176 protein-coding genes, 2 pseudogenes and 2 riboswitches (2 of these 180 only partly in view) are annotated in these 230,686 nt (G+C 70.2%); of the genes and pseudogenes, 89 read left to right on the forward strand and 89 right to left on the reverse strand.

What is annotated here, in order from left to right:
- Positions 1 to 258: the end of a hypothetical protein gene (locus ACI2K4_RS00235; protein WP_404507589.1), read on the forward strand. It extends 282 nt beyond the left edge of the window; 258 of the gene's 540 nt are visible here — the last part of the coding sequence; its start codon lies off the left edge, out of view; the stop codon is at positions 256 to 258.
- A gap of 246 nt (positions 259 to 504) precedes the next feature.
- On the opposite strand, the pseudogene ACI2K4_RS00240 reads toward ACI2K4_RS00235, so the two are convergent.
- The 3 genes and pseudogenes from ACI2K4_RS00240 to ACI2K4_RS00250 form a co-directional block, all read right to left on the reverse strand.
- A pseudogene (locus ACI2K4_RS00240) lies at positions 505 to 789 on the reverse strand (transposase); the annotation flags it as partial.
- Between the two features lie 756 nt (positions 790 to 1,545).
- On the reverse strand, positions 1,546 to 2,199 hold the full coding sequence (locus ACI2K4_RS00245; RefSeq protein ID WP_404507590.1) for a response regulator: 654 nt from the start codon (positions 2,197 to 2,199) through the stop codon (positions 1,546 to 1,548).
- The gene (locus ACI2K4_RS00250; protein WP_404507591.1) at positions 2,196 to 3,314 is read right to left on the reverse strand and encodes a sensor histidine kinase; all 1,119 of its coding nucleotides are present in this window, start codon (positions 3,312 to 3,314) and stop codon (positions 2,196 to 2,198) included. Before ACI2K4_RS00250 ends, ACI2K4_RS00245 begins: the two co-directional genes overlap by 4 nt.
- Positions 3,315 to 3,513: 199 nt before the next feature.
- On the opposite strand from ACI2K4_RS00250, the gene ACI2K4_RS00255 reads away from it, so the two are divergent.
- The 8 genes from ACI2K4_RS00255 to ACI2K4_RS00290 all read left to right on the forward strand — a co-directional run bounded on the left by ACI2K4_RS00255 (position 3,514) and on the right by ACI2K4_RS00290 (position 16,456).
- The gene (locus ACI2K4_RS00255; protein WP_404507592.1) at positions 3,514 to 5,757 is read left to right on the forward strand and encodes an MMPL family transporter; all 2,244 of its coding nucleotides are present in this window, start codon (positions 3,514 to 3,516) and stop codon (positions 5,755 to 5,757) included.
- A 56-nt stretch (positions 5,758 to 5,813) separates the two neighbouring features.
- Positions 5,814 to 6,275 carry an SRPBCC family protein gene (locus tag ACI2K4_RS00260; RefSeq protein ID WP_404507593.1) on the forward strand — a complete coding sequence of 154 codons (462 nt, stop codon included), beginning with the start codon at positions 5,814 to 5,816 and terminating at the stop codon, positions 6,273 to 6,275.
- 111 nt (positions 6,276 to 6,386) lie between these two features.
- Positions 6,387 to 6,842 carry an SgcJ/EcaC family oxidoreductase gene (locus tag ACI2K4_RS00265; protein ID WP_404507594.1) on the forward strand — a complete coding sequence of 152 codons (456 nt, stop codon included), beginning with the start codon at positions 6,387 to 6,389 and terminating at the stop codon, positions 6,840 to 6,842.
- A gap of 987 nt (positions 6,843 to 7,829) precedes the next feature.
- Positions 7,830 to 10,694 carry an AfsR/SARP family transcriptional regulator gene (locus ACI2K4_RS00270; protein WP_404507595.1) on the forward strand — a complete coding sequence of 955 codons (2,865 nt, stop codon included), beginning with the start codon at positions 7,830 to 7,832 and terminating at the stop codon, positions 10,692 to 10,694.
- A gap of 176 nt (positions 10,695 to 10,870) precedes the next feature.
- Complete coding sequence (gene nhaA, locus ACI2K4_RS00275; RefSeq protein WP_404507596.1) at positions 10,871 to 12,187, forward strand: Na+/H+ antiporter NhaA; 1,317 nt, start codon at positions 10,871 to 10,873, stop codon at positions 12,185 to 12,187.
- A gap of 111 nt (positions 12,188 to 12,298) precedes the next feature.
- Positions 12,299 to 13,192, forward strand: a complete 894-nt coding sequence (locus ACI2K4_RS00280; protein ID WP_404507597.1) for an ATP-binding cassette domain-containing protein — start codon at positions 12,299 to 12,301, stop codon at positions 13,190 to 13,192.
- Positions 13,189 to 14,826 (forward strand): ABC transporter permease, encoded by a 1,638-nt coding sequence (locus tag ACI2K4_RS00285; RefSeq protein ID WP_404507598.1) that lies wholly within the window; start codon positions 13,189 to 13,191, stop codon positions 14,824 to 14,826. Before ACI2K4_RS00280 ends, ACI2K4_RS00285 begins: the two co-directional genes overlap by 4 nt.
- 580 nt (positions 14,827 to 15,406) lie before the next feature.
- A complete protein-coding gene (locus tag ACI2K4_RS00290) occupies positions 15,407 to 16,456 on the forward strand; it encodes a class I SAM-dependent methyltransferase (RefSeq protein ID WP_404507599.1) in 1,050 nt (349 codons plus the stop codon).
- A 268-nt stretch (positions 16,457 to 16,724) separates the two neighbouring features.
- Here ACI2K4_RS00290 and ACI2K4_RS00295 read toward each other — a convergent pair whose 3' ends face one another.
- Complete coding sequence (locus tag ACI2K4_RS00295) at positions 16,725 to 17,678, reverse strand: alpha/beta hydrolase (protein ID WP_404507600.1); 954 nt, start codon at positions 17,676 to 17,678, stop codon at positions 16,725 to 16,727.
- Between the two features lie 216 nt (positions 17,679 to 17,894).
- Positions 17,895 to 18,845: a helix-turn-helix domain-containing protein gene (locus ACI2K4_RS00300; protein WP_404507601.1), complete on the reverse strand. Its 951-nt coding sequence runs from the start codon at positions 18,843 to 18,845 to the stop codon at positions 17,895 to 17,897.
- 749 nt (positions 18,846 to 19,594) lie between these two features.
- Here ACI2K4_RS00300 and ACI2K4_RS00305 point away from each other — a divergent pair.
- The 7 genes from ACI2K4_RS00305 to ACI2K4_RS00335 all read left to right on the forward strand — a co-directional run bounded on the left by ACI2K4_RS00305 (position 19,595) and on the right by ACI2K4_RS00335 (position 28,291).
- Positions 19,595 to 20,572 carry a hypothetical protein gene (locus ACI2K4_RS00305; RefSeq protein WP_404507602.1) on the forward strand — a complete coding sequence of 326 codons (978 nt, stop codon included), beginning with the start codon at positions 19,595 to 19,597 and terminating at the stop codon, positions 20,570 to 20,572.
- Between the two features lie 184 nt (positions 20,573 to 20,756).
- Positions 20,757 to 21,113 (forward strand): PadR family transcriptional regulator, encoded by a 357-nt coding sequence (locus ACI2K4_RS00310; protein WP_404507603.1) that lies wholly within the window; start codon positions 20,757 to 20,759, stop codon positions 21,111 to 21,113.
- 2 nt (positions 21,114 to 21,115) lie between these two features.
- On the forward strand, positions 21,116 to 21,592 hold the full coding sequence (locus ACI2K4_RS00315; protein ID WP_404507604.1) for a hypothetical protein: 477 nt from the start codon (positions 21,116 to 21,118) through the stop codon (positions 21,590 to 21,592).
- Positions 21,593 to 22,065: 473 nt separating this feature from the next.
- The gene (locus ACI2K4_RS00320) at positions 22,066 to 22,938 is read left to right on the forward strand and encodes a 3-oxoacyl-ACP synthase III family protein (protein WP_404507605.1); all 873 of its coding nucleotides are present in this window, start codon (positions 22,066 to 22,068) and stop codon (positions 22,936 to 22,938) included.
- 4 nt (positions 22,939 to 22,942) lie between these two features.
- Entirely contained in the window at positions 22,943 to 24,034 is a 1,092-nt protein-coding gene (locus tag ACI2K4_RS00325) for a cytochrome P450 (RefSeq protein ID WP_404507606.1), read from the forward strand.
- Between the two features lie 37 nt (positions 24,035 to 24,071).
- Positions 24,072 to 25,106 (forward strand): NAD-dependent epimerase/dehydratase family protein, encoded by a 1,035-nt coding sequence (locus ACI2K4_RS00330; RefSeq protein WP_404507607.1) that lies wholly within the window; start codon positions 24,072 to 24,074, stop codon positions 25,104 to 25,106.
- Positions 25,103 to 28,291, forward strand: coding sequence for a non-ribosomal peptide synthetase (locus ACI2K4_RS00335; RefSeq protein WP_404507608.1), 3,189 nt, complete (start codon positions 25,103 to 25,105; stop codon positions 28,289 to 28,291). The genes ACI2K4_RS00330 and ACI2K4_RS00335 overlap by 4 nt, the downstream gene beginning before the upstream one ends.
- A gap of 22 nt (positions 28,292 to 28,313) precedes the next feature.
- On the opposite strand, the gene ACI2K4_RS00340 is transcribed toward ACI2K4_RS00335, so the two are convergent.
- Together ACI2K4_RS00340 and ACI2K4_RS00345 are read right to left on the reverse strand one after the other, a co-directional pair.
- Entirely contained in the window at positions 28,314 to 29,444 is a 1,131-nt protein-coding gene (locus ACI2K4_RS00340) for a sulfotransferase family protein (protein ID WP_404507609.1), read from the reverse strand.
- A gap of 163 nt (positions 29,445 to 29,607) precedes the next feature.
- Positions 29,608 to 30,045, reverse strand: coding sequence for a winged helix-turn-helix transcriptional regulator (locus ACI2K4_RS00345; RefSeq protein WP_404507610.1), 438 nt, complete (start codon positions 30,043 to 30,045; stop codon positions 29,608 to 29,610).
- Positions 30,046 to 30,188: 143 nt separating this feature from the next.
- Between ACI2K4_RS00345 and ACI2K4_RS00350 the strand changes: the two genes are divergently transcribed.
- The 3 genes from ACI2K4_RS00350 (at position 30,189) to ACI2K4_RS00360 (ending at position 31,704) form a co-directional block, all read left to right on the forward strand.
- Entirely contained in the window at positions 30,189 to 30,677 is a 489-nt protein-coding gene (locus tag ACI2K4_RS00350; protein ID WP_404507611.1) for an SRPBCC domain-containing protein, read from the forward strand.
- Positions 30,678 to 30,763: 86 nt separating this feature from the next.
- Positions 30,764 to 30,982: a hypothetical protein gene (locus ACI2K4_RS00355; protein WP_404507612.1), complete on the forward strand. Its 219-nt coding sequence runs from the start codon at positions 30,764 to 30,766 to the stop codon at positions 30,980 to 30,982.
- Between the two features lie 26 nt (positions 30,983 to 31,008).
- Positions 31,009 to 31,704 carry a class I SAM-dependent methyltransferase gene (locus ACI2K4_RS00360; RefSeq protein WP_404507613.1) on the forward strand — a complete coding sequence of 232 codons (696 nt, stop codon included), beginning with the start codon at positions 31,009 to 31,011 and terminating at the stop codon, positions 31,702 to 31,704.
- Between the two features lie 158 nt (positions 31,705 to 31,862).
- Here ACI2K4_RS00360 and ACI2K4_RS00365 read toward each other — a convergent pair whose 3' ends face one another.
- Complete coding sequence (locus ACI2K4_RS00365) at positions 31,863 to 32,564, reverse strand: TetR/AcrR family transcriptional regulator (RefSeq protein ID WP_404507614.1); 702 nt, start codon at positions 32,562 to 32,564, stop codon at positions 31,863 to 31,865.
- Between the two features lie 279 nt (positions 32,565 to 32,843).
- Between ACI2K4_RS00365 and ACI2K4_RS00370 the strand changes: the two genes are divergently transcribed.
- The gene (locus ACI2K4_RS00370; protein WP_404507615.1) at positions 32,844 to 34,040 is read left to right on the forward strand and encodes an MFS transporter; all 1,197 of its coding nucleotides are present in this window, start codon (positions 32,844 to 32,846) and stop codon (positions 34,038 to 34,040) included.
- Positions 34,041 to 35,236: 1,196 nt separating this feature from the next.
- Here ACI2K4_RS00370 and ACI2K4_RS00375 read toward each other — a convergent pair.
- Positions 35,237 to 35,524, reverse strand: a complete 288-nt coding sequence (locus tag ACI2K4_RS00375; RefSeq protein ID WP_404507616.1) for a transposase — start codon at positions 35,522 to 35,524, stop codon at positions 35,237 to 35,239.
- 215 nt (positions 35,525 to 35,739) lie between these two features.
- Between ACI2K4_RS00375 and ACI2K4_RS00380 the strand changes: the two genes are divergently transcribed.
- Positions 35,740 to 36,381 carry a HEAT repeat domain-containing protein gene (locus ACI2K4_RS00380; protein WP_404507617.1) on the forward strand — a complete coding sequence of 214 codons (642 nt, stop codon included), beginning with the start codon at positions 35,740 to 35,742 and terminating at the stop codon, positions 36,379 to 36,381.
- 245 nt (positions 36,382 to 36,626) lie between these two features.
- Here ACI2K4_RS00380 and ACI2K4_RS00385 read toward each other — a convergent pair whose 3' ends face one another.
- The 6 genes from ACI2K4_RS00385 to ACI2K4_RS00410 all read right to left on the reverse strand — a co-directional run bounded on the left by ACI2K4_RS00385 (position 36,627) and on the right by ACI2K4_RS00410 (position 50,331).
- Positions 36,627 to 38,465 (reverse strand): hypothetical protein, encoded by a 1,839-nt coding sequence (locus tag ACI2K4_RS00385; protein ID WP_404507618.1) that lies wholly within the window; start codon positions 38,463 to 38,465, stop codon positions 36,627 to 36,629.
- Positions 38,458 to 42,942 carry a DUF6603 domain-containing protein gene (locus ACI2K4_RS00390; protein WP_404507619.1) on the reverse strand — a complete coding sequence of 1,495 codons (4,485 nt, stop codon included), beginning with the start codon at positions 42,940 to 42,942 and terminating at the stop codon, positions 38,458 to 38,460. Before ACI2K4_RS00390 ends, ACI2K4_RS00385 begins: the two co-directional genes overlap by 8 nt.
- Complete coding sequence (locus tag ACI2K4_RS00395; protein WP_404507620.1) at positions 42,942 to 44,210, reverse strand: ComEC/Rec2 family competence protein; 1,269 nt, start codon at positions 44,208 to 44,210, stop codon at positions 42,942 to 42,944. Before ACI2K4_RS00395 ends, ACI2K4_RS00390 begins: the two co-directional genes overlap by 1 nt.
- Positions 44,211 to 44,310: 100 nt before the next feature.
- Positions 44,311 to 46,476, reverse strand: coding sequence for a LamG domain-containing protein (locus ACI2K4_RS00400; protein WP_404507621.1), 2,166 nt, complete (start codon positions 46,474 to 46,476; stop codon positions 44,311 to 44,313).
- Positions 46,473 to 46,664 carry a hypothetical protein gene (locus ACI2K4_RS00405; RefSeq protein WP_404507622.1) on the reverse strand — a complete coding sequence of 64 codons (192 nt, stop codon included), beginning with the start codon at positions 46,662 to 46,664 and terminating at the stop codon, positions 46,473 to 46,475. The genes ACI2K4_RS00400 and ACI2K4_RS00405 overlap by 4 nt, the downstream gene beginning before the upstream one ends.
- 55 nt (positions 46,665 to 46,719) lie before the next feature.
- Positions 46,720 to 50,331, reverse strand: coding sequence for a hypothetical protein (locus tag ACI2K4_RS00410; RefSeq protein WP_404507623.1), 3,612 nt, complete (start codon positions 50,329 to 50,331; stop codon positions 46,720 to 46,722).
- A 306-nt stretch (positions 50,332 to 50,637) separates the two neighbouring features.
- On the opposite strand from ACI2K4_RS00410, the gene ACI2K4_RS00415 reads away from it, so the two are divergent.
- Positions 50,638 to 51,000, forward strand: coding sequence for a metalloregulator ArsR/SmtB family transcription factor (locus tag ACI2K4_RS00415; RefSeq protein WP_404507624.1), 363 nt, complete (start codon positions 50,638 to 50,640; stop codon positions 50,998 to 51,000).
- Complete coding sequence (locus ACI2K4_RS00420) at positions 50,997 to 51,476, forward strand: SRPBCC family protein (RefSeq protein ID WP_404507625.1); 480 nt, start codon at positions 50,997 to 50,999, stop codon at positions 51,474 to 51,476. The genes ACI2K4_RS00415 and ACI2K4_RS00420 overlap by 4 nt, the downstream gene beginning before the upstream one ends.
- Before the next feature lie 118 nt (positions 51,477 to 51,594).
- On the opposite strand, the pseudogene ACI2K4_RS00425 reads toward ACI2K4_RS00420, so the two are convergent.
- From ACI2K4_RS00425 to ACI2K4_RS00435, 3 genes and pseudogenes are all read right to left on the reverse strand, one after another.
- A pseudogene (locus ACI2K4_RS00425) lies at positions 51,595 to 52,059 on the reverse strand (iron chaperone).
- 275 nt (positions 52,060 to 52,334) lie between these two features.
- Positions 52,335 to 52,877, reverse strand: coding sequence for a hypothetical protein (locus ACI2K4_RS00430; protein WP_404507626.1), 543 nt, complete (start codon positions 52,875 to 52,877; stop codon positions 52,335 to 52,337).
- Between the two features lie 104 nt (positions 52,878 to 52,981).
- On the reverse strand, positions 52,982 to 53,986 hold the full coding sequence (locus ACI2K4_RS00435; RefSeq protein WP_404507627.1) for a DUF5954 family protein: 1,005 nt from the start codon (positions 53,984 to 53,986) through the stop codon (positions 52,982 to 52,984).
- A gap of 202 nt (positions 53,987 to 54,188) precedes the next feature.
- Between ACI2K4_RS00435 and ACI2K4_RS00440 the strand changes: the two genes are divergently transcribed.
- Positions 54,189 to 54,932, forward strand: a complete 744-nt coding sequence (locus ACI2K4_RS00440) for an SDR family NAD(P)-dependent oxidoreductase (RefSeq protein WP_404507628.1) — start codon at positions 54,189 to 54,191, stop codon at positions 54,930 to 54,932.
- 85 nt (positions 54,933 to 55,017) lie between these two features.
- Here the strand turns inward: ACI2K4_RS00440 and ACI2K4_RS00445 are convergent, their stop codons facing one another.
- From ACI2K4_RS00445 to ACI2K4_RS00455, 3 genes are all read right to left on the reverse strand, one after another.
- Entirely contained in the window at positions 55,018 to 55,893 is an 876-nt protein-coding gene (locus ACI2K4_RS00445) for an endonuclease/exonuclease/phosphatase family protein (protein ID WP_404507629.1), read from the reverse strand.
- Positions 55,894 to 56,030: 137 nt separating this feature from the next.
- Positions 56,031 to 57,296, reverse strand: coding sequence for an erythromycin esterase family protein (locus tag ACI2K4_RS00450; RefSeq protein WP_404507630.1), 1,266 nt, complete (start codon positions 57,294 to 57,296; stop codon positions 56,031 to 56,033).
- 110 nt (positions 57,297 to 57,406) lie between these two features.
- Positions 57,407 to 58,312, reverse strand: a complete 906-nt coding sequence (locus ACI2K4_RS00455; RefSeq protein ID WP_404507631.1) for a LysR family transcriptional regulator — start codon at positions 58,310 to 58,312, stop codon at positions 57,407 to 57,409.
- A gap of 175 nt (positions 58,313 to 58,487) precedes the next feature.
- Here ACI2K4_RS00455 and ACI2K4_RS00460 point away from each other — a divergent pair, with 175 nt between their 5' ends.
- Entirely contained in the window at positions 58,488 to 59,393 is a 906-nt protein-coding gene (locus ACI2K4_RS00460; protein WP_404507633.1) for an SDR family NAD(P)-dependent oxidoreductase, read from the forward strand.
- Positions 59,394 to 59,542: 149 nt separating this feature from the next.
- Here ACI2K4_RS00460 and ACI2K4_RS00465 read toward each other — a convergent pair whose 3' ends face one another.
- The 3 genes from ACI2K4_RS00465 to ACI2K4_RS00475 form a co-directional block, all read right to left on the reverse strand.
- On the reverse strand, positions 59,543 to 60,430 hold the full coding sequence (locus ACI2K4_RS00465) for a DUF1963 domain-containing protein (protein WP_404507635.1): 888 nt from the start codon (positions 60,428 to 60,430) through the stop codon (positions 59,543 to 59,545).
- Between the two features lie 1,264 nt (positions 60,431 to 61,694).
- Positions 61,695 to 62,153, reverse strand: coding sequence for a peptidase inhibitor family I36 protein (locus ACI2K4_RS00470; protein WP_404507636.1), 459 nt, complete (start codon positions 62,151 to 62,153; stop codon positions 61,695 to 61,697).
- Between the two features lie 1,326 nt (positions 62,154 to 63,479).
- The gene (locus tag ACI2K4_RS00475) at positions 63,480 to 64,046 is read right to left on the reverse strand and encodes a TetR/AcrR family transcriptional regulator (RefSeq protein WP_404507637.1); all 567 of its coding nucleotides are present in this window, start codon (positions 64,044 to 64,046) and stop codon (positions 63,480 to 63,482) included.
- A 133-nt stretch (positions 64,047 to 64,179) separates the two neighbouring features.
- Here ACI2K4_RS00475 and ACI2K4_RS00480 point away from each other — a divergent pair, with 133 nt between their 5' ends.
- Positions 64,180 to 64,965: an alpha/beta hydrolase gene (locus ACI2K4_RS00480; protein WP_404507638.1), complete on the forward strand. Its 786-nt coding sequence runs from the start codon at positions 64,180 to 64,182 to the stop codon at positions 64,963 to 64,965.
- A gap of 268 nt (positions 64,966 to 65,233) precedes the next feature.
- Positions 65,234 to 68,203, forward strand: coding sequence for a BTAD domain-containing putative transcriptional regulator (locus ACI2K4_RS00485; protein WP_404507639.1), 2,970 nt, complete (start codon positions 65,234 to 65,236; stop codon positions 68,201 to 68,203).
- Positions 68,204 to 68,328: 125 nt separating this feature from the next.
- Here ACI2K4_RS00485 and ACI2K4_RS00490 read toward each other — a convergent pair whose 3' ends face one another.
- The gene (locus ACI2K4_RS00490) at positions 68,329 to 69,261 is read right to left on the reverse strand and encodes an alpha/beta fold hydrolase (RefSeq protein WP_404507641.1); all 933 of its coding nucleotides are present in this window, start codon (positions 69,259 to 69,261) and stop codon (positions 68,329 to 68,331) included.
- Positions 69,262 to 69,597: 336 nt separating this feature from the next.
- On the opposite strand from ACI2K4_RS00490, the gene ACI2K4_RS00495 reads away from it, so the two are divergent.
- The gene (locus ACI2K4_RS00495; RefSeq protein ID WP_404507642.1) at positions 69,598 to 69,987 is read left to right on the forward strand and encodes a hypothetical protein; all 390 of its coding nucleotides are present in this window, start codon (positions 69,598 to 69,600) and stop codon (positions 69,985 to 69,987) included.
- 231 nt (positions 69,988 to 70,218) lie between these two features.
- Here ACI2K4_RS00495 and ACI2K4_RS00500 read toward each other — a convergent pair whose 3' ends face one another.
- Positions 70,219 to 71,061 carry an alpha/beta fold hydrolase gene (locus ACI2K4_RS00500; protein WP_404507643.1) on the reverse strand — a complete coding sequence of 281 codons (843 nt, stop codon included), beginning with the start codon at positions 71,059 to 71,061 and terminating at the stop codon, positions 70,219 to 70,221.
- Positions 71,062 to 71,688: 627 nt separating this feature from the next.
- Between ACI2K4_RS00500 and ilvC the strand changes: the two genes are divergently transcribed.
- Both ilvC and ACI2K4_RS00510 read left to right on the forward strand, forming a co-directional pair.
- Positions 71,689 to 72,702 carry a ketol-acid reductoisomerase gene (gene ilvC, locus ACI2K4_RS00505; protein WP_404507644.1) on the forward strand — a complete coding sequence of 338 codons (1,014 nt, stop codon included), beginning with the start codon at positions 71,689 to 71,691 and terminating at the stop codon, positions 72,700 to 72,702.
- A 1,496-nt stretch (positions 72,703 to 74,198) separates the two neighbouring features.
- Positions 74,199 to 74,567, forward strand: a complete 369-nt coding sequence (locus ACI2K4_RS00510) for a hypothetical protein (RefSeq protein ID WP_404507645.1) — start codon at positions 74,199 to 74,201, stop codon at positions 74,565 to 74,567.
- A 154-nt stretch (positions 74,568 to 74,721) separates the two neighbouring features.
- On the opposite strand, the gene ACI2K4_RS00515 is transcribed toward ACI2K4_RS00510, so the two are convergent.
- Together ACI2K4_RS00515 and ACI2K4_RS00520 are read right to left on the reverse strand one after the other, a co-directional pair.
- A complete protein-coding gene (locus ACI2K4_RS00515; RefSeq protein WP_404507647.1) occupies positions 74,722 to 75,255 on the reverse strand; it encodes a DUF4913 domain-containing protein in 534 nt (177 codons plus the stop codon).
- Between the two features lie 42 nt (positions 75,256 to 75,297).
- Positions 75,298 to 76,812 carry a glycoside hydrolase family 19 protein gene (locus tag ACI2K4_RS00520; RefSeq protein ID WP_404507648.1) on the reverse strand — a complete coding sequence of 505 codons (1,515 nt, stop codon included), beginning with the start codon at positions 76,810 to 76,812 and terminating at the stop codon, positions 75,298 to 75,300.
- A gap of 126 nt (positions 76,813 to 76,938) precedes the next feature.
- On the opposite strand from ACI2K4_RS00520, the gene ACI2K4_RS00525 reads away from it, so the two are divergent.
- From ACI2K4_RS00525 to ACI2K4_RS00565, 9 genes are all read left to right on the forward strand, one after another.
- Complete coding sequence (locus ACI2K4_RS00525; RefSeq protein ID WP_404507649.1) at positions 76,939 to 77,511, forward strand: DUF6668 family protein; 573 nt, start codon at positions 76,939 to 76,941, stop codon at positions 77,509 to 77,511.
- Positions 77,512 to 77,597: 86 nt separating this feature from the next.
- Positions 77,598 to 78,434 (forward strand): hypothetical protein, encoded by an 837-nt coding sequence (locus ACI2K4_RS00530; protein ID WP_404507650.1) that lies wholly within the window; start codon positions 77,598 to 77,600, stop codon positions 78,432 to 78,434.
- 75 nt (positions 78,435 to 78,509) lie between these two features.
- Complete coding sequence (locus tag ACI2K4_RS00535) at positions 78,510 to 78,812, forward strand: hypothetical protein (RefSeq protein WP_404507651.1); 303 nt, start codon at positions 78,510 to 78,512, stop codon at positions 78,810 to 78,812.
- A 72-nt stretch (positions 78,813 to 78,884) separates the two neighbouring features.
- Positions 78,885 to 79,628, forward strand: coding sequence for a hypothetical protein (locus ACI2K4_RS00540; protein ID WP_404507652.1), 744 nt, complete (start codon positions 78,885 to 78,887; stop codon positions 79,626 to 79,628).
- Between the two features lies 1 nt (position 79,629).
- Entirely contained in the window at positions 79,630 to 80,847 is a 1,218-nt protein-coding gene (locus ACI2K4_RS00545; protein ID WP_404507653.1) for a hypothetical protein, read from the forward strand.
- 28 nt (positions 80,848 to 80,875) lie between these two features.
- Positions 80,876 to 82,369: an SCO6880 family protein gene (locus ACI2K4_RS00550; protein ID WP_404507654.1), complete on the forward strand. Its 1,494-nt coding sequence runs from the start codon at positions 80,876 to 80,878 to the stop codon at positions 82,367 to 82,369.
- Complete coding sequence (locus ACI2K4_RS00555; RefSeq protein WP_404507655.1) at positions 82,366 to 84,150, forward strand: ATP/GTP-binding protein; 1,785 nt, start codon at positions 82,366 to 82,368, stop codon at positions 84,148 to 84,150. The genes ACI2K4_RS00550 and ACI2K4_RS00555 overlap by 4 nt, the downstream gene beginning before the upstream one ends.
- Positions 84,147 to 85,958 carry a type IV secretory system conjugative DNA transfer family protein gene (locus ACI2K4_RS00560; RefSeq protein ID WP_404507656.1) on the forward strand — a complete coding sequence of 604 codons (1,812 nt, stop codon included), beginning with the start codon at positions 84,147 to 84,149 and terminating at the stop codon, positions 85,956 to 85,958. Before ACI2K4_RS00555 ends, ACI2K4_RS00560 begins: the two co-directional genes overlap by 4 nt.
- Positions 85,959 to 86,070: 112 nt before the next feature.
- Entirely contained in the window at positions 86,071 to 87,813 is a 1,743-nt protein-coding gene (locus ACI2K4_RS00565; RefSeq protein WP_404507657.1) for an RICIN domain-containing protein, read from the forward strand.
- Positions 87,814 to 88,072: 259 nt separating this feature from the next.
- Here ACI2K4_RS00565 and ACI2K4_RS00570 read toward each other — a convergent pair whose 3' ends face one another.
- On the reverse strand, positions 88,073 to 89,245 hold the full coding sequence (locus ACI2K4_RS00570) for a S8 family serine peptidase (RefSeq protein WP_404507658.1): 1,173 nt from the start codon (positions 89,243 to 89,245) through the stop codon (positions 88,073 to 88,075).
- On the opposite strand from ACI2K4_RS00570, the gene ACI2K4_RS00575 reads away from it, so the two are divergent.
- Positions 89,244 to 89,468: a hypothetical protein gene (locus tag ACI2K4_RS00575; protein WP_404507659.1), complete on the forward strand. Its 225-nt coding sequence runs from the start codon at positions 89,244 to 89,246 to the stop codon at positions 89,466 to 89,468. The genes ACI2K4_RS00570 and ACI2K4_RS00575 overlap by 2 nt on opposite strands.
- A gap of 373 nt (positions 89,469 to 89,841) precedes the next feature.
- Here ACI2K4_RS00575 and ACI2K4_RS00580 read toward each other — a convergent pair whose 3' ends face one another.
- The 7 genes from ACI2K4_RS00580 to ACI2K4_RS00610 form a co-directional block, all read right to left on the reverse strand.
- A complete protein-coding gene (locus ACI2K4_RS00580) occupies positions 89,842 to 90,375 on the reverse strand; it encodes a sigma-70 family RNA polymerase sigma factor (RefSeq protein ID WP_404507660.1) in 534 nt (177 codons plus the stop codon).
- Positions 90,376 to 90,670: 295 nt separating this feature from the next.
- Positions 90,671 to 92,017 (reverse strand): hypothetical protein, encoded by a 1,347-nt coding sequence (locus ACI2K4_RS00585; RefSeq protein ID WP_404507661.1) that lies wholly within the window; start codon positions 92,015 to 92,017, stop codon positions 90,671 to 90,673.
- Positions 92,014 to 93,549, reverse strand: a complete 1,536-nt coding sequence (locus ACI2K4_RS00590) for an SCO6880 family protein (protein WP_404507663.1) — start codon at positions 93,547 to 93,549, stop codon at positions 92,014 to 92,016. Before ACI2K4_RS00590 ends, ACI2K4_RS00585 begins: the two co-directional genes overlap by 4 nt.
- The gene (locus ACI2K4_RS00595) at positions 93,546 to 94,733 is read right to left on the reverse strand and encodes a hypothetical protein (protein WP_404507664.1); all 1,188 of its coding nucleotides are present in this window, start codon (positions 94,731 to 94,733) and stop codon (positions 93,546 to 93,548) included. Before ACI2K4_RS00595 ends, ACI2K4_RS00590 begins: the two co-directional genes overlap by 4 nt.
- Before the next feature lie 8 nt (positions 94,734 to 94,741).
- Complete coding sequence (locus tag ACI2K4_RS00600) at positions 94,742 to 95,383, reverse strand: hypothetical protein (protein WP_404507665.1); 642 nt, start codon at positions 95,381 to 95,383, stop codon at positions 94,742 to 94,744.
- 120 nt (positions 95,384 to 95,503) lie between these two features.
- Entirely contained in the window at positions 95,504 to 95,812 is a 309-nt protein-coding gene (locus ACI2K4_RS00605; RefSeq protein ID WP_404507666.1) for a hypothetical protein, read from the reverse strand.
- A gap of 23 nt (positions 95,813 to 95,835) precedes the next feature.
- On the reverse strand, positions 95,836 to 96,480 hold the full coding sequence (locus ACI2K4_RS00610; RefSeq protein ID WP_404507668.1) for a MinD/ParA family protein: 645 nt from the start codon (positions 96,478 to 96,480) through the stop codon (positions 95,836 to 95,838).
- Between the two features lie 454 nt (positions 96,481 to 96,934).
- Between ACI2K4_RS00610 and ACI2K4_RS00615 the strand changes: the two genes are divergently transcribed.
- From ACI2K4_RS00615 to ACI2K4_RS00625, 3 genes are all read left to right on the forward strand, one after another.
- On the forward strand, positions 96,935 to 97,918 hold the full coding sequence (locus tag ACI2K4_RS00615) for a hypothetical protein (protein WP_404507669.1): 984 nt from the start codon (positions 96,935 to 96,937) through the stop codon (positions 97,916 to 97,918).
- Positions 97,919 to 98,055: 137 nt separating this feature from the next.
- Entirely contained in the window at positions 98,056 to 99,414 is a 1,359-nt protein-coding gene (locus tag ACI2K4_RS00620) for an MFS transporter (protein ID WP_404507670.1), read from the forward strand.
- 309 nt (positions 99,415 to 99,723) lie between these two features.
- Entirely contained in the window at positions 99,724 to 99,888 is a 165-nt protein-coding gene (locus tag ACI2K4_RS00625) for a hypothetical protein (protein ID WP_404507671.1), read from the forward strand.
- A gap of 53 nt (positions 99,889 to 99,941) precedes the next feature.
- On the opposite strand, the gene ACI2K4_RS00630 is transcribed toward ACI2K4_RS00625, so the two are convergent.
- From ACI2K4_RS00630 to ACI2K4_RS00640, 3 genes are all read right to left on the reverse strand, one after another.
- Positions 99,942 to 102,062, reverse strand: coding sequence for a glycogen debranching N-terminal domain-containing protein (locus tag ACI2K4_RS00630; RefSeq protein WP_404507672.1), 2,121 nt, complete (start codon positions 102,060 to 102,062; stop codon positions 99,942 to 99,944).
- Positions 102,063 to 102,306: 244 nt separating this feature from the next.
- Positions 102,307 to 103,815: an MFS transporter gene (locus ACI2K4_RS00635; RefSeq protein ID WP_404507673.1), complete on the reverse strand. Its 1,509-nt coding sequence runs from the start codon at positions 103,813 to 103,815 to the stop codon at positions 102,307 to 102,309.
- Positions 103,816 to 103,888: 73 nt separating this feature from the next.
- The gene (locus ACI2K4_RS00640) at positions 103,889 to 104,482 is read right to left on the reverse strand and encodes a TetR/AcrR family transcriptional regulator (RefSeq protein ID WP_404507674.1); all 594 of its coding nucleotides are present in this window, start codon (positions 104,480 to 104,482) and stop codon (positions 103,889 to 103,891) included.
- A gap of 428 nt (positions 104,483 to 104,910) precedes the next feature.
- On the opposite strand from ACI2K4_RS00640, the gene ACI2K4_RS00645 reads away from it, so the two are divergent.
- Positions 104,911 to 105,903 (forward strand): NBR1-Ig-like domain-containing protein, encoded by a 993-nt coding sequence (locus ACI2K4_RS00645; protein ID WP_404507675.1) that lies wholly within the window; start codon positions 104,911 to 104,913, stop codon positions 105,901 to 105,903.
- Between the two features lie 162 nt (positions 105,904 to 106,065).
- Here ACI2K4_RS00645 and ACI2K4_RS00650 read toward each other — a convergent pair whose 3' ends face one another.
- From ACI2K4_RS00650 to ACI2K4_RS00660, 3 genes are all read right to left on the reverse strand, one after another.
- Positions 106,066 to 107,256: a peptidase inhibitor family I36 protein gene (locus ACI2K4_RS00650; RefSeq protein WP_404507676.1), complete on the reverse strand. Its 1,191-nt coding sequence runs from the start codon at positions 107,254 to 107,256 to the stop codon at positions 106,066 to 106,068.
- 281 nt (positions 107,257 to 107,537) lie between these two features.
- Complete coding sequence (locus tag ACI2K4_RS00655; RefSeq protein ID WP_404507677.1) at positions 107,538 to 108,095, reverse strand: DUF3592 domain-containing protein; 558 nt, start codon at positions 108,093 to 108,095, stop codon at positions 107,538 to 107,540.
- Positions 108,096 to 108,161: 66 nt separating this feature from the next.
- Positions 108,162 to 109,163 carry a hypothetical protein gene (locus ACI2K4_RS00660; protein WP_404507679.1) on the reverse strand — a complete coding sequence of 334 codons (1,002 nt, stop codon included), beginning with the start codon at positions 109,161 to 109,163 and terminating at the stop codon, positions 108,162 to 108,164.
- 208 nt (positions 109,164 to 109,371) lie between these two features.
- On the opposite strand from ACI2K4_RS00660, the gene ACI2K4_RS00665 reads away from it, so the two are divergent.
- Positions 109,372 to 110,016, forward strand: coding sequence for a hypothetical protein (locus ACI2K4_RS00665; protein ID WP_404507680.1), 645 nt, complete (start codon positions 109,372 to 109,374; stop codon positions 110,014 to 110,016).
- Between the two features lie 189 nt (positions 110,017 to 110,205).
- On the opposite strand, the gene ACI2K4_RS00670 is transcribed toward ACI2K4_RS00665, so the two are convergent.
- Positions 110,206 to 110,490: an antibiotic biosynthesis monooxygenase gene (locus ACI2K4_RS00670; RefSeq protein WP_404507681.1), complete on the reverse strand. Its 285-nt coding sequence runs from the start codon at positions 110,488 to 110,490 to the stop codon at positions 110,206 to 110,208.
- A gap of 117 nt (positions 110,491 to 110,607) precedes the next feature.
- Complete coding sequence (locus tag ACI2K4_RS00675; protein ID WP_404507683.1) at positions 110,608 to 111,489, reverse strand: LLM class flavin-dependent oxidoreductase; 882 nt, start codon at positions 111,487 to 111,489, stop codon at positions 110,608 to 110,610.
- A gap of 555 nt (positions 111,490 to 112,044) precedes the next feature.
- Between ACI2K4_RS00675 and ACI2K4_RS00680 the strand changes: the two genes are divergently transcribed.
- The 4 genes from ACI2K4_RS00680 (at position 112,045) to ACI2K4_RS00695 (ending at position 115,418) form a co-directional block, all read left to right on the forward strand.
- Positions 112,045 to 112,779 (forward strand): alpha/beta fold hydrolase, encoded by a 735-nt coding sequence (locus ACI2K4_RS00680; RefSeq protein ID WP_404507684.1) that lies wholly within the window; start codon positions 112,045 to 112,047, stop codon positions 112,777 to 112,779.
- 166 nt (positions 112,780 to 112,945) lie between these two features.
- Positions 112,946 to 113,176: an SDR family NAD(P)-dependent oxidoreductase gene (locus ACI2K4_RS00685; protein ID WP_404507685.1), complete on the forward strand. Its 231-nt coding sequence runs from the start codon at positions 112,946 to 112,948 to the stop codon at positions 113,174 to 113,176.
- 257 nt (positions 113,177 to 113,433) lie between these two features.
- Positions 113,434 to 114,813: an FAD-binding protein gene (locus tag ACI2K4_RS00690; RefSeq protein ID WP_404507686.1), complete on the forward strand. Its 1,380-nt coding sequence runs from the start codon at positions 113,434 to 113,436 to the stop codon at positions 114,811 to 114,813.
- A 62-nt stretch (positions 114,814 to 114,875) separates the two neighbouring features.
- On the forward strand, positions 114,876 to 115,418 hold the full coding sequence (locus tag ACI2K4_RS00695) for a TetR/AcrR family transcriptional regulator (RefSeq protein ID WP_404507687.1): 543 nt from the start codon (positions 114,876 to 114,878) through the stop codon (positions 115,416 to 115,418).
- A gap of 103 nt (positions 115,419 to 115,521) precedes the next feature.
- Here the strand turns inward: ACI2K4_RS00695 and ACI2K4_RS00700 are convergent, their stop codons facing one another.
- The 4 genes from ACI2K4_RS00700 to ACI2K4_RS00715 all read right to left on the reverse strand — a co-directional run bounded on the left by ACI2K4_RS00700 (position 115,522) and on the right by ACI2K4_RS00715 (position 118,376).
- Positions 115,522 to 116,100: a dihydrofolate reductase family protein gene (locus ACI2K4_RS00700; protein ID WP_404507688.1), complete on the reverse strand. Its 579-nt coding sequence runs from the start codon at positions 116,098 to 116,100 to the stop codon at positions 115,522 to 115,524.
- On the reverse strand, positions 116,097 to 117,296 hold the full coding sequence (locus ACI2K4_RS00705) for an RNA polymerase sigma factor (RefSeq protein ID WP_404507689.1): 1,200 nt from the start codon (positions 117,294 to 117,296) through the stop codon (positions 116,097 to 116,099). The genes ACI2K4_RS00700 and ACI2K4_RS00705 overlap by 4 nt, the downstream gene beginning before the upstream one ends.
- A 20-nt stretch (positions 117,297 to 117,316) precedes the next feature.
- The gene (locus ACI2K4_RS00710) at positions 117,317 to 117,670 is read right to left on the reverse strand and encodes a YciI family protein (RefSeq protein WP_404507690.1); all 354 of its coding nucleotides are present in this window, start codon (positions 117,668 to 117,670) and stop codon (positions 117,317 to 117,319) included.
- A gap of 208 nt (positions 117,671 to 117,878) precedes the next feature.
- Positions 117,879 to 118,376, reverse strand: coding sequence for a YcxB family protein (locus ACI2K4_RS00715; RefSeq protein WP_404507691.1), 498 nt, complete (start codon positions 118,374 to 118,376; stop codon positions 117,879 to 117,881).
- Between the two features lie 637 nt (positions 118,377 to 119,013).
- Here ACI2K4_RS00715 and ACI2K4_RS00720 point away from each other — a divergent pair.
- The 5 genes from ACI2K4_RS00720 (at position 119,014) to ACI2K4_RS00740 (ending at position 132,120) form a co-directional block, all read left to right on the forward strand.
- Positions 119,014 to 119,817, forward strand: a complete 804-nt coding sequence (locus ACI2K4_RS00720) for a DUF4132 domain-containing protein (protein ID WP_404507692.1) — start codon at positions 119,014 to 119,016, stop codon at positions 119,815 to 119,817.
- The gene (locus ACI2K4_RS00725) at positions 119,814 to 124,865 is read left to right on the forward strand and encodes a hypothetical protein (RefSeq protein WP_404507693.1); all 5,052 of its coding nucleotides are present in this window, start codon (positions 119,814 to 119,816) and stop codon (positions 124,863 to 124,865) included. The genes ACI2K4_RS00720 and ACI2K4_RS00725 overlap by 4 nt, the downstream gene beginning before the upstream one ends.
- Positions 124,866 to 124,982: 117 nt before the next feature.
- Complete coding sequence (locus ACI2K4_RS00730) at positions 124,983 to 126,173, forward strand: AAA family ATPase (protein ID WP_404507695.1); 1,191 nt, start codon at positions 124,983 to 124,985, stop codon at positions 126,171 to 126,173.
- Entirely contained in the window at positions 126,170 to 130,180 is a 4,011-nt protein-coding gene (locus ACI2K4_RS00735; protein WP_404507697.1) for a DUF5682 family protein, read from the forward strand. Before ACI2K4_RS00730 ends, ACI2K4_RS00735 begins: the two co-directional genes overlap by 4 nt.
- A complete protein-coding gene (locus tag ACI2K4_RS00740) occupies positions 130,177 to 132,120 on the forward strand; it encodes a hypothetical protein (protein ID WP_404507699.1) in 1,944 nt (647 codons plus the stop codon). The genes ACI2K4_RS00735 and ACI2K4_RS00740 overlap by 4 nt, the downstream gene beginning before the upstream one ends.
- Positions 132,121 to 132,642: 522 nt before the next feature.
- Here ACI2K4_RS00740 and ACI2K4_RS00745 read toward each other — a convergent pair.
- A complete protein-coding gene (locus tag ACI2K4_RS00745; protein ID WP_404507700.1) occupies positions 132,643 to 133,728 on the reverse strand; it encodes an FG-GAP repeat domain-containing protein in 1,086 nt (361 codons plus the stop codon).
- 490 nt (positions 133,729 to 134,218) lie between these two features.
- On the opposite strand from ACI2K4_RS00745, the gene ACI2K4_RS00750 reads away from it, so the two are divergent.
- Positions 134,219 to 134,659, forward strand: coding sequence for a VOC family protein (locus tag ACI2K4_RS00750; protein WP_404507702.1), 441 nt, complete (start codon positions 134,219 to 134,221; stop codon positions 134,657 to 134,659).
- Positions 134,660 to 134,855: 196 nt separating this feature from the next.
- Here the strand turns inward: ACI2K4_RS00750 and ACI2K4_RS00755 are convergent, their stop codons facing one another.
- Positions 134,856 to 135,704, reverse strand: coding sequence for an alpha/beta fold hydrolase (locus ACI2K4_RS00755; protein ID WP_404507703.1), 849 nt, complete (start codon positions 135,702 to 135,704; stop codon positions 134,856 to 134,858).
- 462 nt (positions 135,705 to 136,166) lie between these two features.
- Between ACI2K4_RS00755 and ACI2K4_RS00760 the strand changes: the two genes are divergently transcribed.
- The gene (locus ACI2K4_RS00760; protein ID WP_404507704.1) at positions 136,167 to 137,687 is read left to right on the forward strand and encodes a non-reducing end alpha-L-arabinofuranosidase family hydrolase; all 1,521 of its coding nucleotides are present in this window, start codon (positions 136,167 to 136,169) and stop codon (positions 137,685 to 137,687) included.
- Positions 137,688 to 137,775: 88 nt separating this feature from the next.
- On the opposite strand, the gene ACI2K4_RS00765 is transcribed toward ACI2K4_RS00760, so the two are convergent.
- On the reverse strand, positions 137,776 to 138,522 hold the full coding sequence (locus ACI2K4_RS00765; RefSeq protein ID WP_404507706.1) for an MBL fold metallo-hydrolase: 747 nt from the start codon (positions 138,520 to 138,522) through the stop codon (positions 137,776 to 137,778).
- A gap of 154 nt (positions 138,523 to 138,676) precedes the next feature.
- On the opposite strand from ACI2K4_RS00765, the gene ACI2K4_RS00770 reads away from it, so the two are divergent.
- The 4 genes from ACI2K4_RS00770 to ACI2K4_RS00785 all read left to right on the forward strand — a co-directional run bounded on the left by ACI2K4_RS00770 (position 138,677) and on the right by ACI2K4_RS00785 (position 141,970).
- Entirely contained in the window at positions 138,677 to 139,726 is a 1,050-nt protein-coding gene (locus ACI2K4_RS00770) for a helix-turn-helix domain-containing protein (RefSeq protein WP_404507707.1), read from the forward strand.
- A gap of 92 nt (positions 139,727 to 139,818) precedes the next feature.
- Positions 139,819 to 139,971, forward strand: coding sequence for a hypothetical protein (locus ACI2K4_RS00775; RefSeq protein ID WP_404507708.1), 153 nt, complete (start codon positions 139,819 to 139,821; stop codon positions 139,969 to 139,971).
- 83 nt (positions 139,972 to 140,054) lie between these two features.
- Complete coding sequence (locus ACI2K4_RS00780; protein ID WP_404509140.1) at positions 140,055 to 140,954, forward strand: aminoglycoside phosphotransferase family protein; 900 nt, start codon at positions 140,055 to 140,057, stop codon at positions 140,952 to 140,954.
- A 278-nt stretch (positions 140,955 to 141,232) separates the two neighbouring features.
- Complete coding sequence (locus ACI2K4_RS00785) at positions 141,233 to 141,970, forward strand: DinB family protein (protein WP_404507709.1); 738 nt, start codon at positions 141,233 to 141,235, stop codon at positions 141,968 to 141,970.
- Between the two features lie 20 nt (positions 141,971 to 141,990).
- On the opposite strand, the gene ACI2K4_RS00790 is transcribed toward ACI2K4_RS00785, so the two are convergent.
- The 5 genes from ACI2K4_RS00790 to ACI2K4_RS00810 all read right to left on the reverse strand — a co-directional run bounded on the left by ACI2K4_RS00790 (position 141,991) and on the right by ACI2K4_RS00810 (position 147,440).
- Entirely contained in the window at positions 141,991 to 143,925 is a 1,935-nt protein-coding gene (locus tag ACI2K4_RS00790) for a prolyl oligopeptidase family serine peptidase (protein WP_404507710.1), read from the reverse strand.
- Between the two features lie 232 nt (positions 143,926 to 144,157).
- A complete protein-coding gene (locus tag ACI2K4_RS00795; protein WP_404507712.1) occupies positions 144,158 to 144,991 on the reverse strand; it encodes an ABC transporter permease in 834 nt (277 codons plus the stop codon).
- On the reverse strand, positions 144,988 to 145,953 hold the full coding sequence (locus ACI2K4_RS00800; RefSeq protein ID WP_404507714.1) for an ATP-binding cassette domain-containing protein: 966 nt from the start codon (positions 145,951 to 145,953) through the stop codon (positions 144,988 to 144,990). Before ACI2K4_RS00800 ends, ACI2K4_RS00795 begins: the two co-directional genes overlap by 4 nt.
- A 25-nt stretch (positions 145,954 to 145,978) precedes the next feature.
- Positions 145,979 to 146,824 (reverse strand): DUF4097 family beta strand repeat-containing protein, encoded by an 846-nt coding sequence (locus tag ACI2K4_RS00805; protein WP_404507716.1) that lies wholly within the window; start codon positions 146,822 to 146,824, stop codon positions 145,979 to 145,981.
- A gap of 85 nt (positions 146,825 to 146,909) precedes the next feature.
- On the reverse strand, positions 146,910 to 147,440 hold the full coding sequence (locus tag ACI2K4_RS00810; RefSeq protein WP_404507717.1) for a YlcI/YnfO family protein: 531 nt from the start codon (positions 147,438 to 147,440) through the stop codon (positions 146,910 to 146,912).
- Between the two features lie 241 nt (positions 147,441 to 147,681).
- On the opposite strand from ACI2K4_RS00810, the gene ACI2K4_RS00815 reads away from it, so the two are divergent.
- A complete protein-coding gene (locus ACI2K4_RS00815) occupies positions 147,682 to 148,776 on the forward strand; it encodes a hypothetical protein (protein WP_404507718.1) in 1,095 nt (364 codons plus the stop codon).
- A 76-nt stretch (positions 148,777 to 148,852) separates the two neighbouring features.
- Here ACI2K4_RS00815 and ACI2K4_RS00820 read toward each other — a convergent pair whose 3' ends face one another.
- Positions 148,853 to 150,541 carry an ABC-F family ATP-binding cassette domain-containing protein gene (locus ACI2K4_RS00820; protein ID WP_404507720.1) on the reverse strand — a complete coding sequence of 563 codons (1,689 nt, stop codon included), beginning with the start codon at positions 150,539 to 150,541 and terminating at the stop codon, positions 148,853 to 148,855.
- A 514-nt stretch (positions 150,542 to 151,055) separates the two neighbouring features.
- On the opposite strand from ACI2K4_RS00820, the gene ACI2K4_RS00825 reads away from it, so the two are divergent.
- The gene (locus ACI2K4_RS00825; protein WP_404507722.1) at positions 151,056 to 152,642 is read left to right on the forward strand and encodes a hypothetical protein; all 1,587 of its coding nucleotides are present in this window, start codon (positions 151,056 to 151,058) and stop codon (positions 152,640 to 152,642) included.
- A 212-nt stretch (positions 152,643 to 152,854) separates the two neighbouring features.
- Here ACI2K4_RS00825 and ACI2K4_RS00830 read toward each other — a convergent pair whose 3' ends face one another.
- Positions 152,855 to 154,471 (reverse strand): ADP-ribosyltransferase domain-containing protein, encoded by a 1,617-nt coding sequence (locus ACI2K4_RS00830; RefSeq protein ID WP_404507723.1) that lies wholly within the window; start codon positions 154,469 to 154,471, stop codon positions 152,855 to 152,857.
- Positions 154,472 to 154,676: 205 nt separating this feature from the next.
- Here ACI2K4_RS00830 and ACI2K4_RS00835 point away from each other — a divergent pair, with 205 nt between their 5' ends.
- On the forward strand, positions 154,677 to 155,354 hold the full coding sequence (locus ACI2K4_RS00835; protein WP_404507724.1) for a macro domain-containing protein: 678 nt from the start codon (positions 154,677 to 154,679) through the stop codon (positions 155,352 to 155,354).
- Between the two features lie 266 nt (positions 155,355 to 155,620).
- Here ACI2K4_RS00835 and ACI2K4_RS00840 read toward each other — a convergent pair whose 3' ends face one another.
- A complete protein-coding gene (locus tag ACI2K4_RS00840; RefSeq protein ID WP_404507726.1) occupies positions 155,621 to 157,132 on the reverse strand; it encodes a flotillin family protein in 1,512 nt (503 codons plus the stop codon).
- Between the two features lie 62 nt (positions 157,133 to 157,194).
- Positions 157,195 to 157,692: a hypothetical protein gene (locus tag ACI2K4_RS00845; protein ID WP_404509141.1), complete on the reverse strand. Its 498-nt coding sequence runs from the start codon at positions 157,690 to 157,692 to the stop codon at positions 157,195 to 157,197.
- Positions 157,693 to 157,821: 129 nt separating this feature from the next.
- Here ACI2K4_RS00845 and ACI2K4_RS00850 point away from each other — a divergent pair, with 129 nt between their 5' ends.
- Positions 157,822 to 158,397: a hypothetical protein gene (locus ACI2K4_RS00850; protein WP_404507727.1), complete on the forward strand. Its 576-nt coding sequence runs from the start codon at positions 157,822 to 157,824 to the stop codon at positions 158,395 to 158,397.
- 47 nt (positions 158,398 to 158,444) lie between these two features.
- On the opposite strand, the gene ACI2K4_RS00855 is transcribed toward ACI2K4_RS00850, so the two are convergent.
- From ACI2K4_RS00855 to ACI2K4_RS00865, 3 genes are all read right to left on the reverse strand, one after another.
- The gene (locus ACI2K4_RS00855; protein ID WP_404507729.1) at positions 158,445 to 158,999 is read right to left on the reverse strand and encodes a hypothetical protein; all 555 of its coding nucleotides are present in this window, start codon (positions 158,997 to 158,999) and stop codon (positions 158,445 to 158,447) included.
- 166 nt (positions 159,000 to 159,165) lie between these two features.
- Entirely contained in the window at positions 159,166 to 159,804 is a 639-nt protein-coding gene (locus ACI2K4_RS00860; protein ID WP_404507730.1) for a nucleotidyl transferase AbiEii/AbiGii toxin family protein, read from the reverse strand.
- On the reverse strand, positions 159,773 to 160,495 hold the full coding sequence (locus tag ACI2K4_RS00865) for a hypothetical protein (RefSeq protein ID WP_404507732.1): 723 nt from the start codon (positions 160,493 to 160,495) through the stop codon (positions 159,773 to 159,775). Before ACI2K4_RS00865 ends, ACI2K4_RS00860 begins: the two co-directional genes overlap by 32 nt.
- Before the next feature lie 189 nt (positions 160,496 to 160,684).
- Here ACI2K4_RS00865 and ACI2K4_RS00870 point away from each other — a divergent pair, with 189 nt between their 5' ends.
- Complete coding sequence (locus ACI2K4_RS00870) at positions 160,685 to 161,641, forward strand: hypothetical protein (RefSeq protein ID WP_404507734.1); 957 nt, start codon at positions 160,685 to 160,687, stop codon at positions 161,639 to 161,641.
- 47 nt (positions 161,642 to 161,688) lie between these two features.
- On the opposite strand, the gene ACI2K4_RS00875 is transcribed toward ACI2K4_RS00870, so the two are convergent.
- Positions 161,689 to 162,213 carry a CGNR zinc finger domain-containing protein gene (locus ACI2K4_RS00875; RefSeq protein WP_404507735.1) on the reverse strand — a complete coding sequence of 175 codons (525 nt, stop codon included), beginning with the start codon at positions 162,211 to 162,213 and terminating at the stop codon, positions 161,689 to 161,691.
- A gap of 109 nt (positions 162,214 to 162,322) precedes the next feature.
- Here ACI2K4_RS00875 and ACI2K4_RS00880 point away from each other — a divergent pair, with 109 nt between their 5' ends.
- A complete protein-coding gene (locus ACI2K4_RS00880; protein ID WP_404507736.1) occupies positions 162,323 to 162,985 on the forward strand; it encodes a pyridoxamine 5'-phosphate oxidase family protein in 663 nt (220 codons plus the stop codon).
- Between the two features lie 50 nt (positions 162,986 to 163,035).
- On the opposite strand, the gene ACI2K4_RS00885 is transcribed toward ACI2K4_RS00880, so the two are convergent.
- Entirely contained in the window at positions 163,036 to 163,632 is a 597-nt protein-coding gene (locus ACI2K4_RS00885) for a TetR/AcrR family transcriptional regulator (RefSeq protein WP_404507737.1), read from the reverse strand.
- A gap of 18 nt (positions 163,633 to 163,650) precedes the next feature.
- On the opposite strand from ACI2K4_RS00885, the gene ACI2K4_RS00890 reads away from it, so the two are divergent.
- Positions 163,651 to 164,442, forward strand: coding sequence for an SDR family oxidoreductase (locus ACI2K4_RS00890; RefSeq protein WP_404507738.1), 792 nt, complete (start codon positions 163,651 to 163,653; stop codon positions 164,440 to 164,442).
- A 98-nt stretch (positions 164,443 to 164,540) separates the two neighbouring features.
- Positions 164,541 to 165,152 carry a hypothetical protein gene (locus ACI2K4_RS00895; RefSeq protein WP_404507739.1) on the forward strand — a complete coding sequence of 204 codons (612 nt, stop codon included), beginning with the start codon at positions 164,541 to 164,543 and terminating at the stop codon, positions 165,150 to 165,152.
- A gap of 123 nt (positions 165,153 to 165,275) precedes the next feature.
- On the opposite strand, the gene ACI2K4_RS00900 is transcribed toward ACI2K4_RS00895, so the two are convergent.
- Positions 165,276 to 166,292 carry an aldo/keto reductase gene (locus tag ACI2K4_RS00900; RefSeq protein ID WP_404507741.1) on the reverse strand — a complete coding sequence of 339 codons (1,017 nt, stop codon included), beginning with the start codon at positions 166,290 to 166,292 and terminating at the stop codon, positions 165,276 to 165,278.
- 105 nt (positions 166,293 to 166,397) lie between these two features.
- Here ACI2K4_RS00900 and ACI2K4_RS00905 point away from each other — a divergent pair, with 105 nt between their 5' ends.
- Together ACI2K4_RS00905 and ACI2K4_RS00910 are read left to right on the forward strand one after the other, a co-directional pair.
- Complete coding sequence (locus ACI2K4_RS00905; protein ID WP_404507742.1) at positions 166,398 to 167,015, forward strand: TetR/AcrR family transcriptional regulator; 618 nt, start codon at positions 166,398 to 166,400, stop codon at positions 167,013 to 167,015.
- Positions 167,016 to 167,116: 101 nt separating this feature from the next.
- Complete coding sequence (locus tag ACI2K4_RS00910) at positions 167,117 to 168,535, forward strand: condensation domain-containing protein (RefSeq protein ID WP_404507743.1); 1,419 nt, start codon at positions 167,117 to 167,119, stop codon at positions 168,533 to 168,535.
- 72 nt (positions 168,536 to 168,607) lie between these two features.
- Here ACI2K4_RS00910 and ACI2K4_RS00915 read toward each other — a convergent pair whose 3' ends face one another.
- Together ACI2K4_RS00915 and ACI2K4_RS00920 are read right to left on the reverse strand one after the other, a co-directional pair.
- Positions 168,608 to 170,896 carry an L-tyrosine/L-tryptophan isonitrile synthase family protein gene (locus ACI2K4_RS00915; protein WP_404507744.1) on the reverse strand — a complete coding sequence of 763 codons (2,289 nt, stop codon included), beginning with the start codon at positions 170,894 to 170,896 and terminating at the stop codon, positions 168,608 to 168,610.
- 50 nt (positions 170,897 to 170,946) lie between these two features.
- Complete coding sequence (locus ACI2K4_RS00920) at positions 170,947 to 171,774, reverse strand: class I SAM-dependent methyltransferase (protein WP_404507745.1); 828 nt, start codon at positions 171,772 to 171,774, stop codon at positions 170,947 to 170,949.
- Positions 171,775 to 171,902: 128 nt separating this feature from the next.
- On the opposite strand from ACI2K4_RS00920, the gene ACI2K4_RS00925 reads away from it, so the two are divergent.
- Positions 171,903 to 173,414 carry an AMP-binding protein gene (locus tag ACI2K4_RS00925; protein ID WP_404507747.1) on the forward strand — a complete coding sequence of 504 codons (1,512 nt, stop codon included), beginning with the start codon at positions 171,903 to 171,905 and terminating at the stop codon, positions 173,412 to 173,414.
- Here ACI2K4_RS00925 and ACI2K4_RS00930 read toward each other — a convergent pair.
- On the reverse strand, positions 173,374 to 173,676 hold the full coding sequence (locus tag ACI2K4_RS00930; protein ID WP_404507748.1) for an acyl carrier protein: 303 nt from the start codon (positions 173,674 to 173,676) through the stop codon (positions 173,374 to 173,376). The genes ACI2K4_RS00925 and ACI2K4_RS00930 overlap by 41 nt on opposite strands.
- Positions 173,677 to 174,374: 698 nt before the next feature.
- Here ACI2K4_RS00930 and ACI2K4_RS00935 point away from each other — a divergent pair.
- The 3 genes from ACI2K4_RS00935 to ACI2K4_RS00945 are packed head-to-tail and all read left to right on the forward strand — an operon-like array spanning position 174,375 to position 186,435.
- Positions 174,375 to 175,628, forward strand: a complete 1,254-nt coding sequence (locus tag ACI2K4_RS00935; RefSeq protein WP_404507749.1) for an MFS transporter — start codon at positions 174,375 to 174,377, stop codon at positions 175,626 to 175,628.
- A gap of 8 nt (positions 175,629 to 175,636) precedes the next feature.
- A complete protein-coding gene (locus ACI2K4_RS00940) occupies positions 175,637 to 184,918 on the forward strand; it encodes a MupA/Atu3671 family FMN-dependent luciferase-like monooxygenase (protein ID WP_404507750.1) in 9,282 nt (3,093 codons plus the stop codon).
- On the forward strand, positions 184,915 to 186,435 hold the full coding sequence (locus ACI2K4_RS00945; RefSeq protein ID WP_404507752.1) for a condensation domain-containing protein: 1,521 nt from the start codon (positions 184,915 to 184,917) through the stop codon (positions 186,433 to 186,435). The genes ACI2K4_RS00940 and ACI2K4_RS00945 overlap by 4 nt, the downstream gene beginning before the upstream one ends.
- Positions 186,436 to 186,443: 8 nt before the next feature.
- On the opposite strand, the gene ACI2K4_RS00950 is transcribed toward ACI2K4_RS00945, so the two are convergent.
- Positions 186,444 to 187,721 carry a tetratricopeptide repeat protein gene (locus ACI2K4_RS00950; RefSeq protein ID WP_404507754.1) on the reverse strand — a complete coding sequence of 426 codons (1,278 nt, stop codon included), beginning with the start codon at positions 187,719 to 187,721 and terminating at the stop codon, positions 186,444 to 186,446.
- A 251-nt stretch (positions 187,722 to 187,972) separates the two neighbouring features.
- Here ACI2K4_RS00950 and ACI2K4_RS00955 point away from each other — a divergent pair, with 251 nt between their 5' ends.
- A complete protein-coding gene (locus ACI2K4_RS00955; RefSeq protein ID WP_404507755.1) occupies positions 187,973 to 189,451 on the forward strand; it encodes a PepSY-associated TM helix domain-containing protein in 1,479 nt (492 codons plus the stop codon).
- A gap of 110 nt (positions 189,452 to 189,561) precedes the next feature.
- On the opposite strand, the gene ACI2K4_RS00960 is transcribed toward ACI2K4_RS00955, so the two are convergent.
- The 3 genes from ACI2K4_RS00960 to ACI2K4_RS00970 all read right to left on the reverse strand — a co-directional run bounded on the left by ACI2K4_RS00960 (position 189,562) and on the right by ACI2K4_RS00970 (position 192,257).
- Positions 189,562 to 190,878, reverse strand: coding sequence for a hypothetical protein (locus tag ACI2K4_RS00960; protein WP_404507757.1), 1,317 nt, complete (start codon positions 190,876 to 190,878; stop codon positions 189,562 to 189,564).
- A gap of 165 nt (positions 190,879 to 191,043) precedes the next feature.
- A complete protein-coding gene (locus ACI2K4_RS00965) occupies positions 191,044 to 191,760 on the reverse strand; it encodes an isocitrate lyase/phosphoenolpyruvate mutase family protein (RefSeq protein WP_404507758.1) in 717 nt (238 codons plus the stop codon).
- A complete protein-coding gene (locus ACI2K4_RS00970) occupies positions 191,757 to 192,257 on the reverse strand; it encodes a carboxymuconolactone decarboxylase family protein (RefSeq protein ID WP_404507759.1) in 501 nt (166 codons plus the stop codon). The genes ACI2K4_RS00965 and ACI2K4_RS00970 overlap by 4 nt, the downstream gene beginning before the upstream one ends.
- 83 nt (positions 192,258 to 192,340) lie before the next feature.
- On the opposite strand from ACI2K4_RS00970, the gene ACI2K4_RS00975 reads away from it, so the two are divergent.
- Positions 192,341 to 193,792 carry a PLP-dependent aminotransferase family protein gene (locus tag ACI2K4_RS00975; RefSeq protein ID WP_404507760.1) on the forward strand — a complete coding sequence of 484 codons (1,452 nt, stop codon included), beginning with the start codon at positions 192,341 to 192,343 and terminating at the stop codon, positions 193,790 to 193,792.
- Positions 193,793 to 193,824: 32 nt separating this feature from the next.
- Here ACI2K4_RS00975 and ACI2K4_RS00980 read toward each other — a convergent pair whose 3' ends face one another.
- The 5 genes from ACI2K4_RS00980 to ACI2K4_RS01000 are packed head-to-tail and all read right to left on the reverse strand — an operon-like array spanning position 193,825 to position 198,266.
- The gene (locus ACI2K4_RS00980) at positions 193,825 to 194,496 is read right to left on the reverse strand and encodes a heme oxygenase (biliverdin-producing) (protein WP_404507762.1); all 672 of its coding nucleotides are present in this window, start codon (positions 194,494 to 194,496) and stop codon (positions 193,825 to 193,827) included.
- On the reverse strand, positions 194,493 to 195,284 hold the full coding sequence (locus tag ACI2K4_RS00985; RefSeq protein WP_404507764.1) for a heme ABC transporter ATP-binding protein: 792 nt from the start codon (positions 195,282 to 195,284) through the stop codon (positions 194,493 to 194,495). The genes ACI2K4_RS00980 and ACI2K4_RS00985 overlap by 4 nt, the downstream gene beginning before the upstream one ends.
- Positions 195,281 to 196,390, reverse strand: a complete 1,110-nt coding sequence (locus ACI2K4_RS00990) for a FecCD family ABC transporter permease (RefSeq protein ID WP_404507765.1) — start codon at positions 196,388 to 196,390, stop codon at positions 195,281 to 195,283. The genes ACI2K4_RS00985 and ACI2K4_RS00990 overlap by 4 nt, the downstream gene beginning before the upstream one ends.
- Positions 196,387 to 197,415, reverse strand: a complete 1,029-nt coding sequence (locus ACI2K4_RS00995; protein WP_404507766.1) for a hemin ABC transporter substrate-binding protein — start codon at positions 197,413 to 197,415, stop codon at positions 196,387 to 196,389. Before ACI2K4_RS00995 ends, ACI2K4_RS00990 begins: the two co-directional genes overlap by 4 nt.
- Positions 197,412 to 198,266, reverse strand: a complete 855-nt coding sequence (locus tag ACI2K4_RS01000) for a hypothetical protein (RefSeq protein ID WP_404507767.1) — start codon at positions 198,264 to 198,266, stop codon at positions 197,412 to 197,414. Before ACI2K4_RS01000 ends, ACI2K4_RS00995 begins: the two co-directional genes overlap by 4 nt.
- A 214-nt stretch (positions 198,267 to 198,480) precedes the next feature.
- Between ACI2K4_RS01000 and ACI2K4_RS01005 the strand changes: the two genes are divergently transcribed.
- The 3 genes from ACI2K4_RS01005 (at position 198,481) to ACI2K4_RS01015 (ending at position 202,036) form a co-directional block, all read left to right on the forward strand.
- A complete protein-coding gene (locus ACI2K4_RS01005) occupies positions 198,481 to 199,998 on the forward strand; it encodes an HtaA domain-containing protein (protein ID WP_404507768.1) in 1,518 nt (505 codons plus the stop codon).
- 71 nt (positions 199,999 to 200,069) lie between these two features.
- On the forward strand, positions 200,070 to 201,095 hold the full coding sequence (locus ACI2K4_RS01010; RefSeq protein WP_404507770.1) for a DUF916 domain-containing protein: 1,026 nt from the start codon (positions 200,070 to 200,072) through the stop codon (positions 201,093 to 201,095).
- Entirely contained in the window at positions 201,092 to 202,036 is a 945-nt protein-coding gene (locus ACI2K4_RS01015) for a hypothetical protein (RefSeq protein ID WP_404507772.1), read from the forward strand. The genes ACI2K4_RS01010 and ACI2K4_RS01015 overlap by 4 nt, the downstream gene beginning before the upstream one ends.
- Here the strand turns inward: ACI2K4_RS01015 and ACI2K4_RS01020 are convergent.
- Entirely contained in the window at positions 202,007 to 202,594 is a 588-nt protein-coding gene (locus ACI2K4_RS01020) for a dihydrofolate reductase family protein (protein ID WP_404507774.1), read from the reverse strand. The two genes, ACI2K4_RS01015 and ACI2K4_RS01020, sit on opposite strands and share 30 nt — an antisense overlap.
- 75 nt (positions 202,595 to 202,669) lie before the next feature.
- Complete coding sequence (locus tag ACI2K4_RS01025) at positions 202,670 to 203,191, reverse strand: pyridoxamine 5'-phosphate oxidase family protein (protein ID WP_404507775.1); 522 nt, start codon at positions 203,189 to 203,191, stop codon at positions 202,670 to 202,672.
- A 76-nt stretch (positions 203,192 to 203,267) separates the two neighbouring features.
- Between ACI2K4_RS01025 and ACI2K4_RS01030 the strand changes: the two genes are divergently transcribed.
- The gene (locus ACI2K4_RS01030) at positions 203,268 to 203,948 is read left to right on the forward strand and encodes a winged helix-turn-helix transcriptional regulator (protein WP_404507777.1); all 681 of its coding nucleotides are present in this window, start codon (positions 203,268 to 203,270) and stop codon (positions 203,946 to 203,948) included.
- Positions 203,949 to 203,966: 18 nt separating this feature from the next.
- On the opposite strand, the gene ACI2K4_RS01035 is transcribed toward ACI2K4_RS01030, so the two are convergent.
- The gene (locus ACI2K4_RS01035) at positions 203,967 to 204,374 is read right to left on the reverse strand and encodes a hypothetical protein (protein ID WP_404507778.1); all 408 of its coding nucleotides are present in this window, start codon (positions 204,372 to 204,374) and stop codon (positions 203,967 to 203,969) included.
- 68 nt (positions 204,375 to 204,442) lie between these two features.
- Here ACI2K4_RS01035 and ACI2K4_RS01040 point away from each other — a divergent pair, with 68 nt between their 5' ends.
- The 3 genes from ACI2K4_RS01040 (at position 204,443) to ACI2K4_RS01050 (ending at position 211,960) form a co-directional block, all read left to right on the forward strand.
- On the forward strand, positions 204,443 to 205,015 hold the full coding sequence (locus ACI2K4_RS01040) for an HAD domain-containing protein (RefSeq protein ID WP_404507779.1): 573 nt from the start codon (positions 204,443 to 204,445) through the stop codon (positions 205,013 to 205,015).
- 27 nt (positions 205,016 to 205,042) lie between these two features.
- Positions 205,043 to 206,179 (forward strand): hypothetical protein, encoded by a 1,137-nt coding sequence (locus ACI2K4_RS01045; protein WP_404507780.1) that lies wholly within the window; start codon positions 205,043 to 205,045, stop codon positions 206,177 to 206,179.
- A gap of 297 nt (positions 206,180 to 206,476) precedes the next feature.
- Positions 206,477 to 211,960 carry a biotin carboxylase N-terminal domain-containing protein gene (locus ACI2K4_RS01050; RefSeq protein WP_404507782.1) on the forward strand — a complete coding sequence of 1,828 codons (5,484 nt, stop codon included), beginning with the start codon at positions 206,477 to 206,479 and terminating at the stop codon, positions 211,958 to 211,960.
- A gap of 73 nt (positions 211,961 to 212,033) precedes the next feature.
- Here the strand turns inward: ACI2K4_RS01050 and metE are convergent, their stop codons facing one another.
- The 3 genes from metE to ACI2K4_RS01065 all read right to left on the reverse strand — a co-directional run bounded on the left by metE (position 212,034) and on the right by ACI2K4_RS01065 (position 218,111).
- A complete protein-coding gene (metE, locus tag ACI2K4_RS01055; RefSeq protein WP_404507784.1) occupies positions 212,034 to 214,298 on the reverse strand; it encodes a 5-methyltetrahydropteroyltriglutamate--homocysteine S-methyltransferase in 2,265 nt (754 codons plus the stop codon).
- Positions 214,299 to 214,414: 116 nt separating this feature from the next.
- Positions 214,415 to 214,631: riboswitch (cobalamin riboswitch) on the reverse strand.
- 41 nt (positions 214,632 to 214,672) lie between these two features.
- Entirely contained in the window at positions 214,673 to 215,692 is a 1,020-nt protein-coding gene (locus ACI2K4_RS01060; protein WP_404507785.1) for a ribonucleotide-diphosphate reductase subunit beta, read from the reverse strand.
- Positions 215,693 to 215,729: 37 nt separating this feature from the next.
- Complete coding sequence (locus tag ACI2K4_RS01065) at positions 215,730 to 218,111, reverse strand: ribonucleoside-diphosphate reductase subunit alpha (protein ID WP_404509142.1); 2,382 nt, start codon at positions 218,109 to 218,111, stop codon at positions 215,730 to 215,732.
- 138 nt (positions 218,112 to 218,249) lie between these two features.
- Positions 218,250 to 218,484, reverse strand: a riboswitch (cobalamin riboswitch).
- 131 nt (positions 218,485 to 218,615) lie between these two features.
- On the opposite strand from ACI2K4_RS01065, the gene ACI2K4_RS01070 reads away from it, so the two are divergent.
- Entirely contained in the window at positions 218,616 to 219,230 is a 615-nt protein-coding gene (locus ACI2K4_RS01070; protein ID WP_404507786.1) for a superoxide dismutase, read from the forward strand.
- A 2-nt stretch (positions 219,231 to 219,232) separates the two neighbouring features.
- The gene (locus ACI2K4_RS01075; RefSeq protein WP_404507787.1) at positions 219,233 to 219,505 is read left to right on the forward strand and encodes a superoxide dismutase; all 273 of its coding nucleotides are present in this window, start codon (positions 219,233 to 219,235) and stop codon (positions 219,503 to 219,505) included.
- A gap of 61 nt (positions 219,506 to 219,566) precedes the next feature.
- Here the strand turns inward: ACI2K4_RS01075 and ACI2K4_RS01080 are convergent, their stop codons facing one another.
- The 5 genes from ACI2K4_RS01080 to ACI2K4_RS01100 are packed head-to-tail and all read right to left on the reverse strand — an operon-like array spanning position 219,567 to position 226,841.
- On the reverse strand, positions 219,567 to 222,437 hold the full coding sequence (locus tag ACI2K4_RS01080) for a DUF5682 family protein (protein WP_404507788.1): 2,871 nt from the start codon (positions 222,435 to 222,437) through the stop codon (positions 219,567 to 219,569).
- Positions 222,434 to 223,552 (reverse strand): AAA family ATPase, encoded by a 1,119-nt coding sequence (locus tag ACI2K4_RS01085; protein WP_404507789.1) that lies wholly within the window; start codon positions 223,550 to 223,552, stop codon positions 222,434 to 222,436. Before ACI2K4_RS01085 ends, ACI2K4_RS01080 begins: the two co-directional genes overlap by 4 nt.
- Before the next feature lie 12 nt (positions 223,553 to 223,564).
- The gene (locus tag ACI2K4_RS01090) at positions 223,565 to 224,890 is read right to left on the reverse strand and encodes a VWA domain-containing protein (protein ID WP_404507790.1); all 1,326 of its coding nucleotides are present in this window, start codon (positions 224,888 to 224,890) and stop codon (positions 223,565 to 223,567) included.
- Positions 224,887 to 226,323 (reverse strand): hypothetical protein, encoded by a 1,437-nt coding sequence (locus ACI2K4_RS01095; RefSeq protein WP_404507791.1) that lies wholly within the window; start codon positions 226,321 to 226,323, stop codon positions 224,887 to 224,889. The genes ACI2K4_RS01090 and ACI2K4_RS01095 overlap by 4 nt, the downstream gene beginning before the upstream one ends.
- The gene (locus ACI2K4_RS01100; RefSeq protein WP_404507792.1) at positions 226,323 to 226,841 is read right to left on the reverse strand and encodes a hypothetical protein; all 519 of its coding nucleotides are present in this window, start codon (positions 226,839 to 226,841) and stop codon (positions 226,323 to 226,325) included. Before ACI2K4_RS01100 ends, ACI2K4_RS01095 begins: the two co-directional genes overlap by 1 nt.
- Positions 226,842 to 227,181: 340 nt before the next feature.
- Between ACI2K4_RS01100 and ACI2K4_RS01105 the strand changes: the two genes are divergently transcribed.
- The 4 genes from ACI2K4_RS01105 to ACI2K4_RS01120 form a co-directional block, all read left to right on the forward strand.
- Positions 227,182 to 228,372 (forward strand): RNA ligase RtcB family protein, encoded by a 1,191-nt coding sequence (locus tag ACI2K4_RS01105; protein ID WP_404507794.1) that lies wholly within the window; start codon positions 227,182 to 227,184, stop codon positions 228,370 to 228,372.
- The gene (prfH, locus tag ACI2K4_RS01110; protein WP_404507795.1) at positions 228,369 to 228,995 is read left to right on the forward strand and encodes a peptide chain release factor H; all 627 of its coding nucleotides are present in this window, start codon (positions 228,369 to 228,371) and stop codon (positions 228,993 to 228,995) included. Before ACI2K4_RS01105 ends, prfH begins: the two co-directional genes overlap by 4 nt.
- A 96-nt stretch (positions 228,996 to 229,091) precedes the next feature.
- Positions 229,092 to 229,466 (forward strand): PadR family transcriptional regulator, encoded by a 375-nt coding sequence (locus ACI2K4_RS01115; RefSeq protein ID WP_404507796.1) that lies wholly within the window; start codon positions 229,092 to 229,094, stop codon positions 229,464 to 229,466.
- On the forward strand, positions 229,463 to 230,686 hold the 5' portion of the coding sequence (locus ACI2K4_RS01120) for a permease prefix domain 1-containing protein (protein ID WP_404507798.1). The gene runs 147 nt beyond the window's last position; 1,224 of the gene's 1,371 nt are visible here — the first part of the coding sequence; the start codon lies at positions 229,463 to 229,465; its stop codon lies beyond the right edge, outside the window. The genes ACI2K4_RS01115 and ACI2K4_RS01120 overlap by 4 nt, the downstream gene beginning before the upstream one ends.

Consider the following 230,686-nt stretch of genomic DNA (forward strand, 5'->3'; position numbering starts at 1 on the left):
ATGGGCTTCCGCCGGCAGGCCGACCATCTGACCAGCGCGTCGATGGAGGTCGCCGGGTTCGTGCCGATGCGATGCGACGACGATCCCACGGCTGCGTTCCCGATGCGAGCGAATGGAATTGAGCGAGCCGCGTACAAGTCGTCGGTACGTGAATGGACACGTTACGCGATTGAGTCGGCAGTGTCGATGATTCTCGATTTCTTGGTGACGGGGTGTCGCTCGCTTACTTCCCGCACTCTCGTAAGCCACGAGCAGTAGTGGCTGGTGCCCGATCTGCTCAGCGACAGGGCGGGAACGATCAAATGATTCCGGCCGTCGAGAATCGGTTGCCCGGCGAGGTGATCGGGTAATTGACGGGGGAAGGTTGGTGGAGCCGGGCGACCTGCGGAGGTTCATCCGGGATGACCGCTGCGGACGCCGGCAGCCTTCCGCAGATGACGCGGCGAAATTCTGGAGCAGGAACGCGCATTTGGCGCCGGCTGCCGAGGGCGGGCCTCAGGCTGAGTCGGCGTCCTGGTCGGTCTTGCTCGGGATGGTCGCCGCGATGCCACGTCGAGGTAGGTAGGAGCGGTTCGCCTTCGAGGTGTACGCCTGGTCCGCCAAGATCCGGTCCGGACGGGTGCGCGGACGGCCGGTGGCCAGGCGGGGAACGCGGATAGCGGTTAGGACTGGTACGAACTGCGGGCTGTCGCCCCACTGTCCGGCGTTCAATACGATGGCAAGGGGTTTTTGTCCCTGCTCACATGCTAGGTGCAGCTTCGTGGTCAACCCGCCACGGGAACGACCCACGGCGTGGTCGTCCGGCTCGATGCTGACACCGCCGGGTGGTTCGGCCTGCAGCGCCTCAGTGGCGAGTTGGCTGAAGATCCATTGTTCGAGAGTCTGCTCGCGGGGTTCCATGCGGGCAGGCGTACAGCACCGGCACCCGGGCTTCTGGGGTGTGTGCCTTGCGGAGTCGCAGGGCCTCGCCTAGCAGCAGTGAGGTCTTGCCCGCGCCGGGCTAGCCCGAGGACGACGACCCGGCCACGCAGCCGTTTGTCCGTCAGGATCTGGTGCATGGCGTCGGGGTGACGCAAATCGAGGCAATCGTTTAGGTTCATCGGTGTCGGGTCGCCGTCACTGCGGATGTTGCTCCAGTGATCAGCGATCGGCGGGCCCGGGTTCTTTGAGGTGTTGCAACACCGGCCCGGCCAGGTGCGGCTGATTCCATCGGGTGCCGGTACGCGAAGTCGTCGAACCCGCTTCTTTCGCTGGTCGGGCGAGGAATGGGCCGCGATCACGCGACGGTACCCCGAGGGCGGCGTTGCCATGGGAACCGCCGCCAACGTCTTCCCGGGCAATCGCCAGTACACAGTCGCGTTCGACGATTGCTGGTCGGTGGTCGAGTATGAGGACAGACCGCCCTCGGTCCGGCAGGACCGGTCCGTTCCACGTGACCCGCCTGCTGGAGTAGGCCCACCGAATCCTGCTAGCGCCGGCGACTTAGCTGCCGAGGTCACCGATGGTGACCCAAGGTCAGGCCGTACGGTGCTCGGCGATGGTCGGTCATCGTCGTGGCTTAACGAGTCCTGCGTCGTACGCGAAGACGATCGCCGCAGCTCGGTCGCGCGCGCCGAGTTTGTTGAAGAGGGTGCCGACGTGGGTCTTCACCGTGGTTTCCGCCAGGAAGAGCTGTTCGGCGATTTCCCGGTTGGAGGCCCCGCGTGCCATCAGGCGGAGGACGTCGAGTTCGCGGTGGGTGAGTGCGTCGAGGCGCTGCTGGTGAAGGGGCGTCGACCGGGCCGACTGTCGGTAGGAGTCGAGGATCGGGCCGAGGAGGGTGCCGTCGATCCAGGTGCCACCCGAGGCGACCGTGCGGACCGCCTCGATGAGGTTCTCGGGGGTGGCGGACTTCAGTTCGAACCCTGCCGCGCCGGCGTCGACCGCGGCCCAGAGCACCTTTTCGTCGCCGAAGGTGGTGAGGATGCAGACCGGTGGTCCGCCGGCGGCCCGTAGCCGGCGGGTCGCCTCGACCCCGTCCACCACGGGCATCTGCACGTCCATGCAGACGAGGTCGGGAGTGCACTCGGAGACGGTCCGGACGACGTCGCCGCCGTCGCCGCATTCTCCGACGACCTGGATGTCGGGCTGGCTCCGCAGAATCAGACCGAGGCCGGTACGGACCATCGGCTGGTCGTCGACCAGGAGTACGCGGATCACGCGGACGCCCCGGCGAGGCGACGGGGCAGTTGCGCCCGGACCACCCAGTGTTCCCGGTCTGTCCGGGTCTGGAAGGTTCCGTCGATGGCGGCCACCCGGTGCTCGAGCCCGGCCAGTCCCATGCCGCTCCCCGTACGCGAGGGAGTCGGACCGAGCGGGCTCTCGACCCGTACGTCGACCCGGTCGTGGTCCACGCCGATCCGAATCGTCGCCTCGGGGGAGCGGGCGTGTTTGGCGACGTTGGTGAGGGCCTCCCGGAGCACGTCGTGCAGGACGATGCGGGGCGCCGCCGACACGCCCTCGATGTCTCCGGCGATGTCGATGTCGATGCGCATCCCGGCGTCGCGGTACCTGTCCAGCAGGTGTTCGAGTTCGCCGGATTGCAGCGGTGCGAGCGAGTGGGAACCCCGGTGCATGAGCATCAATGCCTGGCGAAGTTCGTCCATGCCCTTGCGGCCCACCAGCTCCGCCTGCCGCAGGGCCTCCGCCGCCTCCGTGACCTCGGTGGGGGAGGAGGTGAGGATCATCCGCGCTCCGGAGAGGTGAAGCAGGACCACGCTGAAGCTGTGCCCGACCAGGTCGTGCAGGTCGCGGGCGATGCGTTGCCGGTCCTCGGCCACGGCGGTCTCGGCCAATCTGTCGCGGGTACGTTCCAACTCGTCGATCAGCGCGAACTGCCGGCCGACGACGTGGCCGAAGCCCCACCCGATCAGCAGGCCGCCGAACCAGAGCCACGCGCCGAGACCCCGGTGCCAGTCGTTGGTTTCGAGTAGCCAGATCAGGAACGGCGACAGCAGACAGAGGAACATCACCACGGTGTCGACCCGTTGCCGGCGGCCGGCCGCGACCACCGCCAGTGCGGTGACGACCACGAGGTAGGCGCTCCGGGTGACGACCGCCGCGTCGCCGACGACCGTCGGGACCGTGACCCACGACAGCAGCAGCCAGCCCGGCATCGATCGCCAGAGCGCCCGCACGATCAGCGCCGGAAGCATCAGCAGCGCGAGAATCCAGCCCCAGTCCGACGTGTAGTGAAGGTTGAGTACTCCCAGGCCGGTGCCGAGGACGGCCGCCCCGATCACGAACTCGTCGCGGTCACGCAGCAGTGCGGGCATGCCAGGAATATAGGTCAGTACCGGTGCGGTCGGTTCCCACCACGGGCCCCGGCCTCTCCTACCGGGGTAGGAGCCGAGCGCCGTTTTCCTGGCCCGGAGGGGGTGGGTAACGGCACCGGACTCCGAGGACACCGGGGGCTGCCGGCTCCAGACTTCATCGGCAGGCGTCCGGACCGACCGGGCCTTGGAGGAGGTCGTCATGTTCACTGCGCTCGGGAGGCTGGTCATCCGACGTGCCCGGCTGACCCTGTTCGGTTCGCTGGTCGTGTTCGCGCTGACCGTGATCCTCGGCGGAGGGGTCTTCGGCAGCCTCTCCACGGCCGGCTTCGACGATCCACGTTCGGATTCGGCACGGGCGACCGAACTCCTCGCCGACGAGTTCGCCGCCGGCACGCCCAACATCCTGCTCGTCGTCACGGCGAACAGTGGTGACGTCGACGCCCCGGACGCGGCAGCCGCCGGCCGGGCCCTGTCCACCGAACTCGCCGCCGTGCAGGGCGTCGACGAGGTGACGTCGTACTGGCAAATGGGCTCACCACCGTCCCTACGCACCGACGACGGGGCGTCCGCGCTGGTCCTCGCCCGCGCCGGCGGCGGCGACGACGCCGCCGAGGTGACAGTCCAACGGGTACGGGAACGGCTCGGCGGAGACCGGGGTGCGCTCACCGTCGAGATCGGCGGCGCCGCGGCCATCGGCGAGGCTCTCGGCCACGGTCTGGAGCAGGACCTGCTGCTCGCCGAGATGATCGCGATCCCGCTGACGCTGCTCCTGCTCCTGGTGGTCTTCCGTGGCGTCGTCGCGGCGCTGTTGCCGATCCTCGTCGGTGGTGCGGCGACCTTCGGTTCGTTCTTTGTGTTGTGGGGAATCGTCCAATTCACCGACGTGTCGGTCTTCTCGACCAACCTTGTCATGGCACTGGGGCTCGGCCTGGCGATCGATTACTCGCTGCTCATGGTCTCCCGGTTCCGAGAGGAACTGGACGCCGGACACAGCGTCGGCCTCGCCACGATCCGCACCGTGGAGTCCGCCGGCCGGACGGTGGTGTTCTCCGGAGTGACGGTGGCCGTGGCACTGCTGGCGCTCGCCGCCTTCCCGCTCTACTTCCTACGCTCGTTCGCCTACGCCGGGGTCGGTGTCGTCCTGGTCGCCGTACTCGCCTCGGTGGTCACCCTTCCCGCGATGCTGATGCTGCTGGGCCACCGGATCAACGCGTGGCGGCTGCCGGGCATGCGGCGGGGCGAGGCGAGCGAGTCCCGCCGGTGGGCGGCCCTCGCCGAACGGGTGCTGCGCCGGCCGGGCCTGGTCACCGGTGCGGTGATCGCGCTGCTGGCGCTGCTCAGCCTCCCCATCCTCAACACTCAGTTCGGCAATCCCGACGCCCGTGTACTCCAGGCCGACGTTGCCGCACGGCAGGCGACCGAAAAGGCGCAACGCGACTTCGGCTTCGCCGCCGAGGCGCTCCCGGTCGTGATCAGGGGCTCGGCCACCCCGGCCGACGTCGAGGCGTACGTCATGGCCGTGTCCCGGGTCGAGCACGTCGCCGAGGTCGTCACCGCTCAGGGCACCTGGGCCGACGGGCAGCGGGTCGGCGATCCCACCCCAGACTCGGGACGGTACGTCGCCGACGCGGGTCAGTGGTTCGAGGTCGTGCCCTCCGTGCTGCCGAGCTCGGCGCAGGCCGAGGAACTCGTGCACCGCCTGCGTGCCCTCGACCCACCCTTCGAGGCTCTCGTCGCCGGCAGCGCCGCCCGACTCGTCGACACCAAGGCGGCGATCTCCTCCGTCGCCCCGTGGGCCGCGCTCTGGATCGCCGTGGCGACGTTCGCCCTGCTGTTCCTGATGTTCGGCAGTTTCCTCGTACCGTTGAAGGCGATCGTCCTCAACATCCTCAACCTGACGGCCATGCTCGGCCTCATGGTCTGGATCTTCCAGGACGGCAATTTTTCCGGCCCCCTGGCATTCACCCCGACGGGTCTCACCGACACCTCGATGCCGCTGCTGATGTTTGTGGTCGCCTTCGGCCTGTCGATGGACTACGAAGTCTTCCTACTCGCCCGGATGAAGGAGGAGTACGACCGCACCGGCGACAACCACACCTCGATCGTCACCGGACTCGCCAGGACCGGACGGATCGTCACCGCTGCGGCGCTGGTCCTCTCCATCACCTTCTTCGCCGTCGCCACCAGCGGGATCACCTTCATGAAGATGTTCGGCCTCGGCCTGGGTATCGCCGTGCTGATCGACGCCTTCATCGTCCGGGCGACCCTGGTGCCGGCGCTGATGAAGCTCGCCGGGGCGGCGAACTGGTGGGCACCGCCGTGGGCCCGACGCCTGCACGCCCGAGTCGGAATGAGCGAGACCGGCAGAACCCTCTCCACCGAACCGCCCGACGCACCGGCGGCCCGCGAGGAACCCCGCCGCCTCCCGGAACACATCTCCTGACCCGCCCGTCGCCCCGCCCGCCCGCCTGCCCGCCAAGAAGCATGGGGAGCCCCGGAATGCAGTCGTACGACGTCACTGCCGAATCGACGGCGCCGCCAGACGTAGTGTGGACATTACTGTTGAACCCGAAAAGCTGGCCCGATTGGTCGCGCATCGACGCGCTGGAATCCGAACTGTCGCGAGACCTCTCACCCGATGGGCGGGACAACGTCGGCGCAACCCGTGCCTTCCGCACCGGGAACGTCGTCACCACCGAACGGATAACCGCCCTAGAGTCCGGACACCGGTTCACGTACGAGGGTGTGGAGAACCCGCAAATGGCCGACTACCAGGCCGTTGTCGAACTGCACGAACTGCCCGGCGGCGGGACGCGAATCCGCTGGCACGGCACGTACGCGGCGCGCGGGGATTCACCTTGGGTCTTCCAGTGGTATCTCCGCCGCTTCATGCAGGCCATGGTGACCGGACTCGCGGAGCACGCCGCCGGCCTGGACACCCCACCCGCCCGTCGTGGTTGAAGAAACTGTGTGACTTTGCAGCACCCGTCTCCGGCATCCGTGCGCGGCTGGTCGAGGAGTCGGTCGTCCACTTGAATACCTTGAGAGCTGACAACGCAGAAAGGTAATTGCATGCAACTGTCCGTCGAGGCGATCAGCGCCATTCCGGCCCGGATGAACGAGGCCTGGAACCGCAGTGACGCCACCGCATTCTTCGCCGACTTCGCGGACGACGCCGAGTTCGCGGACTTCGAGGGAACCATCTACCGGGGACGCGAGCAGATGATCGCCACCCATCAACCCATCTTCGACACGGTGATGAAGGGTTCTCGACTACTGCGCGGCGAAGTGCCATTCGCCCGCATCATCGGGCCGGGCTGCGGCGTCGTACACCACCGCGTCGGGATCGCGATGCCAGGAGAGAAGGAGCCGCCACCGAGCCGCTACTCCATGCAACTGTTCGTCATGAACTGGCAGAACGACCACTGGGAGGTCGTCGCCCTACAGAACTCGCGTCTGATCTCGCTGGAGGCCGTGGCGGCCCTGGAGTCAGCCGATCTGGGTCCGGCAGTGGGAGGGACGCCGTGACTCGATGACGGTGACCGCAAAGCCTGCGGTGTGGCCCGGTCGGTCTCGCCTGCGAGGTTCATGGGTGCTGGCGACACCGACCGGGCCACCTCCGGGTCAGGTCTCGGGCGGTGTGGCGGCAGCGGCGGCCGGGAGCGGTGACAGGTCCCGGGGACCAGGCGGTTCTGTGGAATGGCCAGTCGTCGCCGTTGGCCGGGGAACCGGACTGGTACGGGCACCGTCATCCCGGGCCGTCCACAAGTGATTCCCCGGTCACGGGGCCGTCGTGCCTGAACCCCTCCAAACAGCGGGGGTTGGATTCGGGAGCGGGCGCGGCATTGCGGCCAGCCACGCCCGATCGACCGGCATGAACCGGATCGCTAGGCGAAGCCGGAACACGACCATGACGTGTTGGACGAAGCGGCTGACCGGCTCCGCGTCGCGCTGCGCGAGTTGGGTCACGCCGCCACCGTCCCGCAGCCCGGGGGACGCTAATGTGCAACCCGTGAACACCTGTTTCCGGCAGGTGTGCTGGGTGCGCGTGGCCGAGTCCTCCCCCGGAGGCAGTTTTTCGCCGCGATGCGCCGTTTGGGTGCGACTGCGTTGGTGCTGGCTGTCGCTCCGTGAGCGGTGGCACGAGCGTCGGCTCGGAGTAGCCAGCCACCCGGTGTGGTGCAGGACGATGGCGGCACACGGATCGACCGAACGGCCCGCACGCCAACCCGAACGCCGGCACTTCATCGGCGACTGCGGCGTCGCGGCGGCCCATCCTCACGCTCCGCCCGGTCGGTGGGAATAGAGTCGTCGCCAAGATGGCCTCGAACGTACCGGTATCACCGACGCTCGCCGAGGCGATCTTCCCGCTGACGGGGCGCCCCGATCTCAGTCATGCTTTGATCGTGTCGGCCGGCGGCGCCACGGACAGCTCACCTGAATCCGTTGGTAGGGCTCTGTCGGAACTTGAAGGCAGCGAGCGTCAGCAGCCGCGACGCGGGGTTGGAGGCAGATGTGGATCACCATTCCCACTTCGCCGTCCTCGGACCGGTACGGGCGTTTCGTGGCCGCTCCGAGCTTGACCTGAGCTCTCGTCAGCTGCGGCTGATTCTGGGCTTGCTGCTGGTGCGGCCCGGGCGAGTGGTGACGCCGTCGGAGATCTCGGTACTGCTCTGGGGCGACGCCGCGCCGGAGCATGCGGCCAGCATCATCCACCGGCACATAGGTACGTTGCGGCGCCGGCTGGAACCCGCGCTGCCGTTTCGCGCCGAGGGCCGGTGGCTGCGGCGAACCGGTGGCGGCTACCGGCTCGAAGTCGGACCCGAGTCGCTTGATCTTCTGAAGTTCCGTGAGCTCGCCGAAGAGGGGCGGGCCGCAGCCGAGGCTGGCGACCGGTCGATCGCGCTGGCTCGTCGGACTGCGGCGCTTCGTCTGTGGCAGGGCCGCTGCGGTGCCGACCTCGACCCGAATCCGGAGGTTGCGAGGGAGTTTTCGTCCGTCGACGAGGAACGCCTCGCGGTGGTCTGCGCCGCGGCGGAGGACGCGCTTGTCACGGGAGAGATAGAAGATCTGCTGCCGATCGTGCAGGAGCTCGCCGAGCAAGCCAGGCTCGACGAGGCCCTGCACGCCCGGCTGATGCTGTTGCTGGCGGCGAACGGCAAACAGGCGGCAGCGATCGCCGCCTTCCACCGGTTGCGAACGCGGCTGGTCGACGAGCTAGGGGTAGATCCGGGTCACCAGCTTCGTGCCGCCTACGAACGAGTACTGCGCCAGGGATCCGGCGAGCCGGCACAGCCGGCCGTCGCGCCGCGGTCCCACCTGCCACTCGGCACGCGGTTCTTCAGTGGCCGCGCGGCCGAGCTGGAGGGGCTGTCGAAGCTTCACGCCGAGGTCGGCCAGGACCGTTCGGCAACGGTAATCGGCGTCATCGACGGGCTTCCCGGGGTCGGCAAGACCAGCCTGGTCCTGCACTGGGCCGCTCGGGCAGCCGACAAGTTTCCGGATGGGCGGCTCTACGTCGATCTGCAGGGATTCGATCTCCACGACGCCGTGCTGGACAGCAGCCAGGCGTACGCCCGGATGTTGACCGGCCTGGGTGTGCCGTACTCGCAGATCCCGGCCGGCACCGAGGACATGGCGACGCTGTTTCGGGCGACGGTGGCCGACCGGCGCATGTTGATCGTGCTCGACAACGCTCGTGACGAGGAGCAGGTCCGCCCCCTGCTGCCCGCCTCGTCCGACGCCCTGGTTCTGGTGACGAGCCGCAACCGGCTCACCGGACTGATCCTGAAGGAGGGCGCCGTCCCGCTGAGCCTGAGCACGCCCTCGGAAGCCGAATGCCGGCTCGCCATGTGTGAACGCCTCGGCGCCGCTCGCGTGGCCGGCCAGCAGGACGCGATCTCCGAGATCATCAGGCGGTGCGGCAAGCTGCCCCTGGCCATCGCGGTCGTGTGCGCCCGCGCGCTGAACTACCCGGACTGGTCACTGGGGGAGATCGCCGCGCAGATGCGGCAGTCCGATCCGTTGGACTTCTTCGACGGTGAGGATCCGCGCACCGACGTACGCAACGTCTTCTCCTGGTCCGCCAGGATGCTCAGCGAGCCGGCCGCCCGGCTGTTCAGGCTCCTGCCGGTTCATCCCGGACCGGATATCGGCTCTGCCGGGGCGGCCAGCCTGGCCGGGCTTCCGGTCGGTGAAACCCGGGACCTGCTGCGCGAGTTGATGCGCACCCGGCTGATCACCGAAAGCCGTCCTGGCCGGTTCGCCTTCCATGATCTGATCAAGGGGTACGCCGCCGAGCTGAGTGTGGAGCGCGACTCGCCGGAGGAGCGCCGACGAGCGCGGGACCGCATGCTCGACCACCTGCTGCACACCACCTACGCCGCCAACAAGATGTTGAAGAGTTCGGTCCACGTCGCCGCGCTCGACCCGCCCCGACCCGGGGTCTCGCCCGAGCTGATCAAGGACCTTCCGGCGGCCATGGCGTGGATCACCACCGAGCTTCCGGTGCTGGAGGCGGCCATCGAACCGCTCGGCGCAAGGTCGTGGCGACTGGCCAGCGCGCTCACGCCGTACTTCCTGCGCAGCGCCATGTTCCAGCGGTGGGAGGCGATGGCCGGTCAGGCCCTCGAACAGGCGACGATCGGCGGCGACCTGGCCGGCCAAGCCGCCATGCACCGGATGAGGGCCGGCGCGAATGTGAACGCCGGGCGGAACCTGCTTCGGGCCGGGGTGCCGGCGGGCGAACTGCAGATCCGGTCGGCCTTCGACGACCTGGAGCGGTGCAAGGAGCTGCTGTCCGAGCTGGAGCTGCCGCTTCAGGAGGCGCACGTGTACCGCAATCTGGCTCAGGCGTATTCGGATGTGGGTGAGCACGGAGAGGCGTTGCGGCAAGCCGAGCGCGCACTCGCGCTGTTCGAGTCGGCCGAGCATCTTCCGGGCATTCTCCTGGCGTTGTTCCAGCTCGGATATGACCGCTGCGCGACCGGCGATGTCGAGGCTGGTTTGGCGTTGCTGCGCCGGGCCGAGGCGCTGGCGCGAGAGGTCGGTGACATCAACACGGCCGCGGAGGTGGCGAGCGAGACCGCCGGCGTGTTGGCCAGGATCGGCCGCACCGACGAGGCGATCGCCTGTCACCTGCGGTCCCGCGAGGGCATGCTGGCGGTCGGTAACACCCTGGAGGTTGCCTCCTGCGAGCGTGACCTCGGTGAGGTCTTCTTTCAGGCTGGTCAACGGCATGAGGCGCTGCGCTTCTGGCGCGCGGCGCGGAAGGGCTTCGCCGACATCGACCAGACCGACATGGTGGCCTTCCTCGACGAACGAATCGGCCAAGCGGCTGAGCCGGTGCGCCCGGGTTCTGACTTCACCGGCCAACGCTGAGACGACGACCGACGACAAGCCGGCTGCTTGAGCAACAGGTAGCCGAGAATCGATAAGCCAGGGTGTCGTGTGAGGTGAATCGCTGCCGGCCCTGACCCGGCACGGTAGGTTCACGGGCAGGTGTGCCGGGAAGCCTGGTCGGCGATGTTCTTGCCGTGCCTTGCTGAAGGAGCCCCGTGACCGGAACACCGTCTCGTCCGCGCCGTTTCCTGTTCGGCCGCGGCAGCTGGCCGGAGACCCGCCGGATCGGCGACGTGCTGCGCACCGAGACCGTCGGCGGCATGCTGCTGCTGGGTGCCGCGGTGCTGGCCGTGTTGTGGGCCAACTCGCCGTGGGCGTCGGCCTACCAGGATCTGGGCGCGTTCAGGGTCGGCCCGCACACGTGGCATCTGGACCTGACCCTCGCGCAGTGGGCGGCCGACGGTCTGCTGGCGATCTTCTTCTTCGTCGCCGGGCTGGAACTCAAACGCGAGTTCGTCGCCGGTGATCTGCGGGACCCACGGCGGGCGATCATGCCGATCGCTGCGGCGCTCGGCGGCATGACCGCACCCGCCTTGATCTATACGGCGATCAACGCCGGCACAGCCGGCGGCGCGTTATCCGGGTGGGCGGTGCCGACCGCCACGGACATCGCGTTCGCCCTCGCGGTGCTCGGGGTCATTTCCACTCACCTGCCTGCGGCGCTGCGCACGTTTTTGTTGACGCTCGCCGTCGTCGACGATCTGCTCGCCATCGTCATCATCGCGGTCTTCTACACCAGCTCGCTGCACCTGCTGCCGCTGCTCGCCGCGCTGGTTCCGCTGGGCCTGTTCGCGGTGCTGGTGCAACGCCGGGTGCGGTCCTGGTGGCTGCTGTTGCCCTTGGCCGCGGCCACCTGGGCGCTGGTGCACGCCTCCGGCATCCACGCCACCGTCGCCGGCGTGCTGCTCGGGTTCATGGTGCCGGTGCTGCGCCGCTCCCAAGGTCCCGGGCCCGGACTGGCGGAGCACTTCGAGCACCGGTGGCGGCCGCTGTCGGCCGGGGTCGCGGTCCCGGTGTTCGCGTTCTTCGCCGCCGGGGTGTCGCTGTCCGGGGCCGGCGGTCTCGGCGCGACGCTGCGCGACCCGGTGACCATCGGCATCGTCGCCGGCTTGGTGGTCGGCAAGTGCGCCGGTGTGCTCGCGGCGACGTGGCTGGTGCAGCGAGCGACCCGCGCGTCCCTCGGTGAGGGGGTGAGCTGGTGGGACGTGCTGGGCCTGTCGCTACTGGCAGGGATCGGGTTCACCGTGTCGCTGCTGATCGGCGAGCTCGCGTTCGGTAGCGGCAGCGAGAAGGACGAGCACGCCCGTATCGGCATACTTGTCGGCTCGCTGATCGCCGCGCTGCTGGCCACCGTGGTCCTGCGCATCCGCAACCGCCATTACCAACGGCTGTGCGCCGCCGAGGAGCTGGACACGGACGCCGACGGCGTACCTGATGTCTACCAGCGGCAGGATGCTGGCCCGCCGCGCTGACCGCAGCTGGGGCTTCCCGCCGCGTGCGGGCGGGAGTACGGTGAGTGACAGGTGTGCCGGGAAGTCTGGTCGGCGGTCATTGATCCATGCCCGACCGAAAGGCCTCCCGCGATGACCGATCCCGCGCTGCGCGCTGTCGACCTCACGAAACGGTACGGCCGCCTGACCGCCCTCGACACCCTGAACCTGGACGTCGTCGCGGGTGAGGTGTTCGGGTTCCTCGGCCCCAACGGCGCCGGCAAATCCACCACCATCCGCGTGCTGCTCGGCCTCGCCCGCCCGACCGCCGGCCGGGCCGAGGTGTTCGGCGTCGACGCCGCCGACGTGGCCCGCGCCCACCGGCACCTGGCTTACGTGCCGGCCGATGTGGCGTTGTGGCCGCAACTGACCGGCGCTGAGATCCTGCACCTGCAAGCCCGCAGCGGCCCGGGCACCGACCTGGCCTACCGCGACGAGCTCGTCGAACGCTTCGCCCTCGACCCGTCGAAACCGGCCCGCACCTACTCCACGGGCAACCGGCAGAAGGTCGCCTTGATCGCCGCGTTCGCCACCCGGGCCCCGCTGCTGGTGCTCGACGAGCCAACCAGCGGCCTGGACCCGCTGATGGAACACGAGTTCCGCACCGCGGTCCGGCACGCCCGCGACCGCGGGCAGACCGTCTTCCTGAGTTCGCACCAGCTCGCCGAGGTAGAAGCCGTCTGCGACCGGGTCGCCATCCTGCGCGCCGGCCGACTCGCCGATGTCTCCACGATCAGCGACCTGCGTGGTCTGCACCGGGCCGAAGTGACGATCAGCTACACCGGCAACGCACCCGATTTGGACGTGATCCCCGGCGTCGGGGCGATCGAGCCAGCCGGAGAACGACGTCTGCGGTTCACCCTGACCGGCGAGCCCGCTCCGGTGCTGCGGGCCCTCGCCGCCGCACAGGTCACCGCCCTGACCATGCGGGAGCCCAGCCTGGAGGAGATCTTCCTCGACTACTACGGGACGGAGACGGCCCGATGAGCCTCGACACCCGCCCCGCCCCGGCCAGCTCCCGAATGACATCGGAACTCGCGCCGGGCCGGGCTGTCACGTGGCTAGCCGTCCGCCAGATCCGGCGCGGTGCACTCATCGTCGTCGGGCTGGCCGCCGGGATAACCGCGCTGGTCGCCGCCACCTACGCGCAGGTGATGGCCGACCCGGCTGCGGCCGGCAGTCTGCAGGCTCTGGCCGGCAACCCGGCGATCCGGACGCTGTTCGGCGCACCGATCGGCCTCGAGACCGCCGGTGGGTTCACCGTGTGGCGGGTCGGCACCGTCCTCACGGTCCTGCTCGCTACCTGGGCGATCCTGGCGACCACCCGGATCACTCGCGGCGAGGAGGACGCCGGCCGATGGGACCTGCTGCTGTCCAGCCGCCTACCCGCCCCGGCCGTCCTGCTGCGCCACCTCGCCCCCGTGATGGCGGTCGCGGCCCTCACCGCAGCCGCCATCACGGCCGTTCTGCTGCTGTCCGGCACCGAACCGGCAGGCGCGGTGCTGCACGGCGCCGGCACCGGCCTGCTCGGGGCGTTCTTCGTCGCGGTGGCCGCGCTGGCCGCCCAAGTCTTTCCCACCCGCCCGCCCGCGACCGGCGCAGCCGTGGCGGTGCTGGGCGTCGGCCTGCTAGGCCGCATGATCGGTGACGGGGTCACCGCACTCGACTGGCTGCACTGGCTGTCGCCGTTCGGGCTGCTGTCCCTCAGCGGACCCTACGTCCACAACCGTGTCCTACCGCTACTCTTGCTGGCCGCTGCCACCGCACTCATCACGGTGCTGACCCTGACGGCAGCTTGCCGTCGCGACGTTCGCGACGGTCTGATCCCCGCAGCGGCGGGACGGCGCCCCCGGACCCTGCTGCTGGCGAGCGTCGCAACGTTCGCGATACGCCGGGTACTGCGGCCACTGACCGGTTGGACGATCGGCATCGGCGCCTACTACCTGCTGATCGGGCTGACCGCGGTGTCGGTCACCGACTTCCTGCGCGACAACCCGGCCCTGGCCGGCGAGGCATCCCAGGCTGGCTTCGAAGGACTGGGCAGCATCGCCGGCTTCGCCGCGACGCTGTTCGCGATCCTCGCCATGCCAGTCGGTGGCTTCGTCACCGCTCGGATGACCGCATTCGTGGCGGCAGAGTCCGACCGGCGGCTGACCTTGCTCGCGAGTCAGCCGACCACCCGGATCGGGCTGATCGGTGCCGAGATCGCGGTCACCGCCGCGGCCGCGGCGGTCCTGGTTACCGGTGCCGGCCTGTCGACATGGCTGGGTGTCACCGCCATCGGTGGTGAGCTGGCCGTGGACGACGCTCTGCGCGGCACCTGGAACGTGCTGCCGATCGTGCTGCTCAGCCTTGGCGCGGCGGTGTTCGCGGTCGGTTGGGCTCCCCGCTGGACCGGGGCCCTCGGCGGAGTTCCCGCCGTCGGTGGATTCCTGCTGCTGGTCGTAGCCGAGAGCGTCGCAGCACCGGAATGGGTAGGCGACATCTCACCATTCGCTCACCTCGCGCCGGTACCACTTGCTGAGATCAGCATGTCGTCCTCAACCGTCATGCTCGCCATAGCCACCCTCCTGACCGTGTTAGGCGTCGCCGCTTACCGCCGCCGCGATCTGCTCTCCTAGAGACGGACCCGTGGCACGGCAGCCCCAAGGAAGCGGGTCTGTGTCGGCAGGTGATCGAGGTCCTGGTCGCTGAGCTGGCGCCCGCCGGCAGGCCCGTCACCACGACCGCCTCGCCGCGCGGGCCGTCGTCGTGCTACCGGTGGCGGTGCGAAACACCGTTCCGGGTTCGCCGACCGGCTGCTGGCGAGGCTGGTGCACCTGGGCTGGATGGGTGGACATCCCTCACCACCGTGGTGTGGGGGGCCGCCAATGGGACGTGAAACTTATGCGCGCCGATTCCTCGGGGAGATGGGTCGGCTGGACCACCCTAACCGGCGCTGGTACGTTTATTCCCAAACCCTCCGAAAACGGCGGGGTGGCCGAGGAATTATTCGATAGTTCATCGGCCCCTTGCTCGCCGTGTTCCATCGGAGCGGGCGCCTCGGGCCACGGGTGGAGTGGGAGTTGGCGCGTCCGATCGACAACCATGGTCCCGCAGTTCTGTCGATCCGGATGACAGTTATTACCGGGAGTTGTGTTCCTGGGCACAGCGATAGCGAGGCAATGGATCCTGGTGGACGCGGCATGCGTTAATCAGGAGATGAATTCTGACGCTCTCGCCGAACGACTCTTTCAAGATACCATCGGCGCGCTGGAAATGTACGCCGTCTATCTGGGCGACCAGCTCGGCTATTACCGGGTGATGGCCAGTAGTGACTGGTTCACCGCGGACGATCTCGCCGAACGGAGCGGCACCGCGTCCCGATACTGCGAAGAATGGCTGAGTCATCAAGCGGTCCGGGAGATCGTCGAGGTCCAGGACGTACGGGCGCAGCCGCGCCGGTACCGGCTACCGGCCGAGCACGTGCCCGTCCTGGCGGATCCCGACTCGCTTCTCAACAGCACCGGAAATGCCCTGAACCTGGCGCGGTTCGGACGGCGGCTGCCGGAACTGGTGGAGGCGTACCGTGCCGGGAACGCGCCCCCGGCGATGCCCTGGGGACCCGAAGGCCGGGCCGAGGCGAACCGGGCAGTCTTTCTGAACCTGCTCGGTAAGCAGTGGCTGCCCTCGATCCCGGAACTCGACCAGCGGTTACGGGTGCCGGGAGCGCGGATCGCGGACATCGCCTGCGGCACCGGCTGGTCCAGCGTCGCCATGGCGCAGGCGTACCGGGAGGCGTCGGTGGACGGCATCGACCTGGACGGCGATGCGATCGAGGAGGCGAAGCGGCACGCGCGCGACAGCGGCGTCGCGGACCGGGTGCGTTTCGTGGCGGGCGACGCGGCCGGTTTCGGCGCCGGGCAGCGCTACGACCTGGTGACGATCATCGAGGCGTTGCACGACATGGCGCAGCCGGTGGCGGCACTGCGGGCGGTCCGCGAGGCGTTGGCCGACAGTGGCTCCGTACTGGTCATCGACACCCGGACCGAGGACGAGTTCACGGTTCCGGGGACGGCGTACGAGCAACTGGAGTTCGGCTGGAGCCTCCTCGCGTGTCTGCCCGACGCGATGGAGCCGGGGTCCGCCGCCACCGGCATGGTCATGCGTCCGTCGACGCTGCGTCGGTACGCCGCCGAGGCGGGCTTCACCGAGGTACGGGTGCTGCCGATCGACACCCCGTACTGGCGGTTCTACGAACTCGTCGCGTGAGAGGGCATCCAGTTCGGCACGTGGTCGGGTGGTGGCGACGCCACACGCGACGCCACACGTGACGCCACGCGTGACGACGAACCAAAGCGGCAGCGGCTCGGTGTCCGCCGCCAGGTGCCGAGCACGCCAGCCTCCGGTAACCGTTGGGCGATGGCCGCGCCCGCGCCACGGGCGCCGCCGGTGGCCAGCGCGCTTCCTTCGCCGACCGCCTTGGCATCACACCGTATCCGCTGTTCGCATAGTCGTCGCCGTTCTTGCGCCGGTAACGCTACCGACCCAATATCCGGCCGATCGCCGACAGCTTGTCGGCGTGGATGCGTTCCCCAATCGACGTTCCGGGGATCGTATGTGCCAAGTGAAAGGCCCCGGCGTAGTGATGCATTTCCGTTGGTACGTCGGCCTGGATGAGCCGGTTCGCGAACGCCAAGACCTCGTCGCGGGTCGGGTCAAGCTGGTAGGTGGCGACCCACGCCGGAGGGAGTCCGACCAGGTCTTTGACGGTGGCCCGGGCCGGGGCTGCGTAGACTGGCGTCTGGTCGGCGCCGCGCTCGATCCGGCCGAGGTAGTACTGCCAGATGATCGGAGTATCCGGGGCGCGCCACATGGGTGTGTCCGTGAACTGCTTCATCGAAGGGGTGTTGCAGCGGTCGTCAATGGTCGGCGCGTCGAGGAATTGGGCGATAAGGGTGGGACCCTGCCGGTCGCGGGTGAGCATAGACAGGGCAGTTGCAAGACCGCCTCCGGCGCTGTCGCCGAGAACGGCGACCCGGCTTGGGTCGATCGCGAGGTCAGCAGCCGGTGAACTCGTGGCCCACTCAAGTACGGCGTAGCTGTCGTCGAGTGCCGCAGGGTAGGGGTGCTCCGGTGCCAAGCGGTAGTCGACGGCGATCACCGCGACGTCCAAGTGGTCGGCGATCCGGCTCGCCGGGGTATCCGCGCTACCAAGGCTTCCCAGCGAGAATCCGCTGGACCGCAAATAAATCAGACCGGGGAGCAGCCCACTTCGCTTCGCGGGGGCGAAGATCCGGATGGGGACGTCGGGTCCGCCATTGCTGCCAGGAACCAACCTATCGCTGATGCTCAGCTCACGGTTGGGCTCGTAGGGCGGACGTTGTTCCAGAAACTGTCGGGACAGCGCACGTGCGCCGGGCAGGTCGGACAGATCCGCCTTGGGGAGCATGTGCTGGATGGCGGCCAGTTCGGGGTCGACGGTGTACGCCACGGTTACCTCCTCATGTGCGCGGCACGGCAGCCAAAGGGTGAGGTGATCACCCCCTGGCAGGCGCCTTGCAACTGCTGTTGATCGATCTGACCACACCGGTGCTTCGGGAGGTACGGCGTTTCCTGCTCGTCGTGCGGCCATTTCCGTCCGCTGCCGCTACGGCTCCGGGCCGTTACGGCCGTTACGGCCGTCAGGGCCCGGCAGTGCCGTGACAGGTCAGGTCAGTCCGGGTCCAGATTCGGTGGCACGGTGTTGCCGGCGCCAGCCACCCGGGGCCATCCCGTACTGACGTCGGAACGCTCGCTCGAACGTTCGCGGATCGAGGAACCCGGCCGCTTGGGCAATCTTGGGCACGGTGAGCCTGTCGTATCTCGGGTCGGTCAACATGCTCGCCCCTACCCGCAGTCGTTGCTCTCGGATGAACGCACCCGGCGTCGTCTCGGCCAATTCGAACAGGGTGTAGACATGCCGCACCGACATGTGGTGCCGTCGCGCCAGTTCCTCGACGGTGAGCAGTGCGTCGGCGAAATGGTCTCGTACGTGCGCCTGCAGCATCTCCAGCAGCACCTTCGTCGAGCCATCACCGATGGATACGGTGGGAGCCACGTCACGCAGGGCCATGACGAGCAGATCGATCGCGGCTTGGCCAGCATCGATCCGCTGGTCGCCACTGAGATCATCGGCAAGACCGTCCAACCGGTCCAGGTACTCCGCGAGTATCCCCACGGCGGGCGACGCCGGACTCAATTCACGCGCACAGCTTTCGGTGATCTTGCTGCTGCGAAGCGGGAGCAGGTCGCGGGAGAATTGCAGAGCCAGGCTCTGGCTGTCGGCCGGAGACGCCAGTTCCCAAGGGCTGCGCGCCTCGTACAACACTGCTGAGCCGTGGGTCAGCTCGGCGAACCGCCCGTGCTGGTGGACGTAACCTCGACCGCTCACGTGTACGCAAAAGGTCATCAGGTCGCTCCCTGATGCCCTGGCGGCCATCCGATCTGTCCTGATGGTCCGCATCGGCCCCGAGCGTGCGCGGGTGAGCGTTACCGCTGCTCCGAGCCTCTGTTGGGTCATGCGTCCCCGAAAGCCTGCACCCGTTCGGGCGATCACCGGCATGAAACTGTCGCTGGCGACCTGCTCCAGCTCCTCGCCCGAAAAGTTACGAACGTACATAGTATTCATTTTAGCCAGTCTGGTCCCAACCTCGATCGTGACCGCGCCTGAAACCGGGCGACGAGCGCGAGTGGGAGTGGGAGTGGGAGTGCTTCGGGTGCCGGCGGTGTCGATCGCCGCGGTGTGCCGTGTCATACAGCATGCTCTCGGTCGGCCCGGTGACCTCGCCTGCTGAGTTACGAGTCAACCGGACGAAGTCGCACTCTTCGAGCGACCCGAGAACGTGGTCCCAGGCGTACGCCGGACGGACCACCGCGCGCGGTCAGCGGATGAGACGCCTGCCGAGCCAACGCAGGGCAGTGGCGATGTCCGCTGGCCGGTCGAGTCCCCGAGCGGCCGGCGGAGGATCCGGCTGGCCGCATGCGTCCCGTGCGAGCGCGGCGGTCACGGTTGCCAGTGCACCGGTTGTGCTCTCCCGCGACTTCGGCGGCGCCCGGCCACTCCATGTCGATGTACCGCCGGACGAAGCCGAGCCACCTCACCGACTCCTCGGGCAGCGCGGAATCCATGTCGAGCGCCTCGCCCCGTTTACCGCCCGGTGCTGTCCCGCGTGGGGTTACGGTATCGATCTCCCCTCGGGTCCAGCCCATCCGTCGCCGGGGCGATTCGCGTGGACGACCCGGACCGGCCGGTGATCGTCTGGCCGGTTGTCCACTGTGCTCCGTCCAACCGAACGGCTAGCTTGCTTGCACGGGACCCGGAGGTCGAGCGGTTCCCGGACCCCTTTCCAACGACCGTCGGGAGCAAGCATGAAGCGATCCCTGCCGCACCGGCTCGGGCTGGTGCTCGCTCCGGTGCTCGTCGGCGTGTTGGCCGCCGGCATCCCGGCACAGGCGGTGGAGGCCACCGGTGCGACCATCACCACCAGGCTTGTCGCACGCGCCACCGATCTTCCGGTGGCGGGCGTCTGTGTCTTCGCCACCCCGGTGCTGACCTTCGGTTGGCCGGACCTCTGTCCGGCCCGCAGTGACGCTGACGGCCGTGTTCGGCTGGAGGTGCCGGCCGCCGGGACGTACAACCTGTTTGTGTTGCCGGATTCCGGCAGCCGCTACGGCGCCCAGTGGGTCGGCCCGGACGGTGGCACCGGGTCGCAGAAGACCGCCCGGCGAGTCACGCTGGACCTCGCCGAGACGAAGCCGGTGCCGAAGATCAAGTTGGATGACCGAGCCACCGTTGTCGGACAACGGCGCCCTGGTCCGGGGCGGCAGATCGTGAACGGCACCGTCGGCATCGTCAGCCCGACCCCGGACAACAACCGCGACCTGCGTTACTCGCCGATCGCCGACGACGGCTCGTTCCGCATCGACTGGCTGGGCCCGTACGAGTGGCCGTTGCTGTTCAAGTCCGACCAGCATCCCTACCAGTGGAGCGGGCAGGTGGGCAACCGGCTGTTGGCCGACCTGGTGCCGGCGACGATCGACGCTGCCGAGCCCTACCTCTTCGGCCTCTCCAACGGTACGTACGTCGGCGTACACGTCCCGGACGAGCCACCGGGGCCGCTCCGGCTGGTGATGCGCAACGTGGCGACCGGGGAGGTGGTGGCCTTCGGTGAGGACGATGACGCCAACCACCACGTTCGGCCCATGATCCTCGGCGGTCAACAGGTCAAGTGGGAGTGTCTCTGCCCGAGTGGCGTCCGGTGGCACGGCGGCACCGACTTCGCCAGTGCGACCCCGGTGGTGATCAACACCATGACGCTGCCGTATCTGACCTTCGAAGGGCCGTAGCGCGGCTCGCCCCTGAACGAGCCGGAACCGCCAGCCGCGCTTTGACGCGCGTCGGACAGCCGGCAGGCGACATCAGTCGCCTGCCGGCTGATCCGAGTGGGTGGCTGGAACCCTCACGTGTCCGTACTCGCGAAGACCGGAGGTTTGGCTTGAACTATGTCCGTCACGGATATAGTGTGGATTCATGGCGAGTAGCAGAACCGGCGGACCCCTCACCCCGGCGGTGCTCCACATCCTGCTTGCGCTCTCGACCCAGGAGCGTCACGGCTACGGGATCATGAAACAGGTGGAGTCCGACTCCCGGGGAAAGGTCAGGATGGGCCCAGGAACGCTGTACGGCTCGATCCGCCGGATGAGTGAGGCGGGCCTGATCCGCGAGAGTGACAAGAAGGTCGACCCGAACCTGGACGACGAACGTCGCGTCTACTACGGCATCACCGCGCTCGGTCAGCAGACCCTCGCGGCGGAACTTCAGCGGTACCGCCAGGTCGTCGCGGTCGCCCATGAGCGGTTTCTGCTGCCCGACCCGACGGGAATCTAGCCATGACTGGACAGGCACGGTACCGGCGTTGGTACCGGAGGTTGCTCGGCCTCTATCCGCGCCCGTACCGCGAACGCTTCTCCGAAAGCATGGAGCAGACCTTCACCGACCTGTGCGGTGAACGGACCCGAACCGAGGGCCGTGGATCCGCCGCCTTCATTCTCTGGATCTTCATCGACACGTTCGCGGGTGTCGTCCGGGAGCGTGCAACGGACATGGTGAGGTCAACGATGGACGGGAACGCAACCAACGTCTTCAGGATCGTCAAGTACGCCGCGCTGGCCATCGGCGGCCTGACGGTGGCAGGAATCGCGACGGTCATGGTGCTGGCCCACGGAACCGGGGAGGACATCACCGGTGTCGTGGCGCCGGCCCTGCTGCTCACACTTCTTTCGGTGGTGGCCGCCGCCGTCGCAGCCCGGTTGCAGGCGGCGGGTGATCGCCGCAGGCGCACAGCGGGCGATGATCTGGCCGGGTGACGGTGCGTCGGGCTCCGTGACGGGCGAGCCCCGACCCATGCTGGGTGAGCCACGGTGAGACCGATGCACGTCTATCGGCAGCTCCATTGTGGCGATGTATCCGGCCCGGTCCTGTCGCTTGATGGCGAGTGCGCAGTCGCCGCCGATCTCGCCAACGGTTATCTATTCAGTGCACAAAAGAGAGATCGACTCCCGCTCGCCGCTGATCCTTGACACGTTTCGATCCGCCCGAAATTCAGGTGTTGTCCGTCACGTACCCGTTGGGTTCCGGTCGCTGTACCTCGCCTGGTGAATGCGCGAAGATCGCTCACATGATCGACCCTGGGACTGACCTCTCCATGAGGAAGACGACGCGGGTTGGCATCACCGCTTCCGCCGCAGTCCTGCCGCAACAGGTGATGACAAGCGCAGAGCTACAGGAACATATCCAACTGACAAGTAACCTGACGCTCCCGCCGAGAACGTTCAACCGCTTGACCGGAATCGACACCCGCCACGTCGCCGGCCCAGACGAACACCCCTCCACTCTGGCCGTACGCGCCGGGCGTGCGGTGCTCGACAAAGCCGGGATCGCACCGTCGGACATAGACCTGCTGATTTTTGCCTCCGCCTCGCGGGACGTGGCCGAGCCCGCGACCGCACACCTGGTCCAAGCCGATTTGGGCACCCGGGCCCACACCTTCGACCTGGCCAACGCGTGCAACAGTTTCCTCAACGGCATCGACACGGCGCGCGCGTTCATCCTGGCCGGACGGGCCCGGCGGGCCCTGGTGGTAACCGGCGAGACACCAACCCGGGCAATGCGGATGCGGGTGTCCGGTGTGGAGCAGATCCGGTCCTCGTTCGCCGGCTACACCTTCGGCGACGCCGGGGCGGCGGTGCTCGTCGAGGAGGTGCCGGCCGGCGGCATCCTCGATGTCCACACGGCCACCTTCTCGGAGCACTGGACGGCGGGCGGAATCGCCGGTGGCGGTGCCCGCCATCCACGGGACGAGGAACACACCTACTTCCACGGCGACGGTCGGGAGTTGCGGGCGGTCTTCGAGCGGATCGGTCTGGACGTGCTCCGCGAGGTGCGCGACCGTACCGGCTTTTCCTGGGCGGACTACGAGAGAGTGCTCGTACACCAGGTCACGCTCCCCTATCTGACCCGCTTCGTCGAGCTGACCGGCGTGCCGAAGGAGAAGCTGGTGGTGACCGTGCCCCGGCTCGGGAACATCGCCAGCGCCACGATGGGAGTGCAGCTCGCCCAGATCGACCAGGAGCTCACCCGAGGCTCCCGAGTTCTCTTCGTCGGGCTCGGTGGTGGCGTCAGCATGATGACGATGGTGTGGGAGAAGTCCTGAGGTCATGGCAACCACGTCACCGGGGCGGCGCCGGGACCGGCAGGTCTACCTGCGCAGCCACCCACTGCTCTTCGCGATCATGGCCGCCGTCCGGCGCTGGCCGGTGCTGCGGCTGGGCCGTACCGTGCTGGTCAACGAGACCGACGCCTATGTCCAGGCGATGACCGGCCTGGTGCTGGACCGCACAGCGGCCGGCACGACCGGCGGCAGCGCCCGCCGCCTCACCGGCGGTGAGCTTCTGTTCGACCAGGAGGGCGCGGCACACCGCCAGGCCCGGCGCGATGCCTCCTCGATGCTCAACTCCGCCGGGGTCGCCCGGATACGTCCGGTGTGGCAGGAACTCCTGCGGCAGCGGTTGGCGCCACTGGCGGCCGGTGGGACCGTCGACCTGGTCCAGATCGTGGCCGAGATGGCCGGCACGACAACGGTGTCGCTGCTGGACCTGGACGTCGATCCACTCCTGGTGGCGAGCGCGGCTCGGGCCGCCGCCGCCGAGGCGGCCCGGGAGCAGCTACCGGGCTGGCGCAGGGCGGGGCAGGACCGGAACACCCAGGTCGCGGTCGACCGGCTCGCCGACCTGCTGCGCGGCGCCAACACCGGCGACGGCCTGGCCAGCATGATCGCGGTAGCGGCGGTCAACACCACCGTCGCCACGATTCCCCGGGCCGTCGCCTGGTGCGCGGACGACCGGCTGTGGTCCCACGCGGCCGACCCGGAGCTGCTGCCGAAGCTGGTCACCGAACTGCTGCGGGTCACCGTCGCCAGCCCGGTACTGCCGCGTGCGGTGGCGGCACCCGGAGAGATCGGCGGCTGTCCGGTACACGCCGGGGACCGGTTGATCCTGGTCGCTCGGCACGCGGCCCGCGCACACCTGTCGGGGCCGGACCCGGTGAACCCGACCGCGCCGAGGATCGCCCAACTGGTGTTCGGGGCCGGCACCCACAGTTGCCCCGGGGCCGGACTCGCCCGCGCCCAGCTCGCCGACACCCTCGCCGCCCTGGCGCCATACCGGCCGACGGTGGTGCGGGCCCGGGCGGACCGGCGGGCCGCCCTACCGGCCTGGGCGACGTTGCGGGTACGGGCGGTCGCGCGGTGAGCGACGGTGCCGAGGGCTGGACGCGGGGGAGGACCCGATGAGAGCCCTGCTCACCGGAGGTTCGGGCTTCCTCGGCGGGCACCTGGTCGACGAATGCGTCCGGCGAGGCGACCGGGTACGCGTACTGGTCCGGCCGAACAGCGACCTCGGTCACCTGCGCGACGTACCCGGGGTGGAGTTCGCGCTCGGTGACCTGGGCGACTCCGCCGCGCTGAGGGCGGCCTGTCAGGGGGTGGACGTGGTCTACCATCTCGCCGCCCGGGTGCAGGACTTCGGCACCCGGCGCCAGTTCTGGACCACCAACGTCACCGGCACGGAGAACCTGCTGGCCGCCGCGCAAGGTCGCGCCGTCCCGCGTTTTGTCTACGTGAGCAGCCCCAGCGCGGTCATGAACGGCGAGCACCAGTTCGACACCGACGAGCGCGTCGGCTATCCGGAAACGTTCCTCAACCTGTACTCCGAGACCAAGGCGGCGGCGGAGCAGATCGTGCTCGGCGCGAACAGCTCCCAGCTCACCACCTGCGCGATCCGGCCGCGCGGCGTCTGGGGTCCCCGGGACCGGACCGGCTTCCTACCCCGGCTGGTCGCCAGGTTGGCGCAGGGCAGCCTGCCCGACCTCTCCGGCCCGGAACCCGTGTACGCCTCCCTCTGCTACTGCCGCAACGCCGCGCTGGCCTGTCGGCTGGCGGCCGAGTCCGACCGGGTCGGTGGTCGGGCGTACTTCGTCGCCGACGCCACGGGCGTCGACGTCTGGGCCCTGATCGACCGGATCGCCGAACTGTTCGCACTGGCTCCGCCGTCGCGCCGGGTTTCTCCGGTACTGCTCGCCGGCATGGTCGGCCTGGCCGAGCTGCTCTGGCGGGTGCCGCTGCTGGCGGCCCGTCGGCCGCCACCGATATCCCGCTACGGCCTGACCCTGCTGACCCGGACGTCGACGTACGACACCAGCGCGGCGAGCCGGGACTTCGGTTACCGACCCGTGGTCGACTTCGAGAGCGGGTTGGCGCAACTCGTGGCCTGGGTTCACGAGATCGGCGGGGTCGGGGAACTGGTCCGGGGCGTACGGCGATGAGGTTCACCCGCTCCGTCTCCCCGATCGAGCGGGGCTACCTGGCCACCGCGCCGCTGGTGTCGCCGTTCGCGATTCAACTCGTGGTCGAGGGGGAGGGCCGGATCGACCCGGCCCGGCTACGTCAGGCGGTGGCGGTCGCGTCGGAAGCCTGCCCCGGTGCGCGGCTCGTGAAGCGCGCGGGGCTCTGGGTCGACAGCGGCCGTACGCCACCGGTCACCGTCCTGCCCTCGCTCGATCTCGACAGCGACGCCCTGCGCCGTCCGTTCGACCCGAGCGTTGGTCCGCTGAGCGAGGTGCTGCTGGTCGACGGCGTGCCGCCGGCCGGCGGATCGGCCGGCGGTACGGGGACGACGACGGTGCTGTTGCGAGCGGCGCACGTGGCCATGGACGCCTCGGGCACGCTCGGCTGGGCCGCCGACATCTTCCGGGCCCTGCGGGGCGAGCCGCCGGTCGGCGCCCGGTCGACGTTGACCGACAACGGGTTGCGGCACCGGCTCACCCCGTCGCCCGCCCGGCTGTCCACTCCACTGCGTTCGCGCAGCCCCCTCGTCGGGGTCACCGCGCGACGCCGTCACCGCTGGCGGCGTACCACGGTCGAGGGTGACCGGCACGCGCTGGTCGCCCGGATGGCCACCGCGACCGTCACGGCGATCGGCGAACCGTCCCGGGTCATGGTGCCGGTGGACCTCCGCCGGCACCTCTCCGGCCCGGCCGCGCCCACCGGGCCGACCTCGGAGAACGGACCAGCCCTCAGCACCGAACCGCGCTCGACCGGCAACCTGAGCCTGCCCGTCTTCCTCGACGTGGCTCCGGGGCAGCCCTGGGAGGAAGTTCACGAACTGCTCCTGTACGCGCTCGCGCAACGTCGGGAGCTTGCGGTCTCCGCCGCCGAGGCGTGGGCCACGTGGTTGCCCCGGCCGCTCCTGCGCGCCGGCCTCTCCGCCGCCGAACGGGTCAGCCGGCGCTGGAACCGCGCGCTCTGCTCGGTTGCCGTGTCGGACCTCGGCCGGGTCGACCCGACCGAGTTCAGCGCCGACACGTTCACCGCTGGCACGGTCTACAGCCTCCCGGCGTACGGACCCTTCGTCCCCGTCTCGTTCAGCACCACCCGGTTGCCCGGCCGGATCGAGTTGACCATGTCGTATCCGGCCGGTGTCGGTGTCGGTGCCGGTGCCGGTGCCGGTGCCGATCGTGCCGCCGGGGCGCTGCTGGAAGCGGTAGCCGTCGGGTTGACCACGCGGCCGCCGCGGCCGTCGGCCGTTGCCCGTACCGCACCCGTCGACCGTGGCCGGATACCGGACGGCCCCACCCGTACGCCGCCACCAACCGTGGGGCGTCCTGCACCGACGGTGGTCGAACTCTTCCTACGCCGTGTCCGGCACAGCCCGGACGCGGTCGCGTTGACCGGTCCGGCGGGGGCGGTCAGCTACGCCGAGCTGAACCAGCGCGCCGACGTGGTGGCGCAACGGCTGCACCTGCTCGGGGTGGGCCCGGAAACGGTGGTGGGCCTGTTGACGGACCGCACCCCGGAGGGGATCGCCGGACTCTGGGGCATCCTCAAGGCGGGAGCCGCCTACCTGCCGCTCGACCCGTCGTACCCACCGAAGCGGCTCGCGTTCATGCTCGAGGACGCCAACGCCGCGCTCTGTCTGACCCAGCTTCCGTACGCCGACCGGCTCGACGGTTGGTCCGGCAGCCCGGGTGGGGGCTCCGTCCTGGCGCTGGAGGATCTGCCACCGGCCGGTGCCGCCGTGCCGCCGACCCTGCCCGGACCGACGGATCTGGCCTACGTGATCTACACGTCGGGGTCGACCGGACAGCCGAAGGGTGTCCAGGTCGAACACCGGAACCTGACCGCGTACGCGGCCTGGGCGACACCTCGTTACCGGGTGAACTCCCGCACCCGCTTCGCCCTGTTCACCTCGCTCGCCTTCGACCTCGCCGGCACGGCACTCTTCCTGCCCCTGCTCGCCGGTGGCAGCGTGGAACTGGTGCCCGGGACGCCGACCCCGCCGGCCCTGCGTCGGATGCTCACTCGCGGCGACGTGAACGCGCTCAAGCTCACGCCGACCCACCTGGACCTGATCGACCGTCTCGGCGTGCGGGCGACCGGCGTACGGACCGTGGTGGTCGGCGGCGAACAGCTCAGGACCACCGTGGCGGCCCAGGCTCAGCGGATCTTCGGTCCGGAGTGTGTCATCGTCAACGAGTACGGCCCCACCGAGGCGACGATCGGGTGCGTCACCGGCACCTTCGAAGCCGGTCGGGACGACCCGACCGGGGCGGTGCCGATCGGTGAGCCGGTCCCCGGCACCGGCGTACTGCTGCTCGACGCGGACGGGACGCCGGTGGCGCCGGGAGCGGTCGGCGAGATTCACCTGACCGGGGAGCAGCTCGCCCGTGGCTACCTCAACCGGCCGGAGTTGGACCGGGACCGCTTCGTCCGGTTGCCCGACGGCGAGCGGGCGTACCGGACCGGCGACCTCGCCCGGCTGCGCACCGACGCGCTACTGGAGTACGTGGGTCGCGTCGACGACCAGGTGAAGGTTCGCGGCTACCGGATCGAGCCCGGGGAGATCGCGTCCGGACTGGAGGAACACCCGGCGGTGACGCGTGCGGTGGTGCTCGCCGACGCGAACCAACTGCACGCCTATCTGACGTCCCGGGCGCCGGTCACCGAGGCCGAGCTGCGTACGCACCTGGTCGACCTGCTTCCGCCCTACCTCGTGCCGGCAACGATCCTGGTTGTTGACGGCTTCCCACTGACTCCCAACGGCAAGATCGACACCGTTCGGCTCGCCCAGGCGGCCGGGCCCGGTTCGACCGGCGAGGCGTACGGCGTTCCCGGCGAGGCGTACGGCGTTCCGGTCGAGCTGTCGTCGGAGGCTCCGGATCCGACCCTCGCCGCCGTCGCGGAAGTCTGGTCCCGGGTGCTGCGCACAACCGTCCACCCGGACAGCCCGGACGCCGACTTCCATCACCTGGGCGGCGACTCGTTGACGCTGCTGAACATGCTGGACCAGATCTTCCGGAGCGTCGGTAACGTCTCCGACGAGGAGTTCGTCTCGGCCATGCGAGCCGTGATCGCCGCCCCCACACTCGGCACGGTGAGCCGGTTGCTGCGCGAGGCACGCCACGCCCATGACCCGGCGCCACTACCCGCGCGATCGACCCCGACGCCCTGAGGACCGGCAGACAGCCCGCTGCTCAGCCCCGGCGGCTGTCCGAGGTCCGGAAGGCGGCCTCCACCTCGGCCCGGCTCAGACCGTAACGTTCGAGTGGATAACGGTGCCGGCCCGGTACGCGGCGGCCGTCCACGCCCGCCTCGGTGATCAGCCGGTCGACCGAGGCCGCGTCCGCGTCGATCCCGAGACGACGCCACAACTCCCTCGTGACGCCCACCGGGTCGGCGCTCAGGGACGCATGGGCCACATCATGGAAGCGGTCCGGAAACCGCTGCCGTACCCGGGTCGCTCGTGCGGTCGCGTCCGCCCAGATCGGCAACCAGGTGGCACCGATCTCCGCGCGGTCCACCCGCTCGTTGTACATCAGCATGTTCGCCTCGATCAGGCTGCACCACGACGCCAGCGCCACCGCCGGATCGCGATGGGTCCACACGACGGTGGCGTCCGGGAACGTGTCGAACACCGGGTCGAGATTCGCCAGGTGAAACGGTGACTTGAGGACCCACCGCCGATCCGGACGCCCGTGTTGCAGGACCTGGAGCTGCTGCTTGAGGTATCGATAGTCCGGGCTCGGGTCGCGTTCGGTGTACCACTGACGATAGGCCGGTATCGGTCCCATCATCTCGTACATCAGGGTCTGCGGCAGCAGGAACGTGCACTCCTCGACCGACGTCGCCGACGACGGGTGGATGTCCCGGGTGGCGGGCACGCTGGCGTGATACATCCGGCTCATCCACCGCGCGGCTCGTAGACTCTGGCGCTTCCCCCGCGCGCCCGCCTCCGGACGAAGCAGTTCCCAGAGCATCGGCGCGCGCACCGCCGTCGCCTGTGCGAGCAGCCGGTGCGTGAGCGTCGTCGCGGTACGGGGCAGACCCGTGACGAAGACCGGCGCCCGCACCGGCGCGGCCTCGATACTCGGGTCCCCGTCGAGCAGGTGCAGCACGCTCAGCCGGGTCTGCATCCGACGAGTGATCTCCGACTGCGCCGCGAGACCGCCCAGCGGTGAGAGCGCCGGCTTGGCCAGCAATTGTCGGTGCAAGACCCGCAGGTCGGCCCGGTACGCCTCGTCGCCAGCCGGAGCCAACCCCGTCCGACGACCGGCGGCCCGCTCCGCGGCGGCGAACGGATCTCCCGAGACCAGCCTGCGATACACCGGTCGGAGGAGGCTGTTGAACGGTCCCAGCCACCACGCCGGCATCGGCCCCCTCGGCTGAGAGTCCACTTTCACCCCGTCCAGATCAGGTCGGCGACGCTCAAGCAGTTGATCATAGTCAAGGGCGGATTCTCGATGCGCGTCGTCACCGGCCGGCTTGCCATCACCGGCGGCGAACGCCTCCGCCGACGGGCTGTCCTGCGGCAGACGGCGCCCGGTCGAACTCGTCGCGGTTTCCGGCGATGTCGCCCTGATGGTCGCGGATCCAGCGCACGAGTCCGTCCACGGCCTCGCTCAGCGAGCGGCCGAGTGGCGTCAGGGCATACTCCACCCGCGGGGGTACTTCCGGATATGCGGACCTGGTCACCAACCCGTCGCGGGTGAGTGCGCGCAGCGTCTGGCTGAGCATCCGCTGGGAGATGCCGGCGACCTGCTCGTGCAGCGCGGTGAAGCGCAGCGGGCCGGACGCCAGGACCGTGATGGTCAGCAGCGTCCACTTGTCGCCGACCCGCGCCAGTACGTCACGGACGAGTTCGATCGTCCGTACGCAGTCCGGTGCGACCCCGCGCTGCGCGAGTTCGGCCCCCGGGAAGTTCGCCATGGCTGTCTGTTCCTTATCCGTCAGTAGCTGACTTCAAAGTGCGTATTGGAAAGCCGGACTAAATCCGGTGGACGCACGTTTCTTACTGATCGTAACTGGCGTGCGGCCACCCCCTCGGTGGCCGTGACAGCGGAAGGAACAGCATGGTCCGGCACGACATGTTCACGATCTCGCGGCACCTCGACGTGCCGCCGGGTGAGGTTTTCACCGCGTTCGCCGACTCCGCGATCCGGCGGCGGTGGTTCCGGCTGCCCGGCAGCGGAGCCTCGTACGAGCACGACTTCCGGGTGGGCGGTGGTGAGACGGCGCACAGCACCTTCACCGGCCCGGACACCGCGCCCGAGCGGCTGGAGTACCGGTCGAGGTACATCGACATCGCGCACGACCACCGGCTCGTCTACGGCTACGAGGCCGTCGTCGACGGCGAACTGCGATGGACCTCGCTGGTCACCGTCCGGTTCGACGCCGAGACGGACGGTACCCGCCTGGACTGGACCGAGCAGGTGACCTTTGTCCGATACACGGGCGACGGCGGTGCGGACCTGGCGCACCTGCGCGGCGGGAGCGCGCTGCGGCTGAACGGCCTTGACGCGGCCCTGCGATCCGGACGTACGGGTCAGCAACGGCGGTGAGAGTGCGCATCGGATTCCGGTACCAACCCGCGCGGCACCACGTTTCCGACCATCAGCAATCATCGGAAAGGCAGAACGGACCACGCATGACGAACATCGGAATCATCCTCGGCCGCCTCATCACGGCGGGGCTGCAACCGCCCGGCGTACGCACCCAGGTCAGCCGGTCACTTGCCACCGACTTCGCGGCGTTCACCACGTTCACCCCCGGTGACCGCCACAACGTGCTGCTCCGCCAGCTCCTCACCGAGCTGACCGCCTGGGCCGACGCGCACGCACCGCTGCGCCGCCAGCCCGGGCGTTGAGGTTGGTCCAGACTGGCGGGATGCGGATGAATGAACGCAGAGCGCGGGTTCGGGAGGTTCGCCGCCGACTCGCACAGGACGGTCCGCCGTGGACCCGCCCGCACGAGCGGGACTTCGAGACGGTCACGCTGCCGGAGCGGGACTGCGACCTGCTCCGAGATCTGTTGATCTCAGAGGGGGTCGAGACGGTTGTCGAGGTCGGGCTTGCGTACGCCAGCTCTGCCCTCGCGGTCGGGGAGGCGTTGATCACGGCCGATCGAACGCACCCCCGGCACATCATCATCGACCCCTTCCAGGACCACGCGTACTCCGACGTTGGCTGGGATCTGCTGCGCGCTGCGGGACTGGGCTCCAACGCCAGGCTCCTGCGGACGTGGTCCTCCAGTGCGCTGCCAGAGCTGGTCGCCGAAGGTCTTGTCGCCGACGCGGCGTTCGTGGACGGTAGTCACCGCTACCACGAGGTGTTCGTGGATCTGTACTTCCTGCGCAAGATCGTCCGGCCGGGCGGGTTGATCGTGATGGATGACGACTGGACACCCTCGGTGCGAAACGCGGTCCGCTACTACGAGCAGAACCTGGGCTGGAAGGCGATTCCCGACGCCTTCGCTGGCGGAACCCAGCGGCACGTCGGCGACGACCCGACGGCCGAGACAGTGCCCCGCTGCCGCGCCCTCCGGCTTCCCGACTCCCTGGTCGAGCCGCCGTTCGAGCAGTTTCACTGACAGATCCGGGATGGATCGGTGGGGGTGAGGCGAACGCGCGGGCCGACGATTGGGCCATTCTTTGGCTGTGCCGGCCCCGCGCGTCGGTGGGAACGTGTTGCTCCTGCGAATCCGCTGATCGACCGAGCGTCGTGCGGGTGGGCCTCCGGTGGCCGTACTCAGCGTTGGCCTTCGGCGCCGATGATGTCGAGCCAGTGCACCAGCAGAGCCTGCTCGGGTTCGCTCAGGGAGCTGGGACGCTCGCGTAGCAGCGCCGCGAGTTGCAGGGCGATCAGCGAGGCGGCCGGGCCGTCGGGCACCTCGGCCGGTCGGTGGGCGGGAGAGACCAGGATCCGGGCGTGGATCGCGTCCCGGACCCGGGTCGACAAGCCGGGGTCGTGGTACGTCTCCGCCTGGGTGACCAGGCTCAACGCGACCCCGATGTTGGCCGACAGGATGGCCTGTGCCGCCGCGTCCGGGCTCACCGCCAGTTTGCCCTGGGTGGCGCAGCGCGTGAGAACCTCGCGGAGCAGATCGAAGGCTTCCTGCGCGGCGCTGGGCACCGTGTCGAAGCCGGGGGAGTACATCAGCCGGTACACCGCCGGGTGCGCCAGTGCGAACGCGATGTGGTTGTCCCACCCGACGCGAAGGTCCCGGACCGGATCGTCGGAATAGCTGACGGCGCGCTTGCCTGCCAGATAACGGTCGAAGCCGTAGTCGACGAGGGCGCTGAGCAGACCTTTCTTGTCGCCGAAGAGTCGGTAGAGCACCGGGGCAGCCACGCCGGCGGCTTCGCACACGGCGCGAGTCGAGATGTCACGGTCCGGCGACGCATCGAGGAGCTTCTCGGCGGCTTCGAGGATCTGCGTTTGCGTATCCATCGCCCCATGTTACGGACGGCGCGTGTCGGTGGTGCCGCGGCGGACCGGAGGGCGGTTGCGTCGCACCCCAGGTGCAGGAGTCGGTGGCGGAACGTGGGGCTGGTCGACGAACTGTGTGCGAACACACACCGTGACCGGCGGCAGTGGTGCGGCGCTCTTCGGCACGGGGCTGTAACGTCGTTCTCTGTTGACCGTAGCGTTGTTACACCTCCGGGGGTTGTCATCATGTCTTCGATCTCGGGTTCCGCGACTGCCTCATCGGCGGCGGTGCGGCGAGACGTGCCGCGGCCGGGCGTCCTCAGCCACGGTGGCGGGTTCTGGGCCGTGGCGTTCGCCTTCCTGGTGGCGATCGGGTTCGGCACGGTAACAACACCGTTGTGGGAGCTGTACCAGGCAAAGGACGGCTTCTCCACGTTCATGATCACCGTGGTGTTCGCCGTCTACGCGGTAGGCGTGGTGGCGGCACTGTTCTTCGTCGGCCATCTCTCCGACTACCTAGGGAGGCGGCGCGTCGTCCTGGCCGGCCTGCTGATCGAGATCGTCTCCGCCGTGATCTTCATCGCCTCGCCGGCCCTGCCGGTCATCCTCGTGGCGCGGATCGTCTCCGGCGTGGGCGTCGGAATGATCAGCGCGACGCTGACCGCGTACGTGGCGGAACTCAACGGCGTGGCCCGTCCCGGGGCCGGCCGTACCCGCTCTGACGTCGTCGGCGCGGCAGCGAACATGGGCGGGTTCGCCATCGGCGCAATGGTGTCGGGTGTGCTGGCGCAGTGGGTCGCGGCTCCGCTCCGTACGCCGTTCGTGGTCTTCCTGGTGCTGATGATCCTCGGCGCGATCGGTGTCGCGCTGTCACCGGAGACGGTCCGCTGGGAGGGTCCGCGGCCCGCCTACCGTCCGCAGCGCGTGTCGCTGCCGCCCGCCGCCAAGCCGGCGTTCTGGGCCGCCGCCGGTGCCGCCTTCGTGGTGTTCGCCGTCAACGGGCTGTTCAACTCGGTCGCTCCGGGATTTGTCGCCGGCACCATGGGGCACCCGTCGCGGGCGCTCGCCGGTCTGGTCGCGTTCATCGTGTTCGGCGCGGCTGCCTTGCTGCAGATCGTGATGCTGCGGGTCAGCCTTCGCCGCCTGCTGATCACAGGGCTCACGCTGCTGATCGTCGGACTGGTGCTGGTGACCGTCGCGGTGTGGGTGCCCAACCTCACCCTGTTCCTGATCGGTGGATTCGCGGCCGGTGGTGGCGGTGGTCTGCTGTTCAAGGGCGCGGTGACGACCGTGGTCAGCATCGCGGTGCCGGCGAAGCGGGGCGAGGCGCTCGCCGGTCTGTTCCTCGCGGCCTACTGCGGGCTGATCGTGCCGGTCCTCGGGATGGGTATCGCCAGCCAGTACGTGGACCCACGCGGCGCGCTGGTTGTCTTTACGGCCGTACTCTGCCTGGTCTGCCTGGTGGCGAGCCCCAAGCTGGTCCGCAACCAGAGGTGAGGACGTCGGAGGAGGCCGGCTCGCTGCGAGGGGGCGAGCCGGCCTCCTCCCATTCCCGCAGTACGTGTTCGAGTGGGGTGTCAGTCGGGTGGGTTGAACGTGCGTCGTTGGTTCCGGCGGGCTAGCCCGCCTCGGACGAGTCGGCGGACCACCCGGTAAATAGTTACCAACCGTTGCGAGGTACTGGGCGCTAGGTTACGGTGATGAACATGAATGGGTGGGCGTGGCGCTCATCCAAAGTGACGGGGAGGTCTGTACGTTGCGTACAAAGCAGGCGATCGCGATGATTGCAACGCTGGTTGCGGGACTTTCCGCGCTGGCAGCCACACCGGCGGTAGCCGCCTCGGCGGATGATTCAGTACGGCCGGGCATTCACCGAATCGTCGGTGATGCCGCCCCCTCGCCTTCCCAAACCGTGGCAAGCTGGCTCGGCGAGTGTTACCCCGACGTTGGTTACAGTGGTGGCTGGGGTGGCGGCTGGTGCGATGGTAATGGTCCAAACTGGCGATACCGGGGCTGGGTCCGCTGCGCCGGCGAGTCCTACGATCGCTACGGACCGTGGAAGTGGGCAGGCGACCGTACGGAGTCGATTGCGTACTGCGCTTCTGGTACACCTGCCACCAGTGGAGGCTTGGAGACCGCGCGCTTCTCCTAACAACTCCTAACTCAATGAGGTTGGGCGTTACCGCAGGGACCTGAGGATTGTTCTGTCGGAACGTGAGGAGGGGTGAGCAGCCGCCGTGGATCGTCTCGGGCGAGTTGTGGGCCGGGTTCCAACTGCTGCTGCCACCCCGTCCCCGTCGCGGTTCCGCTATCCCGGACGCAAGCCTCTGGATGATCCTTCGACATCGACGTGGCCGTCCAACTCCGCGAGCGCACGCTGGATTTTCTGACGATCGCTTGGACGTTGCTGACCGGTGACGGCCGGGAGCGGGATCCTGTTCGTGCTCTACACCGCGATTCTGTGGGAGTACCTGCGTTCGGACGTGCGGCTTCTTCGCCCCGGCCACATTCGCGCCTGACCGGCTGCTTCCGGCTGGCCAACCGCGCCCGGACTGCGGTGCCGGGCAGAGCCGGCAGCAGCGGCGACGGCCGGCTGTCTCGCCGCCGCCCCGACCGGGCCGGTGCCGATGTGCCCGGCGAGGGTGATCAATGCCTTCCATGGCCCCAGCCCCATTCGCAAGGCTTCGTGGATGTCATGGGCGAGCCGCCGGTACGAGGTGAGCCACGCCGGGTCCGCTCAACCGCCCACCGCCTTGGACGGACCACGAAGCCTTCCTGGTCAGCCGGCTTCCGAACAATCTCAAGATGAGTACGGAGAACGTCTCGACACCAGCCGACCAGGCGTCCGGCGAAGCCAGCGGATCCCGGCCCTCGACCAGGCGGACCTCCTCCCGCAACAGGTCAAGGATCCGCTCGGTGACCTGGCGTTTCTCCCACTGCTTGAACTGCCAGTACACCGTCTGCCACGGCGGGAAGTCCACCAGCAAACTGCCGACACGAACAGCCAGTCCGCAGCACGTACAAGATGGCGTCGACTAGGTCCCGACGTGGGTGCTTCGGCACCCGATCAGGGCTCCTTGACCAACGGCAACAACGGCTCGACGATCTCCCACTGGGCATCTGTCAGGTCCGAGTCATACGTCCGCGTCCGCTCCACGCGGGAACTGCCTCAAGTACAATGATTTTGGGAAGTGACGTGGAATTCATCGATCTTTCGCCTTATGAGTACAGGGCCTTTCCGATTCCGATGCGTTCGGTTGGTTGGCTGGGACGCAAGTATGGGCTGCAAGGGTCTCGTGGGCCGCACGTGAAGAGCGCTGATTTGAAGCGCCTCAAAGCTGCGTCCCGCCGGTTGGGTGCCATTACCCTGGGTACGCACGAATGCGAATTTTGTTCGGATGGACCTGCGTTCGAAGGTAATGGTGAGTACCGTTACTATATGCCGAACGGAGATGCCTACTCTGCGCCGATGATGATCCTGCATTACGTTGAGGAGCATGGATATCGGCCGCCGGACGTATTTTTGGATTGCTTGGAAGATGTCGGAGGATTGGTGTGGGATTGGCGCGCTGCCCGCCTCCGTCGGGTGCTGTTGGATGCATCTGAGGACCTGGATTTCCGATGTGAGGCCATTATCGACCTCGCGAACTGGAAGGATCCTCGGTCGCTAGAGGCATTGATCAGCGCGATCGAAGATGAAGACCTGATCGACGTCGCCGGGGATGAAATAGGCCGATCCCTCGGGTCGTTTCTGGGCTGCGAGTTCGCAGGAGATCTTCGCGTTGAAGACTTTTCCGGTGAAATCAGGCGTGGTATCGATGAGGCTCGCTGGCATTGATTCGTCGGACCAGGCTAGCCCGGGCAGTGGTTTGCGGTCTCCCTCCATCGTCTGCACGACGTCGCCGACATCGGCACCACCGCCCTATCTGTAGCCGCGGAGGAGCCTGTTCTCCGTGTGCCCGCCCAGTCCGACGTGGGCATCTGCCGCAAGCCGCACCCGGCGCGGTTCGGGTGTCGGCACGTGAATCCGGACGGTGTGGCTGGCACGAGAACGGCCCCCGGTCATCATTTCGAGACCCCCGGTCAGGCACGCAGGAAGGTCACCCGCTCGGCCGTCTCGGTCAGTTGCAGGGCAAGGTCGTCGGAGCCGAGCCGGGCCGGCTCGACCCCGAGCGCGGCGGCGATCACCGACGCCAGCTTCGCCACCGGTACGACCCGGAGGTCGCCCAGCGGCAGCGGGTCGATCGGCGCGGGGACCGTCTTGGCGCCTCCCGGGGTCCGCAGGGTCTTGCCGATCGTGCCGTCGTCGGGCTGCTCGACGGCCAGGTGCTGGCCCTCCGGCGGCTGATGCAGGTCCAGCCGGGCGAGTTCGCCCTCGAAGAGGCAGAGCAGGATGTCCGGGGCGAGCCGGGCGGTACGCCACGGCGCCAGTCGTTTGGTCCCGCCGGTGTCGGCGTACGCGTCGACCAGCAGGCCGGGGTAGCCGGGGACAACCGCCGAGCGGATCAGTGCTCCGGTGACGGTCGGGAAGTCCACCGGCAGCCGGTCGTTCGCGTCCCGGTCGGTGTCGGCCGGGCCGAGGCGGCCGATGCTGGTCGCGCCGTCCAGGAGGTGGCGTACCCAGCCCTGGTCCAGGCCGACGAAACGGACGCTCTCCACCGGCAGCAGTCGTTCGTCCGGCAACAGGTAGCTGAACGGGACGCCGTCGAGCCGGGCGAGGTTGCGCAGCCAGCCGAGCAGGCTCTCCGGCATGCTGGTGTCGACCGGCGGCACGGCGAGTGGGTAGTCGGCCGGCACGGTCTGCTTGATCGCCTGGTCGCGACGCCGCCGCCAGGTGTAGAGGTTCGTGCTGATGTCGGTGCTTCGCAGCGCGAGGAGCCGGCCGAGTTGCCACGCCGCCGCCTGGCTGACGTCGAACATGCCGACGTCGGGGTGCAGGCGCAGCAGGGCGTCGGCGGTACGTTGCGGAGCCACCGGGCCGTTGTCGGTGGCGCCGGTGGTGAGTGGCCCGCGATACCAGCCGATGCTCCGGCCGCCCTGGCGCAGCCGGTGTCGCAACGGCACCAGCCCCCGGTCGAGGTAGCGGTCGGCGGTCGGGTCGCCGACGTTTGGCAGCCGCAGGCTTCCCCGGTCCGAGGCCAGGTCCCGGACCAGGGCGGCGAACGAGTGCTCCCGGCTGACGCAGGCGAACCGCCAGCTCGCCAGGCTGACCAGGGGCACGATCGGAACCCCGGTCGCGTCCTTCCCGAATCGCGGCGAGTCGATTCGGAGGTTGCCGTCCGCGTCGGCACGGAACCGGTGTTCGAGCGACACCAGGTGCACGGTGCTGGTCGCGCCGGGCGCCGGCAGTCGGTTGCCGACGACCACCGCCACGTCGCCGTCCGCGCCGCTTCCGGTGTCGCCGCGTACGTGTGCCAGCAGGTGGAGTTCGGCGTACCCGGGCAGCACGTCGGTGATGAGCGTGGCGGGTACGTCGATCACGGTGACCGGGTCACCCGTCGAGTCGTGCTGCTCGCGGGCGGTCGCGGCGGCCGGCAGCAGTCCGCTGTCGGCGAGGTCGCCGAGGGTGGTGGTACGCGGCTCCGGCTTCTCGGTCTCGTCGAACAGGAGCAGGGCGAGCCACGGCGGGCGGTCGGCGCCGCCGCCGCCGGGGTCCCGCTCCCAGGGCAGGGTCGGGCGGGCCAGCACGACGTGCGGCAGCACGTTGCCGTGGTCGCCGAGACTGCCGTCGGGTGGGAAGACCGCGCGGATCGCGGTCGGCGGCAGGACGAACCGGTCACCGCCGACGCTGAACCGCCGCAGGGCGGTGAACGACTCCGTGTTCCCCTTCGCCGCGACGGTCTGGGTGACGGTGACCTGGTAGTCGCCGTTGTCCAGCACCGGCCGGCGGTACGCGGTGAACGTGACGGTGTTGTCAGGCATTCGCGGCCACCCTGGGGATGCTGTGGAACTGGCTGGTGTCGAAGCCGGTCAGGTCGACCGACGCGTGGGGCAGCAGGGCGGCCAGCACTCCGGCGCGGGCCGCGGCCACGGCCGGCGACCGGAACGTGTCGGTGACCTGCTTCGTACGTTCGGGGTCGGTGCCGGGCGCGTCGGGTACGGCGGCCGGCGCGGCGAGCCGGATCGCGTTCTTGACCTCGAACAGCGCGGTGTCGGCCTGCAACGCGGCCCGGTCCAGCCAGGCCGGCTCGGGGTCGGACACGGTGCGCGGCGTGACGGCGTAGCCGGTGACCAGTTCCGGGGTGAGGGTGTTGTCGGTCGCCGCCGGGGTGAGCCGGCCGCCCCAGAGCGCCGTCGGCAGGCTCTTGAACACCGGTGCGTAGTCGAACTGGTTCTCGACATTCTTGCCACCGAGGGTGATGACGATCCGGTGGGTGGCGCTGCCGTCGCCGACGGCGATCTCCATCGGCCCGATCCCGAACCGGGTGGCGCTCGCCGGTCCGGTTCCCAGAGCCGTCTCCTCGGTGCCGCGTACGGCCCGGCTGATCGGGATCCTGCTGTCGGTGCTCAGCACGAGGCTGGCCGGGTCGACGATGCCGAGGTCGTCGGCGGGGGCGTCCGGTGCGGCCCGACGGCTGTCGGCGCGCAGCGTCACGCTGGTGATCTCGGACGGGGCCGGCAGCAGGGTGTTCCGGAAGGTGGTCCAGTCGAGCGCCTGTGGGCCGCCGCCCCGGCCGGCGCCGAACGCGATGTGGATCGACGTGACGTGCAGGTCGACCTTTGCGGTGCCGCCGAAGTCCGGGCCCCAGAGGTTGACCTCGGTACCCACCCGGACGTTGATCGTGTGCGTGCCGAAGAAGTGGTAGGTGTACGAGGCGCCGACGCTGACGTGCAGCGACGCCTCGTAGTGGTACGGCTGCCAGGCGATCAGGAAGTCCATCGAGGCGTCGAACCAGGCGCGCATCGAGCCGTCCTGCCAGACCGCGCTGAGTCCGCCGCCGGCCATCAACGCGCCCGGGGTGAGCGCGAAGTAGGCCGAGCCGGCGACCCGGAGTTGTGGTGAGACCTGCCAGTTGAAGCCGAGCCGGGGCACCGTCGGGTAGTGCGCCGGGACCGGGAAGTGCGGGTGGTAGCCGCCCGCGGTGAGGACGAAGTCGCCGCTGTGTGGACCGGCGAACCAGGTCGAGAAGGCGATCCCGCCGGTCAGGTGACAGGCCCGGGAGAGCAGGAACGAGTCCCGGGTGAGCTGCGCGAGCACCGTCAGATAACCGTCCTCGGGGACCAGGCTGGCCCGCAGCGCCAACTGCACCTCGGCGATCGGGGTGACCACCGCGCCGACCTCGGGCGACGGCAGGACCAGCGTCGACAGCCCGAGTACGTCGAGTTCGAAGCGGTGCCCGAACGTCGCGGCGACCAGTACGAACGAGTCGACCATCTCGAACGAGGTGAAGTGCACCCCGGCGGTGAGCAGGATGTCGCCGACCGACGGGGGGATCCACTGGGTGAGCGCCCGCAGCTCGGCACCGAGGTCGCTGTCCCGGGTACGTGAACCGGTGACCTCGGCGATCAGCGGGAACGAGGCCACGTTGTCGATCGGCGGCAGGACCAGCCGCCGGTTGTAGCCGAAACCGGCGGCGATCCCTCGGACCAGGAAGAACGGTGGCCCGCCGATCGGGTAGTCCAGCCAGGCGTAAACAAAGACGGACGGCCCGGCCGGCAGTTGCGTGTACGACCCGATCGCGGTCAGCGACAGTTCCCCGCTGCGTAGCTGGGCGGTGCCGCCGTACGCCGGGTACGTGACGCCGTCGTACACGATCTCGCTCTTGAGGAAGGCGCCGGTGATGCTGACCGGGCCCTGGCTGTAGGCGAGCCCCATCCCGGAGAGCCCGAACGACGGTGTCGAGAGCGGGTCGGTGAGCGAGATCCCGACCGACAGTCCCTGCAACGAGAGGGTGAGCCCGCCGAGGCCGACCGAGGCGTCCAGCAGCAGCGCCAGCCGTGGATCGCCGGAGCCCTGCCGGAAGGCGACGCCGACCCGGGACAGCCGCACCGGGCCGAAGGCGCGCTGCACCGGCAGCCAGGCCGCGTTGTCGCCGGTGGTGGTCTGGTTCGGTGGGGTGGGCACCGGCCCGGCCGGCGGGGTTGTCGTCCCGGTCGCGCCGCTGACCGGCAGTGTCACCGGCTGCTCGAGCGGGCCGAGCCGGAGCGTGCCGTCGATGGTGAAACCGGCGGGCAGGCCGGCGGCGGGCAGCGCCGGGATGGGCGAGGGGAGCAGCTTGTTCAGCGCGACCACGTCGGCGGCGGTGAGCGCGGTGGTGGCCGCGAGGATCCGCAGCAGGTCCATCCCGATGGTGGTGGCACCGCTGAGGTGTTCGCCGACCACCGGCAGCCCGGCCAGGTCGACGGTGAGCTTGAGGTCGACCCCGAGGACGTACGACGTGCCGGTGCCGCCCACCGGGCGGTTCTGCGCGAAGATCAAATGCCGGACGTCGACCACGACCCCGGGTGGAATGTAACCCGCCGCGGTCGGGGAGAAGGCGCCGACCAGTGCCCGGACGTCCGGCACCGGGTCGCTGTCGGCGTGCGCGTACGAGGCGGCGAGCCGGCGCGCGGTCGGGTCGTCGTCCAGGTGCACGTCTAGCCGGGGGTGGAAGGTGCTGCCGTCGCGCAGCGGTACGGCGAGTTCGACCAGCCCCTCGAAGGAGCGCTGGGCGGTGTCGATGGTGACGGTGATCGCCACGTCGGTGCCGTCGACCGGGAAGCGGGCCTGGCCGGTGACAAAGAGCCGCTTGGTCCCGGTGGAGACGTCGACGCCGAGGTTGTCGACGGTCAGGTCGGCCAGCGGTGCCGGCAGGGTGAGGCCGCCGAAGCGTTCGGCGAGCGAGTCGACCGCCGGGCCGATCGGGATCGCCTCACCGGGACCGGTCTCGCCGGAGAAGGTCCAGCGCAGGTCGGGGGACGGGTCGTAGGCGGCCCGCAGCACCACCGTGACCTGGTCGACGCGGAAGCCGGCCATCGCCCGCACGTCGGTGCCGGTGGGTCCGTGGTGCAGGTCGAAGGAGAGGTCGAGCAGTTCGACCTCGTCGCTCAGCATCCACTCGCCGCTGACCACGATCTCGCCGCCGAAGGTGGTACCGGCGCCGCCGGACGGCAGCGTCACGTCGGCCTGGAACCGGTTCACGTCGAGGTCGGGCAGGTGGCTCGGGTCCTCGCCGGTGAAGTGCTGGTAGACCTCGCGGATGCGCAGCGGCGCCTCGCCGTAGAGGCTGCCGCCGACCCGGCGCGTCGCCGAGTCGGCGACGAGTTGCAGGGTGCCCTCGTCGCCGATCGCCAGCAGCCCGTTGACCAGGATGGACGTTCTCGGGCTGGCGGTCGGCCGGTCCACCCGTACGGTCAGTTCGAGGGCCTGGAGTTCGAGCAGGTTGTCGATGATGACCCAGTTCGTATCGGCGCGTACGGTCAGCGCCATGTGACCGATCGCCCACGACCCGGTCGAGCGGGTGAGCGAGACGACCACCTCGCCGAGGCTGATCCCGGCGCTCGCGTCGATGCCGAACGGCAGGTCGAGGCTGTCCAGGCCGGCGAGGCGGGCGACGTCGTCGAGGGTGAGCGCGCCGAGCCCGCTGAAGTCGGCGGCGAGGACGACGTCGTTGTCCCAGCCGACGATCTGGGCGGAGAGCAGCACCTGGTGCGTCTCGGTGCCGCCCTCGGCGGTGCTGACCCGCACGTCGATCGCGCCGGTGAGGACCAGGATCGCCGAGACCTCGCTGTCGACGGTGCGGTAGTTCAGCCCCGGAACGCCGAAGATCTCGTACCGCAGGTCGGTCACCTGGAAGAGCCCGAGGCGCAGGCTCTCGCCGTCGGCGCCGTAGAGCACGATGCTCGGTACGGTCGGGTGGGCCAGCGGGAAACCGTCCGGGGCCAGGGTGACCATGGTGATCTCGCCGCTGACCGGGTGGCTGTCGCCGGGGAAGAGCAGCGCGACGGCGGTCATCCCGGCGGTGATCCGCAGGTCACCGACGAAGGTCATCGGCGCGTCGGCCGGGTCCGGCGTCGGGTTGTCGACGGTCGGGGCCAGGACCACGGTGTCCAGGGTCATCGTCGGGTTGTCGAACCGCAGCGTGCCGAGCAGGGTGCCGGCCAGCGCCGGGAACGCGTCCGCCAGCGACCAGGTCGGGGTGGCGGACGCGGTGACCCGTACGCGGGTGACGGTGTTGTCGGTGAGGGTGAACCGGACCGTGACGGCCAGGCCGGTGAGGGGCGCGGCGGTGCCGGTGCCGGTCACCACCGCGTCGCCGGCCTCGTCGGCGCGGCGGCAGCCGCTCAGGGTCAGCCGTCCGGTGGGCAGGAACCGACCGAGGTACGTGGCGTGCGCCGGATCCAGGGCGGACACGGCCAGGTCGAGGCGCCCGGCGGGTACGTCGGCGAGCAGCCGCTCCAGGGTCTGCCGGTCCGTCATCAGCGCGTCCAGACGATGTCGAGGCTGCCGTGCGACCCGGTGATGTACACCGGTGCCTTGATCTTCATCTGCTGCACCACGTACATGCTGACGGTGAGGTCCCAGCACCAGCCGTCGTGCGCGGCGGTGATTTTCCGGGCGGTGAAGTTGTCGACGTAGTTCGACACGGTCGGCCAGGACGGCAGGTGGTGCGACTTGCTGCCCTTACGGGCCGCGCTGATGATCGCCTCCGTCTTCGGCTTCACCACCTCCAGCCACTCCCGCGCCCCCGACGTCGTCATGCTGCCGTGGTGCGCGATGTGCATGACGTCCACCGCCGTGACCCGGGCCTTGGTCTGGGCGGCGTACTTTCCGGCACTGATCATGTAGTGCTCGGTGCTCCGGGTGGCGTCGCCGCAGAGCAGCAGTTTCTTGCCGTAGACCTCGACGAGCAGCACCAGGCTGGCCCGGTTCTTGCCCTTGTCGGTGTCGTTGTCCTTGGCGTAGTCCTCGGTGACGCCGCCGGCCAGGATGGTGACCGTGCAGGCAGGGGCGGCCTCGGCGACGATCGTCAACCCGCCCCCGGCGTCGAGGCAGTCGACCTGACCAGCGACGGTGCCGGGCACCATCGCCGTCCCGTTGAGGGATATCTCGCCCCGGACCACGGACCCGTCCGGCTTCGTCTCCAGGTTGTGCGTCACCTTGAAGATCTTGGTGTTGTCGTCCATGTGTGTCGTGAGCCAGTCGATGGCGCCGACGTACTCGTTGGAGTCGCCGCTGTGGTAGACCCGCCCGACCTTCATCTTCCGCCCGGTGCGGGCGTCGTCGAGCACCGACGCCAGCCGGTTGTAGTGGTCACCGTCCGGGTGGGTGAAGACCATGATGTCGATCCGGTCGCTGCCGCCGAGATACCAGGCGACGTCCAGACTGTTCCAGATGAACTGGTCGTGCGCCTTGCCGCTCGCCGCGTCGAACGTGGTCGAGCCGCAGTCGATCAGCACGACCTTGCCGCCCGGTGTCTTGAACACGATGCAGTCGCCCTGACCGGAACGGAGGAACGTGGCGTAGAAACCCGTGTCCGCCCGGGTGCCGACGATGGGCACCACCGGTCGCGCGGTGGGCTCGACCGCCGTCACGAGCCGCAGCACCTCCGCGTCGAGCTTCGCCTGTTCCGCCGCTGCCTTGTCCACCTTCGCCTTCTTCTTCGGCACCTCCTCGCGGCTGCTCGACGTGGGGGTCTTCTTCGAGGAGTCGTCCCCCTCGCGGCTGCGCTTCTTGCTGTCGACCATGTGCGCCGGACTCCTCGCTGCCGGGGGTGGGACGGTGGACGGGGCCCGGGATCACGAGGGCCGGCTGGCCGTACGGCGACCTCGCGCTCCCGGGACGGCGCTAGATCGGGAAAGCGCGGGTCAACCTGATCAGGTGGGCCAGTTCGTGCTCGGTGAGGGTGGTGCCGCCCAGGCGCAGGGTCGTGAGGTTCGCGGCCCGGGCGAAGATGTCCCGCAACTCGTCGGAGTTCAGATTCCCCTCCTTGATCAGAAGCCCCTCGGCCCGAGCCTCGATCCGGTGCCAGAACTTGCCCGCGTGGTGGAACCGGAGGCTCGGGTACGTCACCACGTTGGCCGCGGTCTCCGACTGGTACAGCTCCAGGAAGAGCTGCTTGCCGCCGCTCTGGGTCTGCCGGCGCAATTGGAGGTGCTCGGTGACGGCGTCCACCGTCAGGCGGAACAGTGGATCCGTGGTGCCGATGCCGACGTTGTTGCCGATCGGATTGATCGCCAACGGCGTACTGCCGTGCGACTGCACCCAGGAGTACCGCAGGGCGTGGCCGAGCCGCAGGTTCGGGGCGTTGGTCGCGCCGAGGATCAGGGTCCCGTCGTCGGCGCCGTTGGCCGGGGCGACGATGTGCAGCCGCGCCTGCGGGGCCGAGGTGCCGATCCCGAGCCGGCTGCCGGAGAAGAGCAGCGGGGTACGTTCCACCGCGACGCTGACGAAGCCGTCCTGGAACCCGGGCACGTTGCGGTACGACAGCACCAGCGGCGAGTGCCCCGGGGTGGGCAGTGGGTGGATCGGACCGATCGCGAGTTCCAACCAGCCGTCGGCCGGGATGCTGGTGTCGGCTTTCGGGGTGAGCGTCCAGGTCCCCCGCTCGTCCTCGTCGAGGCGCTCCACGTCCCAGTCGACACCGGTGGTGCCGCTCAGCGTCACGTCCACCGAGTCGACCTGACCGGACGTGGTCAGTGCCCAGTCCCGGGTCTCGTTGGCGAGCTGCAGGTCGAAGGAGACGACCAGGGCCGAGGCGCCGCCCCGGTTGGTCGTCCCGGAACCGGTCAGCGGGATCGCGACCTGGCGGGAGACGTTCGACACCCGCAGCCGCAGGGTGCTCGTCTCCGTACCGGTGCTGAGCACCTGGTTGCCGCCGACGAATCCGATGTCGAGCGGGATGTCCGGCCGTCCCCGGTGGTTGACCACCTCCAGCGACTGCTGGCGAGTGCCGACGAGCTCGCTGTTCCCGCCGGGGTGGGCGAGGCGCCGGTACCCGAGTTCGACCCGGGTGGCCCGGGTGCCGTCGGAGCCGTCCGGGCGCAGGCCGGTCAGCGGCAGGTCGATCGAGGCGCCGGCCGGGATGACGGTGTCCGCCGGCCCGAGCAGGTGGAACGTCGTACGGTCGGGGCTGACCGCCATCGTCCACCCCGGTGCGGCGATCCCGACCGTGCCTGCGGTGGCGAGGGTGCCGGGGCGCCAGGTGAGGGTGAGGTGCCGGTTCGTCGCGGAAACCGGGCCGGGAACCGACCATGTTGTGACGTCGTGGCGGGAGGTGTTGGTGACCCGCAGGGTGAGGATCTGGTCGGTGGCGGCGTCGTTGATGTAGAGCACCGGCTGGTCGTCGGCGTTGGCCAACGCGAAGTCGAGCGGATGGGTACGGGCGAAGGCCGCGACCGTCGACCCGTCGGCGGAGACCAGCTCGGCGACCTGTCCGGGGTCGAGCGCGGTGTCGAAGAGCCGCAGCGCCGACACCGCCATCTTCCGGTGACCGCTGCCGATGCCCGGCTCCCGCCCGACCACCACGGGCCCCTCGACCGGCAGCGGGCTGGGCACGTTCACGTTCGAGACCTCGACCCCGTCGAGGTACGTCCGCAGCGTGCCGGTGTCGCGTACCACCGCGACGTGGTGCCACTCGTCGAAGGTGAAGATGCCCGGCCCGGTCTGGGCGCGCAGGGCGCCCTGGACGGTCCGGGTGTCGGTGGCGAGCGTGCCGTCGGCGCTCAGGCGCAACGCGGCGGAGATCCGCCCCAGCACCGGGGTGACCGGCCCGGTCGGCCGGGTGACCCGGACCCAGGCCGCCATCGTGTACGTCGGCGTGGGCGGCAGCGCCGGGGAGACCAGTGCGTCGCCGTCCCCGTCCAGGACCACCACGGCGCCGAACCGGTCGTCGGCCGCGACGGTCGGGTTGCCCTCGGTACGGCCGTCGCGCTGGGCGGGCGCGTAGTCGACGATGACGTTGCCCGGTGCGATGTCGTCGAGCTGCCAGTGCAGCAGCGGCGCCGGGATCATGCCGACCGGGCCACGGAGAGACCGGAACCCTCGTCCCCGGCCGGGGCGGACGCGGTCTGCACCTGCGCGCTGGCCTGCCGACCGATCGTCTCGACCAGCTCGTACACCCGGGCGTACGGCATCTGCCCGAGCGCCTCCAGGATCGTGTTTGTCTGTTCCAGGGTCAGGCTGAGGGTGATCTGGGGCATCGGACGGCTCTCTCGACGAGGGGAGGGGCGTGGGGGAACGGCGACGGGTGGGTTGTCAGTCGGCCGGCTGTCGGCGCAACGTGAGCCAGCCCTCCCGGGCGGTCAGGTCGACCGGGAACGCGTCGGCCAGGTCGGGCGGCTCGGCGACCTCGACCCAGCCGTCGGTCTCCCGTTCCCGCCACGACCAGCTCCGGTGCGGGTCGGCGGCGGGACTGACCAGGGCGAGCGTCGCGGCGTCGGTCAGCACCGGCGCCACGAGGAATCCGGTCTCCAGCCGGGCCAGCGCCGCCTGGTGGTGGTCGGCGTCGAGCCGGGTGGAGACGGTCGGCAGGACGCCGGAGGTCGCGTGGATCGCCCCGGCCGGCTCCAGCAACACGGTGAGGGTCAGCGCGGACAGGTCGACGCCGACCGCGAGCGGCGGGTCGACCTCGTCGGCGGCGAGCGTGACCACGTCGTGGTAGTGCTCGTCGAGCTCGCCGTCCGGGCCCTCGCGCCAGTAGCCGAGCGTCCCGTCGCCCAGCCGACCCCGTTCACCGAGCCGGACCGGGAACCGGACCAGGGGATAGCCGTCGCTGTCCCGGTCGGTGCGCCCCAGGTCCTGCCGGAACACGTTCCAGTCCTGGTGGACCAGTGGTACGCCGGGGGCCTCCAGATCGAGCCGTAGCCGTACGACCGCCACCGGCCGTCCGACCAGGGTGGCCCGCCCCGAGTGCTGGCCCGGGTCCTCCGGCTCCACCGCCTCCAGCGTGTCGTCCAGCCGGGACATGAACTCGGCCAACCGCTGAACGCCCAGGTCACGTAGCCAGGTGACGACCCGACGCAGCTTGCCGTTGGCGATCATTTCGGGCTCGGTGACCAGGCCGTCCGGGGCGGCCTCCCACCGCACCGGGGCCGCGCTCAGGTAGAGCGTGCCCAGCCACTGCCCGTCGGTGGCGTAGACCCGCAGCCCGTCGTCGAGCGGATCCGGCAGCAGCCACCCGCAGACCGGCGAAGAGTCCGGCAGCCCGCTGAGCGGACGGTCCGGGTGGTCGCCGTCGAGCAGGTCGAGCCGAATCCGCGCCGGTACGGCGAGTCGAGGCGGCATCGCCACCCAGGTCGGCCGGTTCGGCGTACTCAGCCAGGTGGTGGTCCCGGGCCGTTCGACGTCCACGTCGTACCCGATGCCGAAGCTGTCCACGATCCGCAGCCGTCGTACCCGCAACGCGCCGGACCGGATCGGGTTGAAGTCGCTCATCGGCACCGGCGCGTACCGGCCCTCTCCCGCCACCGCCGCGTCGACGACGGTGGCCAGCGCCTGACCGGCGGGAAACCCCAACGGGTCGGTGATCGGCAACTGGCGGACCATCCGGAGCATGACCAGGGCGTCGTTGAACCCGCCGAGGCTCTGCGCCAGGTTGCTCCCTTCCTGCACCGCGAGATGCCGGTACGCGGCGGCGAGGACGGGCAGCCGCTTGTCGTCGGCCCGCGCGGCGCACCAGTCGAGCAACGGCCCGGGATCGGCGTCGAGCTGTGCCGAGGTGAACGGCGGCAGGCCGGAGGCGGTGCGTTCGTCGTTCGCCCGGGCCAGTGGCGTACTCCGCAGGTAGCGCAGGATCCGGGTGGAGAGCACCGGCCGGGTGGCCGAGGAGAGCACGGTGCTGCCGGTGTAGACGTTCGCGCCGCTGTCCACCAGGTCGCGGCCGGGGCGTGGACGCAGTTCACGGTCGCCGTCGGCCAGCGTGTAGTTCGCGGTGACGAAGTCCGGAGCGAAGTCGTGACCCGAGGTGCCGAGGTTGTTGCCGGCGCGGGTGGGGAAGAACTCGACCTCCCAGTGCAGCAGTACCGGGTGCCACGGCTGTCCGGTCCAGGCACGTAGGCCGGGATGGTCGGGCTCGTCCTCGGCCAGCTTCGTGGCGAGCGCCCCGGCGAGGTCGGCGAGCCGACTGACGCCGGCCGGTCCGGCCAGGTCGGTCTCGCCCAGGTCGGCGAGGTCCAGCGGCGTGCAGGGCAGTAGCCCGTCGGGCTGGTCGGCGCCGTCCCGGCCGTACCGGTCCGACGGGGTGGCCGCCGCGCCGGTGAGCAGCACCACCGGCTCGTTGGGCAGATGGTACGGAGCGTCGGGCACCTGTTGCAGCACAAAACGACTGCGGGCGGTGGTGCTCACGACGACGTTGACCTCGTCGAGCGCCCGCTGCGTCTCCTGCCGGGCCGCGAGCAGCCGGTCGGCCAGACTGGTGCTGGTGCTGGTGCTGGTGCTGGTGCTGGTGCTGGTGCTGGCCGGGGGCCGACCGCCGAGCGCCGCGAGCCGGGCGGTCACCGTGTCAACCTGACGTCGCAGGTACAGCGCGACCAGGTCCGGGTCGGGGAAGTCGGAGCGAAGGCCCTCCGGGGGGTACGCGCAGACCACGTACCGGTGCCAGTCGGCGAAGAGCCGGCGGCGCAACCCGGTCACGACGGCTGCTTCCGCGTCGTACCCGGACTGCGCCTGGTTCAGCGCGACCAGCAGGTCGCCGACGTGCTCGGGCAGGGAGAGCCGCTCCCGGGCCTGGCGCTGCTCCGCGGTGACCGGGTCGCCGCCGGCCCCGTCGGGGGTGAGCGGGTCGTCCTGCCGGCGTACGGTCCAGACGGTGCCGGCCGCGACCGGTCCGAACGAGGCCGTGTGCCGGGCCTGGGCGAGGCGGGTGGGCAGGTCGAGGCTGGTGTTCTCCAACTCGTCGGCGACGGTGAGCGCCTCCAGCAGCTCCTCCGTGGTCGTCTCGGAAACGTCGGGCAGCACCGCGCCCAAGTGCGCCGCGAGGGCTTCGGTGGCGGTGTTCGCCACCCAGACCCCGCTCTCGGTCCCCACTGCCGGGCCGGGCGTCGGCGGTGTCTCGGCGCCGCCGGCAAACGTCAGCCGGCCGTAGCAGAGCATCCGGGTGGGGGCGTCGCCGCCTTCGATCGAGACCGACCAGTCGAGCGCGTCGGCGACGGTGTCGGGCCACGGCCGGTCGCCGGCCGAGGTCAGGACGGCGTGCAGCTCGTCGTCGGCATGATCGGCATACCACCCGACCACGTCGTAGCGCAGCCCGGCGGCAGGTACGTCCGCCCCGTGGTCGGCGTCGTGAAATCCGAACACGCTGGACGAGTTCGGATAGAACGCTGCGAACGTCGGCTCACCGTAACCCAGCGCGGTGAGCGCGGCGACCCGATCGGCGGGCGGGCCCGGCCACGCCGACAGCGGCAGCCGACGGCCCAGGCGGCGCCAGGGCCGGCCGGTCGGGCCCGGAGGGTCGCCGTCGAGCAGCGGATAGCCGACGGCACCCCGGTCGACGTCGGTGAGCACGTCGCTCTCCACCACCCAGCGGTCCGCGACGCCGTCCGCGCCGGTCCGGGTGACCAGCCACCGGTTCGGGACCCGGGGCAGGTCGATGGTCGGCCCGGAGTCGCCGGCAGCAGCGGTATGGGTCAACCTGGTCAACGCGTCCGGTAGCGACCAGTGCAGGTGGACCCCGGCCGGGAGGAGCAGGTCCTGCTGGAACGGGGTGGGCAGGATCGTGTCGCTGAGACTCGGCTCCCCGTGGTCGACGTCCCGGCCGGTGATCGCGTCGACGTACGGCAGTCGGCTGAAGTCGGCGGTCGATCCGGTGACGGCCCGGTCGGTGGCGAGCCAGAGAGCATCCACCCTTACGGGCACGGCGAGTAGGCGCATGAGGCGTCGGTTCCCCAACTGCTGGTGACGGTGTCGGGCCTGCGGGGGCGATGTTCGTCCACCATAGACGGTCTGTCGGCGAAGCGCTTCGAGGATCCCACCGCGCCGTAGCCGTCGTGAGTACGCGACCCCGCCGCGACACCAACCGCAGCTTCCGACCGGAGCATCACGTCCCTCGTGATGGGTCGCGGGCTCGGTCGACCCTCAGCCTGTCGCGCCCTCGGGCGTCAAGAATCTGCTGGTCAACTTGCTGATCACCGGGCGTCGGCATTGCCTGAAGCGTAACCTCTTGGTTACGCTTCAGGTGTGGACAAGGTAGCCGGCGCGGTCGCCGACCCGGTTAGACGGGAGATCCTGCTGATGTTGCGCGACGAACCACTCTCGGCCGGCGAGATCGCCGACCGGTTCGTGATCAGCCGGCCGGCGGTCAGCCGTCACCTGCGCGTGTTACGCGAAGCCGGACTGGTCCTGGACGCGGCCGACGGACGCCGACGTGTCTACACGCTGGTCACCGCGCCACTCAACGAACTGGCCGGCTGGCTGGCACGGCTGGCCCGCCCGTCCGGCTGGCAGCACCACCTCGACGCACTGGAGACCGAGGTTTACCGCACCCGCCGGGAGCGGCAGACAACCGCCGCACCGCACCCATCACAGAGGGAGACCGCATGAGCCCGACACCCACCGGCCGAGTCTTCGGCAACGACCTTGTGCTGACCCGTACGTTCCGCGCGCCCATCGCCGACGTCTGGGCAAGCCTCACCGATCCGGGTCGCACGGCACGCTGGTTCGGCCCCTGGGAGGGCGACGCCGGGCCGGGCCGCACCATCAAGGTCCAGTTGGTGCAGGAGGAGGGCGAGCCGTGGACGGACATGACCATCGACGCGTGCGAACCGCCGAGGCGACTGGCGGTCTCCGCCGTGGACGAGCACGGCAGTTGGCTTCTGGACCTGGTGCTGGTCGAAGACGCCGGGGTGACCGAGCTTCGGTTCACCCAGCACCTGACCGAAACGGAGCGCGTCGGCGATACCGGCCCCGGCTGGGAGTACTACCTGGACCTGCTGGTCGCCTCCCGCGACGGTCAGCCCGCACCGAAATTCGACGACTACTACCCGGCGATGAAGGAGTACTACGAGGCGCAGCGGTAGGCGTACCTCAGCGGGCCCCGTGACGCGCGATCGGAGGTACGAGCGCGCACGGGGCCGCCGCTCCGTACGAGGAAGGCATCGACCCCAGCGGTCCACCCGCCGGTGTCGAGGCAGTGGATCAGCTCATGGCCTTCTTGACGAGGGCGGTGATCCTCTGCGCGGCTTCGTCGCTCAGCTCGGTGACGGCGAAGGACGTGGGCCACAGGCCGCTGTCGTCGGCGAGGTTCGCCTGGGCGGTGAAGCCGAAGGTTGAATAAGGCTAGTTGTCCAGGTGCCCGCTACGGAAGAAGCACACGACCTTCCCTTTCCGAGCGTAGGCCGGCTGTCCGTACCACAGCTTGGGTGACAGCTCCGGGGCGTTCGTGGTGACGATGGCGTGGAGGCGCTCGGCCACCGCCCGGTCCGACGTCTCCATTTCCGCGATCTTCGACAGCACGTCGAGTTCCTCGGCGGCAGCCTTGTTGCCGCGACCGCGACTCGTCCCCTCTTTCAGCTCCGCGGCGCGCTGCTTGATGGCAGCACGTTCCTCCTCCGAGAACCCGTCGGCGCTCCTTGTGGTCTTCGCGTTTCCGGTCGCGCTCATCGCCACCTCTTCCCTGGTCATCGCCGCTGGATACTGGCCGTAACGCTAGCGGTGCCGCAGAGGCTGGCGCTTCTCGAATCATGACTGATGCTCGCCGAGTTCATCTTGACCGCACCTCGCCCGCACAACCCACCACTGTTCGAGCGGGCACCGGCCGGTGCGGATCGGGCAGAGCTCGATCCTCGCGCTTCCTGCTGTTCTCCGCGCCACCCGGACAACAGCTCACGTCGCGACGACCAGGTCGGTGTGTGTGGCAGCGCGGTTGAAGGGGGGCGTTATCCCAGCATGGAGTCGTATTTGTTGCCGTCGTTGTTCACGGGGCGGAAGTGGTCGTTGGCCGCCGAAGCCTGTAGCGACGCCAGCAGACCGTCAGCGGCGGGCAGGTCGAGTGCGTCGCGTAGCCGGGTCCGATCGGCGTCGAGATCGGGCCAGTCCTCGCGTATCTCGTCGTCCGCCTGCGCCAGCCAGGCCCGCAGCGGCGCGCCCCCGTCCTCGGCCGCCGGAATGGCGGTGGCGTCGTGCAGGCTGGGGAGGCCGACCACGAGCGCCAACGCGTCGCGCAGCCCGGTGGCGATGAGGCCGCCTTCTCCCTCGGAGCCGACGTACACCACCGGGCGCGTCTCGCCCACGGTCCCCGCGAGCATGAACGCCCCGCCGGACGCGTCGCCGGCAATCATCTCGAGGGACTCGCCGTTGGCCAGGTGCACCGGCTCAACCGGGCCGTTGACCACCCGGGCGACGTCGAAATCGAATTCGGCCAGCAGGTCGGCGATCCACGGGCTCTCCTGGATCAGCTCGAGCAGGTCCACGTCACGCATCCCGGCACCCTACCGACCCAGCGCCCCGGACGGGCACTCCAGGCCGGGTCGGCGGGCAGCCAGCCTGGTCAGACTGGCCGGATTCCTCCCTGTCGGCGGTGGGATCAGTCGGGCTCGGCCGCCAGGCCCTGCTCGCGGAGTTGTTGCATCAGCAGTGCCGGTGGTAGATCCGAGTCGGGGTCGGAGGTGCGCGGGCCTTCCGGCCCGTCCGGGCCGACGCGGATGAACGTCTCGATCCGGGTGACCCGGCACGGCACGCCCCGTACCTCGAAGTTGTCGGTGCGCGGAGGCTGGTGCGCCGCGCGGGCCCGCTGGTACGCGGCCATGAAATCCTCCACCGAGCCGTCCTGGTCCGGCAGCTCCGGCATGGAGAAGGATCCCGCGTCCCGGGCGGCCTGCGGCGTGGCGTACGTCTCCGACGACTGGGGTCGCCAGTTGCCGTCCACGTGCTGCCCGATGGTGTAGCCGACGGGGAGTAGCACCACGTTCGGGTGGGTGGTCATCGCCCGGCGGGAGTCGGCGTACATGTCCTCGGCGAGGGTCTTCGGGTAGGACGCCGAGATCATTTCGAGCCGGACCAGTCCGTCGGTGAGCCCGGTGCCGGCGGTCGGATCAATGACAAAACCGTCCATATGTGATGTGTCCCGGGTCGCCTGGCCCGGGGGATACGGGTCCGGATCGGTGGGCCGGGGCGGCTCCGGACCATCCGGGCCCATCCTGATGAACGGTTGGGCGCGGATGATGCGGTAGCGGCGGCCGTTGACCGTGGCCTCGTCGATCGCCTCCCAGTCGAGCTGCTCGTACACCGTCTCGTACTCTGCCCGCTCGGCGGTGTGCTTGGCGGTCTGCGGTGTCTCGCTGTGCAGCCGGCGGAAGTGGGACGCGAGGCCGTCGCGGGCCGCCTGTGGCGCGTCGGCGTTGAGCTGCAAGATTCGCCATCGGCCGTCCACCTCCTCGGCCGAGCCGAAGACCGGGGCACCCCACATGATCGTCGGGTAGGCGAACGAGCGGTGTTGAGCGTCGTGCTCGGAGACCGCCGACACGGGGTCGTCCCGCTGCTCGATCCTGATCAGCAGGTGTTCGGGAACCCGCTTACCGTCATGGGTCATGTGCGCATTGTGTTCCATCGGCCGCAAAAACGCAGCCCCGCCACCTCCACATTCTGTCCGTCGGCATCAGCAACCCGGCCTCAGGATTTGTCGGAACGCCCAAGCGGCCGGGCGGGTAGGGCCAGCCGTTGCCACCGGTGAGACGAACGCGCCGTCCGATCACCGCCAGACGACCGAGCCCCTGTCGACCAGGCTTCCCGTCATGAACAACGCACTTGACGGCAAGGTGGCCCTGGTCACCGGTGGCAGTCGTGGCATCGGCGCCGCCGTGGCACTGCGCCTGGCCGAGGAAGGCGCCGACGTGGCGCTGACGTTCCAGCGGAATCAGCAACGCGCCGACGACGTGGTGGACCAGATCAAGGCCGTGGGACGGCGGGCGATCGCCGTACGGGCGGACAGTGCCGACCCGGCGGCGGTGGTCGCCGCGGTGGACCGGACCGCCGGTGAGCTGGGTCGTCTCGACATCCTGGTCAACAACGCCCACGCGTTCCTGGTCGGACCACTGGAGCAACTGAGCCTGGAAGATTTCGAACAGAGCGTCGCGGTCAACGTCCGGGCGCCGTTCGCCGCCTCGCAGGCGGCGGTGCCGCACATGTCGGCGGGCGGGCGGATCATCAACATCGGCAGCAACATGGCCGAGCGGGCGCCCTTTCCCGGCTTCTCCCTGTACTCGACGAGCAAGACCGCGCTGATCGGCCTGACCAAGGCGCTCGGACGCGAACTCGGCGGCAGGGCGATCACCGTGAATCTGGTGAACCCAGGACCTACGGACACCGAGTCGAATCCGGCCGACGGCCCCAATGCCGGCACGATCACCGGGTTCACCGCCCTCGGTCACTACGCGGCGCCAGCCGACGTGGCCGCGGCGGTGGCGTTCCTCGCCAGCCCCAACGGCCGTTACATCACCGGCGCGACGGTCAACGTCGACGGCGGCTTCACCATCTGAAGACCCTCCGCCGGCAACGAGTCCTGCCTGGCCCGCCGCAGGCGAGCGGGAGAGCGGGACTCGTGGCCGGCGGAGGGCGGACGGGTCAGTTCTGGATGGAGAACGTCGCGACGACGCCGTTGTGGTCGGAGTTGGTGCCGGTGACGATGTCGTAGCCGGTCATCCACATGAGCTGGTACTCCGGCAGCCGCTTCCAGAAGTAGACGTAGTCGATGTGTCGGTTGCCGTGCGTGCCGGTCCCCTGCTCGCCGTACAGGTTGTAGTTCGAGCGCAGGTTCGGCAGCGGGTTGGCCTCGAAGACCTGCCACGGGAACTTCGCGTACCCGTAGCTCCGGTCGGCGCTGAAGTCGACGTTGAGGTCACCGCTGACGATGACCTGGCCCTCGTCCTGCTTGTCGACCGCAAGATCCTTGAGCCCCTGGAACTGCGCCTCGGCGCACCTGGTACGCGGCAGGTCCTCCGGCCGCCCGGCGCTCTCGATGCTCGCCACCGCGTGGGCGTTGATGTGGGTCACGTTACGGCCACTGGCCTTGTGCCGATACTTGACCCAGTTGTTGTACCGCGCGGGCGGCACCTCGCCCGGACCGTTGGTGTCGCAGACGAAGATCGAACCCCTGTCGACCACGTCGAACATGCTCTTCTTGGCGATCAGCGCCTCGCCAGCCTGGTTGGTCCCGCCCGGCGCGTACAGCCACCAGCCGTTGTCGGCGGCCCAGCCCTCCAGGAAAGCCTTGCGGTTGCCGACCTCGTTCAGACCGACGAGGTCCGCCCTGGACGCGATGAGGTTCAGGTCGTGCACGAAGTCGGCCTGGCTCAGGCCGTTGTAGATGTTGAGCGTCGCCGCCTTGAAGGCCACGTTCGCGGCGACCGCCGGGGTGGCCGGCAGCAGGGCCGCCACCAGCGCGACCGCGCCGGCGAGAGCGCCCAGGGCGCGGGCCGACCAGTGTGTTGTCTTGCGCATCGACTTCCCTTCGCACACGGAACCGCCGTCGATGGCGGCCAGCGCACGCTAGCGATCCGAGTCGACGCGACACCGAACAACGGGGAACGAAAGATCGACAGGTCGCCCGCCAGCCGAGGCGGGTGGGAGGTTCACGATCAGCCGGCAACCTGCTCGGTCGTGGAGGTCTCGGGCAGGTTCACCACCAGGTCGTAGGCGTCGAGCAGTTCCACCTCCTGGTAGGTGTCCATCACCCGGATGCGGTCGGGACCGGCCAGCCGCCCCCGCGCCCCGCGCAGGTCGAGCGCGCGCAGCCCCGGCACGGCGCCGAACGCCGCCTCCACACTGCCCTCCCGCGCCGGATCGAGGTCGACCCCGACGATCTCCACACCGCCCGGCCGGTCCGGGTTCGCCCGGCGCGTCACCGTACGGCCGGCGCTGCTGGTCACCGCCACCGACACGTAGTCGCCGCCCAGCCGGTCCGCCAGGTGGTGCCCCATCGCGGAGAGCGAGAACGCCGGCGTGACGACCGGTGTCCGCTGGATGTGACTGTTGTGTGCCGCGACGACGATCTTCGCGTCCGGGCCGAACCGGTCGAGCAGCCAGAACACCGTCTCGGCCATGCCACGGTCGCGGGCGGCCACCTTCGGGTGCGACGTGTCACCGGCCATCCGCGCGGCGACGCTCCGGGTCGACTGGTCCAGCAGGCACACCAGCCGCAGCTCGTGCCGGGCGATGCGGTACGACTCGACGCCACCGGCCGACACGTACTCCGGCTCCAGCGCGTCGAACCGGGTCGCCAGCTCCGCCAGCATCGCCGTGATCCCGTCCCGCTCCGCCGGGGCGAGCTGACCGTAGGCGGCGTACGCCGGCAGCGAATGCTCCCCCGCGTACTTCTCCATCAGCGTGACGAGCCGATCGACGACGGTCGTCGCGTCGCCGTCGACCGTGCCCAGGTAGCGCCCGATGTTCTGCATCGCGGGTAGGGGAGAGGCCGTGGAGCCCGGCACGTCGATCCCGAAGAACCGGACGGGGGTTGTGCCGGCCGCGTTGGCCTCCCGCATCCACTCCAGGTGCGCGCGCATCTCCGCAGACCGACCGAACGTGTACGTGATCCCGTTGTCGGCGATCGTCCGCAGGTCGCCGGGACCGCCGCGCACCCACGCGTCCACGGCCAGCCCCTCGCTGAACCCCGACTCCAACCCGTACACGGTGAACCCCAACCGCTCGACCAGGAACCGTGTCAGCCGGTGCCGGAGCAGACCGAATTCGCGTACGAGGTGGGAGTTCTCACCGATGGCCACCACCTTGGCCCCGGCCAGCCGTACGGCCAGCGGCTCCAGATCGTCGAGCGGGGCTTCCGGGTCCAGCGTCGCCAGGGTCATCGCCTCGTCGGCAACGAAGTCAAGGAAAGCGTCGGGCATTCGGCCACGCTACCCGGCACTTCCCCGGAAGCCCGTCGAGGACACGTCGCGGCTGCTGTCCGGCGATCCGGCGCCCGGAGCTCCTCGTTCGGCCCACGGCCGATGGGCAGCTAGGCGACCGTCGGTGTGTGGTCGGCGAGTTGCGGCGTCGGCAAGCACTGGAGGAGCGTGGTGAGAACCTGCCGGCGGTCGTCAGCGCGCCACGCCACGGCCAGCTCGGCCGGTGCCAGACCGCTCACCGCCCGGCATGCGACGCCCGGCCGCCGGTAGAGGTCGACGTTCCCCTCCGCCAACAGCGCCACGCCCAACCCCGAGGCGACCGCCTCGAACACCTCGTCCGGCGAGGCGGCCTCGCCGCTGAGGACCGCTTCCCGCCCGAGGCGGGCGTCCGTGGCGAGCCAGAAGTCGCGCAGCGGCCCGGCGGCAGCCGGCAGGGCGATGAACGGCTCCCCGAGCAGATCGGTGAAGGCGACTTCCGTACGGTCGCTCAGCCGGTGTCCCGAGGGCAGCGCCACCCACCGCCGCTCGCGGGCCAGGACACGGATACGCAGCCCGTCGCCCGGGACCGGCAGCCACACGAAGGCGACGTCGCTGGTGCCGTCGGCCAGCCCGGCGGTCGGTTCCTCCCAGCCCACCAGCCGCATCGAGACCGTCCAGTTCGCGGCCACCTCACGGAACCTCCGCAAAGCTGGCCGTTGCAGGTCGCGTCCGACGGCGGTCTGCATGCCCACGGTGAGGACTCGTCGGTCGGCGAGGGCTCGGGCGGCTTCGACTCCACGGGTGAACACCGAGATGGCCTCGCGGGCGGCCGGCAGCAACGCCTCGCCCGCGGGGGTCAGCCGTACCCCACCGGTCTCGCGGCGGAACAGGGGGAACCCGAGCCGTGTCTCAAGGACCCGGATCTGCTTGGACAACGCCGGTTGAGACACGAACAACCGTTCGGCGGCCCGGGTGAAGTGCAACTCCTCGGCGACCGCTACGAAATAGCGCAGCTCCCGTAGGTGCGCGTCCATCATCCATCGCTATCACAGTTGGCTTCTCCCGCCCAACCCTGGCGCGCACAGTTGGCCTGTGTCCCGCCCAACCCTGGCGCGGCCGGCCATAACCACCGGTTATCGCGACGGGTCTTGGCGCTTACCAGGCCGACGTGGCGAGACTGGCAGCCAACGCGGATCACAACGGAGGAAGACAATGTCCGAAAGAATCGGGCGGACGTCGAGGCGTGGCCTGTTGGCGGCGGGTGCCGCCGGCATTTCGATGGCCGGTCTCGCTGCCGGATCAGCCAGGGCGAACACCCAACATCCACCGGAGCCCGGGCGCGGCGCGGCAAACCCGAACGGCCGCTTCGCCGACAAGGTCGTGTTGATCACCGGCGCCACCTCCGGCATCGGCAAGGCCACGGCGTACGCGATGGCGCGCGAGGGAGCACGGGTGTTCTTCTGCGGTCGCCGAACCGCGCTCGGCCAACGCAACCAGCGTGAGATCCGGGACTTCGGCGGCGAAGCCACGTTCGTGCGGGCAGATGTCCGTCGGGAGCAGGACGTCGCCGCGTTTGTCGACACCTGCGTACGCCGGTACGGGCGCATCGACATCGCCTTCAACAACGCGGGAGTGGAGACACCCCGCCCGGCGCCGCTGCACGAGCAGTCGATCGAGGTGTTCGAGGACGTGTGGCGGACCAATGCCGCTGGCGTCTTCCTGGCCATGAAACACCAACTACCGCACATGCTGCGGCAGGGCGGTGGCGTCATCATCAACACCGCCTCGATCTCGGCGGAGGTCGGCTTCGCCACGATCGCGCCGTACAACGCGAGCAAGCACGCCGTCGCGTCGTTGACCAAGGTCGCCGCGCTGGAGTACGCCGACCGGAACATCCGGGTCAACGCGCTGGCACCCGGCGCGGTCGACACCCCGATGCTCGAGCGTGCCGCCGCCGGGTTCGGTGTGACGTACGAGCAGATTGCTCAGGACTACCCGATAAAGCGAATCGTCAACCCGGACGAGATCGCCCGGGTCGTGATGTGGTTGGCCTCCGACGATGCCACCGCCGTGATCGGCACAGACATCGACGCCTCGGGTGGATACCTCACCGGCTGATCGGACCGACCACCTCGGTCGGTATCCCGAGTAGAAGACCGAGCCCTCGTCGGGGCTCTGGAGCGTGCCTTCGACAGTGGTCTGATCCACCCGCGCTACCGGACCCGCTGAACCGCCACCGCCCACCGCCGCGTACGGCGTCCCGGTCTCTACTCGCTGAACTCGACCACGGGGAGCGCTTTGTCCAGCCGACCGGCGACCAGGTCGTCGTGGCGGATCACAAAACTGCCGTAACAGAATTCGTCGGCTACGGGAAAGCGGGCGAGTGACATCCACTCACCCGTCAGACGGTGCTTCTCCAGCTCCACATGGGAATACCATTTGGCCACCGGAACGACAATCTCACCGGACCTCTCGCGTCCCGCGAGGGTCTGCTCGGCAATGCTCGTCATCACCTCATCGTCGACGTAGCCGCCGAGGTAGGCGCTGGCGAGCCCCTCGTCGGGCGGCCAGAGGTCATCGGCCAGAGCGCGGAGCCCGTCCAGGTGCGGCATGTCCCGCTCCAGGTCACGACCCAGTTGCTGCTGGAAGGGCGACAACTCGTCCTCGTCATCGTCCCGGTCCTCGTCGTGGCGGGTCGCGAACCATTCGGGCAGCTCGGCCAGGAGGGTGGCGCTGACGTCGTACCGCTGGCCGATGATGTCGGGGTCGAGGGGTTCCGCGACCGCAGTAGCGGCGTGGGCCGGTACATGGACGACTCGCGCGTACCTCTGCTCGCCGTCGGCACTGGCCAGGTGGTCGTTCTCGTGGTTCAGGAAGAACAGCAGCGAGCCGGCTGCCGGCAGGCCGAGACCATCGACCCTCGGCAGCGCGGCGCAGTCGACGGAAAAGATGAAGGGCAACTGCTTGGCCCGATCGGACGGCCAGTCCTCGCCCACCGGCAGCCGGGGCAGCCCACCGAACTGTCCGACCGGAACGCCGCCGGAGCCTCCGCTCAACCGGATCGACAACCGGAGCTGCTTGACGAACCTGCTGATCTCGTCGTCCGGGACGCCTAGAGCGAGCGCCGCAGCACGAAACCGCCCCTGATGATCCATGGCTCAGCATGATGCCACGAAGGGATCGCGCTCGGACCGCGGAGGCGCCGATCCTCCTTCACGTCCGAGGTCGACACTTGTCACACTCGGGCCGTGGAGATCACCAGGACAGTGGTTGCCGGAGGAGGCTTCGCTCTGTTCGGCTGACGTCGATTGTCATCGGCCCGCAGAAGGCCCTCCCCGGCCCGCTGTCGGCCGGGCCACGTACGATGTCCGCCCCTCGGGCGCGGGCGTAGGCCGGTTACCTCTGGCTCCAGCGTCGTTGGCGGAAGGCGGCGTCGGAGATCGGAGTTGGGCGGCGGAAGCGAACCCGTAATCGTCGAATGCGAATCGGTTGCCGTACACCCACGCATTGTCGTCGGCGCCACCGGCCCGCTCGACCAGGCTCTCTTCCCGGGTGACATGGTCTTCTGATTGGCTTTCTGTCCGCCTGCGAGGCGGCCTCGGTGCCTCGGCCCCGATTGCGATGGAGACGCCGGTGATCTGCCTGGGAGTCGAAGCCGCCGCAGACGGTGCCGGTCCCGGAGCGGGCGGAGCAGCGGGTGGAAAAGCTGCGCCTCGCCCTGGGCCAGCCGATGGCATCCCGGGCAGATTCGTTCGCTGTGCCGGTGGTCGTCGGAGGAGCTGCGCCAGTTGTGCTGCTTGTGCGGGTGACACCGTGGGGCCGCTCAGGGCGGGGTCCAGTGACGGCGTGAGTGGCACGCCAAAGGGGCCACGCACACCGGAGGCTCCCGGCTGAGACGGCAGGTCGTTCACCCGACCCGGGGCAGCCGGAGGGATCCCGGGCGGATTCGTTCGCTGCGCTGGTGGTCGTCGGAGGAGCTGCGCCAGTTGTGCTGCTCGTGCGGGTGACACCGTGGGGCCGCTCAGGGCGGGGTCCAGTGACGGCGTGAGTGGCACGCCAAAACGGCCACGCGCACCAGCGGTTCCGGGTGGAGTTGGCAGGAGGCGCAGCTGCGCGGCCGTTGACGCTGTCTCACGCTCAACCTGTACGCTGTGGATGAGGTCAGCCATGTTGTCCATTGGCCCCGGGGTCGTGCCTGTGGCGCGTGTTTCTCTCGATTGCGATGCCATCGGGTCTCGCCTCCCAGTTGTTATGACTCAAGCATTGAACGGGCAACGACCAGGACTGGTTCACTGACGGTGTACAGGCAACGGTCTCCAGTACTCCAGCGGTAGCTGGTACGAGGTGGCGGGCCGTAGATTTGAAATCGTACGACCCGCCAGCCGGCCTAGCCCTTTTGATCAGCTTGGATCTCTGTCGTCAACAGACCCTGACTGCGTCGACGATGTTGTTGAAAGAGGGTGCGGACTGAGCCATGGGCGCTACGCTGTCGCCCACCGGGATCCATGCCGAGCCAGACCAGTTGTAGAAGGTCGCGTGAACGTGGCCGACCTGGTTGTTGAAGTACGAGGACATTTTGTCGTTCCAGTAGCCGCCGGCCGGAAAGGGTACCTTCCCGAGGTCTTTGAACTCACACCGGGAGAGAGACAAGAACTCACCCTTGTAACCTTGCTCGCTGTATAGGCACAGGTAGTACGGCGGGCAGTAGTGATCTTGAGTGTCGGGTAGTTGTGACCCTCCGCTAATGCTGAATTCCGCGCCATTGGGTGGCGCTGCCTGGGCTGACGCGCCGAGTGGTGTGGCGAGCATGCTAAGCCCAACGGCGATGGGTAGCACGGCTCGCATGGACGTGGCGAGCATTCTGGGCAAACTCTTCACGGCGATCCCTCCGTAAACCCATTCTCTCGGGGTTCTGGTGAACGCATGCGCGGAAATGCGACTGCGTTTAGACGTCGGCTGTGACACGTTGCCGTGCCGGGGCAGTCGGAATAGCTGACGGAGTGCGGCTGTGCCCTGTCGGCTGCCGAACGGGTCCTCGCCAGCCGGAGGCTGCGGTCGCATGTCTCGTCGGCAACTCGCTTCTGTCGTGCTGGCACAATCCGCCCCTGCTCGGCTTGCGACTCGCGCGGCATGTCCCGTCCGAGGCCCTTGTCAACCAACCAACGTCGAGATCTACGATAAGAGGCCATTGTGGACAACGACTTTATTGAAGAGCGTAAGTTTGATTGGTCACCCGGTTGAGCATGCTGGCGCGTCCGCTGGGAGGCGAGGACTCATCTCGCGGTCTCTGGTGAGTGGCGACAGGGCTGCGGCCTTCGGTCGATCGAAGAGATGGGCGGGGGGCCGGTCAGCCGAAAGTGGTTGGTGCAAGAGCCTGGATGATTCCATGAACCGCGCGGGGCCAGGGTGCGTTACCTGATCGAACCCGCACACTTGGAGGCCAGTCTGAGATGTCCGTCGATCGATATGAGCACGGACAGGGAGATCGCGAGAGCGATCGATATGTCGATCAGGCAAGCGGTCCGGGCCCCCGTGCTCCCGAATCTCCGTCGTTGTTGCCGTACCTTCGGGGAGAGACCGTCGTCCGGTCCGCACAGCAGCGGCACGCCGACCGGCAGGCGCAGCTCGACCTGGCTTACACCGCCAGCGTCCTTCCGGCGGTAACTGGCGTCCACCCGGCGATCGAGGTTACCGCGCCCCGCCCCGAATATCGGCCTCCGGCCGCTGGTGCGGCATTCCAGGTGGCACGGCCGAGCAACTTGCATGACGCGTCCGCAATGTTGAGTCCCAATCGCTCGACCCACGGTAGGAAGGCTGCGTCGTCCGTCGCCGGACAGCCGGATCGGGGTGGAACTCGTGCCTCGCGAAGAGCCGCGGCGACCCGGGAAGACAACGGTGGCCGCTCCCGGGCCAGGTGAAGTGGACCTGGTGGTCGGGGGCATCGGCGTCGTAGGCGGGTGATGCCGAGGGAGAGCCGCAGGCGGGTGCGTCATCGGTGCGACGTGGGCCGGTCGCGGTGTCTGTGCCACCAGTCCCGCGCAGGTCGGCAACGATGCTGTTGCGGGTCGAGCGCCAGCGCCGGGGTGGATCCGGGGCCGGTCGTCGTCCTGGTACGTGACGGCGGCGGCGCTGGGCTCCGTCTTGGCCGGAACCGGGATGGCCGTGATCGTCGTACGCACGCGGTCAGCCGCGCGATGGCCTCGCTCAGCGCAGCCCAGCGACCCAGCGAGCGTTGCGGACGAAGGTATGGCGAGTGACGTCGGGACTGTCGAGAAAACAGCCGACCATCAGCGCGTCGCGCAGCATGGTGAGGGTGTCCGCCTTGGCGTCGACGTCATCGCGGTCGGCTTCGGCGAGCAGGCGTCGCAGCTCGGTGCGGAGCCAGGTGCGGTGGCTGCGGATCACCTGGCGTGCCGGGCTTTCGGGGTCGGGGTACTCGCCGGCGGCCTTGATGAACGAGCAGCCGAGGGTGTGGTGCCGGTAGGCGTCTTCGGCGATCCCCTCGATGGCCATCTCGAGCGCGTGGTCGGGAGATACGGCGTGGCCGAGCCCTTCGTTCCAGATCGCCTTGATCATCTGGTCTTCCCGTTCGAGGTACGCCACGACCAGGGCCTCTTTGCCGGCGAAGTGCCGGTAGAGCGTGGCGCGGGTCACTCCAGCCTCCTGGAGGATGCGGTCGACCCCAACGCCCCTGATGCCGTCGCTGTAGAACAGGCGGCTCGCCGTCGCAAGAAGGTGTTCTCGGGGTGCCGAGAGCCTGGTGCTTGCCATCGGGTCATCCTACACCGCAGACCGATCGTTCTTTCTGGTGTCGCTTGCTGACTTGCCTATGAGGCGCAGCCATGGTTTTCTGGAGCAGAACAGAACGACCGTTCTTTTCTCCTCTCTCTTTCAAGGAGCGCTCGTGAGGGCTCGGGTTCTCTTCGTGCACGGCCTCTGGATCCACGCTCGCGCCTGGGACCCGTGGCTTGACCTCTTCCGGACCGCAGGGTTCGTCACGGAGGCGCCGGGCTGGCCCGGCGACAGCGAGACCGCGAATCAGACACGCCAGCAGCCGCAGCGCGTCGCCGGCTACGGGGTACGCGAGGTCGCCGACCACTTCACCCGTATCGCGCAGCTCGGCGAGCCACCGGTTGTGATCGGGCACTCGTTCGGTGGGCTCATTGCCCAGAAACTGCTCGCCTCAGGTGTCGCCCGGGCTGCGGTGGCGATCGACCCAGCCCCGATCAGGGGCGTACGGGCACTGCCGTTCTCGCAGGTCTGGTCGGCGCTTCCGGTGCTGCGCCGCAAGGCCAACCGCGACCGTGCGGTGATGCTGAGCCGTCGCCAGTTCCGCTACGGCTTCGGCAACGCGGTCAGTCGAGAGGAATCCGACCAGCTTTACGACCGTTGGGCGATTCCCGGCCCGGGCCGGCCGATCTTCGACCTGACCGCCGCGAAGAACGACCCGGCGTCGCCGGTCGCCGTCAACCTCAGCGACCGTGCCCGGGGACCTCTGCTGATCATCGGTGGCGGCCGCGACCACACCATCCCCGAAGTGGTGGCACGGCAGGCGGCCGAGCTCTACCACCCGGGCGGCAACACCGAGTATCGGAAGTTCGACGACCGCGGCCACTCCCTCGTTTTCGACAGTGGTTGGCGGGACGTCGCCGAGCCCGTCCTCGACTGGGTGCTCACGAAGACGGCCTGAGCGCGCTCCAGCACTCCACCGTCCCCGCGCTGGCCCCGGACCGGACATTTCAGTGCTGTCCCGTCCAGTCGTTGTCAACCGGCCGTCCACTGATCGTCACTAACCTCCAGTCTTATTAAGGATCTTGAATTGTGCCAGGGCTCTTGGTCGCGGCCGAGGTGCGTTCCCTGCGGCCCAGCAACCGCACGCGGGGATTCGTACGGAGGATCGGGCGGCGACCGGTGACTCACCACGGCGGTTCGGGTACGTCAGCCCTAAGGAAGAGCACGTGACCCCTGCCCGTCACCTCCAAGCCCGTGGGGAAGCGGGGCCGGCGGGCACGGAGGCGCTCCGTCTGCAGATCATGGGCCCGCTGCGGGTCTGGCGAGGCGCCACCGAGCTCGACACGGGCCCCCCACAGCAACGCTGCCTGCTCGCACTCCTGCTGGCCCGCGAGGGCCAGCCGGTCAGTACCAGCGACCTGATCGCGATGATCTGGGGCCCGATCTCGCCGCCCAGCGCGGTGAACGTCATCCACAAGTACGTGGGGGTGCTGCGCCGTCTGCTCGAGCCGGACCTACCGTCGAGATCCCCCGGCTCGTACCTGTTCCGCAGTGGCAACGGGTACCGCTTCACCGCCGGGCCGGAGACGCTCGACCTGGTGGCGTTCCGTTCGCACGTCGGCGCGGCGAAGGCGAGCATGGGCCGAGGCTGCCTCGACGATGCGTTGGACCACTACACCAGCGCGCTGCGACTCTGCCGTGGCTTCGCAGGGGACTTCCCGGCGGACAGCACCGGGGCGGCGGCGATCATCGCGGGTATCGCGGGCGAGTTCTTCGACGCGGCCATCAACGCCGCCGAGATCGCCGTCCAGGTACGCCAGCCGTCGCGGGTCCTGGCACCGCTGCGGCTGGCAGCCGAGATGGACCCGCTCCACGAACTCGTCCACGCGAGCCTGGTGACGAGCCTCGCCGCGAGCGGCCAGCAGGCGGAGGCGCTCATGGTGTACCAGACAATCCGCAAACGCCTCGCCGACGAGCTGGGCATCGACCCCGGACAGGCCCTCCAGGACGCTCAGCGGCGGGTGCTCACCCAGACCACGTTGCCACGCGCCGAGGAGGCCGACCGGATCGCCCCCCTCGCCTGGACGGCCGGTGACGTACCGCTGGCACCACTGGTGCGTCCGGCGCAGCTACCTCCGGACCTGTCCCAGTTCGTTGGTCGCTCGGCCGAAATCGATCTTCTGAGCGACCTCGTCGTCGGCATGTCCGCCGTCGGAAGGACCAGTCCACTCGTGGTCGCGATGGACGGCATGGGCGGAGTGGGTAAGTCGACCCTGGCCGCCCACTTCGCGCGCCTGGTCGCCGACGAGTTCACCGACGGTCAGCTCTACCTCGACCTGCGGGGCGACCACGAGGACGAGAGTGTCCGCGCCGGCGACGCCCTGCACTCCATGCTGTACGCGTTGGGCGTCCCCGCGTCCCACGTCCCCGACACGTTCGACGCGCGCGTGGGCACCTACCGCAGCCTGACCGCCGGAAAACGCATCCTGGTGCTGCTCGACAACGTGCGGGATCCGGCACAGGTGCGCCCGCTGCTGCCGAACTCCGCCGAGAGTCTGGTGCTGCTCACCAGCCGGCGTCCACTTCTCGGCCTCGCCACCTTCGACGGCGCACACCTGCTGCGGATCGAGGTTCCGGACCTCCGGTCGGCCCGAGAACTACTGAAGCGCCGGCTCGTGCGCCTGCCGAACCGAACAACATGCCCGTACGACGTCGAGATCGTGGACGAGATCATCGAGCTCTGCGGTCGGTTGCCGCTGGCCCTGGCAATCCTGGCCGCTCGCCTGAACGCCCACCCCACGCTCTCGCTCGCCGCCGTCGCCGCCGACCTCCGCGACGGCGCACGCCGGCTGGAGGTGTTTCCGGGTGGTGCCGACGCGTACGACCCGCGTACCGCGTTCTCGTGGTCGTACCGACAGCTCAGTCCCGGCGCGGCACGTCTGTTTCGACTGCTGGCCGTCGCACCGAGCCTCGGAATCACGGCCGCGGCATCGGCGAGCCTGTCGGGCCGGGACGCGGTCCGCACTCGTGCCGAGCTCGAGGAGCTCACCGAGGCCGCGCTGGTGACCGAGCACGATGACGGGCGCTTCTCGTCGCACGTGCTGGTCAAGGCGTACGCGGAGGAATGTTTCGAGAGCGTCGAGCCGCCACAGGAGCGCCGCGCCGCAGTCAGTCGCCTGCTCCAGTACTACCTGCACAGCAGCTTCAATGCCCAGGTGTTGCTCGCACCACATCGCGTGCCAATCGAGCCCCCACCGGCGCTTCCCGGTGTCGTACCCGAACAGCCGGCGGCTTACGACGAGGCCATTGCCTGGTTCGCCGCCCAGCGGGAGGTGCTCAAGGAGGCGGTCCGGCTCGCCGACGACCTCGGGTATGGCATCGTGCCATGGCAGCTCGCCATCACGATGCAGCAGTATCTGCAGTGGGCGGGGCATTTCCAGGACTGGGAAGATGTCATGCGTACGGCCCTGCACGCGGCACGTCAGAGCGGCGACGAGGTGGGTGAGGCACACAGCCTGCGCAGCCTGGCCGGGGCCCGGTGGTCGTTCGGCGCGAACGTGGAGGCGCTCAACCTGCTGGCCGCCGCCTTGCAGATCTTCGAGCAACGGGACATGCGCCTGGAGCAGGGCCTGGTGAACACCAACCTCCACTGGGTGTACGAAGCGCTCGGCCAGGACGAGCAGGCGCTCACGCACGGGGAAAAGGCGCTGGCTCTCTACCAGGAGATCGGTTATCGCCGCGCGGTGACTTTCAGCCTCATGTCGAACGGCAGGTCGCTGGCCCGTCTGGGGCAGCTCGAGGAATCGGCCCAGGTGTTGGAGCAGGCGCTCAAGCTTCACGAGCAGATTCAGGGCGAGCGGGAGGTCGGCTCCGACGCGACGCTGCTCGCGGTGGAGGGCGAGACACGAATGGCCATCGCCGCAAACCTCGCCGAGACGGGCCGTTTCGGCGAGGCGGTGGAGCAGCTCGAGCTGTCGGCCGAGACGTCACGGCGGGTGAACCACCGGCCGAACCAGTTCGAGGCACTGCTACAGCTCGCCAAACTGTTGAACTTGATAGGTGACGCCGCTGCGGCCCGTGAGGCGTTGGAGCGAGCAGAGGCGGTGCTGGCCAGCTTCCCGGGCGGCGGCCCCGAACGGCTCAGGGACCGCTTCGCCTGCCTCGCCCGGAGGCTGCCGCCGGCACAGAAAGCTTGAGAGTCGGCCGAGTTGCCCGACCTGCGCCAGCGCGGCGGTGGCAGTCGCGTCGTGAACGCGACCACCACCGACGTACCGAAGCCAGCTCGGCTGTTCGACACTTCCCGCTGGCGGGGCATGCCAAGTCACCAGCAGGAACTGCGCGCCTTGCTCGCGATGTCCGGCTGGCGGTGGTGGACGGTGGACCGGACGCCGTTCCGGGTCCGGCTCGTGAACTCCGTCATGACGTGGGCGAACCGCTCGGCCTCCTCGAGATGAGCGAAGTGACCGCTGTTCCCGAACACCGCCAAATCGGCGACGGGGATGCCGAGGTACAGCATCGCGGCGATCTCCGGGCCGGCCACGAAATCGTGCGCGCCCGTGACGACCAGGGCCGGCACCGTGATCGAGGACAGCATCCCGCGTACGTCGAAGACCTCGTCGAACTCCGTCGCCGGTCGCGGCCAGCACCAGATCGTGTCCCGTAGCCGCACGAATTCCGCCTCCCTGCGCCAGTAGTGGGCGAAGTAGGCCGGGAGGATCGTCCGCATACGACGGGTGGCGGCAGGCATGTCGCAACCCACGGGGCTGTCGAACGCCGCGACGGTCGCCGCGACGTCGCGCTCGTGCTCGTTCGCCGCGGCGTACCGGTGGAGGTTCTGTCGGGCAGCCGCCGTGGTCCGCACATTCGCTAACGGGGCCGTGGCGTACAGGATCAAGCCAGCGACGTTCTCCGGCCGGCGTAGCGCGTAACTCTGCGCGACAAATCCGCCGTGCGCGTGCCCGAGAACGAAGACCGGCCCGTCGGAGAGTTCCCGGACGACCGCGTCCAGATGCTCCACATAGGTGGCGAGGTCGTATCTGTGATCCCCGGGAAGATCGCTCGAATTGCCCGTTCCGGCCGGTTGAAGGTAAATCACCGTGTGGTCCCGTTCGACCAACGGCATCCTCAGATACTCCCAGTGCATCCCGGGGCCACCCGGATGTACGACACACAGCGGGCCCCGGCCGCGAACATGACAGACCAGGGACACTCCGGCCACCCGCACTGTGTACTGGCTACCAAACGTACGACTCATGGTGTGCAGGCTCCTCAAAAACCCACGATCAAACGCTCTTCGACTGCTCCTCAAGCATCGATCATCTCTGAACGAACTTGATTTCCAGTTCCTGTCTCGACCGACCGGGAACGCGGCGCGACGCGGCTAGAAGGTCGAGCGGTCGGGTCCGAAGACGTCACCGCGCAACCGGCTGGTCGTCCACCGGTTCGGGGTGACCACGAGACCAATACCAGTCTCTGACCGGCTGGCTCCGGTCAGGTCGCCACGCTCAGAAGCAGTGATCCCGTCGGCTCGGCGACGCCCACCTCCGCTCCGGTGGACAAGGATGCGCTGCGTCCACAGCTTCGGCTGGACATGACCGACGAGGAGGAGGAACGGTTGTGGAAGCCATGGAGGATATGTCTTCGAGACCACGGCGCGAGAGAGATTCCGGAGCGCAGGCATCCGGACGGGGAGTACAGCCTCGACATGAACACCGTGTCGGACGAGATATTCGAGGCGTGTCGCGGCAAGTGGCCACTCCAGCCAGTGGAACTGGACCCGGACAGAAACCCCGACTACGGGAGGCAGTTCAACGACTTCCTCCAGTGCCTCCGCAAACTGGGGTGGAAGGTCCAGGAGGTGGGCGACATCCACAGCGACGACCACGGTTACAACTCGTACGGCGAAAAGCCGAGTGGCCGAGATTTCGATCAGGACGGAAAGCAGTGCACGATCGAGGTGTTCGGTGGGCAGAAGAAGTGACGAAAATTGCTGGCATGACTGTCAGGGTTGCTGGTCGCCTCGCTGTGCGGCTGCCGGAGGCTGTTCTTGCTTTGGATCCGCGATGGCCTGAGATTTCACCACGTGCCGCAACGGCAGCAGGATCGCCAGGCCAGGTGGTGTCTGGCGATCCTGCGACGCCCAGAAGAAGGTCGACCGGCAACATGTCACGGCAGGCCGGGTACTACGGCTCAACCGGGTCAACCGCAGGGTTCAGAGCAGCCACGTCACCGCCTCGACAAACGCCTCCGGTTCCTCGATCTGACCGAAGTGGCCGCTTTCCTCCAGTACCACCAACCGGGATCCGGGAATGCCCTGGTGCAAACCTTCTGCCCAAACCGGGCCACAGATGAAGTCGTGCCGACCAGTTATCACAACCGTACGAGCGGTGATCGACGGCAGCTCCGCGCGGTAGTCGATGGTCGTCGACGCGAACGGCGTGAGCCATGCCCGTACGCCCTCCCGAAGTTGCTTGAACTCGGCACGCCGGCCCCAGTAGTCGGCAAAGTACACCGGCAGGGCCAACCTGAGGTTCGCGGTCTTCTCGTCGTCGGTCTCCGGCCGGCCCTGCCCGAGGCCCTCGACCGCCGATGTGGCATCCGGTACGTCCGGGTGGCGTTGCGGGTACGCGGCCACCGCCGCTCGCTGCGCCGCCCAGAACTCCGAGGTCGTTGTCGCGGAGGTGCTGTAAAGCGCGAGACCGGCGACCCGATCCGGGTGAAGCATCGCGAACCGCTGAGCCACGAAACCGCCGTGCGAGTGCCCGAGCAGGTGCACCTGTGGCACGGCCAAGTGTTCGACCAGGGCATAGAGGAGGTCGACGTACGTTTCCACGTAGGTCGCGCCCTCGGGCAGCGGCCCGGATGCGCCGGTCCCGGCAGGTTCGAGATACACCACGGTGAAGAGCTTCTCCAGCGCGGGAGAACGCAGGTAGGAGTATTCGACGCCCGGCCCCCCGGAATGAGTGATCAGGACCGGTCCGGCACCGGCAACGTGGTAGACCAACCGGGTGCCGTCCGCATCGAAACTGTGGGTGCCCGGTCTGAGATTCCTCATTGAATGTTTCCTCCGGCATAGCGACGGTGATATCTGCATGGTTCGGCGGGACGGCTTCCGAGCCGGAGGACGCCAGCGGCCCGTGCCCTGGAGTCGAGTTTCGCCGTGCCGAGCCGATGCGATGGACGACGGATGATCCGGCGGTTGTTCTTCGGCTCGATCGAGGTCACCCGCCGAGGATGTAACGCGGACAGCCGGTTTCTGGTTCAGCGAACCAGGCGTGGGCATCCTGGCCGGGGACCGATCGATCGGGCATCAGCATGCGGTGGAGGGCGGCGTGCGCCAGCTCGCGGCTGTGCTGCTGGATGGTCGCGAGGTTTTCGGGGCTCGCGGCAGGGGGCGGACGAAACGTCGCGCGATGATTCGCGACGACCGGAACCGAGCGGCCTGTCGCCAGTGATGGCTGCCGATCAATTGCCAGTTCAGCTTTCTTACATTCGCCCGACCTAGCATTCCTGGGCGGGTGTGGTCGTTTGGCTCGGGTTTCTACGTGCAATCCGGGGCCCGGCCTTCGTCACGAGGCTTCCCCACCCCGGGGTGCCCGGTTCGCGCGGCAACGGGCCGGGCCGCTCGCTGGCCGAACAGGACCAATAGGGCCGCAACAGATGGCGGTCGAGAGAGGAAGCGATGTCTGTCCAAGTCTATTACGACGCGCAGGTGGATCTGTCAATCATCCAGCGAAGGAGGGTTGCCGTCCTCGGCTATGGCAGTCAGGGACACGCACACGCGCTGTCATTGCGGGATTCGGGCGTCGAGGTCGTCGTCGGGCTGCCCGCGGGTTCCCGGAGCCGCGCGAAGGTGCGGGAGCAGGGGCTGACAGTGCTCACTCCGGCGGAGGCGGCGGAGTGGGCAGAGGTGGTCATGATCCTCGCGCCCGACACCGTGCAGCGAGCGCTGTACGAGAGCGAGGTCGCCCCTCATCTGCGAGCCGGTGACGCGCTTCTGTTTGCCCACGGCTTCAACATTCGCTATGGGCTGATCAGCGCGCCGTCGGGTGTGGATGTCGCGATGATCGCTCCGAAGGCGCCGGGGCATCTCGTACGCCGGCAGTTCGTCGACGGCAAGGGCGTCCCGGTCCTCGTCGCGGTCGAGCAGGACGCGACAGGAGGAGCCCTCGGGTTGGCTCTGTCCTACGCGGCGGCGATAGGCGGCACCCGGGCCGGTGCCATCCTGACGACCTTCGCCGACGAGACCGAAACCGACCTGTTCGGTGAGCAGGCGGTCCTCGCCGGCGGCGTGACGGCGCTGGTACAGACCGGATTCGAGGTGCTCACGGAGGCCGGATACGCCCCCGAGATCGCGTACTTCGAGTGCCTCCACGAGCTCAAACTGATCGTGGACCTGATGTACGAAGGTGGTATCGCCCGAATGCGGTACAGCATCTCCGACACCGCCGAGTACGGGGATTACAGCCGTGGTCCCCGAGTGGTGGACGCTCGCGTGAAGGAGGAGATGGTCCGCATTCTGGCGGAAATCCGCTCGGGCGAGTTCGCCCGTGAGTGGATTGCCGAGGACGACGCCGGCCGCCCGAACTTCACCAAGCACCGGGAACAGGCGGCTGCCCACCCGATCGAGGAGACCGGCCGCGCTCTGCGGTCGATGATGAGCTGGGTCGACCGACCGCTCAGCGACACTGTCTGACGGGGACGTGAGGGAGAGTCTACGGACCTCGCCCGGACGGCAGGACCGTGACCTGGTGACCGGTCACCCACAGGGGGCCTCCCGGGAGAGCCCGACTGGTTCGCGGCCGTGTGTCACCGGGCTCCCTACCGTCCTGAGACGCGACCGGTGGCGGTAGTGGGGGTTCGCCACGCGAACGGATCTGTAGCGATTGCCGGCCGGCGTTCCATTGTCAACAGGAACGCCGGCCAGCAGCGTTGGTGTCAGGAGTAGCCAGTCCTCCGCATCCACAGTCCTTACCTGGATCGCCCAGCCGGTCCGTGAACCTCCGGACTGGGCCGCGCGTTTCATTCAGGAGGGAGGGTCGACGCGGCTTTGGCGGAATCGCGATCCCGGCAGCGTCGGTTACCGTGCGGCGCCATCGCGACGGCGGCCGGGTGCGGGCCTGGCCACGCGAGGCTTGCGCGGTCGGTCTCGATGCGAAGTAGGTGTTGGGCGACACCAACTCTGTCAGTCTTGCGTCATCCTACGAGGGGTGTCAGATGGAACCATCATTGGAGCGGAGTACGGATGCGAGGATCAGGCGAGCTGCCCTCGCTCTTATCCGGCGTGATCTGAAGGACTACGGTGGGGATCTCCGGGACAGTGCGCTGCGTGAGCTGGAGAAACTGCGTGCTCTCGACACCGAAAATTACAAGGACATTGCCAGGGACAGGAAAAGGGAGGGCCAGTCAAACATTCGCAGAGCCTTTCGTCTGCTGCGAGGTCATCGCCGCACGATAACTTCGTCGAAGAAGGCGGAGGCGTTTCTCTCGCAACCCGGTAATAGTCAAAGGGCCCGTGTTCACATGAACGCGATCTTTGCGAAGAATTCGGCTTTGCGGCAGATCTGGCAAACCGGAGACATGGCAAAGGTGAACGAGTGCTTTCACCCGAGAAATGGGCTGCTCCCGGACAGTTCGCCGCCCGGACAGCCCGTGGCGGCGCAGGATCGAGGCCCGGACCTCCCCACCGTCAACCCTGCTGTGCAGGTGTGGGTGTTGCCCGTGCAGCAGTACCCCGGTGGGCGGGAGGGTCCCCAGGCGTCGCTGGCGATGGTTCCCCCCTCTGTCCTGCACGCGGCCTACATCGCCCCGTCCCACTACCCGGTCTTACCCCCGACACCGGCCGTCCCTGGCTTGCCGCCGGTCCAGCACCAGCCTGACGTACCCCAGCCGCCTCAGCAGGGTACGAACTTGTCGTTCCCGAGTGGCTATGTCCATTCGTCGGCCAATGTTGTCTCGCCCTACGGACCGGCTGCCCCATCGACGCCATCCGGTAGGTCTTCGCCAGCCGTTCCCGGCCCTGCTGGTCCCCAGAGGCCGCAGCGGCAGCCAGGGCGGGAAAGGTGAACTGATGGCTGCTCCTGCTGGCGGTTCGTGGCGCCCGGGACGCGGCTGCGGCGGTCGGATCGACGGTTCGTCGAACCATGGCGCCGACTGGTCTATGACGCGCTATCACAGACGGGATGATCAGGCGTGGATAGCAGTCTGGAAGAGCTGAAGCGGCGGCTCGCCGTGCTGGAGACGCGGCTCAACGTCGAGTCGGGACTGCACGACAGGGATGAGCGCGCCCTGGCCGACATCACGCGGACCCAGCAGTACGTCCTCCTGGCCTCGATGTCGTGGTCGCCCTGTGTTGGGCGAAGGGCCCTGACCATCAGTCAGGCCGCTGCCCTCACCGGCCGGATCAGGGCCATGACCCGGATCCTCGCCGAGCGCGCCGCCACGATCACCCAACTCCGCGCGGACTTGAACAGCGCTCGGGCTGCGGGAGCGGCTGCGGAAGCGAGCGCCCGGATCGAGCGCGAACGAGCCGAACAAATTTCGTCGTCATCGAGCTTGTAAGACCGGCGAGACGTACGGCGCCACCGCGACGCGTACGGCGGCGACGCCATCCTCCTTCCCCTGCGACAACGCGTGCTGTCGAACGGGAGGGGAGGATGGCGGACCGACGCCCGTCGGGCCTCTACCCGGCTGCGACGGCCGACGCAGCCGGAAATTACGCCTGGACGGGGTTGAGCGGCTCGATGGGCGGCGGCTGCTTGGGACGGTGCATTCCCGCCCTGCAGCCCGCGAAAGGACCCTCCGGCGAACGTAGGACGGCCATAAGCGGGTGGAGGTAGTCGCGATGCCACATCGCGGGGCCTACCCGGTCCGCGTCGGGCCCGGTCAGATCCTGCCATGCCAGCCACAGTCCGTGTAGCTGGGCGACCGCTGTCAGGTGCTGCCACCACTGGGGACACCACGGCTCGTTGGATGTCGGCTCCGCGCCGTAGGCCGGGAGCAGGAGGCCGTGCACCCATTGAGCGAGCAGGTCCAATTCGGCCAGGAACTGTGTCTCGGGCAGATAGAGAATGAAGAACGGCTGGGCGGGGTCCGCCGGCACGTCCTGCTGCGCGCCCGCCTCGGCCTCCGGCCCCGAGCGCACATCCACACCGTCACTTGCCGTCATCAGTTCCTCCAACGTTCGACCGGTCACACGCGTTCGTGTCACCTGCTTTTCGACGGCGCCCAACAGCTCCACCGAGTTCATGACGAGTCACGCGGTACGCGGGCGCCGGTGACTGTGCGGCGGTCAGCACCTCAATCGGTCTCCGGGGGTTACGTTCAGCATGGCGCAGAACTTCAGATAGGCGCTTACCCGGGCATCGACCGCGCTCGGGTTACCACCGTTGCACTCCAGGACACCGTTGATGCTCCGGATGGTGCCGGCGAAGCCGGCGTCGCCGGTAATTGCCGCGTGCGAGGTGATCGGCCCCGCGCCGGACTGGGTCATCCAGAACCACAGCGCCGTTCCCCACGCGATACTGGCATCCGTGCTGACCAGGTCGGGACGATGTAGTAGGTCCACTCCGAGGGAGTCGCCCGCGGCCTTGTAGTTGGTGTTCCAACTGAGCTGGATCGGACCTCGACCGTGATACGCGGTACGGCCAGCGGGGCAGCCGTACGACACTCCGGTGTTGCAGTAGTTGCCCCAGGCTGACTGGTTGAGTTCCTCGACGTAACGCAGTCCACCGGACTCGCGGTCGACGTTCGCCAGGAAGGCGGCGATCTCACGTCTGCCGACATCGCCTGCGCCACTCGCGAAGGCTGGGTACTTCGCCATCGCCGCGGTCATCGCCGAGTAGGTGTAGAAGGACTGGGCGTTCGGGAACATCTTGTTGAAGACGGCCTGGTCAAACGCCGTGTTGACCGGCTGAGCCGGCGGTCCCGGCGTCGTGACCGGCGTCGGAGTCGGAGCCGTCGTAGCGGCCGGATCGTTCGACGTGAACGTAGCGAACTGGGCACGGACCGCGAAGGGATAGCTCTCGACGGGGACCGGTAGCAAGCCGAGGGTCTTGACGCTGTCGATTCCCAGGTCCCAGGCCCACAGGGTCAGCGTGAGCCGGTCTCCGGCGAGCTGGTGGTCCGTGAGAAGCTGTTTGACCTCCTCCCCGAGTGCGCACAGATACCGTGCCTGTGCGTGGATCGAATCCACGGGGTCCTGGACAGCGGCCTTGCCGCTGTCGTCGTCGTCCTCGCCATGCTGCTCGAAGACGCCCACCGGCAGTTGCGAGATGCCCTGCTCGCCGTTTGACCCAACCGCATCCGGGTTGAACTGGGACTCCACCTGGATCTGGGCGGCGAGCACGATCGGACTGATCAGGTCGCACTCCGTACCAGCGGCTTCCAACGCCGCCACCAGATCCGGGCGAGGGACGGCGTTCGCCGCGAGTTGCCCCTTGCCGTTGCCGCCGATCAGGGCGCTCGGGATGTCGCCGATACCGTCACCGAGCAGTCCCGGACTGCTCGACGGGCCGTCCAGCGGAATCGAGGAAATGCTGGACGAGAAACTCGAGTTCCCGGTGACGACGACGATCCCGACCAGGCAGATCAGCACGACAGCCAACACCGGCAGGATGCCGAGGAGGCTCACCACGATGCCAACTATCTGGCCGGCGTCCGGTGGCTTGGGCGTCTGACCAAGCCCTGGCCGGGCCAGCTTGCGTGCGTTTACCATCGGCTCCTCGCGTCGGTCCGGTTCGCCGCCTGCTCCGGTCGGGACGGTTTGGTCAACAACCGCTGCGACGACGATCTGCTCCCTGCTCAAGGAACGGCCAGATTCGAGGCTGGTTCAGCGCCTTCGTGAGCGGCCGGGAAAAAGCCGTGAACCACTTTCGAGTCTCGCCGTTTCTCTGTTGAGCGATCGTTGGCACGGTGTAGAGCAGGGAGTGGAATGGGCGTCGATACACGCTGGGTGTCCCGGCACCCGGCCGGCATCGAGAGCGCCAACAGCGTCGGGGAATGGGCGCGGGGTGCCTCGCCTGCGGGTGGTCTGGCACCGGTCGGCCAAACGATGTCGAGCGGGTCCGGATCGGCCGGATTCGCCTGGGTCGCCGCCCACGGTGGGTGTGGTGCGAGTACGTTGTCGAGTCTCCTCGGCGGCGTGGACCTCGGCTGCCGGTGGCCGGACAGCGACCGGGCCGAGCCCGCGCGAGTCCTGCTGGTGGCGCGTACCCACGCACACGGTCTCCAGGCGGCGTCGCGGACGTTGAACGCGATGAGGGAGGGTCGGCATCCGTCGGGCATCGCGCTTGTCGGCGTGGTCCTGGTGGCCGATGCCCCCGGGGCACTGCCCCGGAGCCTGGTGAACCGGATTCGGGTGATGCGGTCCATCGCATCGGTCCATCGGATTCCCTGGGTACCGCAGTGGCGGCTCGGCGAGCAGCCGAAGCGTCTACCCAGGCAACTGGAGACGCTGGAGGGGCGACTCCGTGAACTGGGCGCCACTCTCCGTGGTTGGGGCTGATGGGACTGCTCGCCGTCGCCAAGAGGGGCCGGGCGACGTCTGATCGTCCGGTTGTCCGATGTGGGCAAGAAAACAGGAGTGGGTGGATGAGTGTTGGGACACGCGCGCCCGTGTCACTGGCCGCGTCGCTGAGAGCCGCGAGCCTACGCGCCGCCGCTGTGCTGGCCGTGCTCCTGATGGGCTGGGCTGTGGCGGGACCACCCGCCGCGGCAGGTTCAGGGTGGATGTCGGACGGGGGGTCCAACGGCAGCACGGAGGTGGCTCTCGAACCGGCCGCGCTGATCGAGCCCGCCCCCTCGTCGCCTCCGGCTGAGGGAGAGGGACCGATATTGGAATGGAAGATCCGCTTCAGCCTCGACGCCCCGTACGCGATACGGATCTGTGTGGACAGTCCCGTCACCATCGCCAGAGGAAAGGGTGGTATCTGTAGGGGGAACGTACTGACCGGCCAGGATCCCACCCTCACGATTCCGTATCGGCCGGGTGATCGTCTAACCGGTTTCTTCGGAGTTTCGGCGGGTCCGGACATCAAGGACGTCGACCTGACGGGGGCCACGCAGTGTAACCTCGGCGGGCACCTGCACGGTCCCAAGTTGGTGTGCGACAGCTTTCACAGCAACGTGGCGCCGTCACCACCACCCCTGCCGGAGATCAGTCCGTACAACCCGGCGGGTGCCTTGAGAGTGGATGGCAACGGAAAATCCGCTCAACTGAACCTCTTGAACGTCCTGGCCTGGTGCGTCTCGGCGGCCGGCGTGGCCGGGCTTCTCCTTGTCGGTATGCAGATGGCGCTTCAAGTACGTCGTGGTGTACCGGGCGCGATGGCCGAACTGCGGCAGGAGGCCACGATCGTGGCGATCGCCTGCATACTCGCGATGACGGTCGGGCCGATCATCGCGTTTCTCAATATTCCCTTGTGGTAGTGGATCAACCCTGGGCGCGAGACTCAACCGAGCCCGACGTCGTTCGGAGGAAAAATGTCCCTGTACGTTCTGTACTTGAAGTCGTTCCTGAGGTTGGTCCAAATGGCGGAGGTTCCTCAACCAGATCAGGGCGGCGATGCCCCCGATGCCCTGAAGGGCCTGATCAAGCTTGCTCTGAACATCGTCGCCTGGGGCGGTACCGCAGCCGGCGTCGCCGGCGTGCTTATCACCGGCACGATGATGGCCCTCGCGCACAAGCGTGGGGAAACATCGGAGCACATGGGTCGTCTCGGGACGGTCCTGGGCGGATGCATCCTGATCGCCGCGGCTGGCCCGCTCGTCCAGTTCGTCTTCGACTTCAACACCGCTCCGCAGTAGCCGGCGCAGTCAGGAGTCAAAGCTTTTGCGGACCCGTACCTGCTGTTGCCGAGCGAGTGAGATGAGCGAACAATGCCACGATTCCTGAGGTCCGGTCGAAAGGCCGACTTTGCGGAGCAGCCGTTCTGGCGGCAGCGAGGTTGGCGGCTCTCGGCCGTCTTTCTCGCCGTCGCACTGATCGCGGGCGCGGTTGTCGTCACGCGGGGTCAATCAAACGGCTCGGGTGAGCCCGCAGCAGGAATCGGGATCGAATTTGTGAGGATTGACGCCGCGCCGGGTCTTCGACCCGAAGGTTGCCGGACCGACGACTCCCCGCAGAACGCTCCAGTCCGAGCGCCCGACGACGTGACCTGGCGGCAGTTGAACGGCGCGCCGGTCCCGCTGTCCAGGTCAGCCGGGCCGCAGATGATCGATGGTCCGTTGCTCTGGTGCTTCGCGCACACACCGATGGGCGCCGTCATGGCGGCCAACGTCATCCCTCGGCAGATGAGTGGCGCCGGCTGGGCCCTTGTCGTGGATCAGCAGGTCGCGAACGGTGAAGGGCGGGACATCTTCGTCGCGATGCGGTCGACCGTGCCGGAGACGACCCAGCAGCACACCGTGGCCTCACTGGCTGGCTTTTCGCTGCTCTCCTACACGCCTGAGACGGCGACGGTACGACTTCTGATCAAGTCGGCGCAGGTCATGGTCACGGCCGACTACACGGTCGTGTGGTCGGGCGGCGACTGGAAACTTCGTACGCTTCCGTCCGGAGACCTGCACACGTCGGTCATGCCGGTCGCGAACCTTGACGGCTTCATCGTGTGGAAGGTGTGAGATGGCGAGTTGCAACACCGGCGATGCCATTTACTGGGGGAGCCTGGGCGGTGCGACCGAGTTCTTCGACTCGGGAATCGACGGCATCCTCCGAAAGATCGCCGGCGCCATCATGACCGCGGCGGCAAACCTCTTCGAGGGTGCCGCAAAGAGCGTCCCGACCCTGTCGCGAGACTCGGAGGACTTCAACCACAAGCTGGGCCTCCAGATCAACTGGCTGGTTCTCACGATCGCGGTGGCCTCGCTGCTCTTCGCCGCGGCGCGTATGGCGCTGGATCGCAAGGGTCAGGCTGGTATAACGGCGCTCAAGGGAATCCTGCGGGTCGTGCTGGTGGCCGGTGCCGGCTCCTTCGTCGTCATCGAACTCGCGACGCTCTCCGACAACTACACCTCGCACCTCTACGAGGCGGGCGTCAAAGAGCAGCTCAAAGCAATTTCCAGCTGCGGGAACGCCAACATCGCCACGTTCCTCCTCATCATCATCGGCCTTCTGCTGGTGGTCTCCGGCATCGTTCAAGTCATCATGCTCTACCTGCGGCTCGGCATCATGACCCTGCTCTTCGGCACGCTGCCGATCGCAGCCTCGGCGTCCATGACCGAGTGGGGATCGTCCTGGTGGCGCAAGCACATCGCCTGGATGGTGGCCTGGTTGGCCTACAAGCCGGCGGTGGGTCTGGTCCTGTACGTCGGCACCACCATGATCGCTGCTACCGGTACGGATGCGACGCAGCAGCAGATCGCCGGGTGCGGAGTTCTGATCTTGGCGGCGGTTGCGATGCCGGCCCTGCTTCGGCTGATCGTGCCCGCGATGGGCGCGTTGGGATCGGGGGACGCCACGGGAGCGGTGCTCGGCGCTGGCGCCGCCGCGACCGGTGCGGTGGCTTCGGCCGGCTCCCGGCTTGCCAACGTCGGTCGCGGCGGGGGTGGTGGCCGCGGCGCCTCCGGAGCCGCCGCCGGTGGTGGTGGCGGTAGCGGTGGTGGCAGCGGAGGTGGTGGCAGCAGCGGTAGCGGTGGTGGCAGCGGCAGCGGCAGTGGCAGCAGCGGTGGTGGTGGCGTCGGGCGAGCGCTGGCCGGCGCGGGCCGGGGCGCGGCGGGAGCACTGGGGGGCGTCGCAGGTGTCGCGGCCGGCGGTGCCAGGGCGGCCGGCAGCGGGATGCGGCACGGCTCGAACATCGCGCAGAGCGCCCTACCGGGTGTTCACGACGGCGCCGACCACTAGCCGGACATGACAACGAGAGCGGGACAAGGTGAGTACTGAGGTCATCAAGACGCGCACCTACGGTAACTGGCGTCGGCCGCGAAAGGCCGGGCTGGGCTCGTTCGGCCTGGTCGGCACCGTGGGAGTTTTCGGCGGACTCGTGGTGGTCCTGCTCGCGTCCATGTTCTCCATAGCGGCTGCGATCATGATGGCTGTGCTCGGCGCCGTCGTCCTCGGCCCGCTGGCCATCCGCACCCAGGACGGCCGCAACATCTACGACATGTTGGCGGTGCGCCTGGGCTGGTCTCGTCGGCGGGCCAACCGAAGCACCGTCTATGTTTCCGGCCCGCTGTCCAGCAGGCCGGGCGGCCGGTTCCGGCCCCCGGGAATGCTCAGCCGGGTCACCATGCTGGAGGGGCTCGATCCGTACGACCGTCGCTTCGGGGTGCTGCACCATCACCACCGCGACCTGTACACGATCGTGCTCGGCTGCGAGCCGGACGGCGGGTCGCTGGTGGACGAGGACCAGGTCGACGTCTGGGTGGCGCAGTGGGGCGACTGGCTCGCGCGGCTGGCTCACGAGCCGGATCTGCGTGGCGCTTCGGTGATCGTGGAGACCGCACCGGACCCCGGCACACGACTGGCCAGCGAGGTGCTGACGCGAATCTCGCCGAGTGCACCGGCAGCCGCCCGGAGGGTGATGGAGGAGGTGGTCGAGCGTTACCCCGACGCCTCGTCGGAGATGAACACCTACGTGACCCTCACCTACGGCCTGCGCGGTGCGTCGCGACGCGGCTCCGGGGACGTGCTCACCGATCTCGCGCTGCGTATCCAGGGACTGGTCAGCGGCCTGGTCAGCGCCGGTGGCGGCGCGGCGGCTCCGCTGTCCGCCGAGCGGATCGCCGAAGTGGTGCGGGTCGCCTACGACCCCGCGGTCGCCGCCGACGTGCTCGACGCGCGTGCCGCGCACGGCGGTACCGGCCTGGAATGGTCGGACGCCGGACCGGCCGCGGCGGTCGAGACGGTCAACGCCTACCACCACGACTCCGGGATATCGCGCAGTTGGCTGTTGACGCTCGCCCCCCGGGGAACGGTGCGTTCCAGTGTCCTGCGCGGGTTGCTCGATCCGACCTCGAGCATCCGCCGCAAACGGGTCGCGCTGCTCTACCGGCCGATCGACCCGGCCACCTCGGCGAAGATCGTCGAGGGGGACCGGCGGGCGGCGCAGTTCATGGCCAACTCGGGCAGGGGCCCGGTGCAGGCGCGGGCGATCTCCGAGGTTGCCGCCGCCGAGCAGACGGCGGCCGAGGAGGCGGCCGGCGCCGGTCTGGTGGAATTCTCGATGATCGTCACCGTGACGGTGGACTCGTTGGAGGAGATCCCCGACGCCAACGCGACGATGCGCAATCTTCTCGGAGCGACCCGCCTGTCCATGCGCCCCGCCGACCGAATGCACGCCGCCGCATTCAGTTGTGCGTTACCCGTGGGGATCCTGCCCTGGGAGCAGACGTTGATCCCGCGCGAGTTGCAGGAGGCGCTGTGAACGCCGAGAACGACCAGCCGTACCGGTCGGACGGCGACGGCGCCGCCGCGCCAACGCGCCAGGGCGGTGCCCTGGACAGCCTCGTCGTTCCGCCCGTCGAAGAGCAGCACCGGGAGCCCGACGAGTTGGGCAAGCAGACGCCGTGGGCGCTGCGCCGGCTGGCCCGCCAGCAGCGCAAGTCGGACCAGACGGAGCAGCGGCGCAGGGCGTACGCCGCCAAGCGGAACCAGGAGGACAGCGTTCCCCACCGAGGTTCCTACGCCCCCGGTGGCGGCCGGGTCAGTCCGATGGACCCGCCCGCCATGTGGCGCGCCACCACCGTCCAGGCATGCGGCCTGTGGCCGTTCGCCTCGGGCTCCGGCGCGCCGACGATCGGCGTACCGCTGGGCCAGCACCTGTCGACCGGCGCGACGGTGTGCGGCGATCCGCTCAACTGGTTCACCCGCGCTCGGTACATCTCCAACCCCTCCCTGTTCATGCTCGGCATGCCCGGCCTGGGGAAGTCGACACTGATCAACCGTATGCTCATCGGGCTCTCCGCGCAGGGCGTGGTCCCGCTGGTGCTGGGCGATCTCAAGCCCGACTACGCGGACACGGTCCGAGCCCTGGGCGGCCAGGTCATCTCCATCGGGCGGGGCATGGGCGGCCTGAACGTCCTCGATCCGGGAGCGATGGGCGCCGCCGCGGCGGCGATCGGCGGCCACGCCGGACAGACGCTCGCCGCCGAGACCCATGGCCGCGTACTGAACATGGTCGCCGCCCTGTTGACCATCGTCCGTGGCCAGGCGATCACCGACCACGAGCAGTCGGTGCTCTCCGCATGCCTGCGTCACCTCCGTCAGCGGATTCCGGTGGGGCACGCGGCCCACCTCGGCGACCTCCTGGCGGTGCTCCAGGACGGGCCGGACGAGGTCCGCCAGTTCACCCTCGACCGTGGCGAGGAGTCGAGATACCGCGACGCGGTGGACCCGCTGCACCGGTCGCTGATGGGCATTCTCGACGGCCCGCTCGGCAACACGTTCGCCTCCACCACCTCCACCCACATCGACCCGGACGCCACCGCCGTCTGCATCGACATCTCCCGGATCGGCGAGGCGGACAGCCAGCTGACGGCGGCGGCCATGCTCGCGGCATGGTCCGACGGGCTGGGTACGGTGGCCGCGTCCCACGCGCTCGCCGACGCCGGACTGGCTCCGCGACGGTGGTTCTTCACCGTGTTGGACGAACTGTGGCGGCCCCTGCGAGCCGCATCCGGCATCGTCGACCGGATCGACGCGTTGACCCGCCTGAACCGATCGCTGGGGCTGGCCGACGCGAAGATCACGCACACGCTCAAGGACGCGGAGGCGCTGGGCAACGAGTCGGACAAGGCCAAAGCCCGTGGCTTCGTCGAGCGGGCCGGCATGGTGGTCTGCGCCGGTCTGCCGCGCGCCGAGATGGAGGAGCTCGGCAGGGTCGTGGGCCTGTCCCGTCGTGAGATCGACCTGGTGTCGTCGTGGTCGTCACCGCCGGGCTGGGCGCATGGCGGCGAGAACGAGGCGCCCCCCGGACGCGGTCGGTTCCTGATCAAAGTCGGTGGACGACCGGGGATTCCGATCCAGGTGGCGATCACCGAGACTGAGCGACACCTGCACGACACCAACACCCGCTGGGTGGACAACGGTCACGCGGAACGAGTGCAGGCCGCGCGTGGCGCCGCTCGGACGAGGCTCACCTCGGGAGACGGCCTACAGCCGCCGGCCCCCGGTGAACCACTCCACACCCCGCCCGATCGCCGATGAGCACGGCACGCTCAAGCGGTGCCGGTGGTGACCTCCTGCCGTGGCTGATTCCCGGGCTGGGCCTGCTGAATCTCGTCGTCTTCGGCATCATCTGGCTGGGCGGCACGGCCGGCTACGCGGTCACCGGGCACGGCTGGCACCCACCGCCGTTCACCGGTGGGGTCTATCGGCTGATACTGACCGGCGAGGCCACGTCGATCTGGCCGGGGGCCTCGGCATACACGGTCTACGGCGGTGCTGTCGTTGTCCTCGCGGTAGCGGTCGTTCCGATACTGCTGTGCGCCTGGATGGTGGTGCGGAAGCTGTCCAAGCGGTCGGACGGCCTGGCCACCCAGCGGGACGTGCTCGGCATGATGCCCGAGCAGGCGGCTGCCCGCGCCCGAGACCTGCGTCCGTCGCTCAAGGGACTCCGTACGCTCGAACCCGACGACACCGGAAACCTCCTCGGCGACCTCGAGCCGAGCGGCCCGGAGTTGAGATCCTCCTTCGAGGACGTGGAACTCGACCTGATGGCCCCGCGCGCCGGCAAATCCACCGGGATCGCGATTCCGCGGCTGCTCCGCGCACCTGGCGCGGTGCTGTTGACCTCGAACAAGTCCGACGTCTTCACCGTCACCCGGCAGGAGCGGGCCAAGGTCGGAAAGGTGTGGACCTTCGACCCGCAGGGAATCGCCCACGCCCCACGGGACATGTGGTGGGACATGCTCGCGAGCTGCGACACCATCGAGGGAGCACGGCGGCTCGCCGGGCACTTCGTCAGCTCGGTCAACGACGACTCCGCCAAGAAGGACTTCTGGATCTCGGCGGCCCAGAACACGCTCACCGCCCTGTTCCTGGCAGCCTGCCGGGGTAACAGGTCGGTGTCCGACCTGCTCGGGTGGTTGGCCGACCCCGCCGATCGGACACCGATCGACCTGCTGCGCGACGCCGGCATGCCGGCAATGGCTGAGCAGTTGCAGGGCACCGTACGCGGTGCCGTGCAGACCCGCGACGGCATCTACGAAACCGCCCGGCAGTGCGTGTCGTGCCTGCTCGACCCGGAAATTATCGCGTGGGTCAGCCCCGACCCCAACCTGCCCGAGTTTGTTCCCGCCGACCACGTCGTCGGTCGTGACACCCTCTACCTGTTGTCCAAGGACGGGGGCGGATCGGCAGCCGGAGTGATCGCCGGGCTTGCCGACATGACCCTGCGGGCCGGAGTGGTGGCAGCCGAACGCATGGGAGGCCGGCTCGACCCGCCCATGACCGCGGTCCTCGACGAGGCGGCCAACGTCTGCCGCATCAGCGACCTGCCCGACCTCTACAGCCACCTCGGATCCCGTGGTATCAACATCGTGACCCTGCTACAGAGCTACCGGCAGGGCGTGCGTGTCTGGGGGGAGCCGGGCATGGACGCCCTTTGGGGCGCGGCCACCATCAAACTGCTCGGGGCGGGACTGGACGACGCGGACTTCGTCGACAAGATCTCGCGCCTTGTCGGCCAGAAGGATGTCGAGACGAAGAGCCGGTCGCGGGGACGCGACGGTACGACATACTCCATGTCGTACCGGCAGGAGCACGTCCTGCCTCCGGACAAGATCAGGGCGCTTCCGAAAGGGACGGCCCTTCTGCTCGCCACCGGCATCCGACCAGCGCTGATCCGACTTCGCCCGTGGTACAAGGAGCCGGAAGCCGCGCGGATCTCCCAGGCGGCGAAGGAAGAGGTCGAGGCGATCACGAGGCGGGCCGTGTCGCGCGCCGGACAGCCGATCCGGCACCGTGGACGGCCAGGAGACCTGGGCGGTTCGAGCTTCGGCGAAATCGGATAACCAGCCCGCTCGCTTCCCATTCCAGCGGGTGAGGGAACGGGTCGAATGAACCACGGTCCATCTCGGGCCGTTGCATGTGCGACCGGATCAATCGTGGCAATAAGGTGCGTCGATGACCTCATCAAGTCAGAATCCCCGAAACATTCGATGGCGGTTCTCCCGCAACGGCCGCCGGGCGGCGGTCGGCGCTCTCGGCATTCTCATTCTGGCCGGCGCCGTGTCACCGGTGGCGGGCGACGACCCCGCGGTTGCCGCCCGGGGACAGTTGACCGCGAAGGCGGTGCCGTCGGCGCTGTCGGAGGCGATCGTCGCGGCATCGTTGTCCTGCCCCGCGTTGAACCCGTCGCGGCTGTCCGCCCAGATCATGGAAGCCTCGCACTTCGCCACGGACGGGGAGCGAGGTGTCGCGGGCCTGAGCGACGACGAGTGGAGGCGTTGGCGTCCGGCCGGGGACGCGAACCGGGCGGACAGCGAGGCGAATGTCTACGCGTTGGCGCACCGGACGTGTGACGCCGTGGGGCAGTTGCGTGGGTCCGGCCTCAACGGCGACTTGTGGCTGCTCGCGATGGCGGCGAACAAGAACGGTATCGCCGAGGTGGAGCGGGCCAAGGGCATCCCGGCCTCGGCGAGGTCGTACGTCGACCGGCTCGAGGCGTACGCCCGGTGGTACGCCGACCAGGAGGTGTTTCGTGTCGACGTACGGGCGGGCACAGCGTCGCAGCCGTTGCCGCCTGCGGTTCGGGTCCCGGAGGTTTATGTCGGTGCGATCCGTGAGGCGGGACAGGTGTGCGAGGCCATCACCGCACCGCGCGTCGCGGCGCAGTTGATGGCGATGTCGGCGTTCGACCCCAACCTGCGCTCGCCCGACGGGGACCAGGGCATCGCTCAGTTCAGTCCCGACTTGTGGCGTCAGTACCGTACCTCGGAGTCAGCTTCCGAGTGGAGGCCCGACGACGCCATTCCGGCCCTGGGGATGGCAATGTGTGATCTTGAAGCTCAGCTACGCGATCTGGACGGCGGAGATGCGTACCGGCTGGCACTTGCCGCGTTCCAGTGGGGCGATTCGGCGGTGCGGGCAGCGAACGGGGTGCCGCGAGTGAACCTGCCGCAGCTCTCGGAAACAGCGGTCCGCTACGTTTCCGCCTACGGCGACGACGTTCGGCTGTCCGGTCGCCCGACCAGCCCCCCTTCTGCCCAGCCTTCCCCGCAGACCGGCTCGCCGACGAGTGGCGGACCCACGAACATCCCGGTCCCCGCTCCGAGTGACAGCCCCTCGAAGCAGGACCCGGTGGGCGGTGCTCCCACCAAGCCCGCGGCACAGGATCAGCCCCCGGTAGCGAAGCCGGTCTCCGAAAATCCGCCGCCCGCGCCGGCGTGCACCGGGCGATTCCCTCTCGGAATGAATTATCAGCTCCTCAACGAGTGGACGAACGCAATCGCGGAGCTTCCGAAGCTGGATGTCAACACCGACGTGGGCGCGCACGTCCAGCTATGGCAGAACAGGCGGCAGAAGGACCAGTACTGGCGACTGACCGCTGCCTCCGACGCCGGCTACGTGGTGTTCGTGAACGCGTTCAGCAATCTCGCGCTCGGCCTGGAGACCGGTGGTACGTGGAATGGCGCGAAGGTTCTACAGGTGAGATTGAACCCGGCGGACCGCACCCAGCAGTGGTGTTTGGAGGAGGCGGGCGGCGGCACCGTACACATCCGCAACCATGCGACCGGTAAGGTGCTGGAAATTCTCGGGTCCGACGTGCCGCCGACAAAGGATGACGGCACCTGGAACGGCCATTGGGTCGAGCAGTGGGACCTGAAGCCGGCCGAGCGTGACCAGAGGTGGCGCCTCGTACGCTGAGTTCGGCCCGTATGCCAGGTGGAGTCCATCCGGACCTTGATCAGGCGCCTGCGGCGGGAGGACGCCGTGGTCCACGATGCTCCTCGATTCGGGGCCTCCGCTGGCGCGTCGAGGGTGTACGCGGGAACCGGAAAAGCCCCGGCCGCCAGGACCGTTGATTCATGGTCCTGGCGGCCGGACGCCTTCAGCGCTCTCTACTCATGGACGACACTCGACGATCGCCGCGCTGACCATGGCTGGTGTGGTGGTCGGCGGCCGTTCACTCAACCCCGCCCGGCACACCGTCGGTCCAGTGCGAGGTATCCGTGTTCTTGGGCACGTCGCCGGTGGGACCTGTCGTGCTCTCCGCCCAATGCCGCGCCGCGCTTACCGGTGCCCGTACGGTGGACACCGGCTTTCGGTCCGCCGAGCGACGGTCCCGCGTGCCGTACGTGTCGTCCGCGCGCCACCTGCGTCGAAGGCGCAGTCCCAGATAGCCCGCAGCCGTCAGCGCCACCGCGATCACAACTGTGACCAGGACAGGATGCCGCCCGGACCGGGACGCCTCGGCTGTCGCCGTGCCACCGTTCTCCGTCGCGGGTGTGCCCGCTCCCGGCTTCACCTGCGCCACCGCCCGGCCCGGGTTGATCATTCCCCAGCCGAACGTACGGTCGGGCGGTGAACCATCGCCGATCCGGTCCGCCGTCACCCGCATGCGTTGGGTCACCTCAGCGGCGGTGAGAGCGGGATCGGCGGCTCGGATGAGCGCGGCCTCTCCGGCGGCGAAGGCCACGGCGAGGTAGGAACCGGGTCCGGCCCGCCCGTCGTCGCCCGCCACACCCAGGCTGGTGACGTTCACGCCGGGTGCCACGGCGTCGACGCTACCTTCGCGGTAGGAGTCCGCGACGCGCATGTCAGCGCTGACCCCGCCCATCCGCACCACACCCGGTCCGGCGGGAGGAAGGCCCGCCTTGCCGTTCGGCGCACCCAATATCACGACGGCGTTCCGCTCGACCGCGAGCTTGACGGCCGCCGCCACCTCGGGCGCGGCGGTGTTCACGCTGGCACCCAAAGCGATGACGCTCGCACCGGCCGTTACCGCATGGGCGATCGCCTCGGCCTGGACGGCCGGGCCCACGGTGGCGCCCTCGGTCGACACCCGAATCGGGAGGACCGATGCGTCGGGAGCGACTCCCGTCAACTCGCTGCCGGGTGTCTCGTGGGCCACGACCAACGCGGCCATGGAGGTGCCGGTGCCGAGGCAGTCGATGTCACCGGCGCCGTGGCCATCCGACATGTTCCGTCCCGGGAGCACCCGGCCCTTGAGCTGTGGAAGATTTCCGTTGACGCCGGAGTCGACGATCGCCACGACCTGGCCCGCGCCTCGGCTGCGTGGCCAGGCCCGGTCGGCGGCGAGGCGCGACGCCGCCCAGTCCCGTCGCGTGCTGGGCATGACCTCGGAGCATGTCGTCGCCGGTGACGGGGAGTTCGCGGGTGCCGCCGACCCGCTCGGGCGGGCACCGGCATCCGGTGTGCCCGTCGCGGGCTCTCCCGTCGTGCCGCTCGGCTGGTTTGCGGCAGGCGTGTCGCTCGGTTGGTGCGAGCCGGGGGGACCGCTCGGCTGGCTCGGCGCTGCTGGGCCGCTCGGCTGGCTCGGGAGCGTCGTTGGTGTGTGATCAGGGAGTTCCCCGTACCGGATGTCTGCACCGATCGCATCCCAGGGCATCACCAGGGACCAGCCGGCGGTCAGCCGCTGCGGATCGGACAACGCGCCGCCGCCCGGTTGTCTGCGGCCGACATTGAGGTTGAAGATCTCCGTCGAGCGGGCGTCGGTGCCCAGGAAACGCGTGGCGATCTCGGTCAGGTTCTCCGGTGCGCCCGCGTAAGCCGAGGTCACCACGTAGTACTTGACGTAATCGACGGTTGTCGCACGTGCCTGTGCCGCATCCGGCCCGAGCGGCACCGCGGCCACCGCGATGAGGCACCAGACGACGCCGCGCGCCGCCCGGGGTGTCGTAGGCCCGCGATCTCGAACACCCGGGTGGCCGGTCATCGCGTCAACTCGGCTTCCTCGATGTAGCCTTGCGCGATCAGCGCGTCGCGGAGCGCGCGGAGCGCGTAGAACGCTCGCGATTTGACCGTGCCGAGCGGAATTCTCAGGATCTCCGCTGCCTCGGCGGTGGAGCGTCCCATGTAGTAGATCTCGACCAACGTGGTACGCAGTCGCTCTGGTAAAGTCGCCAGGGCCTTGCGTACCTCGCTCGACTCGAAGTCGCGGCAGAATTCTTCCTCTATGTCGCCGCCAACGACCTTGAGGTCTTCGTCGGTGTACTCCACCGGTCGGATCTGCGCCGCACGGATGTTGTCAATGGTGACCCGTCGAGCGACCGTGAACAGCCAGGAGCGGTTCCAGTGCCCCTCCTTGTTGCGGGCCTCGAGATGTCGCCACGCCCGCATCATGGTCTCTTGCACGATGTCCTCGGCCCAGTAGCTGTCACCGTTGGTGAGCCGACCCACGTACGCGAGTAATACCGGCCGGTCCACCAACTGCAAGTGGCGAACGGCCGTAGCCTCGTTCGCCACCACTGAATCCCTCGGACAGGCGCCCCGCCAATCGGACAGGCGAGCACTGGACTTTCTTCGGCTTTCGACGACTTCGGCTAACTCGTCAACCGTACCCATGTGTTGCTTCCCCCCAGGGTTCCTGTACGCCTAGCGCGGCTTCCAGGCCCCCGGCGCCCACCCGCCCGGTGCCCGACGAGCCGCACCTTCAGCTCGCCGAACCAGTCAAATACCGGCAAGTGGACATCTACTTGAGGAATGCACTACTCCGATCCAGAGTGGTTCTTCCAGCCTCTTCGAACGGTGAGTGCGGGCGTCAGCGGCTCGGGCTCATGGCGGCGTCCGTGTCGGTGATCACCGTCTCCCACCGCGACCGCAAGTGCTGCATGGCGATCGGCGCTCCCGTGTCGATTTTCAAGAGGCAGGTGCCCTGTGGCAACGCCATCAGGTCGTCGACCAGGTGCGAAGGCAGCGAGTACAGTTCGACGCACCGACGCGCGTCCGCCTCGCGGCCCTGGGCGTACAGATATACGGTTCCCGACTCCTGAAGCATGCTGATCGCGGGCGAGTCCGGCGGAATATCGGACACGTGGTGCAGGGCCACGACGTTGGCCAGGCCGATGCCCCGGGAAAGTTTGCTGTTGCGTTGAAAGATCTTCGCCCCGACGCCCTCGGCCAGGTGCCAGCCCTCTTCCGCCACGAAGGTGGTCTGCCAACCGCGCTCGTGCCGCAGGAGGTTCGTCAACCAGGTGTTCAGTACCGTCATCACCAGGGGAATCGCGGGCCCGTCGGCAGGAAGCTGGGAGAGGTCGAACGAGGTCAGCCGCTCCGAAAGCGTCACGTCCTTCGACGTCGGACCGTCGAAGAGTCCGGCCAGGTCGTCCCCGAGCAGTCGTTCGAGGTCGAACCGCATCGTCAGTGCCGCGTCCGCCCAGCTCTGCCGAGCACCCGGGGTGTCGAGCCCGCCGAACGTGTCGGCCGGTGGGGGCTCACCGAGCGCCCGTACCACGTCCTCGAGCACCGGCGTCCGGCCGTCCGCCTCGGCCACCCGCAGGGCGCGGAGATGCGCGGCCCGGAGTGCGGCCCCCTGCCAGGAGTCGACCGGCCGCCCCGAAGCCGTCTGCACCACGGCGCGGAGCAGTTGCAGTTGCCCCGCCAGGTGCGTCGACGAGGCGGCCGACACGTTGATCACCGGGTCGAGCAGATTGAGCCGGCTGCCGGCGCCGCCCAACTCGAAGCGGATGGGCTTGCCGCCGAGCTGGCGGCAGATTTCGCTGAACTCGCCCTCGCCACCCTGATCCTTGCGATCAGCCACGACCGCGCGACGTTTGCCGAAGGTCAGCTGCCGCACCACGAACACGGTCTTCAGCAGACTCGACTTGCCCTTGCCGAGATCGCCGAGCACGACGACATTCGGCGAGGAGACAATCTTCTTCTCGTACGCCGTGAAGGGATCGTGGTAGACCGGCTGCCCGGTGGTCAGGTCGATGCCGTTCACCAGCCCTTCCACCCGCGTCGGTGGGGCGGAGATAGCCGTGCACAGAACCTCGGCCTGTCGGGTGGTACTCGGGATGCCCGCCGTGCGCGGAGCGTAGAGCCCGAGCCGCCCGAGCAACGACGAACGCCGCCAACGCCAGGCCCGAGGTGGAAGATCGGTCGTCACGTGCTGGTCTCCATCCCTCTCCACACCGGCCAGGTAGCGGGCATGCCCTCGTCGTGACGGCAGGTGAGCCAATCGAGCTGGGCGATGCCACACTCGTCGGCGGCATCGCCGATCCGGGTAGCCGCCCGCATCACCTCGGCCTGACTCGGCGCGCTGACCGCGACCCAGCCAGCCCAGCGGGCGCCATGGATTCCCGAGCCCGGTTGCAGGTCGGCGAGCCGCTGGGCCGAGGCCGACATCTGGACCGCCTGACTGCCGTCGTCCACCGCGCCGCGCCGCGCGCTCTCCTCGTTCTGCCCCAGGTCCAACGTCAGATCCTGCCGGGCCTGTCGACGTGCCAGCGCCGCCGGTTCGACGGCCACGCTCAGGCTGATCGTGCGGTGCACGGGCGCGGTCATGCCGTACAGCAGCGGCGCGATCCAACGCGTGCCGACCGGCTCGGCCGTCACCGCCGAACGCGGAATCGCCGCCACCCGGTGCCACCAGCGGTCGTCGACAACGGCCGCGTGTCGCTCCGCCCGCTGGGCACGTAGCCACGTGGTGGGGGAGACGTCGACCGTCTGGTCCAGGGGAAAATCGGGGTTCTGCAGGTGCCGGAACAGTGCTGCCAGGTGGTGAGCGGAGAGAATTCGCGGATTGAGCAGGCCGGCGTACGCGGCAAGGGAGGCGACCCAGCGCGCCTGGACGATCGCCAGGCGGGCCATGCCCTCCTCGCCCGGCCCGGACGCGGCGGCCTCCTTCGCGTACCCGGCCGTCAACGGCAGCCGGATCGCCAGATAATGCCGTACCATCTCGGCCGCTCCGGCGGTCATCTGGACGAGTTCGGCGTAGGAGCTGAGCAGTGGTTCCGGGGCATCCGGGTCAACATGGCTGGCCGCCCACTGCTCGTGCGCGGCCGAGTCGAGCGGCATGATGCGGGTCACCGACTGGATCCCGCTTATCAATCCGTTCTCCCGGGCCAGGCGGCCGAGGAGGCGCCCGTACGCGGCTGCGGCCTGGTCGTAGTCGCGGTCGGTGCGTAACCCCGGCGCCTGCCCGTCCACCTCGATGGCCACCGAGAGGTACGCCGGCTCGCCGGGCGGATGGTGCAGCAGGACGGTCCCGTCCTGGCCAGCGACGCTCAGCCACGCGACACCCTCCAGCCCGGGCGCCTCCGTGCGGATCGACCGAGCCCAGGCACGGACCTCGCGCCGTTGCCGCCGGTTGCCCGGAGCGGCGACCGGCTGAGCCAGGTGCAGCGGCAGCAGCGTGGTTTCGCCTCGTCCCTGCCGGATCTGCCACCGCACCGCCAGCGCGAGATCGCGCCCCGGCGACCGCCCGGTGACCGGGTTCTGCCGGGTGAGTGTGATCAACGCGGTGAACAGCAGCAGCGCTGACCCGATCCCGACCAAGCCGCCGACGATCACCGCGAAGAGCAGGGCCATCGCGAGGCCGCAGCCGAGGATCAGATTGCCCGCCCGGCTCCGGGAGCCGCCGAAGAGTGTCCGGCGGCGTAGCTCGCCACCCAGGCGGGACGTACGAATCTCGGTCACCGCGGCTCCCCGTGACGTACGAGTACGGGTGTGGCCGGCGGCGCGTTGTCGATGGCCTGTTCGCCGAAGGCCGCCAGCGAAGTGGCATCCACCGCCTGCTCGCGGCCCGCGGGCCCGTCGTCCCGGCCCCTGTCCCGCGCGGTGGCGTCGTGCCTCGTCACGCCGGGACGAAACACCGCCGCTCGTGACCTCTCCGGCTGTGCGGCGGGAGCCGTCGGTGCCACCCCCACGCTGGCCTGCCGCGCGACGTAGCCGTGCATCCGACGGTAAGACAACTGCATCATGGTCGAACTGCCACCAGACGCCCCGACCGAGTCGGCGCGGCGCCCCCTGGCCGACCGATCACTTCGCGGCTGCGGGAGCGTGGCCCTCACCAGGGACCAGGGCGCGAGGCCCACGAAGAGCAGGGCCAGCGCGCCCAGCAGCGCGGGCATCAGGAGTTCCCAGCCCTGCGCGTCGGCCTCGACCGACGGGCCGCTGATCCGGGCAAACGCGCCGATCAGGAAGAACAGCAGCGGCTTGGCGAGTAGCAGCCCGAGCCAGGTCGACGGCAACCGCGCGGCGCGGCCACGCGTCGCCGGATCGATCATCGCGACAAAGGCGATCGCCATGACGGCACCCGTCAGGTACAGCACCAGGGTCTGCATGACCAGCCCGCCGACCAGTCCGCCCACCCCGACGAAGGCGACGGCCATGATCAATAGGGCGACGATCGGGCCGCCGGGAAGCTCGCCCGGGTCGTCGATGACGACCATGGACGCCAACCGGTCCGGCAGCGAGCCCAGATCACTACCGAAGTACGTGACGATGCTCTCGGTCGCGGCGTCGATCAGTTGCACGGTGAGCTGTCCCAGAGCCGGCCCGAAGAGAACGAGCATCATCGCGCCCGGCGCCCACCCCCACAACGAGTGCGCCAGTGCCTGCCCGCTCATCTCGCCCGCCGAGGTGCGGTAGAACAGCCGCGCGAGAGTGACGACGAGGACAAACATGGCAATGCCCGAACCCGCCGCGTACGTCGACAGGAACTGACTGGAGGCGATGTCCGGTGACGTGATGCCCGACAGCTCGGCGAGGGTGGTGCCCAGGAAGGAGGAGAGACTCCGCGCGAAGAACGCGGTCGCGTCGGTCATCGCGGCGTCGAACGAGGGCGTGCCCACGCCCACGACGGACGCGGCCGTCGACATCCCGAGGTTCACCGTCGGGCCTCGGCATAGGTGTGCCAGCCCGATCCGTACGGACCCAACGCACGCGCGCGGCTCTCCGAGGACGGCCGTTGCGCTCCCGGGTCCGGACCGTCGCTGAGGGCGAGGTCCGAGGTGAGCCGCCAGTCCTGGCTGTTCGTGTCCCAGCGCAGGGTGATTCCGGCGCGCATCCACCGGGCGGCGACACTCGGCTGGACGCCGGCCTCGAGCACGGCGAGCTGGTACGGGTACCAGATCTGCACGGTCGCGGTGTCCGGGGTGCTCGCCAGCACGCGATAGGCACCGAGTTCGGGTCGGACGACCGCGGCCACGTACCCGAACTGTGGCGTACCGGTCGGTGGAAGGCCGAGCGCGACGAGGCGGGCCGCGATGCGCTCCGAGGCGGCGGTCGCGAACCGCTGATCGCCGATCGCCGACAGCACGGCGAGTCGCCGTGTCACGTCGAACACCCCGCTGCCCTCGATCACGGTCAACCATGCCGTGCTCGCGGCGACGGCGCCGCCGGTGGAGTGGGCGAAGCCCAGCGGTACGCCCGCTGGACCGGACCGGGTCGAACCGGAACCGGCCGCGACGTCGCCGACGGGTACGAAGGTCGGCTCGGGGTGGTCGATTCCCACCGGTGCGGAGTCCACGCGCGACGTGGCAGCCGGCGACCCGTGCCCGGGATGCTGGGCCGGGCGGAGAACAAACAGCAATGTCGCCAGCCCGGCGGTGACGAGGCAGACAGAGATCGTGGTGAAGGTACGCACGCGTCAGCCAACCACCGTGATGATCGCGCCGACGATCACCGGAAGTCCGACCAGGCCCGCCAAGGCGGCCGCGCGTATCTTCACGTCACCGGTCGCGTCGGTGACCAGGTGGGCGTTGCCGAGCCGCTTGGCCTGCGCCATGGAGAGGAAGGCGGCGGCGAGGTAGAAGACCGAGGCGGCGATGAGAAGAGCCCAGACGGCGCCCGCAACCCGGATCCAGGTCTGCCCGAATGCCGGACCGAGGATTCCCAGGTCCGGAGTCACCCCCTCCAACGGGTTGGTGATCTTGTCGCGGGTGAGATTCTGAAACATCTTCCGTTTCCTTGGACGATTGATCAGTCGGTGTGTGAGGCCCGCACCACGGCGGCGGCCAGTTCGAGGTAGGCACCCTGGGCCGGGGCGCCGAGTTCGTCGTACGCGACCGTCTCGCCGCCGCGCAGTGACTCGTCGAACGGGATGACCACGACGTCGCGTACGTATGGGCGGTAACGCTCGGCAATTCGCTCGACGGTGTCGGAACCGGTATCCGGATCGGTGCAACAGATCACGGCGATCGCCGATCGGGCCGCCGAGGAGAGGTTCAGGGGCGCGAGGTACTTGAGCGTCCGGAGCCCGGCGTCGACGCCTTCGGGGCGAAGGGTGGTCGGAACCACCAGGTGGTCCGCGATGCTCGAGGCGGCTCGCCAGCCCGGCGCGGTCACGTCGTTCCCCGTGTCCAGCAGGAGTACGTCGTAGTCCTGCGCCAGACGTCTGCTCAGCGAAACGTAGCTCTTCGAGCTGGTGAGCCGGGCAGCGAGCAGGTCATCGGCCGAGAGGACGTCGAAGTCGGCGTCCGGCGGGTCCGCCGACCCGCCCCGGGTCCGGTGCGTCCCGCTCAGGTCCCAGGCCAGCACGGGCACCTTTCGCAGCCGCCCGAACGTGGCCGCCAACGTGAGCGAGACCACGGTCTTTCCGGTGCCACTCTGCGGATTCGTCACCATGATCTGCGGGCCGCCGTGAAGTGGACGGCGTACCTCGGACCGGAGCGTCCCAATATTGGCTGACGGAGCGGGCGGGACAATCCGCGTCGGAATGTCGCGGCCAATCGTCGACAACGGGGTTGTTTGGCCGTCGGGCACGGGAGGCCCGGACGGTGGCGGCACAGGCGTGGCAGTGGATGCGGGTCCCGGTGGTGGGATTCCGTAGTGCCGGGCACGCTGCGCATTGGGGAAGAGCTCCGCCGTACGTCGTCTCATATCGCTCCTCCTGGGCCCGCGCGGACCGAGCACACGGTCGCCTCGATAGAGCAACGGCGCCCGGCCGTTCGCGGTTCACGACGGCGAAAGCGCCCGCACCAAGGACTTCCCGGCATGCCGCACACGCGGTGTACAGTCCACGAACTGTGGCATCACCAATGACCAAAACGCCCGTGGTCCACGCGCTGTGGGTGCGAGCATGAAGCGCGGTGCAATGCTGGTCGTGGGCGCGGTAATCACCGTGCTCGCCCCGGTCGTTCTCATCGCCGTCATGCAAACCGCCGCCCCCGCCGTCACGGTAGGCGCGGCGGATTGCCTCACGCCGGAAGGCACGCCCTGGGACCTGGATCCCGAACAGCGGGCGAATGCACAACTGATTATCGACGTGGGCCGGGAACGGGCGATACCCTCTCGTGGCTGGGCGATCGCCATCGCCACGGCCGCGCAGGAAAGCGCCTTGCACGCGCACCCCGATCCCGACGCGTTCGGCTCCTCGGGCATCTTCCAACAGACACCACCGGCATGGGGCACCCGGGCACAGGTCAACGATGCGCGCCACGCGGTCGGGTCGTTCTACGCGGCACTGGTGGAAGTGGGCGGCTGGCGGACCCTGGAGCTCACGGTCGTCGCGCAGACCGTGCAGCGAAGCGCCTTTCCCGACGCCTACCGGAAACACACCGCCACGGCGATCAGCGCCGTACGTGAACTGGGCGGCGAGGAACTCGACTGTGCCAACGTGTCCCTCACCACCGGCACCGTGGACCCCGCGCCGCGCAACCCGGACGGATCCTGGCCTCCCGAAGCCTGCGGCGTACGCCCCGACCCGACCACCGGCCGAGGGTGCGTGACCCCCAGGACCGACCACATGGTCAGGGCCGCCCGAGCCGCGGGTTATCCGGAGCCAGGCTGCTGGCGCGTCGACGACCACGGCGAGCATCCCAGGGGGCGAGCCTGCGATTTCATGGTGACATCAGGTGGGGAGGCGCGTGACGCCCAGCGAGCTCAGGGAGACATGCTCGCGAGTTGGGCGATCTCGAACGCCGACCGCCTGGGCGTCATGTACGTCATCTGGTTCCGTCGCATCTGGACTCCGGGCCAGGGCTGGCAGGCGTACAACAATCCGTTCGGCGGCAACGACCCGTCCGGTTGGCACACCAACCACGTCCACATCTCTGTCTACTGAATCAGCCGGCCTCGGCGACCACCGGGGCGTTCGAAGCAGCATCCGACCCCGAGTGGTCCACAGCTCGGTTTCCAGAAGTTGTCAACTGGCCGCCGCCATGATCTGGCCGCCGGGTGTCTCCTCGAGGAACGGGTGCGATGGCTACTCCAGGAAGCGGTACCTACCGGGTTCTAGCTCGGGTGGGCATGCACACCAAGGCGTACGAGGCCCAGTGTGCCGCCGAGCAAGGCCGACACCCGGCCGCCGCACCACCCACTCCCCGGAAGGGACTGACCCTCCTCGCGCTCGCCCTGGGCACCTTCGCCATCGGCACCGGCGAGTTCGCCAGCAGTGGCGTGATTCAGCTCCTCGCGTCCGGCATGGACGTCTCCGTACCGGTCGCGGCGTACGCGATAACCGGCGATGCGCTCGGTGCCGTCACCGGCTTGCTCGCGACAACGCTGCGCGCGGCCCGAGCCAGCCGGCGTACCGTGCTGCTCGGCGCGATCGGGCTGTTCCTGATCGGCAACGTGCTCTCCGCCCTGGCCCCGAACATCGCGGTGCTCATCGTCTCCCGGTTCGTCACGGGCAGTGTGCAAGGCGCCTTCATCGGCGCCGGTGCGGGTGTCGCGGCGTACGTCTACGGTCCTGGCGAGGGCGGAAGGGCGTTCGGCACGGTGATGAGCGGTCTCACCGTCGCCACTGTCATCGGGGCGCCGCTCGGGACCCTTGTCGGCCAGCACGCCGGATGGCGGGTCACCTACTGGGCGGTGGTCGTCGTGGGCCTGCTGGCCGGTGCGGCGCTGCTGGCGTGGCTCCCGCGTACCGACGACCTTCGCGTTGGCCGCGTGGCGCCTGAACTCGGCCCCCTGCGCCGGCTCGACGTCCGGCTGATGGTCGGGGTCGCCGCGCTCGGCTCCGCCAGCCTCTTTGCCGTCTACACGTTCATCGGACCGCTCGTCACCGACGCGGCGGGCGCGAGCGCCTCGTTGATCCCCGTAGCCCTCGCCGTCTTCGGTCTCGGCATGGCCTTCGGCAACTACCACGGTGGCCCTGCCGCCGACCGGTACGGCAACCGTCCCATGATCTTCGGGTACAGCAACGCCCTGGTGCATCTCGTGGCGATCGGCCTCACCGGCAGCAACATCCTCATCCTCCTGCCGGCACTGTTCGGTGTCGGCGCGAGCTTGATGTACGCCCTACCCACCGCCCAGGTGCTGCTGACCAGGCTCGGTCCCGACGCGCCCAGCCTGATGGGCGCCCTCAACCTGGTTGCCCTCGATCTCGCCAGCTCACTCGGCGCGACCGGTGGCGCTGTTGTGCTCGGGCTCGGTTGGGGGACTCTGTCAACCGTGTGGGCGGGCTCGGTCCTGACCGCCGCGGGGCTGATCCTCTACGGCGCCGTGGCGGCCAGGACGAAGCGAGCCGACACGGTGCGGCCCGGTCCGCTGCATTGCGAACCGGGCCGCTTCCGGAGACGTGGTCGGACCATTACGTACCGTCGGGGATTTCGGTGACGCATGGGAATCCGACCCGCGCTCTCCTTGGTTTCGAACAGTAGGCCGGGCGAGTGTAGGAACACTGGAATGCCACTTGACCGGTGGCCTTTTTGTGCCCCCGTGATTTGGCACCTGTGGGTAGCCGGAGGCGAGGAGGACCACCCGGTGAACCCTGGTCGCAGCTTCGCCGTTGTCTGTGACGAGAGTGTCCGAGCCGGGGCGATGCGTACGCCGGACCGGAAGCGTTCGGTAATGCCCGCGTTGAGGATCGTGAGAGGTGCGCGTATGAGTGGGAACCGGCTTACCTTCGTCCCCAGAACCCGGTCCATGAGCTGTCTGTACCTCCTCGCCGGGCTGCTCCTGGTGGTGTCGACCGGGTATCAGTTGGCGAGCGACGGTGTGGCGGTCGTGCCGGTGGTAGGGCTCCTGGCCGCGCTGGCGATGATCGTCGTGGCCGCCATCGGACTGGTGGCGCCGCCACGGGAACGCTGAGCTGAACCGCGCCCACCACGCCGCCCGACCACACGCGTGCGCGGATCACGTCCTCAGTCGGCCAAGCGGACGTATGAGTTGGTTGTGGTCGCCTCGATTTCCCATCGTGTGTCGAACGCCGACACGTTTGTCATCCGGATCCGTCCGATCTCGGGCGGGATCTTGGGGTCGAGGGTGAGTTGACGGTTCCTGGGCTCCGTGCCGAGCATGGTGCGGATGAAGAGAATGGGAGCCGCGCTGGCCCAGGCTTGTGGATTGCACGCGGTCGGGTAGGGGACGGGGGCGCGCCCGAACGATCGGTCGTAGCCGGAGAACGCCTCGGGCAGCCGATACGCGGAGGACCGCGACGCTTCGAGCATGGCCAGGATGATCCGGTTGGCTTCCTCGCGGAATCCGTACCGGGCCAGACCGTGGGCGATGAGTGAGTTGTCGTGCGGCCAGACGGTGCCCCGGTGGTAGCCGATGGGGTTGTACGCGCGGTCGTCGGTGGAAGTGGTGCGGACGCCCCAGCCGGAGAAGAGGTGGTCGGACATGAGGTGGCCGGCGACGACGGCGGCCCGCTCGGCGGGAACGATGCCGCTCCAGAGAAGCTGGCCCATGTTGGACGTCATGGTGTCGATCCGCCGGCTGTCGCCGTCGAGCCCGAGGGCGTAGTACCCGCCCCGGTCGTCGATCCAGAAGTCGTGGTTGAACCTGGCGCGTAGCTCCGCGGCTTCGGTCCGGAGTCGCTGGGCGAGTGTGGGGTCGTCGAGCGGACCGTCGGCCAGCTCCGCGAGGCGAAGCTTGGCGTCGTAGGTGTAGCCCTGGATCTCGCAGGTGGCAATGGGGAGGACCGGCATGGCACCACTCGAGAACAGGATCCCGTCCCAGGAGTCGCGCCAGCATTGGTTGCCGAGTCCCTGCGACGAACGGGTGGCGTAGTCGACGTAGCCGTCGTTGTTCCGGTCACCGTGTTCGTCGATCCAGCGCAGGGCGGCGTACGCGTTGTCGCGGAGATTCCGTACGAACTGGTCGTCGCCGGTCCAGCGCCAGTACTCGGAGAGCAGGATCAGCCAGAGTTGGGTGGCGTCGGCCGTGCCGTAGTAGGGGTTGTGGGGTTTGAGGCCGAGCTGAGTCAGCTCGCCGGAGCGGTATTCGTGCAGGATCTTGCCGGGTTCCTGGTCGGTGAAGTCGTCGAAGACGGTGGACTGGTACTTGGCCAGGGCGAGTAGCGCGCCTCGCGCCAGGTCCGGTCCGCCACCCATGGTCTGGTACGCGGTGATCAGTGTGTCCCGGCCGAAGAGGGTGAGGAACCATGGCAGCCCGGCCGACAGCAGTACGAGGGTCTCGTGCTTCAGCCGGATCTCCGCCCGCAGTGCCGTCAGGTCCAGGGTCGACTTGTGGTACACCTCGCCGAGCAGGGCAGAGTCGGTCTGCAAGGCGGGTTTGACGTTCTGCCATCGGGCGAGGAAGTCGTCCTGGTCGATGTCGAAGGCCTCGCCGAAGTTTCGCCTTTCCGCCGCGACATCTGTCTGGTCGTAGCGGAGGGGGACCCGCAGGTCGCATCTCCATTCCTGGTTGGGCGCGAGGTGCAGTTCCCACACCAGTGCGTCACCGTCCACCTGATCGGCCGGTGGTTCCGTCAGGACCAGCGTACGGGCCTCGAAGGTGTCGTTGCGGTAGGTGAAGTCGAGCTGCGACCCGTCCGGAGCGTGTGACCGGGTGATTTGGTGGGAGCGATCCCGAACCACATCCTTGATCTCGAACAGGTCCGCGAAATCGGTGCCCACCGCCAGCCGGAGCTGGATCGAGACCGGTTCCCCGGCGAACGACTGGAGTTCGATGCGTTCGTGCAGGCCACTGCCGATGAATCGTTGTCGGCGGACCCCGATGGTGTTGGCCTGGAGACCGGGAAGCTCGGGATTGGTCAGGAAGAACGCGGCCGAGTAGTCCTCGACCTTACCCGAGCGCAGGACGAGCAGCGGCGCCCCGGAGACCGTAACCTCCCATCGGTTCAGGAAGCGGGTGTCGTCGTGCACCAGCCCTCCGATCGAGCCGGCGGGTATGTCCCCTGCGGCGTTGGAGGACATGAAGGTGCGGCTTTCGAGTACGTCAACCGCGTCCGGCCCCAGCTCCGGGGGCAGGTTTCGGCCTGTCTCAGCCGGTACGTCACCGGCACGCGCCACCAGAGGCATCGGATTGGCCGGGGTCGGCCGAGGAGCCTCCTTCGCCACAGCACACCTCGCGACCGGGTAAGGGTGATCGGGACAGTGGGTAGGTCGCTACTCACCGTAACCTTACCGGGGTGGCGTGAGTGCTCGAACCGCCTCGCCGTGCTCTGGTCGGTGCGGTCGGCAGGGGCGCGGCGACGCGCGAAGGGGATTGGACCGGTGTGGTCCGGCATCGGGCGGGACCACACCGGTCGAGCGGAACAGGCGGTCAGAGCGCCGGCGGTGCCTCGCTCGCGGAGATGTCCTCACGGCCGGCTCGGACGAGAAGGAGGACGATGCCCGCTGCCAGGGCGGTCACCGCCGCGCCCACCCAGAACGTCACCCCGTAGCCGTGGACCGTGGCCACCCCCTGAAGTTCGCGCATCTGATCGGCGTCGGTGGCTTCGCCGCCGTGGTCGGTCAGGTAACGGGTGACGGCGGCGGTGAAGATGGTGCTCAGCAGCGCCGTTCCGAGTGAGGCGCCGATCTGCTGGCTGGTGTTGACCAAGGCGCTCGCCACGCCGGCATCGTGGTTGCCGACACCGACGAGAGCCATGTTGGACATCAGCGCGAACGTGACGCCCATGCCGAAGCTGATGACGAGCTGGGCCGGCAGGACGTGCGTCCAGAAGCCGCTGGCGACCCGGAGCAGCGTGAGCAGCGCGATGCCGACGGCGGTCACCAGGAGGCCGCCGCTGATCAGGAAGCGCGGTCCGACGCGGCTCTGCATCTGGGTCGCGAAGGTGGCACCGGCGGCGATGAAGACGGTGAACGGCAGGAACGCGACGCCGGTCATCAGAGCCGAGTAACCGAGGGTGAGCTGCATGTAGAGCGCGAGGAAGAGGAAGACACCGAGGGTGCCGGCACCGATCAACAGGGCCGCGACGTACGCTCCGGCGCGGTTGCGGTCGAGGATGACCCGCATCGGGAGCAGTGGGTGCGCACTGCGCGACTCGACCGCCACGAACGCGACCAGCAACAGGACGGCCCCGGCCAGCCAGCCGATGGTGACCGGCGACAGCCAGCCGTCCTCGCCTGCCCTCGTGAAGCCGTACACCAGCGCGACGAGACCGGCCGTGGAGGTCAGGGCGCCGGGCAGGTCGTAGCGGGTGTTGCCCTCGGCACGGCTTTCGGGGATGAGCCGGCCGGCGGCGATCGCCGCGACGATCGCGATCGGGGTGCCGATCAGCAGCGTCCAGCGCCACGAGGCGTATTGGGTCAGGATGCCTCCGAGGAGCAGGCCCAGCGCGCTACCCCCACCAAGGATGGCGCCCCAGATGCCGAATGCGCGCGCCCGCTCCTTCGCCTCGGTGAAGGTGACCGAGAGCAGGGCGAGTGCCGCGGGCGCCATGAGCGCACCGAATGCGCCCTGCAGCGCGCGGGCGGCGAAGAGCGTGATGGCGTTGGTCGCCAGGCCGCCGAGCGCGGACGCGGCGGCAAAACCGATCAGGCCGACGATGAGGGCCCGCCTGCGCCCGGTGAAGTCGGCGATGCGACCGCCCAGGAGCAGGAAGCCGCCGAACGTCAGGGTGTACGCGGTGAGCAGCCACTGCCGGTCGGTGTCGGTGATGTGCAGGTCGGCCTGGGCGGTGGGCAGGGCGATGCTGACGATCGTGGCGTCCAGCACGAGCAGTAGCTGAGCCAGCCCGATGACGGCCAGCGTCAGCCAGCGGCGCGACCGCCCGGAATCTCGTGAAATATCCGGCGATGTTGCGACGTCAGAGGTCTCGATGTACACGGAGCATCTCCTTTTGGGCACACAAGGGTGCACCCAGGTCGTCGACCTGGGTGTTGCTGGGCGGAAGCGGGGTCTAGGGCCGGGGCTCGCGGGTCAGCAGCGGCAGGATTATGTCGTCGACGAGGTGATCGATGAAGGCTTCGTCCACGGGCTCGCCGAGGGCGAACCGGCGCATGAAGACCAGGGCGGGGACGATTTCGTCGATCAGCCGAGCGTCGTAGCCGGGGGTCAGTTCGCCCCGTGCCAGCGCCCGTTCGCAGATGATCTCCGCGAGCGGAACCCTGGACTCGCGCATCTGACGCATCTGTACGGCGAACTCGCTGTCGTGCTGCAGGGCCGTGGCCACGCCGGCCAGGAGCGGACCCTCCTCGCTGATGATGATCCTGGTGATGTCCCAGAACCAGGCCACCAGGTCGCCGTGGAGTGTCCCGGTGTCGGGCAGGGGCCCGTCGGCGGCCTTGCACGCGCGAACAGCGTCGGTGACCAGCTCGGCCTTGGTCGGCCAGTGTCGGTAGAGGGTTGCCTTGCTGGCGTGGGCGCGAGCGGCCACCGCGTCCATCCGAAGCCCTTCGAAGCCTGTCTCGGCGAGCAACTCGTAGGTGGCGCGGAGGATCGCCTGCTCCCGCTCGCTGCCAAGCCGCCTGGCACGCTCAACCGCCTCGACCATGTGACTCCCATCAAACGAAACGAAACCGTTTCGTACAGTACGGCATTGCCGGCCTCCTCGCCATCTCGGCGCGCCGACGCCGTCCAGGTGGGCCGCAGGGGCCACGGAACGGTTGGCCGTGGCGTGACCCGTTCGAACGGCGACGGTCGTGGTGGACCGCCTGCCAGCGGTTTTGTCGGTGAGAAGACGGCGGCACCCGGGTCATCCGCAGGCTCCACTGAGGACGACGGGCCGGTGACGCCCGCTGGTAAAATCGCCGCGCGCCGATCCGCTCTGCGCGCAGGGCAGGCCCGTGGGCCTTGGTTGGTGGGATGACGGCAGCCGGAGACCGCCAGGGAGAGGACTCGTCCGATGATCCCTGGCCGAGGACGTGGGCTATCCGGCGCCGCCGTGCCATCACCGATGGCCGAGAACGCAAGGAGCAAGGGGTGTTGGGCGACCTCCCGGACGCTTCGGTGGACGAGACGGAGAACGAGGACGCGAGCCGCCGGGGCAGGAAGGCGACACCGCCGAACCCGGACCGTGGCCCGGTCGCGGCGTTCGCCCGCGAACTGTGGGATCTCAAGCGCCGTGCCGGCGACCCGTCGTACGCCGCTATGCGTACCAGGCTCGGCGCCGCGGTCTCACGGTCGTCCCTCTCCGCGGCGACTCGCGGAACCGCACTCCCGAGCTGGGAGACGACCTGGGAGTTCGTCCGGGTCCTGGCCGTCGACACGCTCGGCGCCGACCTGGAGGACACCAGACGCGAATGGTGGGCTCGCTGGAAGGCCGCCGGTGCCGTCGAACCAGACGGCGTCGGCGAACCTCCCGAGCCGTCGTCCGAGCCTCCCCAGACGTCCGAACCTCCTCGGGCGCCCGAGCCTCCCCAGGCGCCCGTAGCGCGCGGGGCGCCCGAGGCGGGCTCCGCAGTCCGGCAGGCGGAGACCTCTCCCAGACCCGTTATCCGGCTGACTTTCACCCAGTTGATCGCGGCCGTCGTCGTGGCCCTGGTCGCGATCGCCAGCGTCGGACTGGTGGTCGGTTGGTCCTTCGCGCCGTCTGCCGAGCCGGTACCGGAGTCGACGGTCGACAACGCTCACCTCGACGACGCCGCCTTCGAGGGCGACATCACCATCCCGGACGGCACCGTGGTGGCTCCTTCCCAGGTGTTCACGAAGGTGTGGCAGCTTCGCAACACCGGGCACGTCCGGTGGGAAGGCCGTTACCTGACCCGGATGAACACCACCGAGTGCTCGGCGCCCGCCATGGTGCCCATTCCGACCACTGATCCTGGCGAGTCGGTGCGGATCACGGTGCAGGTCACGGCAAGCCCCACACCTGCCCACTGCAAGATCTACTGGAAGGCGACCGACGCCTCGCGGCGGCTGCTCTTCCCTGACAAGAATCCGATCTTCCTCGACGTGACCGTCCAGGAGAGATAATTCGCGCCGAGGAGCCGTACGAGATGGGCAGCGAAGCCCCGTGAGGAGTCGTCGGACTCCTTCACCCGGCGGAGCTTCGCTGCCCTTTGATCCCGACCCGGGCCGACCAGGGCACGTCAACTCACGGGCCCAACCGTCCGGGGGTCTGGTGTGCCGTACCGATCAGTCGCCGTGAGGGTTCTGCATCGAGACGTGCACGTGGTCGTAGTGACCACCGGTCACGCCGGACCCGGCGGTGTACGTGCGCCAGCCCTCGGACGAGCGGGCGACGCTCCAGATCATGCCGTCCCAGATGACGTACCGGACGTCCAGCTCGGTGGCGTACTTCTGTAGCCAGCGGGCCAACTTCCAGCCCTGCGCCTCCTGCGCGGCGTTGGGGTAGGAGCCGATCGCGTTCGAGATCGTGCAGTCCAGGGCGTTACCGGTGTTGTGGTTGCTCGTCGAGGGCTCGTAGCTGCGGTAGTCGCCCACCCAGCAGTGGGTTTCGCCCGTCAGGTTCGCGATCTGGTTGTCGACGAATTGGGTGCGCTCGGTCGCGCTGGGCGCCCGGCTGGTCGCCGACGGGTACGGGTTGGACGGCGGTACCGGGTACGGACCCGGGTCGTCGCCGCCCCCACCGCCACCGCCGCCACCACTGCTTCCGCCGATCCGGTGGGAGGCGTTCTCGTTCTTGATGCCCGCGTTGAGGTTGACCTTGCCGCCCGCCGCGATCGTCTGGCTGGCGCCACCGTACCCGCTGTTGTAGAACACGGTCACCGACTGGCTGGTGCGGTTCCACACCGACGCGGCGTTGTTCTTCACGCACAGGCCCTGGCCGTTGCCCGCGCCCTTGAACTCGTAGCAGGTCGGCTGGCTGTCGCCGTAGTTCGAGACCGACGTCGAGAAGTCGGAGACCGAGCCCTCGTGGTTGCTGTTGTAGTACAGGCAGAACTCGTCGTCGTGGCACACGCCGTCACGATCGGCCGACGGGGAGCCGAACCGGTGGGAGGCGTTCTCGTTCTTGATGCCCGCGTTGAGGTTGACCTTGCCGCCCGCCCCGATCGTCTGGCTGGCGCCGCCGTACCCGCTGTTGAAGAACACCGTGACCGACCTGTCGGTGCGGTTCCACGCCGCTGCCGCGTTGTTCTTCACGCACAGGCCCTGACCGTTGCCGGCGCTCTTGAAGTCGTAGCAGGTCGGCTGGCTGTCGCCGTAGTCAGAGATCGATGTCGCGAAGTCCGACACCGAGCCCTGGTGGTTGCTGTTGTAGTACAGGCAGAACTCGCCCGTCTCACAAACCCCGTCACGAGCCGTCGCCGCGTAGGCGGGGACCGTGCCGAAGAATGCGCTGATCAGCGCACCTATCAGCGCCACGAAAGCGAATCTCTTTAACACTGCGCGCCCTTCCTGATCTGCGCGGAATCCGGTGATGAAGGCACCGACCGCCTCTTCGGAGAGACGATTCCGCCCCGGAATCCCACACGTCGGGGGAGCCCGGTCTCGGCAGGAGGGACACTAGCGGCGAGTTTCGGCCAACCCCACGATGCAATGACCAAACATTCGCTTTGGTCATTTGGCCAAACGTTTCCGCAGGTGCGGGCAGGTCGGTGCGTGCGGGGGAGGGGTCACTGGTCCAGCCCGGTATCGCGGACCAGCTATCCGCTCCCGGGTCGGCGGCCCCGTCCGAACCGGGCCTCCAGCCGATCACCCCACTGGACAAGCACCGCCAGCGCGCCCCCGGCCGTCGCCACCGACAGCCCGAACGGAATGCCGGCGGTCGAGTTGAAGAAGAAGACCGAGTCGTCGGTGACCCCGTTCGAGGTGACGAACTCGGCCGGTTTTGCCGGATCCACCCGCAGCACCACTTCGCGCGGTGGGGTCCGGTCGCAGCCGAATGAGCCGGCGCAGAGGATCCGCTTGCTGTACGGCTCACCCCGGTAGGTGTAGTGCACCTGGACGGTGTCCGTACCGCCACCGCGCCCGGTGGTGTCCCGCCGTTCGGTGACCACCGCGTTGACCGGCACCCCCTCGGCCCGCAGCCGCTCGGCCTTCGAGGAGAGGTGCCACTTGTAGCCGCCGGTGATGCCGGCCCAGGTCAGCCCGAACACCACCGCGACCAGCCCGATGATTGCGGCGTGTCGCCGGCCGCGCTCCTGCTCCGCGGCGTCGCGCTCGGCCGCCCGCCGCCTCCGCTTCCACTTGCGCTGTCCCACGGTCGCCGCCCCTCTGGCCCGAATCAGGCCGGAGGTTAGTACCGGGCCGCAAGCGAGCCAGGCCGGCTACTCGACGAGTAGTTCGACGAGTGTGTCGTCAGCCTGGGCCAGGAGCGACGGGCCGGACAGCGGTGTTGTCAGGATCCGGCGGCAGTGGTCAAGCTCGACGTAGACCTCACCGCCGCTGTTGTTGCCGGCCCGCAGCACGGCGAACCGGTCCGCGGCGCCGGAGCATTCCCGTGCCGGTGGCATCGACAGCAACGTCCGCACGACATCCTCGCGTCGCTGCTCTGGAAGGAGCAGACCGTATTCGAATGTGCCGAAGACGTCTGGTGCGCCCTGTCGACTGACCGGCACCCCGAACACGCACAGGCGTAGGGGCGTCGTGGACTCGAACGGAAGCGATACCGGGCCCGGACGGACACGACTTCCCGGGTCGCCGGTTCCGATCGCCACCATGTCCTTCCAATCCTGGTTGCAGCCGGAGATGGCGGCCCCCGATGACGTGATTTCCCGTACGACTTTCTCGCTGACCGTGGTCAGCCGCAGGGCACGCACAGCGGTTTCCGCCTCGGCGCGTACCTTGCCGCAGCCGGTTGTCGGCAGGCCCGGCCGGACCCAGCGTCCCTGGGCGTCGAGCAGGAGCAGGTTCGGTACCCAGGGCATGGCCAGGGGGCACATGTCGGGAACAGCAGTCTCGTCGGGTAGCCGTAGCGCGGCGAGCAGCGAGGTCAGATCGGTCGTACGGCCTTCGCTGAGGACCAGGTCCTCACCCTGGTCAGCGCGTCGCTTCGGTTCGAGTTGACAGTGGACGGCGACCGTGGCCGCGAACCCGGTGCCGAGGAGCGGGAGGATGAGCGCATCCGACGGTGGCTCGCCGACCGTCATCGGGGCGTCGGTCTCGCAGGAGGTCCACGTCGCGTTGACGGCTGGCGTACCGCTCGGCCTTGTCTGTGGCAGTGCCCGTGAGTCGTCGGCGGCTGGCCCGGCGACCTCGCCCTGGCCTTCGCAGGCGGTCAGCGCTGCCAGGGCCGCGAGTACGACGAGCCCCTTGATGATCACGCGCATGTCGCTCCTCTCTCGGCGTGCGGTCCGGCCTCTTTCGTACGTCTGGTCAACGAGTGCCGCAGCATCAGGTGGTGTCCGGGCCTGTTGGTCGGGTGGTGTCACGAGATGGTCCGGGCTGTGATAGTTCACACGTTGGACAGTCCAGCTTTTGGACTAATCTGACCCGTGTTGGACCACACAGCAGTCGGATCGCACAGCAGGAGGCGTCATGAGCGGGTACGAGTCCGCCCAGTCCACCGAACCAACCATCGCGGCGGCCGTCGCCGAGTTCGAAGCGGCCTGGGGCGACCCGCGTACGACATCGGTGGAACTGCCGCCGGTTGACGTCAACCGGACGCTCGCCGAGCAGTACGAGGCCACCCCACAGACTCGGATGACCGGTACCCAGGTGTGGGACATGGAGGTGCGGAAGGCGTGGGACCCGCTCACCTACATCCCGTACGTGGCCAGCGAGGGCGAGTCGTGGGCGGCCACCGACCTGCCGGACGGCCGGCGCCACCTGCGCTCCTCGATCCAGAGGGCGTGGCTGAGCGACGAGCGGGGCCGGGTCCTCGAGGACGTGTTCACCGACTCCGCCGCCCGACGGGTCATCTTCCTGGGCCGGGACCGGATCACCGGTCCGCGCGGCGAGACCCTGCGTGCCGATCCGTACCAGCCGCTGTTCCACGTCGAGCACGGCGTGAGCGGCACCGAGGACGAGCCGCTCAACACCTGGCGGATCGTCATGCTGACCGAGTCGGCCGATCCGCGCTACGCGGACGCGTTCGCGAAGGCCGCCGCGGCCGGTGGACTGCCCGGCTTCCTCGAGATCTACCTGGGCCATGACCTCGGCGTCAGGCTGCGGCGACGCTGACCCGGGGCGCCACGCCGGCCCGGTGCCGTGGCGGAGAGAGGGGCCGAGGTCGGTGGGAACACCTGTCTCGGCCACTCGGCGTTGCCGCTGACGCTCGGGTGCGGTTAGCACGGGTGGACACGGCCCCACGGGTGGTGCCCCTGGAGCCGTCTCCGTCGTCGTCCGCAGCCTTCGATCGGCCCCGGGAGTTCAGACCGAGGTTCCCTCCTCGGCGCTGACGAGCGCGTCGATCGCGTCGAAGAATGCCGCAATCCCGGGCAGGTTGGCGCCCTTGGCCCTCGACGCGGCGAAGTCCTCGGGCGTCTCCCAGAGCACGATGTCCAGCCACTCGTTGTTCGGCAGTCGTACGAGACGCGCCTCGACGAAGCCGGCACGGTCGGCCTGGAACTCGGCCACCATTCGGGGTCGGGCCTTCAGCAGGTCGTCCTCGCGGGTGGGGTCGACCCGGAAGCGGGTGAGTTCGACGGTGGTCACAACAACCTCCAGTGCGTGATCTTGCGAGCTGAGTCCGACAATCGGGTCGTCCGAGGTCGGACTACTGTGATGAGGGGTTACCGGGTCCGTACGTTGACGTGCTTCGCGGGTGCGGGTCTACCGGTCGAGCCGTGCGCGCAGCATGGGTGCGACCTCCTCGCCGAAGCGGCGGATCTGCCTCTCGTCGGCCGTTTCCGGCCAGAGGACAAACGTGGTGAACGGCTGTTCGGTAGCGAGCCGTTCCAGCACCTCCACCCAGCCGTTGACGTCGGCCCGGATCGGTGCGGCGCCGACGAGTTCGGGACGACGCTGCGGGTGGTCGGTGATCGTGCCCACGATCTGGGCGACCCGCGTCACCGACGCGGGCGACCGGCCGGACTCCTGTGCCGCCCGATCGATGGTCGCGTTGGCCGGCGCCCACCGCTCGTACGGCAGGTAGGACGGGATCGGCGCGGCCCAGCCGTCGGCGAGCCGCCCGGTGAGCCGGAAGCTGTGCGGCCCCTGGGCCCCGACCCAGACGGGTACCGCCGGTCCGTGGCCGGCCAGCCCGGACACCGAGGCGAATTCACCGTCGCGGGTCACCTCGCGCCCGGTCTCCCACAGCTCCCGCATCAACTCGACCGCCTCGGCCAGCGCCCGGAGCCCTTCGGCGGGGGTGCGCCGGGGCACCCCCATCGACGTGATCGCGTCCCAGTAACCGCCCGCGCCAAGACCGAGCACGAACCGGCCCTCGGAGACGCGCGCGAGCGAGGACGCCGTCAGGGCGAGCATCGCCGGTGGTCGCAGCGGCAGGTTTGTCACGTCGGGAAACACGCTGATGGTGTGGGTACGGGCGAGCAACTGCCCGATGAACACGAAGGCGTCGACGTACCTCGAGACGTACGGGTGGTCCTGCACCCCGATCAGGTCCAGACCGGCGAGCTCGGCCGCCGCGGCGAGCCGGAAACCGTGCTCGACGTCGGACGTCGGGGCGAGTGAGACTCCGAATTGGATGGTCATGACTCCGCCAGGGTGTGGGTGCGGCTCTGTTCGGTGGAGCGCGACAGCGACGCGCCGGTCGCGGGAAGGGACGTGTCCGTCGCGGAGAGGGACGTGTCCGTCGCGCTGAGGAGGGGGCGGGGCCGCCGTCCGAGGGGCGAGGCGGCCTCGGCCACCTCGATCGGCGACTCGGGAACGATCACGTCCGACGTTCCCGTACCGGTCGTCGCGGGCGTGGTCGAGCAGTGGCGAACGGTGATTCCCAAAACAACAGACCCCAAAGTAGTCCAGCTTTTTGACTGTCCAATAAGATTACTAACAGGGTGTGGTGTGCCGGGTCAAGTGGGGGGTGATCCGCGTTACTCCGCGAGCGGTAGGTCCAACCGTCACATGGTTCCCGGGCGAGGGGGCGTGGATTGCCGGATCGGCCGGTCCGTGACGCCGGTCGCGGGCGGTGCCGTCCGGCCCTGGTTGGCTGCCGTTCCGTCGGCGGGTAGATTCTGCGGTCGTCGGACTCTGCGTCCGATAGCCGCGAACGCGGCAAAGGTTGCAAACTTCTTGCGATGGAGCGGGGACATGGGATCTGAGAGCAGGGCGTACGTGCTGATACCGGGCGCGTGGCACGGTGGCTGGTCCTGGCGACCGGTGGCCGAGCGTCTGCGCGCGGCCGGTCACGCGGCGTATCCGGTGACGCTGCCCGGGTTGGGTGACGGCGACGACCCGAGCGGTTGGCGACTGCGGGACGCGGTGGAGCACGTCGTACGCCTGGTCCGTGAGCGACGGCTGGGGCGGGTGACCCTGGTCGCGCACAGTTGGGGCGGCTACCCGACGGCGGGTGTGGCGTACGAGCTTCGGGGCCAGGTCGACGAGGTGGTGTACTACAACGCGCACGTACCAGTACCGAACCAGTCGATGATCGACAACGACCCGCCGGAGGCGGCGGCGTTCCTGCGCGGACTGATCGAAGCGTCGCCGGACCGAGCGATCCACCCGACCCTGGACTTCGTCCGGAACATCTTCATGCCCGGTGTCGCGGAGGAGATGCAGCGTCTGGTGGCGGACCTGCTCACCCCGCAGCCGGGTGGCTACCTCCTGGACGCGCCCGCCGTGCCGAGCGTCGACGAACTCGGCATTCCCGCCCGCTACCTGCTCGGCGAGGACGACCGGGCGATGCCCCGACCCGGTGCGGAGTTCGCCGCCCGGATCGGCCTCAGCCCGATCATGGTGCCCGGTGCCCACGAGGGTCTGCTGACCCACCCTGACGGCGTGGCCAACGCGATTCTCGGTAACGCTACGGGGACGAAGATCTGATTCCCGGACTTCGGCCGGGTGACCGGGGGGTTAGCTGTCCGAGGCGGGAGAATGTCGACGGCACGGCGGGGCGGTCATGCTGTCCATCGAACAATTGAAATCAGATTCGGTCGCGCCGGTATAACGTGATCACCAGGTCTCGAAAACGAATGACGAAGGAGCAGGCGTGGGAGCCCTGGACGAAAAGACAGCCGTCCTCACCGGTGCGACCAGTGGTATCGGGGCCGCCATCGCCCGTCAATTCATCAATGAGGGCGCGCGTGTGGTGCTCGCCGGTCGGCGGGAATCCGAGGGTGCCGAGCTGGTTGCCGAACTCGGCGAAGCCGCGAGTTTCCGGCGGACCCTTCTTCTCGGGGCGGCCATCTCTTTCGGCGATCGTCGCGATCTCCAATTCTGACGTGTTGGAGGCGGCGGGTTCGCGTCGGGCATGAGCCGTGAACCAGAGGGTGTTCTACCTAACACTCGTCGGTCGGAAGTTGGCCGCTTTCGCCGGTATGGCGATACCGTACTGCCATACCGGCCACTCGTACGAGACTGGGGACAACCCACTCAACTTCACGGATATTCACCTGCGACGCCGATCGGACCGATGGCGTCGTCCGTTTGTTGTCGGGTTACCGGCCGGTGTCGCGACGAAATCAAGGAAGGCTCGACATGTCTGATTCTTTCCGCACCCCGTCCGTGCTGGCCCCCGTGCGAGGACCCGTTCTCTTCGCGGACGACGAGGGTTTTGCCGCTGAGGCGGCGGTGTTCAACACGGCTGTTGCCCATCGGCCTTACGTGGTTGTGGGTGCGAGTGACGAGGCTGATGTGCGGGCGGCGGTTCGGTTCGCTCGGCAGGAGGGGCGGTCGGTCGCGGTGTTGAATACCGGGCACGGTCCCTCGGTGTCGGTCTCGGACGGGGCGGTGCTCATCACCACTCGTCGGATGGCGGGGGTGGAGATCGATGCCGGGCAGCGGGTGGCTCGGGTCGAGGCGGGTGTGACCTGGGGACAGGTGGTCGAGGAGGCGGCCAAGGTCGGGTTGGCGCCGTTGGCGGGTTCGTCGCCGCAGGTCGGGGTGGTGGGTTACACCCTGGGTGGGGGTGTGAGTATCGCGTTGGGTCGGGCCTTCGGATACGCGGCCGATCATGTCCGTGCGGTGGAGGTGGTGACCCCGGACGGGGAGCTTCGTCATGTCACCCCGCAGACGAGTCCGGATCTGTTCTTCGCCCTGCTGGGCGGCAAGGGAAACTTCGGTGTTGTCACCGCGATGGTGTTCGATCTCTTTCCGGTGACGGAGGTGTACGGGGGTTTCCTGCAGTTCGCGGGTGAGGACGCTCGTGCGGTGTTGGAGGCGTACCGGGTGTTCGCGGCTGGGGCGCCGGACGAGGTGACGTCGTCGGTGGTGTTCCTGCGGGCGCCGGATCTGCCTTTTGTGCCGGAGTTCATGCGGGGACGGTTGACGGTTCTTGTGCGGGTCGCGTATCTGGGCTCGGCGGCCGAGGGGCAGGCGTTGGTGGCGCCGTTGCGGGCGGCGGCCACGGCGTTGGTGGACACGGTGGGGATGATGCCCGCCGCCCAGGTCGCGGCGATTGGCAACGACCCGACCGATCCCGGTACGGCGGTGGAGCACTTCGCGATGGTGGGGGAGTTGTCCGGGGAGGTGGTGGAGGCGATCCTCGAGTTGGCGGGTCCGGACTCGGGTGGGGAGATCACGTTGGTGAACCTGAGTCAGCTCGGGGGTGCGTTGGGCAGGCCGGCGGGGCGGCCGAGCGCGGTGCGTCGTGATCTCGCCTTCGCGGTGTTCGCGTTGACGGTTGTCCCGCCGGGTGTGCCGGGGTTGGAGGTGGATCGGGGTGCGGAACTGGTCGGTCGGCTGGCCGGGCTCGACGGGCGTAAGCACCCCGGTTACCTGTCGCCGTCGGACGCCGCGGTGGAGAGTGTGCGGCTGGCGTACGACGAGGCGACCTATGAGCGGCTCCGTACGGCGAAGACCGAGTGGGACCCGCAGAACATGTTCCGCTGGAACTTCAACATCCCGCCCCGGGCCTGACGCCCGTGCCGATCCGGAGAAGGTACGCGGGCGGAGCGAAACGCGTCGCCGTCCTCGACGCCGTGACGGACGTGCTCGCCGCTCGCGGCTACGAGAACACCCGGTTCGCGGACGTGTCGGCGGCCGCCGGCGTCGCCATCAGCACCCTCCAGACCTACTTCGGCTCACGCGAGAACATGGTCATCGAGGCGATGGAGGTCTTCGTCGACCGGGAGGTGGACGCCCTGCGGGCGGTGGCCGCCGCCGAACCCGACCCATGGCACCGGCTGGTCGCGATGGTGGACCGGAGTCTGCACAACCCGCAGGTCGTCAGGCAGATCCTCGTCGAGTTCTGGCGATCCGCCATGCGCGACGACGACCTCCGCGACTACAGCGCGGAAGTACGGACGCGCTATCGGGCGCCCTTCCTCGCCGCCGTACGGGAAGGAGCCGACCGGGGTGAGTTCACGCTGACCCACGACGCCGAGGCTGTCATGGACCTCCTGCTCGCGATCCTGGTCGGGTGGATTCTCGCTCGCGTCCAGCACCATCCCACACGACCGCCGGCGGAGTTCCGCGACGTCCTGCTGACCCAGCTCAGGCCGATGCTCGGCGTCAACGACTGAAGATCCGGCACCCACATCGATCCGAAGCGACGACCGCCGCCGACGCCCCGATCGGCGGCGGTCATCGCTTGGACGTGGATGGGGCGAGGGGGCACGGGCGGCCCTAGGCATGCAGGGTGGGCCGGTAGGTGAGCTCCTGGGTGCGGCCGTCGAGTGTCCGGCTCTCCACCAGCTCCAGGTCGAAGTCCGCCGCCCCCTGGAAGATCGGCTCCGTCCCGGTCCGACCGGTGATCACCGGGAAGAGCGTCACCTGGACGAAGTCGACCAGACCGGCGGCCATCAGCGCCCGGTTCAGCGACAGGCTGCCGTGCGATCGCAAGGGCACCCCGGACTCCTTCTTCAGCCGGGCGACAACATCGACGGCGTCACCGTTCGCAACGGTCGCGTCCGGCCAGTCGAGGGGTTCTTCCAGCGTGCTCGACACCACCGTCGCCGGGAGATTCCTCATCCGGGTGACCCAGGCGTCGCGGACCTCGGATTCCTCGGTGCTCGCGGCCAGCATCCGCGCGAACACCCGGTACGTGTCGGCCCCGAAGACCATGCGCTGCTCCTCGCTGTACCGGCCGAGGCGGTGTTCGAGCAGCTCGGGACCCTGCTTGCCCCAGTAGCCACCCCAGTTGCCGCTGGTGGTGCCGAAGCCGTCGAGGCTGGAGAAGACGTCGAAGGTGTAGGTGGCGGTCATCGGGTTCTCCTCGTGGGCGTGAGTCCGGTACGACGGGCTTGTAGGAAGGCGCGCTCGGTCTCGTTGGTGGCCAGTGCGACGGCCTGGTCGTAGGCGGCTCGGGCCTCCGCGTCGCGTCCGAGCCGGGCCAGCAGTTCGGCCCGGGTGGCGGGCAGCCGGTGGTAGTTCGGAAGGTCGACGTCCGCCAAGGCGGCGAGGGCCGCCGCCGGCCCGTACACCTCGGCGACGGCGACCGCGCGGTTGAGCGCGACGACCGGGGTCGGCGCCAGCGCGAGGAGCTGGTCGTAGAGCGCCAGGACCTGCGGCCAGTCGGTGGCGGCGCCGTCGGTGTGCACCGCGCTGATCGCGGCCTGGATCTGGTACGGGCCCGGCCGGTTGCGCCGCAGACAACGCCGAACCAGGTCGTGGCCCTCGGCGATGAGTGTCCGGTCCCACAACGACCGGTCCTGGTCGGCCAGCAGCACCAGTTCGCCGGCCGGGTCGAGTCGGGCCGGGCGACGCGCCTCGGTCAGCAGCAGCAGGGCGAGCAGTCCGAGGACCTCGGGCTCGTCGGGCATCAGCGCCGCGAGCTCCCGGGCGAGCCGGATCGCCTCGGTACCCAGATCCGTCCTGATCAACGGCCCGGTGGTGGACGTGTACCCCTCGTTGAACATCAGGTAGAGCACGGTGAGTACGGGCGGCAGCCGGGCCGGCAGCTCGTGTTCGGCGGGCACCCGGTACGGGATGCCGGCGTCGCGGATCTTCTTCTTGGCGCGCACGATCCGCTGGGCGACGGTCGCCTCCTGGATCAGGTACGCCCGGGCGATCTCCGGTACTTCGAGACCACCGAGCAGGCGGAGCGTGAGGGCGGTCCGCGCGTCGGGGGCGAGCGCGGGGTGGCAGCAGGTGAAGATGAGTCGCAGTTGGTCGTCCCGCACCGGTCCCACCTCCTGGGGCTCGTCCTGCTGGTGCAGCAGCAGTGCCTGGGCGTGCCGGGCCTCGCGGGTCGATTCCCGGCGGAGCCGGTCGATGGCCCGGTTGCGTGCGGCGGTCACGATCCAGGCGCCGGGGTTCGGCGGCGGCGTCTGCCACTTCTGCAAAGCGGTGGTGAAGGCGTCCTGGACCGCTTCCTCGGCGAGGTTGATGTCGCCGAGGAAGCGGGTCAGGGTGGCGACGCAGCGGCCGTACTCCGCGCGGTAGACGCTCGCCAGGTCCATGTCGGGAGACCGGGTCCTGTTCAGGCTCGGGACAGGTCGTCGAAGGGGCGCACCTCGATCGGGCCGCAGGCCGCCGCGCACCTCTCGGCCCAGGCCAGCGCCTGGTCCAGGTCCGCGCACTTGATGATCCAGAATCCGGCGATGTGCTCCTTTGTCTCGGCGAACGGTCCGTCGCTCATGGTGGTGGTGCCGCTGCCGGTCCGGACGACGGTGGCGCTCTCCGGTGACCGGAGTCCTCCGGCGAAGACCCAGGCGCCCGCGGCCTGTAGCTCGTCGTTGATCCGATGGGTCTCCCGGAACATGGTCTGCGCCTCCTCGTCGGTCGGCGCCGGTGCGCCCTCGACGAGATGTACGGAGAGCAGGTAGTGCTTCATGGAGGTCCTCCGGCGGCTCGGCGTTGGGATGGTGACGGGTCTCCCACCAGGGCAACGAAGAGGACCGACCCGGATCGACGAGCACGCCGGGATTTCTCGGAGACAATCGACCCCGACGTACCCCGGGCCGGTCTCCCGGCACAGCGGACGAGACCGACGGTACGCCGGCCCGGTCCGTCTCAGCGCGCCCGCTCGGCGGTGGATGGGTTCACCGCGACTGGAGCAGCCCACGTTCGGCCATGTAGGCACGCAGTGTTTCGGCGTCCTCGGCGGACATCAGGCGACGCGGGATCACGGTCGCCGGCATCCGGCCGACGTACACGATCCAGAACTCGGGAGTGTCCTTCACCTGGGCGACCCCGTCCCAGGCGATGCCGCCGGACTCCGAGCCGCTGCGCATCATGATGTTGTCGTCGGTGATGTCGTAGGCGCCCTCGACCGCGTAACGATCGGAGCGGCGCCGGGCGCGCGACCGCACCCACGGCGAGTACAGCATCGACAGCACGCCGGCCAGCAGCAACGCTATGCAGAGCGGCGAGACCTGGTCGCCCCACGCGAACCCCTGCGAGACGGCGAGACCGATCGCCCCGACCCCGGCCAGCACCACCCCGATGTAGCCGTACCTGCGCAGCCGGACAGTGCTCAGCGCGGCGGCCACCCGGCCCGGGTAGGCGGGATCGGCGGGGACGTCGAAACGAATGTGCACGCCCAAACGATAATGCCCCCGCCCACCTCCGGGGCGACGTAGAAGACGTCGAAGAACAACTCCAGCAGTGTCGCCCGATCCGACGATCCGGGGGTACGTCGAGGCCCGGTCCGGTCCGTGCTCGTCATCGATCAGCCGTCTCCGCTGTGCCTTCCGTTGACCCTTCCGGTCCAGGTCGTGACGTTTCCGAGGCGGGGCTCGCCCACCCGAGAGCCGACGATCCGCGGCACAACGCGACCAACGACCGGATCGCCGCCGGGTTACCCGCGCGGAGTGGTCGGACGGCGTCGACCAGGCATCGCCGTACGCGACGAATTTGCCCTTTTTGTCGCGTGACCTAGGTCACTTTCTTGCTCGTCGACGGGGCGCCGTTCGGCTGCCGGGGGTGCCCCCGAAGCGGCCGGACCTGCCGACTCCCGCAGATCTGGCCCTCCCTGTTCCACCCGGTCCGACCCCGGTACGCCCACCGCCGCCCGCCGACGGACCCGGTCGTGTCGGTCACTACTGTTAGCGTCCCTACGTCGTCGATCGCAGCCGATTTATCTGAAATCTGGCTGATTCTCCACTACGGAGGGTATTCCTGATGGGCTGGCTACCGGTGGGAGACTCGTACGAGATTTCCCTTGTGGACGGAAGGGTGGCCGCTCGGTCCACCGGCCTGCGGGCTACCGGCCGCCCACTGAAGTCCCTGCCGAAGACGCTGCGCGACCACCCCGAGGTGGACCGGCTACGCCAGCTCGCCCAGTGGCTGGACCGGCACACCGCCGAATGCCTGGCCCGGATCGACGCCTGGGTGGTCTCCTCACTGCCGGTGCCGACCGCGCTGCTGGCCCGAATCTGGCCGGACCCGGGCTGGCAGGACGCGCTGCGCGACCTCGTGGTGCTCGGCGACGACCCGACCGAGCCGGGCTTCCTGCGCGACGTCACCGACACCGGTGACCTGCGCGTGGTCAACCTCGACGGGGAGACCATCCGGCTCTCGTCGGCCAGCGCCACGCTGCCCCACCCGGTGCGCCTACCGGACCTGACCGACCTGCGCGAGTTCGCCGACGAGCTGGACATCAACCAGCGGATCGAGCAACTGCACCGGGGCACCTGGAGCAAACCCACCGACCTGAAGGACCGCGACACCACGATCAACGACTTCCGCGGCACCAGCGTCCCCAACCGGCTGGCCGCCCGGGCCGCCACCCTCGGCTTCCGGGTCGCCGGCTCGCAGGTCACGTGCCGGGTCTGGGAGGCCGGCCGCACGGTCGAGGCCGCCATGTGGTTCGACGAGGACTACTGGGACTCGGAGGCCACCCTGGGCACCCTGTCCTGGTCGGTGGTGGACGGACCGGCGCTGCGGTTGACCGAGGTCGGGCCGGTCGGTTGGTCGGAAGGAATGCGGATGGCGACGGAGCTGTCCGGCGCCGCGACCAAGACGGAGAAGAAGGCGTGACCGGGATGACGAGCATGTCGGGTGAGCACTCGGCCGAGAGCCTGCTGGCCGCCGGCGCGGTACTGCCGGCCGACACCGCCGGGGCCGGCGCCAGGGCGGTGCCGCTCACCGCGCGCGCCTACCGGCACCCGGCCCTCGGCGACCGGCTGGTGGTCCGCGTGGTCGACGCCGTACTCGGGGAGGGCGAGGACATCGCCGTCGGGTTCCTCGGCCTGACCACGGCGGCCGACCCGGCCGTCGTCGGGCTGGGCTCGCGCCGCCCGCTGGCGTTTCCGGAGTGGGTGCTGGTACACCACCCGGCGGACGGCCGGCACGCGTTGGCGGTGGTGCCGGAGTTGCAGAAGCTCGCCAAACAGGCACGGTCGCGGCCGAAGGCCGCCCTGGACGGGCACCAGGTGATCGCCGACCGGTTCGCCCGTACGCTGCCACACCTCCTGCCGACCTTCTTCGAGCAGGCGGCACGGGTGTTCCTCGCCGCCGGGCAGGACGCGTACGCGACGCAGTTGCTGAACAAGGCGCGCAAGGCGGAGGCGCAGCACGGCCTGCCGGTGGACCTGGACCGGTTGGACGAGGTCTACCTGGAGTTCGCGTCGGCCAAGGTGGTCTCCGCGACCGGATTGGCCGGCTACGCGAAGGAGCTTGCCGCCCAGTTGCCGGCCGACGAGGCGCTGGACCGGTTCTGCCGGTTGGCACTGCGGGCCGCGGCGGCCGGCGTGGTTCCGTCCGCGCAGTCGGCCAACGCGGTGAAGCGGCTGGTCCGGGCCGCCCAGCCCACCGGTAAGACCGGCGCCGCCGATCGCGAGGCCGCCTACCTGACCGAGCTGCTCCGGTTGCCGGTCGTCGCAGAGGCGCCGGCCGGCTGGTGGAAGGCACACCTGCCGGCGGTGAAGGCGCTTGCCGGCCGCGACCCGGCAACCCGAGGCAACCTGCTCGACCTGATGCCCGCCGATCGGGACAACCTGGTCACCTGGCTGACCCTGCTGTCCGACACCGGCGCGCTCGCCGGACTGTCCGACCCGGACGTGCCGGACCCGGCCCGGCCACAGGACGGCTCCGTCGGCTGGCTGCGCCGCTTCGTGGGCCGGAGCGCATCCGGCCACTACCGCAGCCGGATGCCGCAGCTCTACCCGCTCGTCGAGCGGATGGCCGACCGGCTCCGCGGCGAGCTGGCCGCCAGCGGCGAGACATTCGTCGCCGACGGCGACCTGGACCTGTGCGACCTGCTGCTCGTCCTCGGCGTGCCGGTCGCTCCGCCCAAGGGCGACTCGGTGGACCTGGGGCACTGGGTGCAGACCGACGGAGAGCGGGACCTGTCGGCGGTGGCCGGCGACGACCGGTTCGTCGGGGCTCTGCGGCGGGGCCTCGACCAGCTCGACGGCCAGGCACGCGCGCTGCGCCGACTGGCCGAGACGCCGGGCATCCGGCCGCTGCTGACCGAGTGGCTGCGGGCCCGGCTCCGCCACCGCTTCAGCACCGGGCTGCCGTACCTGCGGGAGTCGGTGCAGTGGCTCGGCAAGCTCCCGGTCGAGGCGGTGCGACTGGTCTCCGCCGAGCTCGGCCTTGCCGGTGACCCCGGCAAGGGCGTCGACGTCGGGCAGGCACTCGGCGTCGACCTCGCCGAGCACGTCGCCCGCAGCCTGCGCGGCGGGATCATCGAGGAGCTGGGCTGGCCGGAGTGGGAGCTGGCCTGGCAGGAGGTGACCGGCGGCGACCACCGGGTCGAGTGGACCTGGCAGGAAGCCTGGCCGTACGTGATCCTGGCCGGACCGACCACCGTACGGGTGCTCGGCGCCGAGGGGATCGTGCTCCGCCACGACCTGCGCATCCCGGCCGACGACATGTGGGGCAAGCCCGACTACCACTACGTCGACGGCCAGCTCCTGGTCTACTGGAGCTCCGAGTCGCTCGGCTACAACCCGCGCGGCTACTGGCACACCTCGCCCGACCAGTCACAGCCCATTCGCGACGGCCGCCGGCAGGCGCAGGAGATCAGCCTGCCGCTGCCCGGTGGCGGGCGGACCACCGGCTACGGTGTGCTGCACGCCGGTGACACCGTGGTTCCGTCGCAGCGGCCGGTGATCACCGACGGCACCTCCCACTGGGTGCGGGAGCACAGCGCCGACGACGGCTGGGGCTGGCGCGAGTACGACCCGGCGAGTGACACCCACGGCCGGCGGAGCCTGCCCCGGTTCCTGGCCGACCTCCCGGCCGACGGTGGGAAGCTTCGCAGCTCGGACAGTTGGCTGCGGCCAGCCCTGTCGGACCGGGCCACCCCGGCCGCCGTACCGGTGGACGGTCTGCTCGGCTGGCGGGTGGTCACCCTGCCCGACGGCTCCGTACGCGGCGAAGACCTGGCCGGTCGCACCGTCACCGTCGAGCCGGGACAGGAGCCGGTCGCCGCCCTGGTGCTGCCCGGCGACGACCGACCTCGGGCCGTCCTCAAGGGCTTTGTCCTGGTCGACCCGGACGGTGTGGTGTCGGCCGCCGCCGGCCAGCCGGCCGGCCGGGCCTACACCTCCGGCGCGGTTCCGCTGCCCGGACCGGCGTTCCTCGGCAACATGCTGCCCCGGGACCCGGACGGCTCCAGCATTCTGCGCCGGATGGACCAGGACACCGCCGCCGCGCTGTTCGAGGTCGCCCTCGAGGAACGCCGCGCCGCCCTTGCCGAGAAGGCTGCCCGAGCCGAGGCGGCCACCCGGGCCGCAGCCCGGGCAGCGACCCGCTCCCGCCCGACCGGAGCCCTGCTCGGCACCATCAGCCTCTCCACCCCCGGCGGGACACCCATGGTCGGGGCACCGGCCGGCGCCGCCGGACCAGCCACCGCCGACGGGGAGGGGAGGGACACGCTGGTCGAGTTGGTCCGCTCGACGTTGCCGGCGGTCAGCCACGACGCGGTGCTGACCGGGGTGGCCGGGGTGCTGCGGCTCGCCGCCCGGGTCCGCACCGACCTGGACGCGGTGACCGAGCAGTTCATCACGTCACTGTCCGCCCCGAAGACGGTGCCGCCGGTGGCGACCGCGACCGGGCCCACCGACGAGCAGCTCGGGACGGCGCTCGACGGGCTGCGCGGTTCGACGTACGGGACGAGCAACGCGACCAACGTCTTCACCCAGTTCCAGGCGTTCGCCACCCAGCGGGCCGCGACCACCGGGAACGAACCCGCCGTCCGGCTGCACATCGACGGACCGTCGCTGCCGAGCGCCCTGGACTGGTCGCCCCTGCTCGACGGTCTCGCGGCGGTCGCCTACCGGGCCGTCGCGGGAGTCACCCCGGACGACCAACGGGAAACGCTGCACGCCCTGCTCACCGAGCTCGACCGGCTCGAGCTGAGCGGAGCGGCCGAACCGCTTCGGTGGCGCCGGTTCACGCTGCACCTGCTCGACGAGGACCTGACCAAGCCCGACGGCACCCGTCCGTACCCCGGGTCGGGCATCCTGCCGGTCTCCGACGGGGCGTTTGTCGCCCTCCTCAACTGCGGCGGTACGTCCACCGGCTACACCTTCGGCGCCCTGTACCACGATCCGGCCGGTGTCTTCGCCGTGCCCGAGCCGTACACGGTGCAGTCCTCGGCGTCGATCGACAACGGCCGCCCGGCCGGATGGCTGGCCGGTTTCCTCACCGAGTGGGCCGCGCGGGGACCGCTGCCCTGGCGGCCGGAGGCGGCCGAGTCGTTCGCCGAGCTGACCGGTGTCACCCCCACCGCCGCGAAACTGGTGCTGGCCGGCCTGCCCTACGTCGACTCGGCGAACACCGTGCCGGTCGAGCTGCGCAAGGCGCTCGCGATCAAGCAGGTCGGCGAGGTCAAGCTGGCCTTCGGCATGCTGCGCGAGGCCGGGCCGGAACTGCGGCGGGCCGTGGTCTCGGCGCTGTTGCCGGACGACCCGGCCCGGCTGTGGACCGACGGTCCGGACGTGGCCGCCGCCGCGGCGGTCTGGAACACCGCCCTGGGACGCCGGGTGGTGGTGCCCGAACCGCTGCTCGCCGAGGCGGTCCGCGCGGTCCGCACCGGCTGGGGACCGGCGAAGGCCCTGCCGGCGCTGCTCGACCCGGCCCGCTCGGTCGAGCTGAGCACCGACCTGGCGTTCCAGATCAGTGGCGACCGGGCCCAGCAGGTCGACGGCCGGGCGTCGGGCTTCACCGGTGAGGTGCTGCGGTCCGCCGTCGCCCTGGCCGCCTGGGTCACCCACCACACGCCGGTCGGTGACCCGTGCCGGGCCGCGCTGCCGGGCGCGCTGGTCGCGATCCGGGACCGGCTGGCCAACCGCGATCTGCTGCTCGACCTCGACCGGTACATCCCGCTGCCGGAGTTCCGCCAGGTGGCGGGCACCCCGTCGGAGACCGGCCCGGGCTGGGAACGGTACGGCGCCATCGTCCTGGCCACCCACGACGACCAGCCGTCCCCGGCGCTGCGGCCGGACCTGCTCGACGCCGTCGGGACGGACCCGTACCTGCCCGCGCTGCGGGCGGACGCGGCGAAGCCGTACCCGACGGAGGTCGCGCTGCGCCTGGTCCGCGACCCGCGCTTCGCGGCGCTGCTCGACGATCCGGGCGAGCCGGCCGGCGGCGCGCGGACCGAAACCGGGACGTGGTGGCCGCAGGATCCGACCCGGTCGGTGCCCCACCTGGTCGCCGAGGTGGCCGAGGAACACCGCCTGGGCGTCGACGCCGCGGCGGTGTACCTGATGCTGCTGACCATGCCGGACCCGACCGACCGCAACACGGCGAAGTGGACCGGTTGGAAACCGGCTCGGCTCAAGGCGGCCTGCACCGAGTTGGCCGGCACCGACCTGGTCATCGCGGCCAGCCGGTCCCGGGCCGGCCGGTCGCTGTTCCTGCCCGGTCCGTGGCTGGAGCGCGGCAGCGGGCAGGCGCCGATCGAGGGCTGGAAGGTGGCCCTGTTCGACCTCGCACCCGACGGTACGTCCGGGCTCGGCGTCACCGTGCCGTTCGAACCGGTCGCGGAGCTCTACCGGCGAGCCTGGCAACGCACCCGCGAGGGCGACCGGCCCCGGTTCGACAACCTGCCCACCGGCGGCACCCGCCGCTGACGCCGATCCCTTGCTGCGGCGCGACCGCGACGACCGGACCGGCCGTCGCGGCGCACCGTCCCGCCGCCGTTAACGCCCGAACATCCCATCCGAACCACACAGAGATCGAGGAATCCCGTGACCGTGACGGAACACGTCCGCCCCAGTGCGGAGCCGGAGACCGCCGCCCAGGTCCTCTCCGCCGAACAGCGGTACGCCGCCGAGCTGGCCTTCCTGGCCGCGTACGACGGCGGGGCCCGGCCACCGGGCTGGGCGCTGACCCCGCGTGCCGTGGTCACCTTCGTCCAGGGCAGCGACGGCGCGGCGCTGAAGCTGCCCGCCGACCGGCGCACCGCCCCGGACGGCACCGAACTGCCGGCCACCATGACCATCCCGGCGAAGTTCGTCGGCGAGCGGAGCCTGGTCGAGCGGTGTGTGGTCACCCTCGCCGGTGAGCGGGGGCTGCTGCTGGTCGGCGAGCCCGGTACCGCCAAGTCGATGCTCTCCGAGTTGCTCGCCGCCGCGGTCTGCGGCACCAGCGCGCTGACCGTGCAGGGCACCGCCGGCACCACCGAGGACGCCTTCCGGTACGGCTGGAACTACGCCCTGCTGCTCGCCCAGGGCCCGACCCCGCAGGCGCTGGTCGACTCGCCGGTGCTGACCGCGATGCGCTCCGGCCGGGTGGTCCGGATCGAGGAGGTCACCCGCTGCCTGCCCGAGGTCCAGGACGCGCTGGTGTCCATCCTGTCCGACCGGCGGATGAACGTGCCGGAGCTCTCCGGCACCGACGACGGCCTGATCCGCGCGATGCCCGGCTTCACCGTGATCGCCACCGCGAACCTGCGTGACCGGGGCGTGTCGGAGATGTCCTCGGCACTCAAGCGCCGGTTCAACTTCGAGACCATCCACCCGATCGCCGACGCGGAGACCGAGACCGACCTGGTCCGTCGGCAGGCCGTCGCCGCCGTGCAGCGCGCGGGCGCGGCGTACACGGTGGACGACGCGGTGCTCGACGCGCTGGTCACCGTGTTCCGGGACCTGCGTTCGGGCCGGTCGGGCGAGAACTGGGACGTGGAGCGGCCCGGCACGGTGATGTCGACCGCCGAGGCCGTCCAGGTGGCGGTGTCGCTCGGACTGGCCGCCGCGTACCTGCCCGACGGGGACGCGCTCGACCTGCTGCCGGGCCACCTGCTCGGAGTTGTCCGCAAGGACGACGAGGAGGACCACGCCCGGCTGCTCGGCTACTGGGACGGCCCGGTGCGCCGCCGCGCCGAGGACGGTTCGGCGATGTGGCGTCGGCTCTGGGACCTGCGGGCGAGCCTGCGGTGACGACCCTTTCCAACACGTCGACCGGTGGGGCTGCCCTGACCGCTGCCCCGCCGACGGTCGACCCGAGCCGGGCCGATCCGCGAACCGTGGTCGACACGCTCGCCGGTTCGGTCCGGCCGTACCTGATCGGGGTGCGGCACCACAGCCCGGCCCTCGCGGCGACGATTCCGGCTCTGCTGGAGGCCGCCGGGGCCGAGGTGGTCTGCGTCGAACTGCCGGCCGACTTCCAGCGCTGGCTGCCGTACCTGTCCGACCCTGCCGCCCGGGCCCCGCTGGCCCTGGTCGGCAGCCACGGCGCGGACGGGCCGATGGGTTTCTACCCGTTCGCCGACTTCTCACCTGAACTGGCCGCGATCCGCTGGGCCCGGCAACGCGGCGTCGAGGTGGTCTGCTGCGACCTCCCGCTGGCCGACCCCGGCTGGACCGCCGACGCCACCGACGCGATGACCGACATCGACGCGGTCACCGGGAGCGACGCGGTCACCGGCAGCGACGCGATGACCGACATCGACGGCGCGACCGGCGGCGGCGCGGGCACTGGCGACAACGTGGGCAACGACACCGGCCCGACTGCCGGGTCCGGATCGACCGCCGAAGGCGATCCCGACCCGAATGGTCGTGGATCGGTGTCCGGCCCGCGCCGGTCCGGCTACGCCGCCGCGCTCAGCGCCAGCAGCACCGGCCGGGACGGCGACGACCTGTGGGACCGGGTGGTCGAGGTGCGTGCCCCGGGCTGCTCGCCCGAGTCGGTCCGCCGAGCGGCCCTCGGCGTCGGCTGGGCGATGCGTACCGACAGTGCCAGCGGCGACGGCGTGCCAGCCCGGGACCTGGTACGCGAGCGGCACATGCGTCGGGTGTTGGCCGAGGCCGGCTCGACCGGTCGCCGGGTCGCCGCCGTCGTCGGCGCGTTCCACGCCCCGGCCCTGCTCACCGCCGCCGCGACCAACGCCAACGCCGATGCCGATGCCGATGCCGACGCCAACGTCGATGCCGACGCCAATGCCGATGCCGATGCCGACGTTAGTGCCGACGCCGGTGCCGGCCTGGCGCGGGACGCCAGCACGGTCGGCAGCGCCACCTCGCCCCGGACCGTCGCCGCCCCGTCCGCTCCGGTCCGGTCGGTGACGACCCAACCCCGACCCGCCGCCACCGACAGCGGCAACGACGGTACGGCGATCACCTCGTTGGTGCCGTACGCGTTCGACCTGCTCGACTCCCGTTCCGGCTACCCGGCCGGCATCCGCGACCCGCGCTGGCAGCAGTCCGTGTTCGCCGCTGCCGGCGATCCGGAACGGATCCGGGTTGCCGCCGCCCGGGCGGTCACCGACCTGTGCCGGGAACTCCGTTCGGCCGGTCACCCCGCCGGTACCGGCGAGGCTGCCGAGACCGTACGGCTGGCCGACGACCTGGCCCGGCTGCGGGACCTGCCGGCCCCCGGGCGCGGCGAGGTGATCGAGGCGGTGACCACCGTGCTCGGTCAGGGTGAACTGCTCGGCCGGGGTCGAGCGCTGGCCACCGCGCTGGAGACCGTCCTGGTCGGTGCCGAGCGGGGCCGAATCGCCCCCGGCACACCCCGGTCCGGGCTCGGGCCCGCGGTCGAGGCGGAACTCGCCGCTATGCGGCTGCCCAACCCGGACAGCCCGAAGTCCCGCGAGTTCCGGCTGGACCCACTGCGCACCGAGCTGGACGGGCGGCGGGAGATCCTGCTGCAACGCCTCCAGCTCTGCGGTGTCGGCTACGGAGAGTCGATCGCGGTCTCCGGCACCGGCGACGGTGCCGCCCTGACCACCCGCTGGCAACTGGCCTGGACGCCGTCCGTGGCCGCCCGGCTGGACCTGGTTGGCGTACGCGGGGTGACCGCGGCGCTGGCGGCGGCCGGTACGCTGCGCGAGCGGTTCCGCCGGGAGGCGGCCGACGGTGGCCCCACCGCCGGACAACTGCTCACCGGGCTACGCGACGCCGCCCGGTGTGACCTGCCCGAGCTGGTCACCGACCGGCTCGACCTGGCCGCCGGGGTGCTGCCGGACACCGGGACGTTGCCCGAGTTGCTGGCCGCACTGGACCTGTTGGAGGCGCTGTGCCGGGAACACCTGCCCGGCACCACCCCCGCCGGCCGGGCCCGGGCCGCCGAACTGGCCGTCGTACTGCTCGACGCGGCGGTGCGCGGGCTTCCCGGCCTGGCCGGCAGCGAAGCCATGACCGATGCCGCCGCGCTGGTCGACCTCGCGGTCCGGGCCGGCGGCGAGCGGATCGGTCTGCGACTGGACGAGGCTCTCGGTCACCTGGCCCGGACCGGTTCGTCGCTGATCCAGGGCGCCGCCCTCGCCGCCCGGGTGCTGCTCGACCTGACCGATCTGGAAACCCTCGGCACCCGGGTGGCCGGTTGGGTCGACGCGGCGACCGGGCCGGACACCCGGCGGCACCTGCGCGGGCTGCTCGGTGGTCTGCTCACCGCGGCGCACCCGCTGCTGCAGTCCGCCCCGGCCGCGCTGGACCCGCTGCTGGAGCGGATCGAGCGGCTCACCGACAACGAGTTCCTGGACCGGCTGCCGGCACTGCGTGGCGGGTTCGACGTGCTCACCCCGGCGGCCCGGGACCGGCTGCTGCACACCGTCTCCGATCGGCTGGCCGATCGGCTCGACCTGACCCTGCCCGCCGCGCCCGAACTGCTGGCCCGCTGGGCCGCCGCCGACGCGGCGGGCCGGGCCACCCTGGTCGCCCGCAACATCCCGATCCCGGGTACGCCGACCGGCTCCGCCGCCGCAGCCCGCGGCTCCGACGCCCCCGGCTCCACCGCCACCAACGCCCCCGGCTCCACCGCCACCAACGCCCCCGGCTCCACCGCCGCCAACGCCGGCACCGACACCGGGCGCGGGTCGGAGCCGGTGGACGTTCGGCTCACCCCCGCCGATCGGTGGCGGCTGCTGCTCGGCCGCCAGTCCGAGCGGTTGCCCCCCGACGCCCGCCGCTACGCACACGCCCTCGACGAGCTGTACGGGGCGGGCCAGGGCGAGGGCGTCACCGACCTCGGCCAGGCGGCCGGCGGTGGTCAGGAAGCCTCCTTCCCGACCGCCCGCGAGTGGGCCGACGAACTCGAAGCCCTCTTCGGCACCTCGGTACGTGAGGAGGTGATCGCCCGGGCAGCCGAGAACGGCCGTACCGACGTGCTCACCGAGCTCGACCCGAACGCGGTACGCCCCTCGATCGAGCTGCTGACCTCGGTGCTGTCACTGGCCGGTGGCCTGCCCGAGGCGCACCTGGCCAAACTGCGGCCACTGGTCCGGCGGCTGGTCGAGGAGCTGGCCAAGCAGTTGGCGACCCAGATGCGTCCGGCGTTGACCGGGTTGACCAACCCGCGTCCGTCCCGCCGTCCCGGCGGCCGGATCAACCTCGCCCGGACGTTGCGGGCGAACCTGGCGCACACCCAGCGGCTCGGCGACGGCCGGACGGTCGTGGTACCGGAACACCCGGTCTTCAACACCCGGACCCGGAAGGAGGCCGACTGGCGGCTGGTGCTGGTGGTCGACGTGTCCGGCTCGATGGAGGCGTCCGTGGTGTGGTCGGCGTTGACCGCCGCCGTACTGGCCGGGGTGCCCACCCTGTCCACCAACTTCCTCGCCTTCTCCACCGAGGTGGTCGACCTGACCGACCGGGTCGACGACCCGCTGTCGCTGCTGCTGGAGGTGCGCGTCGGCGGCGGTACGCACATCGCCGCCGGGCTGGCGGCCGCCCGCTCGCTGGTGACCGTGCCGAGCCGCACCATCGTCGCGGTGGTCAGCGACTTCGAGGAGGGCTACCCGCTGGCCGGACTGCTCGGCGAGGTGCGCACGCTCGCCAGTTCCGGCGTACACCTGCTCGGCTGCGCCGCGCTGAACGACCGGGGAGTGCCCTGCTACTCGGTACCGGTCGCCAAACAGCTTGTCGCGGCCGGGATGCCGGTCGCCGCTCTCAGCCCGCTCGAACTCGCCCGCTGGGTGGGCGACCGCGTACGCGGAGGATCACGTTGACGCATCGTACGTCCATCGCCGCAGGGACCGACCGGTTGCCGCCGGTGCTGCCGAGGGTCGCCGCCGCGGCGGTGGCGTCCCTGCCATCCCGGCTGCACAAGCGGCTGGACGCCACCGTCGAACGGCTGGCCGGCGTACCCGTCGACCGGGTCGACGGCGGCCTGTCGGTCGACTGTGGCGCCGAGGCCCTGGTCACTCTGACACCCGGACCGGCCGGTGCGGTCACCGAGCCGCACCAGGCGCGGTGCAGTTGCCTGCTGGCACCCCGCTGCCTGCACCGGACCGCAGTCCTGGTCGCCTCTCCGGTCGCCGACCCGGACGCCCACCCCGACCCGACGTCCAGCACCGCCGCATCGCCCACTTCGGGCGGCAGCGGCTCGGCCACCGGGCGAACCGGCGGGTCCGGGCGGGGAAAGCTGGCTGGTGCGGACGGGGCGTCCGCCGGCCGTACCGGCCGGGGCGCGGCGCCGTCGAAGGCGCAACGGGCCGCCGCCGGCGCGTTGTGGCGGGCCGCCAGCGCGGCGCTCGCGGCGGGTGCGCCGGCCGTCGGCGCGGTGCCCCAGGCCGAACTGCTGCGGGCCGCGCACAGTGCCCGGCTGGCCGGGCTACCGCGAGCCGAGAGCACCGCACTACAGGCGGTACGCGGCCTGCGCGCCCACCGGGAACGACAAGCCGGCCACCGGCTGGCCGAACTGGTCGAGGTGCTGCACGACCTGCTGTACGTGACCGGCCGGCTGGCCGACGGCGACCCCGATCCGGCACTGGTCGGCATCCTCCGGCGGCCCTACCAGCCGGACGGCACCCTGGAGGTGTACGGCGTCTGCCGGGAACCGGTGATCAGCGCGACCGGGTACGCCGGGGTGGTCACCCACCTGATCGCGGCCGACGGGCGCCAACTCTCCTTCGGTGACGTGAAACCGGGCGGCCCGGACCGGGCACGGGACTCCGCCCGCGCGGTCAGTGAAATGGGCGCGGTCGCGGTCAACCACGCGGTGCTGTCCCGTGGCGGCCTGCGGATCACCGGCACCACCGTCTCGCCCGACGGTCGGCTCGGAGCCGGCAAGGGGGTCCGGGCCACCCCGCTCGCCGGGACCGACTGGTCGGTCGGTCCGCTGGCGGAACTCTTCGCCCGCCCACTCGCCGAGGTGGTGACCGCCCAACTCTCCGCCGACGACCCGGAGGATCCGGCCCGCGCCGGCACCGCGCTGGTCGGCGGTGACCTGATGGTGATCGGTGCCGTCGGTGACCAGGTGCTAGCCCGCGAGCTGGCCCCGGGCACCGGGGCCGGTCCGGACCGCGTGCCGGTGCCGGACGGGCCGGTGATCCGGCTGGTGCCGGTCAACTCCCACCCGGTGCTCGCCCACGTGGCCAACCTACGACGGCTCGCCTCCTGGCCGGGGCTGCGGATCCGGGTGGTCGGCCGGCTGGACCCGGCCCGGCCCAGCACGTTGCAGCCACTCGCGGTCGGCCCGGTGCCCGGTGCCGTCGCCACGCTGCGGCTGCCGGCGGACTGGCACGGCCGGGCGGACCTCGGTTACGACCAGATCCAGGGCAACCACCTACCGCCGCGCGACCTGGCCGCGATGGTCGAACCGGTCCTCGCCGCCGGTGTCGACGCGATTGCGGAATCCCCGCTGTGGCGGGTCCGCCGGCTGGTGGAGCTGGCCGTCTCCGGTGGTCGGCGCGCGGTAGGCGAGGCGGCCCGCAGCGAGGGCGACGAACTGGCCGGTCCGCTGCGCCGGGCCGGCTTCACCACCGCCGCCACGGTGACCGCCGCGCTTGCCCAGGAGTCCGACCGGCGGGGCCGGGACGTGTTCGGCCGACTCGCCGATCCCGACCCGGACCGGTACGCGTGGGCTTGGCTCGCCGCGACCGCCCACCTCGCCGCCACCGAGCGGGAGCTGATCCGGTCCTCCTGGACCGCCCCGCCCGTCGGCTGACCAACTGCGGATCCGGGGTCGCTCCTGCCCCGGATGCCATCCGGTCGGGCCGGGTGGTCGCAGGTCGGATCCCGTGTGGTCGGGCCGTGTGATCGCGACCGGGACCAGGCCAGCCGCGCCCCGGCGCCCGCTCGAATTTTTGGGCGAGCACCGGGGCGCGTCGTTGGAGGGCGATCCAGGAGCCCGGAGCGGGGCGCTGCGATCGTGACTACCTCCGACGCCGCGACGGGGGACGGACCAGGGTCCGGATCTGCCGCCAACTCCGATATCCGCCATCCGGATCACCCGTGCGGGTCCGCGCGACGAGGCACTGGGCCGGTGCGGCGTACGACTTGTGATGATCTTGTTCCCCGGCCGGCGGCGCGGAGCGGCCGAAGGCCCGTCGGCGGGGCCGATCCGCCTCCAGGGCCACGGCACCCCGATCCGCTACCGCAACGTCTGGATCGGGCCGGCGTAACCCCCTTGCGAGCGCCGATCCCGAACACGGGATCGGCGCTCGTCGGCGTCGTGGCCGCCGCCGGATCAGTCCTTCAGGTTGACGATGACCGTGCCGGTGTCGGTGAGGCCGTCCTGGCTGAGCCGGTAGACAAAGCTGTCCGGCAGTCTGTGGGTGGCGGTGCGTTGGTAGACCACCTCGTACCGCGGGTCGTGGTTGGTCAGGATGCCGTACCGGGGTGGTACGACGATGGTCAGGGCGGTGCCTGGGCTCGCGACGTCGTTGTCCCGTACCTTGATCACCTTGGTCGTGGCCCGGTAGGCGTGCGCCACGTCGTCGTTGGCGATCGGTCCGGTGCCGAAGGTCCGGTCACCACGGTTGAGAAAAGTGACCGCGCCGCCGCCGGTGGCCCGTACGTCGGGGCGGCCGTCCGCGTTGACGTCGAGGACCTCGACCTCCCCGCTGTGGTCGTCGCCCTGCTGCAACCACACCTTGGTGCCGTCGTCGAAGATGACCACCACTGCCCTGTGCGGCGGGCTGGGGGCGGTGTGGAAGGAGACCACCACGTCCATCGCACCGTTGCCGTCGAAGTCCGCGACCTGGTGGTCGCCGACCTCGCCCTCATCCTGCTGGATCGGTCCAGGCACCAGTTGTCCGGACGCCGTGTTCAGGTAGGTGCCGAATCCGGCGCCCTGGTTGGTCCACCAGAAGACGTCGGTCCGGCGATCGCCGTTGAAGTCGGCCGTCCCGATCTCGTTGAGCTGGATGTCTATCGGCTGTAGCACCTCGGGCACGAAGTCGCGTAGGACGAGAATGGAACCGTCGGCGCCGGGTGAGCCGCCCTCGAACGAGCCGACGACCAGTTCGACGCTTCCGTTGCCGCCCAGGTCGGTCGCCACGCCCATGTCGGGGCAGTGTGAGACCGGCACCTGTGCGCCTGGTGGCAGGTACGGGTGCTCCTCGGGCGTACCGGTGCCACCCCACTGGACGCTGATGGCGCACCGGGTACCGTCGCTGGACGCGTCGGGATAGATGCGGTCGAGTCGCCGGTCACCGTTCAGGTCGGCCCAGATCGGATCACCGGACTCTCCGGCGTAGCTGGGTGGTACGGCGATCGTCAGCGATCCGAGCAACACTGCGGTGATGAGCGCGGCAAGCCGTTTTCTCCACATAGGGACTCCTGTCGGTGCGTGGTAGGACGTGGTTCGGGAACCGCCCGGAGCCTATGGTCACGCAGGAGAGTCAAGTGACTGCTGATAGTGATCTGACAGCTACTTTCGACCTTGGGACGAACCCGAGTCGGCCACCTGGGCGGCGACGGAGCGATGGCGATGACGTCGCGTGGAACGAACAGGCGCTCATCCCGACCGGCGAGGCGGCGTGATGCATGCGCAGGGGTTGGTCGCGCGATCGGTCGCGCCTTCATCGTCACCGGAACGGTCACACATTCCAGGGACCCGGTCGACCCGCAGGTCGAAGAGCTGCACGAGCTGACCTCCGGCCGGACGGGGTACGCGGTCCGCGCCTCCGGCCAGCCTCGGGCCGGGTCGACTCCACCCCCTCGCGCGTCCAGGATGATGAAGAATGTCGAGAGCGGGCCGGCGGTTCCGTTTCAGCGGTGGAGATGGCTGCCGTGGCCGTACGACATCTAGGAGACCGGGTATGACGATTCAGCGGATGGACAACGTACTCATCGTTGTCGAAGACCTTGACGCCGTTATCTCGTTCTTCGTCGAGCTTGGCATGGAGTTGGAGGGCAGGGGACCGGTCGAGGGGCGTTGGGTGGAGCGCGTCATCGGGCTCGACGACGTGCGGCAGGACGTCGCCATGCTCCGTACGCCGGACGGCCACAGCCGGATCGAGCTGGCGATGTTCCACACGCCGAAGGCGATCGGTGTTGTGCCGAAGGATGCGCAGGCGAACACACTGGGCATTCGTCGCGTCATGTTCGCTGTCGACGACATCGAGGACGTGGTTGCCCGGTTGCGCGCCCACGGCGCCGAACTCGTCGGTGAGGTGGCGCAGTACGAGGAGGTCTACCGGCTCTGCTACGTCCGCGGCCCGGAGGGCATCGTTGTCGGACTGGCCGAACAGCTCACCTGAAACGTGACGAACAGGTGTAGCCCGACGCCCGCTGGTACCTCGAGGACCACGCCGGATGGCGGGTAGTAGCCAGGCCACCGCCATACCGCGAGGCTGACGGCGGGCAGGCCAGTGCGCGTGCTCGACGGGCTTGCCGTCGGAATGGCGATCGGGGCCCAGCCGGCGTGGTGGGCGACCGGCCGCCCGGTTTACGGCATCAGGCGGCGTTGATGAGCTGCCCGACGCGTTCGGGCTCGTCCACCTGTACGTAGTGACGCGCGTCGGCTAGCAGGTGCAGGTCCGCGTTGGGGAACAGCTCCGCGAACCGCCGTGCCACCCGGGGGTTGAGATTCCGGTCCCGCGCGCCGAAGACCACTCGTACGGGCGGGGTGAACCGGCGCATGTCCGGCGTCCGGTGACGCCTGCGCGGCAGTGTGCCGAACAGATCCTCGTTGAGGCGCCAGAACGCGGGCTGGGTGGACGGGAAGTCTCCTGACAACCGCGGCACCAGTTCGCCGCGTACCGCAGGATCACTGATGAACGTGCCGACCTGCCAGCGGTAGATCCGGCTCTGCACCGAGGGGCGACGGCGGGCCAGGGCGCGGGCGACGGTCCTCAGTCCCGGCGTGGAGAAGAGCGCGATCGCCGCCGGCAGGCGCAGGGCGGGCTGCCACTGGTAGTACGTGTTGAGCAGCACCAGCGCCGCGACCCGGTCGGGATGGCGCAACGCCCAGTCGATGGCGGGCGGCCCGGAGGCGTCGTGTGCCACGAGGACCACCCGGTCCTGGCCCAGTCGGTCCGACACCGCGTCGAGTACCGAGGCGAGATCGAGTGTCTGGTTGTCGGCCGTGTACGGATAGCCGGCCGGCTTGTCGGAGCGGCCCCAGCCGAGGAAGTCGAACCGCACCACCGGCCGGAGCTCGTCCAGGTGAGGCAGCAGTCGGTCGTACAGGTGGAGATTGTCGGGAAAACCGTGCATCAACACGATGGGCACCCCGATGCCCGGCCTCACCTCGGCGTACAGCCGGTGCTCGCCGCGCATAACCGATAGCTGACTCACGGTCACCAGATGACCCTAGCAGCGACAACGCGCCGGATTGAGGCTAGTTGCGGTAGTTTGTCTGGCCACCGATCCGGTCACCATCGGATCGCGGGTCGACGTTGCCATCCGTCGATGTCAATGTTAGCGATAACCTCAGGGGTTCGCGGATGGAGCTGGTGGCGGTCGGGCGATGGCCGCGAGACGACCGTGCAGGATTGCTTGTGCCAGGCCGTGGTCCGCTGACGCGCGATGTGCCTGCGCGGCTACGACTTGACGAATGACATGTTATCGCTCACAGTCGATGGTCGAGGACAGCGATACCCGTGGCTTACCGGGCAGGCCCGCTCGTTGGACCTCTGATCGGGCGCGCGAGGGCACGCGACCGCCTTATTGACGCTGACAACTTCGACGCAGCGCACGGCCTCGCGTCGCGGCTCCGCCCAGCCCCGGGTAGACCGTTCGGCTCCTGGCCGTCGAAGGAGGATCATGTCTGCCCTGGCCAGCTCTCCGACAACCGCCCCGCCGTCGCGGCCACGTGGGTGGTTGCCACGAATCGTCGCCGCCGGCGCGACGGCGGTGGTGCTCGGTGCCGCCGCTGCGGTGGTGGCCACACCCGCCGCCGCAGCGGCGGTCGACACGAGCGCGTGGTATGTGTTGATCAACCGCAACAGTGGCAAGGCCCTGGACGTCTACAACCTGGCCACGAACGACGGCGCGCGGATCGTGCAATGGGCGCGCAACAACGGCAACCAGCAGCAGTGGCAGTTCGTGGACTCGGGTGGTGGTTACTACCGGTTGCGGTCGCGGCTGTCCGGCAAGGTGCTGGACGTCTACAACTGGTCGACCGCCAACGGCGCCAGCATCGTGCAGTGGGCCGACGGCAACGGGGCCAACCAGCAGTTCCGGTTGGCCGACTCCGACGGTGGCTACGTCCGGTTGGTCAACCGGCACAGCAACAAGGTGGTGGAGGTGCAGGGTGCCTCGACCGCCGACGGCGGCAACGTCGTGCAGTACGACGACTGGAACGGCGGCAACCAGCAGTGGCAACTGGTCCGCGTCGACGGCGCGGTCAACCCCACCACGACGCCGCCGGCCGGCACGTGCGATCTGCCGTCGACGTACCGCTGGACATCGACGGGTCCGTTGGCGACGCCGAGGTCGGGGTGGGTCTCACTGAAGGACTTCACCACCGCGCCCTACAACGGCCGGCATCTCGTCTACGCGACGACCCACGACACGGGTACGACCTGGGGCTCGATGAACTTCGGCCTCTTCACGAACTGGTCCGACATGGCGTCGGCGAGTCAGAACCCGATGTCCTCGTCCACCGTCGCGCCCACGCTTCTCTACTTCGCCCCGAGGAACATCTGGGTGCTCGCTTACCAGTGGGGCGGGACCGCCTTCTCCTACCGGACGTCGAGCGACCCCACCAACGCGAACGGGTGGTCGTCGCAGCAGGTCCTCTTCACCGGAAGCATCTCCGACTCCGGTACGGGACCCATCGACCAGACGCTTATCGGCGACAGTACGACCATGTACCTGTTCTTCGCCGGGGACAACGGGAGGATCTACCGGACCAGTATGCCCATCGGGAACTTCCCGGGTAACTTCGGCTCGTCGTCAACGGTGATCATGAGCGATACGACGAACAACCTCTTCGAAGGGGTTCAGGTCTACAAGCTCCAGGGCCAGAACCGGTACCTCATGCTCGTCGAGGCGATCGGCTCGCAGGGACGCTACTTCCGCTCGTTCACGGCCACCAGTCTCGGCGGTTCGTGGACGCCACAGGCCGCCACCGAGAGCGGTCCCTTCGCGGGCCGGGCCAACAGCGGTGCCACCTGGACCAACGACATCAGCCACGGCGAGCTGATCCGCAGCAGCGCCGATCAGACGATGACCGTCGACCCCTGTCGTCTCCAGTTGCTGTACCAGGGGCGTTCTCCCAGTTCCGGTGGCGACTACGGACTCCTGCCCTACCGGCCGGGTCTGCTGACACTGCAGCGCTAGAGATCCTGAGCCTCCGGTTCGCCGATGTCCGTGGCGTCGCGTCTTCGTGACGCCGTGACGTCGGTCGACGGGGCCCGTGGGCCGAGACCTAGCCTGTCCTGCGCAGGTAGGTCTCGGCCAACTGGCGAAGGCGTGTCCTGTCGAAGCTGTGCCCGTGGCCGGGATGGACGACGGAGACGTCGAGGTCGGCGAGGAACTCCATGCTCCGCCGGTAGGCGGCCACGTCGGAGTTCGGCAGGTTGTCGATCAGGGCACCGTCGTAGACGATGTCGCCGGAATACAGCGTGCCGGTCCGCTCCTCCAGCACGGCGATGCTTCCCGGTGTGTGGCCGGGGAGGTGCAGCACGGTCAGCATCCGCCCGCCCAGGTCGATTCGGTCGCCGTCGTCGAGCAAGCGGTTCAGGGTAATGGGTTCGACGCGGTAGGTGGCCGGGTCGTAGCCGGGGTCGGGCAGGACGTCGATCATGAGCTCCGGGACTGGTTCTCCCGCCGCGTCGATCCCCAGTCTGTCGTAGAGTTCCGGGCCGTACAGGCTTGCCGGCACACCTGCCACCAGGAGTTCCGCCTCGGCGGCATGGGCGGCCCGGTCACCGAATTCGGGTGCCCCACCGACGTGATCCAGGTGCGCGTGGGTGAGCAGGACCATCGGATCGCGCTCGAACATCTCCGGGATCGCCTCCCGGAGGGCGACAACACCGAGCCCGGCGTCGACCACGATGTCACGATCGTTGCCACGCAACCACCAGAAGTTCGCCGACAGCAGCTCGTTGACGTGCGGTTCCGAGATCCGGATGACGTCGCTGCCCACTTCGGCCCGCGTATACCAGTCGACCATGCGGGCAAGTCTGCCAGCGCGACGACGCCGTCCCGATCGTGCCGGCCCCGCCCTCCGTCAGTACCGCGGAAGATCGATGCCGGGGACGGGCTGCCTCGCGTCCCGTGGGGTATGCCACCGCCGCGACAGGGATCGCGTCACGCAAGATATGCGGATGGATGAGGTGCGGCCGGAGTCGGCGCGCGACGTAGCGGAGTTCGTCGGGTTGATGCGACAGCTCAAGGAGCGATCGGGGTACCCGTACCGGCAGTTGGAGGAGCGGGCGGGGGCGGCCGGTGACGTCCTGGCGCGCAGCACCATCGCGGATGTTCTGCGCCGGCAGAGTCTGCCGAGGCCCGAGGTGCTGGCCGCCTTCGTACGGGCGTGTGACGGGCCGGAAACCGTCGACGCCTGGCTGGCGGTGCGTGACCGCCTTGCCAGCGCCAGCGCCAGTCCCAGTCCCAGTCGCAACGCGAAAACGATCGCCGAGTCCGAAGCCGAGTCCGTGCCGGTGGCCTCGTCGATCGAGCAGGCACCGTCCGAGCCACAGCGGCAGCGGGAGGTGGAATCCGCCCCGGCGCGCCCGTGGTGGCCTCACTCGCGCCGGGTACGGACTCCGTTGGTGGCACTGTCCATCCTCGCGCCGATCGCCCTGACCGCCTGGGTTGTCGTGCCGGACGAGTGGAGGGCAACGTTGTCCCAGCACGAGCCAGCCGGTGGTAGCCCCGACTCCACGGTCACCGCAGGTTCTCTTCTGCTCGGCCGGTCGGGCAGTGTCGCCCGCATCCGTCCCGCCCGTACGCCAGACCTCTGTCTGACCGAGGGGCGCGAACGCACCGGACAGTACGACTCCGCGGTTGCCGTCCAGCGGCCCTGCGGCGAGGCGTCGCCACCCGAAACGGTCATCGAACCGGTCGCGGATGGGCTGCACCACATCAAGTGGGTTCATCCGCAGCAGGGCGTCGGGTGCCTGACGATTGTCGCCAGCGGCCCGGCGGCCGACATGCTGGAGCCCTGGAACGACTGCCGCGACGACCTGCCGACCCAACTGTTCCGGATCGAAGCGGTGGACGTACCGGTGCCGGGCGGCTTCAGACTGCGTCCCGCAACCGGAGGGCTCTGCGTCGGTATCCGGGGCAACGAGCTGACGCCGCAGGCCGAGGCGGTCCAGGAGCCCTGCACCGGCGACGCGGACCAGGAGTTCCTCGTCGACCTCGTGGGCTGAGCAGCCCCGGCCCGCCCGGCCAGTTCGCGGATCTCGACGACCCGCAACTCGTACGGCTCTACCGGCTCGGGCCGGAACTCCACCCCGACGAGATGGCGCGCCGGGACCTACCGTTCGATCTCCCGGGCACCCTCGCGGTCGAGTCCGATCCGCACCTGCGGCGGATGCTGGACCTGATGCGCGAACGTGGCTGGGCGAGTTGGACCCGGACCTGGCCGAAGCGGCTGGGGGAGCCGCCCGGGTGACCTCCGGGTGTCGAGGGGCGGCCGTGGGGGTCGAATTCGGTTGCCACGGCGAATTCCGAAGTGCCAGGCTGCCGCCCGTGCCGATGCATGACGACGAGCTCAGCGTCTCCGTCGAGACCGTACGCGCGCTGGTCGAGGCGCAGTTCCCCCGGTGGCGGGGTCTGCCCGTCGCCCGGGTCGCCTCGCAGGGAACGGTCAACGCCATCTTCCGGGTCGGCGACGGGCTCACGGCACGGTTCCCGCTCCAGCCACGGCCGGTCGAGGCGGCTCGCCAGTGGCTGGAAGGCGAGGCGGACGCGGCACGCGAACTGCTCGGCCGTACGCGATTCCCGACCCCCGAACCCGTCGCCATCGGCGAGCCCGGCGCCGGCTACCCGCTGCCCTGGTCGGTGCAGACCTGGATACCCGGCGTCGTGGCGAGCGATGCGGATCCGGGCGAGTCGGTCGGGTTCGCGCACGACCTCGCGGAGTTCATCAGCGCTGTACGGGCCATCGACACCCGGGGGCGGATCTTCGGTGGGCAGGGACGCGGGGGTGAGCTACCGGCCCACGACCCGTGGATGCGTACGTGCTTCGAGCGGAGCGAGGTGCTGCTGGACGTTCCACGACTGCGTCGGGCCTGGGCCGTGCTGCGGCAACTGCCCAGGAGTGGGTATCCGGACACGATGAACCACGGTGATCTCATCTGTGGAAACGTCCTCGTCGCCGGGTCGCGGCTGGCCGGGGTCCTCGACGTGGGCGGTCTGGGGGTCGCGGACCGGTCTCTCGACCTGACAGGTGCCTGGCACCTGCTGGAGCCGGGGCCACGTCAGGCGCTGCGTGATCGACTCGGCTGCGACGACATCGAGTGGGAACGCGGCCGGGCCTGGGCCTTCGTGCAGGCGATGGGCCTGGTCTGGTACTACGAGCGGAGCAATCCGGCGATGAGCTGGATGGGCCGCAGGACCCTGGCCCGCACCATGGCCGATCCGTCACCGGCCTGAGCGGGTCGGGTGCCCCGGCGCGGCTCCCCGACGTAGTGGTCAGGGTGTGGAGGCGTCGTTCCCGGTGGGATCGTCGTGCCACTTGCCGAGGGCGTCGAGGAGTTGATCGATCAGGCGCGGGGAGATGGCTTCCGCCAACAGCGCCGCGCGGTAGATGAGTGGTCCGACCAGTACGCGTTACGGCCCGAACGATTGGCCGAACGTGAACGACCTGCTCACCCCAGGTTGTCGCACCCGCGCGTTAGCATCGCCGCGATTGCCGACCGGTGGAGGATGCCATGGGCCAGGACGACGTCACGACGTTTGTCGACAGGGACCTGCGGGGCGCGCGGTTCAACAGGTCGACGCTGGCCGGCGCGGTGATGCGCGGCGTCGACGTGCGCGAGCTCGATATCGACGCGCCGTGGCTGGCCGACGGTGCTCTCCTGGTCAACGGCGTCGACGTCGCGCCGCTCGTCGAGGCAGAGCTCAACCGACGGTTCCCGGGGCGGGAGCTGAAGCAGGCCACGGATCCGGAGAGCCTCGGTGCGGCGTGGGCGGCGGTCGAGCGGGCCTGGGCGGCCGCCGTCGACCGGGTCGCGTCCATGCCCGAGGGCACGGTTGACGCGTCGGTCGACGGCGAGTGGTCGTTCGCGCAGACGCTGCGCCACCTCGCGTTCGCCACCGACGCGTGGCTGAACAAGGCGATCATGCGCGGGCCGCAGCCGTTCCATCCGCTCGGGCAGCCGCACGCCGAATACGAGACCGATGGCTACGACATGTCGGTATTCGTCGCCGAGCAGCCGACGTACCCGGAGGTGCTCGAATTCCGCGCCGAGCGGCAAGCGATGGTGCGCGACTTCCTCGCGGCGGTCACGCCGGAGCTGCTCGCCGAGCCTCGCCCCGCCGCATGGTCACCCGAACACCAGGTGCCGGTCCTGCACTGCCTTCACGTGATCTTCGACGAGGAATGGGAGCACCTCCGCTTCGCGCTGCGTGACCTCGACGCGCATGACCGGAACCCGGTCTCCACCTGAACCTGGGCCGGCGCCTGTGGTCAGGGGCGGAGCCAGCGGTCGAACCAGGCGCGGGTCCGGCGCAGGACGTCGAGTTGGTGGTTGCGTTCCCGGATCCGGTGACCCTCTCTCGGGTAGACCACGAACTCGTGCTCCGCGCCGCCGAAATGGCGTAGTGCCCGGTGGAGGTACACGGCCTGTCCGAGGGGGACGTTGGTGTCCTCGGCGCCGTGCAGGATGAGCACCGGAGTGCGGATGCGGCTGGCGAAGGAAATCGGGCTGACCGCGTCGTGGGGGTGCGGGCCGATGCCGGACCAGCCGGTGCTGCCACCCAGGGCGGCTTCGAACTGGCCGTTCTCCCCGGTCGCGGCGAGCATGCCCCAGTCGACGACGCCGGCGCCGACCAGCGCGGCGCGGAACCGTTCGGTCTGGCCGACCGCCCAGGCGGACATGAATCCGCCGTGGCTCCAGCCGGCGATGCCCAGCCGGTCGGGATCGGCGATGCCCTGGGCGACGAGCAGGTCGATGCCGGTCAGGATGTCGGTCCACTCCTCCTGCCCGACCCGGCCGGCGACGCTGGCGGCGAACTGGTGGCCGTGGCCCTGGCCGCCGCGCGGGTTGGGCAGGAACACCGCGTAGCCGGCGGCGGCCAGCCACTGCGCGCTGGGGAACGGGAACAACTGCAAACGGTCGGCGTAGCGATCGTAGGGGCCACCATGCACGATCGTGACCAGCGGGAACGGGCCGTCCGACGGGGCTTGTCCGACCGGTAGCACGAGCAGGCCGTCCAGGTCGAGCCCGTCGGCGGCGCGGTAGGCCAACGGCTGCTGGGTGCCGAGACGGACGGCGTCCAACTCCGGGCGGGTGTGGGTGATCTTTCGCAGCGGCCCGGTCGGCGGCCCGAGGTGGACGTTCGTGGATTGGTAGCGGCCCCCGGTCAGCGCCGCGAGCGTGTTTCCGGCAGGAGTGGTGGTGACACCGTCAAGGCGTCCCGGGTGCCGCGACAGGGTCGTGAGTCCGGCGGGGTCCAGCCGGGCCAGGGTCGTGTCCAGGCCGTCGGCGAGCACGACCAGCGGGGCGGCGTCGGTCTGGCACAGCTCGGTGGGGCACATGGGGAGACCGGCGGTGCGGTTGCGCAGGACGCGGCCGGTCAGGGCCAGGTCGAACACGGAGTCGCCGGCCTGGAGTACCGGCGGGGTGAGTGCGATGTGACCGAGGTGCCACCCGTCCTCGGCGGGCCACCAGGCCAGGCAGCGTGCCTCGGCCCCGACCGGTCCGAGGTCTTCCGCAGTTCCGGTGGTGGGGTCGAACAGGTGCAGTTGGCCGGTGCGGGGGCCGTGGTCGTTGTCGGCGCTGGCCCGGGTGAGTACGGCGAGCGGGCCGCCGTCGGGCCGTTGCCGCAGTTCCACGACGTGCCGGCCGCCGAACACGTCCGGCGTGGTGATCCGCCCGGTGCGCAGGTCGAGCAGGCGTAACCGGGCGTGTGGTTCGCGCTCGCCGACGACGACCGCGTCGTCGCGGTCCCGGGCGCGGCGTACGTCCTGGTCGGTCGGTTCGTCCTCGGCGAGCAGGACGAGCAGGTCGGGGTCGGCGAGTGGCCGGTGGTCGGTTATCCCGGCACCCCAACCGGTCAACGCGGCCACCGTGCGATCGGCGAGGGCGAACCGGTACAACTGTGGGATACCGCGTACGGCGCGGTCGGACAGGAAGAACAGCGTGGCCGAGTCCGCGGACCAGCGTGGCAGTGACTCCGTCGCGGTGTCGGCGGTGGCCCGGTACGAGCTACCCGCGCCCGCGCCCGCGCTTCCGCCATCGACACCGAGGCCGACGTCGACGAGCCAGACTTCGGTGTCGAGATGGTCACCGACCCGGCTCGCGGGTACGAGTACGTGGCAGAGCAGTTGCCCGTTCGGAGCGAGAGCCGGGGTTTGCGGGGCACGGCCGTCAACCACGAACTCGGCGGTCAGAGCTGTCATGCGATGAGTCTGCCAACAGCGCCGGACGGCGCCGAAGAGGGCGCCGAAGAGGGCGCCGAAGAGGGCGGCGAAGGGGGGCGGTGAAGGGGGCGGCGGAGCCGTACCTCGTGGGGGATGACGTCTGCCGGGGACCCGGCACCAGAACGGACCCGGGCGTGAGCCCGGGTCCGAGGTCTGGCGTCTGTCCGCCGAGCGGGACGCTGACCGTCTCGCCCGGGCAGTGGTGGCAGGGTCAGGACTCGCGGTTGAAGAGCCGTTTCGACCAGAGGTATCCGCCCAGCGCGATGACGGCGCACCAGGCGAGCGCGATCCACCCGTTGTTCCCGATCGGCTCGTCCATCATCAGGCCGCGCAGGGTCTCGATGATCGGCGTGAACGGCTGGTAGTCGGCGAACCAGCGCAGACCCGCCGGCATCGAGTCGGTGGGGACGAACCCGCTGCCGAGGAAGGGCAGCAGGACCAGTGGCATGGGCAGGTTGCTCGCGGTCTCGACGCTCTTGCTCACCTGGCCGAGCGCGACCGCCAGCCAGACCAGCGCGAACGTCACCACCAGCAGGAACCCGGCGGTGGCGAGCCACCCGACGAGCCCGGCGGTGGGCCGGAAACCAACCAGCAGCGCCACGCCGATCACGATCGCCAGGCTGAACACCGCTTGGATCATGCTGCCCAGGACGTGTCCGGTCAGCACCGAGACGCGGGCGATGTGCATCGTACGGAAGCGGGTGATGATGCCCTCGGTCATGTCCATGGCGATCGAGATCGCGGTCCCCTGGACCGTGGACGTCACGGTCATCAGGATGATCGCGGGGGCCACGTAGTTGGCGTACGCGGCACGCCCGCCGGCCACGCCACCGTGCACCGTACCGGCTAGTCCGGCGCCGAGCGTGCCGCCCAGCACGTAGACGAAGAGCAGCAGGAAGACGACCGGCATCCCGACCAGCATCACGGTCATCGACGGGTACCGCAGCATGCGCTTGAGGTTGCGACGCAGCATCGTCGCCGAGTCGCGTAACGGATGGAAACGCAGGCTTGCCGGGGCCGGTCCGGCGAGGGCGGGGGTGCTCATCGAGCGGTCACCTTCTCGTTCGTGGGGGTGGGGTTGCCGGTGAGGGCGAGGAAGACGTCGTCGAGATCGGGGGTGTGCACGGACAGTTCGTCGACCTCGATCGCCCGGTCGTCGAGTCGGCCGATCAGGGCCTTCAGCGAGCGCAGGCTGCCGTCGCTGGGCACCCGCAGGGCGAGGGCGTCGTTGTCGCGCGCGGCCTCGCCCAGCACGCCCAGGGCCGCGTCGAGGCCGCGCGGGTCGGCGAACCGCAGGCGTACGTGTCCACCGGGGATGCGGCGCTTCAGTTCCTCCGCGGTTCCCTCGGCGACGATCCGGCCGTGGTCGAGGACCGCGATCCGGTCCGCCAGCTCGTCGGCCTCCTCCAGGTACTGCGTGGTCAGGAAGATGGTGACGCCGCCGGCCACCAGGTCCCGGACGATCTGCCACATGTCCCGGCGGCTGCGCGGGTCGAGTCCGGTGGTCGGCTCGTCGAGGAAGATCACCTGAGGGCTGCCGACCAGTGTCATCGCCAGGTCGAGCCGGCGCAGCATGCCCCCGGAGTAGGTCATCGCCGGCTTCCTGGCCGCCTCGGTGAGGCCGAACTGTTCGAGCAACTCGGCGGCGCGCCGCCGGCCCTCACCCCGGGCGAGGTGGTGCAGGTCGGCCATCAGCCGCAGGTTCTCCTCGCCGGTGAGCAGCTTGTCCACGGCGGAGAACTGACCGGTGACGCCGATCGCGGCGCGTACGGCGTCCGGCTCGCGAGCCAGGTCGTGCCCGGCGACCCGGACCTCACCGCCGTCGGCGCCGAGCAGGGTGGACAGGATCTTGACGGTGGTGGTCTTCCCGGCACCGTTCGCGCCGAGCAGCGAGAAGACCGTTCCCCGGGGTACGTCCAGATCGAGACCGTCCAGCACGACATGGTCGCCGAACGACTTCCGTAGCCCGGTGGCGACGATCGCCGGCCGGGATTCTGTGCGGGTCATGATGTCCTTCCAGGACGGAGGTGGGTCAGGAGCGGCGGATGGTGATGTCGCCGTACGAGGTGCGTCCGCGTACCTCGACGGTCTGGTCGGCCTCTTCCGGCCGGGTGGCGTCCTCCAACTGGTTGTGTACGTGTCCGAACGCGGTGTTGACGTCGACCCAGGCGGCGGTGCCGTTGGCGACGCCGATGTCGAGGTCTCCCATGGCGGTGCCGAGCAGGGCCGAGCCGCGGACCACCTCGCCGATGCGGACGCTGCCGTTGGAGGTCTTCGCGTCGACACCGGCCCCGGCCCGTTCGACCTGGATGTCGCCGTTGGCGGCGCGGACCCGCAGGTCGCCGCTGATCGCGTCGATCGTGGTGATGCCGTTGGAGTTCTTGATGACCGCGGTGCCGTCGATCTCGCCGATCCGGATCGTCCCGGAGCCGGTCGAGATGTCGGCGGTGCCGGTGATGCTCTCGGCGGTGACGTGACCGGCCCCGGTGCTCAGGCGCAGCGGGCCGGTACGGTCGAGCGAGACGTTGCCGGCGGAGGTCTTGACCCGGCAGTCCGCCAGTTGTCCGGCGCAGCGTACGTCGCCGAGCTGCAACTCGGCCGACACCTCGGAATTGGTGGGCAGTTCGATGGTGACGTCGACCGACCTGGTCTTGCGGGAGAAGTCGAAGGCACGCGACTTCGGCCCGGTGACGCGCAGCGTGCCGTTGGTCAGGTCGACCCGGACCTGCCCGGCGGCCTTCACGTCGGACTCGTCGGACTCGTCGCTCGGGCGGACCCGCACGACGGTGTCGGTCCGGTCGCTGGCGACGACCCGCACCTCGCCGACGCCGAGGTCGAGCGTGACGGTGATCGGTTCAGGCGTTTCGTAACTGGGCATGGTTGTCCCCGATCCATCGGTGAGTGAGTCGTTCCCGCAGGTGGGGAACGTGAGTGAGAGAGAAGGCGTGCGGTGCGGCCGGGGGCTAACGCACCCAGCCGGTGAAGCGCTGCTGGCTGCGTTTCCCGCCGCTCGGTGCCTGCGGATGCGGGTCGCGGTCGCCGCCGCGCAGGGCGGAGGTGGCCGCCCGGACCAGCCAGGCGTTGACCGAGCGACCCTCCTTGGCCGCGGCTTCCTCGATCGCGGCCTTGAGCTGTTCGGGTAGCCGTACGTTGATCCGGGCGGCCGGGCCGTCCTCGCTGATCAGCAGCTCGCTGTCCGGGGCGCCGTCGGCCGTGGTGGCGGGCCCGGCGGTGGGGCTGACCGGCTCGGCGGGCGGCGGGGTCACGACGAAGTTCGGGTCGCGGCCACGCAGGCGCAGCTCCACCGAGCCGGGGGCCAGGTCGCGGGTGATCTCGTCGGCGGCGGCCGACAGCGCGTCCAGCAGCGTCATCCGGATCGCCGACTCGAGCGGGCCGGTCAGGCGCTCGACCAGCGCGCGTGCCTCCTCGCCGCCGGCTTCGGCAACCGTGGCGAATTCACGGCCGAGGTTGTTCACGTACTCCGTCAGTTCCATGGTGCCAATATGGCACACGGATGGCACGCGGGCAAGCCATCTTGGCTCAAGTTGGTGCCAAGTTGGCGCCGCCTTGGTGCCAGCCCTGTTCATCTGGCCGGAACGCGGTCGTCAGTTTGACCGCGAGACGTTCGCGCGATCGTGGTATCGGCCGTGGTGGCGACGGAGAAGACTCGACCAACAGACATCGGCAACGACGGATCCCCTCGGCCGAAGCACCCCGATGAACGGGAGGAATCTCATGAAGGTGGAACGGATCCCGGCCCTACGGCGTCACGTCGCACTCGTGCTCGCCCCCGTGCTCGTCGTCGCGTCCGCCCTGGCCGCCCGGGCGACCCTGGCGTCGGCGGACCCGGCACCGGTCACCTCGTACCGGCAGCTCGCCGGGGTCGGCTCCGACACCGGGCAGGACGTGATGAACCACCTCGGCAAGGTGATCGGCAACGGCACCGTGATCGCCTCCTGGGACGCCCGGCCCAGCGGTACGACGATCAGGACCAAGGCATCCGGTCCGAACGGGGACTGCGCGATGTTCCGCCCGAACGGCTCGGTCACCGGCCGTACGGCGCTGGAGCTGGCGCAGAGCGTCTCGCAGCCGACGTACGGCTGCGTCGACTTCGCCCGGTCCTACAACTATCCCGACCGGGTGAACCCGAGGGGCACCGGCACCTACACCTACATCCCGTTCGCGGTCGACGCGATGACCGTGGCGATCAACACGAACAGTGACCTGCCCACGTCCTACTCGCTCAACCTGCTGCGGCACATCTACCAGTGCCTCACCACCGACATCGCGGGCGTACCCGTGACCCCGCTGCTGCCGCGCGCGGGCACCGGCGCACGGCAGTTCTGGCTGCACACGATGGGCATCAGCGAGCAGGAGCTGGTGTACGGCGACTACCCGTGCGTCCAGGACCTGAACCACACCCTCCAGCCGAACGACGGCACCGCACTGAACGGCCACAACGACTACGTGCTGCCGTACTCGGTGGCGCAGTGGATCAGCCAGGGCCGGAACGGGCAGCAGGTCGGCGGGGAGCAGGTGGTGATCGAGGACCGGCGCGGCCAGTCGATACTGGCCTCGGTCGGCGGCGTCAACCCCCGCAACGGCGACGGCACCCTGAACGTGAACTTCCCGATCCGCACCGACGTGTACAACGTCGTACCCAGGGCCAAGTTGACCGCCGGCTCGATCGTCTCGAACACGTTCTCCGGTCCCAACTCGTCGGTCTGTCAGCAGTCGACGGTCATCCAGGCGTACGGTTTCGGGTTCCGTACCGCCGCCAGCCCGGACCTGCTGGCACAACCGTGCGGGTCGACCGCGTTGGCGTACTGATCGCACGGTCTGAGCGGGGCGGCTCGGGCCCGCCCGCCGTGACGGTGTGACGCACCGACCCGGCGGGCGGCCCCGCTCAGCTCCCGGAGCCGAGCGGCAGGGTGGGCCATGCCGCGAGGTCGTGGAGCAGCTGCCGGTCGTGGGTGGCGACGACCACCGCCGCCGAGGTCTCCAGCAGGGCGGCGGTCAGGTCGTCGACCAGGAGCGCCGACAGATGGTTGGTGGGTTCGTCGAGGATGAGCAGGTCGGGTCGTTCGGCCAGCCGCAGGGCCAGGTTCAGCCGGCGTTGCTGACCCTGCGACATCCGCCTGACCGGGGTACGGAGCGTCTCCCGGTCCAGCAGGTTGGTCGCGGTCAGGGGCAGCACGTCCCGTTCGCCGAGGTGTCCCCGGGACCGGAGCCGGCCGACGTGCTGGTCGTACAACTCGTGCGCGAGGACGGTCGCGGGCCAGTCCGGCACCTCCTGCCCGAGGTACGCCACCCGCGCCCGCGAAAGGTGACGGAGTTCCCCGGTCGACGGTTCGAGGTCTTGTGCCATCACCGCGAGCAGCGTCGACTTGCCCGCCCCGTTGGGGCCGGTGACGAGCAGACGGTCCCCGCCGTCGAGGGTGAGCGTGACGGGTCGGTGCAGACGCCCGGTCACGGTGACGCCGTGGCACCGCAGGACGGGCAGGCCGCGACGTGTGCCGGCATCGTGCCAGCGCAGCGGCAGCGGGGGCTCGGGCACGCTGACCCGGTGCGCGTCGAGCGCTTCCTGCCGGCGCCGCAGCGCTTGGACCAGGCCGGGCGCGCGAGACTGCCGCTGGTGCTTGCCGTGTCCCTTCTCCGGGCGCCAGCCGGTGCTGAGTCGCCCCTGTGCCTCGTTCACCGCTTCGGCCAGTCGCTGGTGCTCGGCCTGCTGCGCCTCGTAGTCCCGTCCCCAGCGTTCGCGCTCACGCCGACGCCCGTCCTGCCAGCCGGCGTAGCCACCGGCGAACAGGCGGGGCCGACCGTCCTGGCTGGGATCGAGGTCCAGGAACTCCGTGGCCACGTCCCTGAGCAGGGCGCGGTCGTGCGTCACGACCAGCACCCCACCCTGGTGCTGACGAAGCCGCGCGGTGAGGAAGATCAGGCTGTCGGCGTCGAGATGATTGGTCGGCTCGTCCAGCATCAGCAGGTCGTGGCGCGCCCCCAGGAGGCAGGCCAGCCGGACCCGGTAACGCTGACCGACCGACAGTGTCGACAGTGGGCGCCGCCGGTCGGTGCAGGCGTCGAGCCCCGCCAACGCCACGTCGACGCGACGCTCCGCGTCCCAGGCATCCAGCCGGGTGGCCGCGTCGAGTGCGGCGGCGTAGGCGGTGTCGGAGCCCGCCCCGCCCCGGGTCATCGCGGTCGCGGCGTCGTCGAGCGCCCGCAGCGCGTGTCGCGACTCCCGGGTCGCGCCCAGCACGAGGGTGCCCACCGTCTCGCCGCTGTACGCCTCCAACGCCTGCCGGGCGACGCCCACCGTGCCGATCCGCTCCACGGTGCCCTGGTCGGGCGAGATCATGCCGGCCAGTACGTGCAGCAACGTCGTCTTGCCGCGGCCGTTCTCGCCGACGACGGCCAGACGTGAGCCGGCCGAAACCGTCACGCTGACGTCGGACAGGACCACACGCCCGCCCAGTACGACCCGGACGCCGTCGGCTCGGACATGTGCCCGGTTCCCGGCCGGTAGCCGGCCGCCCCAGGTGTGATCGGGGCCCGAGGTCGTGTCGTGGAAGGGGATCTGTTCGAAATTCTTCACTGGTCTGCTCTCAGCTCGTCACGGAGCCGGACAGCACGAGTGGGCCGCCCGACGGGAACGCCAGGACGGCGGAGCAGAGTCTTGTCAGAGGAAGTCGGTCAACCCTGCCGCCGTCAGCGGAGGGACCAGGGCTTCATGATCGAGGCGGCACCGGAGTACATGGGCTGACCGTACCCGACCGGTGGGGCGTGTCCCCAGCGCATTTCCGGGTGTTGCTCCGTGCCGGTTCGGGGGTCGTCGTGCCGAGCTGGGGTCGACCGGAGATATGTCCGGGAGGGGGCATATCGTCGTCCCGCCCCACCGGTGGAGCGGTGCGACAGAGACCGCCCGCGATCCGGCTCGGGCCTGCCCGCCCACCGTCGCCCGAGCGCGCTACCATACCGGTGATCTCTCGGCTCCGGTCACGACTCCGTGCGTACGCGGGCAGGTTGGGGAGCCGGCTGGAACGTGTCGGTGTCCCGCTCCGGGACGGCCGATCACCAGCACCGCCGACCGGAGGCGAGTCAGACGCACCATGGGCGAGACCACCATCATCGCGCAGGGCGAACCATCCCGTACCCCTGACTCCGAGGCAGGCCCCTCGGTGCCGGCGACACCCACTCTCGTCACCCGGGCACGACACCTGATCCGCCAGCATCTCGCGATCAGCATCCTGCTGGCCCTCGGCGCGGTGCTCCGCCTGCTGTTCATGATCGCGTACCCGCCGGCGTTCTGGTTCCACGGCGACAGCGGCCAGTACATCCAGCTTGCCCACGGGGCGCTGGAGCCGCACCCGAACCGGCCGCTGGGTTACTCGGCGCTGCTCAAGCTGCTCCAGCCGACCGGTACCCACCTCGCCGTGGTGGCGCTACAGCACATGATCAGCCTCCTGTTCGCGCTCGGCATCTACGTCCTGCTGCAACGCCGGGGCCTGCCCCGATGGCTCTCCTGCCTGGCCGCCCTGCCGCTGCTGTTCGACTCGCTGGCCCTCACCATGGGTCACTACATGCTGCCGGACCTGCTCTTCACCGCGCTGTTCGCGGGCGCCGTCCTGCTCCTGCTCGGGCCCAACACCCCGGGCTACCCGGCGGTGATCGGCTCGGGTCTGCTGATCGTCGCGGCCTGGATCACCAAGCCCACCGCGCTGCCGGTCGCCCTGCTGCTCGGGCTCTACCTGCTGGCCCGTCGGGTCGGTTGGCGCCGCCTGGTCGGCTACGCCCTGGCCGTTCTCGTCCCGTACGTCAGCATGATCGTGTGGATCGGCGACCGGCAGTCCGTGTACGGCGCGCAGAGCGCCACCGCGCTGTACGGCCGCACCGCGATCATCGCCGACTGTGACCACCTGCGGCTGACCCCGGACGAGCGGATCGCCTGCCCGGACCAGCCGCTGGGCGAGCGCTGGGACCGGGCCGACGCGTTCTTCTGGCGCCGCCCGGCCCGCCTCGGCGACGTCACCAGCGAGGCCGGGTCACAACGGCTGGTCAACTTCTCGATGGCGGTGCTGCGGCAGCAGCCGCTGGACTACCTCGGCGTCGTGGCCAAGGAGAGCGCGGCGCACTTCGTACCCGGGCTCTACCTCGGCCCGATGAACGAGTGCCTGCGCGAACGCCTTGTCCCACCGGTCCAGTTCCGAGGGCCGGGTCGGGTCACCGACCGTTGCCCACCCGCCCAGGCGTCGCCGAACTTCGGCGGCGGCGCGACCTGGCCCGGGACCGCGCCCGGCGCGACCCCGCTCACCAAGGCACTGCACCACTACGGGGAGTTCTTCCGGCTCGGGCCGGTGGTGCTCCTGATCGGCCTGTTGCTGACGGTCGGGGCGTTTGTCGCCCGCCGCCGTCGCGACGTGGGCCGGGGCAGCCGCGCCCGGGTCGACGGCCGGATCAGGCTCGACCTGCTCCTGCTGGCCCTCGCCGGGCCGGGTCTGACCGTGCTCACCGTGATGGTCGGCATGTACGAGCCACGCTATGCCCTGCCGGCGCTGCCGCTCAGCGCGGTCGCCGCGGTGCTGGCCTGGCACGGACTGCGGACACCGCCGGGTGGCACCTCGATCGCCGCGATCCCCGGCCCACGCGGGCAGGGGATCACGGAGAGCGAACCGGTGCCAGCGGGTCAGGCGTCCTGACCACCGCCACCGCCACCGCACCGTCGGCGTCGGCGTCGGCGCGACGCCGACCGGTACGTTCGGCTACGACGGGGTGAGTCCCCGCACTCTCGATGCTCGGTGGTGGTTGTCGACCCCGGTGCATCCGTGTTGACCGATGAGTGTGAGTGCGTGGGGCGTCGCCACCGGTAGCCGTACCGCCGTGTCCGTCCCGGGTCGGGCGCGGCACCGGCTCAGGCGACCATGCGTTGCTCGGCCAGCTCGGTCAGGCGTACGGTGCACAGGCCGTTCCGCTCGGCCTTGACGTCGGTCACCTTGAGTTGTGTGCCGGGGGCGAGGATGAACTCCTCCTCCCCGGTGAAGGCGGAGAATCCACGGATGCCGACGGCCCGTGCGGGGCGCACCTCGAAGAGGGTCCGCTTGCCGCGCCCGCCGAGAAACGCCTGGGCCACGCTCAGCTTCGACGTGCACGAGGAGACGCCCCACCAGGTGACGGTCTGACCGACCGGGTACTGCGCCCGCAGGTCCAGCGACACCCCGCGCCACAACGGCTCCTCGTGGGCCGGGAGTCGTGACACCGCCGCGAACAGCAGTCGCAGGTACGGCAGGTAGGGCAGGATCTTGCTCCGGTCCGGGTCGCGCAGGGTGGCGTTGATCTGCCGGTAGAACGCCGACTCGCAGGTGTAGAGGTAGAGGGACGCCACCACGTCGGGGGAGAGGCCGTCGGTCGTACTCCCGCCGTGCCTCTCGCCGAACGCGCGGGCCTCCTCCACGTACCAGTCGAGCCCGGCGAGCAGCTTGGTCACCGGGTCGACCGCGGCCCGGAAGTCCATCAGCGGGGTGTCGAACACGCCGGTGATCGCGGGAAGGACCAGGCCCTCGTCCTTGACGCTGGCGAGCCGCTCGAGGTAGAGCTTGTGCAGCTCCATGGTGGAGGCGATGAACGCACCCATCCGGTCCGCGGTGCTGGTGTCGGTGTCGCCGGCCGCTCCGTCGGACGCGTTCCACCCCTTGGCGGGCAGCCAGTCGATCTCGTCCGCCCCGAGTGCGGCGAGCGCCGCGTTCACCGTGGCGAAGTGGTCCCCGTCGCAGAAGATGTCGCCCTGCGCGGCGGGGTTGGCATGGTCGATGTGCCTGACCCGCACCCCGGGATACTTCTTCTCCAACCGGAGCACGATCCGCTTCAGGTTGCGGGCGTGCGCTCCCCACCACGCGAACACGACACCCCGGTCCTGCTCGTCGGCCTGCTCCTTGGCCCGCAGGGTCTCCTCGATGACCTTCTCGGTCACCGGTCGCCAGAACGTCGTGTGCTGCTCCGTGGAGATCGCCCCGTCGCTGCTCGCGGTCAGGGACGCGTTGAGCAGCAGTACGCCCTGGGTGAGTATCGCCTGGAACCACTCCGGCGGCTGCACGGTGTCGTGCTGCCTCAACAGGGCACGCAGGTCGGCGATCGGCGTCTTCTTGGGGATGCCGTGCTTCCACATCGCGGCGGCCTTGATGATGCACCGGATGCTGACGACCCTGCCGAACTGGCTGTCCGCCCAGTCGTGGAAGGTGTTGTCGAACATGGCGATGCCGGTGGCGCTCTCGGTGCGCGGGTACGGGTTCTGCCCGAAGACGACGACCTTCCACTTGTGCGGCGGGTTGGGCTTGAGCGCCTGGAAGGTCAGTTCCCGGACGGGCACGACCTTCGGGCCGCGCCCCGAGCCGATGAACGTGGCCGCCGCCGGCTGCGCCTCGATGACCGGCCTGAGCAGCGGCAGCCACGGCTCCCCGCCACCGGTGAAAAGCTCGGCCAGGGCCAGCGGGTCGCTCGCTTCGGGCGAGGCGGCGGCGTGCGGTTCACTCATCGTGCGCTCCGGGGATGGCGGGCCGTGCCGGTGACGGCACGGAGGTTCGACGTGGGATGGTCGCCCGGGGGGGCGATCGGGTACGGGTGCGCAGCATCGCAGGACCCTCCGACACGATCGTCCGGCCCGTCCGGGGCGGCGATGTCGGTGGTGCGCGCTAGCTTGCTCCACGTCGGAGACACCCTTCCCGCCATCGGAGTGAGCCATGTCCGTCGGAGTCGAAAAGCCGCTGCTCAAGGTTGTTCTGAGAGACGTCAACGCCGGGGTGGTGCAGTCCTGGCGAGCGGCGTTCGCCGACACGCCCGAAGTTGAGATCCACAAGGGATCGATCATCGGTCAGCAGGCCGATGCCTGGGTCACCCCGACCAACTCCCGGGGGAGGATGGACGGTGGCGTCGACGCGGTCATCAAACGGCACCTCGGGGCGGGCATCCAACTGCGGGTCCAGCGGGCGATCCGCGACCAGTTCGAGGGTGCGCTCCCGGTGGGCAGCGCGGTCTGCGTCTCCTCCGGGGCGACCAACCCGAGATTCCTGATCTCGACGCCCACCATGGAGGAGTCGGTGCAGGACGTCAGCGAGACGTTGAACGTCGCGTTGGCCTGTGCCGCCGCGTTCCAGGCCGTGCACGTGCAGAACGCGAGGGAGCCGGGCAGCATCCGTTCCGTGGCGCTGGTCGGGATGGGCGCGGCGACGGGTCGGGTGCCGGCGCGGGTCTGCGCCAACCTGATGTGGACCGGCTACACCCTCTTCAACGACCACCGCTTCCGCGACTACGACGACCTGCGACACACCATCCGTGCGCAGCTCGGCGACATCGACAGCCGGCCGGCGGAGGAGCGGGTCCGGGTGGTGCCACCCATGGCGCCGGGCACGCGGGGCTGACGACTCCCCTGCTCGTGTTGTCGTCGCGCCGGGTGATCGAGGAGGTCGAGACCGAGGACCGGGGTGGGGCCGGGCTACCCGCCGAACAGTCCCGTGAGCGGCGCCCCCGCCCCCCGTCCCCCGCCCCGTCTCCTAGTCGATCATGAAGTTGTCGAGGTCTCGACGTCCATCACGAGGCGACAACTCCATGATCGAGAGGCGGACCGAGGGCCGGGGGAGGGGAAGGAGGCAGGCAGGCAGGCAGGCCGGGCGGGCTGGGGGGATGGTCAGTGTGTGTCGACCGTCTGACCGTCGACGGAGGGCTTGGCGTTGTCGGTGCGGGTGGCACCGAGCCGGGCCAGCAACCCGGTCAGGTCGACGCCGGTGAGGTCGGTGCCGAGTTGCAGCCCGGTAGCGACGTTGGAGGCCACCGACTTGGTCAGTGAGGACGCGCCGTCGGTGGAGATGACGGTGATCTTGTCGATGGCGCTCACCGGTGCACTCGCCGCCTCCACGACCTGCGGAAGCACCCGCACCAGCAGGTCGAGCACGGCGGCCTCGCCGTACGCGGCAAAAGCCTCGGCCTTGCGGGACATCGCCTCCGCCTCGGCCTGGCCCTTGGCCAGGATGGCGGCGGCCTCCGCCTGGCCCTCGCGCTCGATCGCCTCGGCGATGGCGGTACGACGGCGCTGCTCGGCCTCACCCTCCTTGGCCCCTTCGATCGCGTTGGCCTCGGCCAGCGCCGCCCGACGAGCCCGCTCACCCTCACCGGTCAGCCGGGACTGCTCGGCCGCCGCCTGGGCACCGGCGATGGTGGCCTGGCGCTGGGCGTCCGCGTGCATGACCGCCGCGTTCCGTGCCGCCTCGGCCTCCTGCTCCACCTTGTACCGCGCGGCGTCAGCCGGCTTGCGCACCTCCGTGTCGAGCTGACGCTGCTTCAGCTCGGCGTTGCGCTCGGCGACCTTCTGCTGCTCGGAGAGAATCACCTGGTCCCGCTCGGCCTGGGCGAGCGGCCCGGCGGCGGCGGACTTCGCCTTCGCCGCGTCGATCTCCGCCTGGATGTCGGCCTGCTTCAGCGACAGGTTCCGGTTCGCGACGGCGATGGCCTCCTCGGCGAGCAACCGCTCCTGCTCGGCGACCTGTCGGGCGCGCGCCTCGGCGATGGCCGCGTCCTTGAGCACCCGGGCCGCCTCCGGTCGACCGAGGTCCTGCAGGTAGGTGCCCTCGGTGAGGATGTCCTGGAGTTGGAACGTGTCGAGCACCAGACCCTGGTTGGTCATCGAGTGCTCGGCCTCCTCGGCCACCGCGCTGGCGAAGGCGGCCCGGTCCCGGATGATCTCCTCGACCGTCAGTCGCCCGACGATCGAACGCAGCGCACCGGCCAGCACCTCGCGGGTGAAGCTCTCGATCTCCGACTGCTGGTGGAGGAAACGCTGGGCAGCCGCCCGGATCGCGTCCTCGGTCCCGCCGACCTTGACGATCGCGACACCGTGCAGCTCGGTACGGATGCCCTGCTTGCTCACCGCGCCCTTGATGCTGACGTCGATCCGCCGGCTGGACAGGTCGAGCGACTGCAACTTCTGCACCACCGGCAGGACGAAGACCGAGGCGCCGAGCACGACCTTCTGCCCGGACATGTCGGTGGACCGGCTGCCGTCGGCGGTCTGGGTGGTACGCCCCTTGCGGCCGGTCACGATGAACGCCTCGTTGGGGCCGGCGACCTTGATCCGGGACAGCACGAACATGACGAGGATGATGAGCAGGAGCGCCGCTCCGCCGATGGCCAGGAGAATGAACATGTTCCGATCCGTTCCGGAGGGGGTGGTTGGGGGTGGTGGGAGAGCTGGTCGGGCGCGGGGGTTCAGTAGGTCTCGACCCGTACGCTGGTCTCGCTGAGCGCCTCGACGACGAAGATCCGGGCGCCGCTGGCGATCGGGGCGTCCGCCTTGGCGTTGAGTTTCACCGGTTGGCCGGCGACCCGGACCCGGACCTCGCCGTAGCGGCCGTCGGCGATCGGCGTCACCACGACGCCCATCGTGCCGACCAGGTCGTTGCGGGTGGGGGTGGCGTCGGTGGCCATGTTGCGGGCCGCCCGACTCAACCGCGACGCGATCCAGCCGGCGGGCAGCGCCGCCAGCGCGCCCAGGCCGACCGCCGCGGCGAACATCCCGGGGGTACGGGGTTCGAGCAGCTCGCACGCCACCGCGCCACCGAAGCCGAGGACCCCGAGGAATCCCGCGATCGCCTCGATCCCGATCGGACCGTCGAAGCTCGGTTGTCCGAGGTGGACCAGTTCGGTGCCAAGCAGTGAGAGTGCGAGCAGTACGACGCCGGCGCCACCGATGAGGAGGAAGGTCATAGTTCCCGTCGCCACGACCCGAACGGTAACCAGCCCGAGCAAGCAGGAGGGTGAACGCTCGTGGTCACGCGGAACGTAACGCCGGAAAGGGTGAACGACAGCGGTCCGAATCCTTGTCAGGATGGGCCCGTGGCTGATCCGATCACGCTGATCAATCTTGTGCTCGCCGTTGTCAGTACGGTGGCGGGCGTTGTCGGGGCCATCGTCGCGGTCACCCAGGCCCGGCGTCCGGGTCGGCCGGGTGACGGGGAGCCGGCACCACCCCGCCCACATGCTCCCGGGATGGCGGCAACCCCGCCCGACCAGCCACCGCCGACCCCGGTCACCGAGTACACACCGTCGTTCGTACCGGGAACACCGCCCCGGCCGTACGCGGCGCCGGTGCGTACGGCCCGGGTGCGGCTGACCTGGCAACCCGCCGCGATGGCGGTCGCCAGTGGACTGTTGATGGCGCTCATCCTGGTGGGGCAGGAGGCGTGGCCCGGGGGCCGGCAGGGCCTGACCGTTCTGGTCTGCTGGCTGCTCGGCGTCATGGTCGCGCTGCTCGCCACGAGCACCCTCATCCATTTGGTCGCCGAAGCCGGTCTGTGGCACTGGCGCTGGTCGGATGCGGGCGCGGCGCTATTGCTCCTCATCGCCGTGGCGGCGAGCCCGGCGGTCTCGATCACGTACGTGGTGGTGAAGGAGATCCTGGTCCTGCTCTAGGGGGGACAGGTAGGGCCGAGGATTCGGCCACCTCGGTGACCAGCCATTCAGCCAGATCGTTCGGCATCGCCGGCCCGAGGGGCACCACGAAGTCCTCGCACCAGCCGGGCCACGAGAACCGGGAGCAGGTGCAGTACGACCGCGAGCACGACGGCCAGCAGGGCGATCCGGTCGACCGACAGACCTTGCAGTGCCAGCACCACCGAAGCGCACCCGCCGGTGCGCAGCGCGTTGACCGCCACCCGCAGCATCGTTCCTCGGATCGACACGTCGTCCGGGGCCGCCGCTTCGGGCTTGCCAGCGCGCTGCCACACCGCCGGGAGCGCGGCCACGACCGCTATCAGGATCGCTAGCTGGAGCGCCCAGAGAGCGGTCCTCCCGATGCTGGCCCCGTCGGTGGCTGACGGCGCGACGAGGGTTGTGGCCGCGAAGACGACGAACGTCGGCGGCCAGGTGAAGACAAGGGCGAACGTCGCCGCCAGTGTCATGCTTCTCGGCAAACTGATCCGTGGCTGCACGTCCCGCTCGATCCGGCTGACCACCGCGTCGGGTGCCCACACCAGCCTGCGGGTCGGAGGGGAGTCGGGCGTCGGATGCGACACCTGGACAGACTAAGGCCGTCGGTCATGGCGATCGATGCCGGGCATACGTTCTGGCAGGAGCGGCGTCGATCATGGTCACTGGCCGGGCGGCCCCAACGCCACCGCCCGCCAGCGGTTACCAGACGTGAGAACCTCCGGCGCCGCGGCTGTCGCGCCCCCGGTTGGGTCAGGACCACGCCCGGTCGAGGGCGAGTGCCAGCCGGTGTCGCCAGTGTTCGGAGCTACCGGTGATGTTCGGGTACTCGTCGGTGAAGTTCTTCCAGTCGACGTCCCACGACAGCACCGTCTCGGCGGTGAAGTTGTCGGCCTCGGCGCCCAGTTCGGGTCGCATCAGCGTGCGGACGAGGTCGCGGCCGACCGTGGTGTGCTCGGCGAGTAGAACGGCGTCGTAGAGGTCCTTGCCCTGCGGATACATGTCGGTGGCCAGCCACAACAGTTTCCAGGCCAGCGACAGTTCGGCGGTGGCGGCCAGCAGGGGCGCGTCGACGTCGGGCAGTGTCAGCACGCCCGGTGGCACGGGTAGCTGTTCGCCGAAGACGATGTCGATCTGCACGCTGCCGTCGGGGTCGTCGGCCGTACCGAACGGGATGACGAACCGACGTCCGTCGGCCCGCTCGTACGTCCAGATTGCCGACTCGGTGACCAGGTCGGGACGGAGTCCCGCACCAGGTTTGGCGGTCACCGCGGCCAGAACGCCGTCGAGCAGGTCGCGTGCTTCGGTGCTGGCGCTGGTAACGGTGTGCGGGGTGACGACAAAGTCGAGGTCGCCGGGGTCACGCGCCGCACCACCGGCCCAGGCGGTCATCGTGACGCTGCCTCGGAGAACGAGATGTCCGGCCCACGGTGTCCCGGCGATCACCGTGAGGAGATGGTTCATCGCGGTACGCCGCGCGGTTGTCCACCGCTGACCGACCGCCAGGTCCAGGAAGACCGGCTCGCCGGGGCGGTACGCCCATGCGAACTAGGTCGACCACCAGGCTCTCCAGCCGCTGTTCGGCCGTTGTGAGGCCGATGCCGTAGCCGCGCTGGTTGACGAACCGTTCCTGCTGGCCGGAGGTGTGCTGGCGGCGGGCGTTCTGCGACAGCCGGGCGCCGTGTGGCGCGACCAGGTCGGTGATGGTCACGAGGTCGGCTACGGTCGGATTCGACAGCAGCACCTTGACGTGATGCTCGAAGTACCGGTCACCGGGCTCGTCTGCCGCGTCGCGGTCCGTCTGCGGCACCCCGGTGCACCAGGGCGCGGCCTCGATTTTGGCTCGGCACGCATGGAGCCCCGCCTCCCGCAACCGATCGCGCCAGTGCTCGACCAGCACGCGTTGTTGTTCGAGCGTGCCACTGCCGGTGAAGGTGAGCATCGGCTGCGAGACGTTCGTGCCACGATCGAGGAGGATGTGGAGGAACTTCACCCCGTGTTGCTCGGCGAACGCGGCCAACTGCTTGGCGTGATGGCTGTAAGTCGTGATGTGGATCTCGAAGTCCCCCGACACGTCGATCATCGGCGCAGCGTACGGCACGCACCCGAGGAGAGCGTTCCGATAACCAGCGGGGCGGGTGACACCACCGAGAAGATCGACATCTTCACCGCCCCGGGCGCCTCGCCCGAATCAGCCACCTGGCCCGACGGGCTCGGTGATGATCTGAGATGACGTGAGCTTTCGCCCGAGCGGTACGAGAGGAGTGACCTCGTGGTCGCCGTCCGGATTCCGCCGAACCTCTTCGGTATTCCGTTCGGTCTCGCCGGGCTGGGCAACACCTGGATCCTGGCCGGGCGCGGCGGCGCGGTCCCGGTCTGGGTCGGCAACACGCTGCTTGTCATCGCCGCCGTGACCTGGCTCGCGGTCGTGGTGGCGTACCTGGTGTCGGTTCGGGGAGCGATCGTCGACGACATGGTGAGTCCGGTGTCCGGGCCGTTTGTCTCGCTCGCCGTGATCACCCCGATGCTGCTCGCCGCCCAGGGCGTCGCCCCGTACGAGATGGGCACGGCCCGGGTCCTCGTCGACGTGTTCCTGGCGCTCACGGTCGTTTACGGAGGCTGGATCACCGGACAGTGGATCTACGGGCGGATCGACATCGACCAGATCCACCCCGGCTATTTCCTTCCCACCGTGGCCGGTGGGCTCATCGCGTCGGCCGCCGCCTCCGCCGTCGGGCAGCGCACCCTCGCCGACATCATGCTCGGCCTCGGGCTGATCTGTTGGCTGGTCCTCGGCTCGCTCATCCTCAACCGGCTCTTCACCCGCCCCGCGCTGCCGGCGGCGCTGGTGCCGACGCTCGCGATCGAGGTGGCACCGGCGGCGGTGGCCGGGCTCGCGCTTCTCGCCCGCAACGGAGGGAAGATCGACATCTGGGTGATGCTGGTGTCCGGGTACGAACTGCTGCTGGTCATCGCGCAGATCCGCCTGCTGCCGGCCTATCTCCGGCTGAGGTTCGCGCCGAGCTTCTGGGCCTTCACCTTCTCCTGGTCGGCGGTGGCGACGGTGACGGTGCACTGGATCAACGAGAACGAGGTGCCCGGCGCCCGTGTCTACACGTACGTCGTCCTGGCGGCGATCTCCGTGCTGATCGGTGCCATCGCGATCCGGTCGCTTGTTGCCACGGCACGTGGACGCTTCCTGCCGTCCGCCGCCCCACCTGCGAGCTGACGGCGCCAACCGGCCGTACCAGCCACCCGGCCCGCGGAGTCAGCGGGTCACGCGGTGGTCGTGCGGTGGCGTCGGTAGTGCCGCGCGGCCTTGGCGCGGCCGCCGCAGCCATCCATCGAGCACCACCGTCGGGTGCCGTTGCGGGAAGTGTCGTAGAAGTGCAGGACGCACTCCGGATTGCCGCAGCGCCGGATCCGGGCGGGCTGCTGGCGTAGCAGTTCCAGGTAGTTGTGCACCGCCAGCCAGGCGGGTAGCCAGCCGGCGTCGACATCGTGCTCCTTCCGCACGGTCGCCTGGCGCAGCACGTGACGCAGGGTGCCGTGGGCCAGGATCGCGTTGACGCCTTGCTCGGCGTGCTCGTCCGGGTGTTCGAGGATGCGGCGCAGTGCCGTACGGGCCTCGCGTAGCGGCGGCTCGACCGACGAGGGCTGGCCCGGGAGCCGGTGTTCGGCGAGCCACTCCCGCACCCCGTCGGGCTGGTCGAACAGGTCGACCGGGTGGCCTCGGTCGACCCACTCGGTGTTCACCAGGTCCAGACAGAGGGGTTCGTCCACCAGCGGCCGTCGGGTCACCCGGTGACCTTACCACCGTACGGCGTTTGACAGGTTAGTCTCGGGGGCGTAGTTTCTTACCGGTCAAACTGACTATGGTGGTTAGAAAGCCGTCCGGGAGGTATCTGCGATGCCGTACCGCTACCTACAGGAGATGACCACCGACTCGGTGGTCGCCGCACAACGGCGCTACGGCAGCCGGGCGGCGGTCGAACGTATGCTCGTCGGCTGGGACACCAACCCGCTGCTCGACCCCGCCGAGGCGGCCTTCGTCGCCGAGCGCGACAGCTTCTACCTCGCCACCGTGAGCGAGAACGGCTGGCCGTACGTGCAACACCGTGGCGGCCCGCCCGGCTTTCTACGCGTCCTCGACCCGGTCGACGGGCACAGCGTGCTCGGCTGGGCCGACCTGCGCGGCAACCGGCAGTACCTGTCGGTCGGCAACCTCGGCAGCTCGCCACGAGTGTCGCTGCTGCTGATGGACTACGCCCACCAGCGACGCCTTAAGGTCATCGGCACCGCCCGGGTCACCGACCCGGGTGACGACACCTCCGGCGAGCTGTTGGAACGACTGAGTGTTCCCGGGCAGCGGGGCAAGGTCGAGCGGCTGATCACCGTCGACATCCACAGCTACGACTGGAACTGTCCCCAGTACATCACGCCCCGTTACACCGAGGCGGAACTCGCCGGCGCACTCGCACCCGTACGCGAGGAGCTTGCCCGTCTCCGCGCGGAGAACCGCTCGCTGAGCGAGCAACTGCACGACCTCCGGTCGCCACGCCCGACGGCGTAGGCCCGCGCGACGGGCGGGTGGGGGACACTCCCGGGCTGACGACGACGCCGCTACCGGTCGCCGATGGCGGCGGAGAGGGCGGTGGCGATCAGGTCGGGAAGGTCGGATCGGCCGTCCTCGGCGGCCCAGCGGGTCAGCGCGACGTGCAGCGCCGCCAGGCAGGCGCCGGCCGACGCCCGGACCCGGAACTCGGTCTCGGCGTCGCTGTCGGCATCGCCCAACGCGTCGACGATGGCCTGCTGGAAGGCGTACTGACGGTCCAGGTGTCGGGCCCGCAGGGCGGGCGTGCTGATCATCAACTTGAGTCGGTCGAGCAGTAGGTCGTCGGCGCCCTCGGCGGAACCGGTGAGCGCGGCCGCGGTCTCGATCAGGGCGCGGCCGATCCGGTGCGACGGGGAGCCGTCGGTCGGTGTGGCGGCGATGTGGTCGGCGATGAGTTCGTCGAGTTGATCGACCAGGACCAGGTCCTCCTTGGTCGCGAAGTGTCGGTAGAGCGTCATCGGCGAGACGCCCGCTGCCTCGGCGACCTGGTTCACGGTGACCGACTGGTAACCGTGCTCGACGAACAGTCGCACCGCCTGGGCCTGGATCCCGCGTTGGGTCTCCGCCCTGCGGCGGTCCCGGAGGGTGGATTTGGTCTCGCTCACGTGGTAGACACTACCACCATGAGAGAGACTCGCAGCATCGACCGTGAGTGGGGTCTCGTCGGGCGCGTCGCCCTCGTCACCGGCGCCTCGCGGGGCATCGGGCAGGCGATCGCCATCCGGCTCGCCGCCGCCGGCGCCGCCGTGGCCGTCCACTACGGCTCCGACCTGGCCGGGGCGAGGTCGACACTGGCGGCGATCGAGTCCGCCGGAGGCAGTGGCTTCCTGGTCGGAGCCGAACTCGGCGTCGACGGCGATGTCGACACCCTCGTCCGGGGTCTCGATGCCGGGCTGAACGGCGGGCAACTCGACATCCTCGTCAACAACGCGGCCGTACCACCCGCCGGTCCGATCGACGTGACAACCCCGGAGCAGTTCGACCACCTGTTCGCGGTCAACGTCAGGGCTCCGTACTTCCTCATTCGACGGCTCCTGTCGTCGCTGAGCGACGGTGGGCGCATCATCACGATCTCGTCGGTCGCCACCCGGATGGCCAACCCGAGCCAGACCTCGTTCGCCATGACAAAGGGCGCGATCGAGACGATGAGCCGGACGCTCGCCAACGAGTTGGGCGTACGAGGGATCACGGTGAACGCGGTCGCGCCGGGTGCCACCCGGACCGCGACGAACGGGTCCCTGTTCGAGGCGCCCGGGCTCGCCGGGTTCATTGCCGAACGCACCGCTCTGAACCGCCTCGGGGAGGCCGAGGACGTCGCCGACATCGTCGGGTTCCTCGCCTCCGACGACGCCAGGTGGATCACCGGCCAGGTGCTCGACGCCAGCGGTGGCCTGTACCTCGGACCGCGCCTCTGACGGTTCCCGAACGTCGCCGGCGGGGCTGCCCTGATCGACCCGGTTCGGGCGGTGGCGGCGCCGGGTTACCTTCTGCTCGTGAGGCGTCGATGGCACGGATGTCGTGGGATGACATGGATGTCGTGGTCGGTGTGACCCTGGCGATCCTGGTGGCCGCCGGGCTGGCGTACACCGGTCACACCTGGCTGGGTCGACGCGAGCGTGCGGACCGGGATGCCTTGCTCGCCTGGGCGAGCAACGCGGGCTGGCGGGTGCTGGGTGCCGCCGACGTCGTCGCCGCCTTCGGGGCCGAGGGCCACGCCGTGACAACCGCTCTTTCGGGTACGCGCGACGGTCACGACATGGTCGTCGGCATCTTTGTCGACGCCGAGAACCCCCGCACGGTCTGCCGGGTACGGGTGCCGGGCGTCGGCGCTCCCCTCACGGTCCGTCGACGGCCGACGGTTCGCCTTCCGCTCGTCGGTGGTAACGGCGAGTTGTCGATGTTCGACCGGCGGTACGTGGTCGACGCGGGGCGAGAGGTGCTCGCGCCGCGAGCCGAGGCGGCGATCGCCGCGACGGATGTCAGCCACCTGAGCGTCGACCGGGACATTCTGATCATGACCGCCCGGTTCTGGGTCGACGCGAGCCGCCTCGACACCTTCACCGGCCGGGCCGCCGCGGTGGCGAGCGTGCTGAACCGCCCTCCGCAGACCCCGCCGGCCGGCTGAGCCGCCGGCCGCGGACCCTGCCGGCTGACCTGTCGGGTCGAGCCTCTCGGCCCCGGTGGCGCGGGTCGCCACCGGGGCCGGGCCGGGGCCTACGCGCGGTGACCCGGCCGCGCCGGCCTTCCCTCAGGCGCCGAGCGGCGGGGTGACGCCGTCGAACCAGTTCTGTGCCTCCATGGCCGACTGCCGCTCGCGGTCGCCGGTGACGGTGATGGCGTCCAGGGCGGCCAGCTCGGCGGTGGTCAGGGTGAGGTTGGCGGCGGCGCTGTTCTCCTCGAAGTACACCGGCCGGCGGGTACCCGGAATCGGCACCACGTCCGGGGCTTTGGTGAGCAGCCAGGCCAGTGCGACCTGTCCGGGCGTGGCGCCGTGCCCGGCGGCGATCTGGCGTACCACCTCGACCGTGCGCAGGTTCCGGTCGAGGTTCTCCGCCGCGTACCTCGGCATGTCGCGTCGGGCGTCGTTGTCGTCGAGGTCGTCGCGGGAGGTGATCGTCCCGGTCAGCGCGCCCCGGCCGAGCGGGCTGTAGGGCACGACGCTGATGCCGAGTTCCCGGCAGACCGGCAGGATGGTGTTCTCGATGCCCCGCTCCCACAGCGACCACTCGGTCTGTAACGCGGCGATCGGATGTACGGCGACGGCCCGGCGCAGGGTGTCGGGTGCCGCCTCGGAGAGCCCCAGATGGAGGATCTTGCCCTCGGCGACCAGCTCGGCCATCGCCCCGACGGTCTCCTCGATCGGCGTGTTCGGGTCGATCCGGTGCTGGTAGTAGAGGTCGATGTGATCGGTCCGCAGCTTCCGTAGGGACTGCTCGACCGCGGTGCGGATGTAGCCACGGCTGCCGTCCATCCGGGCGACGTCCCCGCCGAACGGAGCCGCCACGATCCCGAACTTCGTGGCGATCGTGATCTTGTCGCGTCGGCCGGCGATGACCTCGCCGAGGATCTCCTCGCTGCTGCCGTAGGCATCTGCGGTGTCGAACAGGGTGACGCCGAGATCGACCGCACGGTCGACGATCTCGCGCGCGGCCCGCACGGCGTCGTAGCCGGTCTGGCCGTAGGGGTTGGCGAAGCTCATCGCCCCGAAGCCGACAGCGCCCACCGCGAGCTTCTCCGGCCCGAGGTGGCGAACAGGAACAGACATGGTGTTGGTGCCTCCCAGGGGTAGCGAGGAACCTGATGTCCTCACCTGGGGACAGCGTATGTCTTCAAGTGAGGACATGCCAAGGGTGGGCGCTACGCTGGCAGCGTGAGCAACGACTCGGCAGGACCGGCGGCCGACGCGTACGCGGACGCGGCGGGCGTGCCCGCGAGCCCCAGGCGGGATTCGGAGGCCACCCGGCGCGCGATCCTCGACGCCGCGACCGACCTGTTCTGTGAGCGCGGTTACGACGGCGCCGGCACCCGGGACATCGCCCGCGAGGCGGGCGTGGACGCGCGGCTGATCACCCGCTACTACGGGTCGAAGGAGAACCTGTTCGCCCAGGTCGTGGACAAGGTGTTCCAGAAATCGCTGATGATGGGTCCCGGTCACAACCGGGAAGCCGCGATCGACCTGCTTACCTCCTCGGCACCGAGGCGGGACGGCATGATGCTGATGCTGCGCTCCGCGTCGAATCCCCGGGCCGCCGAGATCATGCGCGACCACCTGGAGCGCAACTATCAGCACCGGGTCGCCGAGGGCCTTCCGGGTGCGGACGCGGTGGGACGGGCCGCCCTGCTGATCGCCGTCTGCACCGGGGTGCAGGCGATGCGTAACGTCCTGCACAACTCGGCCCTGCCGGCCGGCGACGTGGCCCGTCTCAGCCCACACCTGGAGGCGGCGCTGGACGCCATCACCTACGGGACCGCCCCGCCCGCCCCGTGAGTCGGTGCCGGGCGGGGTTGACAGCGCGTGTCGACTGTTGGAAACATCCATGATCGTCACGGTTCACGAATCGACCCCCAGGCATCCGACCGGAGGGAACGATGGCGCAGCAGACGTCCACCAGGTCGGTCGCACTGCGCGCGGGCGAGGGCTGGACCGGACCGTTGACCTGGGCACAGCTTGCGATCTGGGAGGTGTTCCGGTGGTTGGGGCCCGATGAGGCCGCCTCACTGAACCTCTCCGCCGTACGTGACGTGCCGTCGGGGAGGACGGTCGACGACGTGGTGACGGCGCTGCGACGACTGGTGGAACGCCACGACGCGCTGCGTACCCGCTTCGCCGCGTCCGACGACGGCGAGCCGCGACAGACCGTGGAGCCGTACGGGAACCTCGATGTCACCGTCGTCGAGGCGGGCGACCAGCCACCCGAGCGGGCCGTCGAGGCACTGGTGGAGCGGATGCGGGCCGAGCCGTTCGAGATGGCGACCGACCTGCCGCTACGTGCTGCCGTGCTCGCCGAGGCGGGCCGACCACTGGTCGTCGTACTGGTGCTCAACCACATGGCGGTCGACGGCTACAGCCTGGAGATCGTCAGCAGGGACCTGGGGCTGCTGCTCGACGGCGCCGGTGAGCTGCCGCCTCCCGGGCAGCAGCCGCGCGACCGGGCCTCCTACGAGGCGAGCGACCTGGCCCGACGACGTGCCACGGCGGCCCTGGATTACTGGACCGACGGCGTACGCGAGCTGCCGCGCGCCCTGCTGGTGTCCGAACCGGGTCCGGTGCCCCAGCAGTGGGCCCGGATCACCTCGGAGGCCCTGCGTCTGGCGGTCCGGGAGCTGGCCGACCGGCACCGGATGAGCCTGTCGATGGTGGTGCAGGCACTCACCGGGCTGCTCCTGGGCTTCTACCGCCGCGAGTCGCGGGTCGGCATCCGGCTCATCGTGGCCACCAGGTTCACCTCCGAGACCAGGGACTACGTGGGGGCGTTCAACCAGAACGGACTGCTCCGGTTGACGGTCGGCACGGACCGGCTGGGCGACTTCCTGCGCCACTCGCGAGCGGCGAGCATGCGCGCCTACCAGCACTGCGAGTGCGACCCGCTGCTGCTGGAGGCGAGGATCGCGCAGGTCGGCGCGGAGCGGGGGATCGACGTCGGCGGCTACTGCTTCGTCAACGACGTCCGACCCTTCGCCGAGGTGCGTTCCGAGGTACCGGGCCGGGCCGGCGACGTTGTCCGGGACGGCGACAGCCCGGCCGACCTCCACTCCGTGATCGAGGCGGCCCGGCACCGTACGACGGTCGCCGACCTGGATCGCGACGGCCGGCAGAAGGGCGCCACGTTCTTCCTGTTCCTGAACACGCTGGGGGAGACGGCGAGGCTGACGCTCGCCGCCGACGGGCGGTTCCTCGCCCCGGGGTCCGCCCGGACCTTCCTGGCGGACCTGGAGTGGCTGGCGGTCGAGGCGCTCTCGGGCGACCCGCTCCTGCCCGAACTGGCCGAGGACTGGTCGCGACGGTAGCGGCGGCGACCGGACCGACCGGGCCGTCCCGCTGATCGGAACCCGACCGCCCCGGCGGGAAGCAGGTGGCGCTCAGCGGCGACGCAAGCCGATGCGGGCCACGAGGTCCGGGTCCAGCTCCAGTTCCGTACCGGAGGGCGCGAGTCGTACGGCCGTGACCGGCACCATCGCGAACGGCTGCGCCGGGCCGAGCAGCGGGGAGTGCAGTGGCACGAATCCCTGGTCGTGCAGGGAGATGTGGAAGTCGCAGGAGATCGTGCCCCGGGCGTCGACGACCCCGGTGGCGTGCCAGGGCGGGATCGACGCGCCACCGAGCAGGCTCAGCCCCAGCCGGTCGCGGGCCGGCCGGACGCTGAGGGCGACGGCACCGGGCACGATCCGGTCACGGTAGCCGAACCGGCGGTCGGCGTGCCAGGCCGACAGGTATTCGAGCGTGTCGTCCCAGGTGGTCCGCAGCAGTTCCCGGCGAGCCCGGCGAAGCTCGGTCGGCACCCGCTCGTGCACCTCGTACAGGTCGGCGTAGACGGACTGGGACCAGGCGAGCATCGGCATGCCGACCGGCGGCGGTACGGGAACCGAGTGCACGAGCGAGCGGAACAGCGACACGAAGTTGCCGTGTGGGTCGGCGGCCCCGGCCCGACGGAGTTCGGTCAGCGGGTCGGCGGCAAGGTCGAGCCCCTCGAACGCCCGGCGGTAGTCGTGCCGTACCCGCTCGGCGAACTCGGCGTGGGCCCGGCGGCGTACCGGGTCGATCCGTCGGTCGATCAGATCCTCGTAGTCCCGGATCTCCAGGAAGTCGGCACCGACCGCCTCGGCGTACCGGAACCTGGTGTCGAGGCCCTCCCGCAGTGGGAGCCGGGGATGCGCGCGGAAGTGCTCCCCGTCGATGACCAGGGTGAGCCGGGCTCCCGGCGGGTAGACCTGCCGCAGCGCGCCGACCAGTTCGGTGAGCCGGACCAGCATGGCCAGATCGGCCAGGTCGGGCATGGGACCCGGGGCCTTGAGCTGACTGTGGCTGAACTTCGTGGCGAAGCACATCAGCGTCAGCCGGATCGGCTCGCCCCGGCTGATCGTGGGCGCCAGGTCCCGGACGGCCCGCTCGGCCGGGTACTCGGTGCCGGAGCCCAGCTTGAACTGGCGGCGCCGGAACACGTGGTGGACGAGTCGGGCCTGCCGTTCCACGGCGGGCAGTCGCCGGTCGGCGTGGCCTCGGCTCGCCACCGCGTTCTCGGCGGTGCGGGCCGCCGACCCCTTGGCCTCGGCGAGGAGCCGATCGACCAGGGCGTCGGTCTGGGCGGCGGTCCAGCGGACCGCGTACCGGGCGGCGAGCGGGTTGCGGCGTAGCTCGCCGATCGGTAGCGAGGCCACCGACCTCACGTAGGACAGCGCCGGGGGGTCTTCCGGCTTGGACAGACGCCAGGTGTCCGGGGTCCGCTCGAACGTCGTCACCGCCGCGAGTTCCCGCAGGTCGCCCGTCAGTTCCCGCTGATCGCCGGTCAGCTCTCGCAGGTCGCCCGTGAGCTCCCGCTGATCGCCCGTGAGCTCCCGCAGGTCGCCGCCGAGGTGGAAGATCTCCTGCCGCAGCCGAGGCAGTCCGGCCGGCTCGGCGTCGCCGGGGGAGCGCGGTACGCGGACGACCGGCGGCGGGTGCCCGTCGCCTCCGGCCGATGCCCTGGTACTCCGTAACAGGTCGACGATCCGCCGGACCGCCGCCTGCATCGGCTCGGGGACGGCGTGCGCGTACCGGGCCCAGCGGGGGTCGGCGCGCAGCAGGCGTGCCGTCGCCGGCCGGAGGAATCGCAGCTCGGTGGCGACGACGGGCGCGATCCTGGAGGTCACCGAGGCCGGGTCGGTCCGTGCCACGGCGGCACCGGCGGTGGCCAGCGCCGTGACGGCGGCCGGAAGACCGGGACGGGCGTCGCGTCCCGGTGACGGCAGCGCGGCGGGTGGCAGGTCGGCGACCACGACGCGTCCGGTCGGCGCGCCGTCCGAGGCGAGTTCGAACAGTACGTCCTCACCGGGGTCGACCAGCGCCCACCCGTACCGGTCCAGCGACGTACGGAACACCCGCAGCATCGGCCGCAGCAGGTACTCCACGAGCGTGGAGACGGTGTCGGACGAATCGAGCGACGGGTGGGTCAGGACGGTCCGGGCGAGACCGGGCGTCCGCGCCAACGCACTGGCGCTGACCGTCCCCGAACCGCCGACCACCGAGGGGTGGTCCGGGACGAGTGCGGACGGCAGCGGCGTGCCGGCCGGTGGTCGCGTCGGCGGGCAGGTGGCGTAGAGCCGCAGCATCGGGTCTGCCCGCAGGATCCGTCGCAGCTCTGGCCAGGACGGGTCGGCACCGGTCGTGAGCACATCTTCCCCCGTATCGGTCGGCGGTCTGTCCCGGTGGCGACTCGCGCCGTTCATCGCCTGCCGATCAGCACCTCGGTACGGATCGGCTCGACGAGGACGCCGCTCGGCTCCACCCTGGACAGTTCCGCCCGCAGCTCCTCGCGGAATTTCTCGGCGCGGTCACCGAGCGCCCCGGGCGTCGAGTCGGGAATCGTCATCTGCAGGCCGACGAGCGACTCCACGTCGTGCCTGCGCTGCCAGCGCAGCTCGTACCGGTCGACCTGGGCGAACGCCGAGGCGGCCAGGACGTCCCGGTGCTCCCGTCGCACCTGCGCGTACGTGCGCGGGTCCGTCCGGGTGTCGCCGCGCCACCGGCGGCGGAAGGGTATCCAGCGTTCCCGCACCGCGACCACCGCGTCGGCCCAGGTGGGCCGGTCCGGGGCGTCGGCGGCGGTGCTGCTGACGCTGCCGGTGATCACCACCACCGCACCGGCCGGGCGGATCACCCGGTCCAGTTCGCGCAGGGTCGCCGCCCGATCCATCCAGTGGAAGGAGGCGGCCATCATCGCCAGGTCGAACGTGCCCAGCCGGAGTTGCCCGAGGGTCGCGGACTCGCCCTCGACCCAGGTGACGGCATCGCCGACACCGGCGGCCAGGGCCATCCGCCGCCCCTCGACGAGCATGGCCGGCTCGGGGTCCACCGCGACGACCTCGGCGACCCGGCGGGCCAGCGCGACAGTGGCGGTGCCCGGCCCGCAGCCCAGGTCCAGCGCGCGTTGCCGCCCGTCCAGGCCGAGTCGGGCGTCCAGCCAGGCGAACACCTCGTCGGGATAGGTGGCGCGGTAGCGCGCGTAGTATCCGGCCGCCCCGGCGAAGAGGCTCGTTGTCGCCTCGCCCACTGAGATCCCCCCGCCCCGTTGTATCGACGCCCGACGATCATATCCTGGTTGCCGTCGCCGTCGGTCGGTAGCATTCGCCGGGTTGAATGCCCATTGTGGGTCGATGCGGAGTCGGGGAGCGGTTGCCGATGTCGCTCGGGGACCCGGAGTCGGGGGAGAGGTTGTCGATGTCGCTCGGGGACCCGGAAGAGATCACCGTCGGTGAGCGGATCGGCCAGCTCGCGGCCGACCACCCGACCCGCCCGGCGGTGGTCGCCGTCGCGCCGGACGGCAACCGGCAGACGATGACCTGGGCACGGTTGGAGAGCGAGAGCAACGCGGCGGCACACGCCCTGGCGGAGGCCGGGGTGGGCCCGGAGAGCACCGTGACGGTGGTCCTGTCGGCCGGTGTCGACCACGTGGTGGCAACCATCGCGGTGTGGAAGCTGGGCGGCTTGGTGGTGCCGCTGGACCCGCACGCGACCCCGTCCGAGCGACGGGCGACCGCCGCCGCGATCGGGGAGCACATCAGCATCGGCGGGCCCGAGGAGACGGTGTCGCCCCTGCGGTGGTGTACCGGGAACTACCCGGAGGATCCGCTCCCGTCGCGCGGTGTGCCGCGATCGGCCTCCCTGACCGGGGGTACCACCGGCCAGCCCCGGGTGGTCCGGCGGCGCAAACCCTGGACGTACCGGCCGGACGCGTTGCTGTCGGAGAGCGAGCGGGCCCGGGGCATGCGCTTAGGCCAGGTGCAGTTGGTCGTGCTGCCGATGTACCACGCCGGGTTCAGCGCGCTCTACCAGGGACTCGTGCTCGACCACCAGATCGTGCTCATGGAGCGCTTTGTCCCGCGTCTGTTCCCCCGGCTCGTGCAGGAGCACCGGGTGAGCTACCTGCGGATCGTGCCGGCGCTGATGCGGATGGTCCTCGACGTCCCCGACCTCGCGGAGTTCGACCTGTCCAGCATCGAGGCGGTGCACCACGGCGCGGGGCCGTGCCCGGAGGAGGTCAAGCGCCGGTGGCTCGACCTGATCGGTGCCGAACGGGTCGTCGAGGACTACGCCAGCCAGGAGCGGGTCGGTTCGGTGCTGATCCGCGGTGACGAGTGGCTGGCGCACCCGGGCAGCGTCGGCCGTCCCAGCGACTGCGAGGTCAGGATCCTCGACGAGTACGGCACCGAGGTCGCCACCGGTGTGACCGGCGAGATCTACCTGCGGTCGACGGCCGCCCGGCAGCCCGAGTACGTCGGCACCGGCCCGGCGTTGCCCGAGCGCGACGGCTTCCTCAGCCTCGGCGACCTCGGCTACCTCGACGCCGAGGGTTATCTCTACCTGGTCGACCGAAAGAGCAACGTGATCAACGTGGGCGGTGCCAACGTCTATCCCGCCGAGATCGAGGCGGTGCTGTTGGGCATGCCCGCCGTGGCGGACGCCGTCGTGGTGCCCCGATCACACCGCTACCTGGGGCAGGTTCCACACGCGATGGTCGTGCCGGCGGACGCGGCCGGCCCGCCGTCGGCGGCGACCCTGTCCGCGTACTGCCGGGAGCGCCTGTCGCCGACCAAGGTGCCGATGTCGTACGAGATCGTCACGAGCGTGGCTCGCAAGACCTCCGGGAAGATCAGCCGCCGGAGCCTGGTCGGCCGGACCGACGGCCCCTGATCCGCTGGAGCATGCCGGCGACGCGGTCGGCGAACTGGTACGCCTGCGGGTCGTCGAACAGGTCGGCCGGGTCCACGCTGACGCCGTAGTCCTGCTCGACCCGCGCCACGATCCAGAACGCCGCGAGCGAATGCCCGCCGAGTGCGAAGAACCGTCCGTCCGGCGGGCAGGGGACCCTGAGCACCTCGGACCAGATCTCCTGGATCTGCTCGCGCATCTCGGCACCCTCGGGCGTCGTCGGTTCGACAACCGGATCGGGCATGGTTCGGGACCTCCCAACGACGGCGCGACCATCGAAACCTATCAGGATCGATGTCGGCCGTCGATCGATCTCGCGACGATCGACCAACACGGTGCACGGAGCCGCGACCGAACTGGTCCGGGCCGGCGGGGCGAACAACCCACCGCCTGATCCCGCGCCCGGGAAAAGGCGGTCCGCGCACCGTGCAATGGTCTCCCGTAATTGTCCTGAGCGATGTTGTGGTGGCGGTCCTCGGACGCATTGTGCGCCGATCCGTCGAGGCGCTTTGCCTGACGCGCCAGCCGTCGACCGAATGGAATACCCGTAGCGTCGAGCCGTGGCCCGTCGCCGTCGCGGTCCGTTCGTCGTTCGTACCGACCCGGCATGGCTGCGCGGTACCGGTGGCAGATCGTGGCATTGCTCCGGGCTTGCGGTGGCCCGATGGCTACCGAACAACCATCAACCGTACGACTGCCGTCGATCAGTGCTAACTGGACAGATGACGTGGATTCCCTGCAAACGGCCCGATGGATGACTCTCCGAAGTGGACCTTGCCTAGATCCAGGCATTCCCATACTCTGGCTCGCGGAAGTCGCCTGTTGAATGCGCGCCAACGGCGTCCGCCGGCTTTGGGGGCACAATTTGCCGCACAATTCATCCCCTGCTGGTCGCGTCAAGCGTCCGACCTCGGCAACAATTCACGCAGCCAAGTTCTGCCCGTGACTATCGCTGACCAAGGCATCGGCCGCACCCGGAACGGCATGCGACACTTCCGGTTCCTGGTGGTCGGCAATGCCGTCTCGGCGTACGGCAGCTACCTGGACATGGTGGCGCTCAACCTGTTCGCGTACTCGCTGACCGGCAGCGCGACACAGACCGGGCTGCTCATGGCGCTGCGCCTGGCCACCAGCTTCCTCACCGGGTTCGGGGCCGGGAGCCTGGTGTCCCGGCTCGACCGCAAGCGGATCATGGTGACCTCCGACGTCACCCAGGCGCTCGCCCTCGTGGTGCTGGTCCTCGCGCCGGCCGCGACCCAGGTCGGGCTGCTGTACCTGGTCGCCGTCGTCACCGGCGCCGGCGCCACCCTCACCAGCGTCGCGCTACGCAGCAGCATCCCCGAGATCGTCGGCCAGGACCAACGGGTACGCGCCAACGCCCTGCTCGCCACCGGTCGCTCGATCGCGATGGTGGCGGGATTCGCCTCGGCCGGCGTACTCATCGCCACGGTCGGCTACGAGGGCGCGTTCCTCATCGACGCCGGGGCGTTCCTCTTCTCGGCCGCGAACCTGGCCCGGCTGCGGATCACCACCCGCGCCGCCGGGACGCCGTCCCGACCGGACGCCGCGCCGCAACCGCCGGGGGTGCTCGCGGCACAGCTCACCGCCCTGCGCTACCTGCGACTCACCCCGATCCTGCTCGCCCTGATCAGCCTGCGCGCCATCGACGCGTTCGGGTCGGCGTCGCACAACGTCGGCCTGCCGGTGCTCTCCACCGCGCTCGACCCACAGCACCCGGCCACGTTCGTGTCCCAGTTCTGGGCCACCTGGGCGATCGGCAACATCCTCGCCCAGCGGCTGGTCGCCGCCTGGTCCAGCCGGACCGGCCGAACCATCGACGAGCGCGCGTTCGCGCTCGGCGCGGCGCTCATGTCGGTCGCGTTCATCCTCACCTTCACCGCGCCGCCGGTGCCGCTGGCCATCCTGGTCGCCGCCGTCGCCGGGATCGCGGACGGCTTCACCGAGATCGCGTACACCACCCGGTTGCAGTCCGCCCCCGACGAGCAGCGCGGCCACGTCTTCGGCTTCTCCGCGATGGCGGAGAACCTCGGCTTCGGCATCGGCATGGTGGCCTGCTCGTTCCTGCTGGAACGGTTCACCCCACTGACCGTGGTCACCACCTTCCACGGCCTCGCGGTGCTGCTCGCCCTGGTCATGGTGGCCGCGCTGACGATCCGGCGGGGGCCGACGAGATGAGGGACACGATGGACGGCCGCACCGAAGACCGACGGATCGCGATCATCGGCATGGCGTTCCGGCTGCCCGGCGCCGACACGCCCGAGGCGTACTGGAGCAACATCCGGGCCGGCGTGACCAGCGTACGGAGGTTCGGCCCGGAGGAGTTGGCCCGCGCCGGAATACCCGAGCCGGTACGCGAATCGCCGGACTTCGTGGCGGTCAGCGGGGTGCTCGACAACATCGACTCCTTCGACGCCGAGTTCTTCGGGATGAGCCCGCAGGAGGCGCGCACCGTCGACCCGCAGCACCGGATGTTCCTGGAGACCTGCTACCACGCGCTGGAGAACGGCGGTTACGCGGCCACGTCGCCCGACGTGCGGGTCGGGGTCTACGCGGGCGTCGGCTACCACCTCTACCCGCTCAACACGTACCTGCGCAACAACCTGCCCGAGGCCCGCTGGGAGGGCGACTTCGCCTCGGCGTTCCAGGTCGCCGTCGGCAACTTCAACGACTTCGCCGCGACCCGGGTCGCCTACCGCCTCGGTCTCACCGGACCGGCGATCACCGTGCAGACCGGCTGTTCGACCTCGCTGGTGGCGGTGCACCTGGCCGGACAGGCACTGCTCGCCGGAGACGCCGACCTGGCCCTGGCCGGCGCGGCGGCCGTGCACACCCCGCAGATCCTCGGCTACCGGCACGTCAAGGGCACGATCCTGTCCCGCTCCGGCCGGTGCCGGGCGTTCGACGCGTCCTCGGACGGGACGGTCGGCGGCAACGGGGTCGCCGCGGTGCTGCTCAAGCGGTACGACCGCGCGGTCGCCGACGGCGACACCATCCACGCGGTGATCCTGGGCAGCGGCGTCAACAACGACGGCGCGTCGAAGATGAGCTACCTCGCGCCGAGCGCGACCGGGCAGCGCGGAGCCATCCTGCGCGCGCTCGACGTGGCCGGCGTCTCGCCCGAGACCATCGGCTACCTGGAGACCCACGGCACCGGCACCTACAAGGGCGACCCGATCGAGTTCGACGGCATGACCTCGGCGTTCCGGGAGCGCACCGACCGGACCGGGTACTGCGCGATCGGCTCGGCCAAGCCCGCCATCGGGCACCTCGACGCCGCCGCCGGCATGGCCGGACTGCTCAAGGCGGTGCTGGTGCTCAGGCACGGCGAGATCCCGCCGCTGGTCGGCTTCGAACGGCCCAACCCGGCGCTGGACCTGGCCAGCAGCCCGTTCTTCATCCCCACCGAGGCACAGCCCTGGCCCGACCTGCCCGGCCCACGGCGGGCCGGGGTGACCTCGCTCGCGGTCGGCGGCACGAACGTGCACGTGATCCTCGAAGCCCCACCGCCGGCCCGGTCGGCGGCGGTCCGGTCCGCCGCGATCAGCCCGGCGGCGGCCAGCCCGGCGGCACCCGACCCGGTGACGCTGCCGCTCTCCGCACACCACCCGGAGAGCCTGCGCACGCTCGCCCGCCAATTCTCCGACCACCTCCGCGCCGACCCCGGGCTCGACCTGGACGACCTGGTCACCACCGCCGCGACCGGCCGCCCGCACCTGCGGCACCGGCTCGCCGTGACCGGGGCGACGCCGACGGCGCTCGCGGACGCGTTGGACGGCTACCTCGCCGAACCGGAGCGGCAGGTTCCCCACCGGGTCGCGACCGCCGCGCCGGTCCCGGCAGGGACGGTCACACCCGTCTTTGTGTACGGCGGACAGGGCACCCCGTACGCCGGGCTCGCCGTGCCGCTCTACCGGCGGTATCCACGGTTCCGGGCGGTGCTCGACGAGTGCGAGGCGTACCAGCGGCGTACCGGTGGCCCGAGCCTGCTCGCGTCCCTGCTGGGCGACGGCTCGGGCGCCGCCGACCCCCCGGTGTGGGAGACCGACCTGGCCCAGCCGGCGCTGTTCGCGTTCCAGACCGCGCTGACCCGACTGTGGCGGTCGTTCGGGGTGACACCGCACCTCGTCGCCGGCCACAGCGTCGGTGAGTACGCGGCCCTGGCGGCGGCCGGCGCCCTGTCGATCGAGGACGGGTTACGGCTCACCGGACTGCGCGGGCGGCTGATGCGCGAGTACACCGCACCGGGCGCGATGGTCGCGGTCTTCGCCGCCCGGCCGGTGGTCGACGAACTGCTCGCCGCCGACCGGCGACTCGACCTCGCCGCGATCAACACGGCCGACCACCACGTCGTCGGCGGCCCGGTCGAGGCGGTCGAGGCGGCCTGCCGCCGACTGGACGAGCGTGGACTGCGCTGGCACCGGCTCGCCGTCAACCGCGCCTTCCACACCGGCCTGCTCGACCCGATCCTCGCCCCGCTGGGCGAGGTGCTCGCCACGATCCCGCTCGCGCCGCTGGAAACGCCGCTGGTCAGCAGCGTGGACGGGACCGTGCTGCCGGTCGGCCACCGGTTGGACCCGGCGTACCTGGTCCGGCAGACCCGGGCGATGGTCCGGTTCGACCTGGTCACCGCCGCCCTCACGGCGGCCGGTGACGGGTCGGCCGGCGTCCCGGTGCTGGAACTCAGCCCCCATCCGAGCCTGGTCGGTCTGCTCCGCCCGGCGCTGCCCGGGTCGCCGGTGCTCGCGGCCCAGCGGCGGGGCGCCGGACTCGACCAGCACCACGAGGCGGTCGCCCGCCTGTACGTACACGGGGTCGCCCTGGACTGGGCCGCCCTGCTCGGCCCCGACGCCGGGCACCGGGTGCCGCTGCCCGCCTATCCGTTCCAACGACGGGTCCACTGGACCGGACCGCCGCTGGCCCCGACCGATCCTGGAGGCGTGATGGTTGACGTTGACACTGGCCGTGAGACCGGCACCGACGCTACCGCCGGCGGCCCGACGCCGGAACTCGGGCCGGTGGTCGAGCGGGTACGCGAGATCAGCGCCCGCCACCTCGGCTGCGCCCCGGCCGACGTGGACACCGAACGCCAGTTCTTCCAGATGGGCGCCGACTCGCTCACCATGATCAACGCGTTGCGCGAGTTCGAGGCCGAGTTCGGCGTACGGCTCGCGATGCGGGAACTCTTCGAGGAGGCGGACACCCCGGACAAGCTGTCCCGCCTGATCCTGTCCCGCCGCGCCCCGGTTGTCGCCCCGGCTGTCGGGGCGGTAGCCGAGGCGGGGGCGGCTGTGGTCGTACCCGAGGTGGCGGAGTTGGCGGCGGCGCCGGTGCCCCCGGCGGTGGCCGAGGTGCACGGGCCGAGGGTGACCGTGGCGCACACCGCCGGTCAGGCCGGCGCGGTCACCACCGAGGGCCAGCGGGCCCACGTCGAGGACCTGCGACGCCAGTTCGTGGCGAAGACCCGGCGCTCGAAGGAGATCGCCCAGCGCCACCGGGGCGTGCTGGCGGACAGCCGGGCCGTGGTCGGGTTCCGCAGCGCCACCAAGGAGATGCTGTACCCGATCGCCGGTGAGCGCGCCAAGGGCGCCTGGCTGGAGGACGTGGACGGCAACCGGTACCTCGACATCACCATGGGCTTCGGGGTGCTGCTCTTCGGCCACGAACCGGACTTCGTCGGCGACGCGGTACGTGAACACCTGTCCCGGGGCATCCGGCTCGGCCCACGCAGCGTCGACACCGGGGAGGCCGCCACCCTGCTCAGCGAGCTGACCGGGATGCGGCGGGTGGCGTTCGCCAACTCGGGCACCGAGGCGAACTCCGCCGCGATCCGGCTCGCCCGAGCGGCCACCGGCCGCGACACGATCGTCACGTTCCACGGGTCGTACCACGGGCACGCCGACAACGTGCTCGGCCGTTCACTCGGCACCGGTGCGGAGCGGACCACCGTCGCGGTCTCCACCGGCATCCCGGCCAGCGCCGTCGCCGACCTGGTCGTGCTCGACTACGGCACCCCGGAGAGCCTGGAGACGATCGAGGCGCTCGGCGAGCGGCTCGCCGCCGTGATCGTCGAACCGGTGCAGAGTCGCCACCCCACGCTGCGGCCGGCCGAGTTCCTGCTCCGGCTGCGTGAGATCACCCGGCGGTACGGCATCGTGCTGATGTTCGACGAGATGCTGACCGGATTCCGGCCGCACCCGCGCGGTGCCCAGGGACTGTTCGGTGTGGCCCCGGACCTGGCCACGTACGGCAAGCTGCTCGGCGGCGGCTTCCCGATCGGCGCCATCGCCGGCAGCGCCGACATCATGGACGGCGTCGACGGTGGCTTCTGGCGGTACGGCGACGACAGCCGACCCGAGCGCGAGACCACCTTCTTCGGCGGCACCTACATCCAGCACCCGGTCTCGATGGCGGCGGCCCGAGCCGTGCTGACCAGGCTCAAGGAGCAGAGCCCCCATCTTCAGCAGGCGCTCAACGCGCGGACCGACCGGCTGGTCGGCACGCTGAACGCGTTCTTCGAGGAGGAGGAGTACCCGGTCCGCCTCGGTCACTTCGGGTCGCAGTTCCGCTTCGAACACCGGGCCGACCTCGAACTGCTCTACCACCACCTGCTGCTCAAGGGCGTGTACGTCTGGGAGTGGCGCAACTTCTTCCTCTCCACCGAACACACCGACGACGACGTCGACACGCTGGTCGACGCGGTCCGCCGCTCACTGGGGGAGATGCGCGCCGCCGGCCTGCTCACCCGCCCGCGGCTCACCCCCGTACCCGCCCCCACCCCCCTGCCCGCCACCCCCGTACCCGCCGTACCCGCCACGCCCCAGGTGTTAGGAAGGGCCCCTTCCTCTACCGAATCCGATAACAAGGGGCCCTTCCTTTCCCGGGGGGCGCCGGAGTTCAGTGTGTACTTTTTTGGGGATTATCCGGAGGGGGACGGGGACGCGGGGGACGCGTACGAGTTGATTGTTGACAGTGCCCGGTTCGCGGACGAGCACGGGTTTCACGCGGTGTGGATACCCGAGCGGCACTTCCACTCCTTCGGTGGGGTGTTCCCCAACCCGGTGGTGCTGGCCGCCGCGCTGGCCCGCGAGACGAGTCGGATCCGGCTGCACGCCGGTTCGGTGGTGCTGCCGCTGCACGACCCGATCCGGGTCGCCGAGGAGTGGTCCATGGTGGACCGGCTCTCCGGCGGGCGGGTCGGGATCGGCTGCGCGCCGGGTTGGCACGCGGGTGACTTCGTGCTCGCCCCGGAGAACTTCGGCTCGCACCGCGAGGTGATGTACGACCACCTCGACCAGGTACGCCGCCTCTGGCGGGGCGAGGCGGTGCGGCGTACGTCCGGCACCGGCGAGACGGTCGAGGTGCGCACCCTGCCCCGCCCCGTGCAGGCGGCGCCGCCGATGTTCGTCGCGGTCGTCGGCAACCCGGACTCGTACCAGCGTGCCGCCGAGCACGACCTCGGTGTCGTGACGAACCTGATGAGCCAGTCGGTGGAACAGTTGGCCGACAACATCGTGCGCTACCGCAAGACCCGCGCCGCGCACGGACTCGACCCGCAGGGTGGCCGGGTGGTGGTGCTGGTGCACACGTACCTCGGCGAGGACTCACGGCGGGCCCGGTCCGAGGCGTTCGCGCCGCTGCGGGCGTACATGCGGTCCTCGCTCGCGCTGTTCGGGCAGATGACCAACAGTCTCGGCTTCCAGGTCGACCTCGAGGGTGCCCGGGAGGAGGATCTGGACTACGTGTTCCAGCGCGCCTACGACCGGTACTGCGAGTCCCGCGCGCTGATCGGATCGCCCGAGGAGGGCGCGCGGCTGATCGACGCGCTCGCGGCGGCGGGCGTCGACGAGGTGGCCGCGCTGGTCGACTTCGGGGTGCCGGCGGAGCGGCTGCGGGCGGCACTGCCGCAGCTCGACCGCCTGCGCGCCCGCTATCACGACGCACCGGTCACACCGCCCGCGCCGGTCGCTGTCACACCGCCCGCGCCGGGCGGTGTCACACCGCCCGCGTCGGTCGCTGTCACACCGCCCGCGTCGGTCGCCGGTCCGCTGTCGGTGACCGTGCGGACGCCCGCGTCGGATCCGGTCGCGGTGTCGGTCCCGGTGGCGCCGGATCTCCGGCACGCCGTTCGGGGCGAGCCGGAGATCCGGCCGGACCGGTCGGGGCCGGTGTCGCGTGGGCAGTCGCGGATGTGGTTCCTCGAACGGTTGAACCCGGGCCAGGGTACGTACAACGAGCCGACGGCGGTACGACTCGACGGGCGACTGGACGTGCCGGCGCTGCGTGCCGCACTCGTACGGCTGGTGGACCGCCACGGTGCGCTGCGTACCGTGTTCCGCGAGCGGGACGGGGGACCGGTGCAGGTCGTGCTCGGTCGGGGCCCGCTCGACTTCGCCGTCGAGGAGCGGGGCGGCCGGGACGAGGACGAGGCCGTACGGTCGGTGTTCGCCAGCGAGAGCCGGCGCGCGTTCGACCTGGCCACCGGGCCGCTGTTCGTGAGCCGGCTGCTGCGCTGGTCCGACGAGCGGCACGTGCTGGTGCTCTCGTTCCACCACATCGTGGTCGACGCGGCCTCGGCGGCCGTGCTGGCCCGGGACCTGTCGGCGCTGTACCGGGCGGAGCTGACCGGGCGACCGGTCGAGCTGCCGGACGTACCCCTGGACTGTCTCGACCTGGCCCGCCGGGAGGCGGCGGCGGACCGCCCCCACGCCGACGGTTCCGGCGCCCACGACGGCCCCGGCGCGGGTGGACCTGGTGCCGACGGCGGTGGGCTGGACTACTGGCGTGAGCGGCTGGCCGGCGACCTGCCCGTGCTCGACCTGCCGACCGACCGGCCACGGCCGACCGTGCAGACCGGCAACGGCGCGTCGGTGCGGCGTGGGCTGGACCCGGAGTTGTCCGAGCGGCTGCGCGGGCTTGGCCGCGAGCACCGGGCCACCCTGTTCATGACCATGCTGGCCGGGTACGCGGCCACGCTGCGCCGGTTCACCCGCACCGACGACCTGATCGTGGGTACGCCGGTGTCGGTCCGACCGGCCGGCGCGGAACAGGTGGTCGGGTTCTTCCTCAACACGATCGCGCTGCGGCTGGACCTCTCCGGCGACCCGACCTTCGCCGACCTGCTCGGGCGGGTACGCGGCACCGCGCTGGACGGGTACGACCACGCGGGCGTCCCGCTCGACTCGGTGGTCCGCGCGGTCCAGCCGGTGCGGGACACCAGCCGCAACCCGATCTTCCAGACCATCCTGGAGTTCGAGAACGACGACCCGTTCCCGTTCGACCTGCCCGGGGTGAGCGCCCGCACGCTGGACCACCGGGCCGAGCGCGCGGTGGCCGACCTGAGCCTCTACGTGACCAACCACCCCGACCGGATCACCTGCCGGCTGGAGTACAACACCGACCTGTTCGACCGCGACGGCGTCGAGCGGCTGCTGTCGTACCTGGTCGCGATCCTGGAGGCGGCGGTCCGCGACCCCGGCACCCCGATCTCGGCGCTGGTCGGGATTCTCGACGCCGACCGCGACACGTTGACCCGCTGGGGCACCGGGCGGCGCCGCGAGTTGCCGCCGGGCTGCCTGCACGACGCGGTCCGGCACTGGGCCGACCGGACACCGCAGAGTGTGGCGCTGATCGGCGGCGGCAGTGTGCTGACGTACCGGCAGCTCGACGACCGGGCGGCGCTGCTCGCCGACCGGTTGGCCCGACTCGGCGCCGGGCCGGGCGAGATCGTGGCGCTCTGGCTGCCCCGGTCGCCGGAGTTCGTCGTGGCGACGCTCGCGGTGCTGCGTACGGGTGCGGCGTACCTGCCGATGGACCCGCTGCTCAACGAGCGGCAGGTGCACTTCATGATCTCCGACAGCGGCGCCCGCGTGGTACTGACCACCGAGGGCAACGAGCCACCGGACCTTCCCGACGGGGTCCGGCCGTTGTACGTCGACACGGAGGTCGACGAGGCGCGGGTGCGGGGCGGCCTGGCCCGGGTCGCGGACGATCCGGACGCACCGTGCTACGTGATCTACACGTCCGGTTCGACCGGTCGGCCGAAGGGCGCGGTGATCACGCACCGCAGTGTGCTGAACCTGTGCCGGTGGTACCACGACAAGCTGGAGCTGACCGCCGCCGACCGTAGTGCCGCCGTCTGCGGGCAGAGCTTCGACGCCTCCATGCTGGAGATCTGGCCGACCTTCATGGCCGGCGCCAGCCTGGCGATCGCCGAGGACGCGGTGCGCCTGGACTCGATGGCGCTGGCCCGCTGGATGCGTACCGCCGGGGTGAGCATCGCGATGCTGCCCACGCCGATCGGCGAGGGGCTGCTCTCGCTGCCCGTCGCGGCCCAGCCACGCCTGCGCCACCTGGCCGTCGGCGGCCAGCAGCTCCGGGTACGCCCACAGCCCGACCTGCCGTACGTGGTGCACAACATCTACGGGCCGACCGAGACCACGGTTGTGGTGGTGGTGGACGTGGTGGCCGACGCGTCGAAGGCGGCACCGGGCCCGATCCCGATCGGTCGCCCGCTGGACAACATCCACGTCGAGGTACGCGACCAGCGGGGCAACCTGGCACCGGTCGGTGCCGTGGGAGAGCTTTTCATCGGCGGCGCCGGGGTGGGGCGCGGTTACCTGAACCGGCCCGAGCTGACCGAGGAACGGTTTGTCGTTGATCCCGGTGGCGGACCCGGTGCCCGCTTCTACCGCACCGGCGACCTGGTCCGCTGGACCACCGACGGGGTGCTCGTCTTCCTCGGGCGGGCCGACGACCAGGTCAAGATCCGGGGCAACCGGGTCGAGCCGGGGGAGGCGTCTGCCGTACTGCGTGGGCTGGACCTGGTCGCCGACGGCATCGTGGTCGCCCGCCGGGACCGCAACGGCGACGCGTACCTCGCCGGATACGTGGTGCCGGCGCCGGGTGTGGCGCACGACGGGATCGCCGAGCGGCTCGTCGCGGCGATGGCCCGCCACCTGCCCGACGTGCTGATCCCACGGGTGTGGGCACTCCTGCCGGTGCTGCCGCAGACCGGCAACAACAAGTTCGACCAGGCCAACCTGCCGGAGCCGACGATCCGGACCGGCATGCCCGTCCCCGCCACAGCGGCCGAGGCACCGGCACCCGCACCGGCTCCGGGACCACCGCCCGCGCCCGCACCGGAACCACCGCCCGCGCCCGCGCCGCCGGCCCCGCCGTCGGTCGCCGGGGCGGAGACCGTCGAGGAGACGGTACGGGCGCTCTGGGCCGCCGAGCTCGACCAGGAACCGGAGCGGATCGAAGCCGAGTCCTCCTTCTTCACCCTCGGCGGGCACTCGATCAACGCCCTGCGCCTGCTCAACCGGGTACGCGAGGCGACCGGCGTCGAGTATCCGGCGCTGGACTTCTTCCGCGCGCCGACCGTCGCCGCGATGGTGCGGCGACTGCGCGAACACTCCACGCCCGCTCCGAACGGGCACCCCGGACGGGTACGGGGCACGCTGTGACCTTCGACGAGTTGCTGGAGTACGTCGCCGTGCGCGACGTACGGCTCACCGGTGTCGACGGCACGCTGCGTTACGACGCCCCGGCCACGGTGATGACCCCGGATCTGGTGGCGGCCCTGCGGTCGTACCGGGACGAGTTGTCGCGCTGGCTGGCCGGACCGGCCGACGGGCGTGAGGTGACGCGGGCGCCGCTCTCGGCCCAGCAGGACCGGATGGTGCAGAACGTCGAGCGGACCGGCAACTCCAGCGGCTGGAACGTCGGGCTGCGCCTGGAACTCGTCGGCGACCTGGACGTCGCCGCGCTCGACGCCGCCGTCGACGGGCTGCTCGCCCGGCACCACGCGCTGCGGGCCCGACTCGGACGCGACGGCGACGACCGGTTCCAGCGGATCATCGCCCACCGGCCGGTCCCGCTGCCGGTTGTCGACCTGACCGGGCTCGCGCCGACGGGGGTCCGGGATGCCGACGGTGAGGCGGCCGAACAGAAGCGCGCGCGGGCCGAGGCGGCCTGCCGGGCGGTGGTCGAGCCGGCGTTCGCGCTGGCCGACGAGGCGCCGGTGCGGTACGCGCTGATCCGCCTCGATCCGGGGGAGTCCTGGCTGGTCCTGGTCGTGCACCACATCGCCTGCGACGGATGGGCCATCTCGGTGCTGTTACGCGACCTGGCCGCCGGCTACCGCAGCGCGCACGCCGTGGGCACGGCCGACTTCGGTGCGCCGGCCGCCCAGTGCACCGACTATGCCCGCTGGCAACGGGACCAGTGGGACGAGCCGACCCGACGACGACGGCTCGCGCACTGGGCCGCGCACCTCGGCGACGGACCGCTCACCCTGGACCTGCCGTTCGACGGACCGGCCCCGGACCGGCCCACCGGACGCGCCGCCACCCACCGGTTCGAGATCCCGGAGCGGGTTCGGCTCGCCGCCGAGGCGCTCGCCCGGTCCCGGGGTGCCACCGTGAACGCGGTGACAGCCGCCGCGATGGCGCTCCTGCTCGCCCGGCTCAGCGGGACGCGCGACGTGACGCTCTCGGTGCCACACGCGAACCGCTCACCCCGGGCGTACGAGGAGTCGGTCGCCGTGATGACCACGGCGCTGCCGTTGCGGATCCGTACCGGTGCCGCCGCGACCTTCGGTGAGCTGGTGGAGCAGACCGCCGACAGCCTTTTCGCCGGGATCGACAACCTGCTGCCCACCGCCTGGATCTACGGGCAGTTCCTCGGCCCGGCGGGCGGCGCGATGCCGCCCGGGGTGATGGTGAGCTTCGCCTTCCAGAACACCCTGGACATGCGGCTCGACCTGCCCGACCTGACCGTACGGGTGCACGACGTGCCGACCGACGCCGAGCGCGGTGCGTTGATGTTCGGTCTGGTGCCCCACCCGGACCGGCTCGACGGCTACCTGGAGTACCCGCTGGACCGGCTCACCGACGCCACCGCCCGCGACTGGGTGGCCCGTTACGTCGACCTGCTCGGCGACGCCTGCGTCCACCCGGACCGCCCGCTGCGCGCCACCTGACCATGCGGTCACGATCCGGGCATCGCCTCCAGCATCGCGATCACCTCGGCCACCTGGGCGGCGGCGCCGGTGTCGCCGACCCGGCGGTAGAGGTCGTGCTGCCAGCGGGAACAGCTCAGCGCGTCGAACCGCACCTTCGGGTCGATCATCGCGTACGGGGCGAGCTGCCCGATGATGCCGGCCAGCCACCCGGCGGCGTCGAGCGCGGCCGGCACCCGGTCGGACTCGAGCTGACGCTGGCCAAAGTTGATCACGGCGGCGGCCCAGTGCCGGCCGAACTCGCCGAACTGGTAGCGCATGCCGACCACCCGTTGCTGGGACGCCGCCGCGAACAGGGCGTGCGCCTCCAACCCGAACAGCAGCTCGTCCGCGTCGGGGGCGCTGACCAGCAGTTCGCCCAGGGTGGTGGCGTACGCCGGGGCGAGCTGGGGGGAGCAGCGCATCGAGGGTGCGAGAATCCTGACCTCGGTGGCCGGCGCGGTGAGGGTCTCGACCAGATCGTGCTTGCCCGCCGTGGCGAGCGCCCGCGCCAGCGACGGTTGGCCGTTGATCACCTGCTCGGCCACGTCGTTGCCGGGCAGGGGCTCGTCCGGGCTGGTGGTGGCGAGGAACCACTGTGCCATCCGGGCCAGCTCGTCCCGGCCGGCCGCGCCGTGCACGATGAAGGCGACCGCCGCCGCCGCGTGTACCGGGAGCGCGTGCGCGGCCGGTAGCGCGAACTGGTTACCACGGCGGTACGCCGCCAGGAACTCCCGCAGCGCCCAGTCGGCCGCGCTCGCCGCGACGTCGGGGTCGCCACCGATGGCCATCTGCACCTGCGCGGCCAGGGCGACCACCCGGGCGGCCGGCACCGCCCCCTCGGCGTCGGAGCGCTCCACGCGGAGATCGAGGCAGGTGGTCACCGCCTGCTGGGCGTCGGCGATCGCCGACAGCGGACGGCCGGCGCCGGCGTGCACCCGGGCCCGGCGGATCAGGACGTCGGCGACGAGCTGCCCGGCCGACCCGCCGAGGCGCTCGTAGGCGGTCTCCGCCTCGACCAGGGCGTCGACCGCGCCCTGGTAGTCGTCGGCCTGCCGGAGCCACTCCCCGAGGGTGTAGAGCATCGACCCGAGTTGCTGCGGGTTGTCGGCGTCCCACGGCTCGGCCTCGGTCGCCTCCCGTACCAGGGTGCAGGCCCGTTGGTACCGGTCGATCGCACCGGGGAGGTCACCGCGCGCGTGGCAGCGCTCCCCGTCCGCCGTCAGCCGCACCACCTCACGCCGGGAACCACCGCTCGTCATCGCCATCGGACCTCCCTCGTCTCGTACCGGTGTGCCGGATCGTAGGAGGTGGAGTCCACCGGACGGGCGAGCGGACGAGCCCCGCGACCGGGGAACTCGGCCGGGAACTTTTGTGCGACGGACATCGACTATTTGGACGGACGTCGGTGCCAGCACCGGGTCCGGCGACGTCGCGGCACGTGGGACCCGTGGGCGGCGCGTTCGACCAGGTTCACAGGCCGTGCGTCACGCCGGCCGCGAGTGCGATCGAGGAGCCGATGTCCATCACCTCCGTCCAGGCCGAACAGCCTGGGCCCACACCGTCCCCAGCCACCCCGGCCGTGCCCACCGTGGCGCGGCCCTCCACCGGGCTGGGCGCCCTCCTGCTCCGGCTGCACTTCTACGCCGGTGTGCTGGTCGCCCCGTTCCTCCTCGTCGCGGCCCTGACCGGGCTGCTCTACACGATCACCCCGCAGTTGGACGCCGCCCTCTACGGCACCGAACTGCGCGCCGATCCGGCGGGCCGGACGGCAAAACCGCTCTCCGAGCAGGTGGCCGCGGCCAGGGCGAGCCACCCCGACGGCACCCTGTCGTACGTCGCGGTCGGCGCCTCCGACGCCACCACCCAGGTGGTGTTCACCTCGCCGGAGCTGGGGGAGAACCAGCACAGCGTGTACGTCGACCCGTACACCGCACAGGTGAAGGGGCAACTGACGACCTGGTTCGGGTACACGCCGGTGCGTACCTGGCTGGACGACCTGCACCGCAACCTGCACCTCGGAGTCGTCGGGCGGCACTATTCCGAGTTCGCGGCGAGCTGGCTCTGGGTGATCGCCCTCGGCGGCCTGGCGCTGTGGTGGCGTCGCCACCGGGGCGTACGCGGCAGGGCCCGCCGGCTGCTGCTGCCGGACCTCGCCGCCCGCAAGGGGGTCCGCCGTACCCGTGGTTGGCACGCCAGCACCGGCGTGTGGCTGGTGATCGGCCTGCTCTTCCTCTCCGCCACCGGCTTGACCTGGTCGCGGTACGCGGGCGCGAACTTCAGCTCGGGGCTGGACGCACTCGACGCCCGTACCCCGCAACTGTCGACCGCCCTGACCCCCGGCGGCCAGCCGGAGGCCGGGGGAGGACATCACGGTGGCGGACCGGCCGCCGCTCCGGTTCCGGTCGACCCGGCCGCGATCGACCAGGTGCTCCGCGTCGCCCGGGACAACCGGCTCACCGGCCCGGTCGAGGTGACCCTGCCCGAGGACGCCTCCTCGGCGTGGACGGTGGCACAGGTGGACGACACCTGGCCGGTGCGGAAGGACCGGGCCGCGATCGACCCGAGCGCCGGTACGGTCGTCGCCCGTAGCGACTTCGGCGACTGGCCGCTGCTGGCCAAGCTGAGCAGTCTCGGGATCAGCGCGCACATGGCGATCCTGTTCGGCCCGGCGAACCAGATCCTGCTCGCCGCCCTCGCCGTCGGACTGATCTGCGTGATCGTCTGGGGCTACCGGATGTGGTGGCAGCGTCGACCGACCCGGGCCGACCGATCCGCCCTGGTCGGTGCGCCACCGGCCGCTCGTGGCGGGTGGCAGAGGCTCCCGTCCTGGATGATCCTCGTCGGTCTGCCGGTGGTCTTCCTGATCGGCTGGGTGCTGCCGCTGTTCGGCATCCCACTGCTCGGGTTCATCGCCGTCGACCTGATCGTCAACGCGGTACGCCGACGACGGGCCGACCCGTCGGTGCCGGTCTCACCCGCGCCCGCGGGTAGCTGACCGGCCGTTGTGTCGACGGTGACGCCTGGGTCACCGGTCCCGCCGCCGCGTCGGCGCGACGGACATGTGGGTCCGGACCGAGCGGTCCGGACCCACGATCGTGACGACGGTCAGGAGACCGTGCCGGGCTGGGCCGAGATGAGCACCTGGCTCCACCCGCTCGGGTCTGTCTCACCGGTGCCGCTGATGTCACCGCCGCTGAAGTCGTAGGGGTTGAGGTCGACGTAGTGGTTCATCGAGGTGGGCTTGTGTCCGAAGTAGACACCACCACCGGGCGAGACCAGGTTGGTGAAGACCTGCCAGGTGGATTCGCGGAGGTCGCTGCCGGTCCAGTTGTCGACTCCGTCGACCCGGTAGGACCGGAGCCGGCCGTCCGAGGTGGTCCCGAGCAGCCAGTCGGGGCCGGTGGCGGTGAGGGTCTTGAGGGCGCCGAAGCCCTCGTCGATCGACACGTAGCCGGTGATGTCGGTGATCTCCGGCTTGGCGACGTTGACGGTGTAACGGCGCAGCACGCCGTCGGCGATGCCGTAGAGGTGACCGCTGCCGTCGTAGGTGAGCAGGTCGTGGCTCCAACCGCTGTCGGCGAGGCGGGTCGGCGTCCGGAACGTGACGGTGTCCAGGTTGGTGCCGATGTCGACGCGCCAGAGTTCGTTGGCGGTGGAGGTGAACAGGATGGTGTTGTAGTCGAGGGTGGCCATGGTGCGCGGGGTGAACGGCAGGGACGCGTCGGAGCGCGAGGCGCCCCGGATACGGTCACCGGTGGCGGCGTCGACCGCGGTGAACGTCAGCCGGCCGTCGGCGAGTACGCCGTAGATGTTGGCGGTGCCGCGTACGCCGTCGATGATCTTGTTGTACCTGACGCCCTTGAAGTTCTCCGCCTCGTACCAGGAGCGGCTCTTGACCACGCGGCGTCCCTCGAGATTTTCCTTGTACTCCTCGTAGACCCACATCTGGGTCCGGGACGAGTCCACCCACTTCTCGAACAGGGCCACGTGGCCGTACTCCACGCCGAGGATCGCGTCACCGGGCAACAGGTCGCCCAGGTTGTCGAACGTCCTGGTGTCGCCGAAGGTATCCAAGGTCCGGGTCGAGCGGTCCCCGCCACCACTCTTCGGCAGGTGCCACGCCATCGACACGAAGCCCGAGCAGTCCGGCCGGTACGGGTGTCCATCCTGGTCCGGCTTCTGGTCGCTCTGGTACTGGCTGTAGATCGCGCCGTACTGGTCGATCCACCACCGGGCCCGGTTGAGTACCTCGTCCCGGGTGATCTGCCCGCCCACCGACGAGGCGGCCCGGGCCGGCGCGGGCGGGGCGGTGACGGTGTCGACGGCCACGACGGCCAGGCCGAGAGTGGCCGCGGCGAGCACGCTGGTCGCCGTCGCGAGGATCCGTTGGGGGACGATCTTCTGGAGCAGGGATCTGGGCACTCTGCGTTTCCGTTCTTTGTGGGAGCGGTTCCTGTCGCAGAGTGTTTGTGGGATCACTTCAAGATCGCTTGAGGTCGTCTGCAACCTGATTTGCAGCGTTTGTCGGGCGTTTGCCGTCAGCGGCCGTACGCCGTCCAGGCGGTGTGGGTGACCAGCGGCGACTCGTCACCTCAGCCGCGCGGCGAGTTCGCCGACCGTTTCCATCGCGTACCGCTGCATCCCGGGACCGAAGGTGATCCGGGTCGCGCCCAGCCGTGCCAGTTCGGCCACGGACCTCCGGTCCGGTCCGGCGGCCAGGTTGACCGGGCCGTCGACCCCGTTTCGCAGCACCGGGACCGCCTCGGGCGGCGCCAGCAGCGGGTACACGCAGTCGACGCCGGCGGCCACGTACAGCCGGGCTCGTTCCACGGCCTCCGCCGGGTCACCCGTGCCGTACAGGAAGGTGTCGACGCGGGCGTTGACAAAGAGGGCGTCGCCCGCCTCCGCGTGTACCTCGGCCAGCCAGTCCGCGTGCCGCCGGGGGTCCTTGAGCGTCCGTGCCTCGGAGTCCTCCAGGTTGCAGCCGACAACGCCGGTCTCCAGCAGCCGCCCGACCAGTTCCCGGGGAGCGAGGCCGTAGCCGCCCTCGACGTCGGCCGACACGGGCACCGACACGGCCCGGACGATCCGCGCCACCGCGGCGAACATCTCCTCGGGCGGGGTGGCACCGTCCCGGTAGCCCAGCGAGGCGGCGACGCCGGCACTCGGGGTGGCGAGGGCCGGGAAGCCGGCGTCGGCGAAGACCCGGGCGCTGCCCGCGTCCCACGGCCCCGGCAGGACAAGCGGGTCCCCTGCGGCGCGACCGTGGTGCATGGCGCGGAAGGCGAGCGCGGGGGACGTCATCGGCCGCTCGGCGTGTGGTGGCCGGGGACCATCCGGGTGGACACCCCGAAGCGGTTCCACGCGTTGATCGTCGTGATCGCGACGATGAGGCGGGCCAGTTCGGTCTCGTTGAACTCGTTCGCCGCCCGCGCGTACACCTCGTCCGGGACAAATCCGTCGGTGAGCACGGTGACCGCCTCGGTCAGCTCGATCGCCGCGATCTCCTTCGCGGTGTAGAAGTGCCTCGACTCGGTCCACGCCGCGAGCTGGATGATCCGCTCCGCCGACTCACCCGAGGCCAGCGCGTCCTTGCTGTGCATGTCCAGACAGAAGGCGCAGCGGTTGAGCTGGGAAGCGCGGATCTTGACCAGGTTGAGCAGGGTCGGCTCGACGCCCTGCCGCGCCACCGTGTCCAGCCGGACCATGGCCTTGTACGCCTCGGGGGCGAGTTTCGCCCAGTCCAGGCGCTGCGCGTGTTCCGGGAGGCGCCCACTGCCCGGCGTTCCATGCGTTGTCATCGGTGCATGCGTTGTGATCGTTCCTAGCGTTGTCATCGCGGCAACGCTACGCAGCCGGTGGCCTCGGCGTATGGTGCAATTCCATGACGGAATCGTGGGCCAATCCGGGTGTCGCCGGGCCGTCCGCGTTCGGTGCGGACCTGCACCTGCACCTGGAGCTGACCGGCCCCGGGCTGCGGGCGGGGCTCACGCAGGCCCTGCGCGAGGCCGTACGCGGCGGGCGGCTGGCGCCCGGCACCCGGCTGCCGTCGTCCCGGTCACTCGCCGCGGATCTCGGCGTCGCCCGTAACACGGTGGCCAACTCCTACGCGGAACTGGTCGCCGAGGGATGGCTCACCGCCCAGCAGGGCTCCGGAACCCGGGTGGCCCGGCGTGCCCGCCCGGCCCGTGCCGCCTCCGGCCGTGCCGCCGAGGTCCGAGCCGGGGCGAGCCGGCCCGGTCCAACGTACGGGCTGCTGCCGGGGTCGCCGAACCTCGCGGAGTTCCCGCGTACGCGATGGTTGGGCGCGGCCCGCCGGGCGCTGACCGCTGCCCCGTACGACGCCTTCGGGTACGGCGACCCGCTCGGCCGGATGGAACTGCGGAGCGTGCTCGCGGACTACCTGGCGCGGGCCCGTGGGGTGTACGCCGAACCGGAGCGGGTTGTCGTCTGTTCGGGGTTCCACCACGGCCTGACGCTGATCGCGCAGGTGCTCAGGGCGCGGCGGGTACGGGCGGTGGCCGTCGAGTCGTACGGGTTCGACGTCTACCGGAACCTGCTGGCCGGTGCCGGTCTGGACATCCCGCCCCTGCCTGTCGACGAGCATGGCGCGCGCACCGACGACCTGGTCCGACTGCCCGGGGTCGGTGCGGTGCTGGTGACACCGGCGCACCAGTACCCGACCGGGGTCGCGCTCAGCCCGGACCGGCGTACGGCGGTGGTCGACTGGGCGCGGGCCACCGGCGGGCTGATCCTGGAGGACGACTACGACGGCGAGTTCCGGTACGACCGTCAGCCGGTCGGCGCGGTGCAGGGCCTCGACCCGGAGCGGGTGGTGTATTTCGGCACGGTGAGCAAGTCCCTGGCGCCGGGGCTGCGGCTGGCCTGGATGGTGCTGCCCGGGGAGCTGGTCCGGCAGGTCGCGGCGGCCAAGGGAAGCGTCGACTGGTCGAGCGCGCTGGAACAGTTGACGCTCGCGGAGTTCATCGCCTCGGGTGCGTACGACCGGCACGTGCGCGCGATGCGGCTGCGTTACCGGCGCCGCCGGGACCAACTGGTCGCGGCCCTGGCGTCGAGGGCCCCGGGCGTCCGGGTGACCGGCCTGGCCGCCGGGCTCCAGGCGGTCCTCGAACTTCCGCCCGGGACCGAACGCGCGGTCGTCGAGGCGGCGGCGAGGCGGGGTCTGGCGGTCGGCGGCCTGGCCCAGTTCCGGTACGAGGTCGCGGACTCCGGTCGACGGCCGCCCGAGCGGGACGCGTTGGTGGTCAACTACGCCGCGCCCTCGGACAGCGCGTGGGCCGGCGCGCTGGACGCCCTGTGCCGGGTGATGCCGTAGAGCGGGCGAACTCCGGGGCACCACCCGGACCGTCAGGCGGCCGGCAGGGTGGATTCCGCGAGTTCGTGGAACACGGCACGGTTGAGGAAGAAGGCGATCACGGCCTCCTCGGCGACCCGGTCGAATTCGGCGCTGCCCAGCTCCAGCGCGTCGAGTCGGGCCCGGTACTCCCGCTTGAACCGGCCCCGGCCGGCGACGTCGAACTGGTAGAAGCGGGTGCCGTCGTCGGTGGTGAACCCGTAGCTGCGACGTACCGAGGCGGCGACGATCGCTCCGCCGGAGAGGTCGCCGAGGTAACGCGTGTAGTGGTGCGCGACGAACCCTCCCGGCCAGCCGAAGCAGGTTTCGCGCAGGCGTTGCCGGTACGCCTGTGTCGCCGCGTTCGGCCTGATCAGGCCCTGCCAGTCGGGGCCGAGCAGGAACGCGAGATCCTGGGCCAGCCGGGGGAGCCGGGTGAGTTCGTCGGCGACGAACGGCCCCGCGACCGGGTCGTCGCGCATCGCCTCGGCGGCCTGTTCCAGGGTTTCGTAGATGAAGTAGTGCTGGGTGACCAGTGCCGCGTAACCGGCCCGGCTGATCCGGCCGTCGAGCAGCGCCGTGACGAAGGGGGCCGACTCGGCGGCGCGGTGGGCCGCGTCGGTGGCCGCGCGCAGCCGCGCGGCGAGACCGTCGGTCCCGGTGGCCGGGGTACGTGTGTCGCTCATGTCTCGTCCTTGGTCGAACGGACCGGCAGCACCAGGGGCGCTCCGGTACGGGGGTGGGGAATGATCTCGATGTCGTGCCGGTAGGCCGGGCCGAGCCGGTCGGCGGTGAACACCTGCCCGGGGGACCCGTCGGCGACCAGGCGACCGTCTGCCAGCAGGGCCACCCGGTCGGCGTACGCGGCGGCCAGCCCCAGGTCGTGCAGGACCGCGACGACCGCGCCCCCGGCGCGCGCCCGGTCCCTGGCGACGCCGAGCACCAGCTCCTGGTGGTGCAGGTCGAGCGCGGCGGTGGGTTCGTCGAGCAGGAGGATCGGGGTGCGCTGGGCCAGCACCCGGGCCAGCGCCACCCGGGCCTGTTCTCCGCCGGACAGGGTGGGGAACGGCCGGTCGGCGAGCCCGGTCGTCTCGGTGAGCCGCATCGCCTCGGCGACCGCCTCGGCGTCCTGGTCCTGCTCCGGCCGCCCGGCCCACGGGGTTCGGCCCATGCCCACCACCTCGACCGAGGTGAACGGGAACGCCAGCGTCGTACGCTGCGGCAGGACCGCGCGCTGTCGGGCGAGCCGGACCGGTGTCCAGCGCCCCAGCGGGGCACCCTGGACGTTGATCGAACCCGCCGTCGCCGGGACGTCGCCGCAGGCGGCGGCGAGCAGGGTGGACTTGCCGGCACCGTTCGGACCCACCAGGGCGAGCAGTTCGCCGGCCCGGACCTCCAGGTCCACCTCGTCCAGGACGAGCCGGCCGCCGAGCCGTACCCGCAGGTTCCGGATCTCGATCGCGACGCGGTTCACGCCCAGCCTCCGGCCCGGGAGCGGGCCCGGCGCAGCAACCAGAAGAAGCAGGGGCCGCCGACGACCGCGGTCAGCACCCCCAGCGGCAGTTCCTGGTAGTCGATCAGGGTCCGGGCGGCCAGGTCCGCGGCGACCACGATGATCGCCCCGCCGAGCGCGCTGGCGGGTAGCAGTGTCCGGTGTCCGGGCCCGGCGACCAGCCGGATCAGGTGCGGCACCACCAGCCCGACGAAGCTGATCACCCCGGTGAAGGCGACCGCCGACGCCGCCAGCAGCGCGGTCACCCCGATCATCAGCAGCCGCAACCGTTCGACCGGGACGCCGAGGTGGTACGCCGGCCGCTCGCCGAGCGCGAGCAGGTCCAGCCGCCCGGCGGCGGTCAGCGCGGTCCCGATGCCGAGCACCGCGCACGGCAGGGTGACCAGGACACTGCCCCAGCTCGCCTGGGCCAGGCTGCCGAGCTGCCAGAACGCGATCGCCCGTACGGCGTCGGCGTCGCCGAAGAACATCACCAGACCGAGTACGGCACCGGCCACGGCGTTGACCGCGACGCCGGTCAGCACCAGGGTGACGACCTCGGTCCGGCCGTCCGAGCGGGACATCAGGTAGACGGCGAAGGTGGTGAGCAGCCCGGTGAGGAAGGCGGCGGTGGCGACCGTCCAGCCACCGAGGGCGGAGACGCCGGTGACGATGGTGACGGCGGCGCCGACCGCCGCGCCGGAGGAGACGCCGATGATGCCCGGCTCGGCCAGCGGGTTGCCGAACACGCCCTGCATGAGCGCGCCGGCGCAGCCCAGCGAGGCGCCCACGATCACGGCGAGCAGGACCCGGGGAAACCGCACCACCCAGAGCGCGTTCTCGCCCTGCGCGGCGCTGGGCAGCGGGCCTATCGGCAGGCCGAGCCGGTGCAGCACCGAGCCGAGGACCTCGGCCGGGGAGACGTGCACCTGCCCGGTTCCGGCCGCGACCAGACAGACGAGCAGCAGTCCGGCCGCCAGCCCGGTGAGCAGCAGCGGGCCACGGCCACGCCGTCGTCGCGTGGGCTCCGTCGGGCCGCCGGGGGAGCGGGTTCCCGGTCGGGGCAGGGCGGTGTCGGGGACGGTCACGACGGGGTTGTCCCGCACTCGTACACCGCCTTGGCCAGCGCGGCGACGGCGCTGCCGGTACGCGCGCCGAAGTTGAGCAGGATGCCGTCGTCCATGTCGACGATCCGCCGGTCCCGGCCGGCCGGCGTCTGCGCCACCCCCGGCATGGCCAGCAGCCCGTCGACGCCCTTGACCGAGTTGAGCCCCTCGGTCATCACCAGGATGACGTCCGGGGCCGCGTTGATCAGACCCTCGCTGGTCAGCGGTCGGAACTTCACCAGCCCGATCTCGGTCCCGGCGTCGACCGCGCCGATCGCCCGGATCATCTCGTCGGAGCCGGCGCCCCTGCCGCCCATCAGGTACACCCCGGCCGTACCGCGCAGGTAGAGGAAGGCGATGCGTGGCGACCGGTCGCCCGGGGCGGTGTGTCGGGCGGCTTGGATCTCGGCGTCGACCCGGTCGACCAGTCGCTCGCCCGTCTCGCCGACGCCGAGCGCCGCCGCGATCGCCCGGATGTGTCGGGGGACCGAGGCCAGCGTCTGCTCGTCGTCGACCAGCAGCACCGGGATTCCGGAGCGGCGGAGCTGCTCCAACACCTCGGGTGGGCCGATGCTGTCGTCGGCGACGACAACGCTGGGGTCCAGCCGCAGGACCGCCTCACCGGAGAGGTCGTGTCCGCCCGGCGTGACCAGCGGCAGGTGGGCGGCGGCGGAGAAGGTCGTCGCGGTGTCCCGGCCGACCACCCGGTCGCCGAGCCCGAGGCTGAAGACGATCTCGGCGATCGAACCGTAGAGGTTGACCGGCAGGATCCGGCTGGTGTCGGTGACCGTGACCGACCTGCCGTCGGCGCCGGTCACGGTCACCGGCAACGTGGCCGGCGGATCCTCCGCGACCGGGACGACCTCGGTGGAGTCGACCCGCGCGGTGGTCGGGCCGCAGGCGCCCGCCCGGGTCGGGGACGCGGGGCCGCCGCCGGTCGGGGCGGCGCAGCCGACGAGGGCGAGTGCCGCCAGCACGGCGACGGCGCGGCCGGGGCGGCGGCTCACGCGGCGCCGCGCCGGTTGCGCGCGCGGAGCAGCAGTACGCCGACCAGCGCGGCGGCGAGCAGTCCCAGCGCGACCATCCACCAGCGACCGGTGGGGCTGCTCTCGCTGACCCGGGTCACCTCGATGGAACCGGCCGCGACCGGTTCGGTGCCCGGGGCGGCGCCGGCACCCGTCGCCGCGATGCCGCTGGCACCGCCGGTCGCGGGCGCACCCGGTGCGACGGAGGTGTCGGCGCCCGGCGTACGGGCAGTGGTGGATCGGGCGGTTGTCGCCGGGGTCCGCGACGGGGTGGCGGTGGCCGGTCGGCGGGACGGTTGGTTCTGCGCCGTGAACGTCACCGGGACCAGGACGTCCTGCGTACGGTCGCTGCCCCGGGTGTGGTCGTTGCGGGTGGCCACCACGCACCTGCGTACGGTGCAGTCGGTGTCGCCGATGGTCGGGCTGAGCCTGATCTGCACCCGGAACGAGCCACCGGGTCCGTAGGGGATGGCCAGGCCCTCGCCGTACGAGGGCGGGTTCGACGAGATCCACTGGGAGGCGCCGGAACTGCCGCTGGTGTCCGCGCCACCGCCGCAGGGAGTGGGCAGGGCACCCGGTCCGTTGTCGACGCAGAACGCGACATAGATGCCCTTGCCGGTGTTGTACCCGGTGCCGGAGACGGTGACCGTCTCGCCGGTGCGGCTGACGGCGGCGGTCTTGCTGACGGTGAGTCGTTGTCCGTTCGGGCCGGTGCCGATGGTGTCGGCGTAGACGGGTGTCACGGAAAGCGCGCCGGTCGCCACCGCGCCGAGCAGGAGAGTGGCCCGGCGGCGACGACGGCCGCCCCGGCCACCCCTTGGACGAATGGACATCGGGGTCACTCCGAAGGATGGGAGACGTGGAAGTTAGGGTTGCCTAAGCTAAGTTCTGAGGGGTTGGGATGGCAAGTGTCCGACCGGTTCGTTTCTCCTAGATCAACAGCACCCACCGTGTCCGCCGAGTGTCGGATTGACTCGAAGTTAGCTTAGGCTAACCTAAGTCGTCCCCCCGGGGGTGATCCCCGGAACTTCTCGGAAAGGAAGCAGGATGGGCAGACCGAACGCCGGCAACGCCCGGCGCGCGTCGCTGCGATGGGCGGCGGTGGTCGTCCTCGGTACGGCCGCCTCGATCGTGGCGGTAGCTCCCGCGGCGGCGGCCCCGGGCGGCGTCGCCAGTGGCAGCCTCGACTGGGGTTTCAAAGCCTCGTTCCGCAACTACGTCTCCACCGGCAACGGCAACCCGCCGATCGCCGTGGCCGACGGCGCCGTTCGCAACGCCGACGGCACCTTCCGGTTCACCGTCGAGGACGGCTCGTACGATCCGGCGACCGGTGCGGCGACCGTCCACTACGGCGGTCGGGTGGTGTTCTCGTACCCGGCGCACTTCTTCACCATCACGATGGCCAACCCGACCGTCGTGCTGGCCGGCGACACCGGGTCCCTTCGCGCCGACGTCGACCTCGTGGTCAGCGGCGGCGGATTCGAACCCGTCTCGGTCGACCAGGCCGAGATCGCCACCCTGGACGCGTCGGCCGGCCCGCAGCCCTCGGGCGGGGCCGTGACCTGGACGGGCCTGACCGCCACCATGACCGAGGTCGGTGCCTCGGCCTTCGCCGGCTTCTACGGCGCCGGCACGGTCCTGGACCCGGTCTCGCTCAGCCTCACCCCGGCCGGAGCACCGGCCACTCCGGCGGTGACGGTGACACCGTCCACCGGGCTCGACCCGGAGCAGGCGACCGTCCAGGTCACCGGCTCCGGATTCAACCCCGACGGTGCCGGCGGCAACGGGATCTACGTCGCCTTCGGCCCGAAGAACGACACCGACTACTGGGTCAACGCCCGCCGCTACAAGTCGGTGAAATGGGTGAACAAGAACGTCACCACACCCAGCGCCAGCCAGGACAGGCTCAACGGCGACGGTACGTTCGGCACCACGCTCGCCGTCGCCGCGCGCTACACCGACGGCAACGGCAACGCGGTCGACTGCACCACGGTCCAGTGCTACATCCTGACCTTCGCCGCGCACGGGTCGGCCGACCGGAGTCAGGACACCTTCACCCCGGTCAGCTTCGCCACCGCCCCCGGCGGCGGCAGCGTCGACCAGGAGATCACCGCCTCGGTCCGCCAGACCGGGGCGCTGCTCCTGACCTCGTCCGGGTCGACGGTCGCGCTCGGTGCGGTCGACCCCGGCGGTACGGCGACCGGCCAGCTCAACAAGGTCACCGTCACCGACCAGCGCGGCACCGACGCGGGCTGGAGCCTGATCGGGCAGGTGGAGAACTTCGCCACCGCCACCGGCGGCGTGATCGCGGCCGACAACCTCGGCTGGGCACCGACGGCGTCCTTCGTGGACGACGGGCTCGTCGGTGCTCCCGGCGTGGTGGCACCGGGGGCCGTGGCAAGCCCCGGCGAGGGAACCGGCCTGGCCACGGCCAGGACCCTCTGCACCTCGGCAGCCGGCGCGAGCGCCGGCAAGTTCGAGTGCACAGCGCAGCTCAGCCTCGGTGTACCGGCGTCGACCACGCCGGGTGACTACACCGCGACGCTGACCGTCACCCTGTCCTGAACGGACGCTACGGGCACCCGGTCGACCGACCGGGTGCCCGTACCCGCCCGTCCGCTCGCGAGGAGCCGAGCATGACCGCCCGATCGCCGCTGGCGCTGCTGGCCGCCCTGATCGTCATCCTGTCCGCGTCCCCCGGCCACGCCGCACCGCCGGCCCGCGCCGACGACATCACCTGGGCCGTGCAACCCTCCAGCGCGACCGGGCCCACCGGACGCGGCTACCTCACCTACGACGCCCAACCCGGGCAGCGGATCGACGACCAGGTCGCGATCAGCAACCTGGGCGGCACACCGCTCACCTTCACCGTCTACGGCACCGACGCGTTCAACACCGGCGACGGCGGTTTCGCGCTGCTGCCGGCGAGCCAGCGCCCGACCGGCGTCGGCGCCTGGACGAGCGTCACCCCACGGGAGTACGCCGTCGCCGCCGGCCAGCGGGTGATCGTCCCGTTCCACCTCGACGTGCCGGCGAACGCCACCCCGGGTGACCACACCGGTGGCCTGGTCGCCTCGGTGGCCCGAATACAGACCGACGGCAGCGGGCAGCGGGTCAACCTGGACCGCCGGGCCGCCGCCCGGATCTACCTCCGGGTGGCCGGCCCCCTGCACCCGTCACTCCAGGTCGAGACGCTTCGAGTGGGTCACCGCAACCGCTGGAACCCGTTCGGCGGTGGCGCGCTCACCGTCCACTACCGGCTGCGCAACACCGGCAACGTACGCGTCGGCGGCACCGGCCGGGTGGAGGTGCGCGGCCCACTCAACTGGTCCCTCGCCGGCACCAGCCCGCTCGAACTGCCCGAACTGCTGCCCGGCTCGGCGATCGAGGTCAACGAGCGGATCACCGGACTCCCCGCCGCCGGTCGGTTGAGCGTGGCCGTACACGTGGCCCCCGCGACCATGGACGTGCCGCTACCGCTGGTCACGCGTACCACCGGGGTCTGGGCCGTGCCCTGGGTGCTGGTCGCGGCGCTCGCGCTGCTCGGCGCGGCGGTGGCGGCCCGCCGGTTCGGCCGGCGCTCCCCCCGGCGAACCCCCGGCCCGGAGGTCGCCGGGTCCGGACCGGCCGGGACAACCAGCGCGCCCGGACAGCGGCGGTGAACCCCGCCGGTGCCGTGCCCGCGCTGGCCACCGTGCTGGCCACGATCGTGCTGGGTCCGTCGTCACCCACCACACCTCCCGGCGCCGAGCCACCCACGATCGTGGTCGACCGGGCCCGTGCGGCGCCCGGCGACCGCGTCACCGTCCGGCTCGACCGCTGGCCGGCCGGCACCGTCTCGATCGAGATCTGTGGCAACGGCGGCCGGCGCGGCTCGGCCGACTGCGCGGTGCAGACGGCGGTCCAGACCTACGTCCGGCCGTCCGGCACCGGTGTCACCAGCGTGACCGTGACCGCGCCGCCGGTCGGCTGCCCCTGCGTGGTCCGGGTCACCGCGCTCGGCGGTACGACCAGCGGGACCGTGCCGCTGGCCGTCGCCGGTCTGCCCGAGCAGCCGGTCGAACCCGTCACGCCGGCCGGGTCGTCCGGCGTGGCCCGACTGCGGGTGACCGGAGTCGAGGTGATCGGCGGCCGGAGCTGGCCCGCGCTGTTCGGCGGCCCGGCGGAACGCGTCCTGTTCGTCACGGTCCGCAACGACGGCGTCGCGCCGGCGGTCGACCCCGCCGTGGCGGTCACCCTGGGTCGGGGAAGCCAACCGACCGGGTTTGTGCCGCCGCCCCTGCTGGGCACCCTCGACCCCGGGGAGCAGCGGGTGTTGCGGCTGCCGATCACCATCCCGGCACCGACGGCGGGCGGTTACACGGTCCGGGGCCAGGTCGACGGGGCGGACCAGCCGGCCCGGTTCGTCGTGACCGTGACGACCTACCCGTGGGGACTGGCCGCCATCGCCGCCGTGCTGCTCGGCGTACTCGTCGTCGCCGAGCTGCGCCGCGCGCGGAAGGTCCCCCGACGACCCGGGTGGACCCGGCCCCGCGAGGTCGACCCGCTCGCCGGCAACCCGTCCAGCGCAGGCTCAGGAGGCGTCCGGGGTCGGGTCCGCTGACCGGTATCTCATCAGGACGACCCCGGAGGCGAAGGACTCGGTGGAGACCAGCCTCAGTCGTACGGGCGGTTGGCCGCCGTCGAACAGAGCCTTGCCCCGGCGCAGGAACAGGGGGTGGACCAGGAGGTGGAACTCGTCGACGAGTCCGAGGTCGACAAGGGACCGGACCACGCCGAGGCTGCCGTAGACCACGATGTTCCCGCCGGGACCACGCTTGATCGCCATGATCTCGTCGGGGTCGACGCGGTTGAGTCTCCGGGTGTTCGCCCACGTCGCGACCTTTCCCGAAGCGGAGACGACAAACTTCTCCAGGGCGTCGACCCGCTGGGCGTAGCCCCGTACCTCCTCCGGTTCGTCGGGACTCTCGGCGGCCTTCGGCCAGTAGCCGGCGAAGTCGGAGTGTGTGATCCGCCCGAGCATCAGGCCGCTCGCGCTCTCCACCAGGTCCCGTTCGTACCGCTGCAACTGGTCGTCGACCAGAAGCCAGTCCATCTCGTCGTCGGTGCCGGCGACAAATCCGTCGAGGCTGATCCACATCGAAACGATGATCTCGCGCATCTTCCGTCCTCCGTCATGGTGCGTCGATCCTGTACGGCCCGGCCACCCCCCCGGCCGGTGGCGAGTGCGGGCCGGCTACCGGCCGGTGGTTAGTGCGGCCCGGACGATTTCGGGTGTCCGCCCCGGAATGCGTTCCTGGAAGTCGAGGACTCCGACCCAGGTCGGGCGCAGGCCGATCCGGACCATTCGCAGGCCGGGCTGGTCGATCGCCCGCAGGTAGGCGTCGCCGCTCCCGTCGCCCATCGCCGCGCGCTGCATGACGGCGTATTCGGGCAGGATGCCGTCGACCTCGGCCAGGGTGACCTTTCCGCGCAGCATGAGCACCTGTGGTGGGCCGTCGGTGGTGTCGACACAGATCGCCACGTCCGGCCGGGCTCGCAGATCCCGGACCTTGTACGTGCCGGCGAACGCGCCGACGACGACCTCGTCGCCGGTCCAGAGGAAGTTCACCGGGATCAACCGTGGTGTCCCGTCCTTGCCGGTGTAGGCCAGGCGCGCCACCAGGGGCGTGGTGAGCAGGCGCTGCGCCACGTCGGTGTCCAACAGTTTCACGTCGCCCTGTGGTAGGCCCGCCACTTCCGTGTCGCGAAGGCTCATGGGGCCAAGCTAGGGGATCGACTCCTACAAAACAAGCGACACTCCTGAATTAGGAGTGAGTGCTAGAGTGAAGATCATGAGCGGCGTACGTAGCTACGGTGACCCCTGCGGTGTGGCGCGCGGGCTGGATCTCATCGGCGAGCGCTGGGCGGTGCTGGTGGTACGGGACCTCCTGCTCGGCCCCAAGCGCTTCAACGACCTGCTCGGCGGGCTGCCCGGGGTGAGTCCCAACGTGCTGAGTCAGCGACTGCGGGAGCTGACCGAGCACGGCGTCGTGCGGCGGCGGGACCTGGGCCCACCGACGCGGGTCCGGCTCTACGAGCTCACGGAGTGGGGTCGTGGCCTGGAGCCCATCCTCCTGCAACTGGGACGCTGGGGAAGCCAGGGCCCGATGCCACCCGACGGCATCCTCGGCGTCGACTCACTGATCCTCGGCATCAAGGCGGGCTTCGACCCGGCCCGCGCCGCCGACCTGCGCGGCGTCTACGAGTTCCACGTCGATGCCGACACCTACCTCGCCGAGGTCGCCGACGGTTCGTTGTGGATCCGCCGCGACGCGACCTCGGAGCGGTCCGACGCGACACTTACCACCGACATCGACACCCTGCGCGCCGTCTGTGGACAGCAGATCACCCTGGTCGCGGCAACGGAGTCGGGTGCGCTTCGGATGAGCGGTGACAAAGACGCCCGGCAGCGCCTCACCGAACTCCTCCTGACCCCGTTCACCCCCGCGCCGCGGTCGACCGCCGGGGAGTGAGGGGAGCGTCGTCTCCCGTCAGCCTCCCGCCTCGGGTTCTCTGGTCACGAGCGCGAAGCGGTGACAGAACTCGACGCTGTCCTCGAAGGCCAACGCGGCGGTCGGCGAGTCCGCGAAGGGCGCCGTCTCCGTGACGGTCGCATAGCGGGTACGGACCACTTCCTCGTACGGGCCTTCCTCGTCGGTTTCGGCGAGGACGAACGGCGTGCCGGGCGCCCAGCGACCGGAGGCGGTCCAGGTCCACCGCAGCTCGACCTCCCCGTCGACCGGGCAGTCCCAGACGAGTTGGCTCACCGCCGCGCTGCCGAGGTTGGCGACCGCCGACCAGCCGGTGCCGTCCGGCCGGAGACAGACCCAGCTCGACTCCATCGCGCCGTAGTCGTACGGGGCGGTCTCCCAGAGCCCCACCAGGTTCTCGTCCCGCATACCCGGCATGATCGCAGAAACGCGGTACGGCCACCGTCCACCCAGCCGTTCGGCGTTATCCTGCGGCCGTGTCCGGTGCCGGGGAACGTCCGCTGCTCTTCCTCGACGTCGACGGACCCCTGATTCCGTTCGGTGCGCCGCCACCCGGCGGGCGCCCGGTCGGGTCGGCCGCCACCGCACCGGCGGGGGCGGGGGAGAACCCGCTGCTGGCCCGGCTGAACCCGCAGCACGGAAGGCGACTGTCCGGGCTTGCCTGCGACCTGGTCTGGGCGACGACCTGGATGGCGGACGCGAACGAGGTGATCGCACCCGGACTCGGGCTGCCCACCTTGCCGGTGGTGGAGTGGCCCGACTCGGACGAGGACGGGCCGCTGCACTGGAAGACCCGTGGCCTGGTCGAATGGGCGGCCGGGCGTTCGTTCGTCTGGGTCGACGACGAGATCACCGAGGTCGACCGGGTCTGGGTCTCCACACACCACCCGGGGCGGGCGCTTCTCCACCGGGTGGACCCCCGCCGGGGCCTCACGGACGCCGACTTCGACATTATCGGCGACTGGCTGGCCGGACGTGGACCCGTGGCGGGGCGGATCGCACCGGGCGTGTGTGTTTCCGGTGAACACGCGGTCGGGCCACCCGCGTGACGGTCGTCGGGCTGCGACAATCGCGAAATGGGTGACAGCGATCCGAGCGTTGGCCGTGCCTCCGCGGGCGCGGACTTTCTGGAATGGAACTTCTCCCTCAAATCGGAGAGTTCGCCCTGGTCGGTCGAGCAGGCGATGACCCAACTGCTCGCCCACGAGAGCGCGGAGGGCTTTACCTTGTCCCTGGCGGTCTCGGTGCGGTCCGACGCCGAGGTCATCCACGAACTGGGCCAGCGCAAGACCCCGACGGCCGTGGCGGCGTTGCGCGGGTTCCAGGCGATGAGCACCGTCGACACCCAACGCGAGCTGGCCCAGGTGCATGCCGACCGGCTGGTCGAGCAGGGGCTGCCCGAGCCGCCCTGGGCGTCCACCATCGGGCGGGTACGGGTGGACAGTTGCTGGTGGGCGCACGACCGGTTCGACGAGACCGCGATCCTGCTCTGCACGTTCTCCTACGACGGTGACGACGAACACGCCATCCTCGCGATGATCGACCGTACCCTCGGCGAGGGACTGTTCCGGGAGCTGACGCTCAGCATCGGCGTGGACTCGCTGTTGGACGTACTGCACGGGATCGGGGAAGGCGACGAGGGCCTCGTCGTGGAGCCGCTCGACCCCGCGTACGGGCGGCGGCTGCTCGAAGAGGCGATCGCCACCTCGGACGAGCTGACCGAGGACCGGGAGTACGAGCCCAGGCCGGTGCCGCGGGCGTACCGGAAGATGCGCGCCCTCACCCTGGCGCGGGCGCGGGCGTTGAGCGACGTCGTCGCGCCGGCGGAACCGTTCCCCGACAGCGTGGAGCTGGAGCTGTTGAAGCGGACATTCCTGGCCTCCGGTGCCGCGTCCGGACTGCCCACCGGTGACGTGACGCGTCAGGCCGTGGACCTGCTCGTCGCGCACTTTGTCGAGCAGGTCGGCTGCCATCCACTCCACCTCGGCCCGCGCCGGGTTCTGGCCGCGCTCGGTATGTCCGACCTCGCTCCCGACAATCTCGACAACCCGGACGTCCAGCGGATATTTCCCGACGTCGCCGAGGCGTGGATCTCCTGGACCGCGATGGAGCGTGCCCTGCCCGACGACGCCCGTGAACGTCTCGAACAGGCCACGAAAGAGGCCGGTGCGATCCTGCGGTCCACCGGGAACGAGGGTCGCGAGACGCCCTGACGGCCGACCGTCGGGCTCCGGAACGGGCCGGGTGAGGTGCGCCACGCACCCCGGTCCGTACGTCCTGAGCAGCGGTCGGCGGGCCAGCGTCCCCGGCGCGCCCGGCGTCGGCCTATGCTGTCGACGTCGACGATCCGTCGTCGCTGACCGTCGCGGCCCCGGGTCGCGGCGGCTCCGACCCGGTGTCGCGCGACATTTGTGTACCCGGCGGTAATCGAGCAGGGTGTAGGCAGGTGCAGGCGACGCTCCGGAACCCGGACGTCGCCTTCTGTGCGTGGGTGTTTGGGAGGCTTAGCGGTGTTCAGTCGTGTCGCCATAGTCAACCGTGGTGAGGCCGCGATGCGGCTCATCCACGCTGTCCGGGATCTTTCGGCGGAAACCGGGGCGCGGATCGAGACGATCGCCCTCTACACCGACGCCGATCGCAACGCGACCTTCGTCCGGGAGGCGGACAGCGCCTACCTGCTCGGCCCCGCCTCGGCCCGCCCGTACCTCGACCACGCGGTGCTGGAACGGGCCCTGGTCGAGACCCGGGCCGACGCGGCCTGGGTCGGGTGGGGGTTCGTCGCCGAGGACCCGATGTTCGCCGAGCTCTGCGAGAAGATCGGTGTCACCTTCATCGGGCCGAGCCCGGAGGCGATGCGCAGGCTCGGTGACAAGATCGGCGCGAAGCTGATGGCCGAGGAGGTCGGTGTCCCGGTCGCGCCGTGGAGCCGGGGCGAGGTCGCCACCCTCGAGGACGCACTCCGTGCCGGCCACGAGATCGGCTACCCGCTGATGCTCAAGGCGACCGCCGGCGGCGGCGGTCGCGGCATCCGCATGGTCGCCTCGGGCGAGGAGCTGACCGAGGCGTACGAGCGCACCAGCCAGGAGGCGCTGCGCGCCTTCGGCTCCGGCGTGGTCTTCCTGGAGCGCCTGGTCACCGGCGCCCGGCACGTCGAGGTCCAGGTCATCGCCGACGGCCAGGGCACCGCGTGGGCGTTGGGGGTGCGTGACTGCTCGGTGCAGCGGCGCAACCAGAAGATCATTGAAGAGTCCGCCTCGCCGGTGCTCGAGCCGGAGCAGGCCGCGGAGCTGAAGGCGTCGGCCGAGCGGCTCGCCGTCGCCGTCGGCTACCGGGGTGCCTGCACGGTCGAGTTCCTCTACCACCCCGGCGAGAAGCTGTTCGCCTTCCTCGAGGTCAACACCCGGTTGCAGGTCGAGCACCCGATCACCGAGATCACCACCGGGACCGACCTGGTCCGGCTCCAGTTGCACGTGGCCGGCGGGGGACGGCTGGAGGGCACCAGGCCGGTCGAGAGCGGCCACGCCGTCGAGGCCCGGCTCAACGCCGAGGACCCGGACCGCGACTTCGCCCCCTCACCCGGCCGCATCGCCCGGCTGTTGCTCCCCTCCGGGCCCGGTATCCGGGTGGACACCGGCGTCAGCGAGGGCGACAGCATCCCGGCCGACTTCGACTCGATGATCGCGAAGATCATCGCGTACGGCCACGACCGTGAACAGGCGCTGGGCCGGCTGCGCCGGGCGATGGCCGAGACCACCGTGATCATCGAGGGTGGGGTCACCAACAAGAGCTTCGTGCTCGACCTGCTCGACCAGCCCGAGGTGATCGACGCCAGCGCCGACACCGGCTGGATCGACCGCGTCCGCGCCCAGGGGCGCCTGGTCAGCCACCGCAACTCCGCGGTCGCCCTGGCGGCGGCGGCGATCGAGGCGTACCAGGACGAGGAGGAGATCAGCCGGCAGCGGCTGCTCGCCACCGCGCACGGCGGGCGTCCGCAGGTGCAGCACGAGAGCGGCCGGCCGCTGGACCTGAAGCTGCGTGGCGTCGGTTACCGGGTGAGCGTCGCCCGGGTCGGTCAGAAGCGGTTCCGCGTCGGTGTCTCCGGCGGTGGTGACGTGCACCGGGCCGACGTCGAGGTCGAGCGGTTCGACGAGCACAGTGGCCGGATCGTGGTCAACGGGCACCGGTTCCGGCTGGTGTCGGCCACGCACGGTCCGATCCACCTGGTGGAGGTGGACGGCACCACCCACCGGATCAGCCGTGACGAGGGCGGCGTCGTCCGCTCTCCCTCGCCCGCCCTGGTGGTGGCGACGCCGCTGTCGGTCGGGGACGAGGTCGCCGCGGGCGCCCCGATCCTGGTGCTGGAGAGCATGAAGATGGAGACGGTGCTGCGGGCGCCGTTCCGGGCCCGGGTGCGCGAGTGCCCGGTGTCGGTGGGCAGCCAGGTCGAGACCGGCGCGCCGCTGATGCGCCTGGAGCCCCTCGCCGACGAGGGTGCCGAGGAACAGACCGCGAACGCCGTCGAGACGGTCGAGATCGACCTGCCTGCCGAGCCGGCGCTGGTCTCGGCGACCGCGCGGGTCGAGCGCGGCCTGCACGACCTGCGCGGCATGCTGCTGGGCTTCGACGTCGACCCGCAGGACCGCAAACGCGTGCTCTCCGAGTACGTCGCCGCGCGGGCCGAACTCGGCGACCGGCCGCTCCCCGGCGAGCTGGACCTGCTGACGGTCTTCGCCGACCTGTCGGAGCTGAGCCGCAACAAGCCGGGCGGCGAGATCGAGGTCGAGCCGGGCAGCCCGGTGCACAGCCCGCGCGAGTACTTCCACAGCTACCTGCAAAGCCTCGACGTCGAACGCGCCGGGGTCACCGAGGCGTTCCAGGCCAAGCTGGAACGGGTGCTCGGGCACTACGGCATCACCGACCTGGACCGTACGCCGGAGCTCGAGTCGGCGGTCTTCCGGATCTTCCTGGCCCAACAGCGGATGTCGACCGACGTGGTGGTGGTGTCGGAACTGCTCCGTCAGTGGCTGGCCGGGGTGCCGCCGCTGGAGTCGATGAGCGAGCGCGCCGGGCTCACCCTGGAACACCTGGTCGAAGCCACCCAGGTGCGGTTCCCGGCGGTGTCGGACCTGGCCCGCGGTGTGGTGTTCCGCTGGTTCGCCCAGCCGCTGCTGCGCCGCAACCGCGCCAAGGTGTACGCCGCGATCCGCGACGACCTGCGTTACCTCGACCGCAACCCGGAGGCGCCGGACCGGGCCGAGCGGATCCAGACCATGGTGGCCAGCGCCGAGCCGCTGGTCCGGCTGATCGGCCAGCGGATCGGCCGGGCCGGGCGGGACCACGCCCCGCTGCTGGAGGTGCTGACCCGCCGCTACTACGGCAACCGTGGGTTGGCCGGGGTCACCACCCGGGAGACCGCCGGCTGCCGCTTCGTCACCGCCGAACACACCGGCTCCGGCGGGGTGGCCCGGGTGGTCACCACCGCCGTCGACATCGCCGCCCTGCCCGACGCCATCGGTGCCCTCGGTACGTTCGTCGGCGACGCCGAGCAGGGGATCGAAGCCGACGTCTACGTCACGTGGGAGGACCAACCGGACGCCGACGCGATGGCCGTACGACTCGGACAACTCCTCGCCGAGCACCCGCCGCCCGCCGCCGTACGCCGGATCACCACCACCGTCGCCGGCACCAGCGGCGCGGTGATGCACCACCACTTCACCTTCCGGCCCGACGGGGCCGGGCTCGTCGAGGACCGACTGATCCGGGGCCTGCACCCGCAGATCGCCCAGCGCCTGCAACTGGAGCGGCTGCGCGAGTTCGACCTCACCCGGCTGCCCTCCGCCGACGAGGAGATCTACCTGTTCAAGGCCGTCGCCCGGAGCAACCCGGCCGACGAGCGGCTGATCGCGATGGGCCAGGTCCGCGACCTGACGCCGCTGCGTGAGGCCGACGGCCGGCTGGTCGCGCTGCCGGCGGTGGAGGACGCGATCACGGCGGGCCTGGACGCGATCCGCAACATCCAGGCGCAGCGACCGCAGAACAAGCGGTTCGACACCAACCGCATCATGATGTACGTCTGGCCGTCGACCGAGCTGACCGTCGACGAGCTGAACATGCTGGTCCAACGCATCCTGCCGACCACCGCGGGGGCGGGGCTGGAGGAGGTCCAGTTCGTGGCCCGCCAGCGCACCGCCTCCGGCGAGCTGACCGAGGTCGCGGTCCGGATCACCCTCGACCCGGGCCACGGCGCGCACCTGCACGTCGGCGAGCCGTCGATGGAGCCGGTGCAGCCGTTGGACGACTACCGCCAGAAGGTGCTGCGCGCGGCCCGGCGCGGCAATGTCTACCCGTACGAGCTGACCGGGCTGCTCACCGGCCCCGACGGTGGCTTCACCGAGCACGACCTCGACGCCGACGGCGCGCTGGTGCCGGTCGACCGGCCGAAGGGGAAGAACTCGGCGGCGATCGTGGTCGGTGTGGTGACCACGCCGACCGCGCGGCACCCCGAGGGCATCACCCGGGTGGTGCTGCTCGGCGACCCGACCAAGGCGCTCGGCGCGCTGTCGGAGCCGGAGTGCGCCCGGGTGATCGCGGCGATCGACCTGGCCGAGCGGATGCGGGTCCCGCTGGAGTGGTTCGCGCTGTCGGCGGGCGCCCGGATCTCGATGTCCTCGGGCACCGAGAACATGGACTGGGTGGCCGCCGCGCTCAAGCGGATCGTCACGTTCACCCAGGACGGTGGCGAGATCAACATCGTGGTCGCGGGGATCACCGTCGGCGCCCAGCCGTACTGGAACGCCGAGGCCACGATGCTCATGCACACCAAGGGCATCCTGGTGATGACGCCGGACTCGGCGATGGTGCTCACCGGCAAGCAGTCGTTGGACTTCTCCGGCGGTGTCTCGGCCGAGGACAACTTCGGCATCGGCGGCTACGACCGGGTGATGGGCCCGAACGGCCAGGCGCAGTACTGGGCACCCCACCTGCCGGCCGCTCGCGACGTGCTGATGGCGCACTACGACCACACCTACGTCGTGCCGGGTGAGACGGCGCCCCGCAAGGCCGTCACGACCGACCCGGTCGGCCGGGACATCTCCGACTTCCCGCACACGGTCGCCGGCAGCGACTTCGGCACCGTCGGCCAGATCTTCTCCGCCGCGCACAACCCGGACCGCAAGAAGCCGTTCGACATCCGTACGGTGATGCGTGCCCTTTCCGACCAGGACCACCCGGTGCTGGAGCGTTGGGCGGGAATGGCCGACGCCGACACCTCGGCGGTCCAGGACGTGCACATCGGGGGCTGGCCGGTCTGCCTGATCGGGATCGAGTCGCGGCCGGTGCCCCGGCGCGGTTTCCCGCCCACCGACGGGCCGGACACCTACACCGCCGGCACCTTGTTCCCGCAGTCGTCGAAGAAGACCGCGCGGGCGATCAACTCGGCCTCGGGCAACCGCCCGCTGGTCGTGCTGGCGAACCTGTCCGGGTTCGACGGCTCGCCGGAGTCGATGCGCAAGCTCCAACTGGAGTACGGGGCCGAGATCGGCCGGGCGATCGTCAACTTCGACGGCCCGATCGTCTTCTGCGTGATCTCCCGCTACCACGGCGGCGCGTTTGTGGTCTTCTCCAAGGCGCTCAACCCGAACATGACCGTGCTGGCGCTGGAGGGCTCGTTCGCCTCGGTGCTCGGCGGCGCCCCGGCGGCGGCGGTGGTCTTCTCCGGCGAGGTGAACAACCGCACCGCGACCGACCCACGGGTGGTCGAGTTGCAGGCGAGCGTGCTCGCGGCCAGCGGCGCCGAGCGGGCGACGCGCAACGCCCAGCTCGCCGAGGTGCAGTCCGCCGTACGGGCGGAGAAGCTCGGCGAGGTCGCCGCCGAGTTCGACCGGGTGCACAGCATCCAGCGCGCGGTCGAGGTCGGCTCGGTGGACGCGATCGTCGGCGCGGCCGAGCTGCGGCCGCGCATCATCGAGGCGATCGAGCGCGGCCTGGGGCACTGACCGGACCGGCACCGGAGGACTGCTCCGTCGGTTCGGGTGGTTGGGGCGGCGGGGGTCGCCGCCCCAACCGGGCTCAGGCGAGCGTGAGCCGTATCTCGGCGGCGCCGGCCACGAGGTGACGCAGGGCCTGTTCGACCTCGGCGTACCCACGGGTCTTCAGCCCGCAGTCCGGGTTGACCCAGAGCCGGTCCGGCGGCACTGCGGCAACGGCGCGACGTAGCGCGTCGGTGACCTCGCTCTGTTCGGGTACGCGTGGCGAGTGGATGTCGTACACCCCGGGGCCGACCCCGCGGGCATATCCGGCGGCGTGCAGATCGTCGAGGATCTCCATCTTCGACCGGGACGCCTCGATGCTGGTGACGTCGGCGTCGAGAGCGTCGATCGCGGGCAGCACCTCGCCGAACTCGGAGTAGCACAGGTGGGTGTGGATCTGCGTGGCGTCGGCGACCCCGCTGGTGGCGAGCCGGAAGGCGGCGACCGCCCAGTCGAGGTACGCCCGCTGCTCGACCCGGCGCAGCGGCAGCCTCTCCCGCAGCGCGGGTTCGTCGACCTGGATCACCCGGATACCGGCCGCCTCCAGGTCACGGGCCTCGTCGCGCAGCGCGAGGGCGATCTGGTTGGCGGTGTCTGCCAGGGGTTGGTCGGTCCGGACGAACGACCATGCCAGGATCGTCACCGGTCCGGTGAGCATGCCCTTCACCGGTCGACTGGTCAGCGACTGAGCGTAGGTGGACCAGCCGACGGTCATCGGGCCGCTCCGGGCCACGTCGCCGTAGACGATCGGCGGCCGTACGCACCGCGAGCCGTACGACTGCACCCAGCCGTTGGCCGTGGCGGCGAACCCGTCGAGCTGTTCGCCGAAGTACTGCACCATGTCGTTGCGCTCCGGCTCGCCGTGCACCAGCACGTCCAGCCCGAGTCGTTCCTGTAGCGCGATGACGTGCGCGACCTCGGCCCGCATCCGTTCCGTGTAGCCGGCGTCGTCGAGTCGTCCGGCCCGGTGCGCCGCACGGGCCCGACGCAGTTCCGGGGTCTGCGGGAAGGACCCGATGGTCGTGGTGGGCAGCGCCGGCAGGTTCAGCCGGGACCGCTGCGCGGCGGCGCGCTGCGGGTACGGCCCGCGACGTACGTGTTCGGGGCGGAGCGCGTCGAGCCGGGCGCGAACGGCGTTGTCCCGCCAGGCCGCCGGTGCGGCGGGCACGGGCGCGGGGAGCGCCGCGACGCCGTCGCGCAGGGCCCGGCCGAGGGCGACCACCTCGTCCACCTTCTGCCGGGCGAACGCGAGCCGGGCGCGTAGGTCGTGGTCGAGGTCGGGTTCGGCGGCCAGGTCGACCGGCACGTGCAGCAGCGAACACGACGTGGACACCGCGACGTGGTCGGCCAGGCCGGTCAGCGCGGCACCGGTCGCGGTGGCGGCGCGCAGGTCGGTACGCCAGACGTTGCGACCGTCGACCAGCCCGGCGACGATCGTCCTGCCCCGCAGCGGACCGGCGGCGGCGAGCCGGGCGAGGTCGCCGGGCCCGGCGACCAGGTCGATGCCGACCGCTTCTACCGGCGTGTCGAGCAGGGCCGGCAGCGCGTCGCCGAGTTCACCGAAGTAGGACGCGACAAAGAGCTCCGGCCGGTGCTCCGTCGCGCCGAGCCGGCGGTACGCCGCACGCAGCGCGTCGATCTCGTCCGGGGTGCGGTCGGCGACGTACCCGGGCTCGTCGAGTTGGACCCAGGCGACCCCGGCGTCGGCGAGGGTGCCGAGGAGGTCGGCGTAGACCGCGACGAGATCGTCGAGCCGGTCGAACGGCCGGAACCCCTCCGGGGCGTCCTCGGTGGACTTGGCCAGCAGGAGGAACGTCGCCGGGCCGACCAGCACCGGTCGGGTCGGGACACCGAGCGCCTCGGCCTCGGCGTGTTCGCGTACCGATTTGTCCGGGCGGGCGGTGAAGACGGTGTCCGGGCCGATCTCCGGCACCAGGTAGTGGTAGTTGGTGTCGAACCACTTCGTCAGCTCCAGGGCCGGCTCCCGCGCCGTCCCCCGGGCCATGGCGAAGTAGGTGTCCAGGTCGTCGAGGTCGAGGCGACGGAAGCGGTCCGGCACCGCGTCGACCAGGACGCAGGTGTCGAGCATCTGGTCGTAGTAGGAGAACGTGTTGGACGGGACGGCGCCCAGACCGGCGTCACGCAGGGTGCGCCAGACGTCGGCGCGCAGGCCGGCGGCGGTCCGCTCCAGGGTGGCCGCGTCGGTCCGGCCGCCCCAGTAGGACTCGACGGCCTGCTTGAGCTCCCGGTGCGGACCGATACGGGGATAGCCGAGCACGGTGCTCAGCCCGAACGGTGTGGTCACGAGACGGGTGTCCTTCCCTCGAGGTCGGCCGACGGCCACCCGGGAGGACACGGCAGGGCACGGTACGACGACCGGCCTCGCCCTGGCCCTCCCGAGGGGCCGACGGCGGCGCACGCGGACGCGTACGCGGTGCGGGCAGGTCTTCGGACTCGCGGGCGCGACCGGTGCGACCCGGTCTCCTACTGGCCGTCGCTTCCCAGACGCGTACGCGTCCAGTGCGTATGACGGCGGTCGTTCCCACTCACCGCTGCGGGGCAGTCCCGGTTTTGCACCGGGTTCCCTCTTACGACGCCCCGCCGCGAAGCGGGGCGAACCAGCACTGTCGGCCATCGTACGGCGTCCGGTCGGTTCGCCCCACCCGCCACGGGTACGTGTCAGAAGTCGTCGTCGAAGCTGACCGTGCCGCTCACCCCGACCTGGTACGCCGACACCCGGCGCTCGAAGAAGTTCGACAGCTCCTGTACGTCCTGCAACTCCATGAACGCGAACGGGTTCTTCGACCCGTACAGCGGGGCGATGTCGAGTTGGGCGAGCCGCCGGTCGGCGACGTGTTGGAGGTATTCGCGCATGTCCGGCAGGGAGAGCCCGGAGACGCCCTGTTCGAGCAGGTCCTCGGCGAACTGCACCTCGCACTCGACCGCCTCGGCGAGCATGTCGCGTACCTGCTGGCGCATCTCGTCGTCGAACAGGTCGGGTTCCTGCTGGCGGACCGTGTCGACGACGTCGAAGGCGAACGCCATGTGCATCGACTCGTCGCGGAACACCCAGTTGGTGCCGGAGGCGAGCCCGTGCAGCAGTCCCCGGGAGCGCAGGAAGTAGACGTACGCGAACGCGCCGTAGAAGAAGAGCCCCTCGATGCAGGCGGCGAAGCAGATCAGGTTGAGCAGGAACGCCCGCCGGTCGTCGCGGCTCCTCAGCTCCCGCAGCTCGAAGACCGAGTCGATCCAGCGGAAGCAGAACTCGGCCTTGCGGCGGATCGACGGGATGCTCTCGATCGCGTCGAAGGCGGCGAACCGTTCGGCCTCGTCCGGCACGTAGGTGTCGAGCAGGTTCAGGTAGAACTGGACGTGCACCGCCTCCTCGAACAGTTGCCGGGACAGGTAGAGCCGGCCCTCCGGGGAGTTCACGTGCTGGTAGAGGTTGAGCACCAGATTGTTGGCGACGATGGTGTCACCGGTGGCGAAGAAGGCGACCAGCCGGCTGACCAGGTGCCGTTCGGCCGGGGTGAGCCGGGTCAGGTCGGCCAGGTCGGAGTGCAGGTCCACCTCCTCGACGGTCCAGGTGTTCTTGATCGCGTCCCGGAACCGGTCGAAGAAGTGCGGGTAACGCATCGGTCGCAGGGTCAGGTCCATGCCGGGGTCGAGCAACATCCCGGTCTTTTCCGTACGGGTCATCGGGTCGCCTTACCTTCCGTTGGTGGCCGGGATCGGGTTACTGGCACGCGTCGCACGACTCGGGGTTCTCCAGCGAGCAGGCGACCGCCTCGGGGTCGGCGACCGCGGGACGGTCGATCGCGACGGTGGCCTGCTGGATCCGGGTGGCGGGACGGGACCGCAGGTAGTACGTCGTCTTCAGACCCGACTTCCAGGCGTACAGGTACATCGAGGAGAGCTTGCCGATGCTCGGCGCGCTCATGAACAGGTTCAGCGACTGGCTCTGGTCGACAAAGGGGGAGCGGGCCGCCGCGAGGTCGATCAGCGCCCGCTGCGGGAGTTCCCAGGCGGTCCGGAAGAGTTCCCGTACCTCGGCGGGTAGCGCGTCGATGCCCTGCACCGACCCCTCGGCCCGCTTGATCTCGGTCCGGACCTGCTCGGTCCAGAGCCCGAGCTCCTTGAGCTGCCGGACCAGGGCGGTGTTGACCTGGAGGAACTCGCCGGAGAGGGTCTCCCGCTTGAACAGGTTGGACACCTGCGGCTCGATGCACTCGTAACAGCCGGCGATCGACGCGATGGTGGCGGTCGGGGCGATCGCGATCAGCAGCGAGTTGCGCAGCCCGTGCGCGGCGACCTCTTCCCGTAGGGCGGCCCAACGCTCGGTCTGGGTCGGGGTCACCCCCCACAGGTCGGGTTGGAGCTGGCCCCGGGCGGCCCGGGTCTGCGGGTACGCCGGATGCGGGCCGAACTGTCGGGCCAGCTCGACGGAGCTCTCCAGCGCGGTCAGGTAGATCTCCTCCGAGATCCTGGTCGACAGTTCCCTGGCCGGCGCCGAGTCGAACGGCAGCCGCAGCGCGAAGAACGCGTCCTGTAGGCCCATCAGGCCGAGGCCAATCGGCCGCCAGCGCGGGTTGCTCGCCGCCGCCTCGACGCTGGGGTAGTAGTTGATGTCGATCACGCGGTCGAGGAAGAGGACGGCGGTCCGTACCGTCTCGCGCAGCCGTTCCCAGTCGATGCCGTCGGCTGCCACGTGCGCGGCGAGGTTGATCGAACCGAGGTTGCAGACGGCCGTCTCGCCGTCGCTGGAGACCTCCACGATCTCGGTGCAGAGGTTCGACAGGTGCACCACGTTGCCCGGCTCGGCGGTCTGGTTGCACAGCCGGTTCGACGGGTCCTTGAAGGTCATCCAGCCGTTACCGGTCTGGGCCAGGGTGCGCATCATCCGCCCGTACAGGTCGCGGGCCTTGACCTGGCGCACGAACCGGCCGGCGGTCTCGGCGGCCCGGTACGCGGCGTCGAAGTCCTCCCCCCACAGGTCGGGCAGCTCGGGCACCTCGGCCGGGTCGAACAGCGACCACGTGCCGTCGGCCTCGACCCGCCGCATGAACTCGTCCGGGATCCAGTTCGCCAGGTTCAGGTTGTGCGTACGCCGCGCGTCCTCGCCGGTGTTGTCCCGCAGTTCGAGGAACTCCTCGATGTCCGGGTGCCACGGCTCCAGGTAGACGCAGGCCGCCCCCTTGCGCCGGCCGCCCTGATTGACCGCGGCGACGCTCGCGTCCAGCGTGCGCAGCCACGGCACGATACCGTTCGACAACCCGTTGGTGCCCCGGATCAACGCACCCCGCGAGCGCACCCGGGACCACGCGATCCCGATCCCGCCGGCGAACTTCGACAGCTTCGCCACCTGGGCGTACCGGTCGTAGATCGAGTCGAGTTCGTCGCGGGGCGAGTCGACCAGGAAGCAGGAGGACATCTGGGTGTGCGCGGTGCCGGAGTTGAACAGCGTCGGGGAACTCGGCAGGTACGCGAGCGTCGACATCAGCCGGTAGAACCCGATCGCCTCGCCGGGGGTGTGGGACAGGCCGCAGGCGACCCGCAGCAGCCAGTACTGCGGTGTCTCCACCACCAGCCGGCTGGTCGGGTGCCGCAGCAGGTACCGGTCGTGCACCGTACGCAGCCCGAAGTACTCGAACCGCAGGTCGGCCGTGGGGTCGACGGCGTCGTCGAGCTTGCGGGCGTTGACGGCGACAAAGCGCGCCGTCTGGTCGCCGACCAGTCCGAGTTCGTGGCCGAGTCGGATCGCCTGGCTGAACGACGCGATGCCCTGCCCGCGTACCTCCTTGTCGACGTAACCGGCCAGGAGCCGGGCCGCGAGTCGGGAGTACTGGGGCTCCTCGCCGATCATCTCGGCGGCGGTCTGGATCGACAACCGGTCCAGTTCGGCCGTTGTCGCCCCGTCGTAGAGGCCGCTGATCGTCCGGGTCGCGACCCGCAGCGGGTCGATGTCGTCCAGGTCGCCCGCCCAGCGTTCCACCGCCCGGACGATCTTGTTGACGTCGACCGGTTCGAACGCGCCGTTGCGCTTGCGTACCCGCATCTGGGTACGCCGCTGCCCCGGTGCGGACGTGTCGCCGTCCGTCGCCCGCTCGCCCGCAGCCAGCTCTGTGACCGTCACCTGTCGCTCCTCGTGCTCGTGTCGACGAGGTCCGGAACGCGCGCAGGCGGGCGGAGACGCACGCCCTGGCGTACGTCGCAGCCGTCGACCGTCCCACGCGGTCTCGGACCGCCGCGCGCGGTTGTCCGGCGCGGCGCGGCTGGCAGGTCTTCGGACTCGTGGGCGTGGCCACGGACCAGCCGTGACCCCCTACTGGCCGTCGCTTCCCAGGGCTTCCGGCCGGGCCGGTTGTCTCCCAGTGCTTCGTGACGGCGGTCGTTCCCACTTACCGCTGCGGGGCAGTCCCGGATTCGCGCCGGGTTCCCTCTTGCCTCGGCCGGGGTGGATGCCCGGCCGAACCAGTCGCGTCACGAACTATATATGGGGGAGGTCCGGTTGTTGAACACCACATGTCGTGCCGGCGTGTTGGCGTCGGAGAAGGTGATCCTGACGGTCGAGCCTTGTTGCACTATGTTGGCAACAGCGATTCTTATGCGAGAGGACGTACCGATGGCCGTGTACACCCTGCCCGACATGCCCTACGACTACGGCGCGCTCGAACCGGCGATGTCCGGGGAGATCCTGGAGTTGCACCACAGCAAGCACCACGCGGCGTACGTCAAGGGCGCCAACGACGGGCTCGACCGGCTCGCCGAGGCGAGGGAGAAGGGCGACTACAACACCCTGGTCGGGCTGGAGAAGACGTACGCGTTCAACCTCTCCGGTCACGTCCTGCACTCGATCTTCTGGAACAACCTGTCGCCGGACGGTGGCGACCGCCCGGAGGGCGAGTTGGCGGCGGCGATCGACGAGCACTTCGGCTCGTTCGAAGGTTTTGCCGGTCAGCTCTCGGCGGCGACAAAGGGTGTGCAGGGTTCGGGTTGGGGAGTGCTGGCGTGGGAGCCGCTGGGCCAGCGGTTGATCGTGGAGCAGGTCTACGACCATCACGGCAACGTTGGTCAGGGTTCGACCCCGGTGCTGGTGTTCGACGCGTGGGAGCACGCGTACTACCTGCAGTACCGCAACGTGCGTCCGGACTACGTGGACCGGCTGTGGAACCTGGTGAACTGGACCGACGTGACCAGCCGGTTCGACGCCGCCCGCGCCACCAAGCCCAAGATCTGAGCGTGGTGGACCACCCCACCCCGGCCGCCGCCGAGGCCGTGCAGCGGGCCGCCGGAGTTGTCGCGGCCCGGCACCGGGGCGACCTCGACGGCGCCGAGGCACTGCTCGCCGCGTTTCCCAGCGAGCAGGCCAAGACGCTCGGGTTCTACCTGCTCGCGGAGCTGGCTCTCGGCCTGGTCCGGGCGCAGAGCGGGCAGAGCATGGACGACCTGGTCCAGGAACTCTCCCTGCACCTGGCGACCGCGTCGGACCAGCCACCGCCCGCCCCGGACTGACCAGCCGGGCGACAACCGTTCCGCCGGGCTCGGCCCGGCGGAACGGTTGCTCCCCCGACGGTCAGAGCCGCGCCGCGAGTGCCACGGCGGTCTCCGGATAACGCGCGAGCAGCTCCGGCAACTCCGTCCCGAAGGGTGTGGCGGCCGGAGCCGCGGACGACCGCCAGCCGTCGTCGCAACCGAGCAGCCCGGCCACCGCGTCACAGGACTCCGGGTGCCCGGCCAGCAGTCGCGCCACCGGTCCGGTGTCGCCCGGGCCCGACCCGGCGGAGCCCGTACCGTCGGCGCCGGACCCGGCCGCCGGGCGACCGGCGCTCGCCGTGCCCGCCCCGGACCAGGGCGGCGTCCAGGCGTCGAGCGCCGCGAGCCCGGCCGGGAAGGTCCGGCCCGCCTCGCGGACGAGCCGGGGCACCTGGTCGCCGGCCTCCGCGCGCAGCGTGGTGATCAGGGTCGGCAGCCACGGCAGCAGCACCGGGTCGGGCAGCCGTCCGAACGCCTTCGACAGCACCTCCACCACAAACGGCGCCAGGGTCGGCACGGGTTCGAGCGCCTGGGCGAAGCCGATCAGGTACCGCGGGAAGGTGGGTATGACCAGCGGGTTCTCCAGCAGGCCGGTGGTCCGTTCGCGCAACTGGGCCAGGGAGAGCGACCCCAGTTGAAAGCGGGCCGCCCAGAGCAGGGCGACCTTGGCCGGCGCCTCGGGATGGGACTGGGCGACCGCGATCTCCAACTGGGCCCGGTCGCAGCCGAGCGACAGGGCCAGGCTCTCGATGCTGAACAGGAACCCGAGCATCGCCGCGACCTGGCGTACCCCGGTCTCCTCGGCCACGAACGCGGTCGGCAGCAGGGTGCAGTAGTGCGCGTACCCGGTGGAGCCGAAGTTCTCGCACCAGGCGGGCAGACCGTCCGGGGTGGAGCGGTAGTAGGTGAGCAGCCGGCGAATCCGGGTCAGTACCTCGGGCGCGTCGTCCGACGTACGTTCGCCGCTGAGCAACTGCACCGCGCGGGCGCCGAGTTCGTCGGTGAACCGAGGGTTGCGCAGGTACAGCAGTGAGTCCTCGACCGCCCGCAGCGCCATCGCCGCGGTGGCCTGCGGGGCCCACACGCCGCGCCGCAGCCGCTGCTCCAGCACCTGCTCGACGGTGACGCCCTCGTAGCCGAGCTCGATCAGCGCGCGCTGGTCGCGGCCGATCGCCAGGTCCCAGCTCTCCTGGATCGACGCGCCACCGAGCCGCCGCTCGCCCATCACCGGCCGCACGGTCTGCTCGGGCAGCAGCGCACGCAGCACCCAGAGCAGGTCCGAGGCGGGCCGCAGTTCCGGCCGGGCGGTGAGGTCGAGCAGCGCCCGCTGCACGGTGCGGCGCTCCAGCGGGAGGCCGAGCGGGGCCAGCCGGTCGTAGACGTCGCGCGCCAGCGGTGGCAGCGCGTCGTACCCGACCCGGCCGATCCGGTCGCCGCCCATCAGGATCTCGCAGAGCCGGCGTACGTCCCGCCGGCCCGGCACCACGTCCTTCTCGATGCAGGTCACGGCCGCGTCGGCGAAGTCGTACGGGGTGGGCCGGGCCCGGTTACGCATCCCGGCGAGCAGGATCGAGGTCTCGAAGACGGCGATCGCGTCCGCCGTGCTCGCCAGGTAGCCGTTGCGCCGGGCCAGCCGCACGATGTCGACGGACCAGCCCAGCAGTTCGTCCTCGTCCAGTCCGTCGGGAACGGGTGGGCGGGACAGGAATCCCGAGAGCTGGTCCGCGACGGTCGGCGCGGCCGGGCCGGTTCCGGTGCGCGCCGCGCCGGCCGGCTTACGGGTACGGGCCGGACGCCCGCCGTCCTGCTGCCCGGCCAGACGGTACGTCTTCACCCCGGCCCGCGTCACCGCGCGGGAGAAGGTCGTGGCGGCGATGGAGACACTGCCGGAGGCGAGCCCGAACTGGGCCTCGATGGCGGAGTGGCTGGACGGCACGAGGCCGTACAGCCAGGCGGTGCCGGTCCGTGGGGTGATCTCGAACGGCACCGTGGAGGCGGAGCCGAACTGCTCGACCCGGCTGGCGGCGTGGAAGGCGCCGCAGACGTACAGGCAGTCGGATCGGTCGACACCCGACGCCGCCAGGTGCTCGCGCATCCGGGTCCACATGTAACGCTCGCGGTCCTCGTCCCGGTCCAGCCGTGCCGCCTCGCCGGGGCGCAGCCGGCGGAACAGGCTGCCGACCAGCACCATCACCTGCCGGTAGGTGTCGTAGTCGGCGTTCACCAACGGCTGCTCGACGTACTGGTCCCACCACTCGGACCAGTGCCGTACCCGGCCGTGGTGCAGCAGGTGCTCCTCCAACTCGCGGAAGCCGGGACGCAGGTCGCCGATCTCGATGCCGACCGCGTCACCGTGCAGGTCGACCTCCTCGTCGTGCGCCGACGGATCGGCGCCGGGCGACCCCGGCTCGTCGTCGGTCCCGGTGCCGGGCCGGTGCCCGTCGCGCGGCTGCCACTGGAAGACGTGGTCGGTGGAACGGTCGACCAGCACCAGCTCGACCCCGGGCGTCTCCAACGCGTACGCGATCGCCTGGTACTCGGCGGACGCCTCGGTGACCGGCGCGACCACGCTGAGCGGACCCCACTCCTTCGGGTGCCCGTCCAACTCGCTCGCGAACGCCTGTAGCGCCACCGGCAGTTGGCAGTTGCGCAGCTCGGTGAGGAGCGGTTGGAAATCCTCGCACAGCTCCAGGTAGATCACTTTCGGCTGCTTCTCGCGCAGCCGGCGCACCATCGCCAGCGCCGAGGAGGGCGAGTGGTGGCAGACCGGGAAGATCTCGAGTTCCTCCCCGAGTGCCCGGTCGACGTCGTCGACCAGGCCGGCGAGGATCTCGGCCAGGGCGTCGGGGCCGTCGGCGAAGGCGCGCGCCGCGTCCTGGAGCTGCTCCCGCAGCGTCCCGACGACGGTCATGACAGCGTCACGATGGTCTGCCGGCCGCCTTCCAGGAACGCGGTCCACTCGCCGCCGGCCTCCTTGCTGCGCGGCTCGACCACCCCGTGCAGGTACTTGTTCAGGATGGCGAGATCCTCCGGGCTGCGCCGGGCCAGGGACCCGACCAGGGAACCGGCCAGGGTCTCCGCGCGCAGGGTGCGGTCGCCGAAGAAGTTGCTGTGCAGGATCGCGTCCTCCAGCACGCCGATCTGTTCGGCGGTGGACAGGGCCGACTCCAACTTCTCGTCGTCGCTGGTCGCGGCGGCCGCCGCGGTACGCAGGTCGGCGAACGACTGGAGCAGGATGTCGAGCAGCGTCGGCGGTACGTCCAGCTCGATCCGGTGCCGTCGGAGCAGCTCGGTGGTGCGGAACCGGACGATCTCCGCCTCGCTGCGCTTGTTCGTGACCACCGGGATACGAACGAAGTTGAACCGCCGCTTGAGCGCCGAGGAGAGGTCGTTGACTCCCCGGTCCCGGCTGTTCGCGGTCGCGATGACCGAGAAACCCGGACGGGCGAAGACGATGTTGTCGTCGTCCAGCTCCGGGATGGAGACGTACTTCTCGGACAGGATCGAGATCAGCGCGTCCTGCACCTCGCTGGTGGAGCGGGTCAGCTCCTCGAACCGGCCGATGACGCCCCGCTCCATCGCGGTCATGATCGGGGAGGGGATCATCGACGCCCGGGACTGTCCCTTGGCGATCACCATCGAGACGTTCCACGAGTACTTGATGTGGTCCTCGGTGGTGCCGGCGGTGCCCTGCACCACCAGGGTCGAGTTGCGGCAGATCGCCGCCGCGAGCAGCTCGGCCAGCCAGCTCTTGCCGGTGCCCGGGTCGCCGATCAGCAGCAGGCCACGGTCGGAGGCGAGGGTGACGATGCTGCGCTCGACGAAGCTGCGGTCGCCGAACCACTTCTGCGAGATCTCGCGGTCGAGGCCGTCGGCGCGTTCCGAGCCCAGGACGAACAGCCGCACCATCCGAGGGCTGAGCCGCCAGGAGTACGGCTTGGGGCCGTCGTCGATCGACTCCAGCCAGTCGAGCTCCTCGGCGAACTTGACCTCGGCCGGGGCGCGCAGCAGGTCAGGGGTGGTCATTTTCGCGGTCTCCTAGGTGAGGAAGTTCTTGAGTTCGAAGACGAGCTTGCGGATGTGGCCGGAGATCACCGGTGTGCCGAGGTCCTTGAACCGCTGCCGGAACCAGGGGTTCACCTCCGCGCGCCCGCTGCTGTTGACCGAGCCGACGGGGATCAGCTTCACGCCGCTGCGGTGCACCGCCTCCAGCCCGTCGAAGAGCGGTTGGGACCGGCCGAACTCGTAGAAGTCCGAGATCCAGACCAGTACGGTGTTGCGCGGGTCAACGATCTTGGGGCGGGCCATCGCCAGCGCGACCGGCCCGTCGTTCCCGCCGCCGAGCTTGGTACGCAGCAGCACCTCGAACGGGTCGTGCACCCAGGGCGTCAGGTCGATCGCCCGGGTGTCGAAGGCGATGAGCTGCACCTCCACCCGGGGCAACCCGGCGAAGATCGAGGCGAGGATGGTGCAGTTGACCATCGAGTCGACCATCGACCCCGACTGGTCCACCACCACGATCATCCGGGCCGGGGTGGTACGCCGGGCGGTGTGCCGGTAGAAGAGCCGGTCGACGTAGAGCCGCCCGTCCTCCGGGTTCCAGTTCGGCAGGTTCTTCCAGATGGTGCGGTCCAGGTCGATGTTGCGGAACACCCGCTTCGGCGGGACCGACCGGTCCACGGTGCCGACGCTCGTCTGCTCGACCTGCGTACGCAGCACCTCGGCGACCTCGTCGACGTACCGGCGGATCAGCGCCTTGGCGTTGGCCAACGCCACCCCGGAGAGGTTGTGCTTGTCCCGCAGCAACTGCTCGACCAGCGACATGCTGGGCGTGAGCTTGCTGGCCAGCGCCGGGTCGGCCAGCACCTCACGCAGGCGCATCCGGCGGACCAGGTCACCCTCCAGGTTGGCCAGCACGCCGGAGAGCCCCGTGCCGCCCGGTCGGCCGCGTAGCTGACCCGGTTCGTGCCCCAGGCCCTGCTCCAGCCAGCCCGCGTCGGACTGCCAGCGGGCGAGCTGCCCGGCGCTCACACTGCCGCTGCCCGTACCGAAGACGTTGAGCAGCAGCTTCGAGGCGAGGGCCGCGCGGCGTACCTCCGGTGGCCCGACCGGTTCGTCGCCCGTCTCCTCCTCGGGTGCCATCACCCCGACCAGCTCGGCGGCCAGCTCCGGGTGGCGCTGCACCACGCTGTCGACCGAGACGGACGGGTCCAGCAGGGCGGTGGGCAGGCCGAGGTCGTCGACGACGGCGACGCTCGCCGCCTCCAGCGCCGCCTGCTCGTCCGGGTTGAACAGTTGGGCCAGCAGGCGCCAGTAGAGCACCTGTCGGCGGTGCTCGGCCGCGTTGCTCTCGGGTTCGCTCATCGCCGCAGCAACCTTCCCGCCCGCTCCCGCAGCACCGAGACCGCGTCGGTGGCCTTCGCCGCCTTGGTCGCCCTCGGGCCGTCGGCCCCCATCGCCCAGTCGCCGGTCTGCGTGACGATGGTCTTCCGTTTCACGGTGGCCTGTACGGCCAGCGGCTGCACCAGCCAGCGACCCGCGTCCCAGCGCAGCAGGCCGATGCAGGCCGACGAGGCGGCCACCAGCTCCGGGGTGAGCGGCCCGCAGGTCGGCAGGCGGTCGGTCGCCACGCCGATCGTGGCGCCGTCGACGTCGAGGGTGAGCCTCCCCTCGCCGTCGACGCTGGTGGTGTATCCCTCCAGCAGCACCGGTTCGGCGATCGCCGCCGGGTGCCGGTCCAGCGGCGCGGCGGCGTCGGCGAGTACGGCGCCGAGCTGGACCCGGGCCACCGCGAACGGGTCGGCCGGTGCGTCCGGACGAGCGGACTCCTCCCGCCAGACCAGGTCGCCGCCGGGGCGCAGGAGGAGGTCGGTGACCTCGATGCCGACGCCGGCCGCGAGTGCCCCGACCAGCACCGGGTAGCCGCGCAGCAGTTGCCACAGCGTCGGCCCGACGATCGTGTCGACCTTCGCGGACGCGACCGAGGTGCGTACCAGCCGGGCCGGCGCGTCGCCACCGGGTTCGAGGATGGCGTGCACCTGCGCCTGCATCGCCGTGGGGTGCTCGTGCACGTCGACACCGAGGACCAGCAACCGCCCGGAGACGGCCTCACCCGGCCCGGTCATGCCGCCGGGCGTGGCCCCGTCGCCGGGGCGTGCCAGCAGCACCGCGCGACTCCACAGGTCACCCCAGCGACGTGCCGGCACCCGGTCCGTCACCGCGACCGGTGACGCCGCGCGTAGCTCGGCCAGCAGGCCGTCGAGCAGCACCGCGAGGCGACGGTGCGAGGTGGTGGCGAGCAGTCCGGCCGCGACCTGCCCACCCGCCGACAGCGACTCGGCGTCGATGCCGCGCCAGCCGACGATGGCGGCCTCCGTCAACCAGGAGCGTGCCCCGGCGAGCGGCCCGTCGGCCGCCGGCACGGTGCCGCCCGGCTCGGCGGTGGAGGTTGCCGGCGGCGCCCACGGCAGCCGTTCGCGGCCCCGCGTGTGGTCGAGCTGAGCCAGCAGCGCGTCGTGCACCGCCCCCATCAGCGCGGTCCGGGCACCGGCGAGCAGCGCGAGGGAGTCGTCACCGATCGAACCGGCCGCGATCTTCTCCACCGACTCGGCCACCCGGGGCCCGAGCGGGGTGGCCGCGACCGCGCCCGCCAGCTCGGTCAGCGCCGAGGTCTGTGCCGTGTTCAGTCGGCCCAGTCCCTGCGACAGGGCGTCGTCGAGACCGGCCAGCACGCCGAGCGCCGCCTCCACCCCGGCCGGGGTGGAGCCGGTCAGTTCGGCCAGTTGTACGCCCCGCATCAGTGGCTCACCCCGGACGGAAACCAGTGCAGCTCCGGCAGCGGCTCTGCGGTGGCCGGCACCTCCAGGTAGGACAGGTGCGCCAGGAAGCGGCTGAACACCCGGGCCGCGACGGTCGGTCCGTGCCCGGAGGTCATCCGACGCAGCAGGTCGGCGCCGGACGAGTCGCTCTCGTCGAGTTCGACCCGGAGATAGCGGGCGACCTGGGCGATGCCGTACTGCCCGACGGCCTCGTCGGCGAGTGCGCGGATGTGGCCGCAGCGTACGCCGCCGCCACCGCAGGGCCGGTTGTTGTTGGTGCTGCAGGAGGCCTCGTGGCTGCCGGCGGCTATCGCCGACACGTACACCCGGGCGATGTCCGAGCCGCTCGACACCACTCCCTGCAACGCCCCGTCGGCCAACTCGACGAAGGGCACCTTTCCGAGCTTGCGCGGTCGCGCGACGGGCAGCACCCGTACGACACTGCGCCGTTCCCAGTCGGCCGCACCCACCTTCGGGGCGACGGCATCCGCGTCCAAGACGTTCGACCTCCCACCGGCTGATCCGCGCAGCTCCGCCCGGGACATCGGCGGCCACACCCGCGGACAGGTGATCCGTGACGGGCAAAGTTCTACCGTGCCCGTCCGACAGGAAGGCGGGCGGACCCAACGATCCGACGCCGGAGCCGGGCGGACCCGACCGTGCGACGCCGAGGGCGGGCGGACCCGAAAACCGGTTGCCGCGCGCGGCGGGCTCCGGGAACCTGTCCGCATGACGTTCTGACGGACACCACCCAGCTTCCTCTCCCGGCCGTACGGCGCCGACCGGCACCGTGACGCCGTCCGTCCGTGTTCCCTCTCCGCAGTGGAAAGAGCGTCGTTGTCCCAGCACCCCTCGGGGTCGGCGTCCGCGCCGAACCCCATCCTCACCACGCCCTCGGCCACCGTCGCCGTGTTCGCCTCCCCGACAAGCTGGATCGAGTCCGACGCCCTGGCGCAGTGCCACCAGGTGGCCGCCTTCGACGGCATGATCCACGTCGCCGCCATGCCGGACCTGCACCCGGGCAAGGGGGCCCCGATCGGCGCCGCGATGGCGTCGAGGCTGCTGTACCCGTTCCTGGTCGGCTCCGACATCGGGTGCGGCATCGCGGTGTTCCCGATCCGGCTCAAGCGCGCCGTACCGGAGAAGCTCGCCGCCCGGTTCCCGAACCTCGACCGGGCGCTCGACCCCGAGCGGGACGCCGACGACCCGGCCTGGGCCGTCTGGGACGGCGACATCCCCGCCGGTCACGCCGAGGGTCTCGGTACGGTCGGTCGGGGCAACCACTTCGTCGAGCTGGCCCGGATCGGGACCGTCCTCGACCCCGGTCACGCGAGTCGTCTCGGCCTCGCGGCCAAGGATCTGGTCCTGATCGTCCACAGTGGGTCCCGGGGCCTCGGCGAGCGGATCCTGCGGGCCCACACCGAGCTCCACGGTGCCGGTCCCGCCCCGGATCCCGGCGCCTACCTGGCGGCCCACGACGAGGCCGTACGGTGGGGCTCGCTCAACCGGCGGCTGATGGCCGCCCGGGTCGCCCATGCCCTGGGCGCCGAGCCGACCGAGCCGGTCGTGGACCAGTGCCACAACCTGGTCGAGGTCCGCGGCGGGGTCTACCTGCACCGCAAGGGTGCGGCCCCGGGCGACGGCCGCGACGTCCTGATCGCCGGCACCCGGGGCACCCCCTCCTACCTCGTGGCCGCCCACGCCGGTCCGGAGGCCAACCATTCGGTGGCACACGGCGCCGGGCGCAAGATGTCGCGCGCCGACGCGCTGCGCCGGGGACGGGCCAAGCACACGGTCGAGGAGCTGCGCCGTACGCCGGTCGGCTCGCTGGTGGTGTGCGGCGACCGGCAGCTGCTGTTCGAGGAGGCGCCGACGGCGTACAAGCGGATCGAGCAGGTGATCGCCGACCTCACCGAGCACGGGCTGGCCACCGCCGTGGCCACCACGGTTCCGCTGGTGACGTACAAGACGCCCGACCTGGGCGAGCCCGCTCGGCGGGAGCAGCGTCGTGAGCGGGGGCGGCGGTGAACGTACACCTGCTCCTGTCGGCCGGGCGCGGTCCGGCCGAGTGCGCCTGGGCGTTGGCCCGGTTGCTCCGCCGTCTGGAGACCGAAGCCACCCGACGGAACCTGGAAACCCGTCGGGTGCGGACCGTTCCCGGCGAGCGGGGCGACACCTACCGGTCGGTCCTGGTGCAGATCACGGGGACCGAGGCCGAGGCGTTCGCCGTCTCGTGGACCGGCACCCTGTGCTGGCAGGCCCCCAGCCCCTACCGGTCCAGCGTCGGCCGGAAGAACTGGTACGTCACCGCCCAACCGTGCCAGGTCGACGTCCCGCGTACGGCGTTCGCCGAGGCGGACGTGGAGATCGTCGCCTGCCGTACCGGCGGTCCCGGGGGTCAACACCGGAACAAGGCCAGTACGGCGGTCCGGGCGACCCACCGCCCCTCGGGCATCGTCGTGGTGGTCGACGCCGAGCGGCAGTTGCGGGACAACCGCCGGATCGCCCTGCGGCTGCTGCGGCAGCGGATCGAGCAGGGTGACGAGGCGGCCGGGCGTGCCGTGATCGACGAGCGTTGGCGCCTGCACGACGAGCTGGTCCGGGGCAACCCGACCCGGATCGAGCGTCCGAGGAGACCGGGAGCGCCGTAGGCGGGCCAGGATTTGCCGCCGGCGGCGTCCACCTGGATTGCGCGCTCGTCATACCTAGAACTACTATGCATTGCAGTCCTAGGGTTAGGCGGTCACATGCACATCACCAAAGACCTCGTCGCGGCCTCGGCCACCCCGCTCGTGCTGGGGATCCTCGCCGACGGCGAGAGCTACGGATACGCGATCCTCAAACAGGTCAACGAACTGTCGGGCGGGCAACTGGAGTGGACCGAGGGGCTGCTCTACCCCCTCCTGCACCGGCTCGAGCGGCTCGGTCACGTCGAGTCGGACTGGCAGACCCCACCCGGGGGACGCCGGCGCAAGTACTACCGGATCACCGACCAGGGCCTGGCCGAGCTGGCCGAGCAGCGTCGCCAGTGGGAGGCGGTCGTCGACACCCTGCGGGGCGTCTGGCGTACGGCACAGTCCTTCACCCCGATCGTCACACCGGCCTGGGAGGTGGGGCGATGACCGGGGGTGACAACGATCTGGAAGGCCAGATCGACGAGTGGCGGGCCTACACGCAACGCCGCCGGGAGCTGCACCACACCGACACCGAGGAGCTGGAGGACCATCTCCGCAGCCGGATCACCGACCTGACCGAGGCGGGTCTGCACGACGACGAGGCGTTCCTCATCGCCGTGAAGCGGATGGGCAGCCTCGACGAGCTTTCGCGCGAGTTCGCCCGGGAGCATTCCGAGCGGCTGTGGAAGCAGCTCGTGCTGCCGGGGGAGCCGGACGCGCCGGCCGCCGCCCGGTCCCGCCGCGAGCTGCCGGTCATGGTGCTCTGCGCCGTGATCGCGGCGCTGGCGATCAAGGTGCCGAGCCTGTTCGGGCTCGACATCGGCGACGATGATTCCGGGCTGTTCTACATGCTCAACTTCAGTCTCTTCGCGCTGCCGCCGCTCGCCGCCTACTTCGCCTGGCAACGCCGGCTCGGGGGGCGCGTCATCGCGGTGCTCGCGTCGCTGTTCCTGGTCGGCGCGGTGGTCGTGAACGCCTATCCGCTGACCGAGGACTCGCACACCGCCGTGCTCACGGCGATCCACCTGCCGCTCGCCCTCTGGTTCGTCGTCGGTGTCGCCTACGTGGGCGGTGACTGGCGATCGGACCGGCGGCGGATGGACTTCATCCGGTTCACCGGGGAATGGCTGATCTACTTCGCCCTCATCGCGCTGGGTGGCGGGGTACTCCTGGCCTTCACGGCCGGCACCTTCCGGGCCATCGGCATCGACCTCGAGGGGGTCCTCGAATCGTGGCTGGTGCCGTGCGGCGCCATGGCCGCGATCATCGTGGCGGCGTGGCTGGTGGAGGCGAAACAGAGCGTCATCGAGAACATGGCGCCGGTACTCACCCGCGTCTTCACGCCGCTGTTCGCCGCCACCCTCCTGGCCTTCCTGGTGGCCATCGTCTGGACCACCAACGGCATCGACGTCGAGCGCGACGTGCTCATCCTGTTCGACCTGCTCCTCGTCATCGTGCTGGGCCTGCTGCTGTACGCCATCTCCGCCCGTGACTTCGCGGCCCGGCCCGGTCTCTTCGACCGGCTGCAACTCGCGCTCGTGGTCAGCGCGCTGATCATCGACGTCCTGGTGCTGGTGGCGATCACCGGCCGGATCACCGAGTGGGGTTTCAGCCCGAACAAGACCGCCGCACTGGGCGAGAACGTCATCCTGCTCACCAACCTGGCC

Origin of the sequence: Micromonospora sp. NPDC050397, from assembly GCF_044901685.1 — a bacterium.
Classification (GTDB): domain Bacteria; phylum Actinomycetota; class Actinomycetes; order Mycobacteriales; family Micromonosporaceae; genus Micromonospora_G.

Bases quoted from the DNA above. Each gene is read 5' to 3' on its own strand.
- ACI2K4_RS00250 (WP_404507591.1), bottom strand. From the start codon at position 3,314: ATGCCCGCACTGCTGCGTGACCGCGACGAGTTCGTGATCGGGGCGGCC.
- ACI2K4_RS00255 (WP_404507592.1), top strand. From the start codon at position 3,514: ATGTTCACTGCGCTCGGGAGGCTGGTCATCCGACGTGCCCGGCTGACC.
- ACI2K4_RS00260 (WP_404507593.1), top strand. From the start codon at position 5,814: ATGCAGTCGTACGACGTCACTGCCGAATCGACGGCGCCGCCAGACGTA.
- ACI2K4_RS00265 (WP_404507594.1), top strand. From the start codon at position 6,387: ATGCAACTGTCCGTCGAGGCGATCAGCGCCATTCCGGCCCGGATGAAC.
- ACI2K4_RS00280 (WP_404507597.1), top strand. From the start codon at position 12,299: ATGACCGATCCCGCGCTGCGCGCTGTCGACCTCACGAAACGGTACGGC.
- ACI2K4_RS00285 (WP_404507598.1), top strand. From the start codon at position 13,189: ATGAGCCTCGACACCCGCCCCGCCCCGGCCAGCTCCCGAATGACATCG.
- ACI2K4_RS00290 (WP_404507599.1), top strand. From the start codon at position 15,407: ATGAATTCTGACGCTCTCGCCGAACGACTCTTTCAAGATACCATCGGC.
- ACI2K4_RS00300 (WP_404507601.1), bottom strand. From the start codon at position 18,845: ATGTACGTTCGTAACTTTTCGGGCGAGGAGCTGGAGCAGGTCGCCAGC.
- ACI2K4_RS00305 (WP_404507602.1), top strand. From the start codon at position 19,595: ATGAAGCGATCCCTGCCGCACCGGCTCGGGCTGGTGCTCGCTCCGGTG.
- ACI2K4_RS00310 (WP_404507603.1), top strand. From the start codon at position 20,757: ATGGCGAGTAGCAGAACCGGCGGACCCCTCACCCCGGCGGTGCTCCAC.
- ACI2K4_RS00315 (WP_404507604.1), top strand. From the start codon at position 21,116: ATGACTGGACAGGCACGGTACCGGCGTTGGTACCGGAGGTTGCTCGGC.
- ACI2K4_RS00325 (WP_404507606.1), top strand. From the start codon at position 22,943: ATGGCAACCACGTCACCGGGGCGGCGCCGGGACCGGCAGGTCTACCTG.
- ACI2K4_RS00330 (WP_404507607.1), top strand. From the start codon at position 24,072: ATGAGAGCCCTGCTCACCGGAGGTTCGGGCTTCCTCGGCGGGCACCTG.
- ACI2K4_RS00335 (WP_404507608.1), top strand. From the start codon at position 25,103: ATGAGGTTCACCCGCTCCGTCTCCCCGATCGAGCGGGGCTACCTGGCC.
- ACI2K4_RS00345 (WP_404507610.1), bottom strand. From the start codon at position 30,045: ATGGCGAACTTCCCGGGGGCCGAACTCGCGCAGCGCGGGGTCGCACCG.
- ACI2K4_RS00350 (WP_404507611.1), top strand. From the start codon at position 30,189: ATGGTCCGGCACGACATGTTCACGATCTCGCGGCACCTCGACGTGCCG.
- ACI2K4_RS00355 (WP_404507612.1), top strand. From the start codon at position 30,764: ATGACGAACATCGGAATCATCCTCGGCCGCCTCATCACGGCGGGGCTG.
- ACI2K4_RS00360 (WP_404507613.1), top strand. From the start codon at position 31,009: ATGAATGAACGCAGAGCGCGGGTTCGGGAGGTTCGCCGCCGACTCGCA.
- ACI2K4_RS00365 (WP_404507614.1), bottom strand. From the start codon at position 32,564: ATGGATACGCAAACGCAGATCCTCGAAGCCGCCGAGAAGCTCCTCGAT.
- ACI2K4_RS00385 (WP_404507618.1), bottom strand. From the start codon at position 38,465: ATGCCTGACAACACCGTCACGTTCACCGCGTACCGCCGGCCGGTGCTG.
- ACI2K4_RS00390 (WP_404507619.1), bottom strand. From the start codon at position 42,942: ATGACGGACCGGCAGACCCTGGAGCGGCTGCTCGCCGACGTACCCGCC.
- ACI2K4_RS00395 (WP_404507620.1), bottom strand. From the start codon at position 44,210: ATGGTCGACAGCAAGAAGCGCAGCCGCGAGGGGGACGACTCCTCGAAG.
- ACI2K4_RS00400 (WP_404507621.1), bottom strand. From the start codon at position 46,476: ATGATCCCGGCGCCGCTGCTGCACTGGCAGCTCGACGACATCGCACCG.
- ACI2K4_RS00405 (WP_404507622.1), bottom strand. From the start codon at position 46,664: ATGCCCCAGATCACCCTCAGCCTGACCCTGGAACAGACAAACACGATC.
- ACI2K4_RS00410 (WP_404507623.1), bottom strand. From the start codon at position 50,331: ATGCGCCTACTCGCCGTGCCCGTAAGGGTGGATGCTCTCTGGCTCGCC.
- ACI2K4_RS00420 (WP_404507625.1), top strand. From the start codon at position 50,997: ATGAGCCCGACACCCACCGGCCGAGTCTTCGGCAACGACCTTGTGCTG.
- ACI2K4_RS00430 (WP_404507626.1), bottom strand. From the start codon at position 52,877: ATGCGTGACGTGGACCTGCTCGAGCTGATCCAGGAGAGCCCGTGGATC.
- ACI2K4_RS00435 (WP_404507627.1), bottom strand. From the start codon at position 53,986: ATGACCCATGACGGTAAGCGGGTTCCCGAACACCTGCTGATCAGGATC.
- ACI2K4_RS00440 (WP_404507628.1), top strand. From the start codon at position 54,189: ATGAACAACGCACTTGACGGCAAGGTGGCCCTGGTCACCGGTGGCAGT.
- ACI2K4_RS00445 (WP_404507629.1), bottom strand. From the start codon at position 55,893: ATGCGCAAGACAACACACTGGTCGGCCCGCGCCCTGGGCGCTCTCGCC.
- ACI2K4_RS00450 (WP_404507630.1), bottom strand. From the start codon at position 57,296: ATGCCCGACGCTTTCCTTGACTTCGTTGCCGACGAGGCGATGACCCTG.
- ACI2K4_RS00455 (WP_404507631.1), bottom strand. From the start codon at position 58,312: ATGATGGACGCGCACCTACGGGAGCTGCGCTATTTCGTAGCGGTCGCC.
- ACI2K4_RS00460 (WP_404507633.1), top strand. From the start codon at position 58,488: ATGTCCGAAAGAATCGGGCGGACGTCGAGGCGTGGCCTGTTGGCGGCG.
- ACI2K4_RS00465 (WP_404507635.1), bottom strand. From the start codon at position 60,430: ATGGATCATCAGGGGCGGTTTCGTGCTGCGGCGCTCGCTCTAGGCGTC.
- ACI2K4_RS00475 (WP_404507637.1), bottom strand. From the start codon at position 64,046: ATGGCAAGCACCAGGCTCTCGGCACCCCGAGAACACCTTCTTGCGACG.
- ACI2K4_RS00490 (WP_404507641.1), bottom strand. From the start codon at position 69,261: ATGAGTCGTACGTTTGGTAGCCAGTACACAGTGCGGGTGGCCGGAGTG.
- ACI2K4_RS00495 (WP_404507642.1), top strand. From the start codon at position 69,598: ATGACCGACGAGGAGGAGGAACGGTTGTGGAAGCCATGGAGGATATGT.
- ACI2K4_RS00500 (WP_404507643.1), bottom strand. From the start codon at position 71,061: ATGAGGAATCTCAGACCGGGCACCCACAGTTTCGATGCGGACGGCACC.
- ilvC (WP_404507644.1), top strand. From the start codon at position 71,689: ATGTCTGTCCAAGTCTATTACGACGCGCAGGTGGATCTGTCAATCATC.
- ACI2K4_RS00515 (WP_404507647.1), bottom strand. From the start codon at position 75,255: ATGAACTCGGTGGAGCTGTTGGGCGCCGTCGAAAAGCAGGTGACACGA.
- ACI2K4_RS00525 (WP_404507649.1), top strand. From the start codon at position 76,939: ATGGGCGTCGATACACGCTGGGTGTCCCGGCACCCGGCCGGCATCGAG.
- ACI2K4_RS00530 (WP_404507650.1), top strand. From the start codon at position 77,598: ATGAGTGTTGGGACACGCGCGCCCGTGTCACTGGCCGCGTCGCTGAGA.
- ACI2K4_RS00540 (WP_404507652.1), top strand. From the start codon at position 78,885: ATGCCACGATTCCTGAGGTCCGGTCGAAAGGCCGACTTTGCGGAGCAG.
- ACI2K4_RS00545 (WP_404507653.1), top strand. From the start codon at position 79,630: ATGGCGAGTTGCAACACCGGCGATGCCATTTACTGGGGGAGCCTGGGC.
- ACI2K4_RS00560 (WP_404507656.1), top strand. From the start codon at position 84,147: ATGAGCACGGCACGCTCAAGCGGTGCCGGTGGTGACCTCCTGCCGTGG.
- ACI2K4_RS00565 (WP_404507657.1), top strand. From the start codon at position 86,071: ATGACCTCATCAAGTCAGAATCCCCGAAACATTCGATGGCGGTTCTCC.
- ACI2K4_RS00575 (WP_404507659.1), top strand. From the start codon at position 89,244: ATGACCTCGGAGCATGTCGTCGCCGGTGACGGGGAGTTCGCGGGTGCC.
- ACI2K4_RS00570 (WP_404507658.1), bottom strand. From the start codon at position 89,245: ATGCCCAGCACGCGACGGGACTGGGCGGCGTCGCGCCTCGCCGCCGAC.
- ACI2K4_RS00595 (WP_404507664.1), bottom strand. From the start codon at position 94,733: ATGTCGACGGCCGCGTCCGTCGTGGGCGTGGGCACGCCCTCGTTCGAC.
- ACI2K4_RS00605 (WP_404507666.1), bottom strand. From the start codon at position 95,812: ATGTTTCAGAATCTCACCCGCGACAAGATCACCAACCCGTTGGAGGGG.
- ACI2K4_RS00610 (WP_404507668.1), bottom strand. From the start codon at position 96,480: ATGGTGACGAATCCGCAGAGTGGCACCGGAAAGACCGTGGTCTCGCTC.
- ACI2K4_RS00615 (WP_404507669.1), top strand. From the start codon at position 96,935: ATGAAGCGCGGTGCAATGCTGGTCGTGGGCGCGGTAATCACCGTGCTC.
- ACI2K4_RS00620 (WP_404507670.1), top strand. From the start codon at position 98,056: ATGGCTACTCCAGGAAGCGGTACCTACCGGGTTCTAGCTCGGGTGGGC.
- ACI2K4_RS00625 (WP_404507671.1), top strand. From the start codon at position 99,724: ATGAGCTGTCTGTACCTCCTCGCCGGGCTGCTCCTGGTGGTGTCGACC.
- ACI2K4_RS00630 (WP_404507672.1), bottom strand. From the start codon at position 102,062: ATGCCTCTGGTGGCGCGTGCCGGTGACGTACCGGCTGAGACAGGCCGA.
- ACI2K4_RS00640 (WP_404507674.1), bottom strand. From the start codon at position 104,482: ATGGTCGAGGCGGTTGAGCGTGCCAGGCGGCTTGGCAGCGAGCGGGAG.
- ACI2K4_RS00660 (WP_404507679.1), bottom strand. From the start codon at position 109,163: ATGCGCGTGATCATCAAGGGGCTCGTCGTACTCGCGGCCCTGGCAGCG.
- ACI2K4_RS00665 (WP_404507680.1), top strand. From the start codon at position 109,372: ATGAGCGGGTACGAGTCCGCCCAGTCCACCGAACCAACCATCGCGGCG.
- ACI2K4_RS00675 (WP_404507683.1), bottom strand. From the start codon at position 111,489: ATGACCATCCAATTCGGAGTCTCACTCGCCCCGACGTCCGACGTCGAG.
- ACI2K4_RS00680 (WP_404507684.1), top strand. From the start codon at position 112,045: ATGGGATCTGAGAGCAGGGCGTACGTGCTGATACCGGGCGCGTGGCAC.
- ACI2K4_RS00690 (WP_404507686.1), top strand. From the start codon at position 113,434: ATGTCTGATTCTTTCCGCACCCCGTCCGTGCTGGCCCCCGTGCGAGGA.
- ACI2K4_RS00700 (WP_404507688.1), bottom strand. From the start codon at position 116,100: ATGACCGCCACCTACACCTTCGACGTCTTCTCCAGCCTCGACGGCTTC.
- ACI2K4_RS00705 (WP_404507689.1), bottom strand. From the start codon at position 117,296: ATGGACCTGGCGAGCGTCTACCGCGCGGAGTACGGCCGCTGCGTCGCC.
- ACI2K4_RS00710 (WP_404507690.1), bottom strand. From the start codon at position 117,670: ATGAAGCACTACCTGCTCTCCGTACATCTCGTCGAGGGCGCACCGGCG.
- ACI2K4_RS00745 (WP_404507700.1), bottom strand. From the start codon at position 133,728: ATGTGGAGAAAACGGCTTGCCGCGCTCATCACCGCAGTGTTGCTCGGA.
- ACI2K4_RS00750 (WP_404507702.1), top strand. From the start codon at position 134,219: ATGACGATTCAGCGGATGGACAACGTACTCATCGTTGTCGAAGACCTT.
- ACI2K4_RS00760 (WP_404507704.1), top strand. From the start codon at position 136,167: ATGTCTGCCCTGGCCAGCTCTCCGACAACCGCCCCGCCGTCGCGGCCA.
- ACI2K4_RS00765 (WP_404507706.1), bottom strand. From the start codon at position 138,522: ATGGTCGACTGGTATACGCGGGCCGAAGTGGGCAGCGACGTCATCCGG.
- ACI2K4_RS00770 (WP_404507707.1), top strand. From the start codon at position 138,677: ATGGATGAGGTGCGGCCGGAGTCGGCGCGCGACGTAGCGGAGTTCGTC.
- ACI2K4_RS00775 (WP_404507708.1), top strand. From the start codon at position 139,819: ATGGCGCGCCGGGACCTACCGTTCGATCTCCCGGGCACCCTCGCGGTC.
- ACI2K4_RS00780 (WP_404509140.1), top strand. From the start codon at position 140,055: ATGCATGACGACGAGCTCAGCGTCTCCGTCGAGACCGTACGCGCGCTG.
- ACI2K4_RS00785 (WP_404507709.1), top strand. From the start codon at position 141,233: ATGGGCCAGGACGACGTCACGACGTTTGTCGACAGGGACCTGCGGGGC.
- ACI2K4_RS00790 (WP_404507710.1), bottom strand. From the start codon at position 143,925: ATGACAGCTCTGACCGCCGAGTTCGTGGTTGACGGCCGTGCCCCGCAA.
- ACI2K4_RS00795 (WP_404507712.1), bottom strand. From the start codon at position 144,991: ATGAGCACCCCCGCCCTCGCCGGACCGGCCCCGGCAAGCCTGCGTTTC.
- ACI2K4_RS00800 (WP_404507714.1), bottom strand. From the start codon at position 145,953: ATGACCCGCACAGAATCCCGGCCGGCGATCGTCGCCACCGGGCTACGG.
- ACI2K4_RS00805 (WP_404507716.1), bottom strand. From the start codon at position 146,824: ATGCCCAGTTACGAAACGCCTGAACCGATCACCGTCACGCTCGACCTC.
- ACI2K4_RS00810 (WP_404507717.1), bottom strand. From the start codon at position 147,440: ATGGAACTGACGGAGTACGTGAACAACCTCGGCCGTGAATTCGCCACG.
- ACI2K4_RS00815 (WP_404507718.1), top strand. From the start codon at position 147,682: ATGAAGGTGGAACGGATCCCGGCCCTACGGCGTCACGTCGCACTCGTG.
- ACI2K4_RS00825 (WP_404507722.1), top strand. From the start codon at position 151,056: ATGGGCGAGACCACCATCATCGCGCAGGGCGAACCATCCCGTACCCCT.
- ACI2K4_RS00830 (WP_404507723.1), bottom strand. From the start codon at position 154,471: ATGAGTGAACCGCACGCCGCCGCCTCGCCCGAAGCGAGCGACCCGCTG.
- ACI2K4_RS00835 (WP_404507724.1), top strand. From the start codon at position 154,677: ATGTCCGTCGGAGTCGAAAAGCCGCTGCTCAAGGTTGTTCTGAGAGAC.
- ACI2K4_RS00840 (WP_404507726.1), bottom strand. From the start codon at position 157,132: ATGTTCATTCTCCTGGCCATCGGCGGAGCGGCGCTCCTGCTCATCATC.
- ACI2K4_RS00845 (WP_404509141.1), bottom strand. From the start codon at position 157,692: ATGACCTTCCTCCTCATCGGTGGCGCCGGCGTCGTACTGCTCGCACTC.
- ACI2K4_RS00860 (WP_404507730.1), bottom strand. From the start codon at position 159,804: ATGACCGCCTGGGCCGGTGGTGCGGCGCGTGACCCCGGCGACCTCGAC.
- ACI2K4_RS00865 (WP_404507732.1), bottom strand. From the start codon at position 160,495: ATGATCGACGTGTCGGGGGACTTCGAGATCCACATCACGACTTACAGC.
- ACI2K4_RS00880 (WP_404507736.1), top strand. From the start codon at position 162,323: ATGCCGTACCGCTACCTACAGGAGATGACCACCGACTCGGTGGTCGCC.
- ACI2K4_RS00890 (WP_404507738.1), top strand. From the start codon at position 163,651: ATGAGAGAGACTCGCAGCATCGACCGTGAGTGGGGTCTCGTCGGGCGC.
- ACI2K4_RS00895 (WP_404507739.1), top strand. From the start codon at position 164,541: ATGTCGTGGGATGACATGGATGTCGTGGTCGGTGTGACCCTGGCGATC.
- ACI2K4_RS00900 (WP_404507741.1), bottom strand. From the start codon at position 166,292: ATGTCTGTTCCTGTTCGCCACCTCGGGCCGGAGAAGCTCGCGGTGGGC.
- ACI2K4_RS00910 (WP_404507743.1), top strand. From the start codon at position 167,117: ATGGCGCAGCAGACGTCCACCAGGTCGGTCGCACTGCGCGCGGGCGAG.
- ACI2K4_RS00925 (WP_404507747.1), top strand. From the start codon at position 171,903: ATGTCGCTCGGGGACCCGGAGTCGGGGGAGAGGTTGTCGATGTCGCTC.
- ACI2K4_RS00930 (WP_404507748.1), bottom strand. From the start codon at position 173,676: ATGCCCGATCCGGTTGTCGAACCGACGACGCCCGAGGGTGCCGAGATG.
- ACI2K4_RS00940 (WP_404507750.1), top strand. From the start codon at position 175,637: ATGGACGGCCGCACCGAAGACCGACGGATCGCGATCATCGGCATGGCG.
- ACI2K4_RS00950 (WP_404507754.1), bottom strand. From the start codon at position 187,721: ATGGCGATGACGAGCGGTGGTTCCCGGCGTGAGGTGGTGCGGCTGACG.
- ACI2K4_RS00955 (WP_404507755.1), top strand. From the start codon at position 187,973: ATGTCCATCACCTCCGTCCAGGCCGAACAGCCTGGGCCCACACCGTCC.
- ACI2K4_RS00965 (WP_404507758.1), bottom strand. From the start codon at position 191,760: ATGACGTCCCCCGCGCTCGCCTTCCGCGCCATGCACCACGGTCGCGCC.
- ACI2K4_RS00970 (WP_404507759.1), bottom strand. From the start codon at position 192,257: ATGACAACGCATGGAACGCCGGGCAGTGGGCGCCTCCCGGAACACGCG.
- ACI2K4_RS00975 (WP_404507760.1), top strand. From the start codon at position 192,341: ATGACGGAATCGTGGGCCAATCCGGGTGTCGCCGGGCCGTCCGCGTTC.
- ACI2K4_RS00980 (WP_404507762.1), bottom strand. From the start codon at position 194,496: ATGAGCGACACACGTACCCCGGCCACCGGGACCGACGGTCTCGCCGCG.
- ACI2K4_RS01000 (WP_404507767.1), bottom strand. From the start codon at position 198,266: ATGTCCATTCGTCCAAGGGGTGGCCGGGGCGGCCGTCGTCGCCGCCGG.
- ACI2K4_RS01005 (WP_404507768.1), top strand. From the start codon at position 198,481: ATGGGCAGACCGAACGCCGGCAACGCCCGGCGCGCGTCGCTGCGATGG.
- ACI2K4_RS01010 (WP_404507770.1), top strand. From the start codon at position 200,070: ATGACCGCCCGATCGCCGCTGGCGCTGCTGGCCGCCCTGATCGTCATC.
- ACI2K4_RS01020 (WP_404507774.1), bottom strand. From the start codon at position 202,594: ATGCGCGAGATCATCGTTTCGATGTGGATCAGCCTCGACGGATTTGTC.
- ACI2K4_RS01025 (WP_404507775.1), bottom strand. From the start codon at position 203,191: ATGAGCCTTCGCGACACGGAAGTGGCGGGCCTACCACAGGGCGACGTG.
- ACI2K4_RS01030 (WP_404507777.1), top strand. From the start codon at position 203,268: ATGAGCGGCGTACGTAGCTACGGTGACCCCTGCGGTGTGGCGCGCGGG.
- ACI2K4_RS01035 (WP_404507778.1), bottom strand. From the start codon at position 204,374: ATGCGGGACGAGAACCTGGTGGGGCTCTGGGAGACCGCCCCGTACGAC.
- ACI2K4_RS01045 (WP_404507780.1), top strand. From the start codon at position 205,043: ATGGGTGACAGCGATCCGAGCGTTGGCCGTGCCTCCGCGGGCGCGGAC.
- ACI2K4_RS01060 (WP_404507785.1), bottom strand. From the start codon at position 215,692: ATGACCCGTACGGAAAAGACCGGGATGTTGCTCGACCCCGGCATGGAC.
- ACI2K4_RS01070 (WP_404507786.1), top strand. From the start codon at position 218,616: ATGGCCGTGTACACCCTGCCCGACATGCCCTACGACTACGGCGCGCTC.
- ACI2K4_RS01080 (WP_404507788.1), bottom strand. From the start codon at position 222,437: ATGACCGTCGTCGGGACGCTGCGGGAGCAGCTCCAGGACGCGGCGCGC.
- ACI2K4_RS01085 (WP_404507789.1), bottom strand. From the start codon at position 223,552: ATGACCACCCCTGACCTGCTGCGCGCCCCGGCCGAGGTCAAGTTCGCC.
- ACI2K4_RS01090 (WP_404507790.1), bottom strand. From the start codon at position 224,890: ATGAGCGAACCCGAGAGCAACGCGGCCGAGCACCGCCGACAGGTGCTC.
- ACI2K4_RS01095 (WP_404507791.1), bottom strand. From the start codon at position 226,323: ATGCGGGGCGTACAACTGGCCGAACTGACCGGCTCCACCCCGGCCGGG.
- ACI2K4_RS01115 (WP_404507796.1), top strand. From the start codon at position 229,092: ATGCACATCACCAAAGACCTCGTCGCGGCCTCGGCCACCCCGCTCGTG.